The 222,028-nt window shown below is 68.3% G+C and carries 218 protein-coding genes, 6 tRNA genes, 3 rRNA genes and 1 pseudogene (2 of these 228 running past the window's edge); 106 read left to right on the top strand and 122 right to left on the bottom strand.

The genetic code is table 11. The features are described from left to right. The 18 genes from arlJ to MUG96_RS02250 all read right to left on the bottom strand — a co-directional run. Positions 1-1,605, bottom strand: partial view of an archaellar assembly protein ArlJ/FlaJ gene (gene arlJ, locus MUG96_RS02335; RefSeq protein ID WP_246986141.1) — the 5' portion only. The gene continues 153 nt to the left of window position 1, outside the view; the window shows 1,605 of its 1,758 coding nt (coding positions 1-1,605); its start codon is at positions 1,603-1,605; the stop codon falls past the left edge of the window. Next, positions 1,605-3,275, bottom strand: a complete 1,671-nt coding sequence (gene flaI / locus MUG96_RS02330) for an archaellum flagellar ATPase motor FlaI (protein WP_246986138.1) — start codon at positions 3,273-3,275, stop codon at positions 1,605-1,607. The genes arlJ and flaI overlap by 1 nt, the downstream gene beginning before the upstream one ends. Position 3,276: 1 nt before the next feature. After that, positions 3,277-4,038 (bottom strand): archaellum protein ArlH, encoded by a 762-nt coding sequence (arlH, locus tag MUG96_RS02325; protein WP_246986136.1) that lies wholly within the window; start codon positions 4,036-4,038, stop codon positions 3,277-3,279. After that, positions 4,035-4,496 (bottom strand): archaellum stator protein ArlG, encoded by a 462-nt coding sequence (arlG, locus tag MUG96_RS02320; protein ID WP_246986134.1) that lies wholly within the window; start codon positions 4,494-4,496, stop codon positions 4,035-4,037. Before arlG ends, arlH begins: the two co-directional genes overlap by 4 nt. A gap of 82 nt (positions 4,497-4,578) precedes the next feature. Continuing rightward, positions 4,579-5,037, bottom strand: a complete 459-nt coding sequence (gene arlF / locus MUG96_RS02315) for an archaellum stator protein ArlF (RefSeq protein WP_246986132.1) — start codon at positions 5,035-5,037, stop codon at positions 4,579-4,581. Further along, positions 5,038-5,469, bottom strand: a complete 432-nt coding sequence (arlF, locus tag MUG96_RS02310; RefSeq protein WP_246986130.1) for an archaellum stator protein ArlF — start codon at positions 5,467-5,469, stop codon at positions 5,038-5,040. After that, complete coding sequence (locus MUG96_RS02305) at positions 5,453-7,366, bottom strand: FlaD/FlaE family flagellar protein (protein ID WP_246986129.1); 1,914 nt, start codon at positions 7,364-7,366, stop codon at positions 5,453-5,455. Before MUG96_RS02305 ends, arlF (MUG96_RS02310) begins: the two co-directional genes overlap by 17 nt. Before the next feature lie 219 nt (positions 7,367-7,585). Then, positions 7,586-8,104, bottom strand: coding sequence for a chemotaxis protein CheD (locus MUG96_RS02300; RefSeq protein ID WP_246986128.1), 519 nt, complete (start codon positions 8,102-8,104; stop codon positions 7,586-7,588). Beyond that, complete coding sequence (locus tag MUG96_RS02295) at positions 8,101-9,315, bottom strand: chemotaxis protein CheC (protein WP_246986124.1); 1,215 nt, start codon at positions 9,313-9,315, stop codon at positions 8,101-8,103. The genes MUG96_RS02300 and MUG96_RS02295 overlap by 4 nt, the downstream gene beginning before the upstream one ends. A gap of 7 nt (positions 9,316-9,322) precedes the next feature. Beyond that, positions 9,323-9,682: a chemotaxis protein CheY gene (gene cheY, locus MUG96_RS02290; RefSeq protein ID WP_246986121.1), complete on the bottom strand. Its 360-nt coding sequence runs from the start codon at positions 9,680-9,682 to the stop codon at positions 9,323-9,325. A 100-nt stretch (positions 9,683-9,782) separates the two neighbouring features. After that, positions 9,783-10,322: a hypothetical protein gene (locus tag MUG96_RS02285; RefSeq protein WP_246986119.1), complete on the bottom strand. Its 540-nt coding sequence runs from the start codon at positions 10,320-10,322 to the stop codon at positions 9,783-9,785. After that, on the bottom strand, positions 10,319-10,966 hold the full coding sequence (locus MUG96_RS02280) for a DUF7500 family protein (protein ID WP_246986117.1): 648 nt from the start codon (positions 10,964-10,966) through the stop codon (positions 10,319-10,321). The genes MUG96_RS02285 and MUG96_RS02280 overlap by 4 nt, the downstream gene beginning before the upstream one ends. A gap of 111 nt (positions 10,967-11,077) precedes the next feature. Next, positions 11,078-11,890, bottom strand: coding sequence for a flagellin (locus MUG96_RS02275; protein WP_246986116.1), 813 nt, complete (start codon positions 11,888-11,890; stop codon positions 11,078-11,080). A gap of 14 nt (positions 11,891-11,904) precedes the next feature. Beyond that, positions 11,905-12,648: a flagellin gene (locus MUG96_RS02270; RefSeq protein ID WP_246986115.1), complete on the bottom strand. Its 744-nt coding sequence runs from the start codon at positions 12,646-12,648 to the stop codon at positions 11,905-11,907. Positions 12,649-12,888: 240 nt separating this feature from the next. After that, the gene (locus MUG96_RS02265) at positions 12,889-13,173 is read right to left on the bottom strand and encodes a DUF7521 family protein (RefSeq protein WP_246986114.1); all 285 of its coding nucleotides are present in this window, start codon (positions 13,171-13,173) and stop codon (positions 12,889-12,891) included. A gap of 191 nt (positions 13,174-13,364) precedes the next feature. Further along, entirely contained in the window at positions 13,365-13,700 is a 336-nt protein-coding gene (locus MUG96_RS02260) for an ArsR/SmtB family transcription factor (RefSeq protein WP_246986113.1), read from the bottom strand. A 149-nt stretch (positions 13,701-13,849) separates the two neighbouring features. Next, entirely contained in the window at positions 13,850-14,575 is a 726-nt protein-coding gene (locus tag MUG96_RS02255) for an RAD55 family ATPase (protein WP_246986112.1), read from the bottom strand. 124 nt (positions 14,576-14,699) lie between these two features. Then, positions 14,700-15,161, bottom strand: a complete 462-nt coding sequence (locus tag MUG96_RS02250; protein ID WP_246986111.1) for a chemotaxis protein CheW — start codon at positions 15,159-15,161, stop codon at positions 14,700-14,702. Between the two features lie 223 nt (positions 15,162-15,384). Between MUG96_RS02250 and MUG96_RS02245 the strand changes: the two genes are divergently transcribed. From MUG96_RS02245 to MUG96_RS02220, 6 genes are all read left to right on the top strand, one after another. Further along, a complete protein-coding gene (locus tag MUG96_RS02245; protein ID WP_246986109.1) occupies positions 15,385-16,569 on the top strand; it encodes a protein-glutamate methylesterase/protein-glutamine glutaminase in 1,185 nt (394 codons plus the stop codon). Beyond that, the gene (cheA, locus tag MUG96_RS02240; protein WP_246986107.1) at positions 16,562-18,592 is read left to right on the top strand and encodes a chemotaxis protein CheA; all 2,031 of its coding nucleotides are present in this window, start codon (positions 16,562-16,564) and stop codon (positions 18,590-18,592) included. Before MUG96_RS02245 ends, cheA begins: the two co-directional genes overlap by 8 nt. Before the next feature lie 58 nt (positions 18,593-18,650). Further along, positions 18,651-19,469: a CheR family methyltransferase gene (locus MUG96_RS02235; protein WP_246986105.1), complete on the top strand. Its 819-nt coding sequence runs from the start codon at positions 18,651-18,653 to the stop codon at positions 19,467-19,469. Continuing rightward, on the top strand, positions 19,469-20,716 hold the full coding sequence (locus tag MUG96_RS02230) for a HEAT repeat domain-containing protein (RefSeq protein WP_246986103.1): 1,248 nt from the start codon (positions 19,469-19,471) through the stop codon (positions 20,714-20,716). Before MUG96_RS02235 ends, MUG96_RS02230 begins: the two co-directional genes overlap by 1 nt. Positions 20,717-20,793: 77 nt before the next feature. Then, a complete protein-coding gene (locus MUG96_RS02225) occupies positions 20,794-21,660 on the top strand; it encodes a CheF family chemotaxis protein (RefSeq protein ID WP_246986101.1) in 867 nt (288 codons plus the stop codon). Between the two features lie 30 nt (positions 21,661-21,690). After that, positions 21,691-22,098 carry a hypothetical protein gene (locus tag MUG96_RS02220; protein ID WP_246986100.1) on the top strand — a complete coding sequence of 136 codons (408 nt, stop codon included), beginning with the start codon at positions 21,691-21,693 and terminating at the stop codon, positions 22,096-22,098. Here MUG96_RS02220 and MUG96_RS02215 read toward each other — a convergent pair. The 3 genes from MUG96_RS02215 to MUG96_RS02205 all read right to left on the bottom strand — a co-directional run bounded on the left by MUG96_RS02215 (position 22,095) and on the right by MUG96_RS02205 (position 23,924). After that, on the bottom strand, positions 22,095-22,973 hold the full coding sequence (locus tag MUG96_RS02215) for a CheF family chemotaxis protein (protein WP_246986098.1): 879 nt from the start codon (positions 22,971-22,973) through the stop codon (positions 22,095-22,097). The genes MUG96_RS02220 and MUG96_RS02215 overlap by 4 nt on opposite strands. Before the next feature lie 121 nt (positions 22,974-23,094). Beyond that, positions 23,095-23,532, bottom strand: a complete 438-nt coding sequence (locus tag MUG96_RS02210) for a DUF7112 family protein (RefSeq protein WP_246986096.1) — start codon at positions 23,530-23,532, stop codon at positions 23,095-23,097. Continuing rightward, positions 23,532-23,924 (bottom strand): 30S ribosomal protein S6e, encoded by a 393-nt coding sequence (locus MUG96_RS02205; protein WP_246986094.1) that lies wholly within the window; start codon positions 23,922-23,924, stop codon positions 23,532-23,534. The genes MUG96_RS02210 and MUG96_RS02205 overlap by 1 nt, the downstream gene beginning before the upstream one ends. 448 nt (positions 23,925-24,372) lie before the next feature. On the opposite strand from MUG96_RS02205, the gene MUG96_RS02200 reads away from it, so the two are divergent. From MUG96_RS02200 to MUG96_RS02190, 3 genes are read left to right on the top strand one after another with little or no spacing between them, the layout of a single operon-like run. After that, a complete protein-coding gene (locus MUG96_RS02200; protein WP_246986092.1) occupies positions 24,373-26,163 on the top strand; it encodes an alpha/beta fold hydrolase in 1,791 nt (596 codons plus the stop codon). 8 nt (positions 26,164-26,171) lie between these two features. After that, on the top strand, positions 26,172-26,498 hold the full coding sequence (locus MUG96_RS02195; protein ID WP_505465473.1) for a WNWW family protein: 327 nt from the start codon (positions 26,172-26,174) through the stop codon (positions 26,496-26,498). Between the two features lie 41 nt (positions 26,499-26,539). Continuing rightward, complete coding sequence (locus MUG96_RS02190) at positions 26,540-28,429, top strand: ABC1 kinase family protein (RefSeq protein ID WP_246986088.1); 1,890 nt, start codon at positions 26,540-26,542, stop codon at positions 28,427-28,429. On the opposite strand, the gene MUG96_RS02185 is transcribed toward MUG96_RS02190, so the two are convergent. The 7 genes from MUG96_RS02185 to MUG96_RS02155 form a co-directional block, all read right to left on the bottom strand. Next, complete coding sequence (locus MUG96_RS02185) at positions 28,430-29,317, bottom strand: DUF58 domain-containing protein (RefSeq protein ID WP_246986086.1); 888 nt, start codon at positions 29,315-29,317, stop codon at positions 28,430-28,432. It lies immediately after the preceding gene. Further along, positions 29,314-30,270, bottom strand: coding sequence for an AAA family ATPase (locus MUG96_RS02180; protein ID WP_246986084.1), 957 nt, complete (start codon positions 30,268-30,270; stop codon positions 29,314-29,316). Before MUG96_RS02180 ends, MUG96_RS02185 begins: the two co-directional genes overlap by 4 nt. Then, positions 30,263-31,102 carry a DUF7502 family protein gene (locus MUG96_RS02175; protein ID WP_246986082.1) on the bottom strand — a complete coding sequence of 280 codons (840 nt, stop codon included), beginning with the start codon at positions 31,100-31,102 and terminating at the stop codon, positions 30,263-30,265. The genes MUG96_RS02180 and MUG96_RS02175 overlap by 8 nt, the downstream gene beginning before the upstream one ends. Continuing rightward, positions 31,095-31,757: a hypothetical protein gene (locus MUG96_RS02170; RefSeq protein WP_246986080.1), complete on the bottom strand. Its 663-nt coding sequence runs from the start codon at positions 31,755-31,757 to the stop codon at positions 31,095-31,097. Before MUG96_RS02170 ends, MUG96_RS02175 begins: the two co-directional genes overlap by 8 nt. Then, entirely contained in the window at positions 31,754-34,087 is a 2,334-nt protein-coding gene (locus MUG96_RS02165) for a VWA domain-containing protein (protein ID WP_246986078.1), read from the bottom strand. Before MUG96_RS02165 ends, MUG96_RS02170 begins: the two co-directional genes overlap by 4 nt. Further along, positions 34,087-35,886 (bottom strand): DUF7408 domain-containing protein, encoded by a 1,800-nt coding sequence (locus MUG96_RS02160; RefSeq protein WP_246986076.1) that lies wholly within the window; start codon positions 35,884-35,886, stop codon positions 34,087-34,089. Before MUG96_RS02160 ends, MUG96_RS02165 begins: the two co-directional genes overlap by 1 nt. Before the next feature lie 114 nt (positions 35,887-36,000). Next, positions 36,001-36,981, bottom strand: a complete 981-nt coding sequence (locus MUG96_RS02155) for a phosphotransferase family protein (protein ID WP_246986074.1) — start codon at positions 36,979-36,981, stop codon at positions 36,001-36,003. Positions 36,982-37,069: 88 nt separating this feature from the next. On the opposite strand from MUG96_RS02155, the gene MUG96_RS02150 reads away from it, so the two are divergent. Next, positions 37,070-37,747: a YqjF family protein gene (locus tag MUG96_RS02150; RefSeq protein WP_246986072.1), complete on the top strand. Its 678-nt coding sequence runs from the start codon at positions 37,070-37,072 to the stop codon at positions 37,745-37,747. Between the two features lies 1 nt (position 37,748). On the opposite strand, the gene MUG96_RS02145 is transcribed toward MUG96_RS02150, so the two are convergent. Beyond that, on the bottom strand, positions 37,749-39,092 hold the full coding sequence (locus MUG96_RS02145) for an MBL fold metallo-hydrolase (protein WP_246986070.1): 1,344 nt from the start codon (positions 39,090-39,092) through the stop codon (positions 37,749-37,751). A gap of 110 nt (positions 39,093-39,202) precedes the next feature. Here MUG96_RS02145 and MUG96_RS02140 point away from each other — a divergent pair, with 110 nt between their 5' ends. Next, a complete protein-coding gene (locus MUG96_RS02140; protein ID WP_246986068.1) occupies positions 39,203-39,592 on the top strand; it encodes a cupin domain-containing protein in 390 nt (129 codons plus the stop codon). Positions 39,593-39,691: 99 nt separating this feature from the next. Next, entirely contained in the window at positions 39,692-40,939 is a 1,248-nt protein-coding gene (locus MUG96_RS02135; protein WP_246986066.1) for an iron-containing alcohol dehydrogenase family protein, read from the top strand. A gap of 48 nt (positions 40,940-40,987) precedes the next feature. Here MUG96_RS02135 and MUG96_RS02130 read toward each other — a convergent pair whose 3' ends face one another. Next, complete coding sequence (locus MUG96_RS02130) at positions 40,988-41,200, bottom strand: hypothetical protein (RefSeq protein WP_246986064.1); 213 nt, start codon at positions 41,198-41,200, stop codon at positions 40,988-40,990. Positions 41,201-41,368: 168 nt separating this feature from the next. Here MUG96_RS02130 and MUG96_RS02125 point away from each other — a divergent pair, with 168 nt between their 5' ends. The 4 genes from MUG96_RS02125 to MUG96_RS02110 all read left to right on the top strand — a co-directional run bounded on the left by MUG96_RS02125 (position 41,369) and on the right by MUG96_RS02110 (position 44,831). Next, entirely contained in the window at positions 41,369-42,052 is a 684-nt protein-coding gene (locus MUG96_RS02125; RefSeq protein ID WP_246986062.1) for a haloacid dehalogenase type II, read from the top strand. Positions 42,053-42,147: 95 nt separating this feature from the next. After that, positions 42,148-43,572 carry an FAD-dependent oxidoreductase gene (locus tag MUG96_RS02120; RefSeq protein ID WP_246986060.1) on the top strand — a complete coding sequence of 475 codons (1,425 nt, stop codon included), beginning with the start codon at positions 42,148-42,150 and terminating at the stop codon, positions 43,570-43,572. Between the two features lie 77 nt (positions 43,573-43,649). Continuing rightward, positions 43,650-44,063 carry a DUF6069 family protein gene (locus MUG96_RS02115; protein ID WP_246986058.1) on the top strand — a complete coding sequence of 138 codons (414 nt, stop codon included), beginning with the start codon at positions 43,650-43,652 and terminating at the stop codon, positions 44,061-44,063. A 114-nt stretch (positions 44,064-44,177) separates the two neighbouring features. Continuing rightward, positions 44,178-44,831: a lactate utilization protein gene (locus tag MUG96_RS02110; protein ID WP_246986056.1), complete on the top strand. Its 654-nt coding sequence runs from the start codon at positions 44,178-44,180 to the stop codon at positions 44,829-44,831. A 4-nt stretch (positions 44,832-44,835) separates the two neighbouring features. On the opposite strand, the gene MUG96_RS02105 is transcribed toward MUG96_RS02110, so the two are convergent. From MUG96_RS02105 to MUG96_RS02080, 6 genes are all read right to left on the bottom strand, one after another. Continuing rightward, entirely contained in the window at positions 44,836-45,852 is a 1,017-nt protein-coding gene (locus tag MUG96_RS02105) for an oxidoreductase (RefSeq protein WP_246986054.1), read from the bottom strand. 73 nt (positions 45,853-45,925) lie between these two features. After that, positions 45,926-46,555 carry a type IV pilin domain-containing protein gene (locus MUG96_RS02100; RefSeq protein WP_246986052.1) on the bottom strand — a complete coding sequence of 210 codons (630 nt, stop codon included), beginning with the start codon at positions 46,553-46,555 and terminating at the stop codon, positions 45,926-45,928. Positions 46,556-46,627: 72 nt separating this feature from the next. Further along, positions 46,628-46,951: a CPCC family cysteine-rich protein gene (locus MUG96_RS02095; RefSeq protein WP_246986050.1), complete on the bottom strand. Its 324-nt coding sequence runs from the start codon at positions 46,949-46,951 to the stop codon at positions 46,628-46,630. Positions 46,952-47,021: 70 nt separating this feature from the next. After that, a complete protein-coding gene (locus tag MUG96_RS02090) occupies positions 47,022-47,306 on the bottom strand; it encodes a DUF6360 family protein (protein WP_246986048.1) in 285 nt (94 codons plus the stop codon). Between the two features lie 347 nt (positions 47,307-47,653). Then, positions 47,654-49,420 (bottom strand): nitrite/sulfite reductase, encoded by a 1,767-nt coding sequence (locus MUG96_RS02085; protein ID WP_246986047.1) that lies wholly within the window; start codon positions 49,418-49,420, stop codon positions 47,654-47,656. Between the two features lie 83 nt (positions 49,421-49,503). Beyond that, the gene (locus MUG96_RS02080) at positions 49,504-49,845 is read right to left on the bottom strand and encodes a DUF8134 family protein (RefSeq protein WP_246986045.1); all 342 of its coding nucleotides are present in this window, start codon (positions 49,843-49,845) and stop codon (positions 49,504-49,506) included. A gap of 325 nt (positions 49,846-50,170) precedes the next feature. On the opposite strand from MUG96_RS02080, the gene MUG96_RS02075 reads away from it, so the two are divergent. From MUG96_RS02075 to MUG96_RS02055, 5 genes are all read left to right on the top strand, one after another. After that, positions 50,171-50,326, top strand: a complete 156-nt coding sequence (locus MUG96_RS02075) for a DUF8595 family protein (protein WP_246986043.1) — start codon at positions 50,171-50,173, stop codon at positions 50,324-50,326. A gap of 51 nt (positions 50,327-50,377) precedes the next feature. Further along, the gene (locus MUG96_RS02070; protein WP_246986041.1) at positions 50,378-51,058 is read left to right on the top strand and encodes a DUF7119 family protein; all 681 of its coding nucleotides are present in this window, start codon (positions 50,378-50,380) and stop codon (positions 51,056-51,058) included. A gap of 34 nt (positions 51,059-51,092) precedes the next feature. Continuing rightward, positions 51,093-51,166: transfer RNA gene (locus MUG96_RS02065), tRNA-Lys, on the top strand. A 318-nt stretch (positions 51,167-51,484) separates the two neighbouring features. Beyond that, positions 51,485-51,706, top strand: coding sequence for a DUF6199 family natural product biosynthesis protein (locus tag MUG96_RS02060; RefSeq protein ID WP_246986040.1), 222 nt, complete (start codon positions 51,485-51,487; stop codon positions 51,704-51,706). Between the two features lie 48 nt (positions 51,707-51,754). After that, positions 51,755-51,967: a DUF8123 family protein gene (locus tag MUG96_RS02055; RefSeq protein WP_246986037.1), complete on the top strand. Its 213-nt coding sequence runs from the start codon at positions 51,755-51,757 to the stop codon at positions 51,965-51,967. A 128-nt stretch (positions 51,968-52,095) separates the two neighbouring features. Here MUG96_RS02055 and MUG96_RS02050 read toward each other — a convergent pair whose 3' ends face one another. The 8 genes from MUG96_RS02050 to MUG96_RS02015 all read right to left on the bottom strand — a co-directional run bounded on the left by MUG96_RS02050 (position 52,096) and on the right by MUG96_RS02015 (position 58,863). Beyond that, positions 52,096-52,989 carry a DUF8231 family protein gene (locus tag MUG96_RS02050; protein WP_246986036.1) on the bottom strand — a complete coding sequence of 298 codons (894 nt, stop codon included), beginning with the start codon at positions 52,987-52,989 and terminating at the stop codon, positions 52,096-52,098. A 76-nt stretch (positions 52,990-53,065) separates the two neighbouring features. Continuing rightward, positions 53,066-53,320, bottom strand: a complete 255-nt coding sequence (locus tag MUG96_RS02045) for a UPF0058 family protein (protein ID WP_246986035.1) — start codon at positions 53,318-53,320, stop codon at positions 53,066-53,068. A 75-nt stretch (positions 53,321-53,395) separates the two neighbouring features. Beyond that, positions 53,396-54,682 (bottom strand): DUF7405 family protein, encoded by a 1,287-nt coding sequence (locus tag MUG96_RS02040; RefSeq protein ID WP_246986034.1) that lies wholly within the window; start codon positions 54,680-54,682, stop codon positions 53,396-53,398. Next, positions 54,679-55,746 carry a DUF7350 domain-containing protein gene (locus MUG96_RS02035; protein WP_246986033.1) on the bottom strand — a complete coding sequence of 356 codons (1,068 nt, stop codon included), beginning with the start codon at positions 55,744-55,746 and terminating at the stop codon, positions 54,679-54,681. The genes MUG96_RS02040 and MUG96_RS02035 overlap by 4 nt, the downstream gene beginning before the upstream one ends. A gap of 68 nt (positions 55,747-55,814) precedes the next feature. Continuing rightward, entirely contained in the window at positions 55,815-56,759 is a 945-nt protein-coding gene (locus MUG96_RS02030; RefSeq protein WP_246986032.1) for a DUF7282 domain-containing protein, read from the bottom strand. Between the two features lie 14 nt (positions 56,760-56,773). Next, positions 56,774-57,862 (bottom strand): DUF7350 domain-containing protein, encoded by a 1,089-nt coding sequence (locus MUG96_RS02025; protein WP_246986031.1) that lies wholly within the window; start codon positions 57,860-57,862, stop codon positions 56,774-56,776. Positions 57,863-57,899: 37 nt separating this feature from the next. Further along, on the bottom strand, positions 57,900-58,286 hold the full coding sequence (locus MUG96_RS02020) for an NUDIX domain-containing protein (protein ID WP_246986030.1): 387 nt from the start codon (positions 58,284-58,286) through the stop codon (positions 57,900-57,902). Between the two features lie 37 nt (positions 58,287-58,323). Next, complete coding sequence (locus tag MUG96_RS02015) at positions 58,324-58,863, bottom strand: DUF6789 family protein (RefSeq protein WP_246986028.1); 540 nt, start codon at positions 58,861-58,863, stop codon at positions 58,324-58,326. Positions 58,864-58,979: 116 nt separating this feature from the next. On the opposite strand from MUG96_RS02015, the gene coxB reads away from it, so the two are divergent. The 3 genes from coxB (at position 58,980) to MUG96_RS02000 (ending at position 62,709) form a co-directional block, all read left to right on the top strand. After that, positions 58,980-59,765 (top strand): cytochrome c oxidase subunit II, encoded by a 786-nt coding sequence (gene coxB / locus MUG96_RS02010; RefSeq protein WP_246986026.1) that lies wholly within the window; start codon positions 58,980-58,982, stop codon positions 59,763-59,765. A gap of 119 nt (positions 59,766-59,884) precedes the next feature. Then, a complete protein-coding gene (locus tag MUG96_RS02005; RefSeq protein WP_373222099.1) occupies positions 59,885-62,437 on the top strand; it encodes a cbb3-type cytochrome c oxidase subunit I in 2,553 nt (850 codons plus the stop codon). 2 nt (positions 62,438-62,439) lie between these two features. Continuing rightward, the gene (locus MUG96_RS02000) at positions 62,440-62,709 is read left to right on the top strand and encodes a cytochrome C oxidase subunit IV family protein (RefSeq protein WP_246986022.1); all 270 of its coding nucleotides are present in this window, start codon (positions 62,440-62,442) and stop codon (positions 62,707-62,709) included. A 184-nt stretch (positions 62,710-62,893) separates the two neighbouring features. Here the strand turns inward: MUG96_RS02000 and MUG96_RS01995 are convergent, their stop codons facing one another. Genes MUG96_RS01995 through MUG96_RS01985 form a run of 3 tightly spaced genes read right to left on the bottom strand, consistent with a single transcriptional unit; the run spans position 62,894 to position 65,098 of the window. Further along, on the bottom strand, positions 62,894-63,229 hold the full coding sequence (locus MUG96_RS01995; protein WP_246986020.1) for a DUF7410 domain-containing protein: 336 nt from the start codon (positions 63,227-63,229) through the stop codon (positions 62,894-62,896). Beyond that, a complete protein-coding gene (locus MUG96_RS01990) occupies positions 63,226-64,653 on the bottom strand; it encodes a hypothetical protein (protein WP_373222061.1) in 1,428 nt (475 codons plus the stop codon). Before MUG96_RS01990 ends, MUG96_RS01995 begins: the two co-directional genes overlap by 4 nt. Before the next feature lie 7 nt (positions 64,654-64,660). After that, entirely contained in the window at positions 64,661-65,098 is a 438-nt protein-coding gene (locus MUG96_RS01985; RefSeq protein WP_246986018.1) for a hypothetical protein, read from the bottom strand. Positions 65,099-65,227: 129 nt separating this feature from the next. Between MUG96_RS01985 and MUG96_RS01980 the strand changes: the two genes are divergently transcribed. After that, positions 65,228-66,652, top strand: a complete 1,425-nt coding sequence (locus MUG96_RS01980) for a BGTF surface domain-containing protein (RefSeq protein ID WP_246986016.1) — start codon at positions 65,228-65,230, stop codon at positions 66,650-66,652. Position 66,653: 1 nt separating this feature from the next. Here MUG96_RS01980 and MUG96_RS01975 read toward each other — a convergent pair whose 3' ends face one another. The 3 genes from MUG96_RS01975 to MUG96_RS01965 all read right to left on the bottom strand — a co-directional run bounded on the left by MUG96_RS01975 (position 66,654) and on the right by MUG96_RS01965 (position 69,843). Beyond that, positions 66,654-67,256: an ArsR/SmtB family transcription factor gene (locus MUG96_RS01975; RefSeq protein WP_246986014.1), complete on the bottom strand. Its 603-nt coding sequence runs from the start codon at positions 67,254-67,256 to the stop codon at positions 66,654-66,656. Between the two features lie 61 nt (positions 67,257-67,317). Beyond that, positions 67,318-68,604: a S8 family serine peptidase gene (locus MUG96_RS01970; RefSeq protein ID WP_246986012.1), complete on the bottom strand. Its 1,287-nt coding sequence runs from the start codon at positions 68,602-68,604 to the stop codon at positions 67,318-67,320. A 48-nt stretch (positions 68,605-68,652) separates the two neighbouring features. Beyond that, positions 68,653-69,843 (bottom strand): outer membrane protein assembly factor BamB family protein, encoded by a 1,191-nt coding sequence (locus tag MUG96_RS01965; protein ID WP_246986011.1) that lies wholly within the window; start codon positions 69,841-69,843, stop codon positions 68,653-68,655. 209 nt (positions 69,844-70,052) lie between these two features. Here MUG96_RS01965 and MUG96_RS01960 point away from each other — a divergent pair, with 209 nt between their 5' ends. The 4 genes from MUG96_RS01960 (at position 70,053) to MUG96_RS01945 (ending at position 72,553) form a co-directional block, all read left to right on the top strand. After that, positions 70,053-71,210, top strand: coding sequence for a hypothetical protein (locus tag MUG96_RS01960; RefSeq protein WP_246986009.1), 1,158 nt, complete (start codon positions 70,053-70,055; stop codon positions 71,208-71,210). A gap of 74 nt (positions 71,211-71,284) precedes the next feature. Beyond that, complete coding sequence (locus tag MUG96_RS01955; protein ID WP_246986007.1) at positions 71,285-71,572, top strand: hypothetical protein; 288 nt, start codon at positions 71,285-71,287, stop codon at positions 71,570-71,572. Positions 71,573-71,824: 252 nt separating this feature from the next. Then, a complete protein-coding gene (locus MUG96_RS01950; protein ID WP_246986005.1) occupies positions 71,825-72,046 on the top strand; it encodes a UPF0175 family protein in 222 nt (73 codons plus the stop codon). Further along, positions 72,047-72,553 carry a PIN domain-containing protein gene (locus MUG96_RS01945; RefSeq protein ID WP_246986003.1) on the top strand — a complete coding sequence of 169 codons (507 nt, stop codon included), beginning with the start codon at positions 72,047-72,049 and terminating at the stop codon, positions 72,551-72,553. Between the two features lie 136 nt (positions 72,554-72,689). On the opposite strand, the gene MUG96_RS01940 is transcribed toward MUG96_RS01945, so the two are convergent. The 7 genes from MUG96_RS01940 to MUG96_RS01910 all read right to left on the bottom strand — a co-directional run bounded on the left by MUG96_RS01940 (position 72,690) and on the right by MUG96_RS01910 (position 80,581). Then, positions 72,690-72,765, bottom strand: a tRNA-Cys gene (locus MUG96_RS01940). A gap of 303 nt (positions 72,766-73,068) precedes the next feature. Then, complete coding sequence (locus MUG96_RS01935; protein WP_246986000.1) at positions 73,069-74,271, bottom strand: acyl-CoA dehydrogenase family protein; 1,203 nt, start codon at positions 74,269-74,271, stop codon at positions 73,069-73,071. Between the two features lie 116 nt (positions 74,272-74,387). Next, positions 74,388-74,509, bottom strand: a 5S ribosomal RNA gene (gene rrf / locus MUG96_RS01930). A gap of 162 nt (positions 74,510-74,671) precedes the next feature. Then, positions 74,672-77,588 (bottom strand): 23S ribosomal RNA (locus tag MUG96_RS01925). Positions 77,589-77,840: 252 nt separating this feature from the next. Next, positions 77,841-77,912: transfer RNA gene (locus tag MUG96_RS01920), tRNA-Ala, on the bottom strand. A gap of 111 nt (positions 77,913-78,023) precedes the next feature. Beyond that, positions 78,024-79,495: ribosomal RNA gene (locus MUG96_RS01915) — 16S ribosomal RNA — on the bottom strand. Together the 16S, 23S and 5S rRNA genes with 1 tRNA gene alongside form the textbook arrangement of a ribosomal RNA operon. A gap of 774 nt (positions 79,496-80,269) precedes the next feature. Continuing rightward, positions 80,270-80,581 (bottom strand): non-histone chromosomal MC1 family protein, encoded by a 312-nt coding sequence (locus tag MUG96_RS01910; RefSeq protein ID WP_246985999.1) that lies wholly within the window; start codon positions 80,579-80,581, stop codon positions 80,270-80,272. Between the two features lie 283 nt (positions 80,582-80,864). On the opposite strand from MUG96_RS01910, the gene MUG96_RS01905 reads away from it, so the two are divergent. Further along, positions 80,865-81,062 (top strand): hypothetical protein, encoded by a 198-nt coding sequence (locus tag MUG96_RS01905; RefSeq protein ID WP_157513335.1) that lies wholly within the window; start codon positions 80,865-80,867, stop codon positions 81,060-81,062. 47 nt (positions 81,063-81,109) lie between these two features. Next, positions 81,110-82,162 (top strand): quinone-dependent dihydroorotate dehydrogenase, encoded by a 1,053-nt coding sequence (locus MUG96_RS01900; RefSeq protein WP_246985997.1) that lies wholly within the window; start codon positions 81,110-81,112, stop codon positions 82,160-82,162. A gap of 13 nt (positions 82,163-82,175) precedes the next feature. On the opposite strand, the gene MUG96_RS01895 is transcribed toward MUG96_RS01900, so the two are convergent. Genes MUG96_RS01895 through pdhA form a run of 3 tightly spaced genes read right to left on the bottom strand, consistent with a single transcriptional unit; the run spans position 82,176 to position 85,982 of the window. After that, positions 82,176-83,846: a dihydrolipoamide acetyltransferase family protein gene (locus tag MUG96_RS01895; protein ID WP_246985995.1), complete on the bottom strand. Its 1,671-nt coding sequence runs from the start codon at positions 83,844-83,846 to the stop codon at positions 82,176-82,178. A gap of 2 nt (positions 83,847-83,848) precedes the next feature. Further along, entirely contained in the window at positions 83,849-84,847 is a 999-nt protein-coding gene (locus MUG96_RS01890; RefSeq protein ID WP_256465418.1) for an alpha-ketoacid dehydrogenase subunit beta, read from the bottom strand. A gap of 40 nt (positions 84,848-84,887) precedes the next feature. Then, positions 84,888-85,982, bottom strand: coding sequence for a pyruvate dehydrogenase (acetyl-transferring) E1 component subunit alpha (gene pdhA, locus MUG96_RS01885; protein WP_246985993.1), 1,095 nt, complete (start codon positions 85,980-85,982; stop codon positions 84,888-84,890). Between the two features lie 229 nt (positions 85,983-86,211). On the opposite strand from pdhA, the gene MUG96_RS01880 reads away from it, so the two are divergent. Further along, complete coding sequence (locus MUG96_RS01880) at positions 86,212-86,913, top strand: hypothetical protein (RefSeq protein ID WP_246985990.1); 702 nt, start codon at positions 86,212-86,214, stop codon at positions 86,911-86,913. Positions 86,914-86,916: 3 nt separating this feature from the next. Here MUG96_RS01880 and lipA read toward each other — a convergent pair whose 3' ends face one another. Then, a complete protein-coding gene (gene lipA, locus MUG96_RS01875) occupies positions 86,917-87,891 on the bottom strand; it encodes a lipoyl synthase (RefSeq protein ID WP_246985988.1) in 975 nt (324 codons plus the stop codon). 175 nt (positions 87,892-88,066) lie between these two features. Here lipA and MUG96_RS01870 point away from each other — a divergent pair, with 175 nt between their 5' ends. The 5 genes from MUG96_RS01870 to MUG96_RS01850 all read left to right on the top strand — a co-directional run bounded on the left by MUG96_RS01870 (position 88,067) and on the right by MUG96_RS01850 (position 94,859). Further along, positions 88,067-90,403 carry a DEAD/DEAH box helicase gene (locus tag MUG96_RS01870; RefSeq protein ID WP_246988742.1) on the top strand — a complete coding sequence of 779 codons (2,337 nt, stop codon included), beginning with the start codon at positions 88,067-88,069 and terminating at the stop codon, positions 90,401-90,403. A 224-nt stretch (positions 90,404-90,627) separates the two neighbouring features. Next, entirely contained in the window at positions 90,628-90,867 is a 240-nt protein-coding gene (locus tag MUG96_RS01865; RefSeq protein WP_246985986.1) for a DUF8028 family protein, read from the top strand. A 273-nt stretch (positions 90,868-91,140) separates the two neighbouring features. After that, positions 91,141-91,905, top strand: a complete 765-nt coding sequence (locus tag MUG96_RS01860) for an endonuclease NucS domain-containing protein (protein WP_246985984.1) — start codon at positions 91,141-91,143, stop codon at positions 91,903-91,905. Between the two features lie 98 nt (positions 91,906-92,003). Continuing rightward, positions 92,004-93,014 (top strand): tRNA-intron lyase, encoded by a 1,011-nt coding sequence (gene endA / locus MUG96_RS01855; protein ID WP_246985982.1) that lies wholly within the window; start codon positions 92,004-92,006, stop codon positions 93,012-93,014. 201 nt (positions 93,015-93,215) lie between these two features. Beyond that, the gene (locus MUG96_RS01850; protein WP_246985980.1) at positions 93,216-94,859 is read left to right on the top strand and encodes a tryptophan--tRNA ligase; all 1,644 of its coding nucleotides are present in this window, start codon (positions 93,216-93,218) and stop codon (positions 94,857-94,859) included. Between the two features lie 63 nt (positions 94,860-94,922). On the opposite strand, the gene MUG96_RS01845 is transcribed toward MUG96_RS01850, so the two are convergent. Continuing rightward, a complete protein-coding gene (locus MUG96_RS01845) occupies positions 94,923-95,906 on the bottom strand; it encodes an ornithine cyclodeaminase family protein (RefSeq protein WP_246985978.1) in 984 nt (327 codons plus the stop codon). A gap of 51 nt (positions 95,907-95,957) precedes the next feature. After that, positions 95,958-96,392, bottom strand: a complete 435-nt coding sequence (locus tag MUG96_RS01840) for a hypothetical protein (RefSeq protein WP_246985976.1) — start codon at positions 96,390-96,392, stop codon at positions 95,958-95,960. 286 nt (positions 96,393-96,678) lie between these two features. On the opposite strand from MUG96_RS01840, the gene pheS reads away from it, so the two are divergent. Together pheS and pheT are read left to right on the top strand one after the other, a co-directional pair. After that, positions 96,679-98,190 carry a phenylalanine--tRNA ligase subunit alpha gene (pheS, locus tag MUG96_RS01835; RefSeq protein ID WP_246985974.1) on the top strand — a complete coding sequence of 504 codons (1,512 nt, stop codon included), beginning with the start codon at positions 96,679-96,681 and terminating at the stop codon, positions 98,188-98,190. Next, positions 98,190-99,926, top strand: a complete 1,737-nt coding sequence (gene pheT / locus MUG96_RS01830) for a phenylalanine--tRNA ligase subunit beta (RefSeq protein ID WP_246985972.1) — start codon at positions 98,190-98,192, stop codon at positions 99,924-99,926. Before pheS ends, pheT begins: the two co-directional genes overlap by 1 nt. 141 nt (positions 99,927-100,067) lie before the next feature. Here pheT and MUG96_RS01825 read toward each other — a convergent pair whose 3' ends face one another. Then, positions 100,068-100,376, bottom strand: coding sequence for a hypothetical protein (locus MUG96_RS01825; RefSeq protein WP_246985971.1), 309 nt, complete (start codon positions 100,374-100,376; stop codon positions 100,068-100,070). A gap of 135 nt (positions 100,377-100,511) precedes the next feature. Here MUG96_RS01825 and lpdA point away from each other — a divergent pair, with 135 nt between their 5' ends. From lpdA to leuS, 7 genes are all read left to right on the top strand, one after another. Next, positions 100,512-101,936 carry a dihydrolipoyl dehydrogenase gene (lpdA, locus tag MUG96_RS01820; RefSeq protein WP_246985970.1) on the top strand — a complete coding sequence of 475 codons (1,425 nt, stop codon included), beginning with the start codon at positions 100,512-100,514 and terminating at the stop codon, positions 101,934-101,936. A 135-nt stretch (positions 101,937-102,071) separates the two neighbouring features. Beyond that, entirely contained in the window at positions 102,072-102,704 is a 633-nt protein-coding gene (locus MUG96_RS01815; protein WP_246985969.1) for a hypothetical protein, read from the top strand. Positions 102,705-102,746: 42 nt separating this feature from the next. Beyond that, the gene (locus MUG96_RS01810) at positions 102,747-103,604 is read left to right on the top strand and encodes a prephenate dehydratase (RefSeq protein WP_246985968.1); all 858 of its coding nucleotides are present in this window, start codon (positions 102,747-102,749) and stop codon (positions 103,602-103,604) included. 83 nt (positions 103,605-103,687) lie between these two features. Further along, the gene (locus MUG96_RS01805) at positions 103,688-105,001 is read left to right on the top strand and encodes a methyl-accepting chemotaxis protein (RefSeq protein WP_246985967.1); all 1,314 of its coding nucleotides are present in this window, start codon (positions 103,688-103,690) and stop codon (positions 104,999-105,001) included. A gap of 92 nt (positions 105,002-105,093) precedes the next feature. Then, complete coding sequence (locus tag MUG96_RS01800; protein WP_246985966.1) at positions 105,094-105,549, top strand: peroxiredoxin; 456 nt, start codon at positions 105,094-105,096, stop codon at positions 105,547-105,549. A 77-nt stretch (positions 105,550-105,626) separates the two neighbouring features. Beyond that, positions 105,627-106,067 (top strand): peroxiredoxin, encoded by a 441-nt coding sequence (locus tag MUG96_RS01795; protein WP_246985964.1) that lies wholly within the window; start codon positions 105,627-105,629, stop codon positions 106,065-106,067. Between the two features lie 100 nt (positions 106,068-106,167). Next, positions 106,168-109,083, top strand: coding sequence for a leucine--tRNA ligase (gene leuS / locus MUG96_RS01790; protein WP_246985962.1), 2,916 nt, complete (start codon positions 106,168-106,170; stop codon positions 109,081-109,083). Between the two features lie 27 nt (positions 109,084-109,110). Here the strand turns inward: leuS and MUG96_RS01785 are convergent, their stop codons facing one another. Then, complete coding sequence (locus MUG96_RS01785) at positions 109,111-110,121, bottom strand: ornithine cyclodeaminase family protein (RefSeq protein WP_246985960.1); 1,011 nt, start codon at positions 110,119-110,121, stop codon at positions 109,111-109,113. 121 nt (positions 110,122-110,242) lie between these two features. Between MUG96_RS01785 and MUG96_RS01780 the strand changes: the two genes are divergently transcribed. Beyond that, positions 110,243-110,962 carry a hypothetical protein gene (locus MUG96_RS01780; protein ID WP_246985958.1) on the top strand — a complete coding sequence of 240 codons (720 nt, stop codon included), beginning with the start codon at positions 110,243-110,245 and terminating at the stop codon, positions 110,960-110,962. A gap of 272 nt (positions 110,963-111,234) precedes the next feature. Here the strand turns inward: MUG96_RS01780 and thsB are convergent, their stop codons facing one another. From thsB to MUG96_RS01765, 3 genes are all read right to left on the bottom strand, one after another. After that, a complete protein-coding gene (gene thsB / locus MUG96_RS01775; RefSeq protein ID WP_373222054.1) occupies positions 111,235-112,914 on the bottom strand; it encodes a thermosome subunit beta in 1,680 nt (559 codons plus the stop codon). A gap of 189 nt (positions 112,915-113,103) precedes the next feature. Next, positions 113,104-113,499, bottom strand: coding sequence for a DUF7383 domain-containing protein (locus MUG96_RS01770; RefSeq protein WP_246985956.1), 396 nt, complete (start codon positions 113,497-113,499; stop codon positions 113,104-113,106). Positions 113,500-113,565: 66 nt separating this feature from the next. Next, positions 113,566-114,387, bottom strand: a complete 822-nt coding sequence (locus MUG96_RS01765; RefSeq protein ID WP_246985955.1) for a DUF6159 family protein — start codon at positions 114,385-114,387, stop codon at positions 113,566-113,568. 152 nt (positions 114,388-114,539) lie between these two features. On the opposite strand from MUG96_RS01765, the gene MUG96_RS01760 reads away from it, so the two are divergent. Continuing rightward, positions 114,540-114,899: a hypothetical protein gene (locus MUG96_RS01760; protein ID WP_246985953.1), complete on the top strand. Its 360-nt coding sequence runs from the start codon at positions 114,540-114,542 to the stop codon at positions 114,897-114,899. Positions 114,900-115,141: 242 nt separating this feature from the next. On the opposite strand, the gene MUG96_RS01755 is transcribed toward MUG96_RS01760, so the two are convergent. From MUG96_RS01755 to MUG96_RS01745, 3 genes are all read right to left on the bottom strand, one after another. Next, positions 115,142-115,223, bottom strand: a tRNA-Ser gene (locus MUG96_RS01755). Positions 115,224-115,250: 27 nt separating this feature from the next. Further along, on the bottom strand, positions 115,251-115,454 hold the full coding sequence (locus MUG96_RS01750; RefSeq protein ID WP_246985951.1) for a DUF7981 family protein: 204 nt from the start codon (positions 115,452-115,454) through the stop codon (positions 115,251-115,253). After that, complete coding sequence (locus MUG96_RS01745; protein WP_246985950.1) at positions 115,454-115,831, bottom strand: Rid family detoxifying hydrolase; 378 nt, start codon at positions 115,829-115,831, stop codon at positions 115,454-115,456. Before MUG96_RS01745 ends, MUG96_RS01750 begins: the two co-directional genes overlap by 1 nt. A gap of 97 nt (positions 115,832-115,928) precedes the next feature. Between MUG96_RS01745 and MUG96_RS01740 the strand changes: the two genes are divergently transcribed. Then, entirely contained in the window at positions 115,929-116,888 is a 960-nt protein-coding gene (locus MUG96_RS01740) for a patatin-like phospholipase family protein (protein ID WP_246985949.1), read from the top strand. A gap of 9 nt (positions 116,889-116,897) precedes the next feature. Here the strand turns inward: MUG96_RS01740 and ilvA are convergent, their stop codons facing one another. From ilvA to MUG96_RS01720, 4 genes are all read right to left on the bottom strand, one after another. Continuing rightward, the gene (gene ilvA, locus MUG96_RS01735; RefSeq protein ID WP_246985948.1) at positions 116,898-118,109 is read right to left on the bottom strand and encodes a threonine ammonia-lyase; all 1,212 of its coding nucleotides are present in this window, start codon (positions 118,107-118,109) and stop codon (positions 116,898-116,900) included. 243 nt (positions 118,110-118,352) lie between these two features. Next, the gene (locus MUG96_RS01730; protein ID WP_246985947.1) at positions 118,353-118,757 is read right to left on the bottom strand and encodes a gamma-glutamylcyclotransferase family protein; all 405 of its coding nucleotides are present in this window, start codon (positions 118,755-118,757) and stop codon (positions 118,353-118,355) included. Between the two features lie 25 nt (positions 118,758-118,782). After that, positions 118,783-119,436, bottom strand: a complete 654-nt coding sequence (locus MUG96_RS01725) for a CRISPR-associated protein Cas4 (RefSeq protein ID WP_246985946.1) — start codon at positions 119,434-119,436, stop codon at positions 118,783-118,785. A 69-nt stretch (positions 119,437-119,505) separates the two neighbouring features. After that, positions 119,506-120,111, bottom strand: a complete 606-nt coding sequence (locus tag MUG96_RS01720) for a hypothetical protein (RefSeq protein WP_246985945.1) — start codon at positions 120,109-120,111, stop codon at positions 119,506-119,508. A 147-nt stretch (positions 120,112-120,258) separates the two neighbouring features. Here MUG96_RS01720 and MUG96_RS01715 point away from each other — a divergent pair, with 147 nt between their 5' ends. After that, positions 120,259-122,457, top strand: coding sequence for a heterodisulfide reductase-related iron-sulfur binding cluster (locus MUG96_RS01715; RefSeq protein WP_246985943.1), 2,199 nt, complete (start codon positions 120,259-120,261; stop codon positions 122,455-122,457). A gap of 255 nt (positions 122,458-122,712) precedes the next feature. Here the strand turns inward: MUG96_RS01715 and MUG96_RS01710 are convergent, their stop codons facing one another. Beyond that, on the bottom strand, positions 122,713-123,261 hold the full coding sequence (locus MUG96_RS01710; RefSeq protein WP_246988737.1) for a DedA family protein: 549 nt from the start codon (positions 123,259-123,261) through the stop codon (positions 122,713-122,715). 237 nt (positions 123,262-123,498) lie between these two features. On the opposite strand from MUG96_RS01710, the gene hemB reads away from it, so the two are divergent. From hemB to lrp, 8 genes are all read left to right on the top strand, one after another. Continuing rightward, on the top strand, positions 123,499-124,479 hold the full coding sequence (gene hemB, locus MUG96_RS01705) for a porphobilinogen synthase (RefSeq protein WP_246985941.1): 981 nt from the start codon (positions 123,499-123,501) through the stop codon (positions 124,477-124,479). A 134-nt stretch (positions 124,480-124,613) separates the two neighbouring features. Continuing rightward, positions 124,614-125,327: a DUF4129 domain-containing protein gene (locus MUG96_RS01700; RefSeq protein ID WP_246985939.1), complete on the top strand. Its 714-nt coding sequence runs from the start codon at positions 124,614-124,616 to the stop codon at positions 125,325-125,327. Continuing rightward, complete coding sequence (locus MUG96_RS01695) at positions 125,324-125,863, top strand: DUF7269 family protein (RefSeq protein WP_246985937.1); 540 nt, start codon at positions 125,324-125,326, stop codon at positions 125,861-125,863. Before MUG96_RS01700 ends, MUG96_RS01695 begins: the two co-directional genes overlap by 4 nt. Continuing rightward, positions 125,860-127,170: a DUF58 domain-containing protein gene (locus MUG96_RS01690; protein WP_246985936.1), complete on the top strand. Its 1,311-nt coding sequence runs from the start codon at positions 125,860-125,862 to the stop codon at positions 127,168-127,170. Before MUG96_RS01695 ends, MUG96_RS01690 begins: the two co-directional genes overlap by 4 nt. After that, a complete protein-coding gene (locus MUG96_RS01685) occupies positions 127,167-127,661 on the top strand; it encodes a DUF7519 family protein (RefSeq protein ID WP_246985934.1) in 495 nt (164 codons plus the stop codon). The genes MUG96_RS01690 and MUG96_RS01685 overlap by 4 nt, the downstream gene beginning before the upstream one ends. Positions 127,662-128,108: 447 nt before the next feature. After that, positions 128,109-129,509: an ammonium transporter gene (locus MUG96_RS01680; protein ID WP_246985932.1), complete on the top strand. Its 1,401-nt coding sequence runs from the start codon at positions 128,109-128,111 to the stop codon at positions 129,507-129,509. Continuing rightward, positions 129,506-129,871, top strand: coding sequence for a nitrogen regulatory protein GlnK1 (glnK1, locus tag MUG96_RS01675; RefSeq protein WP_308220113.1), 366 nt, complete (start codon positions 129,506-129,508; stop codon positions 129,869-129,871). Before MUG96_RS01680 ends, glnK1 begins: the two co-directional genes overlap by 4 nt. A 26-nt stretch (positions 129,872-129,897) precedes the next feature. Further along, entirely contained in the window at positions 129,898-130,377 is a 480-nt protein-coding gene (lrp, locus tag MUG96_RS01670; RefSeq protein ID WP_246985930.1) for an HTH-type transcriptional regulator Lrp, read from the top strand. Between the two features lie 30 nt (positions 130,378-130,407). On the opposite strand, the pseudogene MUG96_RS01665 reads toward lrp, so the two are convergent. The 4 genes and pseudogenes from MUG96_RS01665 to nasA form a co-directional block, all read right to left on the bottom strand. Next, positions 130,408-130,569, bottom strand: a pseudogene (locus MUG96_RS01665) (DUF1508 domain-containing protein); the annotation flags it as partial. A gap of 190 nt (positions 130,570-130,759) precedes the next feature. Beyond that, positions 130,760-132,577 (bottom strand): nitrite/sulfite reductase, encoded by a 1,818-nt coding sequence (locus MUG96_RS01660; protein ID WP_246985928.1) that lies wholly within the window; start codon positions 132,575-132,577, stop codon positions 130,760-130,762. 225 nt (positions 132,578-132,802) lie between these two features. Beyond that, complete coding sequence (gene mobA / locus MUG96_RS01655; protein ID WP_246985927.1) at positions 132,803-133,444, bottom strand: molybdenum cofactor guanylyltransferase; 642 nt, start codon at positions 133,442-133,444, stop codon at positions 132,803-132,805. Between the two features lie 43 nt (positions 133,445-133,487). After that, a complete protein-coding gene (nasA, locus tag MUG96_RS01650; protein WP_246985926.1) occupies positions 133,488-135,623 on the bottom strand; it encodes an assimilatory nitrate reductase NasA in 2,136 nt (711 codons plus the stop codon). Between the two features lie 370 nt (positions 135,624-135,993). On the opposite strand from nasA, the gene hemL reads away from it, so the two are divergent. Further along, positions 135,994-137,334, top strand: coding sequence for a glutamate-1-semialdehyde 2,1-aminomutase (hemL, locus tag MUG96_RS01645; RefSeq protein WP_246985925.1), 1,341 nt, complete (start codon positions 135,994-135,996; stop codon positions 137,332-137,334). Between the two features lie 35 nt (positions 137,335-137,369). On the opposite strand, the gene MUG96_RS01640 is transcribed toward hemL, so the two are convergent. Further along, complete coding sequence (locus MUG96_RS01640) at positions 137,370-139,331, bottom strand: methyl-accepting chemotaxis protein (RefSeq protein WP_246985924.1); 1,962 nt, start codon at positions 139,329-139,331, stop codon at positions 137,370-137,372. A gap of 143 nt (positions 139,332-139,474) precedes the next feature. Between MUG96_RS01640 and MUG96_RS01635 the strand changes: the two genes are divergently transcribed. From MUG96_RS01635 to MUG96_RS01625, 3 genes are read left to right on the top strand one after another with little or no spacing between them, the layout of a single operon-like run. Beyond that, positions 139,475-140,293, top strand: a complete 819-nt coding sequence (locus tag MUG96_RS01635) for an HVO_0234 family beta-propeller protein (RefSeq protein ID WP_246985923.1) — start codon at positions 139,475-139,477, stop codon at positions 140,291-140,293. Between the two features lie 47 nt (positions 140,294-140,340). Next, entirely contained in the window at positions 140,341-141,189 is an 849-nt protein-coding gene (locus tag MUG96_RS01630; protein ID WP_246985922.1) for a ribose-phosphate diphosphokinase, read from the top strand. Positions 141,190-141,241: 52 nt separating this feature from the next. Then, positions 141,242-141,670, top strand: a complete 429-nt coding sequence (locus MUG96_RS01625; RefSeq protein WP_246985921.1) for a hypothetical protein — start codon at positions 141,242-141,244, stop codon at positions 141,668-141,670. Positions 141,671-141,826: 156 nt separating this feature from the next. On the opposite strand, the gene MUG96_RS01620 is transcribed toward MUG96_RS01625, so the two are convergent. Both MUG96_RS01620 and ileS read right to left on the bottom strand, forming a co-directional pair. Next, on the bottom strand, positions 141,827-142,759 hold the full coding sequence (locus MUG96_RS01620; protein WP_246985919.1) for a DUF726 domain-containing protein: 933 nt from the start codon (positions 142,757-142,759) through the stop codon (positions 141,827-141,829). A 343-nt stretch (positions 142,760-143,102) separates the two neighbouring features. Beyond that, on the bottom strand, positions 143,103-146,303 hold the full coding sequence (gene ileS / locus MUG96_RS01615) for an isoleucine--tRNA ligase (RefSeq protein ID WP_246985917.1): 3,201 nt from the start codon (positions 146,301-146,303) through the stop codon (positions 143,103-143,105). 102 nt (positions 146,304-146,405) lie between these two features. Here ileS and MUG96_RS01610 point away from each other — a divergent pair, with 102 nt between their 5' ends. After that, positions 146,406-147,077 (top strand): uracil-DNA glycosylase, encoded by a 672-nt coding sequence (locus tag MUG96_RS01610; protein ID WP_246985915.1) that lies wholly within the window; start codon positions 146,406-146,408, stop codon positions 147,075-147,077. A 119-nt stretch (positions 147,078-147,196) separates the two neighbouring features. Then, entirely contained in the window at positions 147,197-148,033 is an 837-nt protein-coding gene (locus tag MUG96_RS01605) for a ZIP family metal transporter (protein ID WP_246985913.1), read from the top strand. 139 nt (positions 148,034-148,172) lie between these two features. Here the strand turns inward: MUG96_RS01605 and MUG96_RS01600 are convergent, their stop codons facing one another. The 5 genes from MUG96_RS01600 to MUG96_RS01580 all read right to left on the bottom strand — a co-directional run bounded on the left by MUG96_RS01600 (position 148,173) and on the right by MUG96_RS01580 (position 152,218). After that, positions 148,173-149,324: a thiolase family protein gene (locus MUG96_RS01600; RefSeq protein WP_246985911.1), complete on the bottom strand. Its 1,152-nt coding sequence runs from the start codon at positions 149,322-149,324 to the stop codon at positions 148,173-148,175. Positions 149,325-149,420: 96 nt separating this feature from the next. Continuing rightward, positions 149,421-150,257 (bottom strand): HalOD1 output domain-containing protein, encoded by an 837-nt coding sequence (locus MUG96_RS01595; RefSeq protein ID WP_246985909.1) that lies wholly within the window; start codon positions 150,255-150,257, stop codon positions 149,421-149,423. 3 nt (positions 150,258-150,260) lie between these two features. Then, positions 150,261-150,677, bottom strand: coding sequence for a hypothetical protein (locus tag MUG96_RS01590; protein ID WP_246985907.1), 417 nt, complete (start codon positions 150,675-150,677; stop codon positions 150,261-150,263). 178 nt (positions 150,678-150,855) lie between these two features. Continuing rightward, entirely contained in the window at positions 150,856-151,650 is a 795-nt protein-coding gene (locus tag MUG96_RS01585) for an amidohydrolase family protein (protein ID WP_373222127.1), read from the bottom strand. A gap of 169 nt (positions 151,651-151,819) precedes the next feature. After that, entirely contained in the window at positions 151,820-152,218 is a 399-nt protein-coding gene (locus tag MUG96_RS01580; RefSeq protein ID WP_246985903.1) for a pyridoxamine 5'-phosphate oxidase family protein, read from the bottom strand. A gap of 168 nt (positions 152,219-152,386) precedes the next feature. Between MUG96_RS01580 and MUG96_RS01575 the strand changes: the two genes are divergently transcribed. The 3 genes from MUG96_RS01575 (at position 152,387) to MUG96_RS01565 (ending at position 154,124) form a co-directional block, all read left to right on the top strand. After that, positions 152,387-152,809 (top strand): HIT family protein, encoded by a 423-nt coding sequence (locus MUG96_RS01575; protein WP_246985901.1) that lies wholly within the window; start codon positions 152,387-152,389, stop codon positions 152,807-152,809. A gap of 39 nt (positions 152,810-152,848) precedes the next feature. Continuing rightward, entirely contained in the window at positions 152,849-153,598 is a 750-nt protein-coding gene (locus tag MUG96_RS01570; protein WP_246985899.1) for a ParA family protein, read from the top strand. A 166-nt stretch (positions 153,599-153,764) separates the two neighbouring features. Next, the gene (locus MUG96_RS01565; RefSeq protein ID WP_246985897.1) at positions 153,765-154,124 is read left to right on the top strand and encodes a hypothetical protein; all 360 of its coding nucleotides are present in this window, start codon (positions 153,765-153,767) and stop codon (positions 154,122-154,124) included. Here the strand turns inward: MUG96_RS01565 and MUG96_RS01560 are convergent. Next, on the bottom strand, positions 154,121-154,624 hold the full coding sequence (locus tag MUG96_RS01560) for a DUF7858 family protein (protein ID WP_246985895.1): 504 nt from the start codon (positions 154,622-154,624) through the stop codon (positions 154,121-154,123). The two genes, MUG96_RS01565 and MUG96_RS01560, sit on opposite strands and share 4 nt — an antisense overlap. A 184-nt stretch (positions 154,625-154,808) precedes the next feature. On the opposite strand from MUG96_RS01560, the gene MUG96_RS01555 reads away from it, so the two are divergent. After that, entirely contained in the window at positions 154,809-155,693 is an 885-nt protein-coding gene (locus tag MUG96_RS01555; protein ID WP_246985893.1) for a transcription initiation factor IIB, read from the top strand. A 99-nt stretch (positions 155,694-155,792) separates the two neighbouring features. Continuing rightward, positions 155,793-156,974, top strand: coding sequence for a multicopper oxidase domain-containing protein (locus MUG96_RS01550; protein ID WP_246985891.1), 1,182 nt, complete (start codon positions 155,793-155,795; stop codon positions 156,972-156,974). Here MUG96_RS01550 and MUG96_RS01545 read toward each other — a convergent pair. Genes MUG96_RS01545 through MUG96_RS01530 form a run of 4 tightly spaced genes read right to left on the bottom strand, consistent with a single transcriptional unit; the run spans position 156,962 to position 159,692 of the window. Then, entirely contained in the window at positions 156,962-157,648 is a 687-nt protein-coding gene (locus MUG96_RS01545; protein ID WP_246985889.1) for a MinD/ParA family ATP-binding protein, read from the bottom strand. The two genes, MUG96_RS01550 and MUG96_RS01545, sit on opposite strands and share 13 nt — an antisense overlap. Further along, positions 157,645-158,457 carry a DUF7857 domain-containing protein gene (locus tag MUG96_RS01540; protein WP_246985887.1) on the bottom strand — a complete coding sequence of 271 codons (813 nt, stop codon included), beginning with the start codon at positions 158,455-158,457 and terminating at the stop codon, positions 157,645-157,647. Before MUG96_RS01540 ends, MUG96_RS01545 begins: the two co-directional genes overlap by 4 nt. Before the next feature lie 30 nt (positions 158,458-158,487). Next, the gene (locus tag MUG96_RS01535) at positions 158,488-159,357 is read right to left on the bottom strand and encodes a DUF7856 family protein (protein ID WP_246985885.1); all 870 of its coding nucleotides are present in this window, start codon (positions 159,355-159,357) and stop codon (positions 158,488-158,490) included. Further along, positions 159,354-159,692, bottom strand: coding sequence for a DUF7855 family protein (locus MUG96_RS01530; protein ID WP_246988730.1), 339 nt, complete (start codon positions 159,690-159,692; stop codon positions 159,354-159,356). The genes MUG96_RS01535 and MUG96_RS01530 overlap by 4 nt, the downstream gene beginning before the upstream one ends. A gap of 109 nt (positions 159,693-159,801) precedes the next feature. Between MUG96_RS01530 and MUG96_RS01525 the strand changes: the two genes are divergently transcribed. From MUG96_RS01525 to MUG96_RS01515, 3 genes are read left to right on the top strand one after another with little or no spacing between them, the layout of a single operon-like run. Then, complete coding sequence (locus tag MUG96_RS01525; RefSeq protein ID WP_246985883.1) at positions 159,802-160,713, top strand: ribonucleotide-diphosphate reductase subunit beta; 912 nt, start codon at positions 159,802-159,804, stop codon at positions 160,711-160,713. Positions 160,714-160,716: 3 nt separating this feature from the next. Next, positions 160,717-161,139 (top strand): SCP2 sterol-binding domain-containing protein, encoded by a 423-nt coding sequence (locus tag MUG96_RS01520; RefSeq protein WP_246985881.1) that lies wholly within the window; start codon positions 160,717-160,719, stop codon positions 161,137-161,139. Positions 161,140-161,195: 56 nt separating this feature from the next. Next, positions 161,196-161,891, top strand: coding sequence for a helix-turn-helix domain-containing protein (locus MUG96_RS01515; RefSeq protein WP_246985879.1), 696 nt, complete (start codon positions 161,196-161,198; stop codon positions 161,889-161,891). On the opposite strand, the gene MUG96_RS01510 is transcribed toward MUG96_RS01515, so the two are convergent. The 3 genes from MUG96_RS01510 to MUG96_RS01500 all read right to left on the bottom strand — a co-directional run bounded on the left by MUG96_RS01510 (position 161,870) and on the right by MUG96_RS01500 (position 168,079). Continuing rightward, positions 161,870-162,469, bottom strand: coding sequence for a DUF7504 family protein (locus MUG96_RS01510; protein WP_246985877.1), 600 nt, complete (start codon positions 162,467-162,469; stop codon positions 161,870-161,872). The genes MUG96_RS01515 and MUG96_RS01510 overlap by 22 nt on opposite strands. 76 nt (positions 162,470-162,545) lie before the next feature. Further along, positions 162,546-162,833 carry a DUF7854 family protein gene (locus MUG96_RS01505; protein ID WP_246985875.1) on the bottom strand — a complete coding sequence of 96 codons (288 nt, stop codon included), beginning with the start codon at positions 162,831-162,833 and terminating at the stop codon, positions 162,546-162,548. Beyond that, positions 162,833-168,079 carry an LAGLIDADG family homing endonuclease gene (locus MUG96_RS01500; RefSeq protein ID WP_246985873.1) on the bottom strand — a complete coding sequence of 1,749 codons (5,247 nt, stop codon included), beginning with the start codon at positions 168,077-168,079 and terminating at the stop codon, positions 162,833-162,835. Before MUG96_RS01500 ends, MUG96_RS01505 begins: the two co-directional genes overlap by 1 nt. A 150-nt stretch (positions 168,080-168,229) precedes the next feature. Between MUG96_RS01500 and MUG96_RS01495 the strand changes: the two genes are divergently transcribed. After that, complete coding sequence (locus MUG96_RS01495; protein WP_246985871.1) at positions 168,230-169,420, top strand: hypothetical protein; 1,191 nt, start codon at positions 168,230-168,232, stop codon at positions 169,418-169,420. A 9-nt stretch (positions 169,421-169,429) separates the two neighbouring features. Here MUG96_RS01495 and MUG96_RS01490 read toward each other — a convergent pair whose 3' ends face one another. The 6 genes from MUG96_RS01490 to MUG96_RS01465 all read right to left on the bottom strand — a co-directional run bounded on the left by MUG96_RS01490 (position 169,430) and on the right by MUG96_RS01465 (position 176,852). Then, positions 169,430-169,798 carry a DUF7344 domain-containing protein gene (locus MUG96_RS01490; RefSeq protein WP_246985869.1) on the bottom strand — a complete coding sequence of 123 codons (369 nt, stop codon included), beginning with the start codon at positions 169,796-169,798 and terminating at the stop codon, positions 169,430-169,432. 252 nt (positions 169,799-170,050) lie between these two features. Continuing rightward, positions 170,051-170,123: transfer RNA gene (locus MUG96_RS01485), tRNA-Pro, on the bottom strand. Positions 170,124-170,198: 75 nt separating this feature from the next. After that, positions 170,199-172,055: an SLC13 family permease gene (locus tag MUG96_RS01480; protein WP_246988728.1), complete on the bottom strand. Its 1,857-nt coding sequence runs from the start codon at positions 172,053-172,055 to the stop codon at positions 170,199-170,201. Positions 172,056-172,192: 137 nt separating this feature from the next. Further along, complete coding sequence (locus MUG96_RS01475; protein WP_246985867.1) at positions 172,193-174,163, bottom strand: hypothetical protein; 1,971 nt, start codon at positions 174,161-174,163, stop codon at positions 172,193-172,195. Between the two features lie 125 nt (positions 174,164-174,288). After that, complete coding sequence (locus MUG96_RS01470; protein ID WP_246985865.1) at positions 174,289-176,343, bottom strand: DEAD/DEAH box helicase; 2,055 nt, start codon at positions 176,341-176,343, stop codon at positions 174,289-174,291. Positions 176,344-176,420: 77 nt separating this feature from the next. Beyond that, positions 176,421-176,852, bottom strand: a complete 432-nt coding sequence (locus MUG96_RS01465; RefSeq protein WP_246985863.1) for a cupin domain-containing protein — start codon at positions 176,850-176,852, stop codon at positions 176,421-176,423. Positions 176,853-176,966: 114 nt separating this feature from the next. Here MUG96_RS01465 and MUG96_RS01460 point away from each other — a divergent pair, with 114 nt between their 5' ends. Further along, a complete protein-coding gene (locus MUG96_RS01460; protein WP_246985861.1) occupies positions 176,967-178,187 on the top strand; it encodes a site-2 protease family protein in 1,221 nt (406 codons plus the stop codon). A gap of 83 nt (positions 178,188-178,270) precedes the next feature. After that, a complete protein-coding gene (locus tag MUG96_RS01455) occupies positions 178,271-179,113 on the top strand; it encodes a polyprenyl synthetase family protein (RefSeq protein WP_246985859.1) in 843 nt (280 codons plus the stop codon). A 53-nt stretch (positions 179,114-179,166) separates the two neighbouring features. Here MUG96_RS01455 and MUG96_RS01450 read toward each other — a convergent pair whose 3' ends face one another. The 3 genes from MUG96_RS01450 to MUG96_RS01440 all read right to left on the bottom strand — a co-directional run bounded on the left by MUG96_RS01450 (position 179,167) and on the right by MUG96_RS01440 (position 181,157). Beyond that, positions 179,167-179,415 (bottom strand): type II toxin-antitoxin system HicB family antitoxin, encoded by a 249-nt coding sequence (locus tag MUG96_RS01450; RefSeq protein WP_246985857.1) that lies wholly within the window; start codon positions 179,413-179,415, stop codon positions 179,167-179,169. Between the two features lie 67 nt (positions 179,416-179,482). Next, entirely contained in the window at positions 179,483-180,565 is a 1,083-nt protein-coding gene (locus MUG96_RS01445; protein ID WP_246985855.1) for a DUF373 family protein, read from the bottom strand. Positions 180,566-180,611: 46 nt separating this feature from the next. After that, positions 180,612-181,157 carry a phosphate-starvation-inducible PsiE family protein gene (locus tag MUG96_RS01440; protein ID WP_246985853.1) on the bottom strand — a complete coding sequence of 182 codons (546 nt, stop codon included), beginning with the start codon at positions 181,155-181,157 and terminating at the stop codon, positions 180,612-180,614. A 104-nt stretch (positions 181,158-181,261) separates the two neighbouring features. Here MUG96_RS01440 and MUG96_RS01435 point away from each other — a divergent pair, with 104 nt between their 5' ends. The 3 genes from MUG96_RS01435 (at position 181,262) to MUG96_RS01425 (ending at position 184,211) form a co-directional block, all read left to right on the top strand. Then, on the top strand, positions 181,262-182,284 hold the full coding sequence (locus MUG96_RS01435) for a radical SAM protein (RefSeq protein WP_246985851.1): 1,023 nt from the start codon (positions 181,262-181,264) through the stop codon (positions 182,282-182,284). Between the two features lie 102 nt (positions 182,285-182,386). After that, entirely contained in the window at positions 182,387-183,022 is a 636-nt protein-coding gene (locus MUG96_RS01430) for a nitrous oxide reductase accessory protein NosL (protein WP_246985849.1), read from the top strand. A 100-nt stretch (positions 183,023-183,122) separates the two neighbouring features. Then, positions 183,123-184,211: a nitrous oxide reductase accessory protein NosL gene (locus MUG96_RS01425; protein WP_246985847.1), complete on the top strand. Its 1,089-nt coding sequence runs from the start codon at positions 183,123-183,125 to the stop codon at positions 184,209-184,211. Here MUG96_RS01425 and MUG96_RS01420 read toward each other — a convergent pair. The 5 genes from MUG96_RS01420 to MUG96_RS01400 form a co-directional block, all read right to left on the bottom strand. Next, positions 184,208-184,891 carry an SCO family protein gene (locus MUG96_RS01420; protein WP_246985845.1) on the bottom strand — a complete coding sequence of 228 codons (684 nt, stop codon included), beginning with the start codon at positions 184,889-184,891 and terminating at the stop codon, positions 184,208-184,210. The genes MUG96_RS01425 and MUG96_RS01420 overlap by 4 nt on opposite strands. 56 nt (positions 184,892-184,947) lie before the next feature. Next, complete coding sequence (locus tag MUG96_RS01415) at positions 184,948-185,763, bottom strand: ABC transporter permease subunit (protein ID WP_246985843.1); 816 nt, start codon at positions 185,761-185,763, stop codon at positions 184,948-184,950. After that, positions 185,760-186,524, bottom strand: coding sequence for an ABC transporter ATP-binding protein (locus tag MUG96_RS01410; protein ID WP_246985841.1), 765 nt, complete (start codon positions 186,522-186,524; stop codon positions 185,760-185,762). The genes MUG96_RS01415 and MUG96_RS01410 overlap by 4 nt, the downstream gene beginning before the upstream one ends. Further along, positions 186,521-188,401, bottom strand: coding sequence for a NosD domain-containing protein (locus MUG96_RS01405; RefSeq protein ID WP_246985839.1), 1,881 nt, complete (start codon positions 188,399-188,401; stop codon positions 186,521-186,523). The genes MUG96_RS01410 and MUG96_RS01405 overlap by 4 nt, the downstream gene beginning before the upstream one ends. Positions 188,402-188,632: 231 nt before the next feature. Beyond that, positions 188,633-189,010 carry a CBS domain-containing protein gene (locus MUG96_RS01400; RefSeq protein ID WP_246985837.1) on the bottom strand — a complete coding sequence of 126 codons (378 nt, stop codon included), beginning with the start codon at positions 189,008-189,010 and terminating at the stop codon, positions 188,633-188,635. A 121-nt stretch (positions 189,011-189,131) separates the two neighbouring features. Between MUG96_RS01400 and MUG96_RS01395 the strand changes: the two genes are divergently transcribed. Further along, entirely contained in the window at positions 189,132-190,775 is a 1,644-nt protein-coding gene (locus MUG96_RS01395; protein WP_246985835.1) for a potassium channel family protein, read from the top strand. 5 nt (positions 190,776-190,780) lie between these two features. On the opposite strand, the gene MUG96_RS01390 is transcribed toward MUG96_RS01395, so the two are convergent. Beyond that, complete coding sequence (locus tag MUG96_RS01390) at positions 190,781-190,963, bottom strand: DUF5786 family protein (protein WP_246985833.1); 183 nt, start codon at positions 190,961-190,963, stop codon at positions 190,781-190,783. A 140-nt stretch (positions 190,964-191,103) separates the two neighbouring features. On the opposite strand from MUG96_RS01390, the gene MUG96_RS01385 reads away from it, so the two are divergent. The 4 genes from MUG96_RS01385 (at position 191,104) to MUG96_RS01370 (ending at position 194,028) form a co-directional block, all read left to right on the top strand. Next, positions 191,104-191,967: an alpha/beta fold hydrolase gene (locus MUG96_RS01385; RefSeq protein ID WP_246985831.1), complete on the top strand. Its 864-nt coding sequence runs from the start codon at positions 191,104-191,106 to the stop codon at positions 191,965-191,967. A gap of 91 nt (positions 191,968-192,058) precedes the next feature. Beyond that, on the top strand, positions 192,059-192,556 hold the full coding sequence (locus MUG96_RS01380) for a TRAM domain-containing protein (RefSeq protein WP_246985829.1): 498 nt from the start codon (positions 192,059-192,061) through the stop codon (positions 192,554-192,556). Beyond that, positions 192,553-193,170, top strand: a complete 618-nt coding sequence (locus MUG96_RS01375; RefSeq protein WP_256465416.1) for a Tfx family DNA-binding protein — start codon at positions 192,553-192,555, stop codon at positions 193,168-193,170. Before MUG96_RS01380 ends, MUG96_RS01375 begins: the two co-directional genes overlap by 4 nt. A gap of 75 nt (positions 193,171-193,245) precedes the next feature. Continuing rightward, a complete protein-coding gene (locus MUG96_RS01370; protein ID WP_246985825.1) occupies positions 193,246-194,028 on the top strand; it encodes an SDR family oxidoreductase in 783 nt (260 codons plus the stop codon). On the opposite strand, the gene MUG96_RS01365 is transcribed toward MUG96_RS01370, so the two are convergent. From MUG96_RS01365 to MUG96_RS01350, 4 genes are all read right to left on the bottom strand, one after another. Next, positions 194,025-194,165: a hypothetical protein gene (locus MUG96_RS01365; protein ID WP_246985823.1), complete on the bottom strand. Its 141-nt coding sequence runs from the start codon at positions 194,163-194,165 to the stop codon at positions 194,025-194,027. The two genes, MUG96_RS01370 and MUG96_RS01365, sit on opposite strands and share 4 nt — an antisense overlap. A gap of 144 nt (positions 194,166-194,309) precedes the next feature. Then, positions 194,310-195,308 (bottom strand): mannose-1-phosphate guanylyltransferase, encoded by a 999-nt coding sequence (locus tag MUG96_RS01360; protein WP_246985821.1) that lies wholly within the window; start codon positions 195,306-195,308, stop codon positions 194,310-194,312. 30 nt (positions 195,309-195,338) lie between these two features. Then, a complete protein-coding gene (locus MUG96_RS01355; RefSeq protein ID WP_246985819.1) occupies positions 195,339-196,109 on the bottom strand; it encodes a CPBP family intramembrane glutamic endopeptidase in 771 nt (256 codons plus the stop codon). Between the two features lie 70 nt (positions 196,110-196,179). Further along, positions 196,180-196,461, bottom strand: coding sequence for a DUF7091 family protein (locus MUG96_RS01350; protein ID WP_246985817.1), 282 nt, complete (start codon positions 196,459-196,461; stop codon positions 196,180-196,182). Positions 196,462-196,577: 116 nt separating this feature from the next. Between MUG96_RS01350 and MUG96_RS01345 the strand changes: the two genes are divergently transcribed. The 5 genes from MUG96_RS01345 (at position 196,578) to MUG96_RS01325 (ending at position 201,154) form a co-directional block, all read left to right on the top strand. Further along, a complete protein-coding gene (locus tag MUG96_RS01345; protein WP_246985815.1) occupies positions 196,578-197,954 on the top strand; it encodes a twin-arginine translocation signal domain-containing protein in 1,377 nt (458 codons plus the stop codon). A 121-nt stretch (positions 197,955-198,075) separates the two neighbouring features. Further along, positions 198,076-199,008 (top strand): replication factor A, encoded by a 933-nt coding sequence (locus tag MUG96_RS01340; RefSeq protein WP_246985813.1) that lies wholly within the window; start codon positions 198,076-198,078, stop codon positions 199,006-199,008. A gap of 1 nt (position 199,009) precedes the next feature. Next, entirely contained in the window at positions 199,010-199,666 is a 657-nt protein-coding gene (locus MUG96_RS01335; RefSeq protein ID WP_246985811.1) for an RPA family protein, read from the top strand. 115 nt (positions 199,667-199,781) lie between these two features. Then, positions 199,782-200,222 carry a DUF8146 domain-containing protein gene (locus tag MUG96_RS01330; RefSeq protein ID WP_246985809.1) on the top strand — a complete coding sequence of 147 codons (441 nt, stop codon included), beginning with the start codon at positions 199,782-199,784 and terminating at the stop codon, positions 200,220-200,222. Between the two features lie 59 nt (positions 200,223-200,281). Next, positions 200,282-201,154, top strand: a complete 873-nt coding sequence (locus tag MUG96_RS01325; protein ID WP_246985807.1) for a halocarboxylic acid dehydrogenase DehI family protein — start codon at positions 200,282-200,284, stop codon at positions 201,152-201,154. On the opposite strand, the gene MUG96_RS01320 is transcribed toward MUG96_RS01325, so the two are convergent. Then, positions 201,155-201,610, bottom strand: a complete 456-nt coding sequence (locus MUG96_RS01320; protein ID WP_246985805.1) for a DUF5814 domain-containing protein — start codon at positions 201,608-201,610, stop codon at positions 201,155-201,157. A 113-nt stretch (positions 201,611-201,723) separates the two neighbouring features. On the opposite strand from MUG96_RS01320, the gene MUG96_RS01315 reads away from it, so the two are divergent. The 4 genes from MUG96_RS01315 (at position 201,724) to MUG96_RS01300 (ending at position 203,753) form a co-directional block, all read left to right on the top strand. After that, positions 201,724-202,026 carry a HalOD1 output domain-containing protein gene (locus MUG96_RS01315; protein ID WP_246985804.1) on the top strand — a complete coding sequence of 101 codons (303 nt, stop codon included), beginning with the start codon at positions 201,724-201,726 and terminating at the stop codon, positions 202,024-202,026. 132 nt (positions 202,027-202,158) lie between these two features. Then, positions 202,159-202,230: transfer RNA gene (locus tag MUG96_RS01310), tRNA-His, on the top strand. Positions 202,231-202,649: 419 nt separating this feature from the next. Next, positions 202,650-202,958 carry a HalOD1 output domain-containing protein gene (locus MUG96_RS01305; protein WP_246985802.1) on the top strand — a complete coding sequence of 103 codons (309 nt, stop codon included), beginning with the start codon at positions 202,650-202,652 and terminating at the stop codon, positions 202,956-202,958. 57 nt (positions 202,959-203,015) lie between these two features. Continuing rightward, entirely contained in the window at positions 203,016-203,753 is a 738-nt protein-coding gene (locus MUG96_RS01300; RefSeq protein WP_246985800.1) for a competence/damage-inducible protein A, read from the top strand. Positions 203,754-203,806: 53 nt separating this feature from the next. Here MUG96_RS01300 and MUG96_RS01295 read toward each other — a convergent pair whose 3' ends face one another. The 3 genes from MUG96_RS01295 to MUG96_RS01285 all read right to left on the bottom strand — a co-directional run bounded on the left by MUG96_RS01295 (position 203,807) and on the right by MUG96_RS01285 (position 206,804). Further along, complete coding sequence (locus MUG96_RS01295; RefSeq protein WP_246985798.1) at positions 203,807-204,778, bottom strand: electron transfer flavoprotein subunit alpha/FixB family protein; 972 nt, start codon at positions 204,776-204,778, stop codon at positions 203,807-203,809. Further along, the gene (locus tag MUG96_RS01290; RefSeq protein WP_246988726.1) at positions 204,775-205,569 is read right to left on the bottom strand and encodes an electron transfer flavoprotein subunit beta/FixA family protein; all 795 of its coding nucleotides are present in this window, start codon (positions 205,567-205,569) and stop codon (positions 204,775-204,777) included. Before MUG96_RS01290 ends, MUG96_RS01295 begins: the two co-directional genes overlap by 4 nt. A 92-nt stretch (positions 205,570-205,661) precedes the next feature. Then, a complete protein-coding gene (locus MUG96_RS01285) occupies positions 205,662-206,804 on the bottom strand; it encodes a helix-turn-helix transcriptional regulator (protein WP_246985796.1) in 1,143 nt (380 codons plus the stop codon). Positions 206,805-207,004: 200 nt separating this feature from the next. On the opposite strand from MUG96_RS01285, the gene MUG96_RS01280 reads away from it, so the two are divergent. Continuing rightward, positions 207,005-208,258, top strand: coding sequence for a DUF7096 domain-containing protein (locus MUG96_RS01280; protein WP_246985794.1), 1,254 nt, complete (start codon positions 207,005-207,007; stop codon positions 208,256-208,258). A 41-nt stretch (positions 208,259-208,299) separates the two neighbouring features. Beyond that, positions 208,300-208,758 carry a type IV pilin N-terminal domain-containing protein gene (locus MUG96_RS01275; RefSeq protein ID WP_246985792.1) on the top strand — a complete coding sequence of 153 codons (459 nt, stop codon included), beginning with the start codon at positions 208,300-208,302 and terminating at the stop codon, positions 208,756-208,758. A gap of 27 nt (positions 208,759-208,785) precedes the next feature. Here MUG96_RS01275 and MUG96_RS01270 read toward each other — a convergent pair whose 3' ends face one another. Beyond that, on the bottom strand, positions 208,786-209,409 hold the full coding sequence (locus MUG96_RS01270; protein WP_246985790.1) for a methyltransferase domain-containing protein: 624 nt from the start codon (positions 209,407-209,409) through the stop codon (positions 208,786-208,788). A gap of 155 nt (positions 209,410-209,564) precedes the next feature. On the opposite strand from MUG96_RS01270, the gene ahaH reads away from it, so the two are divergent. The 10 genes from ahaH (at position 209,565) to MUG96_RS01220 (ending at position 219,121) form a co-directional block, all read left to right on the top strand. After that, positions 209,565-209,897: an ATP synthase archaeal subunit H gene (gene ahaH, locus MUG96_RS01265; protein ID WP_246985788.1), complete on the top strand. Its 333-nt coding sequence runs from the start codon at positions 209,565-209,567 to the stop codon at positions 209,895-209,897. After that, positions 209,884-212,205, top strand: coding sequence for a V-type ATP synthase subunit I (locus tag MUG96_RS01260; RefSeq protein WP_246985786.1), 2,322 nt, complete (start codon positions 209,884-209,886; stop codon positions 212,203-212,205). The genes ahaH and MUG96_RS01260 overlap by 14 nt, the downstream gene beginning before the upstream one ends. Positions 212,206-212,380: 175 nt before the next feature. Further along, positions 212,381-212,641 carry an ATP synthase subunit C-like protein gene (locus tag MUG96_RS01255; RefSeq protein ID WP_246985784.1) on the top strand — a complete coding sequence of 87 codons (261 nt, stop codon included), beginning with the start codon at positions 212,381-212,383 and terminating at the stop codon, positions 212,639-212,641. Positions 212,642-212,661: 20 nt separating this feature from the next. Then, complete coding sequence (locus MUG96_RS01250; RefSeq protein ID WP_246985783.1) at positions 212,662-213,243, top strand: V-type ATP synthase subunit E; 582 nt, start codon at positions 212,662-212,664, stop codon at positions 213,241-213,243. Further along, on the top strand, positions 213,240-214,301 hold the full coding sequence (locus tag MUG96_RS01245) for a V-type ATP synthase subunit C (RefSeq protein WP_246985780.1): 1,062 nt from the start codon (positions 213,240-213,242) through the stop codon (positions 214,299-214,301). Before MUG96_RS01250 ends, MUG96_RS01245 begins: the two co-directional genes overlap by 4 nt. Next, on the top strand, positions 214,298-214,621 hold the full coding sequence (locus MUG96_RS01240) for a V-type ATP synthase subunit F (RefSeq protein ID WP_246985778.1): 324 nt from the start codon (positions 214,298-214,300) through the stop codon (positions 214,619-214,621). The genes MUG96_RS01245 and MUG96_RS01240 overlap by 4 nt, the downstream gene beginning before the upstream one ends. A 1-nt stretch (position 214,622) precedes the next feature. Continuing rightward, complete coding sequence (locus tag MUG96_RS01235; protein ID WP_246985776.1) at positions 214,623-216,383, top strand: ATP synthase subunit A; 1,761 nt, start codon at positions 214,623-214,625, stop codon at positions 216,381-216,383. 2 nt (positions 216,384-216,385) lie between these two features. Continuing rightward, on the top strand, positions 216,386-217,813 hold the full coding sequence (locus tag MUG96_RS01230; RefSeq protein ID WP_246985774.1) for a V-type ATP synthase subunit B: 1,428 nt from the start codon (positions 216,386-216,388) through the stop codon (positions 217,811-217,813). 126 nt (positions 217,814-217,939) lie between these two features. Further along, positions 217,940-218,632: a V-type ATP synthase subunit D gene (locus MUG96_RS01225; RefSeq protein WP_246985773.1), complete on the top strand. Its 693-nt coding sequence runs from the start codon at positions 217,940-217,942 to the stop codon at positions 218,630-218,632. A gap of 90 nt (positions 218,633-218,722) precedes the next feature. Then, a complete protein-coding gene (locus tag MUG96_RS01220; protein ID WP_246985771.1) occupies positions 218,723-219,121 on the top strand; it encodes a DUF6276 family protein in 399 nt (132 codons plus the stop codon). A gap of 207 nt (positions 219,122-219,328) precedes the next feature. Here MUG96_RS01220 and prf1 read toward each other — a convergent pair whose 3' ends face one another. Continuing rightward, a complete protein-coding gene (prf1, locus tag MUG96_RS01215) occupies positions 219,329-220,582 on the bottom strand; it encodes a peptide chain release factor aRF-1 (protein ID WP_246985769.1) in 1,254 nt (417 codons plus the stop codon). A 301-nt stretch (positions 220,583-220,883) separates the two neighbouring features. Between prf1 and MUG96_RS01210 the strand changes: the two genes are divergently transcribed. Both MUG96_RS01210 and MUG96_RS01205 read left to right on the top strand, forming a co-directional pair. Continuing rightward, on the top strand, positions 220,884-221,795 hold the full coding sequence (locus tag MUG96_RS01210) for a MinD/ParA family ATP-binding protein (protein WP_246985767.1): 912 nt from the start codon (positions 220,884-220,886) through the stop codon (positions 221,793-221,795). 54 nt (positions 221,796-221,849) lie between these two features. After that, complete coding sequence (locus MUG96_RS01205; protein WP_246985765.1) at positions 221,850-221,987, top strand: hypothetical protein; 138 nt, start codon at positions 221,850-221,852, stop codon at positions 221,985-221,987. 18 nt (positions 221,988-222,005) lie between these two features. On the opposite strand, the gene argS is transcribed toward MUG96_RS01205, so the two are convergent. Further along, on the bottom strand, positions 222,006-222,028 hold the 3' end of the coding sequence (gene argS / locus MUG96_RS01200) for an arginine--tRNA ligase (RefSeq protein ID WP_246985763.1). 1,735 nt of this gene lie beyond the right edge of the window; 23 of the gene's 1,758 nt are visible here — the last part of the coding sequence; its start codon lies beyond the right edge, outside the window — the gene reads right to left on this strand; it ends in the stop codon at positions 222,006-222,008.

Raw genomic sequence — 222,028 nt, 5'->3', positions numbered from 1 at the left:
GATGACGACGATGAGCAGGAACTCGATGAGCGGGATGTTGTAGACCTGGGTGTTGATCAGCGAGTTCACGTCGAACTGGCCGGACGTGCTGAGGTCGAGGGTCATGTTGGCGAGGATGTTGACGACCTGCAGGCCGATGAAGAAGGCGAAGGTCGCGGCCGCCGAGATGCCATAGAGGAGGCCGATGAGCGTCGTCGTCGCCTGGGTGCGCTGCTGGCGGAGCTGGAGGACGACGTTCATGTTCTCGGAGATGAGTTCGCCGAGCTGTTTGGGCGAGCCACCCATCTCCCGGCCGACGAGGTACATCTCGGAGAACTTCTGGATGAGGTAGGACCGGCAGTCGGCGGTGAAGTAGCGCCACGCGGCGGTGGGTTCGATCCGCATATTGAGTCGCTTGTAGAGGTCGTCGATGTTCCCGGTGAGGTCGCCGAAGTCCTTCCGGCGGAGCGTCTTCAGCACCGTGGAGGTGGTCGCCTGTTTCGCCCCTTCGGAGGACCCGAGCGCCCGGATGAAACTCGGGAAGTCCTCGTCCTTTTTCCGGATGCCGCCCTCGACGCGGCGCATGTACAGCCCGGGAATCAGAAGCGGGGTCGCGGGGACGGCGATGTAAAACGGGAGCGGGACCGGCGAGATCGGAAGGATGTCCCCGAGCGTGATGGGGCTGATGCCCGCGAAGCCGCCGATGGAGACGAACGCGAGGACGGCCGTCAGGCCGATCCCGGCGACGAAGGCGGCGATCATCTTCCTGTCGAGGTCGGTCATGATGTCCTCGGGATGGTACCACAGCGGGTCGTGAGGGGACATCGACCGGATAGCGATGAAAAAGCCGCTCTGGACGAAGATGAACAGGAGGATGACGGCGCTGACGGTCATCGTCGGGTCCGTCCCGGTCAGCACCGGGAGGACGACGGCGAAGACCAGGGCGAACGTCATCGAGAGGATCATCGACATGTAGAGGTCCTTCATGACCTCCAGGTTGTCCAGCGAGGCGGTGTACACCGTCTCGTAGTTCTGCATGACCTGCTCCTGCTCGCGCATGAGGAAGTCGTCGAGGGGTTGGCCCGCCCCAAGCGAGTACGCCAGCCTGTCGAAAAAGTCCGAGAGCGGGTCGCTGGGGACCTGGCGGGCCCGCCGCCGGAGCGCGTCGTCGAGGCTCTGGTTCCAAGTGTCGACCAGCTGGACGATGCGTTGCATCTCCTCGGCGAGGGCGCCGTACTCGTCTTCCTCGGCGAGGGCGCGGAACACCTCCATCCGGTCGATCCGGGTGGTCGAGAGGACGGTCATGTGCGTGATGAAGAGGTGGAGGCGGTTGTTCAGCGCAGTACGCTGCTGTGAGAGGAGGATCTTCGGGTAGAACAGGGCGGTCCCGAACGCGAGGACGCCGAGCAGCGGAATCGGCGCCCTGATCATGAACGGAAGGTCGGCGACGACGATAGCCACGCCAACGGTGACGAGGAAGAAGGCGAACGCCGGCAGGAGGATGACGAGCAGGTACCGCCGGATGGGAATCCCCATTCGCTGGTAGGAGTCCAGCAGGCCGTCGACGATCTCGCTGATCGAGAGCCGAATGCTCCGTCCCGTGACGCTGGACTCTTCCGACGCCATCAGTCTTCCCTGTGGATGTCGAAGGGGAGCCCCTCGATGCCGTCACGCTGGTAATTGGCGATCAGTTCGTTGACCTCGTGGTAGCCCAGCACGCCCTCCTGGATGGCGCGCTCGATGATCTTCGCCCGGAAGTCGAGGTCGTCGTAGATCTCGCGGGTGTCCTCGTACCCCAGCAGCGTCGCGATCTGCTCTTCGAGGACGTAGGAGTTGTTCATCCCCTGGAAGATGATCTCGTCCTCGACGGGGTCCCAGTAGAACGACTGCCGGGTGACGACGCCGTCCATCTCCTTTGAGTAGCCCTCGATCTCCTGGACGGAGGTGACCCGGCGAAGCACCTCGTCGCCCTGCTTGACGCGGTTCTGGAACAGCGCCACGTCGGCCACGTCCATGAACGTCTCGGGGACGTTGATGGGTTCGCTGGTGAACCGCTGGATCATCGAGACGATGTCGCTGGCGTGGAAGGTCAGCATGACGGGGTGGCCGGTCTGGGCGGCCTGGAACGCCATCCGACCCTCGGCCCCACGGACCTCGCCGAGGATGATGTAGTCTGGCCGCGAACGGAGGGCGGCCGCCACGAGGTCGAACATGTCGACGCCGGTGCCTTCCTCCTCGCCCTCGCGGGTCAGGAGCTGCTGCCAGGTGTCGTGGGGCGGGATGACCTCGGCGGTGTCCTCCGCGGTGTAGATCTTGTGATCACGGGGGATGAACGCGAAGGAGGCGTTCAGCGTGGTGGTCTTCCCCGACGCCGTCTCCCCGACGACGAACACGGTCTGCTCGTTCTCCAGACAGAGCCAGAGGTACGCGGCCAGCCGCGGGGAGAGCGTCCCCCACTTCGTGATCTGGAACATCGACAGCGGCGTCTCGTCGCCCTGCCGGATGGTCAGCGAGGGGCCCTTGAGGCTCACGTCGTCGGAGTAGATGAGGTTCAGGCGGGAGCCGTCCGGGAGCGTCGAGTCGACGATGGGGTCCGAGTCGGAGACCGGGTCGCCCATTCGTTCGCCCATGTTCCGGAGCCACTGGTCGAACTCCTCGGGTTCGCCGAAGTCGACGGTCGTCTCCAGCATCCCGTAGACCCCGTGGTCGACGTAGGTCTCGTGGGGCCCGATGACGTGGATGTCCTCGTTCGCCGGGTCGCGCATGATGGGCTCGAGCGGTCCCAATCCGACGATGTCGCGATTGAGGACGTAGCGGATGTCCTCGTAGGTCTCCTGTGAGACCTCCACTTTGCCCATGTTGATCACCGAGGAGATGGTGTTCATCACGCCGGAGTCCTCGCTATCCGTGATCCGGGTGGTCTCCTGGAGGAGTTCCTCGATGCGGTCGTCGTACTCGGCCTCGTTCTCGGGGGCGGGCTTGTTGACCGATTTCTGGAGCAGACGGTCCCGGACCTTCTGGTAGACGCCGGCCTCGGCATCGTCGAGCTCCGGCTCGATGGTGTAGTACTTCATGTCCTGACCCACGTCGCCGTAGATGTGACAGAAGATGGGGCCACCGACGGGGTAGAGGACGTTCGGGCGGTCGGTCTCGTACTCGTCGTCGGCCTCCTCGATGAACAGCGGGAACTCGCCGGTGATCTGCTTGAACTTCTTGAGGTGGTCCTGCAGGTGTGGCCGTCTGGCCGCGTACTGCCTGAGTTCGTCCGACGGCTGGGCGGTTCCGTGTTCTGTCATTCTATGCGACGCTCCGTGACTCGATGACGATGCCCGTCCCCGACCGGACGGAGTAGCCGATGGTGTCTCCGACCTGTTCGCCCATGCCGGCGAACCGCTTGACCGCGATCTGCCGGCGCACGTCGTTGCCGACCTCGATCATCTCCAGTTCGATGAACACGTCGGCGATGGAGCGGAAGGGGCCGATGGCCTCCTCGTCGAGCGTCGAGGGGTCGACGGTGAGCACGATGACCTTCCCCCGGGAGATCAGATCGCGGAAGAAGCCGATGATCTCCAGTGCGGCCTGGCGTTCCTCGTTCTGTCTGACCAGCGCCTCGAACTTGGGGTCGTTCCGGAGGATGGCGTCGAACGTGTCGACGATGATGACGTCCGTCGACCACATCACCTCCGCGTTCATCAGCCGCTTGAGCAGTTCCTTGCGGTCCTCGTCGTCCTCGCCGCCGGTCAGCGTGTTCGTGTCGCCGACCTCCGCGTGGAGGAACAGGCACCGCTCGTCGAGGATGTGCTCGACCATGTCGTAGGACAGCGAGTGCATCTGGTCGATGAAGGAGCCGACGGTGAGTTCGGTCGACAGCATCGTCACCGAGTACCCCTCCTCGCAGAGGCCGTAGGTGAACCGCTGGCTCATGGCGCTCTTGCCGGCCCCGTAGTCGCCCTCCATGAGGACGATGCTCCCGGGCGGAATGCCGCCGCCGAGTTCCTTGTTGAGCCGGTCGTGATCGTCCAGTCCGAGCGAATAGAGATCTTGTGTTGCGATACTCATACTCTAAATTCGAACACCTCCTCGTCCTCGTTGATGATGACCTTGACGCGGTGGTCACCCGTCGTGAGGCCGCCACCGTCGTTTGGCTCGATCTCGGCCCGGACGACGCCGCCCGGCCGCCACGTGTCCGTGTCCTCGACGGGCGTCACCGTCACGTCCGTCTCGTACTCGCCGTCGACGAACACGTCCATCCCGTCGCCGTTCGCCGGCAACGTCGCCGAACCGGTGTTTTTGATGTGGAGCGTGATGTTTTGCGTCTCCTCGTCGTAGACCGCCGTCGAACCGCTATCGCTGATGACCTGGATGTCGGTCCGGACCTTCTCGCTCAGCGACCCGCCACGGTCCTCGATGGCCTGGCTCACACGGCTGATGCTGTCGGTGAACACCCCGGCAACGCTCGCTGCGATGATGATCGAGGCGATGAACAGGATCATGTGGGAGACGGAGACGCTCGCCATCAGGCGCTCACCTCCGTCTGCCGTGCGGTCGGGCGACCGGCGGGGCGGGGTCGCGGTGCCGCGACGCGCCGGCGGGAAGCGGTCAGCACGTTACCCCCTCCGTGACGCGGTCGGTCGCCGCCACGCCGGACTCGGAGACGACCTTCACCCGGTCGGGCGCCGTGTCGATCCCGTCGGTGACGGTGACGACGAGCCGTTCGCCCGGGAGCCACACGTCGGTGTCGGCGTCCCCGTCGACGGTGGCGTCGGCCTCCCAGCCGGTGCGGTACTCGCCGTCGACCAGCAGGTCGGTCCCGTTGACCGACAGCTCGGTCGCGCCGGTGTTGTTGACCGCGACCTCGATCCCGCAGGGCGCGGTCTGCACGTCCGTCGACGTGATGTCGATGGCCGTCTCGACGACGGCCTCGCGGTGCTCGCGCTGTTCGGCCACGGCGTCCTGGCGGCTCTCCGCGGCGTTCGTCGTCGCCGTGTAGAGAGCGGTCATGGCGACGAACGTGCCGAAGGCGATCACCGCGAACGAACTGCTGACGCTGAAGCCCATTCAGGACACCTCCGCCGTGTCCGCGACGCCCTGGCCGGCGACGACCTTCACGCGGGCCGGCAGGGTGTCGCGGTACACCGTGATGTTGAGCTGTTCTTCGGGGAGCCAGAGGTCGGTCCCGCCGCTCCCGTCGACGGTGGCGTTTCGCTCCCAGTCGGTCTCGTAGGTGTTGTTGACGAGGAAATCCGTGTCGTTGACCGACAGCGGCGTCGCGCCGGTGTTGTTGACCAGCACCGTCAGCCGGTCGTTCGTGTACTCGACCGACTTGATCTCGATGTCGCTGTTTTTCTCCGCGAGGGCATCGTCGATGCGGTCCTCGCGGGCGTCGGACACCGCCTCGCTGCTGTTGGCGGTGGCCGCGTAGAACATCCCGAAGCCGATGAACATCCCGGCGAAAACGATGGCCGCCGAGCCGCTAACGCTGAAGCCCATCACCACCACCTCCGAGCATTTGCATCGCCATCTGGTCGGCAGTGTCGCCGCCGAGCTGGCTGATGTAGCGGAGGCTCTGCGTGTGGTGATCGATGGTCAGCGTTCCCTCCGCGGTGCCGGCCTCGTCGAAGCCCGCGAGATACGAGCGCAGGTCGTCGGCCACCGCGTCGTCGATCCAGTCGATCCGCTCGTAGTAGGCGATGGCTTCCGACGCCTCGCGAACGCTCGACTCCGCGATCAGGTACTCCAGCCACTCCATCACCAGCAGATCCGCCGCGTAGCCGTCGGGCAGCGTGCCCAGGTACGGCTTGCTCGGCCCGTCGTCGCCCGCGTCCGCCTCGTCCGTCGTCCCGGTCGCGGCCGCGGTTTCGGCCACCGACCCGGTCGCCGTCTCGGCCGCCGGTGCCGTCCCGCCGGTCTCGGCCGCCACGTCGTCGGTCGCCGCCGTGCCGTCAGCCTCGGCGACCGTGCTGTCGGTCGGTTCGGACTCGGGTTCGGCGATCATCTCGTCTGCGGCCGTCTCGTCGATGCCGTCATCCTCGGTGTCGGGTTCGACGGTCCCGGACGCTGCCTCGGCCGCGTCCGCCTCGGCAGCGTCCTCGGTGTCCTCGGCGGACGGGTCCTCGTCGCCGTCGCCGGCCGAGGGCAACACGTCGTCCACGTCGTCCGACGCGACGACCTCGTCGCTTCCGTTTTCGGCCGTCGCGTCCGTCGCCTCGTCCTCACCGAGGAGGTCATCGTCGGCGCCATCGTCGAGGCCGCCGAAGTCGTCGCCGAGGAGGTCCCCGTCACCGCCGTCGTCCGCGGCGGCGTCGGCGTCCGCGGCCGCGTCGGCCGGTTCCTCGCCCTCGGCCCACTCGGCGTCGCCGGACTCGTACTCTTCTTTCAGTTCCTGGAACGACTTGCCGCCGTCGCCGTCGCCGCCACCGTCGCCGCCACCGTCGTCGCCGCCGTCGTCGGATTCGAGCATATCATCACCCGTATCGTCGAAATCGTCGAAATCGTCGCCGCCGTCGTCGAGACCCTCGTCCATCTCGTCGAAGCCGCCCATGTCGTCGCCGCCGAGGTCGTCGTCGAGCACGTCGTCGTCGAAGGTGCCGCCGTCGTCCTCGAAACCGGGGTCGTCACCGGCGGGTTCGTCGACCACGTCCTGGATGCCACCCATGTCGTCGTCGCCGATCTCGTCGCCGTCGTCCTCCACGAGGTCCTCGTCGAAGAAGCCCTCAGCGTCGGCGTTGGCGATCTCGTCGTCGAGTTCCTCCTCTTCCTCGCCACCGTCGTCGTCGTCGAAGAGGCCGAACCCGCCCTCCATCCCGCCGCCGCCACCCATACCGCCCTGGATGTCGTCGGCGAAGGGGTTGACGCCGCGGGTCACCATCTCGTAGATGTCGAGGAGCTTCCGGATGTTCTCCTCGATGTCGTCGACCTGCTCGCCGATCTGCTCGTTCTCGTTGCGGACGGTGTTGACCGTCGACTGGAGGCTCCCGACCTCGTTTTCCATTTCCTCGAGCCTGTTTTCCAGTTCGTCGGTGGCTGCACCGCCGCCACCACCGCCCATGTCGCCGAACTCGTCGTCCTCGTCCTCGAAGCCGCCGATGTCGTCGTCGAGTCCGCCCAGATCGTCGTCCAGCCCACCGAGTTCGTCGCCACCGCCGCCGCCGGCGCTACTGCTCTCTTCTGCCATGAGGCCGCCGCCGTCGCCACTGAGTTCCTCGTTGCCGTCGTCGTCGGCCTCCTCGTCGGAGAGGATCGAATCGAACATGTTCTTTATACTCATCCCGACGGCACCGCTCGCCAGCAGGACCACGACCGGGACGACGCCTTCGGGGAGCACCGCCTGCCCGCCCCCGGCGGCGAGTCCGAACCCGGCCGTCACTCCTGTGGCGACACTGCTCATCACAGTCATATTGCTTGCTCACGTCCTTCAATATGACGTTTCTGGTATCATAATTGATAATCGTCAGACGCTTCAAGTGGAGATTTCGCCATTTTTCGCACTTCTGAACCCGCAATTATGGTCCACGGGCGACGGTTTCAATTCTCGGTACTGAGAAGGGGTGGAAAAGGTGGGGAACAGGGGGGGTCCGGGCGCGTCGCAGGGACGGCCCGCGGTGGGTCAGATCGTCTGCTCGCCTTTGTTCGCGCTCCTGACGACGAGCCGACCGGAGGCCCCCTCGAGCCGGAGCGAGCGACCGTGGTCGCCGCCGACGTCTTTCTCCTCGATTGGAATCCCGAGGTCGTCGAGGGTCCGTTCGACCTGTTCGATGTTCCGGACGCCGATCCCCGAACCGTTCTCGGAGAAATCGAGCATGTCGCTGCCGCCGGCGACTTTCGCCCGGACGTGGCCCGGGTCGGCGCCCTCCCGTTCCATCGCATCGAGAAGCTCCTCGATGCCGCTGTCGGCGAACTTGGCCGGGTTCGAGCCGTCGACTTCGTCGGCCGAGGGGAGCATGACGTGGACGAGGCCGGCGACGCCGGCGCGCTCGTCGTACATCGCGACCCCGAGACACGAGCCGAGGCCGCTCGTGGTGAGTGCGGCACCGTCGGTCGTCACGTCGTACTCCGCGATGCCCACTTTGACACGGTCCTTGCGTGGCTCGGCCGACCCCTCGCTCGATCCGTCGTAGACCTTCATTCGAATATTTTCTCGACGCTCGCCTCTGTCTCGTCGGCCCGGTCGACGTCCAGCTCCTCCAGGGCCGTTTTCAGTTCCTCGTCGTCGGGCAGCGCGTGAATCTCGCTCTCGAACTCCAGGTCCGCCGTCCGCATCGTCGACTCGATGATGAAGGCGTGTTCCTGTGTCTGTCCGACCTTGGCGGCCAGCGGGTCCATGATCGCCCGTCCCATATCGTGGACGACCTGTGGCGGGGTGTGTTCGACGCCCGTCTGCAGGACGTTCGCCCAGCCGTCGATGAACCCGGAGGTCATGATGTTACCCATTTCCTGGATAGCGCTCTCGTGCATATCGGTGAACCCCTCGCCGTCGGGTTCCATCGGCATGAGCGCCTCGGCGACGTTCAGCGCCGACTCCTCGTCGAACAGGATCATGAGGTAGCCGCTGGGCTTGCCCTCGAACTCGACGACGGTCCCCACGTAGGACCGGTTGTCGACCTGTTTGGGCACGTCCTCGACGGGGGCGAAACTGATCCGGGTGACCTCCGCCTTCGTCTCGATGCCGGTCATCGCCGTGACGTTCTCGGCAGCCGTTTGCGTACCCGCCCGCGTCATCTCGTTGAACACGGAGAGCTTGTCGATGGGGATGGCGTCGTCGCCAGCGCCGGCGGTGTCGGCCATCAGTTCGGCCAGTTCCGCGTACTCCGGCAGCATGTAGATGTAGAAGTCCAGGTCCTCGGACTCCCCGGGCCAGGCGACGTGGCTCCGGAACACGAACACCTGCTCGCCACGGCCGTCGGCCGCCGGGAGGACGTCGGCGCCACTGGCCGCGATGTACTCGGGCGGGGTGTGTTCGATGGTCGTGCCGAGGAAGTCGGCCCAGCCGTCGATGAACCCGCTCATCATGATGTTGCCGATCTCTTTGACGCTGCTCTCCTTCATCGCGCCCTCGGCGGCACCGCCGGGGAGCGCTTCCACGATGGAGTCGGTACACGCCTCGTCGAAAACCAGCGTCGTGTCGCCGGTCAGCGGCCCCTCGAACCCGAACTGGACCCCGACGTGGTCGCGGCCGGCAAGCTCCTCGCCCACGTCGGCCCGGTCCATCAGGGCCATCTTCGTCACGGCCACGTCGGCCTCGATGCCCGTCATCTGTGTCAACATGGCCGTGGCCTGCTCGGCACCCTCGTAGGCAAGCCGATTGAACGTCTCCAGCGACTGTATATCGACCCTCATCGCGCGGTCAGGCCCCGACGGCGTCCTCGATGGCCTCGATCACGCTCGGTTTCTGGAAGGGTTTCGTGATGTACCCGTCGGCGCCGGCCTTGACCGCTTCCTTCATCTTCTCCTCCTGGCCGACGCTCGTACACATGATCACCGTTGCCTCCGGGTCCGCGCTCTTGATCTCGTCGGTGGCCTCGATCCCGTCCCGGATCGGCATCACGATGTCCATCATGACGAGGTCCGGTACCTCCTCCTTGTAGACTTCGACGGCCTCGACGCCGTTCTCTACTTCCCCGACTATCTGGTGGTCCTCCTCCAGGATCTCCCGGAGGAGGTTCCGCATGAACTCCGAATCGTCCGCGATCAGTACCTCTGACATACTCGCTCACCTCCTTCTATCCGGAATATCCAAATAAGCGTGTCCTCCAGATTATCGTTATTGATAGCATATTCTCGGCGGAAGAGAACGGGCAATGGCGTCAGCGCCCGCTCCACGTCGTCGTGTTTTCGACCGGAACTGTGGCGGTCCGGCGAGCGACGACGCGGTCGGTTTCGAAACTCTGAACGCGGACACTGACCGCTGCTCGGTACGTCTCGTTGTCGACCGCGGCGAGGGTGAACGCTCGCGCGTCCATGGGAACGCGGACGCGGCCGGATTCGGCCACGCGGGCCGTCGCCGTCCGCTCGAATCCCAGACCCGGGACTGCCACCCGGTAGACCACCCGCGGGCGGCCGGTGACCGACTCGACGTCGACGGCGGCAGGCGGGATTCGGAGGTAGAAGACGCCGGTGCCGAAGCGGCCGCGGTCGATGCGGAGGTCCTCGGCCGGCGACGAGGCGAGCGTGGCCGCGGCCGTCCCGTCGCCCAGCCGGTCGCGCGTCTCGGGCGTGAGATCGACCGCGCCGAGTACGGGGCTGGACAGGACGAGGACGAACAGGACGAGACCCACGACGGCGAGCTGGACCTGCCGGACCGGGACGGCGGCGAGGCGTTCGACGAGGCGGTCCCGGCGGCTCACAGTTCCAGGCCGTCGTTGTCCTTGACGGCCGTCATGAAGTCGGCGATGGAGTCCTCGGGCGAGAGGTCGCTCGATGCGAGCGCGCGCCGGATCGACTCGGGCGGCACCTCGACGGGGACGTTCGCCTCCGTGAGGAGGATGCCGAGCACCTCCTCGATGGGCGTGTTGCGGTCGATCTGCTGGGCGTACCACATCACGAGCGTCTCGAAGATGGTCACCACGTCGTTGCTGACCATCCGCTGCTGGGAGACGGCGCCGTCGAAGGAGGCCGTGATGTCGAATCCGTAGCGGGAGTTCGAGGCCGCGAGGTCGTCCGAGAGCCACCGGTGGACGCTGCGGGCCGTGAGATCGGGCTCGCCCGCCGGCGCAGTGTCAGTGGCGCCCCGCTCGGGCGTCGGGTCGGGCGCCGGCGTCGGCTCCGTCTCCTGCTCGGCGGGGCGGTCCGGCGTGGCCCGCTGCTCGCCCTCGATCTGTCCCGCCGGTTCGTCGTCGGGTTCGGCGATAGGGTCGCCCGAGGAGACGACGTATCGCCCTTCTTCGAGTTCGCGGACGCGCTCGTCGTCGGTGATGTCGATCTCCTCCGGCGAGAGGACCGGCCCCTCCTCGGGATCGCCGCCGGTCGGCTCGTCGTCTGACCCCGGCATATCTACGTCTCCGTCACGAGCGAGTATAACTCCTTGGCCGCTCGCGGCGGTCGATACGGCGGCGGCGCCGCTGGTCGGCGTGAAAGAACGGAAAACGAAAATCGCGCTAGCTTAGAGCTGTGCCGCGGAACTGCCACTGAGCGACGTGGGCACCGTCAGCCGGACCGTCGACGTGGCACCGGACTGCGTGGTGATGCGGAGCCTCGCGGTGGCACCTTCTTGCATACCCTCGTTGGGGGGGGCCTCGCCGTTCTCATCGGGGCGGAAGGTATGCTCGTTGAGGTCACTGAGTGTGCTGGATGGACTGTCACCGCTGCCCGAATACCCGGGGTTAGCGTCGTTCCAGAGAGCTTGGTCGGTACCCTGTTCAGCCCTAACAATGATGCTACCATCGGTATCAACGAAATCGCCATTGTTACTGTCGGCGACATCGCTCTCCCCAATGTCGAAGATCAGGCGAGCCCGGTCGTCGGGGCTGTTGATCACCGGTGCGGAGTCCTGATCGTCCAGTGAGTCATCTTCGTCCTTTACCGGAATGTGATCGAACGCACCGTCCTGGTTGTCGAATGCCTTGTCGTGGACGATATCGTACGTCCCGGTGTCGTCGACCCACTGAATCGAGACGCCAGTGAGGTCGATGTCTTCAGCGCCGGGGGCCTTCGTCGCGATCAGTTCGACTGCACCGACCGTGTTGTCGGCGTCAGCACCCGTCACCAGCCCGGTTGCGGTCTGGACCTGCAGCCGATTGGTTACCTGCTGACTGCTCTGCTGTCCCGTCTCTTCGCTCTGACTTTGGAGGAACCCGGCCGTGTTGATCAGGACCCCAGCCGCGATCGCCGCGACCAGCACCATCGCGATGAACACGATGAGCGTCCCGATCCCGACCTGCCCTCGTTCGGAATCGTTGTTTTCGTTATCGAACATGTATTCTCACCAGTTTAGAGCTGTGCCGCGGAACTGCCACTGAGCGACGTGGGCACCGTCAGCCGGACCGTCGACGTGGCGCCGGACTGGGTGGTGATCCGAAGTCGCGCGGTACCGCCTTCTTCGATACCCTTGTTTCCGTCAGTGCCGGTACGGAAGGTATGGTCAGTTCTAGAGGTGTCAAAGAGCCTCACATTACCATCATCTTCGACCCGTTCAACTGGGCTACCGTCGTCGTAGAACGCGCCACCAGATGATGAGGTATCGTCGCTGTTGATGTCGAAGATCAGGCGAGCCCGGTCGTCGGGGCTGTTGATCACCGGTGCGGAGTCCTGATCGTCCAGCGAGCCATCTTCGTCCTTCACCGGAATGTGATCGAACGCACCGTCCTGGTTGTCGAATGCCTTGTCGTGGGCGATATCGTACGTCCCGGTGTCGTCGACCCACTGGATCGTGACACCAGTGAGGTCGATGTCTTCAGCGCCGGGGGCCTTCGTCGCGATCAGTTCGACTGCACCGATCGTGTTGTCGGCGTCAGCGCTCGTCACCAGGCCCGTCGCTGTCTGGACCTGCAGTCGGTTGGTCACCTGCTGACTGCTCTGTTGTCCCGTCTCTTCGCTCTGACTCTGGAGGAACCCGGCCGTGTTGATCAGGACCCCGGCCGCGATCGCCGCGACCAGCACCATCGCGATGAACACGATGAGCGTCCCGATCCCGACCTGCCCTCGTTCGGAATCGTTGTTTTCGTTATCGAACATGGCTATCACATGTGCCCGAGTGACCGTGAGGGTCGCCCCGGACTCTACCCGAAACGTCCGACTCACGGGATATAAACCTGACTCGCTGGTTATCAGCAGTGAAAACAGACGGTTACGCTGTTATTATCGCTACTGGTATCGAGAACCAGACGGCCGGTAGCCGATATTCAGCTCCGAAAACCGGCGTAACGGGCAATAACGAACCGATGCCGTCCGGCGGTTCTTTCGGGACCGGCCGTATTACTCGTAAGTCACCAGGCTGTACATCACGAACAGGTAGCCGAAAGTCGTGAGACCGCTGTTGACCAGCAACAGCGACCGGGCGCCCTCGAAGTCGTTGAGGAAGGCACTGATCATCGTCGCCGCCGCGCCGGCGACCGCCAACGAGAACCCCAGCGAGAGGTGCAACATCGCCTGTCGTGACGTTTGTACGTACGCGCGTATCGCCATCCCAACCATGGTGAGCCCGGCCACGACGAAGACCAGGGTCGAGATCGCATAGAGGATTTCTACGGCCATTGCCATCTTCCCTGCCGATCGCTACGGAGTTTCCCCTCTTAAATCCATGCTTGAAAATATCTCGGCTGATAACGCCTCGTTACAGCGCGGGAACGGAAGCGGAGGACGGCAATCGGGTACGCAGATGGGGACCGACGGGCACGTGTCGCGGTCGGAGGCAGCGACCGGCGTGACAGCGCGCGCACGCGCGCAGACTACTAACTCTCCGAGAGGGTCCGCCAGGCCTCGTCCAGTTTGTTGGTGACCTCGGACCGCTCCTCGACGACCACCGACATCTCCCCCGAGAAGTCGACGGTCACCTCGTCGACGTTGCGACGGTAGACCTTGATGCGCCGGCGGTCGTCCGAGAGGATGTTGTCGTGGAGCTCCAGCAGGTCGTGCTCGGTCAGTTCGTCGATCCGGCGGTAACAGGTCGCGATCGGGATGTCGAGTTCCTCGCTGAGCCCCTGTGCGGACTGTGGCTCGTCGGTTGCCTCCAGTATCTCCGCGCTGTACTTGTTCCCCAGCGTCCGCAGGATGTCGGTCGGTGCCATCTATTATCAGATAATGAATTTTCGTCAGTATAAAACTGGCGGGAGTACCGGGAGCGGAGAACGGACGAGAGCGGGCGGTCTCGACGGCAGTTATCGAACGTGTGAACGCCGTATGGAGTGGTTACAATCGTTATTGAGCCCAATAACCGTTACATCGGGGATTCCTCTTCGCTCATCATCGAGAACGCGGAGGCGTTCTGGTGGACGCGGATGCCACCGTGTTCGATCTCCATCGGGAAGATGTCGGTCTCGATGTTCTGTTTGCGCATCTTCGCGACCCAGACGTAGCGGTTCACGCCGGACTCGGTCGGCGTCTGGATGAGGTAGATGTTCCCGTCAGTGAGGTAGTTCTCCAGCCCGATGTCGGTCTCCGGGAAGACGGCGCCCTGCTCGTTCGTCATCAGCGTCGTCAGTCCGTTCTTCCGAAGGATGTCGGTGAACTTCAGGAGGTAGGTCCGTTTCTCCTGTTCGTTCTCGAAAAAGAGCTGGAACATCGTCAGCGAGTCGAGCACGAGCCGTTCGTACTCCTCGTCCTGGAGGTCCTCGAGCAGGAGGTCGAGCGAGGAGGTGAAATCGTTCTCTCGAAGCAGGACCTGCTTGTCGAACACCTTGATATCGCCGGACTCGACGTACTCGCCCCAGTCGTCGAACCCGATGGACTCGGCCGCCTCCTGAATGTCCTCCTCGTTCTCCTCGAAGGAGAGGTAGATGCCCTTCTCGTCGAACATCCGGACGCCGTTGTAGATGTACTGCAGCCCCAGAATGCTCTTTCCGGCCCCCGGATTCCCGCTGACCAGCGTCGTGGAGTTCTTGACGATGCCGCCGTTGAGAATGTCGTCCAGCCCGTCGATTCCGGTTTTGGTGAGCTCGATCATCGGTCTGATAGTGACGCGTACGCGCCACGAATTGAAAAAGTATCCGACACCTTGGCAAAAAAGTGTTGTCCCCCGGCTCGCGGTAGCCGCCGACGGCACCGACCGCGGAACCCGCGACGGCCGATCAGCGGTGGACGGCCTGTGGGTCGACCCAGATGACGAACCCGTCGTCCGCGTCGTCGTCGTCGTGTTTGATAACGCCGCGGACGGCCTCTCGGCCGCCCTCGGGGGCCTCCTCGACGGTTTCCTCGTCGAGACGGAGCACCTGGTACACCTCGTCGACGAGCCATCCCGCGGCCTTCCGGTCGGCGATGATCTCCGGGTCGAACACGATGATCCGCCGGTCGTCCGTCTCGACGGCCTCAATGTCGAATACCTCCTTGGGGTCGACGATGGCCGTCGTCCGCCCGCGCAGGTCCATCACGCCCTCGATGTACTCCGGCGCGTTCGGGAGGCCCGTCAACTCCCCGACGTCGACGATCTCCGTCACGTAGTCGATGTCGACACAGTAGGTCTCCGTGCCGAGTTTGAACTCGAGTACCTGTCCCGTCGCCTCCGCCGCCGACCGCGTGGATGCCTTTGCCATATGTTTCACCCGCGAAAGCCGCTCGTACCCGGACGGAACCAAGACGCGAACTTAATCCTGACCCCTGTGCTATCACATTTGATTACGGGGGCGGTGTATTTATTTGCGGAACTCGGGTACGGACTGGCAGGACAGATGCCGCGAGCCCCATCCAGTTCCGGTCGCCGGACCACACGCCGAACGAGCCGGTGCCGTGACCGGCAGGGGGTGACGATTCGATAGCATGTCGGACGGACGGACGCGGGCCATCGTGACCGACGACTCCCATTTCATGCGCAGTGTCATCTCCGATATCCTGGAGACCGGCGGCGTCGACGTCGTCGCCGAGGCACGGAACGGTCGGGAGGCCGTCGAGGCCGCCGCCGAACACCGACCGGACGTCGTGACGATGGACGTGGAGATGCCGGAGATGAACGGGATCGAGGCCGTCGAGCGGATCATGGCCGACACGCCGACACCCGTGCTCATGCTCTCGGCTCACACCGACGAGAACGCCGACGTGACCTTCGAGGCCCTGGAGAAGGGCGCGGTCGACTTCTTCACCAAGCCCGGCGGCGAGGTGTCCATGGAGATGTCACGGCTGGAGGACCAGCTCGTGGACATGGTCGACTCGGTCGCCAGCGTCGACGTCTCCGTCGGCCCGGGCGGCGAGAGTTCGCCGGCCGACGCCTACGCCGAGGCCGTCGAAGCCGCCGAGACCGCGACGGAGAGTACCGCGAGCACCGGGGGAGCGGCCGGGACGACGAGCCCGGACGCGACGGCGGCCGATACCGACACGGCGGGCGGAACGGCCGTCGCCGAACCGACGGCCGAGTACGCCGCCAGGCCGACGCTCCTCATCGGCTCCTCGACCGGCGGTCCGACCGTCGTCGAGCGGGTCCTCGCGGACCTCCCGCGGGACGCGGACTTCCGCGTCCTCGTCGTCCAGCACATGCCCGATGGGTTCACCGAGCGGTTCGCGGCGCGCCTCGACGGGAAAAGCGCCTACGACGTTCGCGAGGCGAGCGACGGCGACCGCATCGGCGGCGGCGAGGCACTGGTCGCACCCGGCGGCAAACACATGGAGGTCTCGAACTACGGCGGCGGGCGGCTCCGCGTGAAACTGACCGAGAGCGACCCGGTCAACAGCGTCCGGCCGTCGGTGGACGTGACGATGCAGACGGCGGCCGAGACGGTCGACGACCCGCTGACGGCCGTCGTCCTCACCGGGATGGGCACGGACGGCGCCGACGGCGTCCGTGCCGTCGCGGCCGCCGGCGGCACCGTCGTCGCACAGGACGAAGCGAGTTCGGCGGTCTACGGGATGCCGAAACGTGCCGTCGAAACCGGCGTCGTCGACGAGGTCCTCCCGCTGGAGGAGATCGCCGACGGCGTCTTGCGTTCGATAACGGAGGGCAACGATGGTTGACGATCAATATCTCGACGCGTTCATCCGAGAGAGCGAGGAAGCGATCACCGAACTGAACAACTCCCTGCTGGAGCTGGAGGGCGACCCCGAGAACGAGGCCGCGATGGACTCGATCTTCCGGACGGCCCACACGCTGAAGGGGAACTTCGGCGCGATGGGGTTCGAGGACGCCTCGAACCTCGCCCACGCCATCGAGGACCTCCTCGACGAGATGCGGGAGGGCAACCTGGCGGTCACCCCGGAGATCATGGACATGATCTTCGCCGGCGTCGACCGGATCGAGATGATCGTCACCGAAATCGAAGAAGAGGGCGACTCTTCGATCGAGACCGACGAGATGGTCGAGGAGATCCGGGGCGTCCTCCAGGACGGTGCCCCCGACGACGGGGCGGAGTCGGCGGCCGACGATCCGGAGACGAGCGGCGACGAGGACGCGGCCGGCGACGCGGACGCGGGCAGTGACGACGCGGCGGCCGACGACGGCCAGGCAGTCGGCGACACCGAGGCCGGCCCCGCCGTCGACGAGGACGTCTTCGCCGGCGCGACGGTCGACGCGGACGTGGACGAGGGGTACCACGCCCGAATCGAGGTCGGCGACAGCAGCATGAAAGGCGTCGACGGGATGTTGATCGTCGAGGCCGTCGCCGAGTCCTTCGCGCTGCTCGCGGCCGAACCCGGCCGGGAGGCCATCGAGGACGGCGACTACGCGGACGGCTTCGACCTCCTGATCCACGCCGAGGACGAGGCCGCGGTCGCTGACGAGCTCGACTCGGTCACGAAGATCGACGCCGTCACCGTCTCGACGGTGACGGAGTTCGGCGACGACACCGAGGACGAGAGCGAGGACGACGACGCGGCCGAGGCGTCGGTCGACACCTCCGGCGTGGACGAAATCAAGTCCGTCCGGGTCGACGTCGACCAGCTCGACGACCTCCACGGCCAGGTCGAACAGCTGGTCACGAGCCGGATCAAGCTCCGGCGGGCCGTCGAAGAGGGGAACCTCGACGACGCGAGCGAGAACCTCAACGAACTCGACAAGATCTCGGCGAGCCTCCAGAACACGGTCATGGACATGCGGCTCATCCCGCTGAAGAAGGTCGTCGGGAAGTTCCCGCGGCTGGTCCGTGACCTCGCACGCGACCTGGACAAGGAGGTGAGCTTCGAGATCGAGGGCGAGGACATCGAACTCGACCGGACCATCCTCACCGAGATCTCGGACCCCCTGATGCACATCCTGCGGAACTCCGTCGACCACGGGATCGAATCCCCCGAAGAGCGCGAGGCCGCGGGCAAACCCCCCGAGGGAACGATCCTGCTCCGGGCGACCCGGGAGCGCGACCACGTCATCATCGAGGTGAAAGACGACGGCCGGGGCCTCGACGCCGACGACCTCCGCGCACAGGCAATCGAGCACGGGGTCCGGTCCGAGGACGAACTCGAGGCCATGGAGGAAAGCGACATCTACGACCTCGCTTTCCACCCCGGTCTCTCCACCAAGGACGAAGTGACCGACACCAGCGGCCGCGGCGTCGGGATGGACGTGGTCCACGATACCGTCACGCAACTCGACGGCTCGGTCAGCGTCGACTCCACGCCCGGCGAGGGCACGACCGTCTCCCTGCGCCTGCCGGTGACGATGGCTATCGTCAAGGTCCTGTTCGTCCAGGTCGGCGACGAGCAGTACGGCATCCCCATCAAGAACATCGACGAGATCAGCCAGCGCAACGGCGTCGAGACCGTCAACGGCGAGGAAGTCATCGAACACGACGACGAGATCTATCCCATCGTCGACCTCGCGGACGCCTTCGACGTGCCCGACGCGAAGACGAACGGCAACGGAATGCTCGTGCGCATCCGCGAGTCCGAGCGGCAGGTCGCCCTCCAGTGTGACGCGGTCACCCAGCAGGAGGAGGTCGTCGTCAAGCCCCTGGAGGGCATCCTCAGCGGCACGCCCGGCCTCAGCGGGACGGCCGTCTTAGGCGACGGCGACATCGTCCACATCCTCGACGTGGTGACACTGTGACCGGCACGGCCGCCCGCATCGACCCGCCGACCGCACTGCAGACCGGAGATACGACATCATGACCGACAGCCGCCAGGACTCCCGCGCCGCGTTCGACCGCCTCCTCGACTACATCCAGTCCGACGTGGGCTTCGAGACCGGCTTCTACAACGACGCCTACCTCGACCGCCGGATCACCGCCCGGATGCGCCGGACCGACGCCGACAGCTACGACGAGTACCTCGACCAGTTGCGCGGGAGCGACGCGGAGGAGGCGGACCTGCTCGACTCGCTGTCGATCAACGTCACCGGCTTCTTCCGCAACCCCGACGCCTGGGAGGGGATCCGATCCGTGCTGCGGACCCTGACCGCCGAGCGCCGGTCGGTTCGGGTCTGGAGCGCCCCCTGTGCCGACGGTCGGGAACCGTACTCCGTCGGGATGCTGGCGCTCGACGACGACGAGATCGAGAGCCGGCGCGTCTCCGTCCTCGGGACCGACATCAGCGACGACGCGCTGGCGGTCGCCCGCGAGGGCGTCTACGAGACCTCACAGACGACGGACATCGCCGAGGAACTCGAACCGCTCGCGGACTCGGCGCGGTACGTCGAGCAGGACGGCGACAACTTCCGGGTCCGCGACGAGGTGAAGTCCCTCGTCGAGTTCGAGAACCACGACCTCATCCGCGGGGAGCCAAAACGGGACTTCGACCTCGTGCTCTGTCGGAACCTCCTCATCTACATCGATTCGGAGTACAAGGTCCCCATCTTCGAGACCATCGAGGGGTCGCTGCGCGAGGACGGCTACCTCGTTATCGGGATGACCGAGACACTGCCCCACGAGTGCCGGGAGGCGTTCAGCGCAGTCGACAAACGTCACCGTATCTACCGCAAAGCCTGATGTCACTGTACGAACTCGAACGCGCGGGCGACGTCGACGGGCTAGTGAGCGCCCTCCGGACCAGCGACAACCCCGAGATCAAGGCCCGGGCGGCCGAGATGCTCGGCGAACTGGACGAGGAGACCCGCGCGGACCACGACGTGGTGACGCCGCTCGTGACCCTCGCGTCCGAGACCGACGAGGCCGAGGTGACGGCGGCCGCCGTCGACGCCCTCGACCGCATCGGGCAGGCGGCCATCGAGGAACTGATCGCCGAGATGGCCGGCATCGAACTCGGCGAAGACCAGCAGGCAGACTGGGCGAAGGCGAAGGCCTTCTCGAAGGCACTGAACGCCGACCTGCCGGAACTGCGGATGGCCGCGGCCAACGCGCTGGGCTCGCTCGGGAATACCGACGTGCTCCCCCAGTTGCTGGAGGCCACGACGGACGGGGACCCGCGGGTCCGGGCACGAGTCGCCCGCGCCGCCGGGAAACTCGACGACGCGCGGGCCTGCGACGCGCTGATCGACCGGCTGGAAGACCCCAGCGGCGAGGTCCGCCGCGAGGCCGCGAACGCGCTCGGACAGATCGGGAACCGGCAGGCGCTGAACGCCCTGCTCGGGATGTTCGACGACGAGCGGCCGGTGGTCAGACGGATCGCCGTCGGCGCGATGGGCAACTTCGGGAACGCCCGGCCCGTCGACGGCCTGATCGAGGCCCTCTCCGACGAGGACCCCTCTGTCCGGCGGACGGCCGTCTACTCGATCATCGAACTCCTCTCGAACGTCCCCACCGACCAGAGCCACGAGATCCGGGAGACGGTCGTCGACAAGCTCTCCGAGACCGACGACGCGAGCGTCGTGGTCCCGATGGTCGACATCCTGGAAGAGAGCACCCAGAACCGCCAGCGACGTAACACGGCGTGGCTGCTGGGGCGGGTCGTCGGCCAGGACAGCGACGGCTACGGCCGCATCGTCAAGGCGCTGGTCGAGACCCTGGAAGACGAGGACCAGATGACCCAGCAGTTCGCCGCGACGAGCCTCGCCGAGATCGGCGGCACGCAGGTCGAGACGCGCCTGCTGAACGTCCTCGACGACGAAGGTCGGCCGACTGACGTGCGGGGACAGGCCGTGTTCACGCTCGGGAAAGTCGGCAGCGAGCGCAGTCGCAAGCGCCTGGACGACCTCATCGACAACACCGAGAACGAACAGCTACGGAAGAAGGCCTTCTCGGCCATCTCGAAACTCGGCGGCCGGAGCGTGGAGTGAATGGGTTGCTCTCCGTACCGTAATCGAACGAAAGTTAATACGCCTCAAAGGCGTATTCCGGCACACTAACCACACGTATGGGCGAGGGCGAAACGAAACTGGCGGACACGCAGGGCAAGTTCGCACAGGTCGTCAAGGACGGCCGCAAGCTCAACGACATCGAGTGGCAAAGCGGGCGGATCATCCTCTCGAACAAGCGGCTCATCCTCATCAGCAACGACGGCAAGCGGGCGATCCCCCTCTCGGACCTCGACGGCCTGAAAGGCAGAATGGACGTCAACCAGGCCGTCGCGCGCGTCTCCGGCTACCTCTCTTTACAACTCGGCAAGGACGTGATGCTGGTCGCGCCAAACGAGACCGAGCAGTTCAAAACCCGGCTGTACAGCGCCCTGCTCGACCAGCAGATCATCCTCGCGAAACACCCCGCCGTCGAGGGCGGCGTCGTTCAGGACACCGGGTGGCAGAAGGGGCGGCTGAAGATCGGCGACGAGACCGTCGATCTCGCCATCTCGGACGGCCAGTTCGTCGAGATCGAACTCGACGACATCGGCGGCGTCGAGCAGGACGAACGCACCGTCATGGACGAACAGCGGACGGTGCTGGAGGTCGAACACACCGAGGACGAGGGGACCAGCGTCCAGACGTACCTCTCGGGGACCGCCCGGACCTGTGCGTTCCTCGGGAGCCTCCTCCGTGAAGGCGAGCAACGCGCCGAGGTCGAGGCCGACCTCTCCGAGCGTGAGCGTGAGGTGCTCATGGCGCTGTACTCCGGCGTCTCGCCCTTCGAGATTCCCAGTTTCGTCGGGATGGACGTCGAGAAAGTCGAGGAAGTCTACGACCGCCTCATCGAACTCGAAATCCTGGAGGAGGTCCGGACCCGCAAGGAGGTCACGCTCAAGGCCCGCGGGCGCAACATCGCCAGCGAGGCAATCGACGAGCGGTAGCGATTTATACGCCCACGACGGGACTTCACTATGCTCGGCCGCGGCGACAGGCCACGCGAGGGCGCCGTCGGCGCCGTCACGCTCGGTACCTTCGTGTGTACGCTCGGCGCCCTCCACGCCGTCGAGACCGGCGCGGTCTCCCTTCCGCCGTCTATCTACGGGACGCTCCTCAGAGCGGCGCCGATCCTGCTCACCGCCACGGCAATGGTCAGGGCCTTCGACGGGGCGCGGTTCCGGTCGAACTGGCTCCTCGTCGCCGGCCCGTCGGTGGCGTACACCCTCTACACGTTCGGACGGGCACTGGACCCGGTGACCGGCGTCGCGGCCGGGGTCGCGAGCGGCGTCCTCGTCGCCGCCCTCGTCGCAGGTGCCGGCCACGCGACCGGGCGCGGCTACCGGGAACTGGTGTCGTCGGCGGTCGCGGCCGAGGGGGACTAGGCGTTGACGTCTTCCAGCCGGTCGCTGACGACGATGCGGCCCTTCGGGGTGAGGTCCGTCCCGCCCTCGCCGGTCGTGATCAGCCCGTCGGCTTCGAGGTCGTTGAGCAACATCGTGACCTGACTCGGTTCGGCGTCGAGGACGTTCGCCAGCGAGACGCCGTCGCCGGTGGAGTACACCGCGACGAGGAGTTCGGTCTTGTCCTCGGTGAGTTCCACGTCGTCGAGGTCCTCGACGATGTCGCTGTACTCCAGGCGAAGGTACCGACCCAGCAGGCTCATCTCCCGGTTCGAGTCGGTCGCCAAGAGAGTGGTCGTGGCCTGTCCGTTCCCCATGTGCCGAATCGAGAGCGTCTGCCGGGTCGCCCCCCTGATCTCGCGCTGGGTCTGTTCGACGTCCGTCACCGTCGAGAGGTCGATCTCGAACGAGGAACCGTCGGTCTTGAGAGCGACGGCCTTCGGCTTCAGCGAGAGCCGGGCCGGGCGGAACTCCTCGCCGGTCACGCGCCCCCCGACCCTCGCGGGGTGTTTGACCGTCATCGGCGTCCCGTTGAGCAGCGCCTTGAACAGGACCGTCGAGAACTTCGTGATCTTCTCGTCGTCGGCCTCGACGGCCGCGACGTGGCGCTGATTGCCCTGCTTGTACGCGATGGTTACCGTCGACTTGAAGAACTTCCCCAGGTCCTCGGGGACGTGCCCGACGGCCACGTCGAAGATGTTCGAGAGAGGAATCGTCACCTTGCCGCCGTCGCTGGCCTTCGTCGCCAGCACCAGCCGCTTCTGACTGAGAACGACCCGGCCTTTTTTGGGTTCGCCACGGTCAACGGTGCTCGCGTTGAAGCCCGCGACGAAGTCCGCGATGACTGATTCCGACATGGTGGACGGCAGGCGATATATCGATTACGGACGGGGGCGATTTGAGCGTTTCGTGCCCAGTATTCCTGCTGATATCGGTGTGTCAGTCACAAAAACCGTTCGCCGGTATCGAACGCGGAAGTCACTCCTCGAGGTCCCGCGCGATAGACGCGAGCCCGTCGTCGGGTTTCTCGGCCACCTCGTAGACCGCCCGCGCGCCCGGCTCCCGGAGCCCGTACTGGAACTCCTCGGACACGACGTCGACGAGGACGGAACTTCCGATCTCGATGCCCGTCTCCGCGAGCCAGGTCGCGAGGTGGTCCTCCCCGGTGCCGGGGTCGCGAGCGAGCGTCGGGGAGCGGAAGGCACCCCGGAACTCCCGGCCGCCGCCGAGGGCCGTGTCGACCCGCGTGTGGTAGGTCCGGCCGTCGACGACCAGCCGGACCACCTCGTCCGCGTCGAGGGCCTCACCCGCATCCTCGGGGAGGACGACCTTCGGCCGGTCGGTCCGGCCGACGGACTCGACAGTCGCACGGAGCGTCTCGATAGAACCGTGATCGCTCGGGACGCGCGCCGGCACTATTCGTCGTCGTCCTCGCCGACCAGGTCCGCCACGTCGGTCGAGCCGCGCTCGACGATCTTGGCGTTGATCTGGCGGGTCTCCTCGCTGACCTCGCGACCACGGACCGTCACGCGGCGGCGCTCGCCCTCGCGGTCCGGGTTGTAGCCCGTCCCGCCGGCCGTCAGGATCTCCGTCAGGTCGGCGCCGCGAACGTCACCGCGCATCGGCCGCCCGGCCGTGTCCGAGCCGCCGGTCAGTTCCAGGGAGTACCCGTCGAGGCCGACGGCGCTCCCGTCGACCTCTTCGCCGAGTTCACGGCCGATGAACCGGTTTGCGTCCTGTTCCGTCGCGTCGAGTTGGTACGTCGCGCCGTCTTCGGGGTCCGCGACGACCACGGTGAAATCTGCCATTCGTGGCCGAGAACAGTCGGTCACGCATAAAAACACTGTCGAACTAAATTTTTGGCACCTCCCGTGTTCGCGGTCGGCGCAATGCGGCGACCGCTCACAGGGTCGGGCAAAAATTTAGTATAAAATCGCGACTCGCTCCCGGTGGTCGCTCGTCGCGTGCGCTCGCGCGGCTCCGCCGCTCACGGGTCGCGTCCGCTCCCCGTTCGCGCGACCGGCCTCCCGTCGGTCGGCCTCGCGCCGCGCTGCGCGTGCGACGACAACGTGCCAGCTACCGCGACGGAGTGCTCCGATCACGCCTCGTTTCTTTACCGCCGCCGGGCACCCAGACTGAACGAACGGTCGAAATCGCGATTCCGCGCCGGCCAAATGCCTTACAGCGGAAGTTTTCGCGGCCGAATGCCGAAATAGTGGAAAAGATTTTTCACTACTGCGGGGGGTGACGGTAACTATGCTCGACGGAGGGGCTGACAGATCGGCAGTTTTGCTCGGCGTCGCGCTGGTGTTGATCCTGGGCGGTGGCGCGCTCGGCTGGTGGGGCAACACCGCCGGCGGGCAGGTCGAGGTCAGGGACGTACAGTTCGAGGGGACGAACGGGACGGCGATGGCGGGCCACCTCTACGTCCCGCAGGGCGCCTCCGCCGAGGACCCGGCGCCAGGTGTGCTGGCAGTCCACGGATACATCAACACGAAGCAGGTGCAGGCGCCCTTCGCCACCGAGTACGCCCGGCGGGGGTACGTGGTGCTGGCGATGGACCAGACCGGCCACGGCTACTCCGAGCCGCCGGCGTTCAGTAACGCCTTCGGCGGCCCCGACGGGCTGGCATACCTCCACTCCCGGGCGGTCGTCGACAACGATTCCGTCGCGATCACCGGCCACTCGATGGGGGGCTGGGCCATCACCGCGGCCGCGGGCGTCCACCCACGGAAGTACTCGGCGTCGCTCTACCAGGGGTCGGCGCCCGGCCCGATTCCGGGGTTCTCGGCGATTCCCGACGCCACCGCGCCCAACGGCAGTGCGACCTACCCGCGGAACATGGGCGTCGTGTTCAGCGAGTACGACGAGTTCCACTGGCTGATGTGGGGCGCCGAGACCGCGGCGGCCGCGCCGAACTCCGAGAAGATGCGGGGACAGTTCGGGACCGACGAGCCAGTCAGCACCGACCGCGTCTACGGCGACGTTTCGGCGGGCTCGGCCCGCAAGCTCTACACGCCGGCGACGACCCACCCCGGCGACCACATCTCGGCGGCCGCGGTCGCCGATTCGGTCGACTGGCTCGGCCGGACGGTCCCGACCGACACACAGCTCGCGCCGTCGAACCAGCTGTGGTACCTCAAGGAGATCGGCACCTTCCTCGCACTGCTCGGGGCCGTGCTGTTCGTCTTCCCCGCGGGGAAACTCCTGCTCGGCCGTGACGCGCTCGCCGGCGCCGTGGCCGACGTGGGCGCGCCCGTCACCGAGAAAGGGATGGGCTGGTACGGCAACGCCCTGCTGGCCGCGCTCGTCCCGATCCTGACTTACTACCCGGCGATGGTGATCGGGGACAACGCGGTCCCGGCGACGCCGCCGTTCACCCAGCAGATTACGAACGGCGTCCTGCTGTGGGCGCTCGTCAACACCGTCGTCGCGGCCCTGCTCGTCGGCATCTGGCACTACCGCCGTGACAGTGGCGGCGACGCCCTCGCACGCTACGGCCTCGACACCGGCGACGGCTACGGCGCGGTGACGCGTGCCGCCGCCGTCGCGCTGGCGGTCGTCGGGAGCCTCTATCTCCTCCTGGTCGTCGTCGACGCGGCGTTCAACGTCGACTTCCGGATCTGGTTTATCGCGCTGAAACTGCTCGCGCCGTGGCACGTCCTCCCCTTCCTCGCGGCCCTGCCCGTCCTCACCGCCTTCACGGTCGTGCTGGGCGTACTCCTGCACGGGCGGCTCCGAACGGGGGCGACCACCGACTCCCTGCGGCGGGCGATGGCGACGAATACGCTGCTCGTCGCCGGCGGGTTCGTGCTGCTGGTGGCGGTCCAGTACGTCCCGCTGTTTACCGGGAACGCGCTCCTGCTCCCGCAGCTGGCGCTGTACGCCATCGTCTCGCTCTCGTTCGTCCCGGTGCTGGCGGCCGTCGCCGTCATCTCGACGTACTTCTACCACCGGACCGGGCGGGTCTGGACGGGGGCGTTCGTCAACGCCCTCCTGCTCGCGTGGTTCCTGGTGGCGGGGACGGCGACCCACGCCGTCCTCTAGCGGCTCCGATGCGGGACGGTCAAGTACGTCGAACACACAGCGGGCGTGTGGACAAACGGACGTTGGAACGCGAGCTGGAAGTCGCATTCGGCGGGAGCGAACGGGAACGTCGCGTCGTCGCCCGACAGGCGCGGGACCTCGCGGACGCCGGGCACATCGCGGACGACCTGGACTTCGAGTTGACCGTCGAGGACGTGATCGAGAACATGGCCGACGCCCCCGAGGACCACACCGTCATCGAGCGGTGGAACTGGTGGCTCAGTTCCCTCGAACTCTCCCACGGCGGGTACAACCGCTTCCGGGTCCGCCCCGACGCCGTCGAGGAGTCCGAGTAGAACCACCACGCCCATCCGTTCCGCGCCCCTACTCGGCGTCGATGGCCGATACGCAGCGGGCGGACGGACCGGAAGCGGGGACCGAACCGGTCGTCGAGACGACGGGCCGCGCGGGGTCGGCCGGGGCCGCGGCCCCGTCCCCGGGCGCCGACGTGTCCTGGCTCCGCCTCCGGGTTGCCTGGCGGCTTCTCGTCGTCGTCGCGCGCTTCCTGCCGCTTTCCCTGACCTACCTGCGGGACCGGCGCCGGTTTCTCCTCTTCGGACGTTCCCGCGAGGTCGACACCGAAGGGCAGGTCGCCCGCGCCCAGCGCCTGCTCGATACCCTCATCGCCCTCGGGCCGACGTTTATCAAGGTCGGACAGATCCTCTCGACCCGGCCGGACGTGCTCCCGGGGCCGTACATCGCCGTCCTCTCGCGGTTACAGGACCGGGTCCCGCCGGCCGACTGGGAGCGGGTTCGTCCCATCGTCGAGGCGGAGCTCGGCCCAGTCGACGACGTCTTCGACGGGTTCGACACCGAGCCGATCAGCGGCGCGAGCCTCGGGCAGGTCTACACCGCCGAGGTCGACGGCGAGCAGGTGGCGGTGAAGGTCCTCCGGCCGAACATCCGGAAGCGCGTCGAGGCCGACCTCCGGGTGATCGAGGCGCTCACCCCACTCTTGATTCGGGGAGCCAAGCCGGGACAGGCGTTCACCCTGGAGAACCTCGCCGACGAGTTCGCCGCCACCATCCGCGAGGAGATGGACTACGTCCACGAGCGCCGGATGCTCCACACCGTCCGCGAGAACTTCGCCGACGACCCGATGATCCGGATTCCCCGCGCGCTCGACGCCTACTCGGGCGAGCGAGTGCTCACCATGGAGTACGTCGGCGGGACGAAGATAACCGACGTCGAGACCCTCGACGCGAAGGGGGTCGACCGGGTGGCGCTGGTCGAGCGCCTCCAGGAGGCCTACATCGAGATGGTGCTCGAACACGGCGTGTTCCACGCCGACCCCCACCCCGGGAACCTCGCGGTGCAGGACGACGGCACGCTCGTTTTCTACGACTTCGGCATCACGGGAACCATCGACGACCGCCTGCAAGACCAGATCTTCGACTTCTACGTCGCCATCGCCCGCAACGACATCGACGGCGTCATCGACGCCTTCACCGCGATGGGGGCGCTCGACCCGACCGCCGACCGCGAGCTGATGCGCGAGTTGTTCGAGGTCGTCTTCGAGAGCTTCCGCGGGCAGGGCGTCGACGAGTACCGCGTCCAGCAGCTGGTCGCCCAGTTCCAGCGGGAGCTGTACGAGTTCCCCCTCCGGCTCCCCCAGGACCTCGCGCTCATCGTCCGCGTGACGACGGTTCTGGAAGGGGTCGCCCGGACCCTCGACCCGGAGATGGACCTCATCGAGGTCATCACCGAGTACGTCCGCGAGCAGGGCCACGCACAGGAAGGGGTCCGGCAGGCCGTCGAGTCCGTAGGCGACGAACTCGGGGCGGCCGTGGGCGCGCTGGTGCGGACGCCGCCGAAACTGGAGGCCGTCCTCGACCGCTTCGAGCGGGAGTCGGTCACCGTCCGGACGGCCATCGCCGACGAGGACGGCATCGTCGACGCGCTGACCGGCCAGATCGTCTACGGGCTGGCGTTCGTCGCGTTCGTCTTCGCCGCGCTCGTGCTGTTCGTCGGGGGCGAGCCGACGGCCGCGGCCGCCGCCGCGCTCGGTGCCCCCCTCTCACTGTTGCTCGCCGCCCGCTCGCTCCGCCGGCGGTCGGGCATCCGCGCGGAACCGCAGTTCACGCGACAGAACCTCCGGGCACGCGAGGGCGACGAACGCCCGGCAAACAGCGAGGGCAGTGCCGTCGGCGAGGTGGACCTCGAGAGCGGCTTCGGGACCGGCGACGGCCCCGACCGGGACGCCTCGCCCGGGAGCGTACGCGACTGACTACTCGACCCAGACCTGGCCGAAGGAGTCGAAGAAGTCCTGGCCGGTGTCGACCAGTTCGTGGCGGAGTGCGAGGCGTTCGGCCGCCGCCTCGATGGCCCCGATGTGGTCGGTCAGCCGGTCGTTGTACCGGTCGACCAGTCGCGACCCGAAGTAGGTCCGGAAGCGCGCGTCCCGCTCGGGGTCGGTGACGATGGCCTCGCCGCGTACGTCCGGGTCGCGCTCGGTCGGCTCGACGACGTGGCCGAGCGTCACGTCGTTGCGCGACAGCGCCGCCAGCCCCGCCTCGATGGCGTCGGGGTCCCCGAGAAAGTCACTGACGACCAGCACCAGCGACTTCGAGTCGATGGTCGTGGCGTAGTCCTCGAGCGCCCGCTGGAAGTCCGTCTCGCCGTCGGGCTCCGTCTCGTTGAGGCGGTCGATCAGCGCCAGCACCTCCCCCTGTGTCGAGCGGTTCCGGTCGATGCGCTCGTGGGTGTCCCGGAACAGCGAGAAGCGGAAGTCGTTGTGTTCGTCGGCCGCCAGCGCCGCGAAGCCCAGGCCGAGTTTCGCGCCGTACTCGAACTTGTGTGTCGGGCCGCGCTCTTCGGCGTCCTCGGTGCCGCCGCGGGCGCCGTAGTCCATCGACGCGCTCGCGTCCAGCAGCACGTGGACGGTGAGGTTGCGCTCGGCCTCGAACTGCTTGATGTAGAGTTCGTCGGTGCGAGCGTAGACGCGCCAGTCGAGCAGGCGCGTGTCGTCGCCCGGCGAGTAGCGCCGGTGGTCGCTGAACGTGAGCCCCTCCCCGACCTCCGTCGACCGCTGTTCGCCCTGCAACTCGGCGTTCACCCGACGCTGGAGCGACGCGTCGAAGCGTGCCAGCTCGTCGAGGAAGCCGGGGTCGATCATAGCAGGTCGCCGACCACGTCGTCCGCGGTGACGCCCTCGCGTTCGGCCCGGAAGTCGACGATGACGCGGTGCCGGAGGACCGGCCGGGCCATCGCCTCGATGTCCTCCTCGGCGACGTGGTTGCGCCCCTCCATGAACGCGCGGGCTTTCGCGGTGACGACCAGGCCCATGCTCGCCCGCGGGCTGGCGCCGTACTCCAGGCGGTCGGCCTCCCGCGTCGAGCGCACCACGTCGATGGCGTAGTCCCGCAGGTCCTCGGCGATGGGGACCTGCCGGACGAGTTCCTGGGCACGGACCAGCGCGTCGCGGGACAGCGCCCGCTCGACCGGGATGTCGTCGTCCAGCCGCCCCGTGTAGCGGTCGACGATCTCGCGCTCGGCATCGCGGTCGGGGAAATCGACGAGCACCTTCGCCAGGAAGCGGTCCTGTTGAGCCTCAGGTAACTGATAGGTTCCCTCCTGTTCGATGGGGTTCTGCGTCGCCAGCACGAAGAAGGGGTCCGGGAGCTTCCGCGTCTCGCCGCCGGCGGTGACCTGGCGTTCCTGCATCGCCTCCAGCAGCGCGGCCTGGGTCTTCGGCGTCGCGCGGTTGATCTCGTCGGCCAGCACGACGTTGGCGAAGACGGGGCCTTTCTCGAAGACGAACTCGCGGCCGCCGTCGGGCGTCTCGCGGATGATTTCGGTGCCGGTGATGTCGCTTGGCATCAGGTCCGGCGTGTTCTGGATGCGTTTGAACGAGAGGTCGGTCACGTCCGCGAGGGTGCGGACGAGCATGGTCTTCCCGAGGCCGGGCGTGCTCTCGAGCAGGGCGTTGCCGTCGGCGAGCATCACCGCGAGCACCTGGTCCATGACGGCGTCCTGGCCGACGATCCGGCGTTGTACCTGCTCGCGGGCCGCCGCGATCCTGTCTTGAATCTGGTCCACCTGGTCGGTATCGAGTTGGTCATCACTCATCGTCGTCACGCGCCTGGAGGCGCAGATTGTACTCGCGGATGAGGTCGGCGTCGTCGACCTCGTCGCCTTCCGAGAAGCCCGCCCGCTCGGCACCGATGCCGTCTGCATCCTCGGGTAGACCGCGGTTGGCGTAGTCGTTGTCCGTGTCGTCGCCCTGGTCGCCGCCGCTCGCGCCGGAGACGTTCGCGCCGATCTCTTTCTCCCCCGAGTTGACGGGTTTGACCCGGCCGAGCACGTCGCTCCCGTCCTGGAGTTCCGTCGTGTCGTTCTCGCCGGCGTTCGGGTCGCCGCCAAAGGGCGTCGAGCCGTCGTCGGTCGCGTTCTCGCCGACGCCGCCGATGACGAAGCCGACCGCCGCCGCGTTGACGACGGCGAAGCCGACGGCGAACACGAGGACGACGCTCACCGCGAGCCAGGGGATCTGGACGAACCCGAGGCTGGAGGTTTCCGAGAGCCGGTCGGTCACGTCCTCGTAGAGCCGGCGGGCCATCGGCGATTCGTTGCCGGCCTCGGCGGCGTCCCGGGCGGTCCGGAGCGCGCCCGCCACGGCCGGGTTGTCCGCCTCGAACCGCTCGACAGTATAAAACCGGGTCCGCGTCCAGAACTCGCCGACGACGACCGCCAGGCCGACGACGGCGGCGGCGACGGTCGCGACCGTGACGGGGCCGACGGCCGGCGGTTCGACTGGCGCGACGATCCCGGCGAGTTCGACGAGGAGGAACGCGGCCACGCCGTCGACGGTCGCGTGGAGGGCGGCGGCCTTGTACCCCTCGCGGCGGATCTCTCTGACCGCCGCTTCGACCCGGCCGATGTCGTCGGTGTCGTCAGTCATCGTAGAGTGGGCGGTCGCAGATGGTGTCCATCCGCTCCGTCTTGTTTTGCGCGTCGACCTGTGTACAGAAGTAGTTCACGTCGTCCGTGGCTACCTCCCGGTCGCCTTCGAGATCGGCTATCGTCCCGTTTTTCTCGGTAAGCAGGGCCGAACGCTGGTCCAGGGCGTCGTTCAGCGCCTCGTTGCGCCGCTGGAGGTCCCGGACGCGCTCACGGAAGTCGGAGGTCTGGCTCTGGAGCTGTCGGTTCTCCTCGCGCAGGTCGCTGACCGTCGAGGAGAGCTGTTCGTTCTCCCCTTCGAGTTCGTCGACGCGCTCCCGGGCGTCGGCGAGGGCCGAGCGCGTCTCCGTCAGGTTCTCCTGGAGCCCCTCCAGTCGCGACTCCGTCGTGTTCAGAGACTCCGCGAGATCGGAGAGGTCGGTCTGGCGCGTCTGCGAGCTCGAATTGATCTCCCGAAGCCGTTCGCGGCTGGCTTCCAGCTCCTGGCGGGTCTGCTGGAGGGTCGCGTTGAGTTCCTGTTTCTCCTCGCGGACCGCTTCGGTCTGCTGGCGAGCACTGTCGACGCGTTGCTCGTAGAACAGCGTCGCGCCGGCGGTCCCGACGACCGCCAGCCCGACGAGCACCACGAGCGCCGTGTTGAGTCTCGTTCCGATCATGCTTTGATCCTGTCGTAGCGACGGAGACAGACCTCCGTCAGGTAGACGAGAAGCCCCAGAGTCAGGGCCAACCACGTCCAGCCGTCCCGGACCGTCCGCACCTCGTCGGCCCGCCGACGGACTTCCTCGGCGATTTCCGCGGCCTGGTCCGGCGCGTAGACCGTCCCGTTCGTGGCCGCGACGACGTCCCGCAACGACGAGGAGGGCCCGAATCCGGCATACTCTGCCGGATAGTTGACGGCGAAGGTGGCGTCGAGCACCGTCCGGTAGCCCGGTTCGTCGGGGACGAGCGTCGCGCGGAAGGTCTCCTCGCCGACCCGGGAGAAGGCGACGCCGTCGCCGCTCGGGCGGTCGGTCCCGTCGTAGGTGATTTCCAGGGGCTCCCCGACGCGGCCGTCCGAGACCTCCGTGACGCCGGATTCGAGGCGCTCGGGGTCACCGATGGCCCAGTTGACCGATTTCGTGACCGCCAGCGAGTCCGGCGGGGAGAGGAGGCCGCCGAGCGTCCCGTCCTGGTCGTAGGCGGTGATCGACACCGAGCGCCCGAGTCCGAACCGCCAGGCGGCGATGGCCGGGGTGCCGGTCGGGCCGGCTACGAGGAAGTCCGCGCGGTCTTTCGTCGCCACGGCGTTGACGGCACCGGGCGTGGATTCGAGAGTGACCCCGCGGGTGATGAACTGGTTCCCGTCGACGACGGTGAGGCCGCCGCCCTGGTACTGGCGGGACTCGCCGCCGAAGAAGATGCGGAGCTTGTTCGTCTCGTCGGCCTGGAGGTACGTCCCGTCGCCGGCGCGGGCGACTTCCCGGAGCAGGCGACCGTTGACGTCCCGGCCGACGCCGATGGGGATGACGCGGACGTTCCGGTTCGCAGCCCGCTGGGCGGCCGCGACGGGGTCGCCCACCTGCGTCTGCCCGTCGGTGAGCAAGACGACCGTCCCGTCGCTGTTGCCGAGCATCTGCATCCCGCCCTCGATGCCGGCGCTCACGTCGGTCCCGCCCTCGTTGTTGAGGCGGCGGATCTGCCGGATGAGGTCGGGCCGGGCGGAGTCGAGCCCCTGGAGCGGCGAGATGGCGTAGGCGTTCCGGTTGAACGCGACCACGCCGACCTGATTGCGGTCGTCGAGCTGGTCGAGCGCGTCGAGCGCGAGCGCCTGCTGGACCGACAGCGTCCCCCGGGTACTCCCGGAGATGTCGATGGCGAAGACGATCCGGGCGGTCCGCCCGCCCTCGCCGACCGTGACCGGCAACATCCCCTCCAGCGAACTGCCGCGGTAGCCGCCGAACTCGTAGGCGTTGGGGCCGCCGACGGTCACCAGCCCCGTTCCGTTGATGACCGCGCGCTGGAGCGCGGCCGTGTTGCCCACGTCCTCGGCGGCCACGTCCTGCATGACGACGGCGTAGTAGCCCGAGAGGTCGTCGGGAACCGAGTCGACGCGGTCCACGTCGTACAGCCGCCGGAGGTAGTCCTCCAGGGGGTAGTCGCCGCGGGCGACGTAGAGGACTTCGGGCGGCTCGACCACCCGCACCGTCTTCCGGTACACGTCGTTGCGCGCGAAGGTGTCCCCGCCGCCGATCCGGGCGGTGATGCGGTGGCTCCCGGTCTCGGCGAACGAGCGATTGATGCCGACGGCGCCGCTCCCCGCGATTTCGCGTGTCGCCACCTCCTCGCCGTCGACGGAGACGGTGACCGTGGCGTTGCTGTCGTCCAGTTCCGTCCCGGTGACGGCGACCAGGAAGGTGTTGTCGACGCCGGTGCTGGTCTTGGCCGGCCCCTGGATGCGGACCGCCCGCTCGGTCTCGGTCGTCTCCAGCTGGACGGCGTTGACCGTGGCGTTGACCTGGGTCGCGATGGTCGTCGCCTCGTCGAGCGAGCGGCCGCGCGTCACCCGCCCGTCCGAGACGACGAGGACGCTCCCGTTCTCCCGGAGCGCGCTCGCGACGCCGTCGCCGACGGGTGAGCGCGGCCCCGACCCGATCTGTCGCGTGTCGACCGTCAGGCCCTCCTCTTCGATGGCCGAGGTCAGCTGTCCGGAGACGTTGTCCGTGACCGCCATGCTCGCCGAGCGGTCGACGAGCATCGTCACCGTCGGGTCGCCCGTCACCTCCCGCTCGGCGACCGTGAACGGCCCGGCAGCGCCGAACACCAGCAGCGTGACCACGACCACCCGGCCGGCGAACACGAGCGTCCGCTTCCGGCGGTCGAAGGTGGCGCGCTCGCGGGACCGCAGGAGCAGGTAGCCGAGCAGTCCCACGAGCACGGGCCACGCGAGCAGGACCAGCGGCCGTTCGAGGCCCGCGCGCAGGCCGGCGACGGCGAACTCGACCGCCATCACACGTCACCCCTGTAGTAGAGGTAGCCGATCTCACCGAGGACGATCGCGAGCACGAGCAGGAGGGCGACGGGCGTGAGGTCCTGGCGGACCTGGAAGCCGGCGGTCGCGCTCTCGTTGCGCCCGCCCGGCGCCACGTCGAGGACCGGCGCCGTCACGTTCGACTCGCGGGCGTCGAGCAGGCTCGCGCTGGTCCGCCGGTCACCGGCGGTGTAGACCCCGACGGCGTCGAGCCGGATCTCGGCCCCCGTCCGTTCGCCCGTCGGCGTCTGGACGGTCGTCCGGTTCGACAGCTCGAAGGTCTCGCCGGTCCGGCTGTTGAGGTCCGACAGCGAGGCGCGCCCGCCGAGCCAGTCCGTCGCCGTCTTCCAGAAGACCGGGTAGCGGTAGCCGTACCGGAAGGCCGGCTCGTCGGGCAGGTAGCCGTAGTAGAGGACGCGGCCGCCGGACCGGCGGGCGGTCGCCAAAAGCGGCGAGCCGTCCTCGGTCTCCACCAGCGCCGTCCCCCGGGTCACGTTGGCCCGGAGGTGCCGGTCCGGTGCCGGGAAGTCGAACCCACGGGTCAGTCGGTCCTGCCCGATGCGACCGATGCCGGAGGTGTTCGTGACCCCGCGGGGCTGGACCGGCAGGAGGTCGCCGTAGCCGACCCGCCCGAGGTCCGACTGGGCCTGGATGCCGACGCCGCCGCCCGACTCCAGCACGTCGCGGCTCTTGTCGATGGTCGTCTGGAGGAGCCGCGAGCGGTCGACGCCGCTGAACAGGACCACGTCGAAGTCGCGCCCGACGTTGGGGGCCGGCGGGCGCGCGACGGTCAGCTCAACGGCGGGGTTGACCGACAGCGCGGTGCGCAGGTACCGATCCTCGCGGTTCGTCAGGAGGAGCACCCGCAACCGCTGTTTCTCGGGGACGGTGACGTGGGCCACGTCGTCGGCCCGGAAGCCGTCCCCCGGCGAGAGTTCGGCCGTCGTGCTCTCGGCCGGCATGGGGAAAGCCACTGTGGTCACGTCGCCGGGCTGGAGCGACACCGACCGCGACGCGCCGCCGAGTGAAACCGTCCGTTCGGCGGCCGACGGGCCGGTGTTCCGCACCGAGAGAAGCACCCGCTCGTTCGCGAACCGACGGTCGACGATGCCGACGTTCGACGTGGCACCCTGCCCGACCTGTTCGAGGGCCACGTCGACACCGCGGGCGCGAGCGGCCTGGACGGCCGACTGCCAGTCGTCGTCGGTCGCGAAGTCGCTGACGACGACGACCCGTCCCTGGGAGCCGGTCAGCGACGACGCGCGGGCGATGGCACCGCGCAGGTCGGCCGGCGCGTCCGTCGGCGAGAGGTCGTCGATGACGCTCCGTGCCTCGCCGGGTTGTACGTCGGTCGCCGCGGTTCGCGTGTTCGCGCCGGCGACGACGACCGTCGTCGGCGTCCCGACGTTATCCTTCGCGCGCTCGCGTGCCGCCGCGAACCGCGCGCCGTCGCCACTCTCGGTCGCCATGCTCGCGCTCGCGTCGACCACGACGACCGTCTGCTGGGCGCTCGCGGCCTGTGTCGTCAACACGTACGGCGAGGCCAGCGAAAGCGCCAGCAGGACGATGGCGAGCACCTGCAACAGGAAAAGGAGGTTCCGGCGGAGGCGCTCGACGATTGGGTTCGCGCCGCCCTCGTCGGGGTCCTCGGCGAGGAACTGCATCGTCGGCAGTTCGACCCGCCGGGGATCGGGCTGGATCAGGTACAGCACGATCAGGGGAACGAGCGCGAGCAGACCGAGCAGACCGAGCGGGAGGGCGAGAGAGGCAGATGCCATGTATCGGAGATCGGATATTCGCTTCCTCGTAATTAGCGCAGGGGTATAACTGCGGCGGAGCGTTCGAGCGCGTCCATGGTACTGCCTGCCACTGTCGTCACGGTCCGTCGCCGGTCAGTCCAGGCGGTCGAGGACGGCCCGGAGGTGTCGTCGGTGGAAGGTCACGGCTTCCTCGTCGGGGACCATCGGGAAGCGGGGGCGGGTGACCTGTCCGCGGGAGTCGACCGCGGCGGCCACGACGGCGACGAGGCGGTAGAGCGGGCGCGTGCGCTCGAAGTCGTCGGGGAGCGACAGCCGTGCCCGGTAGCCGGCGTGGAAGGCCTCGCGGAGTCGGTCGGCCGCGTGGTCGTCGGCGTACCAGTCCGCGACGAGGAAGGCGGCTTTCGCCACCGAGAGGCCGCGTGCGGCGGCGAGCGGGTCGCCCCAGTCGAGGACGGCCGTGATCGCCGAGTCCACGCCGGCCACGATGACGTTCCCCGGCCGGAAATCCCACGGGAACAGGTGGGCCGGCGGCGCCGCCGGCAGGCGGTCGCGGTGTCGGTCGAACGCCCTCTGTATGGGCGCGGCGAGGGGCGCGAGCGGCCCGTCGAGCCGGCCGAGCGCGCGCCCGAGGAAGTCGCTCAGCCAGGCCCGCCAGTCACGCTCGGGGTCGGCCACGGCGAACCCCTCGTCCCGGGACGTGACCGGCCCGTATCCCGAGAACCGGAAGGCATCGTGGACGGCCGCGAGGTGCCGGCCGAGCGTACGGACCAGCGCCGCCCGGCGGTCGGGCGGCAAGACCTCGAACCGCTCGTGGAGATCGCGGCCGGGAACCCGCGCGGTCACGACGGCCGCGTACTCGTCGACCCGCTGGCACCCGAGGACGACGGGGGTGGGAACGTCCGTCCGCTCGCCGATGGCGCGGGTGAGTTCGGCCTCCGTCGCCAGTCCGCCGCGGTCGCTGGCGCGGTACTGGACGACCACCTCGCGGCCGTCGGAAAGCGTCACCAGCGCCGTCCGTTTCGTGTTGCCCCAGGGCGCGGCCTCGATGTCGGCCGCCGTGGCGTCGGGCAGAATCCCGGCGAGTGCGGCACGCACCACCGACTCGTCGACCATGCCACCGCGGTACGGGCGACGGCCGCTTATCCGTTGTGCCCGGGACCGACGCGCGGGATTGAAGCCCGTCGAACCCCTGGCGAGGACGATGCGCGGTCCGCTCGCCGTCACCGCCCGCGACGTGCTGTTCGCTCACTGGCCCGTGGCCCCTGCCGCCGTCGATTCAGTCGTCCCCGACGGCCTCTCGGTCGCGACCCACGACGGGCGCGCGTGGCTCACCGTCGTCGTGCTGGAGATGACCGGCGTCGAACTCGGGCCGGTCCGGTCGCCCACACGCCCGTTCGCGCAGATCAATCTCCGGACGTACGTGACCCACGACGGTGACCTCGGCGTCTACTTCCACTCGCTGGACGCCGGCGACGCGCTCGCCGCCCGCGCCGGCGCGCGGGTCTGGTCGCTCCCCTTCCACGCCGCCGACAGCGAGGTGCGCCGCCGCGGGGAGACGGTCGTCGTCCGGTCGCGACGGCGGCGCGACGGGGCCCGCTTCGACGTCCGGTACCGGCCCGCGGGCGACCCCTCGCCCGCCGAACCGGGCTCGCTCGCGGACTTCCTGATCGAACGCCACCGCTACTACGTCGAGCGCGAGGGGGGCCTCGCGGTCGGCGAGATCGAACGCGACCCGTGGCGACTCGCCGACGCCGAAGCCGAACTCCGGACGAACACGCTCCCGGCGGCCGCCGGCCTCCCCGAGCCGGACGGCCCGCCGACGTTCCACTACAGCCCCCGGTTCGAGTCGACGACGGGACGACCCACGTCCATCGAGTGAGTCAGATCGAGACCGTCTCGCCGAGGTCGGGCGCGGTGGCGTCGTACCCCTCGGCCACGAGTTCGTCGGCGAAGTCCCCACAGCGGTCGCCGTGGTTGACGAGGACGGGTGTCTCCCGGTAAGAGGCGAGGAACGCCCGGAGACCGTCGCGGTCGGCGTGGGCGGAGAAGTCGTAGCTCTCGACCTGGGCGGCGACGGGCATGACGCGGCCGTCGATCTCGGCGCTGCCGGTGTCGAGCAGTTCCCGGCCGGGCGTGCCCTCGACCTGGTAGCCGGTCATCGTGATCTTGTTCACCGGCCGGTCCCTGATTTCGGGCACGTACGTCATCGCAGGACCTCCGGAGAGCATCCCGCTCGTGGTGACGATGGCGGCGTTCTGTTCCGCGATGCGTTTCCGCTGGCCGTCCCGGCCCGTCACGAAGCGGGCATGGGACTTGGCCCGCTGGAGGGCGTCTGCGTCGCGGACGAACTCGGGGTGGCGCAGCAGCATCTTCGTCACGTCGGTTCCCATTCCGTCGACGTAGCAGGGGATGTCGTGGGCCGCACAGATCAGGAGCATCTCCTGGGTCCGGCCGATGGCGAAAGCTGGGACGACCACCGTCCCGCCCTCCCAGAGAGTCGTCTTCACACTCTCGGCGAACTGCTCCTCGACGGTCTCGCGGGGCTCGTGGTCCACGTCGCTGTACGTGCTCTCCGTGATGACCACGTCGGCGTCCGGACGGGCGGTGGTGCCCGCGACGAGGCGCTGTCCACGGATCGGCTCCCCGTGCCGATCCGTGCGGCTCGCGGGAGCGTCACTCCCGCGGTGGTCGTCGGTGTGGTAATCGGCGGTGTAGAGCAGACGGGTCTCCCCATCGTCGACGAGCACATGGGTGCTGCCCGGGATGTGGCCGGCGTCGTAGAACGTGACCTCGTAGCCGGCCGCCTCGAACGGCTCCCGATAACCGTGGGTCTCGGAGACCTGCGTGACTCGGCGGACCTCTTCCTCCGTGAACGGGCAATCGTAGGTGCCGCCGCGTCGGCTTCGCCGCCGCGAGCCTCCGGTCGCTCCGCTCCCGGAGACGCCGTGGAGTTTGAGCGTGTCCCGTGCCAGCGTGAGCGTCAGCTCGCGGGTCGGCGGCGTCCAGTGAATCGGCGGGCGGCGGTCGCCCGACAGGAGGGAGGGGACCGACCCGGCGTGGTCGAGGTGGCCGTGAGAGACCACGACCGCCTCGGGGTCGACCGAGTCCACCGGAAACTGGGGTGGCGTGGCCGTCTTCGTGCCGTAGTCGAGCAGGAGTCGGTCGTCGACGAGGATCGCGCTGCGACCGACCTCGCCCGCGCCGCCCAGAAACCGGATATCCATCGTCACACCCTATCGGGGCGGCCCGTTTGGGTCCGTCGGTTCGGCGCGGGCCGAGGCGCGCCACACCCGGACGGCAAAGGCTGACGTGGCAGGGACGCCTTGGCCGTGGTATGGGCTATCACCGCATCGACCCGGCCGACCTCGAACAGTGGGACGACCGCCCCGTGGACGTGCGCTCGATCAGTACCGCCGCGGGCCTGGACTACCAGGACTCGCCGCTCGGCCTGCGCGTCTACGAGGCCGACCCCGGCGAGCAGTTCGGTCTCAGCTACCACTTCCACGACGAGCAGGTCGAGGTTTTCTACGTCCTCGACGGGCGACTCCACGTCGAGACGCCCGACGAGGAGTTCGTCGTCGAGAGAGACCAGGCGTTCGTGGTCGAGCCGGGCAATCCACAGCGGGCGTACAATCCCGCGGACGCCGACGAGCCCGTCCGGGCGCTGGCGATGGGTGCCCCCTCGGTCGACGACGCCCAGCCATACGAGCCGGACGACGGGTGACGGGCGGAGCGCGGTCGAACCGAGGAGCGCCGACGAGGGGTGGACGGGCGCGCTCGGCCCCGCGCCAGCGCTAAGTGGTCGGCGCCCGACCCCGTCTGCATGACAGGGGACCGCGACCGTTCGTTTCGCTTCGACTACGACTCACCCGTGCTGACCTGTGGCCGCGGCCGGACCGCCGACCTCGGGTCGGAGGTGGCGACGCTGGGCTGTGACCGCGCGCTCGTCGTCACCGGCCGAACCGTCGGGACGACCGACGCCGTGATGGACCCGGTCCGGGCGGGCCTGGGCGACCGCCTCGCCGACGTGTTCGCGGAGACGACGCCCGAGAAGCGGTTCTCGACGGCCGTGGACGGTCTGCGGGCGATGGAGGCCGCCGACGCGGACGCGCTGGTGGCCGTCGGCGGCGGGAGCAGTCTGGACATCGCGAAGGGAATCGCCGCACTGGCCGCGGCCGACGACGACCCCGAGACGATGGCCGCGGAGTTCGAGGCCAGCGGCCTGCTGCCGGTGGCGGGATCGACGCCGCCGCTCGTGGCCGTGCCGACGACGCTGGCCGGCGCGGACCTCTCGACGATTGCCGGCATCACCGCGACGCCCGACGAGGGGTTCGTCGAAACCGAGGTCGGCGGCGCCTGCTACGACCAGCGGCTGATGCCGGCGACGGTCGTCTTCGACGCCGACCTGTTCGCGACCACGCCCGCCGGCGTCCTCGCCGGGTCGGCACTGAACGGCTTCGACAAGGGAGTCGAGACGCTCTACGCCGCGACGGCGACGCCCGTCACCGACGCCACCGCGATGCGAGGGCTCGGAGTCATGCGCGAGGGGCTGCTCGCCTGGGCCGGCGAGGGCGGGGACGACGAGAGCGCCGACGGAAGCGGGCGCGACGAGCGCGACCCCGACGCCGCACTCGACCGCGTCGTCGAGGGGTACCTCCTCGTCCAGTACGGTATCTCCCGGCCGGACGAGATGACCGTCTCGGTCGTCCACGCCTTCGGCCACGGTCTCAGACACGCGTTCGGGATGCAACAGGGGACGGCCCACGCCGTGATGGTCCCCCACGTCCTCAAGCACATCTTCGAGGCGGTCGACGGGCGACGGGACCTGCTCGCGGCGGCGCTCGGCGTGGACGACGCCGACGACCCGGCGGCGGCCGTCGTCGACGCGGTGGCCGAGGTCCGCGACGCGCTCGGCCTCCCCGCGCGGCTCCGTGACGTCGAGGGAACCGACCGCGACGCGCTCCCCGAGGTTGCGACGGCAGTCGTCGAGGACAGTTTCATGGCGAACGGGCCGCCGGGCTACGATCCGGACACGGACGCGATAGAACGGGTCCTCGACGCGGCCTGGTGAGCGGCAGCGAGGCGAGAGAGAAAGTGAGAGAGAGAGTGGCCGGGCAGGTCAGAACGGGGTCTTCCGGTCCGACCCGGAGAGGTGGCTCCGCCAGGAGCGACAGAACTCGCTCGTGGCGTCGGTCTCGTCGTCCGATTCGTCGTCCGTCGGCTCGTCGGCCGCGGCCGCCTCGATGCCGGCGTTCCCGCCGGCGACCAGGTGGTCCGGCAGGAACGCCGTCGTCGGTACGGCCTCGGTATCACGCGACTTGGGGTCAGTCATGAGTGCTACTGCGACGGTAGCGCGACACCCACATAAACACGGACCAGTCTTTTCATCGCCTGAAGCGGGGTTTATATAGGCTCTTTCACGGGCTGAAAAGACCGTCCGTCCAGGGAGGTCGCGAGCGGGGCAAGCGTTTAGGTGGCTGTCGGTCGTGGTCAGGGGACGATGCCTTTCGATCCGGACCGCGTGACGACCGTCACCTTCGACTCGTACAGTACGCTGGTGGACGTGGACGCGGCCGAGAAAGCGCTCGCGGACCGCGTCGACGACCCCGAACCGGTGTCGCGGTTGTGGCGGTCGCGGTCGCTGGCCTACACGTTCGTCGCCAACGCCATCGACGCCTACCAGCCGTTCTACGAGATGAACCGCGACGCGCTCCAGTACGCGCTCGACGCCCACGGCGTCGACGTCTCGACCGAGGAACGCGACGAGATACTGGCTGTCTACCACGAACTCGACGTGTTCGACGACGTGCGTGACGGCATCGAGCGACTCCGCGAGGGCGGCTACGACTGCTACGTCGTCTCAAACGGCAACCCAGCGATGCTCGATTCGATGGTCGACCACGCCGACATCGGCGACATCATCGAGGACACGATCAGCGCCGACGAGGTGGAGACGTTCAAGCCCGACGCCGAAATCTATCGGCACGCCGCCGCCCGGACGGGGACGCCCATCGACGAGATCGTCCACGTCACCGCCGGGTGGTTCGACGTCGTCGGCGCCCAGCACGCCGGGATGCAGGCCGCGTGGGTCGACCGGAAGGCGAGTCCGTGGGAACCGTTCGGTCCCGAACCCGACCTCACCGTCGAGACCTTCTACGACCTCGCCGAGGAACTCGGGGTGTGAGGCGGGCGGGCCGACGGTTCGCTCGGCCCCCCGCTCCCGCGGGGTTACCCCCGACTCAGGTGAGACCTTTAGGACTGGGCGACGACGTGGGAGCCATGCCCGACCCGTTCGTCGTCGTCGGCGGTGACGCGGCCGGCCTGAGCGCCGCGAGCAAGTGCAAACGCGAGGCCCCCGACCGCGAGGTCGTCGTCTTCGAGAAGGGGCAGTGGGTCTCCTACGCCCACTGCGGGGAACCGTACTTCGTCAAAGGCGAGGTGGACAAGCTGGAGGACCTGCTCTCGCTGACGCCCGAGGATATCGCGGAGCGGGACATCGACCTGCACCGCGGCCACGAGGTCGTCGCCGTCGACACCGATGCCGAGACGGTGACCGTCGAGGGGGACGACGAGCGCTACGAGCAGCCGTACGGCGACCTCCTGCTGGCGACCGGCGCCCGCGCGCTGACCGATCCGATCGAGGGGAGCGACCGCGACGGCGCATTCGCGATCCACGGCCTCGACGCGGCGGCCGCGGCGCGGGCGTACCTGCTCGACCCCGCCGAGGACGCGCTCGCGGACGTGGGTGGCGAAGCGTTCGTCGACGCCGAACGGGTCGAACGGTACGGCGCGATGGAGCCCCCGGAAACGGTCGCCATCGTCGGCGGCGGCTACGTCGGCGTCGAGATGGCCGAAGCCCTCACCGCCCACGACCTCGACGTCCACCTCTTCCAGCGTTCCGAACACGTCCTCACGCCCTTCGGCGAGGCCGTCGCCGGGGTCGTCGAAGACCACCTCCGCGAGCAGGGCGTGGCGCTCCACCTGAACACCGAGGTCGCCCGCCTCCGGGGCGCGGACGGGCGGGTCGCCGCCCTGGAGTGCACTGACGGCACGGAACTGGAGATCGACATGGCCGTCGTCGGCGTGGGCGTCGAGCCGAACACGAACCTGGTCGAGGGAACCGACATCGATACCGGCGAGAGCGGCGCGATCTCGACCGACGACCGCGGACGAACGTCGACCGAGGGCGTCTACGCCGCCGGCGACTGCGCGGAGGATCGCCACACCGTCACCGGCGAACCGGCGTGGGTCCCGCTGGGACTGACCGCGAACCGCGCGGGCCGGGCCATCGGCGCGACCGTCGCGGGCGACCCGACGCCGACCGGCGATATCGCGGGCACCGCCGTCGTCAAGGCCTTCGAACAGGAGTGTGGCCGCGCGGGACTGCTCCCCGAGGCGGCCGCCGAGGCGGGGTTCGACCCCGTCAGCGAGACGATCACGGCGGGGTCGCGCTCGGGCTACTACCCCGGCGCGGCCGAGACGACGGTCACGCTCGTCGCCGACCGCGAGAGCGAGCGCCTGCTCGGGGGCACCATCGTCGGCACCGACCGCGCGGCCGTCCGCATCGACATCCTCGCCACCGCGCTGGAAGGGGACATGACCGTCGGCGAACTGGAGCGGACCGACCTGGCGTACGCGCCGCCGTTCAGCCCCGTCTGGGACCCGGTGCTGGTCGCGGCGAAGGTCCTGCACGGCCGACTCTGAACCGCGAGACCGTCGCGACGCCGCGAGGCCGCCGGCGCGACCACTTATTTACGCCGCCGTATCGAACCGAATCGACGATGGCCGTCCAGTCACTCGACGCACGAACGCTCGTCCGCCAGGGGATGCTCTCGCTCGCGGTCGCCCTCGCCGCGAACGCCGCGCTGGTGTTCGTCAGCGGGGTCGCCGGGATCGCGCCCGACCTCGACCCGCTGAACTACGGCCCGGTCGTCCTGTTCACGTCGGTCGGCGTGATCGGCGCGACGGTCGTCTACGCCGCGCTCGATCGGCTCAGCGACAGCCCGGACCGGACGTTCGCGATCGTCGCGGTCGCCGTCGCCCTCGTGTCGTTGATTCCAGACGTCGTTTTCGTCCCTCAGTTGCCCGGCGCGACGACGCTCGGCGCGGTCGTCCTCGGCGTCATGCACCTGACGACGGCCGCCGCCTGCATCGTCTTCCTGACCGACCTGCCGGGGCGGCGGGCCGCGGGCTGAGTGAGTCCCCGGTCGCCGGCGCGCGCCGATTCGGCCGGTAACACCGGTGTCACCCGCTAACACCGGCGTCCGAGAGCGCTTATGCCCCCGACGGTCGTACCCACTATCCACACGATGTCACAGAAGTCCGAGTACGCCGACGACACCGAGATCGACGCGACGCTGGACGAACTCCCCGACGAGGAGACCATCGCGGAGACGGTCGAGAACCTCGAAGCGAACGGGTTCGAGGTCGTCGTCGTCGACTCCGCCGAGGAGGCGCTGGCGACGCTCAAAGACCACGTGCCGGCGGGTGCGTCGGTGATGAACGGCCACTCGACGACCCTGGAGGAGATCGGCTTCGACGAGTACCTGACCGAGGGCGACCACGAGTGGGAGGCACTGCCCAACGAGATCTGGGGTATCGACGACGACGCCGAGCGCCAGGCCGCCCGCCGCGAGGCCCAGACCGCCGACCACTTCCTCGGGAGCGTCAACGCCATCGCGAAGACCGGCGAACTCGTCGCCGCCGACCGCTCGGGCAGTCGGATCGGCGCCTACCCCTTCGCCGCCGCGAACGTCACCATCGTCAGCGGCGTCAACAAGATCGTCGACGACCTCGACGCCGCCCTCGACCGCCTCGAATCCGTCGCCTACCCGCTCGAAAACGAGCGCGCGAAGGAGGCCTACGGCGTCGAGAGCGCCATCGCCAAACAGCTGATCTTCCGGCAGGAACTGGAGGAAGGTCGAACGACGGTCGTCCTCGTCCGGGACAAACTGGGCTACTGAGCGGCTACTTCTCGGCCGGTTCGGCCCGCGGCGCGTCGAGGTCGTACTCGACGCCGGTCAGCTCTTCCGAGATGCCCCAGAGCCGCGCGGCGGCGTCGAGGTCGCGGGCGCGGTCGCTCGGCGTCGCCTCCGTCGGGTAGCCCCGCATGTCCATGAACCCGCCGGGGCCGACGTACTCGCCGCCCTCGATCCCATCGGCGGTCGCCGCGTAAAGCATCGGCAGCGCGCCCTGTTCGGGGTCCTGTGCGAAGACCGCGTTCGCGATTTTCATCATGTAGAGCCGGAGCGTCGACCCCGATTGCTCGGGGCCGCGGCGCTGGAGGTTCGTGTCCGCGTAGCCCGGGTGACAGCCGACGCTCGTCACGTCGTCGATCCCCGCGGCGTCGAGGCGGCGGTCCAGCTCGAAGGCGAAGAGGAGGTTCGCGAGTTTACTCTGGGCGTAGGCGTCCCACTTGTCGTACTGTTCCTCCCCCTGCAGATCCCCGCCCGCGGCTTCTCCGCTCGCGGTACCCGTGGCGCGGGGCGCCACGCTCGCAAAGTCGATCTCGCCACGCTCGTGGAGGCCGCTGGACTGGGTGACGACGCGGCTCTCGCCGTTCGCCTCCCGCAGACGGTTCAGCAGGTGGCCGGTCAGCGCGAAGTGCCCGAGGTGGTTGACGCCGAACTGCGTCTCGAAGCCATCGGTGGTCTCCCGATAGGGAATCGCCATCACGCCCGCGTTGTTACAGAGTGCATCGAGAGCGTCGTAGTCGGCCCCGAAGTCCGCGGCGAACGCCGCGACGGAGTCGAGATCGGCGAGGTCGAGTCGGCGCACGTCGAGGTCGGCGTCGGGCACGTCCGCGCGGATGTCGTCGGCGGCGTCCGCGCCGCGTTGCTCGCTCCGACAGGCCATGACCACCGTCGCGCCCGCCCGGGCGAAGGCCGCCGTCGCCCAGTAGCCCAGCCCGCTGTTCGCCCCCGTCACGACCACCGTTCGACCGGACTGGTCGGGCATCCGGTCGACCGTCCACTTGCCAGCCATTGGCGTTCGTGACGCGGTACGAACACAAAAACGCCCGGTCCGTCGTACGAGGTGAGGGGCCGGGAGCAGCCCGTCAGGGTGCGTACTCCGGGGCGACGGTCGACTCCGTGATTATCGCGCTCGTCTCCTCGCCACGCCAGACGACCACGACGCGGTCGCCGGGCTGGATCACGTCGGCGGCTTTCGTGGCGTTGCGCTCCTGAACGACGAGGCGCTGCCCGGCTCGAACCTCCGCCTCCCACTCGAGGACGACACCGGGGTCGGACCCGTCGGCGTCACCCGGGGGGCCACCGACCGTGTCGGCGGGGGACAGCCGCCCGGGTTTGTTCAGGTCGTTGAACTCGTCGTCGTCGACTTCGACGATCAGTCCGCGGACTTCGTTCGTATCGCTGTTGCTCTCGCTGTCGCTCGTGTCGTTGTAGACCGGCACGCCGTCGATTCTGATCTCCAGTCGTGACCGGTCGAGCGTGTCGCCGGCCCGGTGGACGAACGTCAGGGAGTCGTTGCGCGGGACGCCGTCACCGAAGTTGTCCTCCTGAATCGCGATACTCGCACTCGGTGCGACCTCGGTCACCGACTCGCCGAACCCGAACGCGACGACGGCGACGGTCGCGGCGACGATTACCAGCACTGCAACGAGAAGGAGAATCCCGACGAGCGACGCGAAGGCGTTCTCGTCGGTCCACGGACGCCGGAGGCGCATCGAATCACGTTTCGGAGGGCATACCTGTCAATCACACGGTCCAGTCACCGGCCGCGGCACGGTACGAGGTGACTACGCCTCGGCGTCGTACGGCCAGTTGGGGTCCCGCTCCTCGTCGTCGGCGGGGTCGCGGGTGTCCGGCACGGCCTCAGGCGCGCAAGCGCCGTGTTCCGTGAAGTTCTCGCGGGCCGTCGCCAGCGAGACGTGGTTCGTATCACCGACGTAGTCGTCGTTGTGGAACTGCACCGGGTCGTCCATCCAGTCACAGACCGGACAGACTTCGTAGGAGCCGGGCTGATCGGCCGAGAGCGTCCGGTAGCCACAGCACGGACAGAAACCGAGTTCGCGCGAGGCCGGATTCCCGTCGAGGTCCATTAGCGTGACATCTGTTCTCATCGACCATAGTTGTGCCGTCGGGGCGGGCGGTGGCGGTCTGCACCGCCCGCGCGGTCATCCGACTGGGTAGTCACTCCGACTGTGCGTTCTCGACTTTCTCGGCGTATTCTTCGAGTTCGGCGGCGAGTTCGCGGGCTTCGGCGGCCGAGAGCGTGACGTGGTCGGCGTGGGGTTTCACGTCCGACAGCTGGGTGTTGTCGAGTTCCAGCTGGAGGTCGACGTGGTCAGGGTCCTGCCGGGGCGCGGTGACGTTCAGGACGGCCATCGCTTCCTCCTCGAAGCCGTGGCCCTCGACGCGGCCGTCGAGCAGGTCGAAGGTGGTGTACGCGTTGACGGTCAGGATGCGGTCTGCCATATTCGGGGTACGCCCGAGATGGACTTGAAAGACTCGTCCCGGCCGAAGGCCGATCCCCTCCCAATCGGAGGTGTTTTGTAGCGACGGCGGAGAGAGGAAGAGGACGGCACGGTCGGCCAGTTACCTTTCAGCGCGCGTGCTCTGCACGTGTGTCATTACCGGCCGACCTACCCCGTCTACTCGAATACTCGCGAGCGGTTGCTATGGCGTAGAGCATCCGCGGCGCTTTGCGCCGCGGTTCACTGTGCGCGAGGTCGAAGACCGAGCGCGCAGCCTTTTTCGCCCACGTTTTTGCCGCGAGTGGTTCGCGCGAAGCCCGAACCCGAGCGGGAAAAAGGTGGGTGCCGTTAGTCGTCGGAGGTGATCGGCTGGCCGGCACCGTCGGTCGGCGCGGGCGAGGCGTCCATCGAGTCGTCGTCCTCGGCGTAGGGGTACCACGTGGTCTTCGTGTTGTGCATGTAGGGGTCCTCGTAATCGGTCTCCTCCGGTTCGACCAGTTCCGCGAGGGTCTCCTCGTCGCGGGCCTCCACGAAGTCACGGAAGGTCTCGCCGTCCTCGCGCAGGTCCTTGAAGTTCTCGACGAGGTTGCTGATGGCGCCGGGCACCTCGTCGGCGGGGACGCGCATCTCGACCCAGTCGGCGAAGCGCGGGTCCTCGCCGAGGCCGCCGCCGAGGCCGATGTCCAGCGCCTCGACGGGTTCGCCGTCCTTGCGCGTCTTCATCCCGCGCAGGGACACGTCAGCGATCTGTGGCTGGGCACACGAGGCGGTACAGCCCGAGAGGTGGATGTGGAAGTCCTCGTGGTCCGCGGGGAGCTCGACGTTCGACTCCAGCCAGCGGGCGTAGCGGACCTGCCGGTTTTTCGTCTCGACGATGGAGAGCGAACAGAACTCGGTGCCGGTACAGGCGATGGAGCCGCGCTTGAACGGGGTCGGGTCGGGCGAGTACTCCTCGAGCAGCGGCTCGTCGAGGAAGGCGTCGAGGTTCTCCTCGGGGACGTCCGTGACGATGATGTTCTGTCGCTGGGTCAGGCGGACCTCGCCGGAGCCGTACTCGTCGGCGAGGTCGGCCAGTTCCAGCACGTCGTCGGCGCCCTGTCGGCCGACGAGGACGTTCAGGCCGACGTAGTACTTCCCGTCGGGCTGTTCGTGGACGCCGACGTGGTCGTCGTGACCGACCTGGCCGCCGGAGTTGTACGTGTACTGGTCGCGCATGTCCTCGCCCGCGGTGGGGAGCTCGAAGTCGACGAACTCCTCCTGGAGGACGCGGCGGAGCTTCTCGGGGCCCCACTCGTCGACGAGGAACTTGATGCGGGCGTTGAAGCGGTCGTCGCGGTCGCCGTACTCGCGGAACAGCGCGGAGAGGCCGCCGGCCACGTCGGGGACTTTCTCCTCGGGGACCCACACGTCGATGTCGCGGGCGAGGCGGGCCTCCTTGCGGGAGAGGCCGCCGCCGACGCGGACGTTGAACCCGAGTTCGCCGTCCTTCTCGGCGGGCTCGAAGGCGAGGTCGTTGATGTCGCCCTGCCCACAGCCCTCGTCACAGCCGGTGACGGAGACCTTCCACTTCCGGGGGAGGTTGGCGTGGTCGTCGTCGCCCTTGAACGTCTCGTGGAGGTTCTCGGCGACGGGCCAGGCGTCGATGTGTTCGTGCTTGTCCTTGCCGGCGACGGGACAGCCGACGATGTTCCGCCAGGAGTCGCCACAGGCCTGCTGGGTAGAGAGACCGACAGATTCGAGCTTCTCGAAGATTTCGGGGATGTCCTCGAGTTTGATCCAGTGGAGCTGGATGGACTGGCGGGTGGTCCAGTCACAGTACGCGGCGCCGAACTCGGGGTTGTCGGCGGGGCCGGTCGCGTACTCCTTCGCGACCTCGCCGATGACCCGGAGCTGGCCCGGCTCGATGACGCCGTTGGGCGTCCCGATACGCATCATGAAGTAGCTCTCCTGCCCGGACCGCTGGTGGTACAGGCCCCACCACTTGAACCGCTCGAACCACGCGTCGTGTTCGTCTTCAGGGATGGAATCCCACCCTTCCTCGGCGAACTCCAGAAGGTGCTCACGGATCTCGTTCCCGTACACCTCGGATTTCCAGTTCTCGACTTTGCTCGGCATATCCACTCCCTAGTCACGCACCCATATACGCACACGTACCCCGACAAACCTCCCCACCTCTTCGGGATACCAGAGATTGTTGCCTACTCTCCGGGCGAGGCGAGCCGGGTCCGTTTCCGCGGTACGTGGACGCTCTCGGGGACGACACCGTAGAACTCGCCCGTCTCGGGGTCGATGACGCGGCCGACGGCGAGCCAGTCGGTGACGCCGCTCGTCCCACACTGGATACACTGGCCGGCGAAGCGGGCCTCGATGTCGGGGTGGTCGACGCCCACTTCGACGACACCCTCGACCAGGAGGTCGGCCATCTCGCAGGCACAGAAGTCGTGCCGGGCGAGCAGCCAGAGGTCACTGACGTTGACTTCCCGGGAGTCGTTGACGCTGATCCAGGCGCCGTCGTCGAGCTGGTGCACGTCAGTGGGCATTCGAGCGAGCTATGGGGCCCCGACACCTGAGTCGTTCGTCCCGGACAAAACTCGCCGGTGCCGACCGGAGACGGCCACGGAACGTCGGTTCAAGGCGCGTACAGCACACTCCCGGAGACGAACAGGTCCGTCAGAGATAGGGGGCATGTGTTGCCGGTACGCGGGAGTACGGGTATGGTTTACGGGGGGACGTGGCCTTATACGGGGTGGACTCTTACGAGGGAGTGATGAGACACAGCGACGGTGTGACGGCGGGCGCGCGTCAGCACGCCCCGGCAGACGCCGCGCCGGAGCTGTACGAACTCGACCAGGAGTCGAGCAATCGATGACAGAGCAAGAACACAAACAGGAGACCGACGCGCAGCGCGACGACGAACAGGACGTTTCGACGGACCACCTCGACGACATGGAAGACGGGTGTGGCTGTGCCGAGGTGTGGGAGCACATGTCGGAGCGGCGCGAGGACGCTGCCGACGACTGAGGGCCCCACGGACGGAGAGCCTTTTAGGGAGTCACTTCCTATCAGGTACTGATGACCGACGAGTCAGAGCGGTCGCCACCGACCGACCGGGAGTCGCCGGTGGGGCGACCGGTCATCCGCGGCGATCCATCCCTCACTGGGGACCACGCCGAGCGTGCGGTGTCGTTCGATCCCGACGACCCGGAGAGCCTGGAGCGTGCGGCGGAGACGGTCAGACGCTTCTCGGAGAACACAGCCGGCGCAGAGGACAACGTCTACATGCTCCGCGGGGCCGCGGCCTGTGCGGCGCTGGTCCGCGGCGAGGGGTCGTACAAGGCCGCCGCCGAGCGCGCCGGCGGGGAGGCCACGGTCGCGTTCATCCGGAAATGGTCACGAGTCCACGACCTCCCGCGGGCGATCCGGCGCCACGTCGCCATGGGCGCGATTGCCCCCACCGCCGCAAAGCACATCGCCCGCGTCGGCGGCGAGGCGCGCCTGCTGCTCGCCTTCGCCGCTCTCGATCACGACATGACCGTCCGGACCGTCCGCACGGTCGCCAGCGCGATCAACGACGACACCGACGTCGCCGACGCGCTCGCCGCGGAGGGCATCGCGCTGGGCGAGCTCACGCTCGGTCTCCCTCGCGGCGTCTACTGTCGGCTCCGACGACAGGCCACGCTGGAGGGGGTCGCGCCCGGCGAACTCGTCGCCGAAGCCCTCGACGACCACCTCGACGAGCGTCACGGATCGTAACTGTTTACCTCCCGACTCCCGGAGATTTCCCCGTGGGCCGGTAGCTCAGTCAGGCAGAGCGTCTGGCTTTTAACCAGACGGTCGGGGGTTCAATTCCCTCCCGGCCCGCTTTTCCTGCGAACGACAGTGAGCGGCGAAAAGCGTCGCCGGAGGGAATTGAAGCGGGGAGCGGGAGGTGAACGAACGGAGTGAGTGAACGGGAGCGACCGGGGTTCAATTCCCTCCCGGCCCGTACAGTGAACCGACGAGCAACGCGAGTCGGTGAGTGAACCGGCAGGAAGGGATTGAACCCGGGGAGGCGCAACCGTGAGCGAAGCGAGCGGTCCGTCTCCACTCGGTTCAATTCCCTCTCGGCCCGTTTCCGTGAAGCGTACCGAGCGACGGGGAGGGCCCAAGATTCATTCGGACGGAGTTATCAGAACCACTGTGGAGATCGGGCGCATCCTCGTCGGGCTCGTGGTCGCGGCGCTCGGGTTGTACCCGACGTTAGCGCCGTACAACGCCGCCCGGCTGGGGGAGCGGTTGGACGCGATCGGGAGCCGGCGGAGTTGGGTGACCATCGAGCCGACGACGTGGAACGTCCGGCTCACGCGAATCGCGGGCGTGCTGACGGTCGTGTTCGGCCTCGTCGTGGCGGTGGGGCCGTAATCAGTTCGAACCGGTCGTTTTACTATCGAGAATCGAGAGGCGTGCAGTATGAACATGGACATATCGGATCGACGGGAGCTACTCGGTCTCGTCGTCGGTGTCTTCCTGGTGCTGGTCGGCCTGGGGACGGTCGTCGGTCAGCCCTGGGCACGGGTGTCGAACGTGGGCGTGGCGGGCGTACAGATACTCGGCGCGCTGGTCGCCATCGGGATCGGCGTCCTGCTGGTCCTGCTCAGCCGCGACGACGAACTTCCCTTCTGAGTCCGAGCCGATTCGGGCCGTCCCGGAGTCCCCCGCCAGCGACGGACGAGACCAGCGACTGGACGCGGTGACGGTACAGAACGGCGAATGACAGCACGAAAAAGACGGGCGACTGCTCTGTGGGGTTCTCAGTCCTTGACCGGCATGTAGGCGGCGCCGAGCAGGATCACGGCGGCGGTCAGGCTGATGAGCGTGATGCCCCAGAGGCCGTTTTTCCGCTCGCTGAAGTAGTCCTGGCGGTCGAGGGTGTTGCGGTAGCTGGCGAACGCGTCGGAGCGCTCGGTCTCCTGCCCGGAGGCGTAGACCGGCGCGAGCTGGGCGGTGCTGTTGTCCGGGAAGTGGACGAAGTAGGTCTGGCCCTGGATGGTCACGTTGCCGCCCTCGGAGAGTTCGGCGGTGTTGTCGGAAGCCTCGGTCCAGGCGACGGTCGCCGCGGAGGCCGTGATCGAGACGACTTCGGCGTCCTCGTTGCCCTCGTACGGGAACGTGTCGCCGAGTGCGATGGTCTCGGTTTCGGGCTCGGGGAGGTAGTCGGCCAGCGGTTCGCGGAGCGTCTCGTTTTCGGCCCAGACGACCCACTGCTCGCCCTGGTAGTTGGCCGTCTCGTTTTCGACCGCGGGGTCGTTCAGGAGGACCCGCGTGGCGTTGACCTGCTCGTGGAGCGTGAACTCGGTGATTTCGCTCGCGTTCTCGATGCCGACCTGCCAGGTACGGTCCTGATAGGAGACGTTCGAGCCGTTCTCGATGTCGGCGGTCGAGCGAGCCGACTCGTTGGTCCAGGTCAGTTCACCGACGATGGATGCGCCGCCACCGCCGCCGTGACCGCCGCCGCCACCGGACTCCTCTTCGATGGTGGAGATCGTGTACTCCTGTCCGTCCACAGTGAAGGAACTGTTCGCCCCGCCCTCGATCGGCGCGTCGATGGACACGTGGGGCGCCTGCACCATCCCGATGTAGGTGTACGCCCCGACACCGATGACGAGGAAGAAGACGAAGTAAATCGCCGCGGCTCGTCGTTGCATACTCGGAGCGATGGTAGCGCAGGTTTTAATCGTTACCTTTCGGCTTCGACCGTGCGGCCGACGGAGAGAACGGCTCTCAGGGAGACACCGGCTGTGGCTGCTCGTCGCTGCCGTCCTCGTCGGCCTCGGGACCGACGGCCGTCGTCAGGTCCCTAGCGAGTGCCATCACCGCCGCCTCGTGATCACCTTTCTGTGCGTACGCGGCGACCGGCGACACCGTCACCGACTCGTACGCGTCCACGTCCGCCGGCGAGACTCCACCCCGCTCTTCGAGGTCCCGTTTGACCGTCGCGAGCAACTGGTGGAGATACAGGAGTTCGTCCTTCCGCATTGTAACCGATGTAGGGGCTGGAGCCACCTAAACGGCGCGGCAGAGACGGTACCACAGCACACGACGCGCTCGACGTCACGCGGTCGGTCGAGGGGTCGGGAGCGCGCGGTGGCGGCGGGGCGGCACGAGGAAGTTCCCGCGGTGTTCCGTGAAGATGTACTCCAGGATGCCGTTGTTGACCCGCTGGCGGATGGCGGGGTTGTCGGTGAGGTCCTGCCCGTTCATGGCCCGCCGGACCTCCTCGAAGGCGGTGATGCCCCGCTGGAGCGACGGGAAGTGGAGACTGGCGATGTCGTCGTCGGTCGACTCGAAATGGCGGCGGAGGAGGCGGACGTTCCCCGCGTCGTCACGGTTGGCGCGGGCGGCCTTCTGTGCGTGGCCGACGCGCCCGAACTCGCTCGCGTGGTCGGTGAGATCGTCGAGGAACTCCTCGATTCCGCTGTCGGCACCGAGGTTCGCGCCGATGCCGTCGACGAGATCCGCCTCGGCGTGGCCGGGGCTGAACATCTCCATCACGCGCTGCTCGAAGGTCTGCTCGTCGTACCAGTCGCGCAGTCGCTGGCGGATGTTCGAGACGTGTTTCGTCGTCCCGCCGGCGAACGGCCCCGAGTCGAGGGTCACGTACTCTTCGGTCGCCTGGTTCCCGCGGAAGCCCGCTTTGAACCCCATGAACAGCGGCGACGCCTCGGGCACCGGGTTCGAGTCCGGGATGCCCGCCACGTCCTGACGGTCCGCGGGCATCCCGGCCCCGACGAAGCCCGTCCGGCGGGAGTCGACGGTCATCGCGTCCGTCAGCGTCGCCTCGACCGCGACGCCGTTTGCCTCGCTCCGCTCGCCAGTGACGGCCTCCTCCGCTTCGAGTACCACGTCCGCGCGGTCGCTCGCGAGGTGGAGCAGGGCGTCCTGCGTGTCGAGCGTCGGCTCCTCGAACGAGGAGAGCGCACGCGGCCCCGGCAGGTCGATGTCGGCGGGGAGTCGCGTGTCGTACCGCTCGAAGTAGGCCGGCGAGTACGCGATGGAGTGGAGCAGGCCCTCGTTGTTTCGCTCGTAGGCGCGGTCGAGCGTCCGCAGGGCGCCCGCGACGGTCTCGCGCTGATCCTCGCCGGGCGGACCCTGCCCGTCCAGAGTCAGATAGAGGAGGACCTGGTGGCGCGGGAGTTCGGTGTTGCCGTGTTCGTCCGTGCGCACGCGCTCGTTCCAGGCGTGCTGGCGGTCCGGGAGCGTCGAGAGGTCGTCCGGCCCGGTCGGGACGGGGTTCCCGGCCCGCGGCGCGCGGCCGAGACAGGCCGACAGCGCGCCCGCGCCGCCCGTGGCGACGGCGGCCTTCAGGAACGCCCGGCGAGGCAGGTCCGGGTCGATCACAGCGTCACCTCCATCGGGTCCATCTCGAGGAAGGCGGTCTCGTAGCCCTCGTGGCGGGCGACCTGTGGCGGCGTTCCGACGGTCAGCTCCAGGGTGTCACCCGACGCCACCCCAGTCCCGTCGAGCGCCGTCCCGTAGTGGTAGTAGAGGTCCGGGTCGAGCGTCCGCGTCAGTTCCCCCTCGTGGCGCGTCTCGCCGTCCCGCGACACCGTCGCCGACAGCGACATCGCGGGGACGATCATCCGGTTGTAGGGGGTGCGTGCGGAGACGGCGAGGTAGGGGCCGGCGGCGTCGACGCCGGCCGGCGGCTCCTCCAGCACCGTGACGACGAAGTTCGCGTCCCCGCTGGTCGCCGTCCCGCGAACGTCGCCCGGGAGGTCGGCCTCTGCGGGCGCGGTGGAGTTCGGGAGCATCTCCATCTCCATGGGTTCGAGCGCGCCCCGCTCGCCGGCGTTGTCGAGGCGCTCGAAGGAGATGTCCTGGAGGCGGTCCTGCGAGAACTCGAAATCGAGCGAGACAGTGCCGGGGTCGGTGAACTTCCCCCGGAAGTCGCCCGTCGTGCGGACGCCGTCGCCGGGGATGGCGCCGACGCTCACGTCGGCGGTGTAGGTCCCGTCGCCGTCCCCCTGGACGTTGCTCCCGTAGTGAAAGCCCATCGGCTGGGAGAGCATGGGGTAGATGACCTCCTCGGAGACGAGCGAGCCGTCCGCGTTCAGTTCGATGGAGAGGCCCGTCTCGGGTAGCACCAGCCCCGTGTCGGGGTCCCAGACGGTCGCCATGAGGTGCATGGCGTGCTCGCCGGTCAGTTCGTGTTTCGTCGTCTCGGCGCCCACCACCTCCCAGAACCGGTGGGGGTAGCTGTACATGGCGGCGACCCGGTAGTCGCCGGTCGTCCCCGTGCCGACCATCGTCATCCCCTCGACGTGGCTGGGGTAGTACACCGCGTCGGGGCGGTTCTCGGGGAGCGGCGGCGAGCGGACCGACTGCTGTTCGGTCTGGAGACAGCCCGCGGCCGCGGTGCCGGCGAGGGCCAGGCCGGCACGGAGGACGGAGCGGCGCTTCATATCGTGGTCGTAGGCCGCGGGCGTAAAAGCGCGTTCTGGTTCGATCCTCGAATCGGTACCTTCCCGTGCTACACCCCCGCACGCCGGGCCACGAGGAGTGCTCCCGCGAGGGCCGCGACGGCGGCACCGAGGAGGCCAACACCGGGACCGGTCGCGGTCGTGATCCCCTCGTCGGTCGGTCCTGCGGCCGTCACGGTCGGGGACCGGGGCGGCTGGTCGGTCGTCCCCGTCTCGGTCGACCCCGCGACGGTGGGCGTGGGAGTGTTGACCCGGATCGGGTCGTCGCCGGTCACCGACAGCGAGAGCGTGCTCGCGACCGGGTCGGCGCCGACCCGGACGACCGGGTCGGCGTCGGGGTCGAACTCGCCGTCCCCGTCGTCGCGGTGGACGGCGACCGTCGCCGAGCGGTTCCCGACGCCAGAATCGACCGGGACGGCGAGGTCGGCGTACTCGCCGGCGTCGAGCGTCCGGTGGCCGAGCGACGACCCGGACGCGTCGGTGCCGTCGTGGACGACGACGTGGCCGCGCTCGGCGAGCGCGACGCGGTCGACCGAGAGCGTCCCGTCGGCGGCGACCGTCCCGTTCCCGCTCGGGACGAGATAGACCGGGGCCGGCCCCTTCCGGACGGTGACGGGGCCGCCCGCGGGCTGGCCGAGCCACTCCAGGACCGGGTCGGCCTCGTGGTCGAACTCGCCGTCCCCGTCGTCGCCGTAGAGCCTGATCCGGAGGGTGGTGTTGCCCGCGACCGACTGCCAGTAATCGCTGTCGACGCCGACGCGGACGCCGCTGTGGGGGCCGACGCCGAGCGGCCGGTGACCGAGGACTCGCCCCTCGCCCTCGGCGGGGTCGGTCGTGACTACGAGGTAGCCGGGTTCCGAGAGGAAGACCTGGTCGACGACGACGGAGCCGTTGGCCGAGACCTGCGGGCTGGCGCTCGCGTGGTTGCCGTGGGCGACGGCGACGCCGGCGAACGCGACCGCCGCGGCCGCGAGGAGGGCAACGAGGAGTGGCACACGTCGGGACATGGTTACAGCGTGAGCGTCGCCGGCGGCATGGTCAGGAAGGCGGTCTCGTAGCCCTCGTGGCGGGCGACCTGCGGCGGCGTCTCGACGGTCAGTTCGAGGCGGTCACCCGACGCCACCCCGGTCCCGTTCAGTGCCGTCCCGTAGTGGTAGTGCAGGTCCGGGTCGAGCGTCCGCGTCAGTTCCCCCTCGTGGCGCGTCTCGCCGTCCCGCGACACCGTCGCCGACAGCGACATCGCCGGCAGGACGAGCCGATTGTACGGGGTGCGTGCGGAGACGGCGAGGTAGGGGCCGGCGGCGTCGACGCCGGCCGGCGGCTCCTCCAGCACCGTGACGACGAAGTTCGCGTCCCCGCTGGTCGCCGTCCCGCGAACGTCGCCCGGGAGTTCTGATTCCGTGGGCGCGCGGCCGATGGGGAAGTCGGTGTCCATCGGCGCGACGGCGCCGGGGTCGCCGGCCTGGTCCACCTCTCGGGTGTCGATCTCGCGGCGGAGCGCGTCGTCGAGCGTGACGTCGATCTCGGCGGTCGCGGGGTCGCCGAAGCGGCCCCGAAACGCGCCGGTGCGGCGGATGCTCGTGCCACCGACCGAGACCGCCGTCGTGTAGGTCCCGTCGCCGTCGAGGCCGAAGTTCCCGCCGTAGTGGACGCCCATCCGCTGGGAGAGCATGGGGTAGATGACTTCCTCGGAGACGAGGGTCCCGTCCCGAGTGATCTCGACGGAGAGACCCGTCTCGGGCAGGACGACTCCCGTTTCGGGGTCCCAGACGGCGGCCATCAGGTGGAGCGTGTCGGCGTCTTCCCGGGGGACGACCGAGCGGTCGTCGCCGGTGACCGTCCAGAACCGGTGGGGGACGGTCGCGTGGAGGGCGACCGCGTACTCGCCGGCCGTCGTCCGGCCGGGAGTGGTCATTCCCTCGACGAACGACTGGACGTAGACGCCCCCGTCGTCGGACCCGGCGTCCGAGTCGGTAGCCGTCGCGGTCGCCGTTCGCGTGGAGCGGGCGGTGGTCGTCGTGCTGTCGTCGGGCGTCGAACAGCCGGCAGCCAGGGCGGCAGCGGCGACGCCGAGGCGGAGGAACCGGCGCCTGTGCATACCCGGCTCTGGGACCGGGAGGCGAATAGGCGTTCCGCTAGAGGGCGTCGGCGACGATGCGCGCGTGGTCGAATCCGAGGGGCGGCAGGTCGTCGGGCGGGAACGTGTCGACGCGGGCGGCCTCCGCGCGTGCCGTCGGCTCGCCCGCGCCGGTCGGGACACACAGGTACGCGGCGCTGACGTTCCCCCGCTCGTCGCGGTCGGGCGCGTCGTAGAGGCCGACGAACGCGACCGGACGGACCGACAGCCCGACTTCCTCTCGGACCTCGCGGGCGCACGCCTCGCGTGCGCGTTCGTCCCGTTCCACCATCCCGCCCGGCAGTACCCACGCGCCCTCGTGTGGTGGATGATTTCGTTCCAGCAGGACGACCTCGCCGTCGACGACGACCACGCCGTCGGTCGCGAGCGCTCGGCGTTCGTCCATACCGAGGGTGGGCCCCGCGGCGGCTAAACGATGGCGCTCAGACCAGCGTGTCCGGCCGGTCCGAGAGGTAGTCGAAGACGGCCCCGAGCGTGAAGCCGTACGCGAAGTGGGCGATGAGCGTCAACACGGCGTACAGCGCCAGCGAGAACGTGTCACCGGGGACGCCCTCGACGAACGCGAGCACGAACCCCGTCCAGAGGACGAACCCGAAGGGCAGCCCCTGGAGCGCGAACGTGTCGCCGGGGAGGTACCGCCCGATGGAGGCAAAGAGGAGCGGCCAGGTGATCATCCCGCCGGCGAGGAAGATCAGGTAGCCGATGGCAAGTGCGTTCCCCGGGAACAGGACCGCGATCCCCGACAGGTCCGCGAGGATCGCGAACGCCTGGAACTCGAAGACGCCGAGCGCCGCGGCGATGAACAGCCCGACCGACATCGCCGCCGTCCCGACCATCCCGCCGACCATCCCGATCAGCCCGTCCGTGACGATCCCGGCGAAGGTGTCGAAGTCCGGCTCCGCACCCTCGATCTCGGTGACCTCCGGCTCCAGTTCCTCGGCCTGAGTGTCATTCTCTGCCATGGCTTGCCCTAACACGCCCCGGAAGTAAAACTTGCCCCACGTGTTCGGGTGGTGGTTCATCCGGGGCCGGGTAACATATAAGTACCATGATTCACGACAACAACCAACATACTCCGATGACACTGATAGGTGGCGTCTGGGCGGTACCGTTGCAACTGGATCAGTTGCTCCCGGGCGGGACACGGGTGGACGTGTTCAGGGAAATCTACTGGGCGTTCCTGCTCGTCGGGACGCTGGTCGGGGTCGTGGTCATCAGCTACATGCTGTACAACGCGTACAAGTACCGCGACGCCGGCTGGGAGGGCGAGGACGACGTCGACCGGCCGACGCTCGGGGAACTCCCGGAGGGTGGGGGCAAAGGCAAGAAACTGTTCCTCTCGTTCGCGTTGAGCGCGATCATCGTCATCTCGCTCATCGTCTGGACCTACGCGATGTTGCTGTACGTCGAAGCCGGCGACGGCAGCGACGTGGAGGCACAGGCGACCGGGAACGCGAGTGACGCCGACGCGGCCGGTGACGACGCCCTGATGGTTCACGTCGAGGGATACCAGTTCGGCTGGGAGTTCACCTACCCCAACGGGTACAACAGCACGACGCTGCGGATACCCGAGGACAGGCGGATACAGTTGAACGTCACCTCCCGGGACGTGATCCACAACTTCGGCATCCCCGCCTTCCGGGCGAAAAGCGACGCCATCCCGGGGCAACACACCTACACCTGGTTCGTGGCGAACGAGTCGGGTACCTACCAGGCACAGTGTTACGAACTCTGTGGCGCCGGCCACTCCTACATGGTGGCCGACGTGGAGGTCATGCCACAGGACGAGTACCGCGAGTGGTACAGCAACGTGTCCGCGAACATGACGAGCGGTAACAACACGCAAGCGAGGGTCGAGCCATGACCGACGAGGACACCGACACGGCGGCGGATAGGGACGCAACCACCGACAGCGGAGCGGACGCCGCGACCGACGGGGGACATCCCGAGGAGGGGGCCAGCGGCCACCCCGACGGCGGAACGGTGAGCGACGCGAGCGGGTCCTCGTCGGACCGGCGGTCCGACGGTGGAACGGTGACCGGTGACGTGCCGGGACTCGAATCGGGCCACGGCCACGCCTTCCCCGCGAAAGACGAACTGAAACGCTGGTTCGTCACGACGAACCACAAGGACATCGGCGTCCTCTACATCGTCACCTCACTGTTTTTCTTCATCTTCGGCGGCGTCCTCGCCCTGCTGATGCGCCTGCAACTGTGGACCTCGACGGCCCCCGGCGAGGGGCTGTTGAGCGCGACGGCCTACAACCAGGCCGTCTCCGCTCACGGCCTGCTGATGGTCTTTTTCTTCATCTCGCCGTTCGCCTTCGGCATCGCCAACTACCTCGTGCCCCTCCAACTGGGCGCGAAGGACCTCGCCTTCCCGCGACTCAACGCGCTGAGCTACTGGCTCTATCTCTTCTCCGGACTGCTCTTTGGCGCCTCGTTCTTCCAGGAAGCGACCTTCTCCGGCGGCTGGACGCTCTATGCCCCGCTGAACATTCCGGCCTACACCCCCGAGATCGGCGCGACCACCGCGATACTGGCGCTGGCGCTGTTCGTCGTCTCCGTCACCGTCTCCGGGGTGAACTTCATCACCACCATGCATCGTATGCGCGCGGAGGGGCTGACCCTCCGGCGCATGCCCATCTTCTCCTGGACCATCCTCCTGACGGTGTGGATGATGCTGTTCGCCTTCGCCGCACTGCTGGCCGCGCTGATGATCCTCACCGCCGACCGCCTGCTCGGGACCACCTACTTCATGACCGAGGTCGGCGGCTCGCTTCTGTGGACCCACCTGTTCTGGTTCTTCGGCCATCCCGAGGTCTACATCGTCTTCTTCCCCGCGCTCGGGGTGATGGCCGAGTGCTTCCAGACGTTCACCGGCCACCGGCTCGTCGGCCGCAAGTGGTTCATCATCGCCATGGTGCTCGTCGCGCTCCAGAGCTTCGTCGTCTGGATGCACCACATGTTCCTGACGGCCATCAACCTCGAGATCAAGACGCTGTTCATGGCGACGACCATCGGCATCTCCCTGCCGTTCGACCTGATGGTCTTCTCGCTCATCTACACGATGATCAAAGGGCGCATCAAGTTCACCACGCCCTTCCTGTTTAGCTTCGGCGCCCTCCTGCTGTTCATCATCGGCGGCATCACCGGCGTCTTCCTCGGCGCGGTCGTGCTCGACTACGAGTTCCGGGGCACCTACTGGGTCGTCGCCCACTTCCACTACGTGATGGTCGGGGGCGCCACCGCCCTCTTCGGGGGCCTCTACTACTGGTTCCCGAAGATGACCGGGAAGATGTACGACGAGTTCCTCGGGAAACTCCACTTCGCGCTCTACTTCATCGGCTTCAATCTCCTCTACTTCCCGATGTTCATGGCCTGGCAGACCCCGCGGCGCGTCTTCCAGTACGACCCCGTGTTCACGACGTGGCACCAACTGGCTACCGTCGGCGCGTTCGTCCTCGGCTTCTCGTTTCTCGTCATGTTCTACAACCTGTTCAAGAGCCTCACTGCCGGCGAGGAGGCCGACGACAACCCCTGGGAGTTCGGCAGCACCGCCGAGTGGGCCATGGGGTCGCCGCCGCCGCTGGAGAACTTCGACGGCGTCGTCAGCTACGCCTCCGGGAAACTGGAGTTCCTCGACCCCTCACCCGCCGGCACGGGCGAAAGTAGCGGGGCGGGCGCGACCGACGGGGGCACCGCGAGCGACGGCGGCGTCGCCACGGCCGCCGACGCCCACGCGGAGGAACACGCCGAGAGTCACGCTTCCTGGTGGCCGTTCCTCATGTCGCTTGCATCTTTCGTCCTCCTGCTCGGGGTCTCGGGGATCACGACCGGCTCGATGCTGTACGTCAGCCTGACCGTCGTCGGCGGTATCGCGTTCGGCGGCACCCTGCTCGGACTCACGCGCGAGAAGTTCGCCGGTCCCGCGGGGCCGTTCGGCGAGAGCTGGCCCTTCGCCGGCGTCTCGAACATGAAACTCGGCATCTGGGTGTTCCTCGCCTCCGACGTGGTGCTCTTTGGCGCGTTCATCGGCTCCCACGTCTTCCTGCGGGTCGCCCAGGGCTGGCAGAGCTGGCACCACATGATCCCCGAGGCCCACGTCGTCCTGCCGGGGCTGATCAACACCTACCTCCTGCTGACGAGTAGTTTCGCCGTCGTCCTCGCGATGGTCTTCTCCAAACGCGAGAACACGAAGGGGGTCGTCGCGAGCCTCGCGACCACCTACCTGCTCGGCATCGGCTTCCTCATCAACAAGGGCATCGAGTGGCAGCACCTGTTCCACATCCACTCGGAGGCGTTCCCCAACGGCTGGGGCCTCTCGACGAACGTCGCGTCCTCGACGTTCTACCTCACCACTGGCCTGCACGGCCTCCACGTCACGATTGGCCTCATCATCGTCACCTACATGATAATCCGGGCCGCGTACGGCGCCTACGACGGCAACGACACGCCCATCGAGTACTTCGGGCTGTACTGGCACTTCGTCGACATCGTCTGGCTGTTCCTGTTCCCCCTCTTCTACATCCTGTAACCATGGCAAGGCTCAAACTCTACACCGCGATGTACGTGGCACTGTTCGTCCTCGCGACCGTCCAGGCCGGGGTCGAATCGATGGGGCTGCTCGACAGCGCCTACTGGCTCGCCTTCGGCCTCATCGCCGTCCTCTCGGTCGTGAAGGCGCTGGCCGTCGCCGGCTACTACCAGCACCTCCGCTGGGAGCCCCGGTCGCTGTCCTATCTGATGGCTATCGGCACCCTCGCCGCGCTCGCGCTCACGATGGCGGCGAGCTACTCCATACTCTAACCACTTTTTCCTCCCTCGGGTGTCCTCGGTCGCCTGCGGCGACCTGCGGGCACCGCTCGGTCAGAAAAACTTGGGGAAAAACTCCCTCCGCGCTCCCGCTGGTCGCGCGGAGTGAACCGCGGCGCGAAGCGCCGCGGATGCCCACCGCCACGGCCCCGTACCCGCACCGCGACCGCCACAGCCCTCACTGCGCCAGCACGATCATGTAGAGGATGACGAGCGCGGCGTAGACCGCCACGAGCGCGCCGATCATCATGAGGTGATAGACGAACAGGTCGTCCCCCTCGTCGTCGCGAGCCGCCTCGTACGACTCGCGCTCCTCGGCCGTGATGTCGTCGTGGCTCGCGCCGACGTGGAGGTCCCGGAGCCGGCGCTCGGTGAACGGCCGCTCGCAGTACGGGCAGGTCGCCGTAGGGGTCTCCCCCTCGGGGACCCTGGTCTCGGGACGAACGCGGTCGCTCGGGTCGTCCGTGGCGCGGTCGGTGGCTGTCGCGTCGGGTGCGGGCGGTGTGTCCGTCATAGTCCTGGTGGTGTCGTGAACGGCTGGGAGACGATCCACATACTGACGGCGGTGTACGCGATCATCACGAGGACGAAGGGGTACTGGCTCCGCAGGGGCTGGAGCCGGCCGGTGAAGAGCTCGAAGGAGAGGGCGTGGGCGACCCAGACCGCGACGAGGTGGCCGACGACGACGAACGCGAGCTGGAGCGCGCCGAACCACCCCGGCAGGACCGCGACGGGGACGGTCACGGGCGCGGCGAACGGCTGGCCGACGACGGCCAGAAACGAGGGGGCGAGCGAGAGGAAGTACCCGAGGAAGTGCGCGAGGTGGTAGCCGGCGGCGATGGGTAACAGGGCGGGCGCGAACCAGCCCCCGACGTAGTCGGCGGTGACGTAGGAGTCGGCAGTCCGGCGCGCCCAGCGCGCGACGAGGCGGTACGCCCCGAGAAAGAGCCCGAACCCAGCGAGCAGGGCGAGGAGGTAGACCGGCAGGCCGGGGACGCCGGCGGCGAGCAGGGGGTCGAGCAGGCGCGCCCACGCGTCGGTGGTCACGAGCCCGTCGAAGGTCGTCGCCCACAGGAGCGCGACGACGAAGGCCGTCCCCGAGGCCGTCTCCGAGGCACGCTGGGCCGAGATCGCGCCGCCGGGCGGGCGGAGTTCGAGGCCGTCGGCCGTCCGCTGGACCGGGGCGAGTCGGCCGTAGTACCGGAAGACTGCCGCGATGGGGTCCACGTTGTCGAACCAGTCGTCGGCGCCGACGAGGGCGGCGCCGGCGAGCGTCGCGACCGAGTAGGCGACGACGACGACGGCGAGGAGGGTCGGGTCCTGTGCGACCGGCGTGACCACCTCGACGAAGACGAGTCCGAGCAGGCCGGCGACGGCGGGCCAGGCACCCGGTCGGTCGGGGTAGGCCCGCCGCGGCGCGGGCAGTGCGGCCGCGAGCGTCCGCCAGGGGTTCACGAGAGGCCAGGTGTTCGCCACGAGGTAGGTCGTCATCGTGTACCCGGCCCACCAGCCCGCCCAGACGAACAGGACGGCGGCGTTCGCGGCCCCCGTCTGTGGGCCGGCGATGCCGACGACGACGATACCGACGAGCGCGAGGACGCCGACCGCGCGTGCGACGACGACGGTCGCACGGCGGAGGGCCCCGGCCGACGGAACGACCGCTCGCCAGCCCGTGAGTCCGCGGATCGTCGCGTGGTCGGTGACGAAGCTCGTCAGGAGAAAGGAGACGCCGATGATCGCCGCACCCGTCAGCGTGACGAGCCAGGAGGGGATCGGCGCGCTCCGGTAGGTCCCGCTCAGCGAACCGGCGTGGGCGGCGGCCGGGCGGGCGAGGAGGACGCTCGCGGCGGCGGCAAGCGCGACGTGGCGACTCGACGGCCCGTTCACGGGTGCGCGGAAGAGCGGCGACGGGGTCGGTCGCTCGCGCGAGCGGGGCACGCGGGGGTCAGACCACGCCGACCAGTCGCAGGACGACGAGGGCGACGACGGCCATCCCGACCGTCCAGGCGGTGACCGCCAGCGCGGCCGGGCGGTGCAGGCCCTTGTACCGCGAGGAGTGGTACACGCCCCAGAAGAGGTACGCGAGGACGATGGTCCCGAGCAGGGCCGCGAGGACGAGGCCCGCACCGCCCGGAATCGGCACCGACGCGCCGCTCACGTAGAACACGGCGCCGCCGAGCGCGACGCCGACGAGCGCGAGGAACGCGACGATCCAGACCGTCTCGTTCGAGGCGGCCCGCCCCAGCAGGGACCCCTCCGTCCCCTGCTCCGTCCCGCTGTCGGGCGCGTAGCCACGCGTGCGCCACCGTGCCGTCAGGATCACGATGGCGACCACCAGTATCCCCAGTACGACCGAACCCGCGAGCTGTGTGACCTGTGCCATCCACGCTCACCGTGTGAATCGTGCGCAAGGTTCACGGTATCGGTACTTAATCTTTTCCGGGCCGGTAGCTTCAGGCGCGATTTCAGCGTCCGGTGGGGCTTTTGTACTCGGTGTTCGACTGACCGGTAGATGACACGAGTGGACGACGGCGGCAGCCGGCCTGGGCGGGCGCTCGCGGGGGTCGTGGCGGTCGCCGTCGCGGTCGTGGCGCTGACGGCCATCGCGTCGGGGAACGCAGTGGCCGTCGCGGACAACTCGACCAACGCCTCCTTCGTGACGGCGGGCGAGCGCCTGTCGCTCGACGCGAGCGCGAGCCAGGAAGTCGTCGTCGACACCTCGCTGTCCCAGGGTGCGGTCGTCACGCTCCGGATCAGGTCCACCGGGAGTAGCCCGTTCCTGCGCTCGCCGCAGGCGACGGTCGGTCCCGACGGCGAGGCCACCGCGCTCGTCGACCTGAGCGAGGTGCCCCCCGGGTCGACGTTCGAGGCGACGCTGTTGCACAACGGGACCGACCTCGCGTCCACGGTCGGCGTCGTCGGGGAGTGTGACCGCGACTGTGAAGGGACGCCGACGCCCGGGGACGACGACCCGGCGACCGGCGACGAGTGGCTCACGGACGCCATCGTCATGACGACCGAGGGTGAGACCGCACGCGTCCCGGTGGCCGTCCCCGACGATGGCCCGGTCACGCTCTCCATCGAGGGGGCCGGGTACCGCGTGACCGTGACCGGCCGGGACGAGAACGGCGACGGCCGGGTCGTGTTCCTGCTCGACACCACGGCCACGGGCCCCGGCAGGTCGCCGGTCATCGCCGTGGGGGACGACGAGGCGACGGTCCGCGCGGAGGAAACCGTCGACGGTCGCCTCGGCCCGGCGGACTACGACATGAGCGTCACCGACGGGACGGGGCCGAACGCGCCGGAGGTCGACGTCGGGACGCTCGTCGTCCGGGAGTGCACGGCCTGTCCGAGCGGCGACGACGCCGGCGGCGAGGACGACCCCGCGACCGGGACGCCGGACTGGCCCGACGACGAGTCGCTCCTGGCACGACCCGTCGTGCGAGCGCGACCGGGCGGGGCGGCACGGATTCCGCTGAACGTCCGGGACGCGGCGACCGTCGCCGTCGGGACCGAGGCGCAGGGCTACCGCCTCGAAGCGACGGTCCGCGACGAGAACGGTGACGACCGAATCGCGCTCCTCTTTTATCCGCACAACGCCGGCACGTCGGCACCGACGGTGGCGGTCAGCGACGCCGACAGCGTAACCGTCTCGCGGGAGACCGACCGCACCAGCCCGCTTCCCGCCGAGACGTACGACATCACGGTCTGGAACGGGACGAGCACGACGGGCGACGGCGACGGCGACGACGTGGGCGCACTCCAGGTCCTGAAGACGAACGGGTCGAACGCCACCACGCCGCGGGCGAGCCCGTCGGTCGAGCCGACCGATGGCGTCGGCGGTCAGCAGTTCGCCAGCGGCCTCGGCGCCATCGCGCTCGGCGGCGTCCTCGCCGTGGTCGGCATCGCCGTCGTCCTCGGAGTGACACGCTCCTGAACTACCGTTCCGTCGCCAGGACCACGACCGAGAGGACGAGCAGACAGCCGACGAAAAAGAGCAGACCGGGTTCGAGAACCTCGAAAATCAGCCAGGTGAGCGTCCACTCCGACGTGGCGCCGGGGCTCGCCGGTCCGACCGCGCCGGCCCCGTTCGGGCTGTCGACCAGCCGCTCTGCCCCCCACTGGACGAACAGGGAGGCCAGTCCCAGCACGGCCAGCCCGGAGACGACGTTCGACAGCGACCGCTCGACCCGCGGGCGGATGTCGTGGTTGCCGACGAACACGAGCGGGTCCGTCGCCGGCCCGTAGACCGTCATCTCGTTGCCCTTCTCCGAGTAGCGGGTGTCGATTGGTTCGACCAGCCCCGCGGTCTCCAGATTCGAGACGTGGTAGTTGACGTTCTGGACGGAGGTATCGACCCGCTCGGCGATCTCCGAGGGGGTCGCCGGCTTCTCGAACAGCGTCCGGAACATCGCCCGGCTCGTCTCCGAGGACAGCGCGTCGATGACCTCGTCGGTCTCCTCGCCGTCCACGTCGAGGACGCGGAGCTGCTCGTCCGGGCTCGCGGTCCCCGTCTGGAGGCGCTCGATCATGCTCGACATCGTTCTCGGTTCGAAGATCAGGCCGTGCTTACAAAGACCTCCCCCTGGCTACAAACACGATTTAACCCTCCGCGCTGGCGTTGCGTGCGGCCCGGACCGCCGCCCACGGTTCGACCAGGCCGTGGCCCGCGCCGAAGTCGGCTCCCTCGGGCCCCACGTCCACGGCCGTCCGCTCCAGGAGCGACTCGACCGCGGCGGGGTCGCGGTCCGGGTCGGCCTGCAGGAGCAGGGCGGCGACGCCGCCGACGTAGGGCGCGGCCGCCGACGAGCCGGTGAACCCCGGTGGCGTGCTGGAGACGTTGCGGTCGGGCGCGACCACGTCCACGCCGAGGCGGCCGTCGGCGGTGGGGCCGCGGGAGCTGTACGGCTCGGCGCGGGAGGCGTTCGGGTCGTACGCGCCGACGGTGAGGGCTTCGGGCGCGGTCCCCGGCGCGACGACGCTCCCGCTCGGGCGGACGTACTGGAGCCGGTGGGTCGGCGAGGACAGCTCCAGCCGCGCCCCCGTCGGCTCGTCGGGGCCGGTGACGCTGAGGTAGTAGGTGCCGGGCTGTGGACGGGCGACGATGCGCTCGTTGGGCACGTCGTCGCCCCGGTCGGGCTGGGAGCGGGCGACGAGTTGTGGCCCGTCACCGGTCGCGCGGTAGAGTTCGACGGTGTAGTCCTCGGCGGCGTGCTCGCGGTCCCAGGAGAGCCAGACGGTGACGCGGCGGCGCTCGCCGGCGAGGTAGTTCCGGGCCCCGCCGGCGAACTGGAGGCGGCCGTCGCGCACGTCGTCGTACCGGCCGACCCAGTGGCTCCGCCCGAGGTTGCCGGCCGGCGCGACGAAGACGGTCCCCGAGTCGGCGACGGCGCTCGCGAGGCGCGCGCTCTCGGCGCTCCCGTCGCCGGCGGTCCCGTAGAATGAGACGGGCGCGACGATCACGTCCACGTCCTTCGCGCGGAGCCAGCGGATCGCGTCCTCGTAGCTGCGGGGCGACTCGAAGGAGGCGAGATAGAGGTCCGCGTCGGGGGCGACGCGGGCGACGACCGACGCCGCGGCCGTCCCGTGGGCGTCCCGCCCGCCGTTGTCGACGGTGGCACCCGAACCGAACGCCCGGGCCGCGGCGACGTGCCCCCGGAGCGCCGGGGCCGCGGTGTCGAACCCGGTCACGTCGACGACGCCGACGCTGACGCCCTCGCCAGTGACGCCGGCGTCGTGGGCTCGCTCGAAGCGCGCCGAGCCGTTGTACGTGCTCTCGTTGCCACCACCGTCGAGGAGCGCCGGCGTCGCCAGCAGCCCGATGCCGGCCGTCAGGAGGAGGACACAGGGGACCGCGACCAGCAGGGCACGGCGGCGGTCGGCGCGCATCGCGTGGCCCCACGCACGCGACACTCCTATAGCCACCGACATCGCGAGTCAGGTGCCGTCGAACGCCAGCAGGTGGTGGGTGTCCGGCGCCGTCTCCGCGACGACGTAGAGCCGGCCGTCGTCGACGACCGGGCCGGGGCCGACGCGCCCGGCGAAGGAGCGCTCGAACCGGACGGCCGGCCCGGCCCCGCCGGACGGCGTCGGGTCGAGGGCCCACAGGCGGTCGCCGCCGACGAACAGCGTGTCGCGCCCGTAGCAGGGTGCGGTGTGGCGCCAGTCGCCCATCCCGTGGGTCCAGCGGGTCTCGCCGCTCTCGGCGTCGACCGCCGTGAGCGTCGACCCGTCCGCGACGACGACCTGGCCGGCCGCCACCGCGATTCCGCGTTCGGCCCACCCGGTGTCGGCGGTCCACAGGACTCCGCCGCGCGGGGCGCTGTCGTCACCGAGCGCGTAGGTCGTCCCGTCCCGGCAGGAGACGTACACGGAGTCCGTGTCGGCAGACGGCGGTGCCACCGGCGTCGCGGGCAGGCGCCAGCGGCGCACTCCGTGCCCGTCGTCGAGCCGGAGCAGGGACACCTCCCCCGCGGTTGTCGCCGCGACGACGGAGTGGCCCATGAACACTGGCGCGTGACCGAGTACCTCGCCGAACACGTCCCGCGTCCAGACCGTCTCCCGCGTCTCCGGGTCGACCGCGTGGACGGTCTCCCCGACGCCGAACACGAGCGGCCGGCCGGGGTACATCGACGGGGCGGCCGGCTCGCCGTCGACGGGAACCGCCCACCGTTCGTCACCGGACGCCGCGTCGAGCGCGCGGAGCGCGTCGGCATCGCCGTCGGCGACGTAGGCCGTCCCGTCGCGAACCAGCGGGGGGCGCTCGACCGCCGGAGCGCGCCACAGCGACGATCCGTCCTCGGCGTCGAACACGCGCAGCCCCTGGGGACCCGGCAGGAACACCCGCCCGCCGGCGACGACGGGCGCGCGCTGCTGGAGGGACGGGATCGCGACGCGCCAGCGCTCGGAGAGGCCGTCGACCGGGGCCCGCCCGTCGTGGACTTCCCTGGTGTTCGAGGCGTTACAGCCGAAACTGGACCACTCCCCGTCGGCGCCAGCGACGTGTCTGGTCGGGTCGAACGACGGGTCCGACGGCGTGGGCGGCCGGTCCGCCGTCGGCGAACTCCCGCAACCGGCGACGAGGGTGGCACCGCTCACTGCCGCGATGAATCTGCGTCTGGAGGGCATCGTTTCCACGTCTCACCGACGGGACCTATGTTTTTCGTCACCCGCCAGCGTCCTTGAGACGGCGTTCGGACCGCCGGCCGCGAGTGAGGCAATCGACCGGCGCTCGCCCCACGGAACCCCTTGGTTTCGGGTCGACAACCGCCAAAAATATCAACGATAGAGCAGTTTTACAGGAAGTGTTATAACTGAGGAAACAGGCGGGCACGCGTATGCAACGGCGCCGCTATCTGGCTCTGCTGGCAGTTACGTTCGCCGGCTGTAATTCGGCGAGCGACGGGGGGGACACGCCGGCCGCGGACGGCACCGGGACGCCGACGGCGACGCGGGGGACGGCAACGCGCACCTCGGCGCCCACCACGACGGACCCACCGACCGAAACGGCCGAGCAGCCGACCGAAACGGCCGAGCAGCCGACCGAAACGGCCGAGCAGCCGACCGAAACGACCGAGCAGCCGACCGAGACCGCGACGCCGGAACCCGACACGGCAGACCACATCGCGGACGCGCGGGAGGCGCTCTCGCGGGCCTACGACGCCTACCTCGAACAGGGTGGGGACGACGACTCGAGCGCGCGTTCGCTCAGGTACGTCGAATCCGGGTCGGGGTTCGACGCCGGCCCCGTCCGTCGGCGGACGACCCAGGCCGACGCCGCGCTCGACCGCGCCGCGGCCAGCGGCCCGTCCCGGAGCGAGGAGTCGCTCGTCGAGCGACTCCGCGACGTCGGGACCGCACTCGAACGCCTGGCGATTGCACAGGCCGCGGCCGCGGATGGATACGAGAGCGTCGACCGCGCCTTCGAGACGATCTTCGCCGACGAGGACGCGGGAGCGGCCCGACGACAGCTCCGGGACGCCGACAGCGCAGCCGACAGGATCTCCACGGCCGTCAACTCCCTCCGGACGAACGTCCGACCGGGGGATTTCGAGACGGTCTCGTTCATGGACGGCAGCGAGTACCGGGAGAAACGCGACCAGTTCGATGCCCTCGAGGCCGCCCTGGAGAACGACCTCCCCGACAGGCTCTCGGAACTCGGCGCCGGGTTCCGTGCCTTCGGCGACGGCGTCGACGCGTACAGCAAGGAGAACTACGCCGCCGCGTCCGGCTACCTCGACGACGCCGTCGAACAGTTCAACGTCGTCCGTTCGGAGTGGGACGTACTCGACGCCCCCGGAGCCCTCGGCGACCTCGTCGAAATCTTCGGCAACAGACTCGCCACGCTCGTCGAAGGCACCGAGGACCTCTCCACGGCCGCGACCGAGTTCCAGAACGGGAGCGGCGCAGTCGAGCAGCTCATGGCGAAACAGACGTACAGGGAAGACGACACCGTCGCCGAGATGCCGACCGTCCAGCGCATCCTGGACCTCTGATCGTGGCGTGGAACGCTCCGCGGACAGTGGAACGAAGTCTTTAATTCGTTTCTCGGTACATTTCTGTACGATCGATGTTGAACGGAGACGGAATCGGACGGCGTCTCCTCCTCGTCGCCGTCCTCCTGCTCGGACTCGTCCTCGGGGTCAGTAGCCTTGGCTCCGTGGTCGGTGCCGATAGCGACGGGTCGCCGATCCCCGCGTTCGGCATCGAGATTCACATCCCGGGACCGAGCGTCTCCCTCGACGGTCCCGGTAGCGACAACGGAACATCGTCGCCGCCTGGCGTTTCGCCGCTCCCGGTCGCACCCGACCCCGAACCCGACCGGTCCGACGACGGCGTAACGCTGGCGCGCTCCTGACGCCCGCTCGGCGGTGGCAGATTGCCGTGGCTGTCGCTCGCGACGTGGTGTCTCAAGCCAAGGGCCCGAATTGAGGCAGGTTTTCAAGTAAGATGAGTGGTTGCGCCAGATAAATTCACCACGTAACACACCAGAAAAACGGTTGAACAGGGGCTTTAGCCTTGAGTTGTAAGGGAAAGATGAATGCAAATTCTTCGATTCGGGAACGACCCACGATAGATTATTACGCCCGTAGACCCGACATATGCGTAGATGGCGTCCACCAGTCGCGAACCGACCGACGAGCTGGCGACCGCCGTCGGGCAGTACGTGCTCGGTGAACTCTCGCTCGCTCGAGCCGCCGAAGAGGCGGGTATGTCTCGCTGGGAGTTCGAGGAGCTACTGGAGGACGCGGGGTTCACGTCACTATACGGTCCACGCACGGACGACGAGTTACAGCGGGAACTCGACGTGGCGCGAGACCGCGACGAATAGATGCCGGACGAACACCCGGACCCGCTCTTTCTCGACGCGACCGTCATCAGCAATTTCGCCAGCACGGACTCGATCGAGTTCCTCGTGCCGGTGCTCGAATCACCAGTGGTCGTACCAGCGGTCCGTGACGAAATCGAACAGGGGCGACAGTTCGGACACGACTACCTCGACAGCGCAGTGGAAGCGTTCGGGGATGGGCTTCGCGTCAGTGACGTCTCACCTGAAACGGAGGGTGAGCAGTTCCGCGAGCGACTCGATGCTGGCGAGGCGGACGCGTTACGCGGTGCAGTCGAGCACGATGGGACACTTGCGACTGACGACCTTGCTGCACGCCGCCTCGCGGACGACCGGGACGTGCCAGTCACCGGGTCGATCGGCATACTCGTGCTCGGCATCGAACGTGGACACATCGACAGAGAAACGGCGGACGAATGGCTCGATACGTGGCGCGAAACGCGTGGCTACTACGCCCCCGTCGAAAGCGTCGCGGAAGTCCTCGACGAGTAGCGCCATCTCTGAGGAAAGTGAGAGGATGAGACTCCTCCAGCACGTGGCCACCATGTGTGCCTCTCGGAGCTCGATCGTATCGCACCCAAAAAGACACCTACCGGTAGTCGTCTTGGGCTTTAGGGAAACGTGTGAGAGCCAAGGGCCGGATTTGAACCGGCGATGATCCGCTCTGCAGGCGGACGCGTTCGGCCAGACTCTGCCACCTTGGCGCAGTCGACAGTATCCGAGGAATCTGTTTAAGCGTAGCGGTCTGGCGTGGCGACGAAAAAACCAGCATCCGCCGAGCGCGAGGCGGTTCACCGGACGCGAGTGTGCCGAGCGTCCGGCAGTTTTTCGCCACCGGAAGACGCACTCCGTTCGTCTTCCGAGCTGCTCAGGAACGCGACGCGTTCCTGGCGTCACGGAAATTTTCGATTTCCGTACGAACCCGTTCGTTCCCGCCGGTCACTCACGGGAGCCACGTTTTCGCCGCGAGTGGTGGCCGGAGGCCACCCGAGCGGGAAAATGGTGGTTTAGTAGGAGCGGGGCAGCCCCAGCGTGTGCTCGGCGATGTGGTTGCGCATCATCTCCGAGGAGCCCGGCGCCACCGTCGCCAGCCTGCTCCCCTTCCAGAGTTCGATCACCATGTAGTCACGGCTGAACCCGTTGCCGCCGTGTGTCTGGACGGCCACGTCCGTCGCCTCGTGGCCCGCCTCCGTCGCACGCAGTTTCGCCAGGTTGGACACTTCCGAGGTCTTCTTCGGGTCCGACGTGTTGTCCATCATCCACGCCGCCTTTTGAACCAGCAGTTTCGCCGCCTCCAGTTGCGAGTACGACTCCGCCAGCGGGTGCTGGATCGCCTGGTGCGCCCCGATGGGCTGGTCGAAGACGTTCCTGTCTTTCGCGTACTCGACCGCGCGATCCAGCGCGTTCCGACCGATGCCGATCGCACCCGCCGACCCCACGAGCCGCTCGGGGTTTACCGTATCGAACAACTGGTACAGCCCCATCTCCTTCGTCCCGATGATGTCCTCCTCGCTCGCCACGTAGTCGTCGAGCGACAACTCGAACTGTTTTTCCGGCGTCGGAATCCCCACGTCCAGTTCCCGCCGCTCGATGTTCGGGTCCTGTGGGTCCGCCAAAAACAGCGTAATCCCGTTCGTCCGCTTGTCCACCTCCTCCTTCGGCGTCGTCCGCGCCACCAGCAGCATCTTGTCCGCGCGGTCGACCCCGCTGATCCACTGCTTCGAGCCGTTTATCAGGTACGACCCGTCGTCTTGCTGGTCGGCGAACGTCTCCATGTTCGGCGCGTTGTGCCCCGCGTTCGGTTCCGTCAGCGCCATACAGAACTTCAGGTCACCCTCGACCAGCGGCCGCAGGAGCTCCTCTTTCTGTTCCTCGGACCCGTGTTCCGTCAGCGTCACCGCTCCGAACACCACGTTCACCACGAACAGCATCTCCGCCCCGAGACAGCCGTTAGCGACCAGTTCCTCGACGACCGTCACCAGTTCCTGGACGCCCATCCCCTCGCCGCCGTACTCCTCCGGCACCGTCGTCCCGAGAAAGCCCGCGTCCGCACAGTCCTGCCAGAACTCCGTCGGCGCACGCTTCTCGTCCGTCACCGTCCGCCAGTAGTCGTCGTCGTAGTTCGACGCGACCTCCCGCGCCGTCTCCCTGATCATCCTGTGTGTCTCCGTCTCGGCGAACCCGGGGTCCGGGGACTGTGTGACAGTCATACACACGTCGTGGGGCTACGGGAGCATAAATGTGGGAACTCTCAACCGAAGTGCTGTTGCTGGGTGTTCGAAATGAAAAACCCCCACCAGCGGACGCTGGTGGGGGTTGAATGAATGGCAGGCGGCGAACCGGGTCTCCCAGAGGCTCGCGCACTCCAGTAGGCCCCGGAACGCTGGCGGGCTTATCTTCCGTGTTCGGGATGGGTACGGGAGTTGCCCCGCCGCTGTGGCCGCCTTAACGCCGACTCGCGGAGTCGAACCGCGATGCTCCAATGTCGGTGTCTCGAACTGCGTGCGCAGTTCGAGGCTTGAAAGGCTCTCGGCTTTCAGTGGTGTAACCGTGTAGTACGTGCGATCCAGTTTGCGCCTGGACTCGTGCAATCGAGTCTGCAGCGCGGATGAATGGTGGCTTCGATCTGTTAGTGCTCGCGGGCTAAACACCTCGTCACCTCGGTGCGTACACCCCGAGTCTATCGAACTCGTCTTCTACGAGTGATCTCGGCGGTACCTCTTTTCCAGGTGGGTTTCGAGCTTAGATGCGTTCAGCTCTTACCCCGTGTCGCGTGGCTGCCCGGCACATGCCCTCTCGGACAACCGGTACACCAGTGGCGACCATCCGTAGTTCCTCTCGTACTATACGGACGTTCCCGTCAGGTACCATGACACCCCCAATAGATAGCAGCCGACCTGTCTCACGACGGTCTAAACCCAGCTCACGACCTCCTTTAATAGGCGAACAACCTCACCCTTGCCCGCTTCTGCACGGGCAGGATGGAGGGAACCGACATCGAGGTAGCAAGCCACCGGGTCGATATGTGCTCTTGCCGGTGACGACTCTGTTATCCCTAGGGTAGCTTTTCTGTCATCAATGGCCCGCATCAAGCAGGCGCATTGGTTCGCTAGACCACGCTTTCGCGTCAGCGTCCCTCGTTGGGCGGGACACTGTCAAGCCATCTTTTGCTCTTGCGCTCTTCTCCGGGTTCCTGTCCCGGATGAGATGGCCTTAGGGCGCGCTCGATATCTTTTCAAGCGCGTACCGCCCCAGTCAAACTGCCCGGCTATCGGTGTCCTCCTCCCGGAGTGAGGGTCACAGTCACTGACGGGTAGTATTTCACTGATGCCTGGGTGATCCGCTAGCGCGGGTACCTCTGTAACGGCTCCTACCTATGCTGCACATCAGCGACCATGTCCCAGCGACAGCCTGCAGTAAAGCTCCATAGGGTCTTCGCTTCCCCTTGGGGGTCTCCAGACTCCGCACTGGAACGTACAGTTCACCGGGCCCAACGTTGGGACAGTGGCGCTCTCGTTAATCCATTCATGCAAGCCGCTACTGAAGCGGCAAGGTACTACGCTACCTTAAGAGGGTCATAGTTACCCCCGCCGTTGACGGGTCCTTCGTCCTATTGTACTAGGTGTTCAGATACCCGCACTGGGCAGGATTCAGTGACCGTACGAGTCCTTGCGGATTTGCGGTCACCTATGTTGTTACTAGACAGTCGGAGCGCCCGAGTCACTGCGACCTGCTCGTTTCCCGAGCAGGCATCCCTTATCGCGAACTTACGGGACTAACTTGCCGAATTCCCTAACGTCGGTTGCTCCCGACAGGCCTTGGCTTTCGCCGCCACGGACACCTGTGTCGGATCTTGGTACGGACTCTCTGCTCCCTTTTCACGGGCCCCAGGTTGAACCAGCTTGCGCTATCCCGCCGTTCGTCCGCTTCGTGCCGTTACGGCTTCCACGGATTTGGACGGTTCGACCGGGCGAAGGCCCGGCCTGGTCGACCCCGAGGCGTCGGTTTCACTGCAGAGAGGCACTGGAATATTAACCAGTTTCCCTTTCGTCCTACTCGAATTACGATAGGACTTAGGACCGGCTAACCCTCGGCTGTCGAACAGTGCCGAGGAAACCTTGTCCGTTCGGCCGTCGGGATTCTAACCCGACTATCGCTGCTACTATGACCAGGATTTTCGTCACCGATCGGTCCACGCGAGCTCTCGCCCGAGCTTCCACCCAATCGGAGCGCCGACCTACGCGATCGCCCGACAAAGGGCGCGGTCAGGTCTCGGTGGTGGACTTGAGCCCCGATCATTTTGGGCGCCCCGAACCTCGGCCGGTAAGCTGTTACGCTTTTCTTAGAGGGTAGCTGCTTCTAAGCTCACCTCCCGGCTGTTTAGGGCTCGGGACCACCTTCAATCGCACTTAGTCCACACTTTGGGACCTTAACCCGACTCTGGGTTGTCTCCCTCACGGTGCACAGGCTTACCCCGCACACCGGACTCCCCGCGTCGACAGCGTCCGTAGGTTCGGAGTTTGACAGCCGAGCCGACTCCTCTCGGAGGCGGACACGGCAATCAGTCTCTCTACCCCACGGACTACCTCGGCGGAGGTCATGCTTCGACATGTTTCGGTCGGAACCAGCTGTTTCCGGGTTCGATGGGCCTTTCACCCCTATACGCAGGTCACGAGAGGGTATTGTAGGACACCAACTCTAACAGGCTTCCACGCGCCTTTCGGCACGCTTCACCTTGCCCGCGCATAGATCACCCGGTTTCGGGTCGTACCCGTTTGACTCCCCGCGCTTGAACACGGCGGCCCTGGCGCAAAGCGCTGCGGCCATGTCGGTTTCCCTGTGCCTTCCCCGATAATCGGGTTAGACTCGCCAAACAAGTACACTCCCTGGTTCGTTTTTCAAAACGTACGACGGAACACCGGCTTCCCGTGGGTCCTACTGGAGGATCGCTCCTCGGTCGTTTTCCACGGGACCTTTCATGCCCCGTCGCTCCATCACCAACTGATTTCAAGCCCTATTGCACCTCCCTTCTGAGGGTGCTTTTCAGCGTTCGCTCACGCTACTTGTTCACTATCGGTCTCAGGTCGTATTTAGCCTTGGCAGTCGATGCCTGCCATCTTCACGAGGGATTTCCAACCCCCGATACTCTGGAACTGACGCACACCGTACTGGCCTCGATTACGGGGTTGTCACCCTGTATCACGCTCCGTTCCAGGAGACTTCGTCGAGACGATCCGGTGATGAGAGTCAGCCCGAACACCACATTGCCCGAAGGCTTCGGTTTGGGCTGTGTCGCGTTCACTCGCGGTTACTGACGACATCACATTCGTTTTCTTTTCCTGTCCCTACTGAGATGTTTCAATTCGGGACGTTCCCCATTGCGCAAAGCAATTGCGAAGAGGATTCCTATTAGGAGATCCGTGGTTCTTCCCCTCCGTGCGGGTCCCCACGGCTTATCGCAGCTTGGCACGTCCTTCGTCGGCGCCTGAGCCGAGCTATTCACCAGCTGGCATAGTAGCCATTGGTTGGTTCGCTGTCACACGAACCGGATGTGACTCGGAAATGATTCCAAGTCGACGTCGCTGGAGACTCGAACTGCACGAGTCCAGTGGACGCCTGGATCGCACGTACACACAGTTTCATCTGCACGCCCGGTGGTCGCGGTGCGTGCATCAACCCTTCCCACCCACGTTCACACGGAGTGGTGCATCGGTCTGCCGTACCTGTTCGCAACGCCCTGTCCCACTTAAGGGACACGGATTGGAACGGGCACGGGGTATGGACCCACTGGGATTTGAACCCAGGGCCTCCGCCTTGCAAAGGCGGCGCTCTGCCGCTGAGCTATGGGCCCGATCCGCCGTACAATGTCAGCCCTGGCAGTTCATAGGTGCCCGGTCGGTTCGAGCGCGTCGATATCCATACCCGAAAGGTGGGCTGAGGCGAAGCCTCAGTCCCGATCAGTAGGAGGTGATCCAGCCGCAGATTCCCCTACGGCTACCTTGTTACGACTTAAGCCCCCTTGCGAAGCCCAGATTCGACCATCGCATGATGGCCTCATCCGGACCTCACTCGGGTGCTTTGACGGGCGGTGTGTGCAAGGAGCAGGGACGTATTCACCGCGCGCTTCTGACACGCGATTACTACCGAATCCAGCTTCATGCGGGCGAGTTGCAGCCCGCAATCCGAACTACGACCGGGTTTCGGAGATTAGCGCCCCCTCTCGGGGTGGCTTCCCACTGTCCCGGCCATTGTAGCCCGCGTGTTGCCCAGCACATTCGGGGCATACTGACCTACCGTTGCCCGTTCCTTCCTCCGCTTTGGCAGCGGCAGTCCTCCTAGTGTACCCAGCCATCGCAAGATGCTGCTGGCAACTAGGAGTGCGGGTCTCGCTCGTTGCCTGACTTAACAGGACGCCTCACGGTACGAGCTGACGGCGGCCATGCACCTCCTCTCAGTAGCTCGGGTAAGGTCATCAACCTGACCGTCACAACTACTGTCGGTGCTGGTGAGATGTCCGGCGTTGAGTCCAATTAAACCGCAGGCTCCTCCGGTTGTAGTGCTCCCCCGCCAATTCCTTTAAGTTTCATCCTTGCGGACGTACTTCCCAGGCGGCTCACTTCACGGCTTCCCTACGGCACAGCGCAGGCTCGTAGCCTGCGCCACACCTAGTGAGCATCGTTTACGGCTAGGACTACCCGGGTATCTAATCCGGTTCGAGACCCTAGCTTTCGTCCCTCACCGTCGGGTCCATCTTCCTGAGGCGCTTTCGCCACCGGTGGTCCGTCCAGGATTACGGGATTTCACTCCTACCCCGGACGTACCCCTCAGGTCTTCTGGCCCCAAGCCAATCAGTTTTCGCCGGACGCCTGCCCGTTAAGCGGGCAGATTTCCCGACGAACTTGATCGGCCGGCTACGGACGCTTTAGGCCCAATAATAGCGGCCATCACTCGTGCTGCCGGTATTACCGCGGCGGCTGGCACCGGTCTTGCCCAGCACTTGTTCCTGTACCACCTTACGGTGCAGAAAAGCGAGGACTATATGCCCTCGCACTCGGAGTCCCCCTATCGCACTGTCGTGCAGTGTAAAGGTTTCGCGCCTGCTGCGCCCCGTAGGGCCCGGTATCTTGTCTCAGATACCGTCTCCGGGCTCTTGCTCTCACAACCCGTACCGATTATCGGCACGGTGGGCCGTTACCCCACCGTCTACCTAATCGGCCGCAGCCACATCCTATGGCGCCGGAACGTTTCCAGCTCCCTGCTGTTCCAGCATGGGAGCCGTATTCGCGATTAGCCTCAGTTTCCCGAGGTTATCGCGATCCATAGGGTAGTTTGGCCACGTGTTACTGAGCTATCTGCCACGGGTCTAAACCCGTGCGACTAGCATGGCTAAATCGGACTCCGATAGCAATGGCCTCCGGCAGGATCAACCGGAATGTCCCCTGGGAAACCCAGGGGGGTTAGGCGGGCACACACTCGAAACGAGTGTGTACTATCGAAGGTATGGTGTTCGACGACACACGGACCGACCGAGTGTCACCGAACTGCCAGGGCTAACATCAGATCCCATCTATACGGCGGACCGCAGGGGTGGAATCCTCATTCACTTCGGACCTAACTGTACACCGAGAAGGGTCATAAACCCTTCGGAGTGTGTCGGTCCGAGCGGCCGGTGGTATCGGCCCCGGCCAGGCCGCGTCTGCATCACATCCGAACACCCTGTTACACTTAAGGGCGTCGGTTCGGGGACGCCGGGAATCGCAACCCGGAGCCATCCTCCGTGTTTACCGTCGAGCCCTCGATCGCACTTAAGGGCTCCGATGCAGATCGCCGCCCGGCGGGGTCGACCCCACCGCGCCGCGTTCGTATTTCTACCGATGGGGGTGATACTCTTAAGCCCGTCGAACCACGGGCGCATCGTGACGAGATCCCATGACTGTGTCTCACGCGCGCCCACCGAAATGACACCCTGTTCACATGAGTGTTTTCTGGTAAGTCGGCCGGGCACGGATCGGGAGCTGTGCTCAACGGGACGGTCACGGAGGAATGGCACGTGGCAGGAGGCCGGCCGGTCATTCCCTGCGACGCTGGCGTGGTCGGGCCGGGTGGGAGCCACGCGTCCATCGGTTCGGCGGCCGGCAGGATAGGTGATTCGATGACTCGTTCGCACGCGTGCACGCGTGAAAGAGAAATGTACGACTCGGGAGGAGGTCAGATCTCTTCGAGGTGTTCGACACCCTGTTTTTCCACGTTGCCCTTCGTGATGACGCCAGGCATCCAGTCGGGCTTGTCGTCCGGGGCGTCCTCCTCCCAGGCCCAGCCCTCGTAGATGTGGACCTTGTGCGTCCCCTTCTCGCGGAGCCGCAGTGTCGTCCGGTCGGCGTTCGACTCGCTATCGGCCGGGTCGAGCCGCCGTGCCGCCTTCAGTGCCGCCTGTCTGGGTGTGCCACCCGAGAACACACTGTCTTCCGTTCCGTCGTCGTCTCGAAGCGCGAAGTTGCGCTTATCCTGGTCACGTGCCATGGTTTTCGCCTCTCCGTGTCAATCCAGCACATGACCCATCATAAATATACCCCCCGAGGGCGTCGGTGTCGGGGACTAATTTTAAATAAGAGGACATAAACTGGTGGAGAGTTTCCCCGGAACACCCCCAGTATCGGGCGGTTTTCGCGGTAGATCGTGCGCGGCCGCGGTTCGCGCGCAGCGCTGTCGGCGTGTCTCGCCGGTCAGTGGAGCGCCAGCGGCGGTCGGTTCGCACGGTAAACTTAAGTATATCCTGTGGCGAACGACGACACAGGATAGCGCGATGGTGCGAAAAAAGAAGCTGAGTCCGAGTGGTGCCAAAGACGAGGATGGTGAGTACCACAACGTCCACATCAATCTGCACGAGGACGAACTCGCCGTTGCCGGCATGGATATCGGGGACGAGGTCTTCGTGCGGGTGCGTGATAACAAGATAATCATCCAGAAAGCCGATCCGGAGGACGTCGAACACGAGTTCTAGTCGGGCACTTTTTCTCACTGGACCGCCGAGATGAGCACGACTGTAGCGTGTTCTACGACCTCGCCAAACCACTGTTGTTTCGCCTCCCGGCCGAAACCGCCCACGGTCTCGGGCACCGCGCGCTCGAACTCGTGGACGACACGCCCCTCGCGCGCCCGCTGGCATCTCACTACACCGTCGACGACGAGCGGCTGCGCGTCGACGCGTTCGGCCAGTCGTTCCCCAACCCCGTCGGCGTCGCCGCCGGCTTCGACAAGAACGCCGAGATCCCCGGTGCCATCGCCGCGCTGGGATTCGGCCACGTCGAGGTCGGTGGCGTCACCGCCGAGCCACAGGGGGGCAATCCGCGGCCGCGGATGTTCCGCCTCCGCGAGGACGCGGCAATCGTCAACCGGATGGGCCTGAACAACGACGGCGCCGACACCGTGGGCGCCCGCCTGGCCGAAACCGACGTGGACGTGCCCGTCGGCGTCAACATCGCCAAGACCGAAACCGTCGACAGCGAGGACGCCCCCGCGGACTACCGCTACACCTACGAGCAGGTCGCCGAGCGAGGGGACTTCTTCGTCGTCAACGTCTCCTGCCCCAACTCGGAGGGGTTTCGCGAACTCCAGAACCGCGAGTCCATGGCGGCCATCCTCGGCGAACTGAAAGACGCCGGCGCGGCCCCACTCCTGGTGAAACTCTCCCCGGACCTGCCCGACCCGGCCGTCGCGGACGCGCTCGACCTCGTCGCGGAGCTCGATCTGGACGGCGTCGTGGCCGCGAACACGACGACCGACCGCCCCGACACACTCCGGAGCCCCCACCGCGCGGAGAAGGGGGGTCTCTCCGGGAAGCCCATCGAGGGGCGCGCGACGGAGATGGTCCGGTTCGTCGCCGAGCGGACCGACGTCCCCGTCGTCGGCGTCGGCGGCGTCGCGAGCGCCGAGGACGCCTACCGCAAAATCCGCGCCGGCGCCAGCCTCGTCCAGCTCTACACTGGTCTGATCTACGAGGGGCCGGGCCTCGCGCGGGACATCAACCGCGGCCTGCTGGAGTTGCTCGACGAGGACGGGTTCGACACCATCGAGGACGCCGTCGGTGCGGGCCTGGAGTGAGGAAAGCGGCGACCTACTCCAGCAGGAGCAGCGTCGGGTTCGCGAGGTACTCCATGAGCCGGTTGGTGAACTGCGCGGCCTCGGCCCCGTCGATGACGCGGTGGTCGATGGACAGCGAGAGCGGGAGGACGTGGCGCGCGACGACCTCGCCGTCGACGACCGTCGGCCGCTGTTCGAGCGATCCCAGGCCGAGGATGGCCGTCTCGGGATAGTTGATGATCGGCGTCGCGTACTCGCCGCCGATGGCCCCGAAGTTGGTGATGGTGAAGGTCCCACCCTGCATCTCCTCGCGGCTGATCGAGCGGTTGCGGGCCTTCTCGACGAGTTCGTTCGTCTCGGAGGCCAACTGGAGCAGCGACTTCTCGTCGACCGAATCGACGACCGGCACCATGAGGCCGGCGTCGGTCGCCGTCGCCACGCCGAGGTTGTAGTAGCCCTTCTTGACGATCTCCTCGTTCTCCTCGTCGAGCTGGGAGTTGAGAATCGGGAACTCCCGCAGGGCTGCGACGACGGCCTTCATGACGAATGGCAGGTACGACAGCGAGATGCCGCGCTCCTCGGCGCGGGGTTTGAGGTCCGCGCGAGTCTCGACCAGCGCGGTCACGTCCACGCGGTCGTGGTGGGTGACGTGTGGCGCGGTGTAGGCCGACTGCGCCATCCGGTCGCCGATGGTGCGACGGATGCCACGGTAGGGGATTCGCTCTTCCTCGCCGGCGGCGACGGCCGCGCCGCTAGCGGACCCGGCGTCCCCGGCGCCAGCCGAGATGGCCTCGGCGTCGGCGGCCTGTGCGGCCCGCTGGGACTCGGCGTACTCCCGGACCGCCTCGGGCGTGACGTACGGTTGGCCGTCCCGCTGCTCTGTCGCGGGCACCGCGTCGATGTCGACGTCCTCCTTCTCGGCGAGGCGGCGCGTCGCGGGCGCGGCCAGCGTGCGGTCGCGGTCGGCCGCGGTCCCGGCCGTCGACGCGTCGGCCGCCCCGGCGTCCGTCGCTGTGGCACCCGCCTCGTCGGGTTCGTCACCGTCGCCGGCCGTTCCGGCGGTCTCGGTGGCGGCCCCACTGGCCTCACCGACAGTCGCCGCGGTGTCCGCGGACTCGCCACCCGCGGTCGTCTCGGCGGCCGACCCGGTTTCGGCCTCCCCGGTCCCGTCGTCGCCGCTCGCCGCGGCGCGCACGTCCTCCTCGGAGACGCGGCCGGCGGGGCCGGAGCCCTCGACAGTAGTGATGTCGACGCCGAGCTCGCGCGCGACGCGGCGGGCGCTCGGGGACGCGAACACGCGGTCCGACCCCTCGGCCTCGGCGGTGGCCGTCTCGCGGTCCTCGCCGTCCGCGTCCCGCTCTGCGGCATCGCCGTCACCGACGCTCGCGTCCGTGGTGCTGTCGCCCGCACGTGACTCCGCGACTTCCTCGGGTTCGGCCTCGATGTCGGCGCCCATCTCGGCCTCGTCGTCTGGGTCGATGACGATGAGAACGGAGCCGACGGGGACGACCTCGCCGACCTCGGCGCGGATTTCCTTGACGTGTCCGTTTACCGGCGAGGGGACCTCGACGACTGCCTTGTCGGTCTCGACCTCGACGAGGGGCTGGTCCTCGGTGACGTGCTCGCCGGGACCGACGAGCCACTGGACGATCTCGCCCTCGGCGACGCCCTCTCCGACGTCGGGGAGTTCGAACTCGAAGGCCATGGTCAGAACTCGACCGCGTTCCGGATGCCGTCCTCGACCCGTGCGGCCTCCGGCAGGTAGTAGTCCTCCAGCGCGTACAGCGGATAGGGCGTGTCGAAGCCCGTCACGCGCTCGATCGGTGCCTCCTGGTAGAGCAGTGCCTCCTCCTGGAGCGTGGCGGTGATCTCGCCGGCCAGCCCCCCGGTCTTGGGGGCCTCGTGGACGACGACGCCACGCCCGGTCTTCTTGAACGACTCGACGATGGTCTCCTCGTCCATCGGCGAGAGCGTCCGGAGGTCGACCACCTCGGCGTCGATACCCTCCTCGGCGAGGTTCTCGGCGGCCTCCATCGTCGGGCGGGTCATCGCGCCCCAGGTGAACACGGACACGTCGGCCCCCTCGCGGCGGACCGCGGCCTCGCCCAGCGGGACGGTGTAGGTCTCGTCGGGCACCTCCTCGCGGAACGCCCGGTAGATGAGTTTGGGTTCGAGGAAGATCACCGGATCCGGGTCGCGGATGGCCGACGCGAGCAGTCCCTTCGTGTCCCGCGGCGTCGAGGGGATGACCACCTTCAGCCCGGGTTCGTGGACGAAGAAGGCCTCCTTGGACTCGGAGTGGTGTTCGGGCGCGCGGATGCCGCCGCCGTAAGGCGCCCGCACCACGAGCGGGCAGGTGAACCGCCCCCTGCTTCGGGTGCGCAGGCGGGCGGCGTGGGAGATGATCTGGTCGAAGGCGGGGTAGATGAAGCCCATGAACTGGATTTCGGGGACGGGGCGGAGGCCGTAGGCGGCCATGCCGACGGCGGTGCCGACGATGCCCGACTCCGCGAGCGGGGTGTCGATGACGCGGTCCCCGCCGAACTCCTCGATGAGGCCCTGGGTGGCGCGGAAGACGCCGCCGTTCTCGCCCACGTCCTCGCCCATCACGAGGACGTCGTCGTCCCGCTCCATCTCGCCGTAGAGGCCGTCTCGAACGGCCTGGACGAGGGTGAGGTTCTGTGTCGCCTCGGCTGTCTGACTCATGCGTCGGTCCTCCTCGATTGGGTGCGTGTCTCGGTCATGTTCACTCCAGGAGTTCGCTGTCGCCGTGTCGCTCCCTGACGCGCTCGAAGTACTCTAGCTGTTGCTGTAAGCGTTTGGGCATGTCCGCGTAGACGTGCGCGAACATCTCGTCGGGTTCGGGCCGCGCGACGGATTCGGCGGCGTCGATAGCGTCGGCCACGCGGTCGCGGTTCTCCTGCTCGATGGCGTCGACGCGCTCGTCGTCGAGCAGGCCCCGATCCCGCAGGAACCGTTCCAGCCGCGGGATGGGGTCTTTGGCCTTCCACTGTTCGACCTCCTCGTCGTCGCGGTAGACCGAGGGGTCGTCGGCGGTCGTGTGCGCGCCGAAGCGGTACTGCACGGCCTCGATCATCGTCGGCCCACCGCCGGCCGTGGCCTTCTCGACGGCCTCGCGGGCCACCGCGTAGGTCGCCAGCGGGTCCATCCCGTCGACCTGGACCCCCTCGAACCCGTAGGCCTCGGCTTTCTCCGCCAGCGTCTCGCTTCTGGTCTGTCGTTCGCGGGGCAACGAGATCGCCCACTGGTTGTTGTTGCAGAAGAAGACGGCCGGCACCTCGAAGACGCCGGCGAAGTTCATGCCCTCGTGGAAATCGCCCTCACTGGTCGCGCCGTCGCCGAAGTAGACCATGAAGGCCGCCGCCTCGTCGCGGAGGTCGGCGGCCCAGGCCGCCCCCGTCGCGTGCGGTATCTGCGTCGCGATGGGGACCGACAGCGTGAACATGTTCACGTCCTCGGGCATCGCGTTCCCGGATTCGTGGCCCATCCAGTACAGCAGGACCTGCTCGAGGTCGAGCCCGCGCACGATAGCGGCGGCGTGCTCGCGGTAGCTCGGGAACAGCCAGTCCGCGTCGTCGAGGGCCATCGCGCTCGCGACCTGTGCGCCCTCCTGCCCGGACATCGGGGGGTAGGTCCCCATCCGACCCTGTCGCTGGAGGGAGACGGCGCGCTGGTCGAAGTGCCGCCCGAGCGTCATCGCCCGGTACATCTCGACCAGCCGGCCGTCGTCGAGGTCGGGCACCGACGCGCCGTCCCGTACCTGCCCGTCCTCGTCGAGGACCTGGACCTGATCCGTCGGATCCCGCTGTAATACGCTCACGGAGAACACCTCATACGGGAACCGTCGCCTCGCTCACTCTTAGGATTTTCCCAAGTACCTTTCGCTGTCCCCCAATTTTGCCCGGACCAGCCGGGAACCGGGCGTCGACTCTCGCACCCGTAGCAGCCCGGAGTTTTTTGTCGCTCGCGTCACCTGTTGCCTGCATGACCGAATCGGACGGACAGTCGGTCAGTGATGCGGCGTGAGCGGACGACCATCCAGACGACGTGTGCTCCGTGCGAGCGCGGGGCTGACGGCCGCCGCCGGCCTCGCGGGCTGTTCGGGCGGCGGCGACGGAACCGACACGGAGGCGGACACGGACACGGCGACGGCGAGCGGGACCGTCTCGCTGGAACTGCCGGGCGGGTCGACGCGGTGTGTCGACCCCGTCGCGGGCGACGAACCGGTCGCGGACTACTACGCCTTCGACGCGGACGGGAACCGGAGCGCGAACGTCCCGGCGACGCTGATGGCGAACGACACGACGGTCACGTTCCTCTACCGGAACGGATCGGGCGGTGGCCTGCATCTCGTGGTCGTCCACGGCGACCCGGACAGCGAGGCCGCGGCGGACGGGGCCGCGCCGATGACCTTCGAGGGCGTCGACGGCGCCGAGTGGCAGGTCCAGGACGGCCCGCCGAGCGCCGTCCCCTATGCGACGCCGGACGGGAGCTTCGACGGCCCGGAAACCGCGCTCTGGAGCTGGCCGGCCGACCGCACCGACGGCGGCGCCCTCGGCCCGCTCGGCGAGGACTTCGAGGTCGAGGTCACCCACCTCGCGTCGGGGTCGGTCGGTGACACCACGCTCGAACGGTCCGGTGTCGACCGCTGGCTGTTCGTCGACGGGAGTGCCACGGGCGACCCCATCGAAGTCGCGACTTTCGGTGACGGTACGGACGTTTCTATCGGGCTCTCTGCGGGCTGTCAGTAACACCTACACCGACTTCGCGCGCTCGCGGGCCTGCTCGACGGACTCCCCCTCCCGGAGGACGCTCTCGACGAACAGTTCGCCGGCGCGGTACGAGGAGCGAACCATCGGGCCGCTGGCACAGTAGAGAAAGCCCAGTTCGTCCTCGGCGACCCGTTCCCAGGTGTCGAAAGCGTCGGGGTGAACGTACTCCGAGACTTCGAGGTGCGACCGGGAGGGCTGGAGGTACTGGCCGAGCGTCACCACGTCGACACCCACCGACCGCAGGTCCCGCAGGGTCCGGTACACCTCGTGGGCGTACTCGCCGACGCCGAGCATCAGGCTCGTCTTCGTGTAGATGTCGGACTCGCGGTCGACCTGCCGGAGGACGGAGAGGGACTGCTCGTAGCCGGCCCGGCGGTCCCGGACGGGCCACTGCAATCGGGGGACCGTCTCGACGTTGTGGGCAATCACGTCCGGTTCCGCGTCGATGATCTTCCGCACGAGTCGCTCTTCGCCCTGGAAGTCCGGGATCAGCACCTCGACGAGAATCGACTCGTCCCGGCGCTTGATCGCGCGGATCGTCTCGGCGAAGTGGCCCGCGCCCTGGTCGTCGAGGTCGTCTCGGTCGACGGAGGTCAGAACCACGTAGTCGAGGCCGATCTCGGCGACGGCGTCGGCGACGTTTTCGGGCTCGTCGGGGTCCAGCGGCTCCATGCCGCCGGTCTCCACGTCACAGAAATTGCACCCGCGGGAGCAGCGGTCACCCATGAGCATGAACGTGGCGGTGCCGTGGCCGCCCGGACTGTCGGTGGCCGCCTCGTCGTCCGGCGGCGCGTTCGCGCCGTCCGCGCCGCTCCAGCACTCCCCGAGGTTCGGGCAGTTTGCCTCCTCACAGACGGTGTGGAGGTCGTGGTCCCGAAGGATGGACTTGATCTCCGTGAACCGCTCGCCCGACGGCGGCCGCGACTTGAGCCAGTCGGGTTTCCGGGAACGACTCATTACCAGGGGGTCGGGGCCGTCGAGACAAAAGTGTAGGGTTCGTCGCGGTTCACGGCGCGGCGCGACCTGGTTCGGCACCGTCGTCGTCCGGTCGGACTGAACCGCGACGGAAACGCCTATACAGTCGGGACCCCCGGTTGTTGTCGTGGCAGAAAGCGCAGACGGGGAGCCGCAGGTGGCCGTCGCGGAGGTGCTGCCCGCGTTCGCCGACGCCTTCCCCTTCGAGTCGTTCAACCGGATGCAGTCGGCGGCGCTACCGGCGCTTCTGGACCGCGAGGACAACGTCGTCGTCAGCGCCCCCACCGCAAGCGGCAAGACCGCACTCGCCGAGATCGCGATCTGTAAGGCCCTCGAACGCGGCGGGACCGCGCTCTTTCTCGCTCCCCTGCGCGCGCTCACCAACGAGAAGGAAAGCGAGTGGGAGCGGTTCGAGGAGCTGGGCTACTCGGTGTACGTCGTCACCGGCGAGCGGGACCTGAACCCGCGCCGCGCCGAGCGCGCGGACGTGCTCGTGATGACCCCCGAGAAGGCCGACTCGGCGACCCGCAAACACGACTCGCCGCGCTACGGGTTCGTCACCGACGTGGACTGCTGTATCATCGACGAGGTCCACCTGCTCGACTCCGAGAAGCGCGGCGCGGTGCTGGAGGTGACGATCTCGCGGCTCCGCCGGCTCTGTGACCCGCGAATCGTCGCGCTCTCGGCGACCATGCAGAACGTCGACGACGTGGCCGACTGGCTCGACGCCCCGCCGGAGACGACCTTCTCCTTCGGCGACGACTACCGCCCCGTCCCGCTCGAAGCGGGCGTCAAGACCTACACCCACGGCGAGAACGCCTTCGCCGACAAGTACCGCCGGCTCTACCGTGCGCTCGACCTCGTGGAACCGCACGTCCGCGAGGACGGCCAGGGGCTGGTGTTCGTCTCCTCGCGCCAGGACACCGTGCAGGCGGCCAAGAAGACCCGCGACGAACTCGCCGAGCGGGACGTGCCCGTCGGCGCTCGCGGCGACTACGAGTTCCACCAGGACGCCGAGGCCATCGAGAACGAGACGCTCCGCCAGTCCGTGCTCGACGGCGTGGGCTTTCACCACGCCGGCCTCTCGAAAGGTGACAAGGAACTCGTCGAGCAGTGGTTCAAAGAGGGGACACTCTCCGTTCTCTTCTCGACCTCGACGCTGGCGTGGGGCGTGAACCTCCCCGCCCGGTGTGTCGTCATCCGCGACACCAAGCTCCACGACCCGCTGGAGGGGGAAGTGGACATGAGCCCGCTGGACGTGCTCCAGATGCTGGGGCGCGCGGGCCGACCGGGTTACGACGACCGGGGATACGCCTGGGTGGTCTGTGACGGCGCCGACGCCGACAAGTACCGGACGCTGTTGCGCGACGGGAAGGCCATCGAGTCGCGGCTGGCGGCGGAACTCGACGCCCACCTCAACGCCGAGATCGTCCTCGGGACGATCCAGGACATCGACGACGTGATGGACTGGATCGAGACCACCTTCTACGCGGTGCGGGCGCGGTCGGCCCCCGACCAGTACGAGTCGGAGGGCCAGCTCCGCGAGCGGGTCAGCGCCACCCTCGAGAGCCTGGTCGACCGGGGGTTCGTCGAGCGCGACGGGCTCGAAGTGTCGGCGACGCGGCTCGGGCGACTGGCCTCGAAGTTCTACATCCGGCTGGAGACGGCCGAGCACTTCGCGTCGCTGGCTCGCCGGGAGGCCTTCGACGAGGACGACGTGCTCCGGACGGTGGCGACGGCCGCGGAGTTCGACAGCGCGAGCGCGCGCCGCGACGAGCGCGACGCCGTCCGCGCGGTCCTGGGCGAGTTCGGCCGCGACCTCGACCCGGGCCAGCGGAAAGTGCTCGCCATCCTGCAGTCGAGTATGGAGGGGTCGACGCCGGCCGAGTTGCGGTCGGACGCGTGGGTCATCCGACAGAACGCCCTGCGCCTGCTGGCGGCCTGTCGGTCCTTCCTCGACCACTTCGACGGCGGGGCCGGCGCGAACCTCGCCCGCCGGGTCGAGGCGCGCATCGAACACGGCGTGAGCGCGGACGCGGTCGGGCTGACGGCCATCGACGGGGTCGGCTCGGGACGGGCCAGCCGGCTCGCCGCCGAAGGCCTCCGGTCGCCCGCCGACGTGCGCGCAGCCGGCGTCGAGGGACTGGTCGACGCCGGCCTCGCCGAGGGGGTCGCCGAGCGCGTCCACGAGAGCGCGCGGGCGCTCCCCGACCTCGCGTTCGACTGGGGGGCCTTCCCCGACCGCATCGCGGCGGGCGACAACGAGATGTGCGAGGTCACGGTACGGAACCGCGGCGACGGCGCCCGGGCGAGCGTCGACGTCACCGTCAACGGCGTCGAGATGACGGGCACGGACAGCTACCTCGGCACGGCGACGGTTCCCGTCGGCGTGTTCGGCGGCGACGCCGAGGAGTTGACGTTCGCGGTCGAGGTGAGCTACCCCGAACTCCCCCTCCAGCCGGTCGTCGAGACCCGAACGGTCGCCGTCGAGTGAGCGAGTGATGAGTGACCCGTACGAAACCGGGAAACGACCGTAGCAACCCGAATAAAATTTCTGGCCGATTCTCAGTCGCTCGTAAAACGTCACTCCGGGTCACGTGACGGGTCGTGAAAGGTTCGAACCGGTTAGTAAATCGAACGAAACGGGCCGAAATCGAGCTAGCGGTCGACCCTTTATATGATGGGGGCTGTCCAAGGGGTGAGTGCAGGAGGCCCACTATGTCATCCGCCCACTCAGACCGGTCCACGCCCGCGCACCGCAGGATTAGAGACGAGCCCCTCAGCGTCCTCTACACGCCCGTGCAGTTCGCCGGGTTCTGGACGGCAGTGCTGTTGCCGTTCGTCACTGCCCCGATGCTGGCGACGGGGCTGGCGAGCGAACACATGGTCGCGTTCGTCGCGCTGGTCGCCGCGAACCTGGTCGCGCTCGTGCTCGGACGCGACTACAACGCGGACTGACGACGCAGTGGGCCTCCGCCGCCCGGACGGCCCCGGTCCCGACCCCCACCCACCACACCGGTACCGACCCCCCGACCCCACTCTCCCCACGTCAACCCCATCCCACACCACACCCGCCCGCTCCCCACTCCCCGCCGCCCCCGTCCCTCCACGCGCTCCCGACACCATCCTCACGCGCCCGCTGACGGCCCCACCGACGCCCTCCCCACGCCGCGCCGACGGCGTCTCACGCGTCCCCGATGTTTATATCCGGAGACGGGACCACCCCGTCCCATGACCGACGGACTGCGAATCGTCGCCGGGGACTGTACGGTACGGACGAGCGGCGCGCGCGAGGGGGCCCACCGCGGCCGGGTCGTGGTCGTCCACAAGCCGGACGACACGGTGCTGGTCCACGACGCGACGGGGTACCAGCCCGTCGCGTGGCTCACCCGCGCCGAGACGGTCTGGACCGACGAGGAGGGGGGCGGCCTGACCGCTATCGACGGCGACCAGCGGCTCCGCGTCGAGCCACACGACACCACCGCGGCCGATCACGCTGTGTCGACCGCCGGCCAGCCGGTGGGTGACTGCCCGGCCTGTGGCGGCGTTCTCGTCCGGGCGGACGGGGCCGTCGACTGTCTCGACTGCGGGGAGCACCACGGGATTCCGCGCGACGCGACGGTCCTAGACGAGGCCTGTGACTGTGGCCGCCCCCGGCTTCGCGTCGAACGCGGCCGGGCGTTCGAGGTGTGTCTCGACCGCGAGTGCGAGTCGCTGGACGAGCGCGTCCGGGCGGCCTTCGACCGCGAGTGGGACTGCCCGAACTGCGACGCGGCCCTGCGCATCCTCCGACGGGGCGGCCTCATCGCCGGCTGCGAGCGGTATCCCGAGTGTGACACGGGCTTTGGCCTGCCGGCAGGCGAAGTCGTCGCCGAGTGTCCCTGTGGCCTGCCGGAGTTCGACACCGGAACGGGCCGGCGCTGTCTCGACCCGGGATGTGAACGAGCGTCCGGCGAGCGTGGCGACGCCGCCGCCGGCGGTGAGGTGGCGGAGTGAGCGGAACGGAAGGGGGGCGGGCGAGGGGCGGCCGTCGAGCGCGCCGCTGGAGCGCCGGGACCGCAGGGGCTATGTCGGGGGCCGGGCTGATGTGAGACATGGACGCGACGCTCTCCGGGGGAGTCGTCCGCGCGGGCCGGCAGGCGCGCGAGCAGTTCTACGACGCGCGCGGCTACGGCCGCACGGACGGCGAGGGGATCGAACTCGCTCCCGTCGAGGCCGCGCATCTCCTCTACCGCGGCGACCTGGACGCGATCGACGGGATGGACTTCCGGGCGTTTCTCACGTCCGCGGCCTGCCCGGACCTCCCCTTCCTCGTGTACAAGGACCTCCGGGACAGGGGCTTTTACCTCTCGCCCGCCCGCGAGGGGTGGGTCGACGACCCCGAGGGCGCGGACCTGATCGTCTACCCCCGGGGGCAGGGACCGTGGGACGACGAGGTGGCCCACCGGGTGCGGGTCGTCAGCGAGCGGGCACCCATCGACGCCGCGTCGCTGGGCGGGGTCGTGCTGGCGGTCGTCGACGAGGAGAGCGCGATCACGTACCTCGACACGGAGACGCCGACGGTCGAGGGCGAGACGGCGTACGACCCGCCGCCCGGTGTCGAGGGCGACCTGCTGGACGACCGGGTGCTGGTCTGGGACCCGCCGTCGGGGCTGTACGAGCACGGCTTCTACGGCCAGCCGCTTTCCGACGACGCGGTCGCGGTGCTCCAGCTGTCGCTCGTCGAGGCGGCGTACCTCGCCGGTGAGGGGGTGCTCGACATCGAGGCGGGCGAGGCGGGCGTCCTGGAGCGTGGCCGGGCGGTCGAGGGTGAGCGGTTCGACCGCCGGCTCGGCGTCTACGCGACCCTGCGCGAGCGGGGGCTGGTCCCGAAGACGGGCTACAAGTTCGGCGCGGACTTCCGGACCTACGCCGCGGTGGAGTCCGTCGAGGAACTGAGCCACTCCGAGTTGCTGGTGCGGGTGTTGCCGCCGGACCACACCTTCGCGCCGCGGGACTTGGCACTGGACGTGCGGCTGGCCGGCGGCGTCCGCAAGCGAATGGTGTTCGCGCTGGCCGGCGACGACGGGATCGCGTGGCTGGCGGTCGACCGGCTGACGCCGTAGGCCGATGGGAAACCGTTAAGCCGCCGCTGGCGAGTAGTGAGGGTATAATGTCCGCTCCCCGACGGTGGCGCTGGCGCTCGCAACGGGACGCGGACAGTCTCGCGGTCGCGCTCGCGGGCGGGTAAGCCCGCGGCCGCGGCGGCGTTGCTCCCTCCGCTTTTTCGCCACGCATCGCTCCCGAACCATCGAGACACGACACAGATGACACGCGACCCAGACACGGACGCCGAAGCGGAACCGACTTCGGAAGACAGAGACGACCTGCGACCGGACGGCGGCGCCGTCGACGACGTGGCGCTGGACCCGTGGGGGTCCGCGACGGTCGACGACTACCGCAAACTGTTCGAGCAGTTCGGCATCGAGGAGTTCGACGCCGTCCTGCCGGACGTCCCGGACCCACACTACCTGATGCGCCGCGGGGTCATCTTCGGCCACCGCGACTACCGCCCCGTCGCCGAGGCGATGCGCGAGGGCGAGGACTTCGCCGTCCTCTCCGGGTTCATGCCCACCGGCGACCCCCACATCGGCCACAAGATGGTCTTCGACGAGATCATCTGGCATCAACAGCAGGGCGGGGAGGCCTACGGCCTCATCGCGGACCTGGAGGCCCACGCCGCCCGGGAACTCTCCTGGGCGGAGATCGACGAGCACGCGAAGAGTTACGTCCTGAGCCTGCTCGCGCTCGGGTTCGACCCCGAGGCGGGTGCCCTCTACCGGCAGTCGGACAACCGCGAGGTGCAGGACCTGGGCTTCGAACTCGGGACGAAGGCGAACTTCTCGGAGCTACAGGCCATCTACGACTTCGACGGCGAGACGGACGTCAGCCACATGCAGAGCGTCGTCACCCAGATGGCCGACATCCTGTATCCCCAGCTGGACGGGCCGAAGCCGACGGTCATCCCGGTCGGCCCGGACCAGGACCCGCACATGCGCCTGGCCCGCGACCTCGCGGCGCGGATGCGCTACTTCGGCGTCACCGAGGCGTTCGCCAGTTTCGAGGTGGACGGCGCCGTCGAGCGGACGCTCCTCCGGCAGGCCTACGACGCGCTCGACGCGGAGGCGGCCGACGACGAACGGGTCCGCTGTGCGGACGCCGCCGACTGGCTCCGGGCGGAGCGCGAGGCGCTTGGCGCCTCGGACGGGACGAGCGGCGAAGCCGCGAGTCGGGACGCGCTGTCCGACGCCCGCGAGTCCGTCTGTGAGAAACTCGACGCCGCCGGCAAGGAACCGCTCCGGCCCCGCGTGCGCTTCCTCGACCGCAACGCGACCGAGGCGGCCTTCGACGCGCTCATCGAGGCCGTCGACGGCGAGAAGCGCGTCTACGAGAACCACGTCGACGCCTTCGAGATGGACCGCGGGGCGGCCGAGGAGCTCGCCCGCGAGGTCGAGGTCGAGAACGGCGGCTACGGCTTCCTGCCCCCCTCCTCCATCTACCACCGGTTCATGACGGGCCTCACCGGCGGGAAGATGTCCTCGTCGGTGCCCGCCTCCCACATCAGCCTGCTCGACGACCCCGAGGACGGCTACGACAAGGTGAAGGCGGCGACGACTGGTGGCCGCGAGACTGCCGAGGAACAGCGCGAGAAGGGCGGGAAGGCCGACGAGTGTCCGGTCTACGAGCTCTACGCCTACCTGCTCTCGGGCGACGACGACGAGTTCGCCAAGGAGGTCTACGACGAGTGCGTCGGCGGCGAGCGGCTCTGTGGCGGCTGCAAGGAGCAGGCCGCCGAACTCATGGAGGAGTTCCTGGCGGACCACCAGGAGAAACGCGCCGAGTGGGAGGAGCGGCTCGACGAACTCGACATCGACTTCGATTCGGACCGCAAGCGGATCGGCGGGGACTGACGCCGCCGTCCGCGCCAGTCCCGACGGCGCTCGGAACGGGACTACCGTTCCGATGTCGGTATCTCAGAACGGGACGACCGTCCCGGCGTCGTTCGCTTCCGCACGCTCGTAGACGTATTCGGCGGTCGCGGCGTCGAGCACCGCGGAGCCGACGCTCTCGACGACGACGATCTCCTCGTCGGCCTCGCGGCCGGCCGTCCCCTCGAACACGGACGAGACGGGAAGGAGCTGGTCGGCAGTCAGATCGGTCGCCCGGAGGTCGCCGATGGCCGCGACTTCCTCGGGCACGTCGGCGAAGACGCGAGCGGCGCGGTCGAACGTGGTCGCGTCGAGTTCCCGGGTGTCGGACGTGTAGGCGCCGACGGCGACGACGAGCGTTCCGGGCTGGAGGGCGTCGCCGGGCAAGACCGGTTCGGTCGCCGTCGTGGCGGTGACCACGACGGTCGCGTCCGCGACGGCGGCCCGCGGGGAGTCGACAGCAGCGGCGTCGACGTCGAGTTCGTCGCGGAGGTCGGCGGCACAGGCTTCCCGGGAGTCACTCGGCGAGTAGACGCGGACGGATTCGAGGTCGGTCGCGGCGTCGATGGCGCGGGCCTGCCAGCGGGCCTGGGTCCCGGCCCCGAGGAGGCCGAGGCGGACGGGGGAAACGGCGAGTTCGCGGGCGGCGAGGCCGCCGATACAGCCGGTGCGAGCGTTCGTGATGTGGTTGGCGTGGGCGAACGCGAGCGGCCGGCCCGTCCCGGCGTCGGTGAGGACGACCTGGGCGTTGACCGTCGGGAGACCGCGGTCGGCGTTGCCCTCGTGGACGGTGGCGAGTTTCGTCGCGAACGTGTCTGCGCCGTGGACGGACGCGGGCATCGTCAGCGCGGTTCCGGCCGGCGGGTCGTCGCCGTCCGGGTCGACCCCGACGGGGAAGTGCGGGCGCTCGGGCCGCTCGACGGCGCCGCGGCCCTGACTGACGAACGCCGATTCGACGACGGGCAGCAGCTCGTCGAGTGCGAGAAGCGATGCCACGTCGTCGGCCCCGAGGACGCGGACGGAGTTCATGGCGACGGCTTCACGCGCCGGCCGCCTCAGTGTTCCGGGGTGTGCGTGCCGTCAGACCCCGTCCAGCGCGGCGACGACGAGTTCCGCGGTGGCTTCGGCGGCCGCTTCGCCGCCGTTCTCGACGGCGACTTCGACGACGTCGCCGCCCGTGTCGACGAGGACGGTCGCGGCCTCGCCACTGCCCTCGATGGCGACGTCCACGGCCTCGCCACCGGCCTCGACGATGGCGTCCGCGTGCTCGTCGCTGATGGCCTCGCCGGGCCGGACGACTGCGGAGGCGTCGATGTCGCCCACTTCGGGCAGCGTCGCGTCGTCGAGGACGGTCTCGATATCGTCGGGGTCGGGTATCGCGCCCTCGATGCCGGGCCGGAGTTCGTCGGCGAGGCTCGAGAGGGTCGCGTCGGCGGCGTCGAACGGGAGTTCGCCGGGGACGAAATCGGCGGCGACGTCGCGTTTCCGGCGGTCGCGGTCGTCTCGGTCGGGCATGTGTCACACGGGGTGAACGAACGGTCGTATATTTTGTGGATAGCGAGCGGAACGCGCAACGTTTTTGTCGGGCCATCACAAGCGCTCACACATGGCATCCGAACCCCACCGTCGGTGTGTCGTCCGTCAGCGACCGCAGTCCGCGGGGTTCGGCTTCGTTTTCGGCGCGTGAGTCGAGCGGCGGACTCCCGGCGGGCGGGGACGCCCGCGGGGACGAAACCGGTCACGCGCACGAGTGAGAACGGTTAACTGACCGACCCACACGCTATCTACCAACGACCACGCCATGAAACTGCCCGACGCACAGGTCGCGGTGCTCGAAGCCGCGAGTGCCAACGAGGAACGGACCATCGACCGCATCGCAGGGGAGGCCGACCTCGACCCCACCGCCGCCACGCGCGCGGCGTTCGAACTCGAAGAGGAGGGCCTGCTCGCCGTCACCGAACGCACGAGCAGCGAGGTCTCGCTGACCGAGGAGGCCGAGGAGTACGTCGAGACCGACCTGCCCGAGTTGCGGCTCTATCGGGCCGCCGTGTCCCTCGGTGCCGACGAGGAAGCCGTCGAACTCGGCCGGGTCATCGGCGAGGCCGGCCTCGACGGCCCCGCCGTCGACATCGCGCTGTCGAACTTCGCCCGGAAGGCCTACGGCGAAATCGACAGCGGGGAGGTGACCGCGGACCCCGAGAAGGACGCCGACAGCGACGACGAGGCCGCCGCGCTGGACGCGCTGGCGGCGGGCTCGGCCGCCTACCAGAGCGACGTCATCATCGAGGACCTGGAGAACAGGGGCCTCGTCGAACGCTCGGAGACGACGGTGCGCTCGGTGACGCTCACCGAGGACGGCGTCACCGCGCTGATGGAAGGCATCGAGACGGCCGAGACCGTCGGCCAGCTCACCTCCGAACTCCTCACCAGCGGGGAGTGGCGCGACGTGGAGTTCTCGGAGTACAACGTCGAAGCCGACGCCGAGGAGCTGACGCCCGGCCGCCAGCACCCGCTCCGGCGGATGGCCGAGCAGGTGAAAGACACGCTCGTCGGCATGGGCTTCCAGGAGATGCAGGGGCCTCACGTCGACGCCGACTTCTGGATCAACGACTGCCTGTTCATGCCCCAGGACCACCCGGCCCGGAACCACTGGGACCGCTTCGCCCTGGAGGAGCCGGGGGCCATCGACGACCTCCCCGAGGACCTCGTGGCGGCCGTCGAGTCGGCCCACCGCGAGGGCGTCGGCCCGGACGGCGAGGGCTACCACTCGCCGTGGGACCTCGACTTCGCGAAGGCACTGGCCCTGCGGGGCCACACGACCTCCCTCTCCGCCAGGCACCTCTCGGGGGAGGCAATGGGGGAACTGGAGCCGCCACAGCGCTTTTTCTCCATCGAGAAGGCGTATCGGAACGACACGCTCGACGCCACCCACCTGCTTGAGTTCTTCCAGATCGAGGGGTGGGTGATGGCCGAGGACCTCTCCGTGCGTGACCTCATGGGGACGTTCACGGAGTTCTACGAGCAGTTCGGCATCACGGATATCGAGTTCAAACCCCACTACAACCCGTACACGGAGCCGAGCTTCGAACTGTTCGGCCGCCACCCGGAGACGGGGGAGATGATCGAGATCGGCAACTCCGGCATCTTCCGCCCGGAGATGCTCGAACCGCTCGGCGTGGACTGTGACGTGATGGCCTGGGGACTGGCGCTTGAACGCCTGTTCATGCTCGCGACCGGCGCCGAGGACATCCGCGACGTCCACGGGACGCTCGTGGACCTGGAGTACCTGCGGAGCGAGGAGGTGACCTACTGATGCCCACCGTCGAAGTCGACCCGGACGCGCTGCGTCAACTGACCGGCCACGCCGACAAGGACGACGAGCAGTTGCGCGAGGACCTGTTCGCGCTCGGCCTGGAGTACGAGGGCGAAACCGAGGACGGCGAGTTCGAACTGGAGTTCGCGCCGGACCGCCTGGACCGCCTCTCGGTCGAGGGCGTCGCCCGCTCGCTGCGCTACCAGTACGGCGACGACCGCGGCGTGTACGTCCCGAACGTGAACGACCCCGAGTGGACGATCCACGTCGATTCGGACGTGCCCGAGGAGCGACCCTACGTCACCGGCGCCGTGATCCGCGGGCTTGATCTCGACGAGCCGGCACTGGAGTCGCTCATCCAGTTGCAGGAGAAACTCCACGCCACGATGGGGCGCCAGCGCGCGAAGGGCGCCATCGGCGTTCACGACCTGACGATGCTGAAGGGGGAGGTCCCGAACGACGAGGAGACGACGAAGTCGATCACCTACACCGGTGTCGAGCCGGAGGGTGACACCTTCGTCCCCCTCGATTCGGACGCGGAGATGACGCCCGCGGACGTGCTCACGGACCACCCCATCGGCGACAAGTACGCCGACCTCGTCGCGGGGCAGGACCGCTACCCGGCCATCTACGACGAGATCGGGCTGTTCTCGTTCCCGCCGGTCATCAACGGCCGGCGGACGGAGGTCTCGACGGACTCCCGTGACCTCTTCGTCGAGATGACCGGCACCGACCAGTGGACCATCGACAAGATGCTGACCATCGTCTGCTACGCCCTGGACGCCCGCGGCGGGCAGGTCGAGGAGGTCCGCGTGGAGTACGACGACGGGAGCGGCCCCTCGGCGGGACGGAAACTGGTCCGCCCCGACCTCGCGACGAAGCGAAAGCGCGTCGCCCACGACGCCATCGAGACGATGCTCGGCGTCGACCTCGACGAGCGGGACGTGGTCGACTACTTCGAGCGGTCCGGCCTCGACGCCGAGGCGGACGACGGCGACGACGGCACAGAGTACGCCGTCGAGGTGCCGCCCTACCGCGTGGACGTGCTCCACCCGGTCGACCTCATCGACGACGTGGGCCGGGCCTACGGCTTCAACGAACTCGAACCGCGCTACCCGGACGTGTCGACGGTCGGCGGCCGCCACGAGCGGTCCCGACTCGAAGCTGCGGCCCGCGATACCCTCGTGGGCACCGGGTTCGAGGACCTGCTGAACTTCCACCTGATCGACGAGGAACAGAACTACGAGCGACTCGGAGTGGAACCCGGGACGGACGCCTTCGGCGGCGGCGCGGCCCCGACCATCGAACAGCCCTACAGCGAGGACTTCACCATCGTCCGGACGTGGGCGTTGCCGTCGGTCATGATGGTGCTGGAGAACAACACCCACCGCGCGTATCCGCAGGACCTCGCGGAAATCGGGTTCTCGGCACACGTGGACGAGAGCGAGAACACGAACGTCGCCGAGCGCCGAACGGTCGCGGCGGCGCTGTGTCACGCCGGGGCTTCCTACGAGGACGCCAAGTCCCGCCTGCAGGCGCTCGTCGACGCCTTCGGGAAGGACCTGGAGACGCCGCCGGCGGAGCATCCGACGTTCATCTCCGGCCGCACGGCGGAGGTCGTCGTCGACGGCGAGACGGTCGGCGTCATCGGCGAGGTCCACCCCGAGGTCATCGTCGAACACGACCTCGAACTGCCGGTCGCGGCCTTCGAGTTCGACCTGGAAGCGCTGCGGTAACGGCGCGGTAACGGTGGCGGCGCGTGGCGGTGGCGGTGCGGTCGCGGTGCGATAGGGGCGGCGGTGGCGCCAGGGAGCGAGCGAGTCGGCCGCGCCCGCCGGGATGGTCGTTCCGTCGCCGCCCTCGTCGGCCGGCCGGCGTCACTCGTCGTGTGGCCGGTCGGCGTCGTCGGCGGTCGTGTCGGTGCTCTCGTCCGTGATGTCGAGTTCGTGTTTCGCCGCGAGGCGCTCGAAGACCTCCTCGGCACGGGCGTCGGAGACGTCCGCGACGAGGCAGTCGACGAATGAGGCGAGCAGTTCCGGCCGGATTCGGAGGTCGACGTACTGGACCTGGCCGTCGACGATGACGGCGTCCACGTCCCACTCGCCGGCGTCGGGGTCGGTCATTCGGACGTCGATCCACGCCTCGGAGGTGTCCTCGGGGTCTGTGAAGGTCTCTGTCTCGGTCATGGGAGAGCTACGACGAGCGGCTATATAACTGGCAACTGAGGCGTGTCAGCACGGGGGACGCGGTGGGCCCACGGCGTGGTGGGGTGGGGTCGTACGACCGGGAGACTCAACAGGGGCGGGCGCGATTGGGCCTGCATGGTCGTCGGCGACGTCACGACAGGCACGGAGGTACTGGTGATCGGGGCCGGCCCGGGTGGCTACGTCGCCGCCATCCGCGCCGCGCAACTGGACGTGGACGTCACGCTCGTCGAGCGGGACGCCTACGGCGGGACCTGCCTCAACTACGGCTGTATCCCCTCGAAGGCGCTCATCTCGGCGACGGACCGCGCCCAGCGCGCCCGCGAGGGCGAGCACATGGGCGTCCACGCCGACCCCGCCATCGACATGCAGGGGATGATGAGCTGGAAAGAGGAGGTGGTCGACCAGCTCACCGGCGGCGTCGAGAAGCTCTGTAAGGGCAACGGCGTGAACCTCATCGAGGGGACCGCGGAGTTCGCGAGCGAGGACACCGTCCGGGTCGCCCACGGCGGCGAGGGCCAGGGTTCGGAGTCCGTCGAGTTCGAGCACGCCATCGTCGCGACGGGGAGCCGGCCCGTCGAGGTGCCGGGCTTCGAGTTCGACGGCGAGCGGATCCTCTCCTCGAAGCACGCGCTGGCGATGGAGTCGGTGCCCGACGAACTGGTCGTCGTCGGCGGCGGCTACATCGGGATGGAGCTCTCGACGGTGTTCGCCAAGGCCGGCAGCGACGTGACGGTCGTGGAGATGCTCGACGAAATCCTCCCGGGCTACGAGGACGACGTGACCCGCGTGGTCAAAGAGCGGGCGGAGGAACTGGGTATCGAGTTCCACACCGGCGAGCGGGCCCAGGGCTGGGAGGAACGCGGGGGCGACCTCACCGTCCGGACCGAGGACGATTCGGGGGCCGTCTCGGAGTTCGACGCCGAGAAGGTGCTCGTCGCGGTCGGGCGCGAGCCGGTGACGGAGGCGCTGTCGCTGGACGCCGCGGGCGTCGAGACCGACGAAGACGGATTCGTCCCGACGGACGACCGCGCGCGGACCGAAAGCGAATCGATCTTCGCGGTCGGCGACGTGGCCGGCGAGCCGATGCTCGCACACAAGGCGATGACGGAGGGGCACGTCGCGGCGGAGGTCATCGCGGGCGAGCCGGCGGCGCTGGACTACCAGGCGGTGCCGGCGGCCGTGTTCACAGACCCGGAGATCGGGACGGTGGGGATGACCGAGGCGGAAGCCGCCGAGGCGGGCTTCGAGCCGGCCGTCGGGGAGATGCGGTTGCGAGCCAACGGCCGGGCGCTCACGCTCGGCGCCGACGCGGGGTTCGTCCGGATCGTCGCCGACGCCGACAGCGAGTTCGTGCTCGGCGCCCAGATCGTCGCGCCCGAAGCCTCCGAATTGATCGCCGAGGTGGGGCTGGCAATCGAGATGGGCGCGACCCTGGAAGACGTGACCGCGACGATCCACACCCACCCGACGCTCTCGGAGGCAGTCATGGAAGCGGCGGCCAACGCCCGGGGCGAGGCGATCCACACGCTGAACCGCTGACCCGGCCAGCCCGTGACGGCCACGGGGACGCACCCGATTGCAGCGCCCGCGGTATTGTCAGTGATATTTGACCAAAAGGTATATAATCCGGATTCGGGTTGTACTCAATACGCGAGTATCGCGTCGAGGACCAGCATGGCAGACGAAGACGACGAAATCACCGAAGCGTTCCTCTCCGGATCGGCGTACGAACGACTCAGGCTGCAGCGGGAGACGTATTTCTCACAGTCGATTCCGACGAAACTGACCTGGCAGAGCGCCCTGCTCGCCGGGCTGGCGTTGCTGTTGCCGTTGTGGGCACTATATCCCGAGACGGTCGCGGGGTACGTCCCGACGACGAACCCGATGATCGCCTCCCCGAAGGTGCTTTTGCTCGGGCTGCTCGGTGCCGGGATCGAGCTGTTCACGGCGACGCTGCTGGTCGGGGCCGCACTGTACCGCATCCACCGGCACCCGCTCTCGGAAGGGCAGGCCCGGACCGTCCTCAACGTCGAGGACTTCGCCTCCTATCTCGGCTTCGGGACCGGCGGGATGGCGATCGCGATTACGGTGGTCTACTTCCTGATCGGCGCCGCCGGCGGGAGCGCCATCGAGGGGTACGTCCAGTCGATGCAGAGCAATCCCTTCGCGACGTCCGGCGTTGGCCTCTCGGTGGCCGAACTCGCCACCTTCGCGTTCGTCGGCTGTGTCGTCCTGATGACGCTGCGGCTGTACCTGCGCTACCGGCTCCTGGCGCTGAAGACCGACGCGACCGCGGCGGCCGAGTAGCGACCGCGGTCCTTTTGAACTGGAAGGGTGTAGCAGGCCCCGATGGAAGCACTCACGCTTGGGCCCGCGGGGACCTACTCCCACCGGGCGGCGACGGCCGTCGCCGACAGCGTCGCGTTCACGGAGTCGGTGACGGCCATCGTCGAGGCCGTCGCCGACGGGGAGTACGAACGCGGGGTCGTCCCGGTCGAGAACAGCATCGAGGGCAGCGTCACGGAGTCCCTCGACGCCTTCACCGAGTACGACGTGGCCGTCGTCCAGGAGATCATCACGCCGATCCGCCACGCCCTGCTCGCCCAGCGCGAAGCGTTCGACCTCGTCGCCAGCCACGCCCAGGCGCTGGCCCAGTGTCGTGCCTACCTCGAATCGGAGTACCCCGACGCCGACCTCGAAGCGGTCGCCTCGACGGCCCGCGGCGTCGAGCGTGCCCGCGAGGACGAGACCGTCGCCGCCATCGGGCATCCGGACAACGCTTCCGACACACAGTCGGAAGGCAGTCAGACCGGGTCTGACACGCCCTCGAACGGCACCGACCTCGAGATACTGGCCGAGGACATCCAGGACAAGACGTCGAATGCCACGCGCTTTCTCGTGGTCGCCCCGGCCAGCGAGCGGTCGCTCGCCGGCGGGAAGACCTCGCTCATCGTCTACCCGAACGTCGACTACCCCGGTCTGCTTTTGGAGCTGCTCGAACCGTTCGCCGACCGGGACATCAACATGACACGCGTCGAGTCCCGGCCGAGCGGCGAGCGCCTCGGCGACTACGTCTTCCACATCGACGTGGCCGCCGGCCTCTACGAGGACCGGACCCAGGCCGCGTTAGCGGAGATCGAAGCCATCGCCGAGGAGGGGTGGGTCCGCCGCCTGGGGTCGTACGACACCCAGCACGTCGTGTCCTGAGGGGCGTCGGCGTCGACGACGAGTCGGCTTCACTCCCTAGAACGGGGCCAAGCTTGAGGAGGGGTGGGGTAGAGTAACAGGGTATGGCAGACGCGGAGATACGCGACACGGAGCCCGGCATCTACGGTGACTTCTCCGACGCCGAGTTGCAGTGGGTACGTGCGATGTACGACCTCTCGACGCCGACGGTCGTGACCGATGCGGACTCGGATATCATCCTGTTCAATCCCGCGATGTCCGACCTCACGCGCGTTCCCTTCGCGGACGTGCCCGAGATGGACGGCTGGGAGGTCTTCCGGACACAGGAGACACACGGGACGAAGACCACGGCCGCCGAGCGGACGCTGGAGAGCGAGGAGCCGATCCGCGGCATGGAGGGGCCGCTTTTGACCCACGACGACGAGGAACTGCGCGTGATCGTGACGAGCACGCCGATGTACGATGCCGACGGCGACCTCGTGGGGTCAGTCACCACCCTGCAGGACGTGACCGAACTCCGGGAGACGGAACGGCGCCTCCAGGAGAGCCAGGAGCAGGTCGCCCAGCGGCTGACGGCCGTCGTCACGCAACTGGAGGGGACGGCCGAGCGCCTGGCCGACAACGCGGCCGGCATCGAGGAGCGCGCGGTCGACCAGGACGAGCGCCTCGCGGAGGTCCAAGACGAGATGAGTTCGCTGAGCGCGAACATGGAGGAGATCGCCGCGAGCACCGACGAGGTGACCGAGACGGCACAAGAAGCGCGCGAGGCGGCCGAGCGGGGCCGAGAGGCCGGTGACGCCGCCCGCGAGGTGAGCGACGACATCCGCCACGCCAGCGAGGAACTCGACGAGACGGTGGCGGCCCTGGCCGCGAAGATGGACGAAATCGAGGAGGTCACGGACATCATCGCGGACATCGCCGAGCAGACGAACATCCTCGCGCTGAACGCCAACATCGAGGCCGCTCGCGCCGGCGGCGAGGGCGAGGGCTTCGCGGTCGTCGCCGACGAGGTGAAGGACCTCGCGGACCAGACCCGGGAGTACACCGACGAGATCAGCGAGCAGATCGACGCGATCACGGCCGAGACGGAGACGACCGTCTCGGAAGTCGAGCGCGTCCACGACCGCGCCGTCGACGTGACCGACCACGTCGGCGAGACGCTCGATGCCCTGGAGGAGATCGTCGACGCCGTCTCGGAGGCCGCCGACGGGATCGACGAGATCGCCGACGCAAACGACGACCAGGCCGCGCGGATCGAGGAGATCACCTCGACCGTCGAGCAGAGCGCGACGAGCGCCGGAGAGATGCGGACGGCCGCCGAGGAGACCGTCGACCTCGCCACACAGCAGGACGACGTCGTCGAGGAGGTCCGACAGGCCGTCGAGGAACTCGAGGCGGACCTCATCGAAAGCGACTGACGCTCGACGCTGGTGGGCGCGAGCGGGCAACGGCCGGCCCATACCAGCCCCGGCACCCGAACGCCCTTCCCGGCCGCGGGCGAAGGTCGGGTATGCTCGACGCGGGCGACCCCGCACCCGACGTGACGGCACCGAACCAGCACGGCGAGGCCGTGTCGCCGGCCTTCGACGGCGTGACCGTCCTGTACTTCTATCCCGAGGACGGCACCCCCGGTTGTACGACCGAAGCCGAGGGGTTCGTCCGCGAGGCGGAGACCTACGCCGACGCCGGCGTGACGGTCTACGGCGTCTCGACGGACACCGTCGAATCACACGCCGAGTTCGCCGACTCGACCGACGCCTGGTTCGACCTGCTGGCCGACCCCGACGGCGAACTCGCGGACGCGTTCGGCGTCGAGCGGACCGCTCCGGGCGACTCGACGCCGCGGACGACGTTCGTGATCGTCGACGGCGAAATCGAGCGCGTCGAGACCGGCGTGACCCCCGACGGCCACGCCCGGGACCTCCTGCTCGACCTGCTCGACGACGGCGTGGTCAGCCTGGAGTGAGGCGGCGTCGGGAGTGCGGGTAATCGAGGGGTTGCCGGTCCAGCAAGGCCTTTGAGTGGGGCACCCGACTCGTGGGTATGCTCGACGTGGGGGACGCGGCACCGGCGATCAGCGCACAGAATCAGGACGACGAGACCGTGACGCCGGCCTTCGAGGACCCGACGGTGGTGTACTTCTACCCACGGGACGGCACCCCGGGCTGTACGCTGGAGGCCCAGCAGTTCCGGGACCACCACGACGCGTTCCGCGACGTTTCGGCGGCGGTCTACGGCGTCTCGACCGATACCGTGGACGACCACGCGGAGTTCGCCGCCGAGGAGGACCTGCCCTTCGACCTGCTGGCCGACCCCGACGGCGAGGTGGCCGGGGCGTTCGGCCTCGACGTCAGCGAGGGGTTCGTCGAGCGCGTCACGTTCGTCCTCGCGGGCGGCGAGGTCGTCGCAGTCGTCGACGCGGACGACGTGAACCCGGACGGGCACGCGGCGGACGTGCTCGCCGCGGTCGAGGACGCGTCCTGAGGCGACGGCGGCGTTCGACGCGGTCGGGGTGGGGCGACGGGACGTGGGTACCTCACACGGTATGGTAGTGCTTTTAGGCAGGCCACCAGTACCGTGGGGTATGGATTACGAGCCCCAGGAGCTGGAGGCGGAGTGGCGCCAGCGCTGGGCCGAGGCAGGCCAGTACGAGGCCGACCCCTCGGCGGGGGACAAGGACCCGACGTTCATCACGGTCCCCTACCCCTACCCCAGCGGCGGGATGCACATCGGACACTGCCGGACCTACACCGTGCCGGACGTGTACGCCCGGTACCGGCGACTGCAGGGCGACAACGTCCTCTTTCCCATCGCCTGGCACGTCACCGGCACGCCCATCGTCGGCGCCGTCGAGCGCCTGAAGAAAGGCAAGGAGGACCAGCTGTCGGTCCTGCAGGACACGTACAACGTCCCGCAGGACACCCTGGAGGATCTGGAGACGCCGATGGGCTACGCCCGCTACTTCATCGAGAACCACTACAAGCAGGGGATGAAACAGCTCGGGCTGTCCATCGACTGGCGCCGGGAGTTCACCACCAACGACGAGCGCTACTCGAAGTTCATCACCTGGCAGTACCGCACACTGAAGGAGCGCGGGCTGCTGGAGAAGGGGCTCCACCCGGTCAAGTTCTGTACCAACGAGCAGAACCCGGTCACGACGCACGACCTGCTGGAGGGCGAGGAGGCGGAGTTCCAGGACTACACGCTCGTGAAGTTCGAGGCGGAGGTGGACGGCCAGTCCGTCGTCGCGCCGATGGCGACTCTCCGACCGGAGACGGTCCGCGGTGTCACGAACGCCTACGTCCACCCCGACGGGGAGTACGTTCGTGCGAGCGTCGACTCCGAGGAGTGGGTCGTCTCGACCGAGGCGGTCGAGAAGCTCCGCCTGCAGGAACGCGAGATCGAGATTCACGCCGAACTCTCGGGTGAGGACCTCATCGGCGAGACGGTCACCAACCCCATCACGGGCGACGAGGTCGTCATCCTGCCGGCGGAGTTCGTCGATACGGACAACGCCACCGGCGTCGTGATGTCCGTTCCCGCCCACTCGCCGGACGACTACATGGCCCTGCAGGAGGTCAAGGAGCGCGCCGACGACCTCGCCGAGTACGGCATCGACCCCGACGACGTGCGCGCCATCGAGCCGATTCCGATCCTGGACATCGAAGGCTACGGCGAGGTTCCGGCCGCCGACGCCGTCGCCGCGGCGGGCATCGAGTCCTCGGACGACCCCGAACTGGAGGACGTGACGGCGGACCTCTACCAGGACGAGTTCCACAGCGGCGTGATGCACGACGACTACGGCGAGTTCGGCGGCAAGACGGTCCAGGAGATCCGCGAGGAGTTCCGCGACCACTACCGGGACGAGGGCGCCTTCGACGAGATGTACGAGTTCACCGAGGAGGTCGTCTGCCGGTGTGGCGGCGCCGTCGAGGTCGCCAAGCAGGACACCTGGTTCCTGCGGTACAACGACGACGACTGGCAGGCGAAGGCCCACCGCGCGGTCGAGAATCTGACTGCCATCCCCGAGAACACCCGCGAGCAGTACGATCACACCATCGACTGGCTGGAGGAGTGGCCCTGCATCCGCAACTACGGGCTGGGCACGCGGCTCCCGTGGGACGAGGACTTCGTCATCGAGCCCCTGTCGGACTCGACGATCTACATGGCGTACTACACCATCGCCCACCGCATCGACGACGTGCCCGTCGAGGACCTCACGCCGGAGTTCTTCGACGCGCTGTTCTACGGCGCGGACGCGGTCGACGGCGAGGCCCCCGAGCAGGCCCTGGAACTGCGCGAGGAGTGGGACCACTGGTACCCCGTCGACTTCCGCTGTTCGGCGAACGACCTCATCCAGAACCACCTCACCTTCTTCCTCTATCACCACGCCGAACTGTTCGACCCGGACAACTGGCCCGAGGGCATCACGATCATGGGCATGGGCCTGCTGGAGGGCGAGAAGATGTCCTCCTCGAAGGGACACGTCGTCTTGCCCTCGAAGGCAATCGACGAGTACGGGGCCGACACGGTTCGATTCTTCCTGCTGAACTCCGCGGAGCCGTGGCAGGACTACGACTGGCGCGACGACCTCGTCGGGAGCACGCGCGACCAGCTGGATCGGTTCTGGAACCGGTCGCAGGAAGTGATAGACTTCGAGGCCCCCGACGAGCGACCCGCCCTCGAACACGTCGACCGCTGGCTGCTGGCGAAGTTACAGGGCACCATCGAGACCGCGACGGCGGCCATGGAGCGGTTCGAGACCCGGACGGCCAGTCAGACGGTCTTCTACAACTTCGAGGAACACCTCAAGTGGTACCGCCGGCGGGCCGACCTCTCGCGGGACGGGGCGAAGTGGACCCTGCAAGCGGTCCTGCGGGCGCGCCTGCGCCTGCTCGCGCCGTTCGTCCCGTTCATGGCGAACGAACTCCACGAGCAGTTGACCGGCGAACCCGCGGAGGACGCCGACTGGCCCGAGGTCGACCCCGAGTGGGAGGACGAGCGCACCGAGATCGAGGAGTCGCTGATCGAGCGGCTGACCGACGACGTGAACGACATCGTGGACGTGACCGGCACCGACCCGGACCGCATCCGGGTGTACGTCGCCGCCGACTGGAAACGCGACGTGTTCGAGCAGGTCCGGGAGCGCGCGGAACGGAGTTCCGCGGACGGAGCGAGCGGCGAGAGCCGCGAGCAGGGACTCGACGTGGGCGCGGTGATGGGGCAGGTCATGGAGGACCCGGACCTGCGCGAGAAAGGCGACGCGGTCAACGACCTCGTCCAGGACCTCGTCGAGGTCGGCCGGGAGCGCGACGAGGCGACGCTGGCCGCGATGAGCGAGGTCGACGAAGTGAGCGTCTACGAGGCGGCCGTCGACTTCCTCGAACGCGAGTTCGAGGCCGACGTGTCGGTGATCGCCGAGGACGCCGACGACATCGCGGACCCCGACGACACGGCCGGGGACGCGGTGCCGTTCCGCCCGGCGATTCACCTGGCGTGAGGCAGGTACCGGATCGTCGGCCCTGGGCTACACCAGGTCGGTGTCGACCAGCTCGAAGGGAGTACCCACGTCGTGTTCCTGTGCGTACTCGTAGACGACGTGTGCGGTAGCCACGTCCTGAATTGCGAGGCCGGTGGAGTCGAAGACGGTGATTCCGTCGGCGTCGGTCCGGCCCGCGGCGGCGCCGATCACCACGTCGCCGAGTTCGGCGTGGATGTCGTCGTCGGTCAGGTCGCCGGCGGCGTAGGGGACGTTGATCTCCCCGGAGTGGGTACACTGGGCGTGGTCGTCGATGACGAGCTTCGAATCGAGCAGGATGGCGTCGTCGAGTTCGTGTTTCCCCTCGGCATCGGCCCCCATCGCGTTGACGTGGGTGTGGTCGCCGACGGCGTCGCGGGGGACGATGGGGTCCTCGACGGGCGTGGTCGTCGAGACCACGTCACAGCCGGCGGCCTCGGCGGTGGAACCCTCCCGCACGTCGTAGTCGTCGCCGTAGACGTCCTGGAAGGCGGCGATGGCGTCCTCGTCCACGTCGGCGACGACGACGGTCTCGATGTCGCGGACGGTGGCGATGGCCTCCAGTTGCGTGTGGGCCTGGACGCCGGCGCCGACGAGGCCGAGGGAGGTGGCGTCGGAAACGGCGAGGTGGTCGGTGGCGACGGCGGCGGCCGCGCCGGTGCGTTTGCGGGTGAGCGTCGTTCCGTCGAGGATAGCCAGCGGGAGGGCGGTCTCGGGGTCGGAGTAGATCATCGTCCCCATGACGGTGGGGAGGCCGTGGTCGTCGGGGTTCGAGGGGTGCGAGTTGACCCACTTGACGCCGGCGGCGTCCCAGGCCTCACTCCCGTCGCCCTCGGCGTCGATGTAGGCGGGCATCGACCGGAAGTCCCCGTCGTACTGCGGGAGGTCGATGTAGGATTTGGCCGGCATCCCGACCCGTCCGTCCGCGTAGGCGGCGAAGGCGTCCGCGACGGCGCCGATCACGGCCGGCCACTGCGTGCTCTCCTCGACGGCGGCCGGATTCAAAAGCAGCGTCTCCATAGTGAGAACTGCTCGTCGGCTCTACTTAGTTGTAGTCCCCGGGCCGGCGTGCGGTCGATAGCGGAGCGGGGACGGAGCCGCCGAGTCGACGTTTTATCCTCGTGGGGTCCCAGTGAGCGGTATGCGCGAGGGGTGGCGCGTCGGACTGATCGCGGTCCTGCTCGTCCTCGCCGGCTGTGGAGCGGACGGCGGAGCCGGCGCGCCGGCCACGACGCTCAGCCCGGTCGAGCCCGCGGAGGTGACCGACACGACGACGCCACAGCGGTCGACCATCAGCCCGGGGCTGACCTGGGGTGCCGTCGTCGACCCGTCAGCGGTCGCGGCCGCCCACGAGCGGACGCTCCGGAACGCCTCCTTCTGGTTCACGTACAACCGGACGGTCGTCGCCGAGAACGGCACGCTGCTCGACCGCGAAGCCCTCACCGGGAACGTCGACCCGCGGGCCGAGACGTACGACCTGACGCTCGTCCGGGGCACGGGACCCGCCACGAACCGGACGGTCTACCTCGCCGAGGGGAACGAGTCGACCGGATTGCCACCCATCGACCCCTACTTCGGTGACCGGCTCCTCCGTCACCTCTCTGCCCTCGAAACCACCGACGTCGGGCGTCCCCCGCCGAACGCGACCGAGGGAATCGGGACCACCTACCAGATCCGGGGTAGCGGATTCACCGACCGGCCGGCCGAGAACGTCCGCTTCCGGGCCATCGTCGAACCGGGCGGAATCGTCATGTCCTACCGGCTCAGCTACGATATCGTCCGAAACGGGACGCGCCTCACGGTCAGGGAACGGCTCACCCACCAGACGGTCCTGTTCGAGTCGTTCACCGAACGGGGATAGCGAGGCTATGCGGAGTTGTACGGGGCCGTGGGGTGCAGAGAGAAGCGAGAAGAGTGCAAGCAGCAGGACCGCACGCGAACGGGGAGCGGAGCGAGCCGTGAGTGCGCGGAACCTCGGCGCCCGACGAGCGGGGCGAGGCCGACCGAAGGGAGGCCTCGATTTGCGCGAACGGAGAGCGGAGCGGCCCGTGAGCGGGAGGGCGCCGAGATTTTTCCCCAAGTTTTTGCCCGAACGAGGGCGCGGAGCGCCCGAGTGAGGTGCGAAAAGTGGGCTTACATCATGCCGCCCATGCCGCCGCCCATGCCGCCCATACCGCCAGGGGCGCCACCGGGGCCGCCGGGGCCGCCTTCCTCGCCGTCGCCCTCGGTCGAGAGGTCACCGGCGGAGATGATGTCGTCGATCTTCAGCACGAGATTCGCGGCCTCGGCAGCCGAGGAGATGGCCTGCTCTTTGGCGTGAGCGGGCTCGACGACGCCGCTCTCGTAGGTGTCCTCGACGTCGCCGGAGAAGACGTTCAGGCCGGCGGTGACGTCGCCGTCGTCGTGGGCCGCCCGCAGGTCGACCAGCGTGTCGATGGGGTCGAGTCCGGCGTTCTCGGCGAGCACGCGCGGGACGAGTTCGACGGCGTCGCCGAAGGCCTCGACGGCCAGCTGTTCGCGGCCCTCGACGGAGTCGGCGTAGTCACGGAGCCGCCGGGCGAGTTCGACCTCGACGGCACCGCCGCCGGCCAGCACGCGGCCGTCGGAGACCGTCGACGCGACCACGTCGAGCGCGTCGTTGATGCCGCGTTCGAGTTCGTCGACGACGTGCTCGGTCGAGCCGCGGAGCAGCAGCGTCACGCCGTGGGAGTCCTCGCCCTCGACGTAGAACAGTTCGGCCTCCTCGTCACGGGAGAGGTCGCCCGTGCCGAGGTCGTCCGCGCCGGCGGTGTCGAGGTCGGAGACGATCCCGGCCCCGAGTACCTCGGCGAGGAACTGCATATCGGATTTCTTCACGCGGCGCAGGGCCAGCACGCCCTCCTTGGCGAGGTAGTGCTGGGCCATGTCGTCGATGCCCTTCTGACAGAAGACCACGTCGGCGCCGGTCTCGACGATCTTGTCGACCTTCTCCTGGAGCTGCTGTTCTTCCTGCTCGATGAACTGCTGGAGCTGGTCGGGGCTGTCGACCGACAGGGAGGCGTCGGCCTCGGCCTCGTCGACCTCGACGGGCTGGTCGAGCAAGAGGACGGACGCGTCCTCGAGGTCGACGGGCATATCCTCGTGGACAGGGTCCTTGTCGATGACAGCGCCGTGGAGGAGTTCGGAGTCGCCGGCGGCGGCGCCGGTCTGGGTCTCGATGTTGAGGAACTCCAGGTCGGGGATGTAGGAGCCGTCGTCGGCCTCGACGGTGACGGCCTGGATGGCGTCGACGATGAGCTGGCTGAGGTGTTCCTTGTTGAGCTCGGCGCCTTTGCCGGTCATCGAGGTCTCGGCGACCTTCCGGAGGAGGTCCTCGTCCTCGCGGTCGACGTCGATGGCGATGTCGTCGATCTCGTCGCGAGCCCGCTCGGACGCGAGGTTGAAACCGCGGATGATCGCCGTCGGGTGGATGTCCTGTTCGAGGAGTTCCTCGGCCTGCTTGAGGAGTTCGCCCGCGATGGCGACGGCCGTCGTGGTGCCGTCACCGGCCTCGTTCTCCTGGGTCTCGGCCACCTCGACGATCATCTCGGCCGTCGGATTGTCGATGTCCATCTCCTGGAGGATGGTCACGCCGTCGTTCGTGACGGTGACCGACCCCATCGAGGAGACGAGCATCTTGTCCATCCCCTTCGGGCCGAGTGTCGACTGTACGGACTCCGCGACCGCGCGGGCCGCCGCGATGTTGTGCTCCTGGGCGTCCTTGTCTTTCATCCGCTGGGCGTCCTCGCCCATGATGATCATCGGCTGACCTTGCATCCGCTGCTGCTGGCTCATAATCAATCGAATGATTGAAAGTGCTTCTATATAAACCCATCTATCCAGCCACGAGCGTGGTACTCCCTGTCGCGACCGGCAAGCCGGCCGAACCTCCGGACAGGACGGGGATTCGGGGCGGACGGTCCGGAGTCGACGCTGGACGAAACGCGGCGGAACGACGCCGACTCGGGAGGCATTTATATAGGATCAGTCGACGGGTTCGCGCCAGTGGACGGTGACGGTGCCGACGACGAACTCGTCGAGGGTGCTCGGGTCGCGGTGAATTTCGATCTCGTTGTCGCCCGCGACGAGGTTGGCCCCGGAGAGGGTGTCCATCCAGTACTGCCAGCCGTCGTTGGGGGGCACGTCGAAGCCCGACAGCGAGTCGCCGTTGACGACGATCTCGTGGCCGTAGGCCTGGACGTCGTAGGCCTGCAACTGGACGTAGGCGTCGGTCGGGTCGTCGGTCGGAACCGAGAACGTCCCCGTCGAGGTCGTGTTCCCGACGAACTCGGCCCACGGGACGTCGAGGGCGTCTTCGTCCTTGCCGAGGTGTTCCCGGAAGTCGATCAGCGCGTAGTTCGCCCGGCGCTCGTCGGTCATGACCGGGACATCACGGCCCGCCTACAAGAAATCGCGGGTCGGCAGTCCGCCGCCCGCGTCCCGCCGTCAGCGCGCGCCGCGCTCGAAGTCGACGTTCTCGAAGCCCGCGGGACGCCGACCTTCCGTCGCGTAGACGTACAGCGCCGTCTTCGCGACCGCGCCCAGCGCCGAACTGAGCAGGAAGGCCGCGAGGAGGACGATCCCGGCGATCGCCACCGCGACGAAGAAGCCGACACCGCCGCCGAACCCGCCCAGCGTGAAGAAGACGACCGCGGCGATAGCGAGGCCGATCAGCATGAAGACGATGCTGACGAGGCCGACGCCGAAGCTCGCCCCCGCTGTCTCGCCCCAGGTGTTCTTGAACGTCTCGCCGCTGCGCTTGAACATTCCCGTAACGGACTGGTCCTCGAAGACGATCACCGGGATGATGAAGTAGGTGATGATCGACCAGGCGGCGCTGAACACGACCGCCACGATGTCCGCGACGATGCTGTCCTGCTGTTCGATGGCCCGGATGAGCATCCCGACGACGGCGGAGATGACCGCCCAGGCGAACAGCGGGGCCTTGTGTCGCCAGGCCTCGGCGAGCCCCGCCTTCAGCGTCGGTGTCTCCCCCTGGAAGGCCTGCCGGGCGCTGTAGACCAACCCCGCGTTGAAGAACGCGGCGATGAACGCCGACCCAAGGTACAGCAGGAAGAGGACGGCGTAGGAGGTCTGTCCCTCGAACAGGCCGAGGACGAACGACCCGCCGAACAGGAGGGCGATGTACACGAGCCCCGCCACCCCGCTCACGAGCGGGAACAGGGCCATTTGTGGGTGCTCACGGAGGACCTGGAGGCTGTCCATCGACAGATTCCAGCCCATCTTGAGCCGTGCGAAGATTCCCATGTCAGTTGGGTTCGTCGCAATCGTTTGTTAAATCTGTGGGACACTTGCTATCATGCGGACCGGAAACCGCGGGGCGCCGGCAGGGGAGACCGACCACGCGACAGGAAGCAGAAACCGTCAACAGTTAGTGACAGGTCGTGCCACGAACGCACATGGCCCCGAACCGTGCGCCCCTCCAGCAACCACTCGTCGAGTTCGCGGTGTTGCTCGCGCTCGTCGTCGGCGGCGCGGTCGTCGTCGGGAGCGTCCCGAACGTCGTGTCGGCGTCGGTAAGTCCCCTCCTCCAGGGATTCCTGCTGGTCGTGCTGGGCTGTTGTGGCGTCGGCTGGGTGCTGTGGGTTTCCCCCGACGAACAGCGGCGCGCCAGCATGGGCGCGGGCCTCGGGGGTGGGCTGGGCGCGCTCGTCGGGACGACGTACCTGGGCGGGGGCGTTCAGGGGGCGCTCGGTGCCGGCCTCGGCGCCGGCCTGTTCGCCGCCGGCTTCCTGCTGTGGTCGCGGGTACGGAAATGAACCTCGGCCCACGAGCACGTGCGGTCACGGCACAGTACGGAGCGGTGGCTGTGTGGTAGCGGAGATGGCACGGTACAGGGCGATAGCTGTGCAGTTGCGGACGTGGAGCGGTAGCACTGGTACATCGCACCGAACGCGAGCCGTCGGCTCGCGTTCGGCCTTTTTCGCCCACGTTTTTGCGAGGAGGGTTCCCGCAGCGAGCCACCGGCTCGCGAGGAGACCCGACGAGGAAAAAGGTGGAGCGCCAGGACTGGGATTTGAACCCAGAATCCCGAAAGGGAACACGCTTTCCAGGCGTGCGCCTTACCGTTCGGCCATCCTGGCTCGATTCGGACTATCCGTGGTTCGCGTTTAAGCTTGTTCGTTTCGGGTCGGTCGGCGGGCGGCGGCGTAGGTCAGGGCTGTGGCGCCGACGACGACCACGCCGGCCACGCCGAGTTTCACGAGCCAGTCGACGCGCTCGGTCGTCACCAGTTCGTAGCCCTGGAGGAGCACCAGAAACGAGAGGCCGCCGATCAGCCCCCAGAGGGCGCTCCGTCGGAGTTGCGGGTCCATCACTCGATGACGACGGCCTCGATCTCGACGCCGACGCCCTTCGGGAGGGCGGCGACTTCGACGGCGCTGCGAGCGGGGGGTTCGTCGTCGAAGTAGGTGGCGTAGGTCTCGTTCATGGCCTCGAAGTCGTCGATGTCGTCGAGGAAGACGGTTGCCTTGAGCACGTCGGCCATGCTCGCGCCGGCCTCGTCGAGCACGGCGGCGAGATTGTCGAGGGCCTGTTCGGTCTGGTCGGCGATGGGGGCGTCGTCGAGGAGGTCGCCGTCGGGCGTGAGCGGGATCTGCCCGGCGGTGAAGATCAGGTCACCGGTCGCGGTGGCCTGGCTGTACGCGCCGACCGCGGCGGGGGCGTCGTCGGTGCTGACGATGCGTTTCATACCGACGAGGCGGGCGGGACGGGCTTAAAACTCGGTGACCGAGCGGACGCCAGCAAGTGGCGGAGCGTTTACGGGGCCGGGCCGCGCCGGGTCGGACATGGCCGACGATCCGAAGGTGGCGATCGCGTGTCAGGGTGGTGGGAGCCACACGGCGTTCACGGCGGGCGTCCTGCGGCAGTTGCTGCCGGCGGTCGCGGAGCGCGGGTACGACCTGGTGGGGATGAGCGGGACCTCCGGCGGGGCGGTCACGGCGACGGCCGGCTGGTACGGGCTGCGCTCGGGGGAGACGAGCGCGCCGGCGGTCATCGCGGACCTCTGGGCGGACATCGCCGCCCGGTCGCCGGCGGACACCGCCACGAACGCCGCCGTCGTGTGGGGGGCTCGCATGGAGGATATGGGCGTCCCGTTCCCAGAGGTGACGCCGCACCAGCACCCGTTCGACGACTGGGGCCAGCGGCAACTGCGCCGGACGCTCGAAGCGCACATCGACTTCGAGAGCATCCCGCGGCTGGCGACCGACGACGCGCCGCGGCTGGTCGTCGGCGCCGTCGATATCACGGCGGGGACCTTCGAGACGTTCGTCGACGGGGCGGTGACCGCCGACGCCGTCCTCGCGTCCGCGGCCGTGCCGGAGCTGTTCGAGGCCGTCGAGATCGACGGCGACTACCACTGGGATGGCCTGCTCTCGCAGAACCCCCCGATCCGGGACCACTTCCACGTCCCGTCCGAGCGGAAACCCGACGAGCTGTGGCTCGTCCAGGTCAATCCACAGACCCGCGACGGCCAGCCACGGTCGCTCCGGGCGATCACCGACCGGCGCAACGAACTCGCCGGGAACCTCTCGCTCAACCAGGAACTCCACCTCGTCGAGCGCGTCAACGACTGGGTCGACCAGGGCCACCTGCCCGACGAGGAGTACAAGCACACGACGGTCCGGCGGCTCGTCCTCGACCGCGAACTCGGCTACGCCTCCAAGCTCGATCGGTCGCCGTCGTTCATCGAGGACCTGATCACCGATGGTGAGGAGCGCGCCGAAGCGTTCCTCGACGAGTTGTAACGGTCGCCGTCACACCAGCACCTCGGTCTCGTAGCCGTGGTCGTGGAGCGCGTCGAGGACCTGCTGGACGTGGTCGTGGCCCCGGGTTTCGAGGTCGAGTTCCACCTCGGCGTCGTTCATCGCCACGTTCCGGGAGGTCCGGTCGTGGCGGATGGCGTAGATGTTCGCGCGGTTCGCCGCGAGGACCTCCGTGAGTTCCTCGAGCGCGCCCGGTCGGTCCGTCAGGACGGTCCGCAGGCGGAGGTAGCGCCCGGTCTCGACCAGGCCCCGGAGGATGACGGTCGTCAGGACGTTCAGGTCGATGTTCCCGCCACAGAGACCGGGGACGATCACCTCGTCGTCGGCGTAGTCGAATTTCTCCTCGAGGACGGCGGCCAGCGGGACGGCACCGGCACCTTCGACGAGGGTCTTCGAGCGTTCCAGCAGTTTCGTGACGGCGACGGCGATCTCGGAGTCGTCGACGGTCACCACCTCGTCGACGCGGTCCCGGATGATCGGGAAGGTCTCGTCGCCGACCCGCCGGGTTGCGATCCCGTCGGCGATGGTGTCGACCGACTCGCGCTCGACGATCTCGCCCTTTTCGAGCGATGGGGCGACGCTCGACGCACCCTCGGCCTGGACGCCGACGACGCGGGTGTCGGGGTCGGCGCCCTTGACGGCCGTGGCGACGCCGCTGACGAGGCCGCCGCCGCCGATGCCACAGACGACGGTGTCGACCGACGGGAGGTCGTCGACGATCTCCAGGCCGATGGTTCCCTGGCCGGCCATCACGAGCGGGTCGTCGAAGGCGTGGACGTAGGTGCGGCCCTCCTCGCGTTCGATCTCGTGGGCGCGCTCGGCCGCGGCGTCGTAGTCCCGGCCGTGGAGGACGACCTCGGCACCGTAGTTCCGCGTCGCCTTCACCTTCGAGACGGGCGCGCCCTCGGGCATGACGATCTTCGAGTCGACGCCGATGCGGGAGGCCGCGAGTGCGACCCCCTGGGCGTGGTTACCCGCACTCGCCGTAACGACGCCCGCCTCGCGTTCCGCTGCAGAGAGCGTGGCGATCTTGTTCGTCGCGCCGCGGATCTTGAACGAACCGGTCCGCTGGAACGTCTCCAGTTTCAGGTGGATCTCCGCGCCCGTCAGCGCCGAGAAGGTATGCGAGTACTCCAGGGGCGTGTGGCGGGCGGTCTCGGCGACCCGTTCCCGGGCCGCGAGCACGTCCTCGTAGTCGAGCATACACGCGGCTTTCCCGTCCGTGGAGTTAGGTCTGACTCCGGCGCCGCTTTCGGGCGTCGACGCGACCGCCGAGCAAAAGTGGGGAAGAGCGTGTGACTGCATCGGTACTGGGCAACCCCTCGTACTTAAACCCCAGTGCTCGAACCGTTCGAGAGAATCACAGGAAGTGGGCGTGATATGACCAGTGTCAGACGGTCAGCCGACAGCCGTCTCGCTATATAAATGGCTCGTGTCGTCCGGGCGTCAATCGAGCGTCAGCCGGACGGCTTGCTCGCGGAGGTACCGACGGACGCGCGCGCCGAAGTCGCCGTCGCCGGGCCAGTCCGCGTCGGCGTCCAGCGCGTCGGGGTCGCCCACGTACACTGCCGCCTCGTCAGGGTGGTCGGCCGCGTCGCTGTCGACTCCGGTGATTGGGACGGAGGCGCGCACGTACAGCCCCCGGTCGACCCCCTCGTATCGGTCGAGCGTCGCCACCTCGTCGGTCCGAAGGAGCCGCCCCGCGACGCTCCCGCCCGGCGCCAGCGTCGGGTATCGGCCCTCGACGCGGTGGAGGCCCGACAGCGTCGCCGCCCCGACGTACCTGAAGTCGTCGAGGACCGCCGCGGCCTGGGTCGCGTCGGTCAGCGTCCCGTAGACGAACACGTCCATGCCCGCACGTACGCGCTCGGGCGACTTATGACCCCAGCAGCGACCGGAGCGAGCGAGTCCGCACGCCACACTGTTCGCGGAACTCGCAGGGGGCACACTTGGCGTCGTCGTCGGTCCTGGCCGGCGGGCCGTCGACGGACGCGGCCGTCCGAACGGCCTTGCGGTAGGCGGCCTTCCGGCGGGTCGTCAGCGGGACGACACGGACGACGCCGTAGGCCGGGTACTCGGCGAAGGCGCGCTCGACGGCCGTCTCGTGTTCCCAGGCCAGGGCCTTGGCCGCCGCGACCAGCCGGACAGTCTGTGGCTCCCAGACGCCCTCCTCGGGCGGCCGGCCGGCGAACACGAGCGAGGGCGCGAGCGGGTCGTGGAGGACCTTGTGGGCGACGCCGCGGGCCTCCCTGCCGGTCAGGGTCCGCTCACGTTCGGGCGGGTCGGCGAGTTCCGGCCAGCGGTCCAGTCGGGCCTTGGCCGACCCGATGCGGGAGCGGAATGTCGTCGGCGACACCTCGACGGGCGCGGCCACGAGCGCCGCGTCGTCGGCGAGCAGGCGCTCGTACTCGAACGCGAGGCTCCGGCAGGCGGCCACCTCGTCGGGCACGTCCGGCGGCCCCGCGCGGCGCCGGTAGTAGAGTTTCCGCGGGCAGTACGCCGCCGTCTCCAGGTCACGGAACGTGTGCACGGACCAAGGTGGCCCCGGACTGGTATTTGAACGTTCGGCCAGGGCCACGAGAGCGACCGCGGGGGAGCGTCAGAACTGCGTGTCCGTCTCGATGTCCTCGGCGGCCTCGTCCAGTCCGTCCTCGGTGACCGAGTCGGTGAGCGAGACGGCGAGCGCGGCTTCGGGGAGCGCGTCCTCGAACTCGCTTCTGAACCGCCGGCTGACGGTCCGGATGCGCTCCTGCGTGCGGGCGACCCGAAGCGCCCGTTCGACGGTCTCCGGGTCGGCGTCCAGATCGTCGGCGAGCGCCTCGGGGTCCGCGTCCCCGCGCTCGACGGCGGCCCGGACCTCGTCGAGCGGGACGGGCAGATCGGTGTCGTCGTCGGTGAGCAGGTGGAGGTCCATCCGGGCCGCGAAGACGACCTCGGGGGAGACGTCGATGTCGGCGGCGATGGTCGCGTCGTCGTCGCCGTCGTAGACGGCGCGGACGACCCGGACGAGCGCGTCGTCGTCGAGGGACGTGTCGAAGTCGTGGTGGTCGCGCAGGCGGTCGATCACCGACCGGACGCGGTCGTCGACGGCCGCCTCGTCGACGTCGGCGAGCGACCCGCGGTCGTCGCTCTGGGACTCCGTGACCGTCTCCTCGCCGGTGACCTCGGTGAAGAGGTCACGGAGTTCGTCGGTCCTGTCGTTCATGGCCTCTCTTGCCGGTCGAGGGGGAAATAACGCCCGGCGCCGAGCGGGGGCCGCGATCCCCCGACCGAGAAACTCCGCGTCGGTTGTGATCGGAGTGCTTTCGGCTGGTTGGCAAGGCTTAAGCGCGTGGATTCGCCGTGTAAGAATATGACATTCCCGTTGCAGGCGGGCGAGGCGACGACGCGCCCGACGATGTGGAAGATCAGCGCCACGGGCGAGGTGGTGTTTTACTACCTCGCGGTGGTGACGGTCGCGGTCTTCGCCTACGGCGTCTACAGTCGGTTCAACCGCTACACGCAGGGCAGTGAGGACTGGTTCGACCGCCTCGACAACCTCGGCGGCCGCATCGTCGACGCGTTCCGGATCGTCGGCTCCAACGAGAAACAGTTCAATCGCGACCTGATCGGCGGCCTGATGCACTCCTTTATCATGTGGGGCTTTCTGACGCTTCTGATCGGGACCACCATCCTCGCCATCGATCTCGACATCTTCCGGAAGTTCACCTGGCTGGTGCTGGGCAACAAGCAGTCCTTCTTCATCGGTGACTTCTATCTCTCCTACTCGCTGGTGATGGACTTCATGGGGCTGCTGTTCGTCGTCGGCATCTCCGTCGCCATGTACCGGCGCTACGTCGTCCGGAAAGAGCGCCTCCGGGGTCCCAACAGCAGTCCCGAGGACGACCTCTTCATCTGGTCGCTCTTTCTCCTCGGCGTCGGTGGCTTCGTCCAGGAGGGACTGCGCATCCTCGGGCAGGGCTTCCCGGACTTCGAGACGGTGAGTTTCGTCGGCTGGTTCGTCGCCGATTCGCTGCTCGCGGTCGGGGTCACCCCCGAGACCGCACAGGCCGCCTACCCGATCATGTGGTGGTCCCACGCCCTCATCGCGTTCGTGTTCATCGCCGCCATCCCGTACGCCAAACCCTTCCACATGATCTCCTCGTTCGCCAACGTCGTCGTCCGCGACGAGAAAGCCGGCAAGCGGCTCCCGTCCATCCCGGCCGACATGGACGCCGCGACCGGCGCCGAGTCCATCGACGACTTCTCCTGGAAGGACATCCTCGACCAGGACGCCTGCACGAAGTGCGGTCGCTGTACCTCGGTCTGTCCGGCCAACGCCTCCGGCCGCAATCTCTCGCCGCGCGACGTCATCCTCGACCTGAAGAACTACCGCGAGCAGCTGGAAGCGGGCGGCGAGGAGAAAGACATCGTCGCCGACGGCGGCGACGCCGTCATCCAGGCCGAGACGATGGAGTCCTGCATGGCCTGTATGGCCTGCATGGACGCCTGTCCCGTCGAGATCGAGCATCTCAAGACGTTCACCCGGCTCAACCGCCAGCTCACCGACGAGGGCGAGATTCAGCCGAGCCTGCAGGACGTGTTCCAGAACGTCATGCAGAAGGGCAACACCTTCGGCAACAGCCAGCGGAACCGTGGCGACTGGGCCGACGACCTCGAGTTCGACGTGGCAGACGCCCGCGAGGAGGACGTCGAGTTCCTCTGGTACGTCGGCGACTACCCGTCCTACGACGACCGCAACAAGAAGGTCGCCCGCTCGCTCGCCAAACTGTTCGAGGAGGCCGGCGTGAAATACGGCATCCTCTTCGACGACGAACTCTACGACGGCAACGACATCCGCCGGCTCGGCGAGGAACTCCTCTTCATCGAGCAGGCCGCGACGATGGTCGAGACCTTCCAGGACTGCGAGTTCGAGAAGATCGTCTGTACCGACCCCCACTCCATGAACACCTTCCAGAACGAGTACCCCGAACTCGACTTCGAGGAGTGGGCCGACGACCCGATGATGGACTTCGACATCGACGACAACCAGTGGGACCCCGACGCCGACGTCTACCACTGGTCACAGGCCGTCGAGGAACTCGTCGAGGACGGCCGTCTCGGCCTGACGGGGACGGAACTCGATTACACCGTCACCTACCACGACCCCTGTCACCTCGGCCGGTACAACGACGAGTACGAGGCCCCGCGTGACCTCATCCGTGCGACGGGCTGTGACCTCCACGAGATGCCGCGCAACCGCGACAACTCCTACTGTTGCGGTGGCGGCGGCGGTGGCCTCTGGCTCGAACACGACGAAGAGGAGAAAGCCAGCGAGGAGCGCATCCGCGAGGCACTGAACGACACCGAGGCCGGCGGAGCCATCGAGAAGTTCGTCGTCGCCTGTCCGATGTGCATGACGATGTACGAGGACGGCCGCAAGACCGGCGGCTACGAGGACGACATCGAGATCGTCGACGTGGCCGAACTCCTCATCGAGGCCATCGAGGAGGGCGGCATCAGCGCCGGCGCCACGACCGACGCCGACGCGGAAGCGCCCGCTGACGACTAACGGCACCCACCTTTTTCCGCCTCGGGTGCGCCTCCGGCGCACCACTCGGCGCAAAAACGTGGTTCCCGTGAGTGACCGGAGGGAACGAACGGGTGCTCGGAAGACGAACGTAGTGAGTCTTCCGGTGGCGAAAAAGCCGAACGCGAGCCGCCGGCTCGCGTTCGGTGCGACGTACCAGTGCCACCGCTCCGTGTCCGCGACCGCACAGCGACCGCCCAGTACCGGGGCCAGTTCTGAGCGTTCGGCGGCGTGGAGCTACAACAGCCCCGAAACGTACGGTTCGAGGAAGAGCCAGCCGACGGCCAGCCACGTCTCGAAGACGACCGTGCCGAGCGCCGAGAGGGCGACGAACTGCCGGTCGGACATGTCCGCGAGGCCGGCGGGGACGGTCAGCATCCCGCGGGTGAGAAGCAAGGCGTTGCTGACGGGGATGGCGACTTTCCCCCAGCGGCCGAACCAGCGGTCGAAGCGGTCGAGGTCGTCCGGACCGACCCGGAACCAGGGCTTGGTGAGGAGGTACTCGCGGCCGCCGCGGTTAGCCAGCGCGAACAGGCCGTACTGGCCGACCGTCGCGCCGACGGTAGCGACGCCGACGACGGTCGCGTAGCCGACGAACCCGGGGTCGGTCGGCAGGAGGAGTCCGATGGCGACCGGCACGAGGAGTTCGCTGGGGGCGAAATAGAGCAACATCCCGCCTTCGAGCACGAAGACGAACAGGAGAGCGTAGAAGCCGTAGCTGTCGATCAGCTCGCGCAGGAGCGCCTCGTCGCCGACCAGAAAGAGCGTGATTCCGACGATGCCCATGACGGCGGCGCCGGCGGCGAGCACGAGGAGGCCGTAGTCCTCGAGAAAGCGGCGGAGCCGGCCCGCCGAGAGATGGACGCTCGCGAGGACGGGAACGACGGAGACCGCAAAAAGGAGGGCGAGCGCGGAGCCGAAGTCGGGGACTACCATCGACAGTCACGTGCCGCCGAATCGATATATGCGTTCTGATGGGGCGGGAACGACACGGCTTTTTGCGGCCACCTCGAACTCGCGAGCATGAACCTCACGCATCGCCCGCGCAGGCTCCGTCGTGACGGCGTCCGCTCGCTGGTCAGCGAGGCGTCGCTCGATGCCAGCGACCTCATCGCGCCGGTGTTCGTCGACGCCACGACCGACGAGCGCCAGCCGATCCCGTCGATGCCCGGCCACGAACGGGTCCCCGTCGAGGAGGCTGTCGACCGCGTCGCGGCGGTGCGCGAAACCGGCGTCGAGGCCGTCATGGTCTTTGGCATCCCCGAAGCGAAAGACGAGATCGGCTCCCGTGCCTGGGCCGACGACGGCGTCGTTCAGCGCGCCGTCCGGGCGATCACCGACGAGACCGACGCCTACGTCATCACCGACGTCTGTCTCTGCGAGTACACGGACCACGGCCACTGCGGCGTGGTCGAGGAGGGCGTGCCCGGCGACCCGACGCTGACTGTCAAAAACGACGAGACGCTCGACCTGCTCCGGGAGACGGCGGTCTCCCACGCCGAGGCGGGCGCGGACATGGTCGCGCCCTCCTCGATGACCGACGGCATGGTCGGGGCCATCCGCGACGGGCTCGACGGGAACGGCTTCGCCGAGGTACCGATCATGAGCTACGCGGCCAAGTACGAGAGTGCCTTCTACGGCCCGTTCCGCGACGCCGCAGACGGCGCGCCGGCCTTCGGCGACCGGCGACACTACCAGATGGACCCCGCGAACGCCCGCGAGGCCATGCGCGAGGTCGCCCTCGACGTCGAGCAGGGCGCGGACGTGTTGCTGGTCAAGCCCGCACTCCCCTACCTCGATATCGTCAGTGGCGTCCGCGAGGAGTTCGACCACCCCGTCGCCGCCTACAACGTCTCCGGGGAGTACGCCATGCTCCACGCCGCCGCCGAGAAGGGGTGGCTGGACCTGGAGGCGGTCGCCCACGAATCGCTGCTCTCGATCAAGCGCGCCGGCGCCGACCTGATTCTCACCTACTTCGCCGAGGACGTGGCCGAACGGCTGTGAGCGGCCCGGCGCCCCGTCCCCGCGGCCGGAAGCGTCACGTGGCCACCGCAGCCGGCACGGCCGCGGTTTCGCCCGGTTTCCGAGTCGGAAAACGAGCGTCCCTTTTCAATAGTTAGGCAGTCGATGGGTCGCCCGTGCAACGGCGTGCCCTCCTGACCGCCCTGACGGCGTGCTGTGCAGCGGCGGCCTTCGCCGTCGGTGCCGTCGCGTTCGAGGGGGCGGTCGCCGACGCCGGCCCGTCGGTCGAGGGCGGAGACGGACCGACGCGGAACGGCTCCGGCGTCCCGAACGGGTCGGCGTCGGGCGGGTCCCGCGGCGGCGGCCAGCCGGGAGCGGGGGGCTGTCTCGTCTGCGGGCTGAGCGCCCGGGCGCTCGCCGACGGCCTGCTCCCGGCGCTCAGTCCGCTTCTCCTGGTCGGCCTCGCGGCGGTCGTCGTGACCGGGGCCGCTCTCCTCGGCCTCCGGCCAGGGGGCGGTCCCGCCGACAGCCCGGCGGCCGGTGGCACGGACACGAGAAACAGGGGTGCCGCCAGCGGCGAAGTCCCGGGACCGCCCGACGCACCGGCGACCAACGACGTGTATCGGGCGTGGGCGACGCTGACCGACCGCGTCGACGTGGCCCGCCACGAGACGGCGACGCCGGGTGAGTACGCCCGCGCGGCCGTCGAGCGGGGGCTGGACCGGGACGTCGTCGAACGGTTGCGGGCGATGTTTACGGCGGTCCGCTACGGCGATGCGCCCGTGACCGACGAGCGCGAGCGGGCAGCACGGGCGGCTGCCGACCGGCTCGACGGTGGGACGAGCGACGAGGGCGAATCGACCACGAACGCCGAGGAGGACGAAGCGTGATCCGGCGGCTCCTGTTCGGTATCGGGTTCGCGAGCGCCGGCACCGGCCTCCTCCTGCTTTTGACGCCGGTCGGCGCGCCCGTCTCGGTCCCGGTCCTGCCGGCGCTGGGTCTCGTCGCGCTCGCCGTGCTCGCGGTCGGGGGGGTGGTGGCGCTCGGGCGGTCGGCCGAGGGAGCCCGGACCTACGACCTCCCGGACCCCGCCGCCGGCGTCCGGGCGCCCGGGGACGCGTTCGACGAGCGACTGGCGACGGTCTCGGTCCGGGACGCGACCGACCGGGCCGAGATCCGCGACCGACTCCGGACCGTGGCGGCAGCAGTGCTGGTCGACACGACGGGCTGTGACCGGGCGACGGCACGCGACCGACTCGCCGAAGGGACGTGGACCGACGACCCGATGGCGCGGGCCTTTTTCACCGAATCGCCGCCGTCGTTCCGGGCGCGCGTGCGAACGGTCCTGACCGGGGAACCGACGTTCGTCCGGCGGGCGCGCCGAGTCGTCGCGGTCATCGCGGACGGAACGGAGGGCGAGGGATGAGCGACGACACGGCGGGGCCGGCAGCCGAAGCGGACGGCGAGAGCCGGCACACGAGGCGCTGGCGCGGACTCGGTGGGGCGACGCTGGCCGCCGGCGCGGTGGGGTTGTTCGCCCGCCGGCCTGGACTCCTGCTCGCGAGCGCGGTCGGCATCGCCCTGTTCGCCTACGCACGGACGGTCGACGCGCCGCCAGCGACGCTGCGGCTCTCGCGGGACGTGACCGATCCGGACCCCGCGACCGGTGATCGGGTGACGGTCACCGTCCGGATCGAGAACACCGGCCGACACCCCATCCCCGGCCTGCGGGTCGCCGACGGCGTGCCGCCGGGCTGGACCGTGGCCGACGGGGCTGCGACCCACGCGACGGCGCTGTGGCCCGGGTCGGCGACGACCTTCGAGTACGCCGTCACGGTGGGCGCGGGACAGGGGGAGTTCGACCCGGCGACGGTGCTCCTGCGCGACCCGGCCGGCGTCGTGGAGCGCCGGACGACGGTCGAGGCGGTGGACGACGGGGGGTCGACGCCGCCGGCGACGGCCGCGGACGCGCCGTCGCTGCCGGCGCCGGTCACGCGGCTGGGCGGACGTGAGGCGGTCGACGCGAGCGGCGAGGGGAGCGCGTTCCGGGCGACCCGGGAGTACCGCCACGGCGACCCCATCTCGCGGATCGACTGGCGACGCCGCGCCCGCACCGGCGAGCTCGCGACCGTCGAGTTCCAGGCCGAGCGCCGGTTGACGGTCGTGCTGGTCGTCGACGCCCGCCCGGCGGCGCGACTTGCGCCCGACCCCGCCGCGCCGACGGCGGTCCAGCGGAGCGCCGAGGCGGCGGAGCGGCTCTACGCATCGCTGACCGGCGCCGACCACCGCGTCGGCATCGCGACGCTCGGGCCGACGCGCGCGTGGCTCGCGCCGGGCCGCGGCGACGCCCATCGTCGGCGGGCACACGACCGACTCTCGGCGTCTGTCACGGCGGCGCGGAGCGATGGCGGGGCCGACGAGGGCGGCGGGGAGGGAGCCGACCACGGCGGGTGGCTCCGCCAACGGCTGCCGGAGCGGGCGACGGTCGTCCTGCTCACGCCGGCCTGTGACGAAGGGGTCGCCGGGCTGGCACGGCGGCTCGACGTCGGCGGCCACCCGACGGCGGTCGTGAGCCCGGACCCGACGACCGGTGGCACGGCGGGCCGGCGGCTCGCCCGGATCGAGCGCCGCCACCGACTCCGGGGCCTCCGAGCCGCTGGCCTCCCGGTGCTTGACTGGGCGCCCGAAACCGACGTGACGACCGCGATGGCCGAAGCGGGGTGGCTGTCGTGACCCGACTCGGTCGCCCGGGCGTGCTCTCCGGCGGGACCGCACTGGTCGCCGCGCTGGTCGGCGTCGTCCTCGCGGGGGTCGACCCGCTCTCGACGCTGGCCGGCCTCGGCGGGACGGGCCTGCTGGCGGTCGGGCTGGTGCGGCGAACGCGACCGGCGGTGACCCTCGGTGCGACGGGGCTCGGCGGGGCGGTGGTCCTTGGCGGCGTCGCCGGGGCCGGCGGGGCGGCGGTCGTGGGCGCGACGGCGGCGGTCGTCCTCGCCTGGACGGTCGGGCAGACGAGCGTCGAACTCGCCGACCACGGCCCCACCGCCCGGACGGCACGGTTCGAGTTGACCCACCTCGGGGGGACGAGCCTCCTGCTCGGGGCTGCGGCCGGTATCGTGCTGGCACCTCGCCTCCTCCGTGTCGACCCCTCCCCGCTCGGCGTGACGCTCGTCCTCGTCGGCGGCGTCTGCCTCACGGGCGCACTCCTCGCCAGCGAGCGATAGAAGTGTGCCAACTGTTCAGACCGTCTTCCGAGAGAGTACGGCGGTTCGGCTATTCGACCGCCGTATTTTAGATGCCTGTCCTAATTGCGAGTGATTCGTACAGAACACGTACCGAATCGAGATAGAATCGTGCAAACAGTGCGTTACTGCGCGCGCACCGGGACAGACCCGCAAAACGGCCCGAACGGTGGTTGACGAACGTCAAGAATTTCCGCTGACAAACGTCCGGAGAGTGGACGAAATACAACCTTATATCCATAATAGTCTACGGTAATCCGTACGTTCGTCTACCCCATGCTTGAAAACTTCCGGAATTTCAAGCCAACCCTTATGTAGTGGGATTCCATGACGTTCTCTCGTGAAATACAAAACGCGCATAGCGGTGGGCGGTGCAGAGTTAGACAATTACGAAGTAGTTTCGGGGATCACTGAACGGGAGGTGTCGGCATGAGCGCGCTGACGGTCCCGTTACAGACGGATCCGGCGACTATCGTCGACGGTGTCAACACGATGTGGGTGTTGACGGTCACGTTCCTGATCTTCTTCATGCACGCGGGCTTCGCGATGCTGGAGGCGGGGCAGGTACGTGCCAAGAACGTCGCCAACCAGCTCACGAAGAACATGCTCACCTGGTCGATCGGGGTCATCATGTTCTTCCTCGTCGGGGCGGCGATCTCCTCGATCGTCGCCGCCGTCACGAGTGGCGGCGCGGCGAACATCGGCAGCGCCTTCATGGCAAACCTCTCGCCCGAGAGCGCCGACGCGTGGGTCGGCTGGCTGTTCGGTGCGGTGTTCGCCATGACGGCGGCGACCATCGTCTCCGGGGCCGTCGCCGGCCGCGCGAAACTCCGTGCGTACGTCGGCTACACGATCATGCTGGCCGGGTTCATCTACCCCGTCGTCACGGGCCTGACCTGGGGCGGTGGCTTCCTGGCCTCCGTGCTGGGCGTCGGCTTCAACGACTTCGCGGGCGGGATGATCGTCCACGGCATGGGCGGTGTGGCCGGCCTGACGGCCGCCTACATCCTCGGCCCGCGCATGGACCGGTACAACAGTGACGGAAGCGTGAACGTCATCCCCGGTCACTCGATGACCTTCGCCGTGCTCGGGACGCTGATCCTCTCCTTTGGCTGGTACGGGTTCAACGTCGGCACGGCCGCGACCGTGTTCTCGGTGACCGAGGACGGTGCGCTCGCACTGGGCGCGTTCACGACGAGTACGACGGCGGCCGGTGCCGTTGGCCGCGTGGCGATGACGACGACGCTGGCGATGGGCGCGGGCGCCATCGGTGCGGCAGGCGTCTCGCTGCTCAAGAGCAACAAGGTCGACACGCTGTACGTCGCCAACGGGATGCTCGCCGGCCTCGTCGGCATCACGAGCATCACGCACCTCTCGACGTGGTGGGGCGCGCTGCTGGTCGGCCTGCTGGCCGGCGGACAGCTCCCCATCGTCTTCAGCTTCGTCGAGGAGCGCCTGAAGATCGACGACGTGTGTGCGGTCTACCCCGTCCACGGGAGCGCCGGTGCGATGGGCGCCGTCCTGCTCCCCTTCGTCTCGATCAACGGCTTCTCCGTGAACGTCCTCTTTGCACAGATCGTCGGCGTGACGGTCATCGGCGCGTGGACGATCCTCGCGACCGCCGCGGTGTTCGGGGCGTTCAAAGCAGTCGGGCAGGCCCGCGTCTCCGAGAGCCACGAGCGCGAAGGCCTCGACCTCTCCGAACACGGCGTCGAGACCTACCCCGAGTTCAGCCGTGGTGACGAGGCAGCCGTGACCGACGGCGGCCCGAGTCACGGGACCCGTACCGACGGTGGCAACGTGCCGAACCCCGGAGGTGACGACGAATGAGCGACCAACCCAACGAGGGCGGCATCAAGCTGATTCAGGCGTTCATCCGCCCGGGCAAGCTCACCGACGTGAAGAAGGGGCTCGCCGAGATCGGCGCGCCCTCGCTGACGGTGACGAACGTCCGCGGCCGGGGCAGCCAGCCAACCAAGAAGGGCCAGTGGCGCGGGGAGGAGTACGTCGTCGACCTCCACGAGAAGGTCAAAGTCGAGTGCGTGGTCGCGGACGTGCCGGCCGACGACGTGGTCGGTGCCATCGAGGAGGCCGCCCACACGGGCGAACCGGGCGACGGCAAAATCTTCGTCATCGACGTCGATGACGCCGTCCAGATTCGCACGGGCAAGGAAGGCCCCGAAGCGGTCTGACTCGCCCCCGCCCAGCCGCCCCCACAATGGATATCGACGATACAGATCGACGGATCGTGAACGCGTTGCTGGGCAACGGCCGCGCGAGCGCCCGTGACATCGCCGCCGAGACCGGCGTCGCCGCGACGACCGTCTCGAAACGGCTCGCGACCCTCGAAGAGGACGACGTCATCGAGGGGTACATCCCGACGGTCGACTACGACGCGCTCGGGTACGACGTGACCGCCGTGTTCCACCTCAGCGTCGAGGGAACCGGCCTCGGGCCCGTCGTCGACCGCCTTCGGGACCACGAGCACATGATCGGCGTCTACGAGGTCACCGGCGATCACGACATCGTCGCCATCGGCAAGTTCACGACGACCGAGGAGATGAACAGGAAGATCAAGGACCTCCTCACCGACGCCGACGTGCGGGCCGCGAACACGAGCGTCGTCCTGGACACCGTCCGGGAGTACGGCCAGTTCCCCGTCGGCGTCGAGGACGAGGACGACGAGGACGCGGAGTAGCCGCCGACTTTTTTCGGGCCAGTTGTCCGATCAGTCCCCGCTCTCCGGTCCCCAGTCCCGACCCGCCGTGACGATCTCCGCGCCGGGCGCGTTCGCCAGCGCGCTCCGGAGCGCCTTCACCGCGTCGTGTTTTTGAGTGTCGCCCTCGCCACCGGTCGCGATCGCGTTCCCGTCGCGGTGACGGCGCCGGCAGCGCCACCGGCCCGGTCGCGGGAGCGGCCGAACCGGGCCAGCGAGATACCCGACCGCGGAGAGCGCGGGCGGTGGCGACGCCGGTCAGGAGGAGTCGAAGACGAGTTCGGGCGCCACGTCGGCGGCGGCCTGTGGCGGCGTGGCGTCACTGCCGCGTGTCTCGGCCTCGGCGGCCGACCGATCGGTCGATTCAGTCATCGGCCGAGAGGGGGGTCCCGTCGGGTGCAGTGGGTGCGGGACTCTCCCCCTCGTCGAAAGGGTACCAGGACTGTTTGGCGTCGGTGAGGTACTCGTCGGTGTAGTCGGTCTCCTCGGGTTCGGCCAGCGTGATGAGGTTCTCCTGGCCGGTCGCATCGACCCACTCGCGGAAGGACTGTCCCTCCTCGCGGAGCGCGGCGAAGGCGTGCATCAGGTTCCGGATCGCACCGGGGGCCTCGTCCGCGGGGACCCGCTGGTGGAGCCAGTCGACGAAGGAGGGCTCCTCGCCGATACCGCCGCCGACGCCGATGTCCAGCGCCTCGACCATCTCGCCGTCCTTCCGGGCGCGCATCCCCTGGAGGCCGATGTCGGCGGTCATCGCCTGCCCACAGTCTGCCGTACAGCCCGAGTAGTGGATGTGGATGTTCTCCACGTCGTCGGGCAGGTCGACGTTGTCACGGAGCCAGCGCAGCATCCGCGCCATCCGGGCTTTCGTCTCGGTCAGCGCCAGCGAGCAGAACTCCGTCCCCGTACAGGCGATGGCACCGCGCTGGAAGGGGTTCGGTTCCGGCTCGTGTGTCTCCAGCAGGTCCGCGGCGAGCAGGGCGTCGAGGTTCTCGTCGGGCACGTCCATGACGAGGGGGTTCTGCCGGCGGGTCAAGCGGACTTCGCCGGAGCCGTACTCCGCCGCGAGGTCGGCGAGTTCGACTGCCTCGTCGGCGGTCAGCCGGCCGACCGGGACGCTCAACCCGACGTAGTTGCGCCCGTCTTTCTGCTCGTGAACGCCGACGTGGTCGGCCTCGCCCTCGCTCGGTGGCTTCCCCGCGTTGTAGGAGTACTCGCCGCGGAAGTCCGTCCCGGCGTGTTTCAGCTCGAAGTCCGTCCGCTCGTCGAGGGCCTCGCGGATGTCCTCGGTCCCCCACTCGTCGACGAAGAAGCGCGCGCGGTTCTGCTGTCGGTTCTCGCGGTTGCCCTCCTCGTGGTAGAGTTCGACGAACGACCGCACGAGGTCGTAGGCGTTCCCCGGCGTGACGAAGATGTCGAGCGGCCGGGCCTCGCGCGGTTCGCGGCCGCCGAGTCCGCCGCCGACGCGGACGTTGAACCCCGTGAGTTCCTCGCCGTTACCAGGACTCATCGAGTCCTGGTCGCTCGACGAGCTTTGCTCGTCGGTGTCGATGAACCGGTGTGCGGGTTCGAGGCCGATATCGTTGATGGAGTCCTGCGCACAGCCCTCGCGACAGCCCGTGACGCTGATGTTGAACTTCCGGGGCATGTTCGCCAGGGCGTCGTCACCGCGGAGGTCCGCCTGCAGTTTCTCGAGCAGGGGCCGGGTCTCGACGTACTCGCCCGCGTCCTTCCCGGCGACCGGACAGCCGGAGATGTTGCGCATCGTGTCCCCGCCCGCCGAGCGGGAGGTGACGCCGACCGATTCCAGCTTGTCCCAGATTTCGGGGATATCCTCCAGTTTCAGCCAGTGGAGCTGGATGGACTGCCGGGTCGTCAGGTCGATGAAGCCGTTGCCGAACTCGGGGTTGGCGGCGGGACCGGTCGCGTACTCGCGGGCGACCTCGCCGATGGCCCGCAGCTGGCCCGGTTCGAGGATGCCCCCGCAGTTGGTCAGCCGCAGCATGAAGTAGCTCTCCTGGCCCGACCGCTGGTGGAACACGCCCCAGAACTTGAACCGGGTGAACCACTCGGCGCGTTCCGCCTCCGGGATCGAGTCCCAGCCGCGCTCCGCGAACTCGATGATCTTCTCGCGTACTTCGTCGCCGTACAACTCCGATTTGATACCTTCTTTCTCGTGTGGCATGGTTATCGATGTCCGTCACGTTCTGGCCGCGAATCCGAAACGTACGACCAGCCTTTCACGTGAGACTAGTCGATAGCCATCTGCATAACGCCACTCATTAAAATAATCGTAACTTTCTCCGAAGTACCGGACGTTCGCTCACTCCTGGAGAACAGGTAGCCAACAGGAGGGCGGTTTTCCCCATACGGTGAACGGTCGTCTCGACGCGAAGACGGAGGGTCACGGTCAGAGCGGGGTGTTGGCGGCGTCACCATCGGCGCGGTCGGTGTCGACATCGGCGAGGTCGGCGAGTGTGTTGACGTTCGCGAGCGCCCGCGCCGACGCGAGTTCGGTGACGGTCGGTTCGTCGACGGTGACGACGGTGAGGTCGTCGAGGATCGCCCCGAGTCGCGTGTCGCCGCGGTCGAGGACGCGCGTGCACGCGGTGCGTGCGGCGCGCACGTCGTAGACGGCGGCCAGCGGCTGGGGTCGGCCCTCGGCGAGCGGGACGACGGCGGCCGCGCCGGTCGCGCGTGCACGGCCGAACAGATGCTCGAAGAGCGACTGCTCGACGAACGGCAGGTCACAGGCGAGCGCGACGGCACGGCGGCCGGCGGCGACCCGCAGGCCGGTCCGGAGGCCGGCGACCGGCCCCTGGTCGGGGACGGGATCGACGGCGAACCGTGGTTCGTGGCCGTCCAGGGCCGCAGCGAAGGCCTCGCGTTGCTCCCGGCGGCAGTTCACGACGAGTTCGTCGACCGTCGACGCGACCCGGTCGGCGACGTGGCGGAGCATCGGTGTCCCGTCGACGGGTGCCAGGGCCTTCTCGCAGTCGCCGAAGCGGATCGAGCGCCCGCCCGCGACGAGGACGGCGGATACGCCGGCCATCGTCAGTCGTCACTGACCGGCGGCGTCCGCCACGTCGTCCGGTTCACGCTTCCAGTTCCTCCTCACGGGGGTCGTGTACGTGTTCGACCAGCGACTCCTCGGCGTCGACGGGTTCGATGCGGACGGCACACTGCTTGTAGTTCGGTTCGTCGGACTGCGGGTCGGTCGCGGGCACGGTCAGGTCGTTGGTGTCGGGATGGTGGATGGGGAGCCAGACCATCCCCTGTGGGACGGTCGGGTCGGCCTCGACGCGAGCGGCGAGGGCGCCGCGCCGCGATTCGACGCGGACGAACTCCGCGTCGGTGGCGCTCCCGAACCGCTCGGAGAGCGTCGCCGGATGCACCCGGGCCCGGGTCGGGTCGGGGTCGGACACCGACCGCGAGCGGATACCCGTGTTGTAGCCGTCGGCCTCGCGGGCCGTCGTCAGCGTGAGCGGGTAGTCCTCGTCGGTCAGTTCCGGCAGGTCGCCGTCGCCGGCGTCGGGCGCGGAGAACTTCGCCCGGCCGGTGTCGGTCTCGAACGTCCACCGGTCGGTCCCGTCGTCGGTCTCGTGGTAGCGGTAGCCGCCCTCGACCGACGCGTCGGGCGCGGGCCAGCGGACGGCCAGTTCCCCGTCCAGTCGGTCGTAGTCGATCCCCGAGCAGTCCGCGGGGGTTCCCGCGGTCAGGGCGGCGAACTCGTCGAAGATCGCCGCGGGGTCGACCGGCGGGTCCGGCAGGACGCCGGGACGGAGCCGGTTCGCGACGGCGGCGATGATGTCCAGGTCCGAGCGGACGCCGTCGGGCGTGTCGGTCGCGGCCTGCACCCGCGAGATCGTCCGCTCCATGTTGATGACGGTTCCCTCGGTCTCGCCCCAGGTGATCGCCGGGAGCACCACGTCGGCGATGTCGGTCGTCTCCGTGTGGAAGACGTCCTGGGCGATCAGGAAGATGTCTTCGAGTTTCGCCGTCGCCGCGCCGGCGTCCGGGAGGCCGGCGGCCGGATTCGTCGCGACGGCGTAGACGGCCTCGACCGTGCTGTCGGCGTCGCCGTCGATGGCGTCGACGATGCCGACCGGCCCGGGGCCGGTATCGTCGGGGAGGCGGTCGACGGGCACGTCCCAGGCGTCGGCGACGGTCTCGCGGTGGGCGGGGGCCTCGAACGGGCGGTGGCCCGGCCACGTTCCCTTCGAGGAGACGACGCGGGTGCCCATCGAGTTGGCCTGGCCGGTCAGCGAGAAGGGGCCGCTCCCGGGCCGGAGGTTCCCCGTGGCGAGACAGAGGTCGATGAGTGCCCGCGAGGTCGCGGTGCCGCGGACGCTCTGGTTGACGCCCATGCCCCAGTAGACGAGGGTTCGGTCGGTGAACACGTCCGCGAGGTACTCGACGGTGGTGGGAGAGACGCCCGCCTCGCGGGCGGCGGCGTCGGCCGGCGGGAGCCCGGAGACGAGGTCGTCGAACCCCTCCGTCGCGCGGTGGACGAAGTCGCGGTCGATGTCGCCGGTGCCGACGATGCGGGCGAGGATGGCGCGTGCCAGCGCGAGGTCGCCGCCGGGGTCGAGCTGGACGTGGCGGTGGGCCGACTCCGCGGTGGCGGTCCGGACCGGGTCGACGACGACCAGCCGGCTGTCGTCGTCGGTCGCACTCCCCCGAATCCACCGGTGGAGGACCGGATGGGCAGCCGCGGGGTTCGCGCCCCAGACGACGTGGGTCCGGGCGTCCGGGATGTCCTCGTAGGTACACGGCGGCGCGTCGCTCCCGAAGGCGTCGTAGTAGGCCGTCACCGCACTCGCCATACAGAGCGTGGTGTTGGCGTCGTAGTTGCGCGTCCCGATGCCGCCGCGGGCGAGTTTGCCCAGCGCGTACGCGGCCTCGTTGGTCTGCTGGCCGCTGCCGAGGACGGCGACCGAGTCGGGGTCGGTCTCGATCAGCGGGCCGAGTTCCGCCTCGATCCGGTCGAGCGCCTCGGGCCAGGAGGTCTCGACCAGCTCGCCGCCCTTCCGGACGAGCGGCCGGGAGAGCCACTCCCCACCCGGGTCGCTGCTCTCCTCGATGCCGCGGCCACAGGCCATCCCCTGCGAAACGGGATGTGAGGCGTTGCCTCGGACCGCGTCGATCCCGTAGCCATCGTCGACGCCGAGTTGCATATGCCCACAGCCGACCGCACACCGCATACACGTCGTCGGCGTCCAGTCGCTCATGCGTTCACCTCCCGAGGAAATAGTCGACGTTTGGCTGGTTCTGCCCCGTTTTCCAGCCATACCGTACTGAATTTCATCATATAGGAAAACAAACTCGCACGCTGAAAACCCCTTCCTTTGTTATATTCAATTTCCATGCGCTACTGGTAGACGAACGGCGGGTTTACAATGAGATACTATCGCCTTAAGGATGTAATTCGTCGGATAATTCGCCGTTCGACGGGACGCGCGTTCAGTTCCGCCGCGACGGCCGGGCGCGCGGAGGGCCGTGGGCCGGCCGCGCACCCGAGGCGGCGCGCGCCAGCGACGGGGCGGCGAGACGGACAGCCGGTGAGTCAACCCTTTTGTTCGGGCGTTCCAACCGCGTGGTATGAGCGACGAGCACTCGCGAGACCTGTACGACCGGGCGCTGTCGGTGTTGCCCGGCGGCGTCAACTCGGCGGTCCGCGCCGCCATCGAACCCTACCCCCCCTTCATCCAGCGCGGGGACGGCGGCCACGTCGTCGACGCCGACGGCGACCGCTACATCGACTGGGTGATGGGGCTCGGCCCGTTGCTGTACGGCCACGACCTCCCACAGCCGGTGGAGGCCGCCGTCCAGTCCCACGTCAGCGAGGGCCCGATGTACGGGATGCCCACCGAAATCGAGGTCGAACAGGCGGAGTTCGTCGCCCGGCACGTCCCGAGCGTCGAGATGCTCCGCTTCGTCAACTCCGGCACCGAGGCCACCGTCTCGGCCTGCCGGCTCGCCCGCGCGTACACGGGCAACGACAAGATAGTCGTCATGCAGGGGGGGTACCACGGCGCCCAGGAGACGACGCTGGTCGAGGGGAAATACGACCACACGAGCCCCTCCAGCCCGGGCATCCCGGATTCCTTCGTGGAGCACACGCTCGCGGTCCCGTTCAACGACGAGGGCGCGGCCCACACGGTCTTCGAGGAACACGGCGACGACATCGCGGGCGTGCTCGTCGAACCGATCCTCGCGAACACGGGCATCGTCGAGCCCGTCGACGGCTACCACGACACCCTCCGGGACCTCTGTGACGACCACGACGCCCTGCTGATGTGGGACGAGGTCATCACCGGTTTCCGCGTCGGCGGGCTGGGCTGTGCCCAGTCGAAGTACGACGTCGAACCGGACCTCACCACCTTCGGGAAGCTCATCGGCGGCGGCTTCCCCGTCGGTGCCATCGGCGGCCCCGCCGAACTCGTCGAACACTTCACGCCCTCCGGGGACGTGTTCCAGGCCGGCACCTTCTCGGGCCACCCGGTCACGATGGCCGCCGGGCTCGAATCCCTGCGCTACGCCGCCGAGAACGACGTGTACGACCACGTCCACGGGCTCGGCCAGCAGCTCCGGCGCGGGCTCCAGGAGATCGTCCAGGACCAGGCCCCCCAGTACACCGTCACCGGCACCGACGGGATGTTCAAACTGCTCTTCACACGCGAGGGTCCCGACGACTTCGAGGGTCACTGCGAGGGCGGGTGTAGCCAGCGCGAGGCCTGCCCCCGGTACGACTACTGCCCGAAGAACGCCGCCGACGTGGCCGCCGGCGAGACCGACCGCTGGCGCCGCGTCTTCTGGCCGAAGATGAAAGAACGGGGCGTGTTCCTCTCCCAGAACCAGTTCGAGTCCCAGTTCGTCACGTACGCCCACACCGAGGACGACGTCGAGGAGACGCTGGAAGCGTACAAGGAAGCGCTGTAGCGGGCAGCGTGACCGACCGGACGCGAAACGGGGAGTCAGTCGGGCCGTCCGCCGTCCCGGACGGCGGCGCCGGCGTCGGGAGCGGTCGATGCATGCCCGCCCTCGCTCACCTCGAAGGACGCGAGCAGCGACCGGAGGCGGTCGGTCTGGTCGGCGAGCGACGCGACGCTCTCGGTGACCCGTGACACGGACGCGGCCTGCTCGGTGGCGGTCGTCGACACCGCCTCCGTCTCGTCGTCGGTCGCCCGACTGATCTCGGCGACCTCCTCGACCATGGAGACGGCCTCTTCGGTACTCGCGGCCTGGTCGTCGGTCGCCTCGCTGATCTCCTGGACGCCGCTGTCGGCGTCGGCGACGTTCTCTCGGACCTGCGAGAGCGCGTCCAACACGTCCTCGACGGCCGCGACGCCGTCCTCCATGTGGCGCTCGGCGGTCCGGGCCTCCTCGGCCGTCGTCCCCGTCTGCTCTCGTGTCTCCGCGATGAGGTCCTCGATCTCGGTCGCCGACTGCCGGGTCTCCTCGGCCAGGTTCTTGACCTCGCTGGCGACGACGGCGAACCCGTCGCCGTCCGCACCGGCCGCCCCGTCGCCGGCACGGGCGGCCTCGATGCTGGCGTTCAGCGCGAGGATGTTCGTCTGCTCGGCGATATCGCCGATGAGGTCGACGATCTCGTCGATGCGGTCCATCCGCGCTTCGAGGGTCTCGAGGTGGTCGACGGTCGTGCTGACCGCGGCCCGCGCCTGTCGCGCGTCGTCGATGGCCGCCTCGGCGGTCGTCTCACCCGCCTCCGCGACCTCGGCGGTCTCGTGTGAGGTCCGGGCGACGGTCTCGGCCGACGCCGCCACTTCCTCGACGGTCGCCGACAGCTCCGTCATCTCGTCGGAGACTTCCTCCAGCATCGACCGCTGTTCGGCCGCACCGTCGGCGATATCGGTGACCGACGTACGCAGTCGCTCGCTGGCCGTCTCCGCCTTCGTGGTTCCGGCGTCTGCCTCCTCACAGGCCGCCGCCACGTCGACGGCGAACGACTGGATCTCCCCCATCGCCGCCTCCGTCTCGTCCATCATGTCGTTGAACGCCGTCGCGACCCGGGCCATCGCCTCGCTCTCGGCGTCGGGGTCCAGCCGGGCGGTGAGGTCGCCGTCGGCCGCCCGCGCCATCGTGGCGCTGTAGTCGTCGGCCGTGGTTTCGAGCTGGCGGTTCAACCGCTCGGCCTCCTGTTTCCGTGCTTCGGCGTCGGCTTTCATCTCCTCGGCCTCGGCCTTCGCCCGCTCGATCTCGGCCTGCTTCCGTTCGAGGTCCTCGACCTCCGCGGCCTTCTCTCGGGCCTCTTCGAGGCGCTGTCGGGATTTCTCCCGGGATTTCTCCGTGGAGTACCAGTTGCTCATCAGCGCGACGGCCAGTCCCGTGACGAACACGCCGTGGACGACGCCCCACACCCACGGCCGGTTGATCGCGGCGGTGTGGTTGTAGACACGGCTCGGGTCGATCATCCCGAACACGCCGTGGGTGACGACGACGTACCCGATGCCGAACGCGAAGGGGAGCCAGTCCTCGTAGACCGCGACGACGGCCATCGCGACGAAGAAGTGAAAGTGGGCCTCGATGTACCCGCCCGAGAAGTGGACGAGGACGCCGGAGCAAAACAGCAGCCCGGTTACGGCGAGAATCGTCCGGACGCGACGCGGAAACCGGGAGATCGTCGCGAGTCCGGCGAAGGTCGCGATAATCCCGAGCTCGAACAGCACCGCAGGCAGCGGAATCGTGGGGATCATCGCGCCCGTGACCGTCGACTCCGTCCCCTCGTACAGCCCGAGTGCGAGCAGCAGTGGAACGTGTGCAAGCACGAGGACGACGACGTTGCGGTGACGGCTCCGCCACGTCTCGTCGGGAATGGTTTCACCGCTCGGGACGTACCTGACGAACTCACGGAGCGTTCGCCCCCAGTCGCCCGTCCGGGAGCGAGGCGTCGTCGGTCCGTCTGTCTGCTCGGTCATACCCCACCACTGCCAAGAAGCCTAAAGACCGTTGTGGGCCAGGTATCAGCGTTGAGAGCGGCGTCACCGGCCCGTTCGTCGGCCTGCCCCCGGTCAGCCGGCGAGCCGGTAGGCTTTCGGCCTCGCCGCTGCTGGCCTCGGGTATGGCCGACATCAGCATCGACGAGAAACGGGTCTACGGGGAAAAGACCGGGACGACGGAGCTGTACGTCGCCGCCGACCTCGGCGTCGCGGTCGTCGCCGTCTCCGACGACATCGTGGGCGAGTTCTCGCTGGCCCACCGCTGTACCGCCCGGGACCTGGCGGCCGGGCCGAACCGGCTGGCGGTCGCGACCGACGCGGACGTGCTGGTCAGCGACGACGGTGGCTACGCCGGCACGGGGTTCGGCCCCGCGGTCGCCGTGGGGTTCGACGACGAGACCCTTCTCGCGGCCGGTCCGGACGGGCGGGTGGCACGCCGCGGCGGCGAGGCGTGGCACCGCGTCGGCGAGATCGCGGACGTACGCGCCATCGACGGCGACCTCGTGGGCGCCGCCGACGGGGTCTACCGCGTCGACGACGGCCTCGCGCACGTCGGACTCGCGGACGTGCGGGACGTGGCGACCGGCGGGACGCCGCTGGCCGCGACCGACGACGGGCTCTACTACCTCGGGCCGGGCTGGGCGGAAGGGCGCGAGGGGGCGTTCGTGGCCGTCGCGAGCGCGCCCGATCGCGGCCACGCAGCGGGCGAGGCGGGCCTGTTCGAGCGGACGGACGACGGCTGGACGGCCTGTGCCCTCCCGACCGAGGAACCGGTCGTGGCGGTGGCCCACGGGGAGCCGGCGAGCGGGGCGGACGACGGCGGGGAACGGGGCGTGTACGCGGTGACCGGAGGGGGGCGCGTCCTCGTCGACGCCGGCGACGGCTGGCGCGACCGGGCGCTGGGCCTGGCCGGCGCGACCGCGCTCGCCGTTGCCCCCTGAGCTACCACATCGAAAAGGGGTTTAGCAAGGATGGAGAGGGGTGAGATATGATCGTCAGCGGGTCCACGTCACAGGCACTCGCGGCCGAGCTCGCGGCCGAGACGGACCACGACCTCGCGCCCGTGGCGTTCGACCGCTTCCCGGACGGGGAGTTGATGGCACAGGTACCCTATCTGGAGGGGAACGAGGCGGTCGTCGTCGCGTCCACGGTGTCGAGCGACGCCCACGTCGAACTGCTCCAGCTCCAGGACGCCGCCCGCGAGGCCGGCGCCGAGACGGTGACGACCGTCCTCCCCTACATGGGCTACGGCCGCCAGGACGAGGCCTTCGAGCCGGGCCAGCCCGTCTCCGCGCGGGCGGTCGCACGCGCCATCAGCACCGGGACCGACCGCGTCGTGACGGTCGACCCCCACGAGACGGCCGTCCTCGACTACTTCGACGTCGAGGCGAGGGCGGTCGAAGCCGCCGGGCGACTCGCGAACCCGCTCCCGAGTGACCTGACCGAACCCGTGTTCCTCTCGCCCGACGAGGGCGCGGTCGTGCTGGCCGAGACCGTGGCCGACGCCTACGACCGCGGGACGACGGACTACTTCGAGAAGACGCGACTCTCCGGCTCCGAGGTCGAGATCGAGCCGCACGACGTGGCCGTCGACGGCCGCGACGCCGTGCTGGTCGACGACATCATCGCCACCGGGTCGACCATGTCCGAGGCCGTGAGTGTTCTCGACGACCAGGGCGCGGCCCGCGTGTTCGTCACCTGTGTTCACCCCCTGCTTGCGAACAACGCCGTCACGAAACTCGCTCGCGCGGGCGTCGAAGCCGTCTACGGCACCGACACCATCGAGCGCTCGGTCAGCGCCGTCTCCGCGGCACCGGCCGTCGCCGACGCGCTCTGAGGCGCGCACGCAGGCCCATGTTATAAGTTCGCATACTTCGAAGGTGTTCGGCATGGCCGACGCGGACGGGGACGCGGGCGTGGCGGCGACCACCCCGGAACGCGCGGCGTGGCGCCCCCGGCGAGCGTCCGTGCTGGCGTTCGTGGCCTTTCTCGTGGTGATCGGACAGCCGGCCGCCGTGGTCGCGCTGGCCGTCACGTCGCCGTCGGCGGCGGTGCTGGCGGTCATCGTCGGCGGGACGGCCCTGCTCGCGGCGCCGGCGACCCGGGCGTACCTCGGGCAGGGCTGGTCGGTGAGCCGGCTGGCCGATTTCGTCCTCGCGGTCGGCCTGACACAGTTCGGACTGGTCCTGCTGTCGAGCGCGTTCGCGAGTGGGGGCCTCCGTCCGGGGCTGGCCCAGCCGGCCCTCGTCGCCGTCTCCTACCCGGTCGTCTACCTGCTACTCACGCGCGTCGTGTGGGCCGGGGCGTCGGGGACCTAGCGGAAGTCGGCCCGACGGTCGGCATACAGCCCATATCCGGCTGGAGGGACTGAGTGCTCGCTCCCGGTTTCGTTTCGGCAGTTCGAGAAAGTCAGCGCCCGCGCTGGCCCGTCTCTCGTCGGTTCGAGCGACGATAAAAAATTCGCGGCGGTCGGCTTACCACTGCGCGACGATCCGGTCGACGATGCCCACGTCGCGCTTGTAGTAGTCGCCGTGGGCGTCGACCTCGTCGGTGACGTCGAAGTCCGTGTAGTTGTTCGGTTCGGGACCGGCACAGCCCTTCTCGCCGGCCGCGTCCTCGAACTCGCGGGTCTCGAAGACGTACTCGAGGATCGGATCGTCGTCGTCGTGGAAGTTGTCGCACTGCTCGGTGGCGTACTCGATGTGGTCGCCGTACTCGCTGTCGAACCAGCCCGCGTCGAGCGAGACGGCGTCGTCCGCGACCGCGCCGCCGACCAGCGTCACCGAGGCCACGGCGTCGCTCGCGCCGAAGTCGTCTTCGAGCGATTCCAGCGCGAAGACGGCCACGCGGGCCCCCAGGGAGTGACAGATCAGCCGAACGTCCTGGCCCGTCTCTGCGTTCCAGTCGGTGACGAAGTTCGCCAGTTTCGGCCCGTTCTTCTCGGCGATCTCCTTCGCGTCGGCCCAGCCCAGGTCGAGGCTGTCACCCACGTCCGAATCCCAGGAGTAGGCGGCCGCGTCGGCGCCGTACCCGTTCTCCTCCAGTGCGAGCTGGCACTCGTAGGCGCTGTCCATCGCGTCTTCCTCGCTGTTCTGCCAGCCGTGGACGAACAGCGTCAACGTCTCGTCACCGAGCGCCGAGGTGTCACCCCCCAACTGGTAGGAAAAGCCCGTCTCCCCGTTGATGAGATCCGCGTCGTCGTCGAAGTGGTCGCGGGTCGTCACGCGCGGGTAGTCCCCCGGCGCGTCGGCGTTCTCCGCCGACGACCCGGCCGCCGCCGTCCCCGTCGCCGCCGTCAGCCCCGCGACGCCGGCCGCCGCGACCGTCGCACCCCGCAGGAACCGCCGCCTGTTCAGTGCCCCTGTCCGCTCACTCTCGTCCCCATGTGTGTGACTATCTCGTGTCACACGACCACATGCAACGAGGGGGCAAATGTAATTTTTCTCTAGCTTTATATTATTATTTTTCATACGATTCGAAGCAACCAACAAACAGTTTATAAACTACCGTGAAAATCCGGCTATTTTACAGTTCGTCGGTGGAAATCGAGCGGTATCGGACAGGAGACAGCAAGTGAAACCGACCGCAAAAATCATCACTGGCCCAATATATCGGGCGTTCTCAGTCCGACGGTTCCGGCGTCGCCAGCGGTCCCACGCCACCTTTTTCCGCTCGGGTGGCCGCCGGCCACCACTCGCGCAAAAACGTGGGCGAAAAAAGCCGCGACCGAGCACCGCGAGGTCGCGGCCCTCAGTCCGACGGTTCCGGCGTCGCCAGCGGTTCGACGGCGATGGTCATCTCGATGCCGTCCACGTCCCACTCCTCACGGTGACCGTCCTCGACGGTCCCGAACTCGTCGGCGCGGACCTCCTCTGCGATGAGGGCCTCGCGCTCGCGGACGAGGTCGGCAACGCGGTCGTCGCCGATGTCGAGGTCGACGCGGATGCGCTCCTCGATGTCCAGATCGAGGTCCTTGCGCATCTCCTGGACGCGGCGGATGACCTCGCGGGCGTAGCCCTCGCTCTCGATGTCCTCGGTCAGCGCCGTGTCGACGTAGACGACGCCCAGTTCCTCGCCGTCGATATCGAAGGCCGTCCCCGTCACGCCCTCCGGCGTCCGGGTGACGAACTCCACCATCTCCTCGGTGAGGTCCGCGTCGATGCCGGTGGCGTCCGCGACCGCCGTCTCCAGTGCCTCGATGGTCGGTTCGTCGACGCTAGCGTCGTTCAGCGCGCCCATCACGCGGCCGGCGTCCTCGCCGAACTCCGGTCCCAGGAGGCTCATGTCCGCCTCCGCGGCGTAGGCGAGTTCCTCCCAGTCCGCGTCGGGGTCGACGAGTTCGATCTCGCGGGCGTTCAGGCGATCCCGGAGCAGGGCACGCTGGGCGTCGACCGCCTCGGCGGCCGCGGCATCGTCGGCGGCGACGACGACGCGCGTGACCGGCCAGCGCAGGCTCCGTTCGGCCTGCTGGCGGGCGTTCGACCCCGCCTCCTCGACGGCCCGGACGACCTCGATCTCCTCCTCCAGGTCGGGGTCGTGCCAGGACTCGTCGACGGTCGGCCAGTCACACATGTGGACCGTGTCGTGGCCGGCCTCGCCCGTCAGCGTCCCGTAGATCTCCTCGGCGACGAAGGGCGCGTAGGGCGCGAGCAGGGCAACCGTCTCGGTGAGCACCCGGTACAGCGTCGCGTAGGCCGCGTCCTTCGAAGGCGAGTCGGCCTCCTCCCACATCCGCTCGCGGACGACCTGCACGTAGAAGCGGGAGACGTCCTCGACGACGAAATCGAGCAGCGCGTCGAGGGCCTTGTCCTGCTCGAAGGCCTCGAAGTGCTCGGTCGTCGTCGCCGCGACGGACTGGAGCCGCGAGAGGATCCACTCGTCCGCCAGCTCCGTCTCGGCGTCCGCGAGGTCGGCGGCCTCGGGGTCGAACTCGTCCATCCGCATGTACGGCAGCGGGAACCGGAACACGTTCCAGAGGATGTTCAGCCGCCGCTGCATCTCGGCCATCTCGTCCCAGGAGAACTTCATGTCGTCCTCCTGGGCCGTCTGGGAGAGCAGGAACAGCCGCATCGGGTCCCGGCCGTGGCGGTCGATGGCCTCGCCCGGTTCGACGACGTTCCCGATGGACTTGGACATCTTCCGGCCGTCGGAGTCGAGCGCCCAGCCGTGCATCACGACCTGCTCGTAGGGCACCTCGCCCAGCGCGGCCGTGCCCATCCCGAGTTGCGACCAGAACCAGCCCCGCGTCTGGTCGTGGGCCTCGATGATGAGGTCCGCGGGCCACAGTTCCTCGAAGTCCTCGGTCGAGCTCGGGTAGCCGATGGTCCCCCACGTCGCCACCGAGGAGTCCAGCCACACGTCGAACACGTCGTCGACGCGGGTGTAGGTCGTCCCGTCCTCCGTGATGGTGAGGTCGTCGACGGTCCCCTTGTGGAGGTCGACGGCGTCGGGGTCGACGTCCTGATCGACCCGCTCGGCCAACTCCTCCCGGGTGCCGACGACGACGGCGTCCTCCATCGTCCCGTCCCAGTCCTCTGGAGTCCAGATCGGGATCGGAATGCCCCAGTAGCGCTGGCGGGAGACGTTCCAGTCCGGCGAATCCTCGACGAAGTCCCGGAAGCGGTTGTCCCGGGCGCTCTGTGGGTACCACTCGCTGTCCTCGATGTTGTCGAGCAGGTCGTCTTTGATGTCCGAGACCGTGATGAACCACTGGTCGGTGACGAGGCGGACGATGTCGGTGTCACACCGCCAGCACTGTCCCTCGCGGACGGAGTGGCCCTCCTCGCTCGCCAGCAGGAAGTCACTGTCGTCGAGGTCGGCGATGATGTCGTCGTTGGCGTCCCGGACGAAGGTCCCGGCGTACTTCCCCGCCGACTCGTCGTAGACGCCGTCGCTCCCGACCGGACAGAACACTTCGAGGTCGAGTTCCTGCCCGCGCTCGAAGTCCTCCTCACCGTGGCCGGGCGCGGAGTGGACCAGGCCGGTGCGGTCCGCTTCCACGTAGTCGGCGGTGTAGACCTGTCCCGAGCCCTCGGCCTGTGCGTGGTCGGGCACCTGCTCGGCCAGCGGGTGGTCGTACTCCCAGCCGACCATCTCCTCCCCCGAGAGCTCCTCGACGACCTCGTAGTCCTCGTAGCGGCCGGCCTTCAGGACCTCCTCGACACAGTCCGCGGCGACGTAGAGCGTCTCGGTCTCGCCGTCCGTCTCTGCCTCGACGGCCTGGTACGTCAGGTCGCCGTCGACCGCGACGAAGGTGTTGGCGACGATGGTCCAGGGCGTCGTCGTCCAGATGACGAGCGAGCCGTCGCGGTCCTCCAACGGGAACTTCACGTAGATCGACGGCTTGCCGACCTGGTGGTACTCGACCTCGTTGTTGGCGATGGCGGTCTCACACCGGGGACACTGGTTGATGGAGCGTTTGCCCTGCTCGACGAGGTCGCGCTCGTGGGCCTGCTCGAAACCCCACCAGGCGGCCTCCATGTACTCGGGGTCGACCGTCTTGTAGGGGTCGTCCCAGTCCATCCAGACGCCGAAGGACTTGAAGTCGTCCTGCAGGCCCTGGAGCTGTTCCTCGGCGAACTCCTTGCACTCGTCGATGAAGTTCTGCTCCCCGAACTCCTCGATGTCTTTCTTGTTCTCGAAGCCGAGTTTCTCCTCGACTTTGGTCTCGATGGGGAGCCCGTGCATGTCGTAGCCGGGGCGGTCGGTCACGTCGTACCCCTGCATGCGGAGATAGCGGATGTAGACGTCCTTGATCGACTTGTTCCAGGTGGTGCCCATGTGGGCAGACCCGGAGGTGTACGGCGGCCCGTCGACGAAGAAGTAGGTCTCGCCGTCCGCCCGGTGTTCTTTCGTCTGTTCGTAGGCGTCGACCGCGTCCCAGTAGTCGAAGACCCGCTTTTCGACCTCGTGGGGATCGTACTGGTCGTCCACCGGCTCGAACCTGCTCATACGTTTGCATCCGCCGCCGGGATTAAATGAGAATCGGTCGCGGGGCCGGCAGTCTCGCCGCGGCCGTCAGTTTCAATCCGCGACCACACACAGTCAAAAGCGATGCCGGAGTTCCCGGACCCGACGACGCGGAATCGGCTGGCCGGCGACTGCCTGAAGTGCCCCGCACTCGTGGAGGGGCGGGAGTGTATCTCGTGGGGCAACGGTTCGCTCGACGCTGCCCTCGTCGTCGTCGGCGAGGCGCCCGGCTACGGTGACCCCGAGGCCGACCGCTGGCGCGGCGGCAACTGGACCGGGCTGGCCTACACCTCACGGCACTCCGGCCGTCGAATCCGCGAACTGCTGGCCGACGCCGGCTACGACCAGGGGGACTGTTACTTCACGAACGCGGTCAAGTGCTTCCCGGCCGCCGAAGACGAGGGCGAGGGCGACACGGACTCCGGGGACGGACCGCCCGCGAACCGCGAACCGACCGCCGCCGAGCGCGCGAACTGCCGGCCGTTTCTGCTGACCGAGATCGAGCAGGTCGAGCCGGCAGCGGTCGTCACGACCGGCAAACACGCCACGAAATCCGTGCTGGCCGCCGCGGACCGTGACCTCGACGGCTTCCTCGACGCGGTACTGGAGCCTGTGCCCTGTCCCGACCTCGACACGACGGTCCTCCCGGTGCTCCATCCGAGCTATCAGGAGGTGTGGCTCTCGCGGCTGGACCACACCCGCGAGAGCTACGTCGCGGCGATCCGGGAGACGCTGGCCGGTCTCGCGGACGACTGACAGTCCCGCGGGCGGCTGACAGTCTCGCGGGCGGCTGACAGTCTCGCGGGCGGCTGACCCTGTCCACGCCTCGCCGCGTCCGACGGTAACTATTTCATCCTCTCCGTGGAAGCGGGAGCATGGCTGCCCTAGTCGACGCGTTCGTCCGCGTCGTCGGGACCGACCCCGTCCTGCAGGGGCTGGCGGGCGGTATCGTCATCGCCACCCTGAACCTCGTCGGGGCGTCGCTGGTGCTTGTCTGGCGGAACCCCTCCGAGCGGGCGCTGGACGCGGCGCTGGGCTTCGCCGCCGGCGTGATGCTCGCGGCGGCCTTTACCAGCCTCATCGTCCCCGGGATCGAGCAGTACTCCGACGGGAACCCGATTCCCGTCCTCACGGGCGTCGCCCTCGGCGCGCTCTTTCTCGACCAGGCCGACGGGATCGTCCCCCACGCCCACTATCTCCTGACGGGGAGCAGACGGACGGACGCGGCCAATCCCGGCGAGGGCATCGCCGCGCTCGACAACGAGCGGCTCGCCCCGGTCGTTCTGTTCGTCCTCGCCATCACGCTGCACAACATCCCCGAGGGGCTGGCGGTCGGCGTCGGCTTCGGCTCGGGCGACACCGCCGGGGGCATCGCGCTGATGCTCGCCATCGGCATCCAGAACATCCCCGAAGGCTTGGCGGTGTCGGTCGCAGCGGTCAACGCCGGGCTCGACCGCCGGGCCTACGCCACCTTCGCCGGCGTCCGCTCCGGGGTCGTCGAGATTCCCGTCGCCGTCGCCGGCGCGCTCGCCGTCCAGTTCTTCCGTCCGCTCCTCCCCTACGCTATGGGCTTTGCCGCCGGCGCGATGCTCTTCGTCATCTCCGACGAGATCATCCCCGAGACCCACACCCGCGGGTACGAGCGCGTCGCGACGCTGGGGCTGATGGCCGGCGCCATCGTCATGCTGTATCTCGACGTGAGTCTGGGGTGAGCGGTCGGCGGAGCGAGCATCCGGCGCGCCCTGCGCGCCGGTTCACCGAGACCGAACGGAGTGAGGTCTCGGCAGTTTTTCCCCAAGTTTTTGCAGGAGGGGGTGCGCGACGCGCACCCCCTCCTGGAAAAAGTGGGTTCTAGAGACGCTCGATGATCGTCGCGATGCCCTGCCCGAAGCCGATGCACATCGCCGAGAGTGCGTAGTCCTGGCCGGTGCGCTGGAGTTCGTGGGCGATCTTGGTCATCAGGGCGGAGCCGGTGGCACCGAGCGGGTGGCCGTGGGCGATGGCGCCGCCGTTGACGTTCGTGTCCTCCCAGGAGGCGCCGGTCTCCTCGAGCCACGCGGCGACGACGGCGGCGAAGGCCTCGTTGACCTCGAAGAGGTCGATGTCGGAGACGTCCATGTCGGCCTTCTCCAGTACCTGCTCGGTGGCCGGGATGGGACCTTTGAGCATCGTGAGCGGGTCGACGCCGACGACCTCGGTGGCGACGATGCGGGCCATCGGGTCCCAGCCGTGTTCCTCGGCGGCCTCCTCGCTGGCGACCAGCACGGCGGAGGAGCCGTCGACGATGCCCGAGGAGTTCCCGGCGTGGTGGACGCCGTTGCCCTCCTCGCGGAAGGAGAGGGGGAGCCCGGAGAGCGTCTCCAGGTCGGTGTCGGGCCGGGGGTGTTCGTCCTGCTCGACGGTGACGGGCTCGCCGTCGAGTTCGGTCTCGACGGGGACGATCTGGTCGTCGTAGGCGCCGTCCTCCCAGGCCTCGCCCCAGCGCCGCTGTGAGTCGACGGCGATTTCGTCGAGTTCCTCGCGGGAGAAGCCGTACTCCTCGGCGATGCGCTCGGCGCCCTCGCCCTGTGTGGTCACCTCGTCGAAGTGCTCGAAGTAGGTGTCCGTGACGCTGTTGCCGTCCGAGCCCATCGGGACGCGGGTCATGTGCTCGACGCCGCCGCCGACGAGCACGTCGTGCTGGCCGGCCATGACCATGCTCGCGGCGAAGTTGATGGCCTGCTGGCCCGAGCCACACATCCGGTTCAGTTGGACGCCGGGCACGTCGTCACCCCAGCCGGCGACCATCGGTGCGAGCCGGGCGATGTTCAGCCCCTGCTCGTCGACCGGCGTCACACAGCCGTAGATGACGTCCTCGACTGTGTTCGGCGCGTCGAGGTCGTTCCTGTCTTCGAGGGCCACCAGGGGTTCGGCCGCCAGGTCCTGGGGGTGTGTGTCGCTGAACGAGCCGTTGCGCTTCCCGAACGGTGTCCGCACCGCGTCGACGATGACTGCGTTTTTCATGGATGTACCCTGTTATTCAGGCCCAAGCTCTATCAGTGTTTTCGCGCGGAAAGAAACTGGCGTGCCGTTGTCGACGGGCCGCAGTGGACCGCCCGATCACTGGACGTGGATGCCGCCGTCGGCGTGGAGGGTCACGTCGTGGCCCTCGATCTCGAAGGAGACGGGGTCGGTGGTGTCGGTCTCAAGCAGGCGGACGATGCGGTGGGTGTCAACGTACGTCGAGAGGTCGTCCAGGTCCTCCTCGGCGAGGTCGGTGACGTTGGTGACGGCCTCGACGATCGCCCGGTCGACCGGGACGGGCTGTTCCCAGCCTCCCTCGTCGGTGACGGTGATGTACACCGATTCGATGTCCACGTCGGTCGGATCGGCGTCGGTGTCGTCGGCGTCGCTCTCGTGTTCCTCGCCCCAGATGTTGGTGACGACCTCGTCGGGGTCGGCGCTCGTGTGGTCGGCAGCCCCCTTCGCCCCCGCCGCTCCGGCGGTTCCCGCACCGGGCTCGGCCGGTTCGGCGTCGGTCGTCGGTTCCTCGCCGGGCCGGGATTCGGCCGTTGGACCGCCGGTTTCTTCGGTCGCGGTTTCGGTGGTCGCGCCTGCATCGGCGTCGTCCGCGTCGCCGGCGTCGGTCGCGCCCGCGTCGGCACCGTCGACTTCGGCGGGGCCGCCGAGGTTCTCGGGGAGGACGAGGTCGCCCTCGAACTCGGCCGCGGCGTCGTCGAGGCGATTGTGCGCTGACTGGCCCATGATCGAGACGTACTCGTCGACGAGGGCGGCGATCACCGACCGGTCGTGTGCGGCGCCACCGTCGACCCCTTCGACGGCCCCGTCGTCGTCGACCGAGAGACCGTCGATGGACTGTGCGACGTCGATGGCTCGCCGGCCGAGCATCGACCGCTGGGCCTCGATCAGGCGTTCCGCGAGGGCTCCGTAACTCATACGTTAGGCCGCCGAGTGTTCGCTCATCGTATCGTAGAGCATGTAGAAGCCGGCCAGAAGTAGCATCGTGACGAGCAGGTACACGACGCTCCCGACGTTGGCCGGCGGCTGGCGGAGCTGGAGGAGGCTGGACGCGCCGTGGAGCAGTCGCCAGATGGCGAAGATGACGACGCCGCCGCCGGCGACGTACAGCGCCTGCCCGATCTCGCCGCCGTAGGCGCGGGCGGCCTGGAGCACGAACGCGACCGCCCCGATAGACAGCATGACCTGGGCGATCTCGCTCGTCGCGATCAGGAGACTCGGGGAATCACCCCCGTCGGCCGGCGCGCCGAGCGCGGGGCCCACGAAAACGACGGTGCTCAGGCAGGCAACGACCGATGTCAGTACCAGCAAGCGAAACCGATCTCGGGTGCTCGTCATCGCGGCCATATACAGACAAATCGGTGATAACTGTTTTGCCAGTCGTTGCCACAGGCCGAACGAACGCGCTGCGAGAGACGCGAACACGGCGGCGACACGGCGACAGCACGGTAGCAGCAGACGCAAGGGCACCGAGGGGCAAGGCCAGCGGATACGTACGCGTCGTCCGGCGGCCGTCTCAGGCCACGCCGAGGAAGCGGTCGGCGGTCCTGGTGAAGATGTCACGGGCGGCCGCTCGTGGGAGATCACGGGCGAGCAGGCCGCGCCGTTCGGCCTCGTAGGGGTAGGGGATGTTCGGGAAGTCGGAGCCGTACATGATCGACTCGGAGAGTTCGACGAGCGTCTCGTCGGCGATTTCGGCGGGGTCGAAGTCCACGACCGCGGGCGACCGTGGCGACATCGTCATCGTCGTGTCGAGAAAGACCGTCTCGTGGTCGCGGGCGAGGTCGATGAACCGTTCGTGTTCGTAAGTCCCCATGTGCGCGGCGCAGGTGCGAACGTTCGGGTAGGAGGCGAGAAACGACTCGAACGCCTCGGCGCCGACGTGCGGGCTGTCCTCGAACATCGGCGCGGTCCCGGCGTGGAACAGGATCGGGCGGTCGTGCTCGGCCGCGAGTTCGAAGGCGGGGTCGAGGCGCGGATCGGCCGGGCCACACTCCTGGACCGGGCACTGGAACTTCAGGCCGCGGGCGCCCGCCTCGAAGGCGTCGCGGACGACGGCGCGAACGTCGTCGTCGCCGTGGACGGTGGCGAACGGGACGGCCATGTCCGAGTCGGCGGCCCGGTCGAGCACCCACTCGTTGAGGTCGGCGGCGATGCCCGGCTCGTGGGCGTAGGGCAGCGCGACGTAGCGCTCGACGCCGGCCGCCCGGAGCAGGCGCTCGATCCGGGGCTGGGCGACCGGATGGTCGAACGACCACCCGGTTTCGCTGGACAGGACGCTGCGGATGGCCTCGATCAACCCTTCGGGCATCAGATGTACGTGGGCGTCCGTCGCGGGGGCGAAGGCGTCGTCGCTCACGGCCGAGGCAAGGACGAGCGACGAAATAACGGTTTTCCCGGCCACGATGCACCACGCGGCGACCGGTCGCCGACGGGGTCGGAACGGCAGTGGCCGCCGGCGGGAACCGACGACGGCCGGATCAGCCGCCGGAGTACACCTCGTCCGCGCGAATCCGCAGGACGACGCGCTCGCTCTCGATGGGGTTGGGGTACTCGTCTTCGCCCATGTACCGCATCGCCAGGTCGTCGATGTGTTCGCGCGCGCCCTCGGTCGTCACCTCGTCGACCTCCCCCGTCACCGAGAGGAACCGATAGGGGTTGTCGGGGTCGGTCATGCTCACGGCCACGGAGGGATCCTCGGCGACGTTTTTGGCCTTCCGACGGTGGCGCTCGGTGTTCACGAGGAGGCGGTCGTCGTCGGGGTCGTAATCGATCCAGACCGGTGTCGTGTGCGGGCGCCCGTCCGGGAGCATCGTCGTCACGTGGGCGAACGTCGCCTTCTCGAACAGGTCGTGGTACGCCTCGGGAATCGTTGACATACACCAATGAACGGCAGCCCGACGGAAATGCGTGGTCCCGAGCGGGCCGGGGCAACGGGTCGAAATGCCGGGCCGGAGTGGCGGGGTGGCGGGGTGGCGTGACCGGGCCGGTCGCGGAACACGCCGGTTGGCGTAGCCTTTTGGAACCGGCGGCCCAACTCCGAGCCGATGTCAGGGGACTGTATCTTCTGTTCGATAGTCGACGGGGAGATTCCGAGCCACACGGTTTACGAGGACGACGACGTGCTCGCGTTCCTCGACGCGAACCCGCTCGCGCGCGGGCACACGCTCGTCATCCCGAAAGCCCACCAGTCACAACTGCAGGACCTGGACCCCAGTCTCGCGGCCAGTATTCACGAGGCCCTGTTCGATCTCGTGGGGACGGTCGAGGGCGCGGTCGACGCCGACGGGAGCAACGTCGGCCTCAACAACGGCGAGGCCAGCGGCCAGGAGATTCCCCACGTCCACTACCACATCGTCCCGCGGTTCGAGGGCGACGGCGGCAGCCCGATCCACGCCGTCGGCGGGGCCGCGCCGGACCTCGACGACGACGAGCTCGCCGCCATCGCCGACGACATCGCCGGTGACTGATCCGTAGGTTTTTGAGTGGGAAGGCGGGAAAGCCCGGTCGTGACAGGAGTTCGAGCGCTCGCGCTGGTGGGGGCGACCGGCGGTGCGGGCACGACGCGACTGACGGTCGAGTTCGGGGCGACGCTCGCCCGCGACGGCCGTGACGTGGCGCTGTTCGACGCCGCCTTCGGCACGCAGGGGCTGGCGGCACACGTCCCCGGTCGGCTCGACCCGGACCTGACGGCGCTCGTGACCGACGCGAGCGACGAGCACCTCGATGCGGGACTGGTCGACCACCCGGCGGCCGTCGACGGGCGACTCGCGGCCTGTCCGGCCCGAGCGCCGTTCGAGCGGCTGGCACGGGCACAGACGACCGCGGCCGCCGAGCGGTTCGAGGAGCGCCTCGCGACCGCGCGTGAACGGTTCGACCACGTCCTCGTCGACACGCCGCCCGTCGCCGCCAACCAGGCGGTCGCGGCGGCGACGGCCGCCGACCGCGTCGGGCTCGTCGTCCCGGCGACGGCCCACGGAGCCGACCACCTCCCCCGCCAGCGCGACCGACTGCACGACATCGGCGCACCGGCGACCGTCGTCGTCGCCAACCGCGCGGGCGAGGACCCGGCCGTCGACGGCGCGGACGCGACGGTACCCGAGAGCGAGGCGACGGCCGTCCCGGACCTCCCGGCCTGTCTCGACCCGGATACCGAGTTCGCGCCGGCCGTCGCCGCGGCCGTCGAAACGGCCTTCGAGACGTCTCTCGACCTCTCCTTCCCCGAGGGCGGCGTCCTCGAGCGGTACCGGGACCGGTAGGAAACGGCGGCGAGTTCCCCGCGACCGGCCGCGGCGGTCCGCCCGCCGTTCCTGTCAGTTCGCCGCCTTTTTCCGAGAGGAGTTCCTGTTGACGAGCGAGACTGTCCGGTCGGTCGCGTGCCTCGCTGGGGTGGGGTGGGTGGCCGCGAGGACGGTCCGGTCAGCTATGGCACCGGAGACGCGCGTCCGAACGGAGGAATCGACACGACGACGATCACCCGTCCGGGCCGGAGTGGGGCGGCGGGAGCTTGCGCTGTGGCTGTTCGCCGTCGGCGCGCTGCTCGGCGACCTCCTGTCGACTCAGTACGGGCTCGCGAACGGACTGACGGAGGGGAACCCGGTCGTCCGGGAGGCCCTCGAACGGGGTGGACTGCTCTCGCACGGCCTGCTGAAGGCGGGCATCCTGTCGGCCGGACTCGGGGTGTGGGCCGTTCTCCCGGAGCGACAGCGGCGGGCCGTCCCGCTCGGGTTGGGACTGCCCTGGTGCTGTGCGGCGGTTCTCAACGCGACGATGCTGGTCGCCTAGAGGTCCTGCAGGTCGTCCAGGTCGCTGCGGGTGTCGGCGAGCGGGTCACCGGCCGGGTCGGGCGCGAGCACGCTGGCGACGGCTTCCTCGGCACCCGCGAGCGTGTCGTGTGTCTCGACGTAGGCGGCCAGGGCGAACTCCCGCTCGGTCGCCGCGGCCAGTTCGCGGGCCTCGGACCGCGAGAGCTCCGCGGCGAGCCAGTCGCGGACGATCTCGCGGCCGGTCGGTCCCAGCGGCGAGACGGACTCGCCGAGCAGGTGGAGCGCCTTCGCGGCCGTGACCGGCGCGAGGCCGGCGACGCGGGCCGCGGTCCCGACCGACTGCCCCTCGGCGTACGCCTCGACGACGGTCGCGGCGTCGGCGGCCGAACAGGGCAGCGCCGCCTCGTAGGTCGCCAGCCGCTCGGCCAGCGACCCGTCGGTGTCGTCGACGGTCGCGACCCCCCGGTCCCGCTGCTCGGTCGTCACCTCCACCCCCGCCGCGATGTCCGACAACCCCATACGCCCGGGTTCTGCCAGTTCGTTGATAAAGCTTCGTGATCCGCCGGCCGGCCCGGCGGTGGCAGGGCCGCCTCGTTCACGACACCACCGACCGATAACCGGTCGGTTCGAGCGCCGCGTTCGAGGCGACGACGCCCGTTCCGTCGCGGGTTTAAATACCAGACCGAGCCAACTTTCGAACGTCATGAGCACGACGACGCGACGGGCCTGCCCGGAGTGTGACGGGCGGCTCCGCGAGGGAGAACGGGAGACGGTCTGTACCAGCTGCGGACTGGTCGTGGCCGAGGACAACATCGACCGCGGGCCGGAGTGGCGCTCCTTCGCGGACGACGAGACGAACCGCGAGCGGACGGGCGCTCCCTTGACCCGGTCGCGCCACGACCGCGGCCTCACGACGGAGATCGGGACCCGGACGCGGCTGAAGGGGCGCAAACGGCGCCGGATCGCGCGGATGCGACGCCAGCACGAGCGCGCTCAGATTTCCTCGAAAGCGGAGCGCAATCGCGTCTACGGGTTCACCGAAATCAGGCGGCTGGTGAGCGAACTCGATCTCCCGGAGTACGTCCGCGACCGGGCGTGTGTGCTCTTCGAGTCGGCACAGGACGCGGACCTGCTCCGGGGCCGCTCCATCGAGGGGTTCGCCGGCGCGGCGGTCTACGCCACCTGCCGGACCGCCTCCGTCTCGCGCACCCTCGACGAGGTCGTGACCGGCGCCCGCGCGACGGAGGCCGAACTCTCGGCGGCTTACGACGCCTGCAACCGCGAACTGGGGTTGCCGACCGGCCCCATCGACCCGGCGGAGTACCTCGCGCGGTTCGCGAGCGCACTCGACCTCCCACAGGCCACCGAGCGCCGTGCCAGGGACCTGGTCGACCAGGCCCGGGACCAGGGCCTGATCTCGGGGCGGAACCCCGCCGGCGTCGCGGCGGGCTGTCTCTACACCGCCGCCCGCGAGTGCGACCACGACCTCACACAGGCCGCGACCGCGGACGTCGCCGGCGTGACCCCCGTGACGCTCCGGGCGACCTACCACGACCTCCGCGAGGACGACCCCGCGGGCGGGGACTGAACCGAAAGGCACTATAGTATCAGGTCCTCCTGGGTCGTTCTCGGCCAGCAGGAACACCCTCGACCCCCCTTATGCGACCACTCACAATGCTCGGGTGTCATGAGCGATCAGATGAGTGCGCCTGGGACGCCGTTCTCGCGTCGTGATTTCGTGAAGGCGACCGGAGCGACCGGTCTCGCGGCCATCGCGGGGTGCCAGGTGCCGGCGGACCCGAACACGATGACTGAGACGGCAGCGGAAACGACCGCGACGACGACGGAGACGGCGGCCGGCGGGTCACAGGACCTCCCGGCCGCGGGCAAGCCGGAAGTCGTCGACCTCGCCGAGCAGAACAACGAGGTCACGCTCAGCACGCGCCCTGCGCGCCTCCCGGCCCACCCGGGCGAGGCGATGGGCGGTCCCATCGAGCTCCCGCGAGTGTGGGCCTTCCAGGCCGACGACCGCCAGCCGAGCGTCCCCGGGCCGATCCTCCGGGCCCAGGAAGGGGACACTGTCGAGGTGCTACTGGACAACACCGACGGGATGCGCCCCCACACCATCCACTTCCACGGGTCCCAGACATCGTGGGAGAACGACGGCGTGCCGACCTCGACCGGCATCACCGTCCAGCCCGGTGAACAGCACACCTACGAGATTCCGGCAAACGTCCCCGGGACCCACCTCTATCACTGTCACTACCAGACCCACAATCACATCGAGATGGGGATGTACGGGATCTTCCGCGTCGATCCCGACGGCTACGAGGAAGCCGACCGGGAGTACTTCATGACGCTGAAAGACTGGGACTCTCGGCTCCCGCGAACGTACGCCGGCGAGGACGTGACCTACAGCGCCCGGAACCGGCGACCGGACGTGTTCACGATCAACGGGCGGTCGGCACCCCGGACGCTCCACCCCGAGGATGGCTCACCGCTGATCGTCAGTCAGGGCGACACCGTCCGCGTCCACATGGTCAACAGCGGGTACATGTCCCACCCGATGCACACCCACAACCACCGGTTCCGGGTGGTCGAGAAAGACGGCACCCAGCTCCCCGACGCGCTCCAGTACGAGCGTGACGTGACCAACATCGCCCCGGCCGAACGACACACCATCGAGTTCGAGGCCGACGCCGACCCCGGCATCTACCTCACGCACTGCCACAAGGTCAACCACGTCACCAACGGACTCGACGACGCCGCCAGCTACCCGGGCGGGATGCTCACCGGCATCGTCTACGAGGACGCCATGGACACCGACATCTTCGCCGAACTGATGGACTACGCCGGCTACGAGGGCTGACTGCCCCCGTCGGCCGCGACCGTTCTCCGCACCGCCTCAGCCAGCGACGCGAACGCCGTCGCCGCCGGCCCGTCCGGCGCCGTCGCGGCGACCGGCACGCCGTCGTCCTGAGCGACCGCGAGCGACCGCGACTCCGGCACTGTCGTCACCGGCGCGCCGAATCGCGTCGCAAGCCGCTCCGTCGGCGGGTTCTCGCCGGCGCGGTTGCAGACCACTCGCGCCAGCCCCGCGTCGAGTTCGCGGGCGAGTGCTCGCGCCCGCACCGCGTCGGACAGCGCCGCCGGCCGCGGTGTCGTCACCAGGACGCAGGCCTCGGTCGGCAGGAGGGCGAGTCCCACGTCCCCGCCCATCCCCGCCGGGCAGTCGACGACGACCCGGTCGTAGGCGGCCGCGACGGCCTCGATGACTTCGACCAGCGCCGTCGGGTCGGCGGCCCGCGCGCCCGCGAGCGACCGGCCACAGGGAAGCAGGTCGACCGGGCCGCCCTCGCGGATCACTTCCAGCGGGTCGGCGCGGCCGGCCAGCACGTCGTGGAGGTCCGGCCCTCGTGCCGTCGGGAGGTCGGCCATCCCCAGGTCGGCGTCGACGACGACCGCGTCGAGTTCCGCCCCGAGGTTGTACGCCACCGTCGTCTTCCCGACCCCGCCTTTCCCGCCCGTGACCCCGAGGATCATGCGAGCCGGTCCAGCGTCTCGACGGGCACCGTCGCGGCCTCGGCCCGGTCCGCCAGCGCCGAGGCACGGTCGGCGACCCGCCGCAGTCGGTCGGCCTCGCCGTCCAACTCCGTCGCGGCCTCACGGACACCCGCCAGCCCGCCCAGTTCCCGCACGGCCGGCACCGCCGCCGCGACCGCCGTCCTGTCCGACAGCGCCTCGGCCGCCTCGACGCGCGTCTCGACCGCCGCGAGCCACGCTGCGGCGGCGTCGGCCGACGGCCGCGTCGAGTCCACCGCGTCGGAATCAGCCGACCCCGGCGACGATTCGTGGTCGGGGTCGGGCACCGCCGACGGCGGCACGTCCCCCTCGGGGGCAGTCGGTTCCGAAGCGGCGTCGGCCGCCGGCTGAGCGGTCGTCGCGGACTCCTCGCCATCGCCGTCCGGGTCGGGGACCGCGTCGCGCGGCGGCACGGGCGTCCCGAGCGCGCGGACCACGCCCGCCGGGCTCGCGGCCACGTCCGGAACGGCGTCGTGGGTCTCGAACCCCGTCTCGGCCGCGACCGGTTCGGTCTCGGCGACGGTGAGCGGGTCCGTGACGCGGGCGGGGGTCGCGTACCCGACCGCTCGCGTCTCGCCGGCGGCCAGCACACACTCGAAGGCGTTCCCGTCCCAGCCGGCGGCCGGGACGCCCTCGGTTCGGGGCGGCCAGACCGCCCCGTCCGCGTCGTGTTCCAGCCGGACCCGGCGACGACGGCCGGGGTTCGTCACGCGGGCCGTCACGAGCGTCACACCCCCGTCGCGAGTCGTCTCGCATGTCAGCGACACCATAGGCCGTCTGGTCGCGCTCTCCGATTTAAACTACAGGGAGAGGACGGGCGCGTCGAGCCAGTCGGCCGCCCGCGCCGGCGTCGTGAAGCGGTCGCAGGCGAGCACGACCGGTGCCGAGAGGTCGGCGACCCGGGCCACCGCCAGCGCGCCCGTCACCGGCTGGACGTCGGGGAGGGGCGTGTCGGTGGTCGAGGTCGCAGTCGCGTCGGTGGCGTCGGCCCCCGGCACCGCCGCGACCGCCTCGGCGTAGTCGGGCGCGACCCGTTCGACGAGGTGTGTGCGGGCCTCCCGCTCGCGGTTCGCGAGCCGGTCTTCGAGTCGCAGCCGACGGTCGCGGGCGTCGCGGGTCTCCCGTGCAGCCGCGCGCGCCGCGTCGAGCCGTTGTTCGGCCGCGATCCGGTCCGTCTCGGCTTCCGAGAGCCGCTGGACCGCCGTCGAGAGGTCCGCCCGCGCGTCCCCTGCGTCGGCATCCGCCTCCTCCAGCGCCCGCACGCGGCCCCGAAGTGCCGCGACGCGCTCCCGTAGTTGTTCGACCGTCTCGCCGGCCTCGGCGACGGCGCGCCGCTGTTCCCGGGTCGAGACCGGCTCCGGGTCGAAGGTAGCCAATCGCTCACGGAGCGTCTCGATGCGGTCGTCCTGCGGTGCGGTCACGCCCCGGGAGCGCGCCGCGGCCGCCAGCGCCGACCGGACGGACAGGTCCATCCCGGCCGTCACACCGCCCACGTGCTCGTGAACCGGCCCCGGTGCCGCGGGCTCGATGACAACCTCGGTACCGCCCCCGTCCGTCGCGTTCGCGCCGGCGTCGGCTATCGCTGCCAGCGCCGCGTCGAGAGAGACGGGGAGGTCGCTGGCGTCGACGGCACGGCCCTCCCGGACGGTGTCGCCGACGACGAGCCTCATAGCTCGCGGCCTTTCATCCGTTCGGGGTCCGGATGGTCGGTGCCAGCGGCGAACGCCCGGTAGGGAGTGCTCGGGCTGTCGCGGTCGGCGTAGGCTTCGGCGGCCGTTCGCACCTGCTCGGGCACGCGCTCGAACTCGTTGAGCGGTTCGGTCCGTTCGACCTGTACGTCGGCCCCGTGGACGGCACGCAGTCGGAGAGCGAGGAAGGCGCCGAACTCCGTCTCCTCGAACAGCGCCGCCCGCCCGAACCGCCGGACGGCGGCCCCATCGTGGCGCCGGCAGGCGTTCCGCAACCGCTCGCGGGCCGCACGGGAGTACGTCACCACCAACAACACGGGCGAGGAGCGACGGCGAAGCATCAAAAAAGTATCCATTATCGCCGGGTCCGGCGGGCGGTTTAAACGGTCGGATATATCCGTGGGAACGGCAATGCGCCTGGCGTCGATGGGTAGGGGTACCGTGGCACTTGATTACACGGATCGGGACGCGTCGTTCGAGTGGTACCGGAAAGCGAAGCAACGGGGGGTTTGGGACCCGGAATCGTTCGACCTCGAACAGGACAAAGCGGACTGGGAGACGGAGTTCACCGACGACGAACGCTACCAGTTCGTCAAGCTCTGCTCGCTGTTCTACGAGGGCGAGGAGTCGGTGACGCGCACGCTGGCGCCGTACCCGCTGGCCGTCGGCGCCCTCGAAGCGCCCGGCTTCGACACCCTGCAAGAGGAGATGTTCCTCACGACACAGCTGTGGGAGGAGTCGAAACACACCGAGTTCTTCAGCCGGTACTTCGAGGAGGTGTTCGGCACCCAGGACACCGACTACGGCGGGTTCGAGGCCGAGAACTTCTGGAACCCCGAACTCCAGTCGTTCCTCATCGACGACCTCGAGGCGGTCTCCGACGAACTCCGCCGGGCCGTCGACGCGGACCAGGCGACGCTGGTCCACACGCTGGCCGAGGCGGTCGCACACTACATGGGGATCGTCGAGGCGGAACTCGCCCGCGTGGGCTACAAGAGTCTCGCGCAGATGCTCGACGCGAAGGGCGCGCTCCCGGGCTTCCAGGCCGCAATCGAGAAGATCGAGGAGGACGAGGGCCGTCACATCGCCAACGGGCGCTGGCTGATGGCGCAGCTCGCCGAGATCGATCCCACGGTCGTCGAAGAGGTGTACGAGCCGATGTTCGAGCGGTTCTTCGACGACCTCCTCGGGCCGACCGTCATGAACATCATGGGTGACAATCCGCTGGGGATCGACGCCGATCTCCTCTTCCGGACAGCACAGGGCAACTACCAGTCGACCGTCGACTCCATCGGTGCGGAGCGGTTCGAGGCGGACGTGTCCGCCGCAGGTGATTGAAAAATGAGCTACGAATTTCCGAGCGAGGCGTGGATCGAGCAGTTCCAGGACCGACTCAACGACAACGAGACCTACCGCGAAGCCGCCAGCGACTGGGGGATCGAGTTCAACGGCGACTTCATTTTCGAGGTCGAGGCCGCCGACGGTCTGGCGGAGAGTCACTACTACTTCGTCGGTCTGGAAGCCGGCGACTGCACCGACGCCTACCGGACCGAGACGCCCGAGGACGAGCCCTACGGCTTCTGGTTCGCCGGAGCATACGACGACTGGAAGCGGATGGTCGAGGGCGACGTGGGCGCCATCGACGGGCTGATGAGCGGGACTTTCGAGCTGGAGGGGGACATGCAGAAAGTGTTGCAGGCGACCGACGCCGCGGCAGCGCTGGTCGACACCACGACCGAGATCGAGAGCGACTTCGTCGCCTGACCGGCGCCGGCCATACGCTTTTGCTCGTGGAGGCCGTGAAAATCCGAGAAGCGGGCATGGAGATCAGGTACATCCGGATCGCCCTCACGCCGGAGGGAGGGCAGTTCCACGAACTCGACGGCGTCGTCGACGGCGCACACGGCGTCGTCCGCGACCAGCTCGCGTCCATCGATCTGCTTCAGGACGAGTCGATCCTCCTTCTCTACCGGCTCGTGACCGACCGCTCCGTCGACGACCTCGACCGACTCCTCTCGACGCCGGACTGTGTCCGGTCGTCCCGCGTCGCCGCCGGCGAGGACGGCCAGTACGCCCTCTGTCACGTCGACCCCGCGGAGCCGTTGCGGACGCTTCTCTCCATCGCCGACGAGCAGGCGCTGCTCGTCGACGACCCCATCGAGTTCACCGACGACGGCTCGATGCTCGTCACCGTCGCCGGAACCGAGCGAGCGCTCCGCCGGGGCGTCGCCGCCGTCCCCGAGTCCGTCACCGTCCGGATCGAGGGCGTCGGCGACTATCACCCGGCTGGTGGCTCCGGGTCACTGTTGACGTCGCGCCAGCGCGAGGCCCTCCAGGTCGCGGTCCGCCTGGGCTACTACGAGGAACCGCGAGAGGCCACCTGCGAGGAGATCGCCGGCGTGCTCGACTGTACGTCGAGTACGGCCAACTCGCTACTCCGGGGGGCAGAGGCGCGGCTGGTCGAGACGTACCTGCGCGGCTGGGACCGGGGCCCTCAGCTCTCCTCGAGCGGGTAGCGCGTCCGGACTGTCGGCTCGCCCTCACCGAGTTCGACCTCGGCGTCGAACAGCGACAGCAGCGTATCGACCGTCCGCCGGTCGTGGGCGCTGGGGTCGATGTGGAAGTGCGAGACCGCACCGGCACTGTACAGCTGGCCGGTCAGCGCGTGGAGGAACTCGTAGGCCGTCTCCAGGTCGACGTACTGGAGCAGGGCCGTCAACGAGTCGAAACAGACGGTGATGTCCTCGTCGCGCCCCGAGATGAACTCGCCGACGGTGATCCCGATACCGGTGAGGTCCGACGGGTTCGAGACGCGCTGGACCGCGTTCGGGTTGATGTCCGCGTCGCCACCCCCGACGGTCTCCCCGACGACGACGACGCCGAACTGGGCCGGGTCCGCTTCGTGCTGGTCCCGCCACTGCGCGAGACAGTCCGCGGGCGGCTTCGTGAACGACACCCACAGAACGCTCGTCTCCGCGGGGTCGTTCCCCGAGAGCAGGTCCACACACGCGTCGTCGGCCCCGCCGGTCATCGACGGTGCCCCCAACAGCACCGTCGTCGCGTCCCCCAGTCGTTCGGTTATCGGGGCCGTCATTACGTCCTCACTGCCACTATATTCGAGATAGTATTGGTCCCCGCTAAAACCCTTCGGGTGCGTCTGACGGGCGCGTTCATCCCGTTTCCTCCCCGGCCGGCGTCACCTCGACCGCGAGCTCCGGCGCGTCGAGCAGGTCCCGGACGCGCTCCCTGGCCGCACGGTCGTCCCGGGCCAGCACGATCATCCCCGCCGCCCGGTCGGGGTCACTGGCGCGGTAGGCCGACAGCTCCCCCTCGAACTCCGTCGCGTAGGTCCGCAGGACGCCCTGGACCTGCCGCTCCAGTGCGGCGAGATCGAGGTCGCCGGCCTCGAACGCCGCGAGCGCGTTCTCGACGTTCCGGAGCGCTGAGATGCGGTCCATTACACGATGCGAAGCGAGTCACCGGACGGCGAGTACACCTCGCCTTTGTCCCGGAGTTTCTGTATCTCGTGTTCGGCCTTGTCCCGTTCGATGCCGACTTCCTCGGCCCGTTCCAGCACCCGTTCCCGGGGTGCCCCCTCGTCGTACTCGTCCTGTAGCTCGCGGATCACGTCCTTGATACCTTTGATCCGGTCGCGCTGGGACTTCGAGGTCCCCGTCTCGATCACGTCCGCGTCGAGTTCGCCCGTCTCCGGGTCCATCCCGATGTCTTCGAGCGTCCGCCGGACGACCTCGATCACCCGCTGGGCGTCGTCCACCTCGACCGTGTCCGAGAGCCTGATGCGGGCGCTCGCTTCGGCCAGCCGCACCAGCGCCTCCAGTTTCCGGGCCGTTACCGGCACCGGCGCGTCCTCGTCGGTCCCCTGTGCGCGCAGGTCCACGTAGAAGTCCCTGATCTCGTCTTTCGCCGCCTCCGTCATCGTCGGGTAGACGTTCCGCTTCGCGTAGGCCACGTACTTCCGCAGGAGTTCGGCGTCGATCACCGGCGCCACCTCCTCCGTGACGCGCTCGACTTCCTCCTCCGTGTAGTCCGAAGCGCTCGTCTCCGTCCGGTGGGTGTTCAGCTCCCCCGCGTAGTTCGTCGTCAGAATGTGCTCCGCGAGATTGCGGTCTTCCTCCTCGTTTGGCTTGTCCGTCACCGTGAAAATGAGGTCGAACCGCGAGATCAGGGCGGGTTCGAGGTCGATCTGCTCGGCGATGGGCTCGTACTGGTCGAACCGCCCGTACTTCGGGTTCGCCGCCCCGAGCAGCGAGCAGCGCGACTTGAGGGTCGCGTTGATGCCGGCCTTCGAGACGCTGATGGAGTTGTGGCAGACGACACCCTCGCTGACGAAGGTGTTGGTAGGCTCCACGGTCACGTCGTACACCCAGTCGCAGGCGAACTCGCCCTCATTGGGAACCGTCTCGACGTCCGTGACGCGGTAGTACCGCAGGTCACACCGGTCTTCGAGTGCGTCGGCTCGGCGCTCGAACTCCGCGAGGGCGTCCTCGACGGCCGCCCGGGCAGCATCGACCAGTTCCGCACGCCGTTCGGCGTCGTAGCCGCCGTCCTCGGCGTAGTGAACCGTACTCGTCGTCTCACCGATGCGCTCGCCGAGTTCCTGGCCTGACCAACCGACCGCGTCGCGGATTTCGGCCAGCGTCTCCGCGGCGGCGAGTCCGTCGCGCAGGGTTTCGGCCCGCTCGCGGAGTTCTCGCAGTTTGGCTTCGACCGTCTCGACCTGCACACCGAACCCCTCGTCCAGATGCGTCCGGAACCGGCCGGTCAGCCGCAGGCCGAGGAGCGACCGTAACTCGCGTATCTCCCGGGCCGCGCTCGTCGGAAGCACGTCGTGGTGCCGTGGCGTCTCGTTGCTCCGCTCGACGAACGCTTTCGCGTCCTCGAACCTGTCGTCCGCGGGGTCGACGACCTGCTCGACGAATCGCTCCGTCGAGTCGCCCATCACGTAGACCTTCCACGCGTTTTCGGCACTATCGTGGTGAATACGCGAGGCGACGCCGATCTTCGAGAGCGCGTCGGCGTAGTCGCGTGCCAGCCCCTCCGAGGCCGTCGAGAGCGACATCGCCTCGCTCTCGACGCCACCATCGCCGGCGAACGCGCCGACGAGGAAGCGGCGGATGTCTTCCTCTGAAGCGCCGAGGACCGGCGCTGGAATCCGCTTGTCCCGAGCGGTGTGCATCACCGCCGGGAAGTTCTCTTCGAACCAGCGGTAGAGTTTGGTCGACACCCACCGTTTCGTGACCGTCCCCGCAGCGTTGGTCGTGTCCGTACTCTCCATTCCGAACACGTCGTGCATCAGGTCAGCCGCTCTGGACAGGAGCCGCTCGTCCTGGTTCGAGAACCCGATTTCGTGGGCCGAACCGGCGTAGGAGTGTCCTTCCGCAGTCATGAGGCCGAGGAACTCGGCCAGGTCCGGGGACAGTTCGTCCGGCAGGGTCACGTCTTTCTCTTTCCCCTGCTGTGGTTCGTCCCGGAGTTCGACCGGTGTCGCCGAGTTCGGCAGTTTCCGCGGTGCGGGAACGAACACCCCTTCTTCGATGTCGCTCGCTTCGACCGTCCCGACCTCGCCGCCGTCGTCGACGAACATCGGGTGTTCGGGCGTCACCAGCACGTCCCGCCCGTTCGAGAACGTCACCCGGACGAACTCGTCAGGGGCTTCGTGACGGCTCACGCGGTCGACACCCGTTTTCTCGACCTCGTTCGTGTCGAGGTCGACGGTGTGAACGCCCACGTCGTCGACCGGAAGGATTTCACAGTCCACGCCGTCCACGACCGCTTCCGGGCGGTCGCTCATCCGCTCGTCGACGAACTCGCCGATCTCCACTCGGCGGCCGTCGCTGAGCAGAACCTCCGATTTCGGATGGTAGGACTGCTGTTCCAGCGCTTCGTGCATCGCGCTCCGGTCGTCGGCAGCCATCTTGTCTAACTCGTCGACCGCCGCGATGCCCTTGTCAGCCAGCACGAGCGCCCCAGCCTCCAGAGTCCACTGCTGGCCGTCGCCGAAGTCGTCCCTCACAGCCGCTGCGGTCAGCCCCGCCGAGGATGATCCTTTCCCCGACGTGTACACTGAACGTGGAGCGATATTTCGGATGTATTGTAGCATTGCCGAATTGTGCGAGACGATCCCGTTCGAGAGGTAGTTGTGTGTCCCGGCCACTTCGAGGTCGTACACCCAGTCGTAGTCGGGGTCGATGGATTCGATGGATTCGATTCGATCCCACCGAACGTCGCTCGTGGCGAGGTCGCGAAGCGCTCGCACGTCTTCCTCAACGGAGAGGGCCGCATCGATTCGGTCGAGGACCACCGTCGCAGCATCTTCGACGGAACCACCGTCCGGGACAGCATCGTTCCGCTCGTAGTAACTGATCGCCGTCTGTGAGACGTCCATGCCATCAGCGAGGGCCTTCTGCGAGAGGTTCAGTTCGTGGCGCACGGACTCGATCGCGTCCCAATCACGGTCGGCGACTCGTGCCCGCTGATCACGGAGCCACACGAGTCGGCCCTCGAACGCCGAGACGACAGTCTGGAGACTATCACGGCTCGGGTTCCGGTCACCGCGCTCGTGATGTTGGTACGTGCTGCGTTTCAGTCCACACTCGGACTGGGAGAGAGCGAGGCGCTCGCGGATTCGCCGCAGTTCCGCTCCGATCTCGGGAATGACGTCGGTGTTCGTGTTCGGTGCAACACCTTCGTGGGCCTCACCAGCAATCTGCTTGCGATCCGTGACGAAGCCGACCGTCCGAACGTACTCGGAGAAGTCCTCACCGCTGACCCTGAGGCGGTGGCTTCCATTATCACGGGATTCGATTGCACAGGAAATACCAAACGAGAGCAAAATGGAGCGCACGCCATCGAGCAACGCACGGCTCATCGAGGCGACAGTGAGTTCGCGTTGGTTCGCCGAAACGTGGCCTTCGCCCTCGATATAGGCACGCAGGAACGCTCTCTTGATCGGGGGGCTCGCCCGGAAGATGGGTGTCGGCACACGCTGTGCTGCCGAGCCCTCCACAATCGCCGGTTCGAGGTTCGAGAGGAAGCTTGCGAACTCGCCCGACCCACAGCGGACGACTTTCGCTTCCTTCTCTGGCCGTGACTCAAGAACACTCCAGTTCACGCCGAGACGGTCGAGGGCCGACGCTGCATCGTCGAGGACCGCCTCGTCTTCATTCGTGATTCGAACGTCGCCGCGGCCGTCATCGTAGGTGACGTGACCTTCGGCGACGATGTAACCGACGAGACGGGCCAGCCATGGTGTCCACGTGTCGGGTAAGTCGAGTCTGACAGCATTCGGAGACCGTGAACGGGTATAGGCAACTGAGAGCGAATCGTCGCCTTCCGTCTGGACCGTACGCGGTGTCGCAATGAACGACCCCTCCTGGAGCCGTTCCGCCCTTCGTGGAGCGAAATCCCCGCCATCCTGAACGAAAAGCGGGTGAGACGGCGTAACCTCTAGGTCGTGCCCGCTTGCCGTCCGGACCCTGTACATCCGGTCCGGAGCCTCCCGCTTCCAGACCTTCGTCGCCCGTGCCTGCTCGATACGGCCGTCTTCTGTCAGAGACGGTACCTCGATGTCGACCTCGTCGTACACGCCGTCGTCGACTGGTTTCGGGTCCTCGAGGTTCTCCTCGACGAGTTCCCTAATCGCCACGCGTCGTCCATCGGAGAGCGTTACGCTAGTATCACCAGACAGACACTTACCAGTACCCGGATCACCGATCAGGAGCATGTGGAGGTCGCCGCGGATGCGGGAGCCGTCGGGGAGGTGTTTGGTGACGCCCGAGAACAGCTGGAGGATCATCGCGAGTTTGGCCTGCTCGTAGCCGTAGATGGAGGGGGCGATGGAGGCGACCATCTTGTCGTAGATGTCCGGCTCCTCCGAGAGGGCGACGATCTCCTTTTTGTCCTCGTCGGTGATGTCCATGTCCTCGAACTGCTCGTCCTCGATCTCGACCGTGAAGCCGTCCATGTACACGTCGAACATGGGCGATTGCTCGCCCTGGCTGCCCTGCTGGTCGAGTTTGAGGACGCCCGTGACGGCGACGTGGTCCCCCGCCGTCACTTCGCCGGTGATGTCGTCCTCGATGTTCACGTCGATGTTCTGGGGCGTCTCGCCGCCACGGAGTCCCTCGGGGGACTCCTGGACCCGGAGTTTCTGGGCGTCGACGAACTCCGACTGGTCGTAGTTGATGCGGAACGGCCCCTGCCGTTCACAGCCCTGGCACTCGTGGGGTTCCTGGAAGTCGCCGGTGGCCTGCGGGATGCGGGTGAGCGTGCCACAGCGCTGGCACTCGAAGGCGGCGGTCGTGACCTTCGGGCGGACGTCGGTGGCCTTGCGGACGATGCCCTTGATTGTGATGAGTTTGCCGCGGTGGTCGGCACGGATGGCACGGATATCGGTCGCCTCGGGCAGGTTCGTCACGCGGACGTGTGCCTGCCCGAGTTTCACGTCGACGGGGAGGTCGTAGAGTCGGAGGGCCTCCTCGGCGTAGTCCTGGAACTGCTCGGGGTGGTTGCGGAAGTCGTCGGCGAGGTCCGGATCGAACCGGTAGAGTTCCTGCCAGTCGACGTAGAGGGACTTCTTCTCGGTGGGGTACTTCTGTGCGAGGTCGCCGATCTCGTTGCGGTAGTAGTTGCGGTAGAACTCCTCGAAGAGATCGATTACCTCGGTGTCCTCCGCGCGAGCCATGTACTGGACAGGCGTTGTGCGTACTCGCAGATAAAGGGTCGCAAAGGGTACACTGGAACTGAAACGAGGGGGTCGGGGGGTGTGATCGGCGTTCGCGTGGCGCGTGTGGGGAGGGTCAGAATTAACATCCTGGTGGTAAGTATGCGGTGTATGCGCCGCCGAACCCTCCTCGCGACCGCTGGCGTCCTGTGGTCCGCCGGCTGTTCGGCCTTCCGGATCGAGACCGGGACCGAGACCGGGGGCAGCACCGACGCCGCCACCGATACCGACGGAACGACGCCAGCATCCACCGAGCGCCCGCCGACCGAAACCGCGACACAGGGCGCGCCCGACCCGACGACGGAAGCGACCGACACGGCCACGGCGACCGACACCGAGACCGAGACGGCGACCGAAACCGCCACCCCGAGCGAGGCCGAACGGGAGGCCACTCGCCAGCTCGACCAGGCTCGCTCGCGGCTCTCGACTGCCCTCTCCGAGTACGTCGCCTTCGCCGCGGAGGCGGATGGGGCCGATAGCGAGAGTGGGGGTAACGGCGAGAGCCCCACCCTGCTCGACGTCGACGCGTCGGTGACCGTCACCGTCGCGGACGTGACCAACCCCGTCAGCCGTGCCCGGCAGGCACTCGAGAACGTCCCGGAGGACGCCAGCGCCGACCAGCAGGCGACCGTCGAGGCGCTCCGTGGCGTCGCGACCTTCTTCGACCGCGGCGTCCGGTGTCAGGCGGAACTGTACGACGCCTACCAGGACTTCGTGTTCGTCGTCGACCGGTTCTACGCGGAGAACACGGGCGGTGTCCCGGACGAAATCGCGAGCATCCGCTCCGAAACTGACCGTGCCCGGGGATACTTAGACACGCTCGCCACCGAAACGAGCGCCGACGACACGACCGCTTTCGAGGGACTGGACGAAGCCACCTATACCGGCAAAGTCGACCAGTTCGAGGCCGAAGTCGACGCGTTCCCGACGATCGCCGATGCCCTCTCCGCGTTCCGCTCGGCCCTCGAAACCTTCATCGACGCGGTCGACGACTACGAGAGCGGGAGTTACCGCGACCCGCGCGAGGAGTTCCCCGACGCCGCCAGCGACTTCCGCACCGCCGCACAGACCCTGTCCGCGCTGGACGCCCCCGACTCCGTCGCCGATACCGTCGCCGACCTCGTCTCGGCCGCCGAAGCGTTCGCCCCGGCCTGTGACGACCTCGCCGCTGCCTCCCGGGCCGGCTACACCGGGGACTCGAGCGACCGCGAAGACCGCTTCGCGGCCGCCCAGGAACACCTCCGCTCCGCCGACGTTGTCGTCGAGAACTTCGACACCGTCGCCGACCTGGTCGAGGAGTAGCGTCGCCTCCTAGAGTCGCGCGGACGAGATCGCGTCGGCCACCTCGAAGAGCGTGTGCAGGTCGTCGTGGTCGGCCCGTTCGTCGAACCAGACGAGCGAGCGGCGATCGTCGTAATCGATGAGCCGTCGATCCGCCAACCTGGGCAGGTGGTCGTGGCGGAGTCTGAGCACTGCTCGAGTCCGTTCGTAGCCGAACGAACGGACGAGAGCGTCGACGAGATCCGCCACGGGGACCGATTCGTCGGACTGGGACAGGAGATACTGGACGATGACCTGCCGCTCCTCGTCGGCGAGCAACTCGAACAGGGCAGCAATCCTCGTCGAGGAAGGCCCCCGACTCGATTCGCTACCGTCCTGATATCCCCCACTGTGTGCCATACCCACCTCTCGTTCGATCGGCTTGGCAGTTAGTTATTCACCGTTTACTAGCTCGATAGTTACGCGATGGTCAGGGGTGCCGCGACTCGACAGCGGGCGACCGGATGCCGGAGCCGCAATGGCGTGTTATTCAAATGAGGGTGGGATCGCCCGGATTTGGAACCGAAGGAAGACTCGCGTCGCTCGTCTTCCAGGGTTCAATTCCGTGCTCACCAGTTGCTGTCGCTTACGAGTTCGTTCACGACAGCAACATGGGATCGCCCGGATTTGAACCGGGGTCACGGGCACCCAAGGCCCGAAGTATACCAAGCTAACCCACGATCCCGTATTCTCATGTCACCGACAGCCGGACCTAAGCCTTTCGTTGGCGGACGGCGGTCGCGCCAGCGCATCGCGGGCCTCAGAGCCCCCAGATCGCGGCGATCCCGAGGGTGGTGACGACGGCGAAAATCGCCTGCAGGGGCGTCCCAACGCGGAGGTAGTCGGTGAAGCGGTAGCCACCGGGGCCGTAGACGAAGAGGTTCGTCTGGTAACCGACGGGGGTCATGAAGGCCGTCGAGGCGGCGAAGGTAACGGCGAGGACGAAGGAGAACGCGGAGGCACCGAGGTCGGCGGCCACCTGAACGGCGACGGGAATCATCAACACGACGGCGGCGTTGTTGCTGATGACGTTGGTCAGCGTCGCGGTCACGACGTACATCAGGCCGAGGACGGCGATGGGCGGGAGCGCGGCGGCGGCGATGACGACGAGATCGGCGATGAGGTCCGCGCCGCCGGTCCGTTCCATGGCGATGCCGAGCGGGATGACGCCGGCGAGCAGGAAGATCACGTCCCACTGGACGGCCTCGTAGACCTCGTGCGGTTTGAGACAGCCGGTGACGACCATCCCGAGCGAACCGGCGAGTGCGGCGGTGACGATGTGGATGGGCGTGAACGCGGCCGCGAGGACGACGGCCGTGACCATCCCGATAGCGACGGGGATCTTCGACTGACGGAAGTCGGGGCGTTCGACCTCCTGGGCGACGATGAAGTTCCGGTTCGCGTTCAGGCGGTCGATGCTGCCGGGCGTCGCCTGCACGAGCAGCGTGTCGCCGACCCGGAGTCGAATGCGGTCCATGCGTTGGCGAACGAGTTCCCCGCCCCGGCGGAGCGCGAGCACGGTCGCATCGTACCGCTGCCGGAAGTTCGTGGAGGCGAGGGTCTCGCCGACGAGGCTGGCGCCGGGCGCGACGACCACCTCGACGAGGTTCTGCCCCTCGTCGGCCCCTTCGAGCACCATCTCGTCGACGGTCACCTCGGCGAGCAGGTCGAACCCCTCCGCGTCGCTCAACTCGACGAGCGTATCGCGGTCGGTCCGGACGGCGAAAATATCGCCGACGTGGATCGTCTTCGGTCCGAGGGGTTCGAGGAAGATCTCGTCGCCACGGATCAACTGGATGAGGTCCACGTCGAAGTCGGTATCCCTGAGCGCGTCGCGGACGGTCTGGCCGACGACCGGCGAGTCCTCGCGGACGATCACCTCCGTCAGGTACTCGCTCATCTCGAACTCCTCGGTGAGGTCTCCCTCGGGCTTGATCCGGGCGGGCGTGAGCCACCGGCCGACGGTCAGGAGGTAGATCGTCCCGACGATGGTGACGACGACGCCGAGCGCGGTGAACTCGAACATCGAAAAGGGGGTTCCGGGGACGCCGAGGCGGCCCGCGATCTCGCTGGCGAGGATGTTGGTCGACGTGCCGATGAGTGTCAACATCCCGCCGAACATCGAGGCATAGGAGAGGGGAATGAGAAGCTTCGACGGGGAGGTCCGCCCCTGGTGGGCGAGGTCGGTCACCATCGGGAGGAGGATGGCGACCGCCGCGGTGTTGTTGATGAAGCCGGAGATGGGGCTGATGAAACCGATGGTCGCCGAGAGCTGTTTGAGTTCGCTGTCGCGCGTGACCGCGGCGATCTTCGCGCCGAGTATCTGGATGACCCCGGTCTTCTGGACGCCGGCGCTCAACACGAACATCGCGAGGACGGTGATCGTCGCGGCGTTTGCGAACCCGGAGAGGCCCTGGTCGACGACCGTCAGCCCCGCCTCCGGATCACTGAGGACGACGAGCGGCTCGGCGAGCAGCCCGACGCTCGCCAGGATGGCCGAAACCGGCTCGACGAGCAACAGCGCGACCATCACGCCGATTGCCGTAATGTCGATGGGGACCGGTTCCGTGGCGAACAGTACCAGTGCCACGAGGATCAGCGCGAACACCAGCAGCATCGCCGGCGTGATCGGGGGCAGTGCCACGCCCACCACCTCACGCGCGTCGTTCAAAAAAACCGCGTTCCCGGCGGCACCCGCCGCACCGACCGGCTGAATGGCGTCGTCGGTCGTGGCGCTGCCGTTACCGACCGTCGCTACGCACCGACGGAGTTGCGCACGTCAGCGTACGCGGCTGCGAACGACTCCTCGCTGCGGAAGCAGTCGGCAGCGATAGCCACCGGGTCCAGGCGCGTCTCCCCGCGGCGACCGCCGATCACGAAGGTCAGGCCGTCGCCCTCGCGCCACTCGCCGCCCACGGAGCGCCGGATGACTTCCGCGAAGTAGCCCCCCGTCTCGACGATCCGGGCGGTCAGGTAGGAGTCGTCGACGCCGGAGCCGTCGAGGACCACGTCGGGCACGTCGTCGGTCTCGTACTCCGCGCGGACGAGGCGGTCGAGTCGTTCCAGGGACTTCGGCGAGAAGTCCAGGTCGTAGCCCGGCCACGTCGCCGCAAAGCCCTTCGCGTCCTCGGTCACGTCCGCAGCCGTCAACGGTTCGGCCTCGCCGCCCCCGTCGCCGAGGTCGAGCGTCTCACCGTCCTCGACAGCCGGGTCCGCGTCGCCCGACTCCGCGTCTGCCGTCGACTCCCGACGCTCGTCCGGCACCGCCCCGCTGGATTCGGCCGCGTCGGCCGTGCCGTCGCCGGACTCGGCCAGCGCGTCGGCGGCCGCCGCCACCGCGTCGTCGTCGGCACCGTCCGCCGGTGCCGGGTCGTATGCCGCCGCGTCGTCTGTCTCGGCCGAGTCGTCGGTCGTCGCCGTGTCCGCCCGGTCCTCGTCCGTGCGGTCGGCAGCCGAGCGGTCAGCACCCGGTCGCTCGGCGTCGTTCGTAGCCCGGCCGGGCGCTGCCGGGTGGTCGTCACCGACCGCGTCGCCGGCTGCCGACGCCGCTCCAGCCCCCTCCGCGTTCGGTTCTTTCGAAGGTGGCGTTTCCGACGGAGCGTCAGCCACGGGCTCGGCCGTCGATTCGTCGGTCGCCGCCGGCTCGTCGGTCGGTGTCGCGTCCTCCGTCTCGGTCGAGCCGGTATCGGAGGTCTCGGGCGAGTCCGTACCGGAGGTCTCCGGCGGGGCGGCGTCGAGGCTCGCGTCGTGGTCGGCGTCGGTCGACGGTTCGGCGGGGTCGATGGCGTTCACGTCGAGGCCGGCGTCCTCGATACAGCGGTTGTACTCGAGGACGAACCGCGGGGCACCGCGGAGCCCCTCGCCGGCCACGTCGAAGACGGGGACGGTGATCCAGCCGTCGCTGCCGGCGGAGACGTCGACGACCACCTCGCCCGCCCGGCGGTTCCACTCCCCGCCGAGGTGGCGGACGATGACCTCGCCGAAGTAGCTCCCGAACTGCTTGAGGCGCTCGCGGTACATCTTCGCGTCCATGTCGTCGCCACCCACGTCGACGCCGTCGAACTCGCCGGGGTCGAACTCGCGTTCGACGAGGTCGTCGAGGCGGACGACCGACGCGGGCGAGAAGTCGAGGTCGTAGGTATCCCAGGTGCCGGGGACCGACTCGGCGACCTCGCGCATCTCCGGGCGCACCTCGTCGGTCTCGACTGCCTCGTCTTCGTCGTCGTCCTCGTCGACCTCGACGCCGAGCTGGCGGGCCGTCTCGACGAACGCCGGCGCCTCGGCGAAGGAGTGAGCGGCGACCTCGAAGGCGTCGACGATCGTTTCGTCCTCGCCGGTGGGCACCTGCACGGCCCAGACCTCGCCGTTTCTGGTCCACTGGCCGTCGGCTTCGCGGACCAGCACCTCACCGAAGTAGCTGCCGGCACGGATGGTGTAGGCGGTGTGCATCCGGGCGACCGCCTCGTCGTCGTCACGGTCCGCGGCCATCACGTCCAGCCGGGCGCCCTGCTGGTCGGCGAAGGTGTCGAGTCGCGGGAGGGATTCGGCGGTGAAATCCAGGTCGTCGACGCCCCAGTCCTGGACGGCGTCGACGGCCTTGTTACGGAAGTCGGTCGGCGTCGGCTCGCCGTGGTTCGCGGGGCGGGGCACGTCGTCGGTCAACTCGGGTTCGTCGTCCCCCGCCTCGCCCCCGAGGGCACCCCGAACCGAGTCGAACAGTCCCATACCCAACCATTCCCGTGGGCCGCGAAAACCCTTGTGGCGTTGCGCCACGGCCGCAACGCTCGCGTCGCGCCACGGGTCCCTGCGGTCCCCGTTCCGCCTCGAAGCCTCTGCGGTCGACCCCGCAGTCACCGGTCGTCGTCGCGCAGTTCCAGGTCGGCCACGATGCCGTACGGGTCACGGCCCTTGCGGATGCCGTCGAGCATCAGGAAGGCCTCGTCGGGCGCGAGGAAGTGCCGGGTCACCGCCCGCCCGAGCGGCGTCGGGGCCAGCCCGTCGATGAACTCGTACTCCAGCAGTTTGGCGAGGGCGTGTTTCGTCGGCACCTCGCCGACCATCCGCTCGTTGAGGCGCTTCGCCGCCTTCCCGCCGACGGTGACGTTCGCCAGCGTCTCCGCGACCGCCGCCGACTCGTCGTAGCGGGTGATGACCGGCTCCATCTCCCCCTTGAGGAGCTTGAACGCCACCTCGTCCTCGGTCATCTCCATGCTGTTGTGATACGAGGTGTCCGGTTCGACCAGCATGTACACCGTCCCCTTGTCGTGGTAGTCCGGCCGGCCCGCGCGGCCGAGCATCTGACTGAACTCCTGGACCGTCAGCCACTCGATGCCCATGGCGAGGGTGTCGAAGATGACCTGCGAGGCCGGGAAGTCAACGCCCGCCGACAGCGCCGCCGTCGTCACGACCGCCGCGAGGTCCTGGTCGGCGAACTGTCGCTCGACCTTCTTCCGGCGCTTGTAGTCCAGGCCGGCGTGATACGGCGCGGAATCGTACTGCAGTTTCCGGGAAATCTCGTGGCACCGCCGCCGTGAGTTGGTGAAAATGATGGTCTGCCCGCGGTAGCCCTTCGAGGATTTCGTGTCGAACTCCCGTTTCACGAGGCGGTCCTCGATCTCGGTTTTCTCGCGGCTGTCCGCGAACGTGAGGTGGCGCTCGATGGGCACCGGCCGCTCCTCGAACTCGATGAGCGTCGCCCGGAGCTTCTCGGCCAACTGCGAGGGGTTCCCGACCGTCGCCGAGAGGTAAATCCACTGGGTGTCGGTGTTGGTCGCCGACCCGCCGGCCTGCTCCTCACAGTAGTACTTCAGCCGCGAGATGAGACCGTCCAGCCGGTGACCCCGTTCGCCCTCGCCCAGCGTGTGGACCTCGTCGATGACGACCGTCCCGATGTCGCCCAGGTCTTTGCCCGTCCGGAGCGCGTGGTCGATTCCCTCGTAGGTACCGACGATGATGTCGGCGTCGGGTGAGAAGCGATTGCCGTCGTCGTTGATGCGGGAGGCGCCGACGCGGATGGTCACGTCGCAGATGTCGCCGTAGCGCTCCTCGAAGGCCTCGTGTTTCTGGTTCGCGAGCGCGACGAGGGGCACGAGAAAGAGCATCTTCCCCTCCCCGTTCAGGACGCGGTCGATGCCGGCCATCTCGCCGATGAGGGTCTTCCCGGTCGCCGTCGCGCTGACGACCAGCTGGTCCTGCCCGTCGAGGGCGCCGTTCTCGACGGCGAGGCTCTGGACGGGCAGGAGGGTGTCGAAGCGGTTCTCGAACTTCGACTGGACGCCGGGGTGCATCGAGAGGGAGTCGACGCGGACGGGGTCGACCTCGTCGACGGTCGCGCTGATCTCGTCGAACTTCGTCAGGTCCGGGTCGAGTTCGCCCTGGAGGAGGTTCGTGATGCGTTCGAGGTCCTGTACCTCGAACAGGAGGTCCTCCAGGCGCTCGCGGGCGTCGGCGCTCATCCCGCCCTGGAAGGACAGTTCCCGGTCGAGTTCGCGGCGCGCACAGTCGGGACAGATGGTCTCGCCGTCGGCCTCGATGGCCGTCTCGGCGGTGATAGGCGAGTACCGGCCGCTGGAGGCGCAGTACCGGCAGGTCCGGACCACCTTGGCGTCGAGCTGGTAGGCGTCGAGCATCGACTGGAGTTCCGCGCGGCCTTCGCGGGAGGTCTGCTCGGAGATGCGGATGCGGGTCGCGCGGCGGGCGATGTCGACGAACTCGTCGGGACTGCGCGGCTCCTCGCTGGTGCCCTCCTTGACCCGGAACCGGCCCGGGCGGGGACCGGCACCGGTCTCCTTGAGTTCGAGGACGGCCTGGAAGAGGCGGTCGCCGTCCCGCTCGACGACGACGCGGTACTCGTCGCCGGCCTCGTGGAGGAACAGCGTATCCACCTGCGCGACCTGCTGTGACACGAGTCAGGGTAGACGACGGTCCTATTTCAGTCGCTCGGAACGACGAGCGGTGCTCGGGCGGCCGGCGGACTGGTCCGTCACTCCTCGGTCAACCGAATCTCGTCGTCGCCGGTCGGCACGGCGCAGATGAACGCGCCCTCCTCGTCGCCCTCGTTGCGGTACCAGTGGACGACGCCGGCGGGGATGAGGAGGGAATCGCCCGCCGAGACGGTGTGTTCCTCGCCGTCGTCGACGGCTTCGCCGTCTGCATGAGGCGTCTCCGACGCCTCTCCGATACCCACCGTGTACTCGCCGCGGAGGACGTACTGTTCGTGTTCGATCTCGTTGGTGTGTTTCGGGACCTCGCCGCCGGGCGCGAGCGTGAACCGGCGGATGGCGAGGTTCGGTGCGCCGTGTTCCTCGCCGACGAGGACGCCCTTCGAGAGCCCGTCGGCGGCGCCGACGGCCTCGTACTCGATGTCCTCGGCGCGGCGGAGCACCGGCGACGGTCGCTCTGTCGAGTCGCTCATAGCCTCTGATACGGCCGAGGCGGACAAAGCCGTGGCGGTCGGGTCGTGCCGTCGGCACCCGCCCCGTCGACCGGCATACACGCGCTTAAGGTTCTCGCGGGCCTACCATTGCGTATGCGAAGCTTCCGGATCGGGAGTGCCTTTGGCATACCGATCAAACTCGATCTGACCTTCCTGCTCGTCCTGCCGCTGTTCGCGTGGCTGATCAGCGTCCAGATCGCGGAGTACGTGAACATCCTCAACGGGGTCTGGGCGGCCGAGATCGCACCCGAAGCGCTGGCGGACCCGACCCTCTCTATCGTCATCGGGATCGTCGCCGCCGTTGGCCTGTTCGCCGGCGTCGTCCTCCACGAACTCGGGCACTCGCTCGTGGCTATGCGCTTTGGCTTCCCCATCTCGTCGATCACGCTCTGGCTGTTCGGCGGCGTTGCCCAGCTGGAGGAGATGCCCGAGGACTGGAAACAGGAACTGCTCATCGCCGTCGCCGGTCCCGTCGTCTCGGTGGCGCTCGGCGTGGGCTCGTACGTCGCCTTCCTGCTCGCCCCGAGCAGCGCGCCCGTCGCGCGGTTCCTGCTCGGCTACCTCGCGCTCATGAACGTCGCGCTCGCGATCTTCAACATGCTCCCCGGCTTCCCGATGGACGGCGGGCGCGTCCTCCGGGCGCTTCTGGCCCGCAACCGGCCCTACGCCCGGGCCACACAGATCGCCGCCGAAGTGGGCAAGGTCTTCGCCATCCTGCTCGGCCTGTTCGGTCTCTTCGGCGGCGGCGGCCTCTTCCTGATCGCCATCGCCTTCTTCATCTACATCGGCGCCTCCGGGGAGGCCCAGCAGACCGTCATGCGGGCGGCCTTCGAGGGCGTCACCGTCTCCGACATCATGACGCCCGCCGACGACGTGGAGACCGTCCACCCGGAGGACAGCGTGGCCGCCCTCCTCGAACGGATGTTCCGCCAGCGCCACACCGGGTACCCCGTCGTCCGCGACGGCAACGTCGTCGGCCTCGTGACGCTGGAGGACGCACTGGAGGTCAAGGAGGTCGAACGCGACGCCTACACCGTCTCGGACGTGATGACGGCCGACCTGGAGGCCGTCGAGCCCGACCTCGGCGCGATGGACGCGCTCACCCGGATGCAAAAGGAGGGCATCGGCCGCCTGCTCGTCATGGACAACGGCGGCTTCGGCGAGGCCGCCGACGGCGACCTCGTCGGCCTCGTCACCCGGTCGGACGTGATGACCGCACTCTCGATCATCAAGCAGAGCGGGCGCGTCCGCGGCAGCGACGAGGACCCCGCCCCGAACCCGCCGGCCTCCGAGCCCGAGCCCGAGCGGTTCTGAGCGCGGCGACCGGAGGCCCCGCGAGCGGCGGCGGAGGCCGGATTCCGTCACGCTCAAACCGACGCAACCCTGACTAGACGGTGATGGAGTACCTGGAGCGTCGTCGGTCGCGCGTCGACGAACGGCTGGAGGCGGTGCTCGACGCCGTAGAACCGTCGGAGTTGGCCGACGAGGTGCGCCAGATTTCGCTTTCTGGTGGGAAGCGCGTCCGCCCGACGGTGACGGTGCTTGTCTGTGAGGCGCTGGGCGGCGACCCCGACGACGCCGTCGACTTCGCGGTCGGGATCGAACTCGTCCACAACGCCTCGCTCGTCATCGACGACATTATCGACGACTCCGAGACCCGCCGCGGGGTCGATAGCGCCTGGGCCGCCTTCGGCCACGGCCCGGCGATTATCGCCTCCGACGGCCTGCTCGGGGAGGCCTTCGCCCTCTTTTCGACCGACGAGCGCGCGATGCAGGTGGTCGCCGAGTCGATGGTCGAACTCGGGGAAGGAGAGGCGACCGAACTCGTCGCCCAGCCGGAAAACGAAGCGGAGTACCTGGAACTGGCCCGCCGGAAGACCGGCGCGCTCTTCCGTGCCGCCGCGGAACTGGGCGCGGTCGCCGCCGACGCCGACGCCTACACCGTCGAGGCCGTCGGCCAGTACGCCGAGCGGGTCGGCATCGCCTTCCAGATGCGCGACGACGTGCTCGACGCGACCGCCGACGCCGGCGACCTCGGGAAGCCGACGGGCCACGACGCCGAGATGGACCGCCCGTCGCTCGTCCAGGTCACCGAACTCACGCCCGAGGAGGCGAACGAGCGCGCCCACGAGATGTCCGACGACGCGCTCGCGGCGCTCGCGACCGTCGACGCCGAGGACTCGCAGGCGCTCGCCTATCTGGAGGACCTCGCCGAGTTCGTGGTGGTTCGTGAGCGGTGAGCGAAGCGAGCCGTGAACGCAGTTCGTGAACGGTAGGTCCCTCCGGATTCCCCCTACTGCATGACGTCGGGGAGGTCCCGCGGGTCGGTGACCTGCGCGGGATCGATGCCGTGGTCTTCGAGGTACGCGACCTCGTCGTCGATGGAACTACCAGTGCCGTCGGTGTGGTACGCGACCGCCTCGTCGAGGACTTCGAGCGCCTCGCGGCGCGTCTCGGCCCGGCTGACGACACCGGTGTCGACGTCGACCGCGGACCACTCGCCGTCCGTTTCTTCGATGAGACGGATCTCCCGAGAACTCATGCCCGGGTCTACGTCCGACCTCGAAATAAGCGTTCGGCCGACCTCGGTGGTGGCAGCGACGCGTCGGTCAGGCCGACGTGCCCTCGGTCGGGAACCGTGACTCGGCGACGGCGAAGGCGAGCGTGCTGGCGAGCCCGAGGATCGTCCCGCCGGTCAGCACCGCCGCCAGGAACGAGAGGGTAACGAACCCGAGGAAGTACGCGCTCACACCGTGGAGGACGGCCCCGATGGCGACGACGTAGAAGGGGGCGTTGAGGTACCGCCACTGGAAGGCGTCGGCCAGGTACTCGTCGGTGAGCCGGCCGAAACTGGAGGTGATACCGGCCACTGCGAACCAGCGAACGGCGCCGTACAGCAGGGCGGCGATGACCTCCAGCGGCGCGAGCGTCCCGCGGGCGATCCGGAGGCCATCCAGCGTCTGGACGCCGTTGACCCCGCCGACGAGCAGCAGGGCCGCGGCGACGACGTAGGTGATCAGCGTCACGCGACCGGCGTACAGTCCCGAGCGCAGGCGGCCGATGGCCGAGTCGAGCAGGCGCTCGACGCCCAGGCCGCGGCCGAGGACGTACAGCCCCAGCAGGCCGGAGGTCATCCCGAACACCGCGCCGGGCATCCCCAGCGAGTCCGCGATGATGGCGAGCGGATAGATGAGCAGCAGGATACCCAGCGGCACGAGGATGGTCCCCCGTGTCTCGGGGTCGTCGAGCACCTGTTTGATGGTGTAGTACATCGATTCGAGGTCCTGTGCCTGGCGGACGACGACGCGGCGGACGCCGTCGATACGGATCCGCGAGCGGATGACGGGGACGACAGACTCGTCCTGTGCGCCGTCGGTGACGACCAGCGCGCGCACGTCCTCGCCGGTCGAGAGGGTCGCGAGGATGTTGTCGACCTCCTCGCCGACCTTCCTGTTCGCGGCCACGTCGCTGCCGTCGACGCCCGTGACCGCCGCGACCTCGACGGTCTCGTCCTCGATGGTGTCGTGGAGGTGCAACCCCTCGAAGAGGACGTTCACGTCGCTGTCCTCGGGGTCCGCGGTCGCGAGCGCGACGGCGGCATCCTCGACATCGTCCCGACCGATGACTGGCGTCTCGATGCCGGTCTTGCGGCCGATGTCGTTGTCCAGGTCCACACACAGGACCAGCAGCATCACTCGACAGTTCGCCGCTTTCGGTTATGTGCTTTCCGGCGGCCGGTCAGTACTGCGCCGGTTCGTCGCCCTCGCCGCCGACGAACTGGTAGCTGACGAACAGCAGGACCCCGAGCGTCAGCGTCAGCAGGGCGTAGGAGGCCGCGACCATCAGCGCGTCCGTCTTCGTCGCGAACTCCCCCGTCCGGAAGACGATGGCCTTCCGGACCAGCGCGATGACGCCCGTGAAGATCACCAGCCGGAGAATCCGCGCGGTCTCGTCCGACCGCGCGTAGGCGATGACCGTGTTGTACACCTCGACGATGATGAACAGCAGGAGGGCGGTGTCGATGAACCCGATGACGACCAGCGGGTCGCTGATGTCGCCGCTCCGGATCTCGTTGACGATCTGGAGCCCCAGATCGAACACGCCGATGGCGAAGAGCACGACGAGGACGAACCCCGCGACCAGTTCGACGAGCTGCATTACCCGCTCCGAGAAGTCGACGAACGGATCGATCCTCGTTCCGGGGAGTGCGGTCGACGTCGGCTCGTCAGCCTCCCCGCTCGCCGTCGCAGTCTCGGCGTCGCCGTCGGGGTGGTCCTCGGCCATAGCCCTACCAGGGGCCGAAACATGAAAAAAGACCCCGCCGGCCACGAGGGCGTCGGTCCGTTCCGCACGCCTTTTGCCGCTCGACCGAAAAGAACGGGTAACCGATGATCTCCGAGGGCTGTGAACAGTGTGCCAAAGGCGGCAAGATGGTGCTGTTCGTCTACGGCTACTGTGACCAGCGCGACTGCTTCTACTGCCCGCTCGGCGAGAACCGCAAGAACGTCACCGACGTCTACGCCAACGAGCGCCTCGTGGAGGACGACGAGGACGTCATCACAGAGGCAAAGCGCATGGACGCGCTGGGCACCTCCATCACCGGCGGCGAGCCACAGGAGGCGATGGGGAAAACGACGCGCTATCTCTCCCTGCTGAAAGACGAGTTCGGCGAGGACCACCACACCCACCTCTACACCGGCATCACCGGCGGCCGCGAGAACATGCGCCGCCTCAGCGAGGCCGGCCTCGACGAGATCCGCTTCCATCCCCCCTTCGAGCAGTGGGGCGACCTCCACGGGACCGAGTGGGAAGACATCCTCTACATCGCCCGTGAGGAAGGCCTCACCCCGGCCTTCGAGATTCCCGGCATCCGCCCCGAAGGGGAGTTCCTCGACTTCCTCGACGAGGGCGCCGCCGAGTTCTGCAACATCAACGAGTTCGAGATGTCCGACGGGAACTACCGCCGGATGCAGGAACAGGGCTTCGAGCTGAAAGACGACCACATGAGCGCCGTCGAGGACACCCGCGAGGCCATCCTCGATGAGATGGGGGACCACGAGAAGGTCTACTTCTGTACTTCCGTGTTCAAGGACGCCGCCCAGCACCGCCGACGGCTCAAGCGGATGGCCCGACAGATTCGGCGCCCCTTCGACGAGGTGACCGACGACGGCACCCTCGTCTACGGGAAGACCTGGGCCGAACCCGACCGCTTCGAGCGCCTGGGCGTCCCCGAGGAGTTCTACACCGTCAAGTCCGACCACGTCGAGGTCGCGTGGTGGCTCCTGGAGGACATGATCGAGGACGGCGACCTGAGTGAGGGGGAGATCGTCGAGCAGTATCCGACCTACGACGGGCAGGTCGTGGAACGGACGCCGCTGTCTGCCGGGACGCGAACTGCTGCTGGCGATTGAGGTCGGTTGGCGACCGCGAACGACCGCAGGGAGTGCGCGGGTCGAGCCGGCGTTCGAGAATCGTACCTGAGGTTACTTTCGCGCGGCGACGAACGACAACGTATGTGCCATCACTGCGACGGCGGGGCGGACTCGCGGGCGGCCGGATCGGTCAGCGACCGGGTGACGCGCCGTCAGCTCCTCACGTGCGGCGTGGCGGGGCTCGCGGCAGTCACGGCCGGGTGCTCGTCGTCCCCGGGCGGTGACGGGCCGACCGCCGACGCCCCGGCGGCGATCACGCTCGACGACGACGACGCCTGTGAGCTCTGTGGGATGATCATTCCGAACCACCCGGGGCCGTCGGTAGAGATCTTCTACCCACAGCACACGCCGTCGGGTCACGAGAACCCCGCTCGGTTCTGTAGCACCTGGGAAGCGTTCAAGTACGACTTCGACCGGCAGGACCGCGGCTGGGAGCGATCCGTCATGTACGTCACGGACTACTCGGCAGTCGACTACGACGTGTTCGAGGGCGGTGGCGACCAGCTCATCACGAGACACCCACAGGCCGACGCGTTCGTCGACGCGTCGGCGGTGACGTTCGTCGCCGGCTCGCCGGTCAAAGGCGCGATGGGGAAAGACCTGATCGCGTTCTCGGAGCGAGGTGACGCCGAGTCGTTCCGGTCGACGTACGGCGGCGAACTCGTCGGCGTCGACGAGGTGACGCCGGAGCTCATCGCCCAGCTCGCGAACGCGTGACGGGCGGGGCTCGGCGAGCGGTGGGCGTGGGGAGGTGTCCGTCTTCACTTTCGAGGAACGTGCTACGGGTTCTATATCACTGAACTGCGAACCAGCAGGTATGTGCAATCGAGATGTCGAGGAGCGTGTCGTGACACGGCGTCGACTCCTGAGCGCGAGCGCACTCGCAGTCGCCGCGGGGCTCGCTGGCTGTGGGCAACAAGGCAGTGAGACGACGACCGGCCCCGGCACTGACACGACCACGAGCACAGATACGACCACGACGACCGCGACTCCGTCGGCCGACCTCTCGGAACCGGTCGAGCCCGTCCCCGAGGAGTCCCGGTGTGCGGTCTGCAACATGTACGCCGCGGACTATCCGGCGTGGAACGCCCAGGCGACACACGAGAACGGAGACCGGAAGTACTTCTGTTCGCCGGGGTGTCTCACGGCGTACCACGCCACGCCGAGCCACTTCGACGACGCCCACTCCCAGGACGACCTGGCCTACGAGTGGGTTCGGGCGTACCGCTCGCGGGAGTACGTCGACGCGACGGCGGCGTACTACGTCCTCGAGGAGACGGCGGCACACATCGACGCGCCCATGGGCGAGAACCCGGTGCCGTTCGCCGAGGAGAGCGAGGCACGGGCCTACGTCGAGGAGTACGATGACCGGACGCGCGAGGACATCGTCGAACTCGCGGCGTTCGACGTGCCGCTGGCCCGGCGCTTCCGGGCGAGTTTCCTCCCCGAGGTCGACGAGCAGTCGATCCTCGAACCGGTCTCGGTGCCGGAAGACACCGAGTGTACGGTCTGTAACATGCAGCCCGCGAACTTCCCGGCGTGGAACGCCCAGGCCAGCCACGAGCGCGGCGACCGCGACTTCTTCTGTTCGCCGGGCTGTCTGGCGGCCTACTACGCCGACCCCGGCCACTTCGTCGAGGGGCGCGAACAGGCCGACGTCGTCGGCGTCTGGGTCCACGACCACGACAGCGAGGACCTCGTCGAGGGAACGCTGGCGTCGTACGTCCTCGATACGAACGCCGACCGGACCGGCGGTCCCATGATGGGCAATCCGCTCCCCTACGCCGACCTGGCCGACGCCCGGGCCTACGTCGAGGAGTACGACGACCTGACGACCGAGGACATCGTGCGGTTGCAGTCGATCACCCGCGAGGACGCCAGCGCCTACCGGGCGAAGTTCCTCTAGCCCTGCCGACTGCGAATCCGTTCGAGGTCGGCGAGGACCCGTTTCGACTTCGGTTCGTTCCCGGAGTAGGCGCGCTCGACGACACCCTCGTCGTTCGCCAGCACGATCAACCCGAGGTGGTTGAACATGTATTCCGCCTCGCCGGTCGCTTTCGTCCGCTCGAAGGTCACGCCGTACGTGTCCTGGACGACCTCCTTCGCGCGGTCGCGGCCCGCCGGGCGGAGGAAATGCCAGTTCCCCGCGTCGAGGTCGACGCCCATCATGTCGGCGTACTGTGCGAGTCGCTCGGCGTCGTCACGCCGTGGGTCGAACGTGACCGCCAGGAAGACGATATCGTCGGCGAATCCCGCCTCGCTGGCGGCCGCCTGGACGCGCGCGAGGTCGGAGATGAGGATCGGACAGACCGTGTTGCAGTTGCTGTAGAAAAACGTCATTACCACGTGTCGGTCGCCGAGGTCGGTCGTCGTGATCTCGCGCCCGGCGAGCGGGGCACGCAGTGTCGCCGCCGGGAGTCGCTGGCCGTGCGCGGGATAGGGGAGGTCGGAACTGCTCAGCTGTCGGTCCGGTTCGTCGAGGTAGGTCCGCTCGCGCTCGCCACCGCCCAGAACCGAGCCGACACAGCCGGCAGTCCCGAGCGCGCCGACCGTGACAGCCGCCGTGAGGTACCTGCGTCGGTGCATCGAGTCGGGATAGGACCGAAGGCGACGAAAACCCCGTAGTACGGTTCTCGAAAGCGTCAGATCCGCCAGATCGCGTAGGTCGCGACACCGGCGCCGCCCACGACCCAGCAGCACAGACCGACCGCGCTCGCGAGGGGGGCAGCGGCCCGGATCGACCCCGCCGTCGCCACGTCGACGACGGTCTGTAACACGATGCCGCGATACGCGCCTGCAGGCGAGAGTGCCAGCACTGCCAGGACGGCCTCCGATCCGAGGGTGTCAAGCGCCTCCACCAGCCCGAGGTCGACGACCGCTGTGAGCGCGACCCAGAGGGCCACGAGCGTCGCCGCTGCGCTCCGTGTCCCGCCGGCGACGGCCGAGACGGCGACGGCCACCGAGAGCGCGGCCAGGCCGAACAGCGTCGTCGACGAGAGCAGGCGCAGGAACAGGACGGCCGAGTCCGTACTGCTGTGAGTGGCGACCAACTGCGTCGTCGGGCCGCCGGCGAACCACACCAGCCCCATCGTCGGGAGGAGTGCCGCGACGATCCCCGCGGTCAGGGCGACACCGCGCCCGACCAGCACGCTCGCGACGACGGTCGCACGCGAGACCGGGAACGTCGAGAGGACGGCGAGTTCGCCGCGTCGACGGTCGTCGAGCAGTGCACGATAGCCGACGGTAAACGCCAGCAGGGGAACGAGCAGTTCGAGTGCGGGCAACAGGTCGACCACCGCCGGGAGGTACCCACTCGCCGCGGCACCGCTGACCGAGACCAGTCCCGCCGCGAGGACGGCCAGTGCCACGACGAGGAGGCCGAACGCGCGCGTGGTGAGAACCGTCGTGGCCTCGCGGCGCGCCAGCACGCGGAGTCGTGTCAGGGGATGGCGCGTCACGGGTCCACCCCGCGCCGGACGGTGCCGCCACCGGCGTCGGTCACCGTGGTCTCGAACGCGTCGGTCAGCGAACGGACGTCCAGATCGGCGAGGACGGTGGCGGTCGGGCCGGCGGCCTGGACCGTCCCGCGGTCCAGCAGGACGACCCGGTCGGCACCCGTGCTCACCGCGTCGAGGTCGTGGGAGGCGACCAGCACGCCCCGGCCGGCGGTGGCGAGGTCGCCGAGCACGTCGAACACCCGGGCGGTCATCGCCGGGTCGAGACCGCTCGTCGGTTCGTCGAGCACGAGGACCGGAGGGTCGCCGACCAGCGCGATGGCGACGCCCAGCAGACGCCGCATCCCACCGGACAGCGTCTCGACCGTCGCCTCGGCGACGCCGTCGAGACCGACCCGCGACAGCACCGCGTCCGCGTCCGGGCCCCCATCGACGAGCGCCGCGTACGTCTCGATCGTGCGACGGACGGAGAACCCCTCCCGGGGGCGGAGCGACTGGGGCAGGTACCCGACGGGCCGTGGCGCGTCCGTCTCGGCCACGGACACCGTGCCGTCCCGTGGCGTCCGGACCCCGGCGACGAGGCGGAGCAGTGTCGACTTGCCGCTCCCGTTCGGGCCGACCAGCGCCGTCACGGCGTCGGTCGGCACCGACAGGGAAACGTCGTCGAGCACGCACAGGTCGCCGTAGCCGTCGTCCAGTCCGGTGACGGTCACCGTGGGTGTCGATTCGGTCGGTCGGTCGTGAGTGTCGTGCGTCCGGGTCATGCGTTCTGAGCAGTCGCGTCAGCGTCCCCCGCCGCCGCGAGTCGGTTCGAGTTCAGCGGTGCATCGGCCGGGTGCCGGTCGACGACGCCGCTCGCTCGCATCCCGGGAACGAGCTGCGCGAGGAGGTCGCCAGCGAGCCGGACCGGCGAGCGTGCGAGCGTCACCCGGCCGGGTTCTCGCAGGGTCGCGTCCACGGCGTCGAGCGGTGCGTACGGGCGGGGGAGGCGGTCCGAACCGACGGTGACGGTCGTGTCCCAGTAGTTCCCCCGGCGCGGCGTCGACCAGACCCGCGCCATTCCCTCGGTCGCGCGGACCTGCCGGTCGTTGTCCAGGAAGTCGTTCCCGACCAGGCGGTTCGAGGCGACGTAGTTCTCGGCGCGCACGCCAACCTCGTTCCCGGCGACGACGTTCCCGGTGTACCTGGAGGTCCGGGTGCCGATGGTCAGGCCGACGCGGTTGTCGACGAGCGTGTTGTCGACGACGGAGGAGCGTGCGCCTGCCGTGACGATGCCGTGATTGCTGTCACGAACGTCGTTGCCGACCAGCGCGTTCCCGCTCGGCCGCGTCATGACGACGAGGCCGGTCTGGGCGTCCCGGACGGTGTTGTTCGCCAGCAGGGTCCCGGAGGTGAACATGAGGTGGACGCCGAAGCGTTGCCGCCCCATCGTCGAGTCCCGGACCACCAGCCCGTCTGCCCTGTGTGCGTACACGCCGTCCAGTCCGCCCCGGAACGTCGAGCGCTGGACGACCACGGGCGTCCCCATCGCCATCACGCCCATGTAGCCCTGGTTCGGGGTGGGGTCGCCCCGGACGACCACGTCGTCGACGACGGCACGGGACCCGTTCCGGTAGAGCAGTCCGTTCGAGGGTGTCTCGATCGTCACCGAGTCGACGAGCGTCCGGTCGCCACCGATGACAGCGATGCCGGCGTCGCCGCGGCCGTAGGTCTGCTCGACTTTGGAGTCCCAGTCGCGGGTTCGTGTGTCGTCACGCAGGTCGATACGCGTCGTGCCGACGCCCGAGATCCGGAGGTCGGCGACCGCGGTGTGTGACGACGCGAGGGTGACGACGGTGCCGCTCCCGTTCCCGCCGAGGTGCGTGTCCACCCCGGCACCGCGGAGCGTGAGCGGCTTGGTCACGCGGACCCGCTCGGCGTACCGTCCGGGCGGGATCCGAACGGTCGTGTTCGGTGGTGCCTCGCGGACGGCGCCCTGGATCGTCGGGGCGTCGCGCCCGACGACGGTCGAGACCGGGCGGTCGAGCAGGGGGTCGACCGCGGCGACGGTGGCGTTCGCCCGTGCACTGCGTCGCGCCGGCCACTCGGGGCGGTCGACGGACGCCGCCTCGTCGAACCGGTCACGGACCGTCCGCCAGGGGTGGACCGTCCCGTTCTCCCGGGCGGCGAACCGCGCCGCCGTGGCCGCGTCGGTGAACGGGACGACCGCCGTCCGGGCCTCGGTCGACACGACCACGTAGTGGGCGTCGCTCGCGTCGATCCACGTCGGACGCGTCTCGAACGACGTGTTCAGGAACCCGTCGCGCGTCAGTCGCGGTCGCGCCGTCGAGAACGCACTCACGTAGATGGCGACGGGGGGGCCGAGTCGTCGGGTGCGGCCGTCGCGGGCGGTCGAGCGCGCGAACGAGGCGACGCCGTAGTACCCGACGACGAACTCCGACTGGGCGTAGAAGACCTGGGCTTTCGGGATGGTGTGGCCGGCCGCCCGTGCGACCCGCACCGTCTCGCTCGATAGCCCCGTCCGGATCGTCTCGCCGAACCTGACCGGTTCGGGTGTCGTCCCACCGGGACCGATCACGAACGGGAGGACGAACAGGCCGAGAACGGCCACACCGGCCAGCAACAGCGTGTGAGTGCGCATCGATCGTCACCACCGGTGCGGCCGAGCGAGCGTGTGAGCCAGCACGCGACGGGCGGCGGCGCCGCGGCGTGACGGGACGGTCGGGGTGGTGGGACGGCGCATCGTCCGTCACTCGGTCGCCACGGCGTCTTCAGTCCCGTAGTACGTTTCTCGAAGGCTGGAACACGGCCTCGGTCCCGCCGGCGGCGTGGGGAGAGAACAGCGGCACCGGGCGGAGCGGGAGCCGGCCGGCTAGGCCAGTGCTTCGGTGATGTCCGTCGAGGAGATCATCCCCACGTAGTCGCGGTGGCGGTCGATGACGGGGAGGTGTTTGATCTCGTAGGTAGTCATCATCTGCGCTGCTTCACCGATTTCGACGGTCGTCTTGACGCTCTCGACGGGCGCGGTCATCACGTCGCCGACGGTGACGGCCGTGGGGTCGTCGCTGTCGGCGACGACCTGGACCACGTCGGTCTGGGTGACGATGCCGCCCTCGGAGACGCGGACGAACAGGCCGTTGATGTCCTGTTCGCGCATCTGTTCGGCAGCGTCCCTGACGGTCGCGTCCTTGGCGATGGTCTCGAGCGGCGAAGACATCACGTCGGCGACGAGCGTGCGGTCGGAACTCATACATCAACAACGGGCACCGGCTGTTTTCCCCTTTTCCCTCCGACAGCACAGGGCGGCCGCGGCCGATGGCGGGCGACGAACCGACCCCGAACCGTTTTCCGCAGGGGTCTGTAGGGGGAGTATGGCGTTCCGTTCGCGCAGGACGGTCTCCTACCTCGCGCTCGTCGTCGTGGTGACGGTCGGCCTCACGCTCGTCTACAATACCGGCATGGCGGTCTGGGAGGGCGAGTCACAGCCGCTCTACCGCTCGCTCGAGATCGTCGTCCAGAGTTTCACCACGACCGGGTACGGCGAGGACGCGGGGTGGGAGAGCCTCCAGATGAATCTGCTGGTGATCGTGTTGCAACTGACGGGGATCGGGCTGATCCTGACGGCCGTGGACGTGTTCGCCGTGCCGTGGCTCCGGGACGCGCTCGCCTCGACCGTGCCCGAGAGCGCGCTCGACGCCGAGGGACACGTCCTCGTCTGTGGGTTCACGCCCCGGACGGACGCGTTCGTCGGGGAACTCGAGGCCCGCGACAGGGACTACGTCCTCGTCGAACCGGACGCGGAGACGGCGGCCGACTGCCACGACGAGGGCTACCGCGTGGTCCACGGCGACCCGGAGTCGACGACGGTGCTGTCGAACGTTCGCGTCCGCGACGCCGACGCGGTGGTCGCGGACGTGGCCGACGACCGGAACGCGAGCATCACGCTGGCGGTCAAGGAAGCGAGTCCCGAAACGCGGGTCGTCACGGTGGTCGAGAACCCCGATCTGGAACAGTATCACAGGGTCGCGGGGGCGGACGTGGCGCTGTCCCCGCGGCGCCTCCTGGGACAGCGCCTCGCGGGCGAGGTCCCGACCGCCGTCACCGCGGACATCGAGGCCGGGGTCGAGATCGGCGAGGACCTGGAACTCGTCGAGATAACGATCGAGGCCGGCAGCGACCTCTGCCAGCAGACCTTCGCGGAGGCGGCCCTGGGCGAGCGATTCGGCGTGACCGTCGTGGGAGCCTGGTTCGGGACGGACTTCGAGACCGGCGTCGAGCCGACGACGGAGTTGACGGCCGGGGCGCGACTCCTCGTCGCGGGCGACCCCGAGCAACTGGAGCGGCTCCAGTCGGTGACGACCTCGACGGTCCGTGACTTCGGCCCCCAGGAGGTGATCGTCGCCGGGTTCGGTGACTCGGGACGGGCGGCCTACGACGCGCTGAGCGACACGAACTCGCGGCTGACGGTCCTCGACATCGAGGACGGCGACGGCGTCGACGTGGTCGGGGACGCGCGCGAGCCGGCCGCGCTGGAGGCGGCGGGAATTCGGGGAGCGTCCGCGCTCCTGGTGACGTTAGCGGACGACACGACCGCGATTTTCGCGACGCTGATCGCGCGCGAACTCAACCCGGAAATCGAGATCGCCGTCCGGGCCAACGAGCGCGACGACGTGACCAAGCTCTACCGGGCCGGGGCCGATTCCGTGGAGTCGCTGGCGCGTATCAGCGGCCGGATGCTCACCGAGACGGTGTTCGAAGGCGAGGAGGTGCTCGTCTACGACAAGCAGGTCCGGGTCGTCCGGGTACCCGCCCCCGGTCTCGAAGGGCGGACGCTCGCGGACGCGGCGGTACGGACCAAAACCGGGTGTACCGTCATCGCGGTCGTCCGGGACGAGGATCTGATCGCCGATATCGATCCCGCGACGTTCGAGATCGAACCCGGCGACGAAGTCGTCATCGCGGGGACCGACGAGGACGTCACGCGGTTCGACCGGCTGTTCGGCGAGGAGAACTAGCGGCGTTACTCGTCGTCGTCGTCGTCTTTCATGTGCTGGAGCTGATCGACCAGCTCGTCGGTGTCCTTGTCGGACTCGAAACTGATCTCGCCGGTGTCGTGGTCCTCGTGGACGTTGACGGCCTCGTCGTCGTCGGTATCGACGTTCTGATCCTTCTGCTCGGATTCGTCGTAGCTACCAAAGCCCATTGTAGTAGAGCAACGACGACGGGGACGGAAAAGTGAGGCGGTCGACGGGTCGTGTGCGGTGGGCTGTCGTACGAGCCGGCCTATGTGTGCCGTGCTGTCGGGGGACAGGGACTTTTGACGGGGGCGGGCCAAGCGGAGGTATGGGACGACGCGACCGGTTCGTCACGGTGGACGGCCTCGAACTGCACTACTCCGAGTGGGGCGACCCCGCGGACCCGTCGGTCCTCTGTGTCCACGGGCTCTCGCGGAACGGCCGGGACTTCGACCCACTGGCCCGGGAACTCCAGGACGACTACCACGTCGTCTGTCCGGACATGCCGGGGCGGGGCTGGAGCGAGTGGGCCGACGACCCGGCCGAGCGGTACACCGACGGGGCGATGGTCGAGATCCTGGTCGGCTTCTGTGCGGAGCTGGGCCTCGGCGAGTTCCGGTACGTCGGGACGTCGATGGGCGGCGGCCTGGGGATGGCGCTGGCCGGCGCCGCGATGCCCGACGCCGTCACGCATCTGGTGATCAACGACGTGAGCCCGGACCCGGAGGGCGACGCCACGCCCGAAGCCCTGGGCCGGATCATGGAGTACGTGCCGGACCCGCCGACGGTCGAGACGGTGACCGAACTGGAGGAGTACTACCGCGAGCTCTACGAGGGGCGGTTCAGCGAGATGACCGACGACGAGTGGCGGCGGCTGGCGGTCACCTCCGCCAGGCGGACCGACGACGGCGGCATCGCGCCGGCGTACGACCCAGCGATCCTGGCGGGAGACGACGACGCGGACGGCGATGACGACACGGACGAGCCGGACCCGTGGGACGTGTGGGCGGCCATCGACGCCGAGATCATGATCCTCCGGGGCGCGGAGTCGGAAATCCTCCCCGAGGACCCCTTCGAGCGAATGCGGGAGACACAGCCGGACGCGGAGACGCTGGTGGTGGACTGCGGGCACGCGCCGTCGCTGAACGTGCCGGCACAGATCGGCCCGATCCGGGAGTTTCTGGGGTCGTAGCGGGTCGTTCGGCCCTGAAACCGGATTCGCGGAGGGTTCACGCGCTGAACAACCCGCAAGCGTTTAATTCGCGTGCTGATAAGCGGGGTGTATGCCGGACTGTCCACTCGCGGACGACTGCCCCAGTTTCTCCGAGCGAATCGAGGGAATGGGGTGTCAACACTACGGCGACCGCGGCGGTGCCGAGTGGTGCAACCACTACAACCAGCCGATCCGCGACCTGAAACAGCAGCCGGTCCAGCGGGGCGAGGAGGTCGTCGTCACCGTCGAGGACATCCACGAGAGCGGGGCCGGCGTCGGCCGCACCGAGGACGGCTTCATCGTGATGGTCGACGGCGTCCTCCCGGAGGCCCGCTCGCGTGTGAAGATCGTCCGGGTGCACTCCAACCACGCCAAAGCCGAGGAGCTGGAGCGGCTTCCCATGGAGGACGAAGCGGAAGACGAGAGCGAGGGCGACAGCGACGAACCCGACGCCGCCGAGGCCGACGAGGCCGACGACGACGAGGAGTCGGAGGGTAGTTCGATGGCGGACATCGAGGCGGACGACGACCCGCGGCTCGGGAGCCGGGACAACTTCTGGGGCGGGTGACCGCGAGCGCGGTCGCCGACGGCGAGCGACGGGACTGGACAGTCCACGAGCGGACGAGGCGGTGGGTTTTTCGCGGCGGCTTTCGTACCGTCGAACGTGATCGGACGCAGGCGTCGGCTACGCACACGCGGGGTGCCATGACCGGGGCAGAGATCGACGTCGACGAGACGCTGGACCGCGCGGGCTTCGCCGCCGACGAGAACGTCCTGACCCGGCGGCAGGCCGAGGTGCTCGCCCTCCGGGAGCGTGGCGCCTCGCAGGCCGACATCGCCGACCGGCTCGGGACCTCCCGCGCGAACGTCTCCAGCATCGAGGCCAGCGCCCGTGAGAACATCTCGAAGGCCCGCGAGACGGTCGCGTTCGCCGAGGCGCTCCGGGCGCCCGTCCGGGTCGTCCTCGACGCCGGGACCGACCTCTACGACGTGCCCGCCCGCGTGTTCGACGAGTGCGACGAGGTGGGCGTGAAAGTGAACTACACCGCGCCCGAACTCATGAAGCTCGTCAGCGACGCCGCCGGCGACGCGGTCTCGGGCCGGAACATCGAGCAGGAGTTGCTCGTCGGCATCACCAGCGACGGCGAGGTGCGGGTCCGCCGGCAGACCCGCGCCGAATGAGCACCGGCGGGGACCGACAGGGATGGCCCGTCCAGCCCCGCAGGGGTTTTGAACGGCGGCGCCGACCGGGCGGGTATGGACCTGGAACTCGACGGATCGGCAGCACTGGTACTGGCGAGCAGTAGCGGCCTCGGCTTCGCCTCCGCCGAGGCACTGGCCCGCGAGGGCGCCGACGTGGCGATCTGTGGCCGCGACGAGGACCGTCTCGCTGAGGCCCGCGACGACCTCGCCGGCGTCGGCGACGGGGACGTACTGGCGGTGCAGGCGGACATCACCGTCGCCGACGACGTGGAACGGCTCGTCGACGAGCCGGTCGAGACCTTCGGCGGGCTGGACCACCTCGTCACGAGCGCGGGCGGGCCGCCCAGCGGCCCCTTCCTCGATACCGACGACGAGGACTGGCAGTCGGCTTACGACCTGCTCGTGATGAGCGTCGTGCGCGCGACCCGCGAGGCCTACCCCCATCTCTCCGACGGCGGCGGCTCTATCGTGAACATCACCTCCCGCTCGGTGCAGGAGGTCATCGACGGCCTGGTGCTCTCGAACTCGGTCCGTCGGGCCGTCATCGGCCTGATGAAGACACAGGCCCGCGAGTTCGCGCCGGAGGTCCGCGTCAACGCCGTGTTGCCCGGCGCCCACGAGACGAGCCGGATCGAGGAACTCATCGAACAGTCCGTCGACCGCGGCGAGTTCGACAGCTACGAGGAGGGCCGTGCGGACTGGTCCGAGGGCGTCCCGCTGGAGCGGGTCGGCGACCCCGCGGAGCTGGGCGAGGCCGTCGCCTACCTGTGTAGCGAGCGGGCCAGCTACATCACCGGCGCGGCAATCCCCATCGACGGCGGCAGTCTGCGGAGCTAGGGCACCTCGTACGAGCCGAACTCGGTCGGCGGCCCCGCGTCGCCGGGCCGCCAGACCACCCGAACCGTGTCCCCGGAGTCGAGGCCCGCGAGTCGGACCGAGTCGCCGGCGACGCGGGGACGCTCAGCCGCTGGCACCGAGGGCGAAGACGAAGAGGGTCGCGACTGCGAGCGTCGCCAGCAGTGCGCCGACGGCCAGCAGCACGTCCCGCGTCGTGATTTCTTCCGGGAAGAGTCGTGTCACGACCGGCCGTTCGGGGGCCAGCCTCAAAAGCGCGCCCGTCAGAACAGGTCTTGCGCACGGAGCTGGGAGACCACCTCGCGGACGCGCCCGAGGTCGTCTTTCGGGACGACGAGCGTGCGGTCGCCGAAGGAGGCGACGACGAGATCGGAGACGCCGACCAGACTGACGTGGCCGTCGGTGGCGACGGTGCAGTTCGCGGCGTCTTCGAGCAGGGCGTCGCCGAGGACGACGTTGCCGTCGGCGTCGGCATCGAGGACGCGGTCGAGCGCGTCCCACGAGCCGAGGTCGTCCCACTCGAAGCCCGCGGGGACGACGTAGGCGTTACCGGCCGTCTCCATGAGCGCGTAGTCGACGCTGACGGGGTCGATGGCCTCGAACCCGGCCTCCGGGTCGCCGCGGTCGAGGGCGTCGACGAGCGGCTCCAGCGGACTGTTCCGGGCCGCCGCGAGGAGGGCGTTGGGCGTCCACGCGAAGAGCCCGGCGTTCCAGTAGTAGCCGGCGTCGACGTACTCCCGGGCGGTCTCGGGGTCGGGTTTCTCGTGGAAAGAGGCGACGGTCGCGTAGCCGTCGCGGCGGTCGCCGGGCTCGATGTAGCCGTAGCCGGCCGCCGGGCGCGTGGGTTCGACGCCGACGGTGACGAGCCCGCCGGTCTCGACGGCGACGCGGGCGGCGGTCCGGGCGGTCGTCGCGAAGTCGCCGTCGACGTGGTGGTCGGCGGGGAGGTTCAGGAGGACGCACTCGCCGATCTGGTCGCGGAGGCGGTGAGCGGCGTAGACGAGGGCGGGGCCGGTGTCTTTCGGCTCCGGTTCGGTGAGGACGGCGGCCTCGGGCGCGTGTTCGCGCACGGCGTCGGCGAGCGAGGGTCGCGTGAGGACGGCCACCTCGTCGGCGAAGCCGGCGCGGGCGACGGTCTCGGCGAGCAGCGAGCGGTCGCTGTCGAGCGTGAGGAACTGCTTGGGTCGGTCGCGCCGGCTCGCGGGGTAGAGCCGGGTGCCGGTGCCGCCGGCGAGGACGACGGCGACGATCGGACGCTCCATACCGACCCCTCGCCCGCGAGGGGGAAAAGTCTACAAGATGAGGAGGGCCTGCGGGGTTTCGGGACCATACTCGGCAGCGAGGTAGACGCTGCCGAACAGCGTCGCGTTGTAGAGCCCGTGAACCAGGGCCGGGACGACGAAGTTCCCGGAGTACTCGTAGAGCGCGCCGAAGACGAGGCTGGGGACGGTGAGGATGGAGATGGTGACCAGCGCGGCCTCCGGCGAACCCACGAGCGAGAAGATGTGCATGGGTGCGAACATCAGCGTCGCCAGCACGATGGCGCCGACGGGCCCGAACGCTTCGCGGAACCGCCCCTGGAGGACCCCACGGAAGAGGAACTCCTCGCCGGGGCCGTTCAGGAGGAAGACGAAGGGGATGAGGTAGGGGACGAAACCGGGGTTCTCCATGATGATCTGTCCCGCGCTGTTCTGTGCGGGCACCAGCCCCAGCACCTGAATGAGGTAGCTGACCAGTCCGACGGCCATGAGGGCGCCGAACCACCCGCCGATGATCAGCGCGATGTCCCGGAGGCCAGGCACCCGCATCGGGACGAACGTCCGAAGCGAGCGCCCCGTGTACCGGATGTACGCGTAGCCGACGGTCGGGAAACCGATCCCCTGCAGGCCGATGAGACTCACGATGAGGAACTCGGGCTCGGAGAGTTCCACCCCGAGACCGAAGATGAGGAGGGCGAGCACGATCATCGCGCCGATCCCGACGACGAAGCCGCCGACTGCGACGCCGAGGCCGACCGCGACCAGTTTGACACGATCCCAGGGCGACCCTGTCGCGGTGTGCATACACACGCTAGCGGCGAGCGGGAGAAAAGCCCGGCGTTGTCGTGCCGGGCCGCCGGACGAGCGGCGGCGCTCACCAGGTTTCGACGACGCCGTCCCGCACGTCCTCGGCACAGCCCCGGCAGTCGCGGTGCTCCGGGTCGAAACAGTCGGGCCGCCCCTGGTCGTCGAGCGAGACCGCGCGTTTCTCGGCGTAGCGGCGACAGACGATCTTCGCGCGGCCCTCATCGTCCAGCGGCAGGTCCGCGAGCGCGCTCCGCTTCGCGTCGCTGTAGGCCTGGCGGGCCTCCTCGTACTGGCGGCCGGCCGAGCGCAGCGTGTTCTCGACGAACCGGCGGATGCGGCCGTCGTCCATGCCACTCGGTTGGCGCCGCCGGCACAAATGTCCGTCGGCGGGACCGCTCCGTACCGCGGTGACGGCCGACACCGCGGCACACAAGACTAATTAGTTGACAGGGGAGTGGGTGGAACATGGTCCACTCGCCCTCCAGACGTGACCTGCTCCGTTCCGGTGCCGCACTGACTGCCCTGACCACACTGGCCGGCTGTTCCGGCCTGATGGACTCCCTCGGGGAAGACGGGTCCGCCGGCCCGCTCGCGACAGTCCCCGACGGCGTCACCCTCGCGCTGACCGTCGACGCGGAGGCAGTCCGGGACGACGACGCCACGAAGACGCTCGTGAACGCCTGGTTCGAGGGACGGGCCGATCCGGACTACGCCGCCGAGAACCGGCCGGAGAGCTACGACGACCTCCTGTCGCGGTTCGAGGATGACTTCGGCCTCGACCCGACGGCGGTGTCGTCGCTCACCCCCTTCTTCAACGGGAGCGGCTTCTACGGGCTCGGCGCCCGCGGGGGCGCCGCCGTCGTGACCGCCGACTGGTCGGCCGAGGACATCACGGACAGCCTGTCGGACTCGATGGGCAACTCCTACCAGGAGGACGAACACTACGGCCAGCCGATCTACCACCCGGAAACCGACAGTTTCTACGGCGCTGGCATCTGGCTCGGCGTCCTCGGCGACGGGGAGTACGTCGTCGGCTGGGAAGGCGCCGTCAGGGAGACCATCGAGGTCACGCTCGGCGAGGTCGAGTCCCTCGACGGGCGGATGCAGTCGGCCTTCGCGACGACCCGGGACGCACCGGTCCGGTTCGTCCTCGACATCCCGCTCGGGCTCGTTCCCGACGAGATCGAACGCGACGACACGACCGTCTATCTGGAACCGCTCAACGAGGTGGCGACGGTCGCCGGCGCCGTCTACCGGGACGGCAACTCGCGCGGGGTCGAAGTGACCATGGCGGCCGACGACACAGCGACCGCGGAGAACCTCGTCGACACCGTCGAGGGCTACCTCGCGTACGCGGAACAGGGAAGCGAGCGCGAGACGATGGTTGAGACCCTGGACGAGGTCGCCATCTCGCGGGACGGTTCGGACGTCGTCCTGCGCTACGAGAGCACGGTCGACGACCTGGCCGACACCGTCCGCGCGTTCGCGGAGCCCCGCGACGACCGACGCCGCCGCCGCGATACCCCGGCCGTCGCGTTTAGCTTCGAGTACGACGAGAGCGCGGGGACGGTCGAGATCACACACGACGGCGGCGACACCGTGCGAGCGTCGGAAATCCGTCTCCGCGGCACCGGCTTCGCCGACGCCGCCGGCGCGGACATGACACGCGGCGGCCGGTGGCGCGGGTCGTCGTCGGGCGAGATCGGCGACGAACCCGCCGTCGTGGCCGGCGACCGGGTCGTCGTCGGCGTCGACGGCGACTACGAACTCGCGGTCGTCTGGGAGCCCGAGGGCGACGGAGTGTCCGCGACGCTCGCACGGGACGAAGGGCCGAAGGCCTGACCCGCTGTGGCGGTGCAGTCGCCCGGTTTCCACTTTCACCCCACCGGGCGAGCGTTTATATCCGATGGCGACCAAACTCCGAGTGCCTCCCATCGAAAACAAGGCGGAGGCAGTGAGAGCAATGACAGATTTGCGTACCCACGCGGACGAGATACACGAGCAGTTTTCCGACAAGCTAGACGTCACCGTCGACGACGTCGAGGAACGGCTGGAGACGCTGGTCGAGGAGTACAAGGTGCCGGTCGACGAGGCACGCCGGAGCGTCACGAGCACGTACCTCGACGAGGCGGGGATGGAGCGCGACGAACTGTCGAGCGGCGGCGGGAACGAGCACGTTCAGATCAGTTCGGTCGACGCCCCCGAGGAGTGGGTCGACCTGACGGCGAAGGTCGTCGAACTCTGGGACGCCGACAGCGACGCCGTGGCACAGGTCGGCCTCCTCGGCGACGAGACGGGCACGATCAAGTTCACGAAGTGGTCGAAGTCCGACCTGCCCGCCCTCGAGGAAGGAGCGGTCTACGACCTGCGCAACGTCGTGACCGACGAGTACCAGGGCCGGTTCTCGGTGAAACTCAACCGGACGACGGTCATCGAGGAGGTCGACGAGGACATCGAGGTCGGCGACGACGACGTGACCGTCGAGGGTGCCCTGGTCGACATCCAGAAGGGCAGCGGCCTCATCAAGCGCTGTCCGGAGGAGGACTGCACGCGCGTCCTCCAGAACGGGCGGTGTAACGAACACGGCGAGGTCGAAGGCGAGTTCGACCTCCGCATCAAGGCCGTTCTCGACGACGGCGAGGAGGTCCACGAGGTCCTGTTCAACCGCGAGGCCACGGAGGAGTTCACCGACATCACCCTCGAGGAGGCAAAGGAGATGGCGATGGACGCACTGGACACGACGGTGGTGGCCGACAAGATGCGCAAGGAGACGCTGGGGCGGTACTACCGCGTGAGCGGGCCGACCTTCCGGCGGTACCTCCTGGCCGACGACGTGGAGGAACTGGACGGTGCAGTCGATGCGGAAGCGATGCTGATCAAAGCGAGGTCGATCTGACATGGCGGCAGTCCCAACCCGAGAGGTCGCCCGGCGCGTGTTCGCAGCGGAGTTCAACGACGCCGGCTACACGTTCAAGGAATCGGACGACGAGCGCGCACCCGTCTACCTCCTGCTCCCGACGGGCGAACGGGCGAACCGCATCTTCGTCGTCGGCACGCTCACCGAGACCGAGGACGTGGGCGAGGACAGCGAGTACTGGCAGGGGCGACTGGTCGACCCCAACGGCGATACGTTCTTCATGTACGCCGGGCAGTACCAGCCCGACGCCGCGTCGATGCTCCGGGAGCTCGAACCGCCGGCCTACGTCTCGGTCGTCGGCAAGCCACGGACCTACGAGACCGACGACGGCGACGTGCGCGTGTCCATCCGGCCGGAGTCGATCACGACGGTCGACGAGGCCACCCGGGACCGCTGGGTGATCGAGACGGCCGAGCGCACCCTCGACCGCATCAAGCGCTTCGAGGCGGCCGCCGAGGGCGACGACGGTGCGTCCTCGCAGGACGGCGGCAGCGCGGCGGCGATGGACGAGTACGTCAAGATGGCACGCGAGGAGTACGACCTGCCCGTCGAGAACTACCGGCGTGCGGTCGTGGAGGCTCTCGAAAGTCTGGAATCGGCGGACGACGCCGCAGCCGAGAGTCCGACCGCGGAGTAGCGCAGCCGGCCGCAAGGGCGCGCCCCTGGCGGCCGCCGTTTTTTGCGGCCCGGTTTCGAACAGTGAGAGCGTCTGACAAACCGTTAAGTACCAGTAGTGACGACGATGACACACGATGGGCAACAAAAACAAGACGATCTCCTTTCGCGTGAGCCAGGAGAAGTTCGAGACGCTCCGGGAGATCGCCGAGGAGCGTGATCTGTCGCTCTCGGCCGTCTTCCGGGATTACGTCGATCTGCTCGTTGCCCACGACGGTCAGGTCGAGGTCGTCCCCGAACACGAGGTCAACGAGCGCACGAGCGACGACACGAGCTTCCCGCCGAAAGTCGAGGTCCCGAAGAGTTTCGTCCGCGAACACGAGCGCCTGGAACTGGAGGCCGAACACCTCCGCGAGCAACTGGAGGAGCACAAACGCTACGTGACGCGGCTCCGGCAGGAACTCGACGAACACGAAGACGACGAGGAGGTCGTGCAACTGGAGGACCTCGACGACGAGAACGAGGAGGGCGAACCCTCCTACCGCATCGGCAGCAGTTTCGAGGAAAGCTCCTTCTGACCCCGTTCGCCGCGTCGACGACCTGAACTGGTTTCCCGACGGCGACCGATTGCCGTGGTATGGACACGGACAGACAGCTCCACGAGCAGGACGCGACGGGCTGGCAGCGTGGCCTCTGCGACGACATCACACACACCTTCAGGGCCCCCATCGTCAACTGGATATTCCGGACGGTCACGGCGAACGAGCCGGCGTTCACCCGGTACCTCTGGGGGCAGGTGAAACCGGTCTTCGAGACGCGGGCGTTCGCTGAGTTCTCGGTCGCGTACCGCGACGCCGTGCTCGCGGCGACGGACGACGACGCACGACTCCCTCGCTATCGCCCGACCGACGTGAGTCTCGATCCGGCGGCGTATCGCGAACTCCGGGGACAGCTGGCGACCTACGACGTCGTCGCCCCTCGACTCGCGGCGCTGTTCGAAGTCGCCGACCGGGGACTCCACGGTGACCTCGACCCGGACCCGGGGGCGGACTACGCGGCGACCGCGCCGTTTCCCGACGGGCTGGACCGGGACCGCGGGCTCGCGCCGACGCTCGTCGACGACACTCCCTCGGAGCTCGACGGGACCGTCGGCGCGATCCGGGCGTTCCACGGGTTCGACGACGGACTGCCCAGTATCTACCGGACGCTGGCACAGTGGCCGTCCTATCTGGAGCGAGCCTGGAACGACCTGGAGCCGCGGTTCGAGAGCGCGACGTTCGAGGAGGCGTGCGAAGCGGTCGCGGAACTGACCGACGAGTTCGTGGGGTCGCTGTCGCACGCGCCGCGGCTGGCGCCCGCGGACCTCGCCGGGCGGTTCGACGAGGGGACAATCTCGGACGTGCGGGACCTGTTCCGGACGTTCAACACCGGGCCGGTCGAGACGGTTCTGCCGGCGCTCCCGGTGTGGGCAGCGACGGTCGATGCCGACGGCCGGCGGACGCTCGGGTAGCTACCGGACGAGGTCCTGCCGGCGCTGTCGCGCACGGCGCTCCTGTTCGCCGTTGTCGTCGACGGCGGCCAGCGACTCGATAGCTTCGAGCGTCCTGACGGAGTCGTCGAGAAAGGAGAGGATGTCGCCGGGATAGGCATAGAGCATGTAGTCGTCGCCCATCACGTCGACGATGGCGTCCGGACCGAGCCCCTGCTCGCGGAGTTCGAGCAGGTAGCGGACGAACTTCTCCTCGGGGTGTCCACAGTGGGGATTGGCCTCGCAGTCACAGTCCATGAAGTCCTCGGCGAAATCGAGAACCCGGTCGCGGGTGGTGTCGTCGAGTTTCGCGAGGTTCTCCCCCTGGAAGAGGAGATCGAGCGTCGCGCCGGCGAACGCGCTCTTGGGGATCGAGGTCTCTAGCTGGGAGGCGAGTTGCCGGTGGTTCTTGACGTATATTTTGTCCGTGATCGCCACGCGTACCCGGAGCGAGGGGGGCCGGAGAGTAAAGCGTCTCGATCCGGCCGGCATGAACCCCCCGACATGCAAGGGGAGGATACAAATAGGAGACTCCCGCTCCTAGTGACGAGATGACAGGTCCGGGAGAGTCCGGGCCTCGTAGCGGACGAACGTTCACCTACGAGGTCGGGACAGGGGAGCCCGCGAGCACTGCCGTCGGCAGAGCCGTCGCCGCGGTGGACGGCCACGGCCCACGAGGGGTCGTCGATGACGAGACCCATCGGCCGCCGCTGTACGCGGTGGTCGACCCCGACGCGCTCGATGCGGTACAGCGCTCGTTCGGGACGCTCGGGGGCGACGCCGGCCGCGTCCAGTTCAGCTACTGTGGCTCCGACGTCACGGTCACGCCCGGGTCGGTCCACGTTTGGTCGTAACGAGCGCGGGGCCCCATCAGTCCGCCCACTGGGTGTGAGAGCGGCGCACACCGCCCTCCGGGAGTCGTAACGTATTTGAGGTCCACCCGGACTAGATTGTGGCGAGGGACGACGATGTCCCCCCAACGCGTGTCCGGGTTGGGGTAGTGGTTATCCTTCAGCCTTGTGGAGGCTGAGACGCGGGTTCGATTCTCGCACCCGGACTTTCCTGCGACGAACGGACGGACGTGAGGAGCGGGAAGTCCCGGGAGAGATCGAATCGGACCGAGGTTCTGCGCGAAGCGCAGGTTCTCGGGCGTGGTTCGATTCTCGCACCCGGACTTCTCTGCCGCGAACGCTCCGTGAGCGGCGAGTGTCCGCAGAGAATCGAATCACGCGAGACGAGCGCCAGAGGGTCTCGCATCGGGTTCGATTCTCGCGCCCGAGTTTTTTACGACGACGGAGTGTGGAGTAGAAACTCCGGGCGGCAAGATCGGGGGTCGTGAGTCGGTCGGCGGCCAGCCCTCCGGCGGGTTCGGTGTCCGGTTCTCCCGACAGATCACACAAATCATATATATCCGACGCCGTTGGTAGGGGACGACACGAGACGAAGCGGCGTGGACGATATTCGGTAGTGTATATATATGACGGACAGGAGCAGCGGACCGGCGGAAGACACGAGCGACGAGGTGACCCTCCGGTACGAGTACGACCGGTCACAGCGACCGAGTACGGCCGTGGTCGAAGGGGTCGCCGCGGCGACGAACTGCGAACCCACGGCGCTCCCGCCCTTACAGGAGTTCGTGGACGCATCGGCGCTCGACGCGCTCGTTGCCAGTGCGTCGGGGACGGACGGGGACCACGTGGACGTCTCGTTCGTCTACGACGGGGTCGAGGTCCGGGTCACGAGCGTCGGGACCATCGAGATCACGCCCGATGCGGACGACGAGTGAGCGACCGGCCGCCCGGCGGGGGAAACCCATAACTGTCCGCTGCCCGACTATCGCGTGATGGAAGTCGCACTGGTGACCGTCGGCGACGAACTCCTCGCGGGGGACACGGTAAACACGAACGCGACGTGGCTGGCGACCCAGTTGCACGACCGCGGCGTCACCGTCACGCGCGTCCTGACCGTCCCCGACGACCGCGACGCCATCGCCGAGAACGTCCGGACCTACAGCGACGCGTTCGACGCCGTCATCGTCACCGGCGGCCTCGGCGGGACGCCCGACGACATCACCATGGATGCCGTCGCGGCCGCGTTCGACCGCGAACTCGCCGTCGACGACCTCGCGCTCGCCGACGTCGAGGAGACCCTCGAAGCCATCGCCGACACCTATCCCGACCTGAGCGTCGACCCCGAGGCCGAGGCGACCCTGCCGGCGGGGGGCCGCCCGCTGCTCAACCGCGCCGGCCTCTCGCCCGGCTGTGTCGTCGAGAACGTCTACGTCCTCCCGGGCATTCCCGACGAGATGCAGTCGATGTTCGAGTCCGTCGCCGACGAGTTCGAGGGCGACACGATGGCCGAGTTCCTCTACACCCCCCAACCGGAGGCCAACCTCATCGAACCGCTGACCGACGTGGGGATGAAATTCGACGTGTCCGTCGGTTGCTACCCCGACCGGGACGAAAACCACAACCGCCTGAAGGTGAGCGGCGAGGACCGCGACCAGATCGACGGCGCCCTCGACTGGCTCCGGGACCGGCTGGACGTTTACGACGACCCCGAGGATGCCACCAGGGAGTGAGCGAGGCGCTGTCCGTGCTGTGACAAAAAATGTGATTCTCGGAGATATCCGATTCAGACGTCCGGCACGTCGCCGCCGAACTCCTCGATGAGCTGGGGCACGACGTCGAAGAGGTCCTGCTGGATGCCGAAGTCGGCGATGTCGTAGATCGGCGCGTTGGGGTCGGTGTTGATGGCGACGATGGTGTCGGCGCCTTTCATCCCGGCGACGTGCTGGACGGCACCGGAGATGCCGATGGCGATGTACACGTCGGGCGTGACGACCTTCCCGGACTGGCCGACCTGCCGATTCTTGGGCAGCCAGCCGTTGTCGACGATGGGGCGCGACGAGGAGAGGGTGGCGTCGGTCGCCTCGACCAGCGCCTCGATCAGCGGGATGTTCTCCTCTTCCTCGATCCCGCGGCCGATGGAGACCAGGAAGTCCGCCTCGCTGATGTCCACGTCGCCGCCGGCGACCTCCTCGAAGCCAGTGACGGTCGAGCCGATGGCGTCCTCGTCGATGTCGGCGTCGAAGGCCTGCACGTCGGCGTCACCGGTGCCCTCGGCCTTGGGCCACTCGGCGGGGCGGATGGTGACGGCCGCGTTGTCCTCTTCGACGTCGATCGTCGTCTCGACCTTGCCACCGTACTGCTCGCGGGTGACTTCGAGCGAGCCGTTCTCTGCGAGGGCGACGGCGTCGGTGACCAGCGGGAGGTCCTTGGCCTCGGCGACGGCCGGGGCGTAGTCCATCCCGTTGACACTGTTGGGGGCGAGGACGTACTGCGGGTCGAGTTCGTCGACCATCTGCTCGAGCGCCTGTGCGTAGACGTTGTGGTTGAACTCCTCGCCGTGGTCGACGGTGTGGATGACGTCGGCCCCCTCACGGTTCAGGTCCTCGGCGAAGGCGTCCACGTCGCCGCTGATGACGGCGAGGTGGAGGTCGCCGCCGGTGGCGTCGGCGAGTTCGCTTCCCGCGGAGATCATCTCGTAGCTCACGTCACGCAGGTCGCCGCGGCGGTGTTCGGCGACGGCCAGCACGTCCGTCATCCGTCGACCACCCCCTTGTCGCGGAGGAAGTCAGCCAGTTTCCCGGCGGTCTCCTCGGCGCTGCCCTCCCAGATCTCGGCGTCGCCCTCGGACTCGGGCTCGTACATGTCCGTCGGCGAGAGCGGGCTATCGGTGACGCCCGCGTCGACGCCGATGTCGTCCAGCGAGTGGACGTCGAGCGGTTTGCTCTGGGCCTGGCGGATGCCACGCAGGCTCGCGTAGCGGGGCTCGTTGATCCCGGACTGGATCGTGAGGACCGCGGGGGTCTCGACGTCGGTCAGTTCCTCGACGCCGCCTTCGAGTTCGCGGTGGACGCTCGCGACGCCGCCCTCGACGTCCAGGTCGAGGGCGTTGACGACGGCGGCCCACTCGAAGTCGATCTTCTCGGCGAGGGTGACACCGGTCGCGCCGTTGGACTCGTCACCGGACTGGACGCCGGTCAGCACGAGGTCGGGGTCCTCCTCCTCGACGACGGCCGAGAGGATTTCGGCCTTGGCGTCGACGTCGAGGTACTCGCTGCCCTCGATGGAGTCGTCCCACACGCGAATGGCGCGGTCGGCGCCTTTCGCCAGCGCCATCCGGATGGTCTCCTCGGAGCGCTCCGGACCGATGGTCGCGGTGACGACCTCCACGTCGTCGTTGTTTTCGCTGATCTGGACGGCCTCTTCGATGGCGTAGTCGTCCCACTCGTTGAGATCGTACTCGAGGTACTGCTCCGCGATATCGAGTCCCTGGATCTCGAACTCGTCTTCGACCTCCGCCACCTCCTTTACTGTCACGAGAATCTTCATGCTCATCCCTGACTGTTCGTTAGTCAAGGTTAAACGTTTCCGAATAGCGGAAACGGTGTTAACAGTTCATTCGAACAGTGGTAACCCACCGGTCACTCGTCGTCCAGATCGGTAACGTCCTCGTCGGGGAAGGAAATGAGGTTCTCGCGGCCGATTCTGAGTTTGTCGATGCGCCCCTCGTCGTCCATCGCCGAGAGCAACTGCGACACCTTCGCGTTCGACCAGTCGGTCTCCTTGACGATGGTCGCCTGTTTCATCCGCCCGCCGTTCCGTTCGAGCAGGCGCTCGATGCGCTCCTCGTCGCTGAGCAGTTCCGCATCGACCGCGTCGCCCTCGTCGGTGTCGCCCGTGGCGCCAGCGGCCACGGCCGCGTCGGCCGACTCGGCGCTGGCGCCGTCGGTCACGGCCGTCTCGCCCGACTCGTCCCCCGACGTGGACGTGGGGAGCGGGGGAACGGGCAGGCCGTCGCGTGACCGCACGAGGTAGCCGACGACCGCGACCACCGCGACGGCGCCGACGACGAGGCCGGCCAGCGCGACCGGGAACCCGGGACCGGAGTTCTCGACGCGCTGGTAGGAGGCCGAGAGGTCACCGGGCGCGAACTCCCGGGGGCCCTCCCAGCGGACCGTCCCGTCGGAGACGGTGTACCCCGCGGGCGTCGCACGGACGATGGTGTGCGCGGGCGGCGGTTCGATGACGAGGCGTTGGTACGGTTCCAGACCCGGGAGCCACGTCTGCCCCGACGTGTTGAACACGTCGTCGGCGTACAGCCGTTCGCCCGACTGCCGACTGAAGTTCGTCCACGTGAACTGGAGGACGAGCTGGCCGGTCCCGTTCGTGACGTTGGCGCTCCGCTTGACGTTCCGGATGACCATCGACCGGCCCGTCGCCTCGCTGGCCCGCTGGCTGGCCGTCCGGAAGGCGGCGACTCGGCCCGCCCCGTAGTTGCCGTCGGTGTAGTCGGCCGCGAGGGCACGGAACGCGCGCTCGTCGGCGTCGGTCGCGAGCGAGTAGTTGCTCCGGATCGTCCACCGGGCGTTCCCGTCCGACTGGAGCCCGATGCGGAGCGTCTCGTTGTCGGGGGCCAGCGACTGCTGGCTCGTCAGCTGCGTCGCGTCGGCCCCGGCCGCGCTGCCGCCGGTCGGTGCCGGCGCGACGGCTCCCCCGACCGCCGGGCCGACGAACAGGAGACCGACGAAGACCCCCAGGAGGGCGGCGCGCGTCCGCGTCGACATATCCCCGTTCTGGTCGCGCCGCGGGGAAAACCCTTTCTATCCGATAATAAAACGTCAGCGGCCCTTTTGAAACGTCTCGGCGCCTCTCAGCCCCCGAAAAGGGGGCCGAGTCGGCTCTACAAGCGATCGCTACCCGGGCCGGGACGGGCGACCGGCGAGTACCGAACGGGTTTTTGTGTTGGCGTGTGAACCGGACGACGATGCGTCACCGCCTCCCCGCAGTGCTGGCGACGCTGGTCGTCGTCGCGACGCTGTCGGCCGGCGTCTCTGCCGGCCCCGCAGCGACCGGTTCGCCCGGGTCGGTCGCCCCCGCCGAGTCGGGTGCCAGCCTGCCCGTCGTGTCAGTGAACAATACGACGGGATACCTCGCCCTCCCGAACGGTGCGGCCGCCGAACAGCGAGAGCGGTTCGGCACGGCCGACGTGGACGTCGCCGGCGCGGCGGCGATGGAGAGTAGCCGGTTCCGTATCCGGCTGTTCAGACGGTCGACGGTCGAAGCCTTCCAGTCCGCACCGAACGCGAGCGCTCGGACGGGCGTCCTCGTGGACGCGGCCAGCGATCTGGAGAACAGAAGCCAGGCCCTCCGCGAACAGCAATCCGCCGCGCTCCGAGCGTACAACGACGGACAGATATCGACGGAGACCACGCTCAGGCGGCTCGCGATCATCGACACCCGAGCCGACCGGCTCGACGCCGCCGTCACGGGACTGCTCGACACCGTCAGAACGGAGCCGGGATACACGCTGCCGACCGACCTCAGGGTCCGAATCCAGAACACCCGCGCCGAACCGGTCGTGGTGCAGGGGCTCGTCAAATCGACCATCGGGAATTCGGTCGGCGGGAGCGGGCCACAGCAGGTCTACGTCGGCAACACCGACGAGAGCCTCGTCCTCGCACGTATCAGCGGCGGCCGGTACGTTCGCGAGGCGTACGTCGCGAACGCTCAGGGCGGTCCCGGTCCCGACCGCTTCAGGGGCACCCAGCGGTACCCCGTCAGTGCCGCGCTCGACCGGGCACGGGTCCTCTACCCGTGGGCGTTCGAAAACCGGATCAGTACCCGTCGGGCCCGCGGCATCGGCCTCACGCCGATCTATCGATTCACCATCGACCACAGCCACGGCCAGCTCGACGTCTACCTGGACGGCCGGACGAACCAGACGTTCCGCGAGATCCAGGACGAGCGAATCTCCCGGCTCCCCATCCGCGAGACGGTCACCCACGAGACCGAGAACCTGACCGTCCGGGCGAACACGACCCATCCCACCGGGCCGATGGAGGTGACCGTCCGTGATCCGGCGCTGAACACCACCGTCGACGCCCGGATCAGCATCGACGGCACCCCCGTCGGCCGGACCGGGAGTGACGGCTCGCTGTGGACTATCCGCCCGAACGGCCTGACCGTCGTCAACGCCACGACCGCCGACCACGCCACCGAGTTCACAATCGGCGTCTGAACACCCTAGGTTCAAATCGGAGGCCGGGACCAGCCCCCGTCGTGTCGACCCGTGCAACGAGTTCCGTCCTCGGAGTCGTCCTGCTGGCCGGCGTCGCCGTCCTGGCCGCAGTGACGGTCGGCGTGGCCGTCCACGAGGCCAGTCCCGCGGCACCGCCACGGGCGTCGCTGGCCCTGGAGGCGAACGCGACGGCCGGCCGGCTCGCCGTCGTCCATCGCGGCGGTGACCCGCTCCACCCCGACCGGCTCCGCGTCCGCGTGTGGATCGACGACCGGCCACTCCGCCACCAGCCGCCGGTCCCCTTCTTCGCGGCCACCGGGTTCGAGAGCGGCCCGACCGGCCCGTTCAACAGCGCGACCGACGGCCCCTGGACGGCCGGGGAGGTCGCGTCGCTGACGCTCGCGAGTACGAACGAGCCGGGCCTCCACGCGGGCGCGAGCGTCCGGGTACTGGTCTACGAGGGCGAGCACCGCGTCGCCGCCCTCCGGACGACGGCCTGAGAACCGGGACAAAACACCACGAGAGCGTTACTCCGGCACCTGCGCCACCGTCGTAATCGCGATCTCGGGGTTGTACGAGGGACCCATCGTGACGTGCTCGAAGTCGGTGAAGCCGGCCTCGCGGAACATCCGGTCGGCCTCCTCGGCGTCGTAAAAGAGCATGATCGTGTCGGCGAGCTTCTGGAAGAGCCCGGAGTTGGGGTAGTTCGGGCCGACGATCAGGACCTGGCTACCGGGTTTCGCGACGCGGCGACACTCCCGGAGTGCGGCCACGGGGTTGGGCCAGTACTCGATGGAGCCCGAGGACCAGACGACGTCGAAGGTGTCCTCCTTGAACGGGAGGCGCTCGGCGTCGCCGAGGTGGAAGGTGACGGGGCCGTCGCGTTTGCCGAACTTGGCGTAGGCCTTCTCCAGCTGGTGGGGGCTCTGGTCGAGGCCGTAGACCTGCTCCACTCGCTCGAGCAGGCCCTCGGTGGCGAAGCCGGTCCCACAGCCGATGTCGAGGACGCGGTCGTCGGGCTCGATATCGAGCAGTTCGATGGCCTCGGCCCGCATCTCCTCGTTCCAGATGAACGGGTTGATCTCGTCGTAGACCTTCGAGAGGTACTTGTAGAAGGTCCGGGCGCGCGCCTTGTTCTCGAGAACTCCCATCGACTGCGTGTTGGGCGTTCGGGGACATAATCCCCCGGATTTCGTGTCGGGACCGTGCCCTGTGGCGGCGGGCGGGACGCGGCAACGGGACACGAAGGTGGCAACGAACTTCGCAACTACCAAATAGCCGCTTACGCAATCTCCGGATGATTCAAATGCCAAGGCCAGAGGTTCTCGACCGGATCAAAGAGGCCGAACAGGAGGCCGACGAGATCATCGCCGAGGCCGACGAGGAGGCCGACGAGCGGATCGAGGCGGCCCGCGAGGAGGCCGAGCAGATCCGAGAGCAGGCCCGCGAGGAGGCCGCGGAGATGGCCGAGGAACGACTCGAACAGGCACGCGAGGAGATCGACGCCGAACACGAGCGCATCCTCGATGAGGGTCGCGAGGAGCGGGAGGCGCTCGAAGAACGCGCCGAGGACCGGAAAGAAGAGGTGATCGAACACGTCACAGAACTGTTCGAGGAGGCGGTACATGCTCAGACCTGAGCGGATGAGCCGGGTCTCGGTCACCGGCTCCAAACAGGTGATGGACGAGACCATCGAGACGCTCCACGAGCTGAACCTCCTGCACGTCACCGACTACGACGACGCCTGGGAGGGCTTCGAGCCCGGCGACCCCATCGAGGGCGCCGACGAGGCCTCGGAGAAGTTGGTCGTCGTCCGCTCGCTCGAGAGCATCCTCGGCGTCGAGGAGGAAGACGCCGGACCGACACGGCTGGTCACCGACGACGCACTGGACGAGGAGCTCGAAGGGATCCGCCAGGACGTCAACGAACTCGACGAGCGCCGCGACGAACTCACCGACGAACTCCGGAGCGTCGAGGAGAAGATCGACACCTTCGAACCGTTCGCGAAACTCGGCATCGACATGGACCTGCTGACGGGCTATGACTCCCTGTCAGTCGCGGTCGGCGAGGGCGACGCCGAGGAGATCCGCGGGGAACTGCGCGAGGCCGAGGACGTCGAGGCCTTCCAGGTCTACGCCGAAGACGGCGCGGTCGCGGTCTACGTCTACCCGGCGGACGACGCCGACCCCGCGGTCGGCGACCTGCTCGTCGGTGCCAGCTTCCAGGCCTACGAGGTGCCCGACGCGGAGGGCAGTCCCGAGGAGTACATCTCGGAGCTGCGCCACCGCAAACAGCAACTCGAGGGCAAACTCGACACGGTCGAGGACGAACTCGAGGACATCCGTCTCGACGTCGCGGGCTTCCTGCTCGCGGCCGAGGAGACACTCTCCATCGAGGTCCAGAAATCGGAGGCGCCGCTGACGTTCGCGACGACCGACAACGCCTTCGTCGCCGAAGGGTGGCTCCCCACGACCGAGTTCGTGGAGCTGGCCGACGCGCTGGAGACGGCCGTCGGCGACCACGTCGAGGTCGAGGAGCTCGAACGCGCCGAGTACGACGGCGAGGGACACGTCGCCGGCCGCGAGCCCGTCGAGGGCGGCGGCGGTGGCGTCGGCGAGCCGACGGCCGCGGACGGCGGCGAGACGGCCACCGACGGCGGCACGGAGAAACGGAAAGCCGCTGACGGGGGTCCCGCGAGCGTCGCGAGCGGGACCTCGTCGGAGACTCGCTCCGACGGTGGGGCGGTCACGATGGGCGGCGGCGAACCGCCGGTCATCCAGAAGAACTCCGGGGCGGTCAAACCCTTCGAGGCGCTGGTCGAGGTCATCAACCGACCGAAGTACTCGGAGTTCGACCCGACGCTGTTCGTCTTCCTGACGTTCCCGGCCTTCTTCGGCTTCATGATCGGTGACCTCGGGTACGGGATCCTCTATATGCTGCTCGGTGGCTGGCTCGCCTCCAGTTTCGACAGCGACGTGATCCGGAGTCTCGGTGGCGTCGGCCTGTGGGCAGGTGGCTTCACCGCGCTGTTCGGTATCCTCTACGGCGAGATATTCGGCCTCCACCTGATCAGTACGTACCTGTGGGAGGGCGCGCTCGGCATGGGCGGCTCGCCGATGCACAAGGGGCTCCAGCCCGTCTACGGCGATTACGCGATCCTGTGGCTGGTCCTGAGCCTGCTGGCCGGCGTGCTCCACCTGACCATCGGCTGGATTCTCGACTTCATCGAGAACCTGAGCCACGGCTTCATGGACGCGCTCACCGAGAGCGGGTCCTGGCTGCTGATGATGTTCGGCCTGTGGGCGTGGATCTTCTCGGGCGCGAACGGCAGTGCGCCCAGCGTCCTGGTCGGCCCCGAGAGCGTCTTCGCCGGGAACCCGCTCCCGCTGGGCTTCACCGGCCTCCCGGCGATCGATCTGTTCACGATTCCCGGGCTGGGGCCGTTCTCGGCCTGGCTGGTCGTGTTCCTCGCGGGGCTCGTCCTGCTGGCAACCGCCGACCTGATCGAGGTCGTCGAGTTCCTGAACGTGCTGGTGAACGTCCTGTCCTACACCCGGCTGGCGGCCGTACTGCTGGCGAAGGCGGGGATGGCCTTCGTGGTCAATCTCCTCTTTTTCGGCGTGTACGTCGACAGCCACGGTGCCTGGCACTTCGGGCTCTCGGGGATGCCGACGATCCCCCAGGGACAGTCCACGGTCATGTATCACGGCCACGAGGTGACGGACGTGATGTTCGGCGGGCTGATGCACGGCGGCATCGCCATGCTGCTGGTCGGGATACTCATCCTCGTCATCGGTCACGCCCTCGTCCTCGTGCTCGGGATCACGAGCGCCGGCCTGCAGTCGGTGCGTCTCGAGTACGTGGAGTTCTTCGGGAAGTTCTACGAGGGCGGCGGGCGGGCCTTCGAGCCGTTCGGCTACGAGCGCAAGTACACGACCGAGGACTGAGCGGCCCGACTTCCGGTCGAGCGATTTTTTGCCGCGGTCGCTGGAGCCGTGAGTTCCGTGTGAGTTGGCGCCACAGGGCCTGTCGAGTGGTTTTAGGAACCTTTATGAGTCCGCTACAACGAAGCCAAACCGTTCGGATACAAGTGCGCGGTGCACGACAGAGGACATACAAATCATGATCGGAGCACTCCTGGCGTTCACGAACGTCGTACTGCAACAGACAATCGAGCAGGCACCCGCGATTCCGCCGACGGCCGCCGCGGCGCTGGCGGTCGGGCTGGCGGCGTTCGGTGCGGGGTTCGCTGAGCGCGGTATCGGGGCCGCGGCCGTCGGGGCCGTCGCCGAGGACGACGACATGTTCGGCCGTGGGCTGATCCTCACGGTCCTGCCGGAGACGCTTGTCATCCTGGCACTGGTCGTCGTGTTCGTGGTCTAAACGCCCCTTCATTTCTACCAATGAGTCTGGATACGGTCGTAGAGGACATTCGAGACGAAGCCCGCGCGCGCGAAGAGGAGATCCTCTCGGAGGCGGACGCGACGGCCGAGGAGATCGTCGCCGAGGCCGAGGAGGACGCCGAGGAGATCCGCGCGGAGAAAGAACGGGAGGTCGAAGCCGAGATCGAGCAGGAGCGCGAGCAGAAGCTCTCCAGTGCGAAACTGGAGGCCAAGCAGGAACGCCTCGAAGCACGACGGACCGTGCTGGAGGAGGTCCGCGAGGCCGTCGAACAGGAGGTCGCGAACCTGGGCGGTGACACGCGCGAGGAGCTGACGCGCGAACTGCTCGACGCCGCGACCACCGAGTTCGAGGACAGCGCCGCCGTCGACGTGTACGCGCGGCCCGACGACGAGCAGTTGCTCGCTGACATCCTCGACGACTACGACGGCTACGAGTACGCCGGGGAGTACGACTGCCTCGGCGGCGTCGTCGTCGAGAGCGAGGGGTCACGCGTTCGCGTGAACAACACCTTCGACTCGGTGCTCGAGGACGTCTGGGACGACAACCTCCGGTCGATCAGCGAACAGTTATTCGAAGAATGAACGTGGAACAGGCATCGGAGAGCGGTAATTACGAGTACGTCACCGCACGGGTCCGGTCGCGGCGGTCCGTGCTCTTCGACGACGACGACTACCGGAAGTTGATCCGGATGGGCACGGGCGAGATCGCCCGGTTCATGGAGGAGTCGGAGTACGAGACGGAGATGAACGCGCTGGGCGCGCGACACTCCGGTGTCGACCTCGTGGAGTTCGCCCTGAACCGGAACGTTGCGAAGCACTTCGACGACCTGCTCAGGTGGTCGGAGGGGCGGCTGTACGATCTCATCGTCCGCTATCTCCGGAAGTTCGACGCGTGGAACGTCAAGACGGTGATTCGCGGACTGTACGCCGACGGCGAGCGCGAGGAGATCGAAGCCGACCTCATTCGCGCCGGCGAGTTCGACGACGACTTCCTCGACCAGTTGCTCTCGGCGGGCTCCATCGAGGAGGTCGTCGAGCTGCTCGACGGCACGCGCTTCGGCGACCCGCTCGCCGAGGCGTACTCCGTCTACGAGGAGGAGGGCGTCCTGGTCCCGCTGGAGAACGCGCTCGACCGCGCGTTCTACGAGGACCTGCTGACCGGCGTGTCGGCGGAGTCGAGCCGCGCGATGGAGCTGTACGTCGAGTTCCTGAGCGCGGAGGTCGACTTCCGGAACCTGCGCAACGCCTTCCGGCTGGCCCGCAGCGGCGCGGACCTCGACCCCTCGGAGTACTACATCGACGGCGGCCGGCTGTTCGACGCCGACGAGCTCCGACAGCTCGCCCGGAACACCGACCAGCTGGTCGAACACGTCCGACAGAGCGTCTACGGCGATGACCTGGAGGCGGCGCTGTCGGAGCTCGAGGAGGCGGGCAGCCTCATCGAGTTCGAGCGGGCGCTGGACGCGGCGCTGCTGGAGTACTCCGGGACGCTGTCGAACCGCTACCCGCTCAGCATCTGTCCGGTGCTGGCGTACGTGCTCGCGAAGGAGCGCGAGATCGACAACATCAGGGCCATCGCCCGGGGTCGCGAGGCCGGGCTCTCCGAGGACCAGATCGAGAACGAACTGGTGATACTATGAGCCAGGAGATCGCGGTCGTCGGCAGTCCGGACTTCACGACAGGCTTCCGGCTGGCCGGCGTCCGGAAGTTCGCGAACGTCCCCGAGGACGACAAGGACGAGCAGTTGGACGACGCGGTCCGCGAGGTGTTCGAGGACGACGGCGTCGGTATCGTCGTGATGTACGACGACGACCTCGACCACCTCTCGCGGGGCGTTCGCAGGGACGTGGAAGCGAGCGTCGAGCCGGTGCTCGTCACCCTCGGTGGCGGCACGGGAAGCGGCGGATTGCGCGAACAGATCAAACGAGCGATCGGTATCGACCTAATGGACGAAGACTAATATGAGTCAGGCAACAGATTCCGACGTCCGTGAAGACGGCGTCATCGAAAGCGTAAGCGGTCCCGTCGTGACGGCGAAGGACCTCGACGCCCGCATGAACGACGTGGTGTACGTCGGTCACGAGGGGCTGATGGGAGAGGTCATCGAGATCGAAGGCGACATCACGACGATCCAGGTGTACGAGGAAACCTCCGCGGTCGCGCCGGGCGAACCCGTCGAATCGACGGGCGCGCCCCTGAGCGTCGACCTCGGGCCGGGGATGCTGGACTCCATCTACGACGGCGTCCAGCGCCCGCTCGAAGTGCTGGAAGACAAGATGGACTCGGCGTTCCTCGACCGCGGGGTCGACGCGCCGGGCATCGACCTCGAGAAGACCTGGGAGTTCGAGCCCGCCGTCGAGGCGGGCGACGAGGTCGGCCCGACGGACATCGTCGGGACCGTTCCCGAGACCGAGAGTATCGAGCACAAAGTGATGGTCCCGCCGGACTTCGAGGGCGGCGAGGTCGTCGCCGCCGAGTCGGGGAGCTTCACCGTCGAGGAGACGGTCGTCGAACTCGACACCGGCGAGGAGGTCACGATGCACCAGGAGTGGCCGGTGCGTCGCCAGCGGCCGACCGAGGAGAAACAGACCCCGACGACGCCGCTGATCAGCGGCCAGCGCGTCCTCGACGGCCTGTTCCCCATCGCCAAGGGCGGGACCGCGGCGATTCCGGGGCCCTTTGGCTCCGGGAAGACGGTCACCCAGCACCAGCTCGCGAAGTGGGCCGACGCGGACATCGTCATCTACGTTGGCTGTGGCGAGCGGGGCAACGAGATGACCGAGGTGATCGACGACTTCCCCGAACTGGAGGACCCGAAGACGGGCAACGCCCTGATGTCCCGGACCTGCCTCATCGCCAACACCTCGAACATGCCCGTCGCGGCGCGTGAATCCTGCGTGTACACGGGCATCACCATCGCGGAGTACTTCCGCGACATGGGCTACGACGTGGCGCTGATGGCCGACTCCACCTCGCGGTGGGCGGAGGCGATGCGCGAGATCTCCGCGCGCCTCGAGGAGATGCCCGGCGAGGAGGGGTATCCCGCCTACCTGGCCGCGCGCCTGTCGGAGTTCTACGAGCGGGCCGGCTACTTCGAGAACGTCAACGGCACGGAGGGGTCCGTGAGCGTCATCGGGGCCGTCTCCCCGCCGGGCGGTGACTTCTCGGAGCCGGTCACCCAGAACACGCTGCGGATCGTGAAGTGCTTCTGGGCGCTGGACGCGGACCTGGCCGAGCGCCGGCACTTCCCCTCGATCAACTGGAACGAGTCCTACTCGCTGTACCGGGACCAGCTGGACCCGTGGTTCGAGGACAACGTCGCGGACGACTGGTCCGAACAGCGCCAGTGGGGCATCGACACGCTGGACGAGGAACAGGAGCTACAGGAGATCGTCCAGCTCGTCGGGAAGGACGCCCTGCCGGAGGACCAGCAGCTCACGCTCGACGTGGCCCGCTACCTGCGTGAGGCCTGGCTCCAGCAGAACGCGTTCCACGACGTGGACACCTACTGTGAACCGGAGAAGACCTACCGCATCCTGGAGGCCATCAAGACGTTCAACGACGAGGCCTTCGACGCGCTGGACGCGGGCGTGCCCGTCGAGGAGATCACCGCCATCGACGCGCTCCCGCGCCTGAACCGTATCGGCGTCCAGGAGGACTACAACGCGTACATCGACGACCTGGAAGCCGACATCGCCGAGCAGATCAACGAGCTGTACTAACCATGCAAAAGGAATACAAGACGATCACGGAGATCAGCGGTCCGCTGGTGTTCGCCGAGATCGACGAGCCGATCGGCTACGACGAGATCGTCGAGATCGAGACGCCGAACGGTGACGTGCGCCGCGGACAGGTTCTGGAGACGTCGAGTGACTTCGTCGCCATCCAGGTGTTCGAGGGGACCGCGGGGATCGACCGGAACTCCTCGGTGCGGTTCCTCGGCGAGACGCTGCAGATGAAGCTGACCGAGGACCTGCTCGGGCGCGTCATGAGCGGTTCGGGCGAACCGATCGACGGCGGGCCCGAGATCGAACCGGACGAGGAACGCCCCATCGTCGGGGCGGCGATCAACCCCTACTCCCGGGAGTACCCCCAGGAGTTCATCGAGACGGGCGTCTCGGCCGTCGACGGGATGAACACGCTCATCCGCGGCCAGAAGCTCCCCCTGTTCTCGGCGTCGGGGCTGCCCCACAACGACCTCGCGCTCCAGATCGCACGCCAGGCGAGCGTGCCCGAGGAGGAAGAGGAAGGCGAGGACACGGAGTTCGCAGTCATCTTCTGTGCGATGGGGATCACCCAGGAAGAGGCAAACGAGTTCATGGACGACTTCGAGCGCACCGGCGCGCTCGAACGCAGCGTCGTCTTCATGAACCTCGCGGACGACCCGGCCGTCGAGCGGATCGTCACGCCGCGGCTGGCGCTGACGACCGCCGAGTACCTCGCCTTCGACAAGGGGTACCACGTCCTGACGATCATGACGGACATGACCAACTACTGTGAGGCCCTGCGCGAGATCGGGGCCGCACGCGAGGAGGTCCCGGGCCGCCGTGGCTACCCCGGGTACATGTACACCGACCTCGCGACCCTCTACGAACGGGCCGGCCGCATCAAGGGCCAGGAAGGATCGATCACGCAACTGCCCATCCTGACGATGCCCAGCGAGGACATCACCCACCCGATTCCGGACCTGACCGGCTACATCACCGAGGGGCAGATCATCGTCGACGGCGACCTCAACAGCCAGGGGATCGAGCCGCCGGTCGACGTGCTGCCGAGCCTCTCGCGGCTGATGGACGACGGCATCGGCGAGGGCTTCACCCGCGAGGACCACGAGGACGTGGCGAACCAGCTCTACGCCGCGTACGCGGAGGGGAACGACCTCCGGGACCTCGTGAACATCGTCGGTCGCGAGGCCCTCTCCGAGCGTGACAACAAGTACCTCGACTTCGCCGACCGCTTCGAGGAGGAGTTCGTCCAGCAGGGCTTCGACACGAAGCGCGGCATCGAGGAGACCCTCGGTATCGGCTGGGACCTCCTGTCGACGCTCCCCAAGGCGGAACTCAACCGCGTCGACGAGGAGTTCATCGAGACCTACTACGTCGAGGACGAGGCCGCGACCGAGGCCGAGACCGAGGAAGCCGAAGCCGAATAACGGTTCGTCGACGACGCTTTTTCCGCGCTCACCCGGGAGCGGCCGCGCCGGCGCACGACCCGTGTCGGACCGCTCGCGAGTAAAGAGAAGAATTAACCACGTGGGCGAGCAAGCCGGTCACAACGAATGGCCAAAGACGTCAAACCGACCCGGAAGAACCTCATGGCGATCGAGGACCGGATCGAACTCTCGGAACGGGGCCACGACACGCTGGAGAAAAAGCGCGACGGCCTCATCATGGAGTTCATGGACATCCTGGACCAGGCACAGGACGTCCGGTCCGATCTCGAACAGAACTACGAGGACGCCCAGCGCACCATCGACATGGCGCGGGCGATGGAGGGTGACGTCGCCGTCCGCGGTGCCGCGGCCGCGCTGAAAGAGCACCCGGAGCTGACGACGCAGTCGAAAAACATCATGGGCGTCGTCGTCCCCCAGATCGAGTCCTCGAAGGTGCGAAAGAGCCTCGACGAGCGCGGGTACGGCGTGCTCGGGACCAGTGCCCGCATCGACGAGGCCGCCGAGGCCTACGAGGAACTGCTGGAGACGATCATCCTCGCCGCCGAGGTCGAGACGGCGATGAAGAAGATGCTCGAGGAGATCGAGACCACGAAACGGCGCGTCAACGCCCTCGAGTTCAAGCTCCTGCCCGAACTCAACGAGAACAAGGAGTACATCGAGCAGAAACTCGAAGAGCAGGAACGCGAGGAGATCTTCCGCCTGAAAAAGATCAAGGCCAAGAAGGAAGAAGAGGAGAAAGAGGAGCGGAAGGCCAGAGAGGAAGAGGCCGAGGAAGTCGAACTGGCGGCGGACGACTGACGGGACGGGCTGTTCCCCGCGGTTCCGGTCCACGAGGGGTGCGAGGACGGTTTCAGATACGTTTTTGCGTCCGGCGGGTCCAGAGGGAGTATGGAGTGTCCGAGTTGTCGGACCGAGATGGTCCGGTTCCCCGTCGCCGCCGAGTTCCGCCAGCATCTCCCGGAGGAGTCACCCGGCGCGGCGATCTGCCCCAGTTGTCTCGTCCTCGAACCGGACGCCGAGCCGCCGGCCGAGCCGCCGGATTTCAGCGTCGCCGTCGCCGGCCCCTTCCCCGACGACCCCGAGGCCGGCGTCGCGATGGCGATCTCCATCGGCCTGCTGACCTCGCTCGCGCTCTATCGCTCCGATATCGACGCCCTCTTCGAACGGATCGAGGAAGCGGGCACCGACCCCCTGCTCGCGCTGGACCGGCTCGCGACGACCGGAAGCATCGACAGCCACGTCGATTTGCAGGGCCGGAAACAGCAGTTGGAGCAGTTACTGGAGTGACGGGTGGGCAGCGGCGGTCGGCAGTGCCGTGGTAGCGGTACTTCTGAGCGAAGATGGCGACCGCGAGCGCCAGCGGCGCGAGCGGCCGCGGTGAGTGACGAGAGCCGGCGCGGAGCGCCGGCAGCGGGAACGAACCGCGATTTTCCCCCACGTTTTTGCCCGACTGAGCGGCCGGAGGCCGCGAAGGAGGTGCAAAAAGTGGGTTCCTCAGACCCCAGTACCGTACCGCAGAATCCCGGCGACGCCGCCGAAGGCGTTTTGCAGCTGTTCGCCCTTCTCGAAGTCGGTGGAGATAAAGATCGTCTCGGTGCCGCGCTGTTCGGCGATGTCGATGAGGTGGTCGATGAGGTCCTCGCGCTCGCCCTCGTCGGCGGGGACGGACTCGTCACACCGGGTGCAGTCGTGGTCGGGGGCCTCCTCGCGGCGGTCGAGGACTTCCCGCTCCTCGTGGCCGTTGGGGCAGGTGTAGGTGACGACGTCCTTCCGGAGGTCCTCGGAGATGAGCAGGCGGTCGACGGCGCCCATCATCAGGTTCTCGCGGGTGGGGCCGAACCCGTAGGTGGCGAGATCGCCGTCGTGGAGTTCCTTGAAGAACTCCTCCATCTCGCTTTTGTCCTGCATCATCTCGTGCTCGTCTAAGATGTCCTGGGCGGCGTCGACGAGGTCGTAGAGGCCGGACTCGTCGGTGTAGGACACGTCGAACTTCCCGAGCACCATGTCCCCGAGTTCGTGATGGAGGTAGTCGCCGTCGAGGAATTCGTCTTTCGTGGGCGAGGGGCCGCCGACGAGGATGCCGTCCATCTCGTGGCGCTGGTCGACGAACAGGCTGTCGGCCATCTCCGCGACCTCCTGGTAGAAGTTGTCGATGGCCTCCAGGCGCAGGCGGGCGAACCGCTGTGCGGACTGACCCCCTTTGCGCTGTTTGCCGGGGACCAGCGAGGAGGCGGACTTGACCGGCTCGACGCGTTTCCCGCGGAGCCAGCCGACGTTTGCCTCCCGGCGGTCGAGGACGATGAGGCCGAACAGGCCCTTGTCGCCGAGCATCTCCTCGAGGGGCTCGGTGAGGAAATCGGAGTCGCAGTGGTAGCGGAACGACTCGATGGACTGGGGCGGCGATTCCAGGACCTTGGTGATCATGTCGGTCCGGCCGCCGCCGGTGTCGATGGCCCCCGAGAAGACGACCATGCCGTTGTCGGGCGGGTAGGTGTCGTAGTAGCGCAGGCGGTCCTTGATGGAGGTCAGGGCGTCCTGCACGGCGGTTCGGGTCTGCTTGGACTTGATATTGGAGGCCTCGGAGTGTTCCTGGGTGACGTGGCTGACGACGGAGCTGATCTGGCGGTCCTCCGGGATGTAGATGGAGACCAGCTGCGTCCCCGAGCCCTCGTACTCCTTGAGGTCCTCGATGACCTTCTGGAACTCGTATTTTTGTTTGTCCGACTGGTCCTGTTCCTGCTTGCTCATTACGCGTCACTAGCCCGATGAAACACAAGTAACTGTTGACCGGCCCCGTCGACGGACCGTGCCGGTCGCGGACCCGACAACAGGCCGAGATATCAATCGTGAATAACCGACCGTGGCGCTTTTCAATGGGCCGGTCATCGTTCGAAGTACGCACGTGTCGGTCGCGGTCGGCGCCGGCCGGACCGGCACACGGTCGTCCGCTCGGCCCCGACGAGGGAGCCGAAAGCCCCTGAGACGTACGGGTTTATATGTTTCCCTCGTCTTGTGGTCACACAACAGGAGCCATGACGGGACACGAAGTATGACGGGATACGTCTACACCATCGCTGGCGGGAAAGGCGGCGTCGGGAAGACCACGACGGCCATCAACGTCGCCGTGGCCCTGGAGGACGCGGGGCACGACGTGGTCGTGGTCGACGCCGACCTGGGGATGGCGAATCTCGGTGCCATGCTCGATATCGAACACCAGCCCAGCCTCCACCAGGTGCTGGCGGGGAAAGCCGCCGTCAGCGATGCGATTACCGAAGGGCCAGGCGGGATCACCGTCGTCCCCGGCGAGCGCAACCTGGAGGCCTTCGCCGACGCCGACCCCGCGAAGCTCCGGAAGGTCGTCAAGGCGCTCTCGACGGCCTACGAGATCGTTCTCATCGACACCGGCGCCGGCCTGAGCCACGAGACCACCGTCCCGCTCGGGCTCGCCGACGGCGTGCTCCTCATCACGACCGCAAACGACGTGGCTATCGGCGACACCGTCAAGACCGCCCAGCTCGCCGACCGCATCGAGGGCGACGTGGTCGGCGCGGTCCTGACCCGGGCCAACGACGACACCAACGTCTCCGAGGTCGCCGACAAGCTCGACCTGGAGATGCTCGCGGTCGTCCCCGAGGACCAGGACGCGACCCAGAAGGAGCCGCTCCTGATCAACGACCCCGACAGCTACGCCGCCGAGGCCTACCGGCGACTCGCCTCCACGATGGAGGAGATCTACGAGGCAAACACCGAGGGCGGCGTCGAACCGGAACAGGAGTTCGAGCCCGCGAGCGCCGACAGCGGCGACAGCGAGGACGGGGAGGCCGACGACGAACCGGAAACGCCCATCGGCGCCGGGGCCGACGCCGACGACACTGCGGCCGAGAGCGAGTCCACCGACGACGGCGACGACGGCGACGACGAGGACGAAGACGAGGATGGCGTCTTCGGGCTGTTCAACTGACCGACCCCCGCGTCGAAACGTCAGTTTGAAACCGTCGCTCCACCGACTCCCGACATGGCAATGGCAAACGACGAATCAATTCCACTGAGCTGGATACTCCTCTTTCTGTTGATTACCCTCGGTATCGGTCTCTTCTCCGTGCAGTTCGTCGGCGGATCGATCCTCCCGACGGCCGTCCCGCTCCCGGCCTGACGGGGTTCTCGTCCGCTGTTACATCGACTCGGGAGCGGCGA

It is taken from the genome of Halorientalis marina, from assembly GCF_023028345.1.
Taxonomy (GTDB): Archaea; Halobacteriota; Halobacteria; order Halobacteriales; family Haloarculaceae; genus Halorientalis; species Halorientalis marina.
The sequence above is the reverse complement of the archived record's forward strand: the minus strand, read 5'-3'. Positions and strand labels throughout refer to the sequence as shown.

Coding starts and splice junctions, on each gene's coding strand:
- MUG96_RS01860 (WP_246985984.1), top strand. CDS start 91,141: ATGACCGACGGACTGCGAATCGTCGCCGGGGACTGTACGGTACGGACG.
- MUG96_RS01935 (WP_246986000.1), bottom strand. CDS start 74,271: ATGACTGTCACACAGTCCCCGGACCCCGGGTTCGCCGAGACGGAGACA.
- MUG96_RS01610 (WP_246985915.1), top strand. CDS start 146,406: ATGCCGGAGTTCCCGGACCCGACGACGCGGAATCGGCTGGCCGGCGAC.
- MUG96_RS02175 (WP_246986082.1), bottom strand. CDS start 31,102: ATGACTGACGACACCGACGACATCGGCCGGGTCGAAGCGGCGGTCAGA.
- MUG96_RS01300 (WP_246985800.1), top strand. CDS start 203,016: ATGGAAGTCGCACTGGTGACCGTCGGCGACGAACTCCTCGCGGGGGAC.
- MUG96_RS01395 (WP_246985835.1), top strand. CDS start 189,132: ATGGCGTTCCGTTCGCGCAGGACGGTCTCCTACCTCGCGCTCGTCGTC.
- prf1 (WP_246985769.1), bottom strand. CDS start 220,582: ATGAGCAAGCAGGAACAGGACCAGTCGGACAAACAAAAATACGAGTTC.
- MUG96_RS01490 (WP_246985869.1), bottom strand. CDS start 169,798: ATGGCACACAGTGGGGGATATCAGGACGGTAGCGAATCGAGTCGGGGG.
- thsB (WP_373222054.1), bottom strand. CDS start 112,914: ATGAGCCAGCAGCAGCGGATGCAAGGTCAGCCGATGATCATCATGGGC.
- MUG96_RS01240 (WP_246985778.1), top strand. CDS start 214,298: ATGAGCCAGGAGATCGCGGTCGTCGGCAGTCCGGACTTCACGACAGGC.
- MUG96_RS01890 (WP_256465418.1), bottom strand. CDS start 84,847: ATGAGTCAGACAGCCGAGGCGACACAGAACCTCACCCTCGTCCAGGCC.
- MUG96_RS01975 (WP_246986014.1), bottom strand. CDS start 67,256: ATGTCGAGCATGATCGAGCGCCTCCAGACGGGGACCGCGAGCCCGGAC.
- MUG96_RS01255 (WP_246985784.1), top strand. CDS start 212,381: ATGATCGGAGCACTCCTGGCGTTCACGAACGTCGTACTGCAACAGACA.
- MUG96_RS01305 (WP_246985802.1), top strand. CDS start 202,650: ATGACGGACAGGAGCAGCGGACCGGCGGAAGACACGAGCGACGAGGTG.
- MUG96_RS01435 (WP_246985851.1), top strand. CDS start 181,262: ATGATCTCCGAGGGCTGTGAACAGTGTGCCAAAGGCGGCAAGATGGTG.
- MUG96_RS01730 (WP_246985947.1), bottom strand. CDS start 118,757: ATGGACGTGTTCGTCTACGGGACGCTGACCGACGCGACCCAGGCCGCG.
- MUG96_RS02180 (WP_246986084.1), bottom strand. CDS start 30,270: ATGAGTGATGACCAACTCGATACCGACCAGGTGGACCAGATTCAAGAC.
- MUG96_RS01810 (WP_246985968.1), top strand. CDS start 102,747: ATGGAAGCACTCACGCTTGGGCCCGCGGGGACCTACTCCCACCGGGCG.
- MUG96_RS01750 (WP_246985951.1), bottom strand. CDS start 115,454: ATGGACCCGCAACTCCGACGGAGCGCCCTCTGGGGGCTGATCGGCGGC.
- MUG96_RS02080 (WP_246986045.1), bottom strand. CDS start 49,845: ATGCCCACTGACGTGCACCAGCTCGACGACGGCGCCTGGATCAGCGTC.
- MUG96_RS02140 (WP_246986068.1), top strand. CDS start 39,203: ATGGGCTATCACCGCATCGACCCGGCCGACCTCGAACAGTGGGACGAC.
- MUG96_RS02055 (WP_246986037.1), top strand. CDS start 51,755: ATGAACATGGACATATCGGATCGACGGGAGCTACTCGGTCTCGTCGTC.
- MUG96_RS01460 (WP_246985861.1), top strand. CDS start 176,967: ATGCGAAGCTTCCGGATCGGGAGTGCCTTTGGCATACCGATCAAACTC.
- MUG96_RS01505 (WP_246985875.1), bottom strand. CDS start 162,833: ATGGACCGCATCTCAGCGCTCCGGAACGTCGAGAACGCGCTCGCGGCG.
- coxB (WP_246986026.1), top strand. CDS start 58,980: ATGACACTGATAGGTGGCGTCTGGGCGGTACCGTTGCAACTGGATCAG.
- MUG96_RS01370 (WP_246985825.1), top strand. CDS start 193,246: ATGGACCTGGAACTCGACGGATCGGCAGCACTGGTACTGGCGAGCAGT.
- MUG96_RS02070 (WP_246986041.1), top strand. CDS start 50,378: ATGACCGACGAGTCAGAGCGGTCGCCACCGACCGACCGGGAGTCGCCG.
- cheA (WP_246986107.1), top strand. CDS start 16,562: ATGGTTGACGATCAATATCTCGACGCGTTCATCCGAGAGAGCGAGGAA.
- MUG96_RS02110 (WP_246986056.1), top strand. CDS start 44,178: ATGTCACAGAAGTCCGAGTACGCCGACGACACCGAGATCGACGCGACG.
- MUG96_RS01430 (WP_246985849.1), top strand. CDS start 182,387: ATGTGCCATCACTGCGACGGCGGGGCGGACTCGCGGGCGGCCGGATCG.
- MUG96_RS01350 (WP_246985817.1), bottom strand. CDS start 196,461: ATGGACGACGGCCGCATCCGCCGGTTCGTCGAGAACACGCTGCGCTCG.
- MUG96_RS01335 (WP_246985811.1), top strand. CDS start 199,010: ATGGCGGCAGTCCCAACCCGAGAGGTCGCCCGGCGCGTGTTCGCAGCG.
- MUG96_RS01710 (WP_246988737.1), bottom strand. CDS start 123,261: ATGGGCATCGTCGGAATCACGCTCTTTCTGGTCGGCGACGAGGCGCTC.
- MUG96_RS01600 (WP_246985911.1), bottom strand. CDS start 149,324: ATGAAAAACGCAGTCATCGTCGACGCGGTGCGGACACCGTTCGGGAAG.
- MUG96_RS01845 (WP_246985978.1), bottom strand. CDS start 95,906: ATGAACTCCGTCCGCGTCCTCGGGGCCGACGACGTGGCATCGCTTCTC.
- MUG96_RS02185 (WP_246986086.1), bottom strand. CDS start 29,317: ATGATCGACCCCGGCTTCCTCGACGAGCTGGCACGCTTCGACGCGTCG.
- MUG96_RS02150 (WP_246986072.1), top strand. CDS start 37,070: ATGCGCGGTCCGCTCGCCGTCACCGCCCGCGACGTGCTGTTCGCTCAC.
- MUG96_RS01680 (WP_246985932.1), top strand. CDS start 128,109: ATGAGCGCGCTGACGGTCCCGTTACAGACGGATCCGGCGACTATCGTC.
- glnK1 (WP_308220113.1), top strand. CDS start 129,506: ATGAGCGACCAACCCAACGAGGGCGGCATCAAGCTGATTCAGGCGTTC.
- arlF (WP_246986130.1), bottom strand. CDS start 5,469: ATGGGCTTCAGCGTTAGCGGCTCGGCGGCCATCGTTTTCGCCGGGATG.
- MUG96_RS01815 (WP_246985969.1), top strand. CDS start 102,072: ATGGCAGACGAAGACGACGAAATCACCGAAGCGTTCCTCTCCGGATCG.
- MUG96_RS02130 (WP_246986064.1), bottom strand. CDS start 41,200: ATGACTGACCCCAAGTCGCGTGATACCGAGGCCGTACCGACGACGGCG.
- MUG96_RS01210 (WP_246985767.1), top strand. CDS start 220,884: ATGACGGGATACGTCTACACCATCGCTGGCGGGAAAGGCGGCGTCGGG.
- MUG96_RS01590 (WP_246985907.1), bottom strand. CDS start 150,677: ATGACGAGCACCCGAGATCGGTTTCGCTTGCTGGTACTGACATCGGTC.
- MUG96_RS01595 (WP_246985909.1), bottom strand. CDS start 150,257: ATGAGTTACGGAGCCCTCGCGGAACGCCTGATCGAGGCCCAGCGGTCG.
- MUG96_RS02025 (WP_246986031.1), bottom strand. CDS start 57,862: ATGCACAGGCGCCGGTTCCTCCGCCTCGGCGTCGCCGCTGCCGCCCTG.
- MUG96_RS02270 (WP_246986115.1), bottom strand. CDS start 12,648: ATGTTCGATAACGAAAACAACGATTCCGAACGAGGGCAGGTCGGGATC.
- ahaH (WP_246985788.1), top strand. CDS start 209,565: ATGCCAAGGCCAGAGGTTCTCGACCGGATCAAAGAGGCCGAACAGGAG.
- MUG96_RS01405 (WP_246985839.1), bottom strand. CDS start 188,401: ATGCGCACTCACACGCTGTTGCTGGCCGGTGTGGCCGTTCTCGGCCTG.
- MUG96_RS01945 (WP_246986003.1), top strand. CDS start 72,047: ATGCCGGACGAACACCCGGACCCGCTCTTTCTCGACGCGACCGTCATC.
- MUG96_RS01500 (WP_246985873.1), bottom strand. CDS start 168,079: ATGGCTCGCGCGGAGGACACCGAGGTAATCGATCTCTTCGAGGAGTTC.
- MUG96_RS01580 (WP_246985903.1), bottom strand. CDS start 152,218: ATGTCAACGATTCCCGAGGCGTACCACGACCTGTTCGAGAAGGCGACG.
- MUG96_RS02115 (WP_246986058.1), top strand. CDS start 43,650: ATGGCCGTCCAGTCACTCGACGCACGAACGCTCGTCCGCCAGGGGATG.
- MUG96_RS01745 (WP_246985950.1), bottom strand. CDS start 115,831: ATGAAACGCATCGTCAGCACCGACGACGCCCCCGCCGCGGTCGGCGCG.
- MUG96_RS01385 (WP_246985831.1), top strand. CDS start 191,104: ATGGGACGACGCGACCGGTTCGTCACGGTGGACGGCCTCGAACTGCAC.
- MUG96_RS02300 (WP_246986128.1), bottom strand. CDS start 8,104: ATGAAGGTCTACGACGGATCGAGCGAGGGGTCGGCCGAGCCACGCAAG.
- MUG96_RS02205 (WP_246986094.1), bottom strand. CDS start 23,924: ATGGCAGATTTCACCGTGGTCGTCGCGGACCCCGAAGACGGCGCGACG.
- pheT (WP_246985972.1), top strand. CDS start 98,190: ATGCCCACCGTCGAAGTCGACCCGGACGCGCTGCGTCAACTGACCGGC.
- MUG96_RS01285 (WP_246985796.1), bottom strand. CDS start 206,804: ATGTCGACGCGGACGCGCGCCGCCCTCCTGGGGGTCTTCGTCGGTCTC.
- MUG96_RS01560 (WP_246985895.1), bottom strand. CDS start 154,624: ATGGGGTTGTCGGACATCGCGGCGGGGGTGGAGGTGACGACCGAGCAG.
- MUG96_RS01605 (WP_246985913.1), top strand. CDS start 147,197: ATGGCTGCCCTAGTCGACGCGTTCGTCCGCGTCGTCGGGACCGACCCC.
- hemL (WP_246985925.1), top strand. CDS start 135,994: ATGAGCGACGAGCACTCGCGAGACCTGTACGACCGGGCGCTGTCGGTG.
- MUG96_RS02305 (WP_246986129.1), bottom strand. CDS start 7,366: ATGAGCAGTGTCGCCACAGGAGTGACGGCCGGGTTCGGACTCGCCGCC.
- MUG96_RS01540 (WP_246985887.1), bottom strand. CDS start 158,457: ATGGTGTCGCTGACATGCGAGACGACTCGCGACGGGGGTGTGACGCTC.
- MUG96_RS01760 (WP_246985953.1), top strand. CDS start 114,540: ATGGCCCCGAACCGTGCGCCCCTCCAGCAACCACTCGTCGAGTTCGCG.
- MUG96_RS01330 (WP_246985809.1), top strand. CDS start 199,782: ATGGGCAACAAAAACAAGACGATCTCCTTTCGCGTGAGCCAGGAGAAG.
- MUG96_RS01865 (WP_246985986.1), top strand. CDS start 90,628: ATGTCATCCGCCCACTCAGACCGGTCCACGCCCGCGCACCGCAGGATT.
- MUG96_RS02045 (WP_246986035.1), bottom strand. CDS start 53,320: ATGCGGAAGGACGAACTCCTGTATCTCCACCAGTTGCTCGCGACGGTC.
- MUG96_RS01230 (WP_246985774.1), top strand. CDS start 216,386: ATGCAAAAGGAATACAAGACGATCACGGAGATCAGCGGTCCGCTGGTG.
- MUG96_RS02245 (WP_246986109.1), top strand. CDS start 15,385: ATGTCGGACGGACGGACGCGGGCCATCGTGACCGACGACTCCCATTTC.
- MUG96_RS01965 (WP_246986011.1), bottom strand. CDS start 69,843: ATGCCCTCCAGACGCAGATTCATCGCGGCAGTGAGCGGTGCCACCCTC.
- MUG96_RS02155 (WP_246986074.1), bottom strand. CDS start 36,981: ATGGTCGACGAGTCGGTGGTGCGTGCCGCACTCGCCGGGATTCTGCCC.
- MUG96_RS01410 (WP_246985841.1), bottom strand. CDS start 186,524: ATGACCCGGACGCACGACACTCACGACCGACCGACCGAATCGACACCC.
- MUG96_RS01850 (WP_246985980.1), top strand. CDS start 93,216: ATGACACGCGACCCAGACACGGACGCCGAAGCGGAACCGACTTCGGAA.
- arlH (WP_246986136.1), bottom strand. CDS start 4,038: ATGAGTATCGCAACACAAGATCTCTATTCGCTCGGACTGGACGATCAC.
- MUG96_RS02145 (WP_246986070.1), bottom strand. CDS start 39,092: ATGGATATCCGGTTTCTGGGCGGCGCGGGCGAGGTCGGTCGCAGCGCG.
- MUG96_RS01510 (WP_246985877.1), bottom strand. CDS start 162,469: ATGACGGCCCCGATAACCGAACGACTGGGGGACGCGACGACGGTGCTG.
- MUG96_RS02265 (WP_246986114.1), bottom strand. CDS start 13,173: ATGGCAATGGCCGTAGAAATCCTCTATGCGATCTCGACCCTGGTCTTC.
- nasA (WP_246985926.1), bottom strand. CDS start 135,623: ATGAGCGACTGGACGCCGACGACGTGTATGCGGTGTGCGGTCGGCTGT.
- MUG96_RS02160 (WP_246986076.1), bottom strand. CDS start 35,886: ATGGCATCTGCCTCTCTCGCCCTCCCGCTCGGTCTGCTCGGTCTGCTC.
- MUG96_RS01545 (WP_246985889.1), bottom strand. CDS start 157,648: ATGATCCTCGGGGTCACGGGCGGGAAAGGCGGGGTCGGGAAGACGACG.
- MUG96_RS01905 (WP_157513335.1), top strand. CDS start 80,865: ATGGTGCGAAAAAAGAAGCTGAGTCCGAGTGGTGCCAAAGACGAGGAT.
- cheY (WP_246986121.1), bottom strand. CDS start 9,682: ATGTCAGAGGTACTGATCGCGGACGATTCGGAGTTCATGCGGAACCTC.
- MUG96_RS01585 (WP_373222127.1), bottom strand. CDS start 151,650: ATGCCCGAAGGGTTGATCGAGGCCATCCGCAGCGTCCTGTCCAGCGAA.
- MUG96_RS02135 (WP_246986066.1), top strand. CDS start 39,692: ATGACAGGGGACCGCGACCGTTCGTTTCGCTTCGACTACGACTCACCC.
- ileS (WP_246985917.1), bottom strand. CDS start 146,303: ATGAGCAGGTTCGAGCCGGTGGACGACCAGTACGATCCCCACGAGGTC.
- MUG96_RS01715 (WP_246985943.1), top strand. CDS start 120,259: ATGACATTCCCGTTGCAGGCGGGCGAGGCGACGACGCGCCCGACGATG.
- MUG96_RS01770 (WP_246985956.1), bottom strand. CDS start 113,499: ATGACCGACGAGCGCCGGGCGAACTACGCGCTGATCGACTTCCGGGAA.
- MUG96_RS01800 (WP_246985966.1), top strand. CDS start 105,094: ATGCTCGACGCGGGCGACCCCGCACCCGACGTGACGGCACCGAACCAG.
- MUG96_RS02105 (WP_246986054.1), bottom strand. CDS start 45,852: ATGGCTGGCAAGTGGACGGTCGACCGGATGCCCGACCAGTCCGGTCGA.
- MUG96_RS01995 (WP_246986020.1), bottom strand. CDS start 63,229: ATGACGGACACACCGCCCGCACCCGACGCGACAGCCACCGACCGCGCC.
- MUG96_RS01910 (WP_246985999.1), bottom strand. CDS start 80,581: ATGGCACGTGACCAGGATAAGCGCAACTTCGCGCTTCGAGACGACGAC.
- MUG96_RS01780 (WP_246985958.1), top strand. CDS start 110,243: ATGCGCGAGGGGTGGCGCGTCGGACTGATCGCGGTCCTGCTCGTCCTC.
- MUG96_RS02090 (WP_246986048.1), bottom strand. CDS start 47,306: ATGGCAGACCGCATCCTGACCGTCAACGCGTACACCACCTTCGACCTG.
- MUG96_RS01765 (WP_246985955.1), bottom strand. CDS start 114,387: ATGGGAATCTTCGCACGGCTCAAGATGGGCTGGAATCTGTCGATGGAC.
- MUG96_RS02225 (WP_246986101.1), top strand. CDS start 20,794: ATGGGCGAGGGCGAAACGAAACTGGCGGACACGCAGGGCAAGTTCGCA.
- MUG96_RS01785 (WP_246985960.1), bottom strand. CDS start 110,121: ATGGAGACGCTGCTTTTGAATCCGGCCGCCGTCGAGGAGAGCACGCAG.
- pheS (WP_246985974.1), top strand. CDS start 96,679: ATGAAACTGCCCGACGCACAGGTCGCGGTGCTCGAAGCCGCGAGTGCC.
- MUG96_RS01640 (WP_246985924.1), bottom strand. CDS start 139,331: ATGACCGAGCAGACAGACGGACCGACGACGCCTCGCTCCCGGACGGGC.
- MUG96_RS01245 (WP_246985780.1), top strand. CDS start 213,240: ATGAACGTGGAACAGGCATCGGAGAGCGGTAATTACGAGTACGTCACC.
- MUG96_RS01690 (WP_246985936.1), top strand. CDS start 125,860: ATGAGCGACGACACGGCGGGGCCGGCAGCCGAAGCGGACGGCGAGAGC.
- leuS (WP_246985962.1), top strand. CDS start 106,168: ATGGATTACGAGCCCCAGGAGCTGGAGGCGGAGTGGCGCCAGCGCTGG.
- MUG96_RS01480 (WP_246988728.1), bottom strand. CDS start 172,055: ATGCTGCTGGTGTTCGCGCTGATCCTCGTGGCACTGGTACTGTTCGCC.
- MUG96_RS02295 (WP_246986124.1), bottom strand. CDS start 9,315: ATGAGGGTCGATATACAGTCGCTGGAGACGTTCAATCGGCTTGCCTAC.
- MUG96_RS02255 (WP_246986112.1), bottom strand. CDS start 14,575: ATGATCGAGCTCACCAAAACCGGAATCGACGGGCTGGACGACATTCTC.
- MUG96_RS01225 (WP_246985773.1), top strand. CDS start 217,940: ATGGCCAAAGACGTCAAACCGACCCGGAAGAACCTCATGGCGATCGAG.
- MUG96_RS01565 (WP_246985897.1), top strand. CDS start 153,765: ATGGCACCGGAGACGCGCGTCCGAACGGAGGAATCGACACGACGACGA.
- MUG96_RS01290 (WP_246988726.1), bottom strand. CDS start 205,569: ATGAAGATTCTCGTGACAGTAAAGGAGGTGGCGGAGGTCGAAGACGAG.
- MUG96_RS01840 (WP_246985976.1), bottom strand. CDS start 96,392: ATGCCCGACCGAGACGACCGCGACCGCCGGAAACGCGACGTCGCCGCC.
- MUG96_RS01400 (WP_246985837.1), bottom strand. CDS start 189,010: ATGAGTTCCGACCGCACGCTCGTCGCCGACGTGATGTCTTCGCCGCTC.
- ilvA (WP_246985948.1), bottom strand. CDS start 118,109: ATGCTCGACTACGAGGACGTGCTCGCGGCCCGGGAACGGGTCGCCGAG.
- MUG96_RS02230 (WP_246986103.1), top strand. CDS start 19,469: ATGTCACTGTACGAACTCGAACGCGCGGGCGACGTCGACGGGCTAGTG.
- MUG96_RS01635 (WP_246985923.1), top strand. CDS start 139,475: ATGGCCGACATCAGCATCGACGAGAAACGGGTCTACGGGGAAAAGACC.
- MUG96_RS01970 (WP_246986012.1), bottom strand. CDS start 68,604: ATGCGCGCCGACCGCCGCCGTGCCCTGCTGGTCGCGGTCCCCTGTGTC.
- MUG96_RS01455 (WP_246985859.1), top strand. CDS start 178,271: ATGGAGTACCTGGAGCGTCGTCGGTCGCGCGTCGACGAACGGCTGGAG.
- MUG96_RS01535 (WP_246985885.1), bottom strand. CDS start 159,357: ATGAGGCTCGTCGTCGGCGACACCGTCCGGGAGGGCCGTGCCGTCGAC.
- MUG96_RS02280 (WP_246986117.1), bottom strand. CDS start 10,966: ATGCCGGGGTCAGACGACGAGCCGACCGGCGGCGATCCCGAGGAGGGG.
- MUG96_RS01575 (WP_246985901.1), top strand. CDS start 152,387: ATGTCAGGGGACTGTATCTTCTGTTCGATAGTCGACGGGGAGATTCCG.
- MUG96_RS02000 (WP_246986022.1), top strand. CDS start 62,440: ATGGCAAGGCTCAAACTCTACACCGCGATGTACGTGGCACTGTTCGTC.
- MUG96_RS01220 (WP_246985771.1), top strand. CDS start 218,723: ATGGAGTGTCCGAGTTGTCGGACCGAGATGGTCCGGTTCCCCGTCGCC.
- MUG96_RS01550 (WP_246985891.1), top strand. CDS start 155,793: ATGAGCGATCAGATGAGTGCGCCTGGGACGCCGTTCTCGCGTCGTGAT.
- MUG96_RS01980 (WP_246986016.1), top strand. CDS start 65,228: ATGACACGAGTGGACGACGGCGGCAGCCGGCCTGGGCGGGCGCTCGCG.
- lipA (WP_246985988.1), bottom strand. CDS start 87,891: ATGAGTCGTTCCCGGAAACCCGACTGGCTCAAGTCGCGGCCGCCGTCG.
- MUG96_RS01250 (WP_246985783.1), top strand. CDS start 212,662: ATGAGTCTGGATACGGTCGTAGAGGACATTCGAGACGAAGCCCGCGCG.
- MUG96_RS02235 (WP_246986105.1), top strand. CDS start 18,651: ATGACCGACAGCCGCCAGGACTCCCGCGCCGCGTTCGACCGCCTCCTC.
- MUG96_RS01625 (WP_246985921.1), top strand. CDS start 141,242: ATGGCCGACGCGGACGGGGACGCGGGCGTGGCGGCGACCACCCCGGAA.
- MUG96_RS01450 (WP_246985857.1), bottom strand. CDS start 179,415: ATGAGTTCTCGGGAGATCCGTCTCATCGAAGAAACGGACGGCGAGTGG.
- lrp (WP_246985930.1), top strand. CDS start 129,898: ATGGATATCGACGATACAGATCGACGGATCGTGAACGCGTTGCTGGGC.
- MUG96_RS01440 (WP_246985853.1), bottom strand. CDS start 181,157: ATGGCCGAGGACCACCCCGACGGCGACGCCGAGACTGCGACGGCGAGC.
- MUG96_RS02170 (WP_246986080.1), bottom strand. CDS start 31,757: ATGATCGGAACGAGACTCAACACGGCGCTCGTGGTGCTCGTCGGGCTG.
- MUG96_RS01475 (WP_246985867.1), bottom strand. CDS start 174,163: ATGGGACTGTTCGACTCGGTTCGGGGTGCCCTCGGGGGCGAGGCGGGG.
- MUG96_RS01525 (WP_246985883.1), top strand. CDS start 159,802: ATGGGTAGGGGTACCGTGGCACTTGATTACACGGATCGGGACGCGTCG.
- arlG (WP_246986134.1), bottom strand. CDS start 4,496: ATGGCGAGCGTCTCCGTCTCCCACATGATCCTGTTCATCGCCTCGATC.
- MUG96_RS01465 (WP_246985863.1), bottom strand. CDS start 176,852: ATGAGCGACTCGACAGAGCGACCGTCGCCGGTGCTCCGCCGCGCCGAG.
- MUG96_RS01495 (WP_246985871.1), top strand. CDS start 168,230: ATGCGCCGCCGAACCCTCCTCGCGACCGCTGGCGTCCTGTGGTCCGCC.
- MUG96_RS02085 (WP_246986047.1), bottom strand. CDS start 49,420: ATGCCGAGCAAAGTCGAGAACTGGAAATCCGAGGTGTACGGGAACGAG.
- MUG96_RS01345 (WP_246985815.1), top strand. CDS start 196,578: ATGGTCCACTCGCCCTCCAGACGTGACCTGCTCCGTTCCGGTGCCGCA.
- MUG96_RS01895 (WP_246985995.1), bottom strand. CDS start 83,846: ATGGCCTTCGAGTTCGAACTCCCCGACGTCGGAGAGGGCGTCGCCGAG.
- MUG96_RS01380 (WP_246985829.1), top strand. CDS start 192,059: ATGCCGGACTGTCCACTCGCGGACGACTGCCCCAGTTTCTCCGAGCGA.
- MUG96_RS01420 (WP_246985845.1), bottom strand. CDS start 184,891: ATGCACCGACGCAGGTACCTCACGGCGGCTGTCACGGTCGGCGCGCTC.
- MUG96_RS01960 (WP_246986009.1), top strand. CDS start 70,053: ATGCAACGGCGCCGCTATCTGGCTCTGCTGGCAGTTACGTTCGCCGGC.
- arlF (WP_246986132.1), bottom strand. CDS start 5,037: ATGGGCTTCAGCGTCAGCAGTTCGTTCGCGGTGATCGCCTTCGGCACG.
- MUG96_RS01325 (WP_246985807.1), top strand. CDS start 200,282: ATGGACACGGACAGACAGCTCCACGAGCAGGACGCGACGGGCTGGCAG.
- MUG96_RS02215 (WP_246986098.1), bottom strand. CDS start 22,973: ATGTCGGAATCAGTCATCGCGGACTTCGTCGCGGGCTTCAACGCGAGC.
- MUG96_RS02275 (WP_246986116.1), bottom strand. CDS start 11,890: ATGTTCGATAACGAAAACAACGATTCCGAACGAGGGCAGGTCGGGATC.
- MUG96_RS01280 (WP_246985794.1), top strand. CDS start 207,005: ATGCGTCACCGCCTCCCCGCAGTGCTGGCGACGCTGGTCGTCGTCGCG.
- MUG96_RS01955 (WP_246986007.1), top strand. CDS start 71,285: ATGTTGAACGGAGACGGAATCGGACGGCGTCTCCTCCTCGTCGCCGTC.
- MUG96_RS01825 (WP_246985971.1), bottom strand. CDS start 100,376: ATGACCGAGACAGAGACCTTCACAGACCCCGAGGACACCTCCGAGGCG.
- MUG96_RS01985 (WP_246986018.1), bottom strand. CDS start 65,098: ATGGCACAGGTCACACAGCTCGCGGGTTCGGTCGTACTGGGGATACTG.
- MUG96_RS02200 (WP_246986092.1), top strand. CDS start 24,373: ATGCTCGACGGAGGGGCTGACAGATCGGCAGTTTTGCTCGGCGTCGCG.
- MUG96_RS01270 (WP_246985790.1), bottom strand. CDS start 209,409: ATGGGAGTTCTCGAGAACAAGGCGCGCGCCCGGACCTTCTACAAGTAC.
- MUG96_RS02075 (WP_246986043.1), top strand. CDS start 50,171: ATGACAGAGCAAGAACACAAACAGGAGACCGACGCGCAGCGCGACGAC.
- MUG96_RS01425 (WP_246985847.1), top strand. CDS start 183,123: ATGTGCAATCGAGATGTCGAGGAGCGTGTCGTGACACGGCGTCGACTC.
- flaI (WP_246986138.1), bottom strand. CDS start 3,275: ATGACAGAACACGGAACCGCCCAGCCGTCGGACGAACTCAGGCAGTAC.
- MUG96_RS01235 (WP_246985776.1), top strand. CDS start 214,623: ATGAGTCAGGCAACAGATTCCGACGTCCGTGAAGACGGCGTCATCGAA.
- MUG96_RS01520 (WP_246985881.1), top strand. CDS start 160,717: ATGAGCTACGAATTTCCGAGCGAGGCGTGGATCGAGCAGTTCCAGGAC.
- MUG96_RS01260 (WP_246985786.1), top strand. CDS start 209,884: ATGCTCAGACCTGAGCGGATGAGCCGGGTCTCGGTCACCGGCTCCAAA.
- MUG96_RS01295 (WP_246985798.1), bottom strand. CDS start 204,778: ATGACGGACGTGCTGGCCGTCGCCGAACACCGCCGCGGCGACCTGCGT.
- MUG96_RS01630 (WP_246985922.1), top strand. CDS start 140,341: ATGATCGTCAGCGGGTCCACGTCACAGGCACTCGCGGCCGAGCTCGCG.
- MUG96_RS02260 (WP_246986113.1), bottom strand. CDS start 13,700: ATGGCACCGACCGACATCCTGCGGACGCTGGGGAACAAGTACAGCGCG.
- MUG96_RS02165 (WP_246986078.1), bottom strand. CDS start 34,087: ATGGCGGTCGAGTTCGCCGTCGCCGGCCTGCGCGCGGGCCTCGAACGG.
- MUG96_RS02100 (WP_246986052.1), bottom strand. CDS start 46,555: ATGCGCCTCCGGCGTCCGTGGACCGACGAGAACGCCTTCGCGTCGCTC.
- MUG96_RS01360 (WP_246985821.1), bottom strand. CDS start 195,308: ATGGAGCGTCCGATCGTCGCCGTCGTCCTCGCCGGCGGCACCGGCACC.
- MUG96_RS01805 (WP_246985967.1), top strand. CDS start 103,688: ATGGCAGACGCGGAGATACGCGACACGGAGCCCGGCATCTACGGTGAC.
- MUG96_RS02195 (WP_505465473.1), top strand. CDS start 26,172: ATGCGGGACGGTCAAGTACGTCGAACACACAGCGGGCGTGTGGACAAA.
- hemB (WP_246985941.1), top strand. CDS start 123,499: ATGAACCTCACGCATCGCCCGCGCAGGCTCCGTCGTGACGGCGTCCGC.
- MUG96_RS02125 (WP_246986062.1), top strand. CDS start 41,369: ATGCCTTTCGATCCGGACCGCGTGACGACCGTCACCTTCGACTCGTAC.
- MUG96_RS01390 (WP_246985833.1), bottom strand. CDS start 190,963: ATGGGCTTTGGTAGCTACGACGAATCCGAGCAGAAGGATCAGAACGTC.
- MUG96_RS01445 (WP_246985855.1), bottom strand. CDS start 180,565: ATGCTGCTGGTCCTGTGTGTGGACCTGGACAACGACATCGGCCGCAAG.
- MUG96_RS01205 (WP_246985765.1), top strand. CDS start 221,850: ATGGCAATGGCAAACGACGAATCAATTCCACTGAGCTGGATACTCCTC.
- MUG96_RS01555 (WP_246985893.1), top strand. CDS start 154,809: ATGAGCACGACGACGCGACGGGCCTGCCCGGAGTGTGACGGGCGGCTC.
- MUG96_RS01740 (WP_246985949.1), top strand. CDS start 115,929: ATGGCCGACGATCCGAAGGTGGCGATCGCGTGTCAGGGTGGTGGGAGC.
- mobA (WP_246985927.1), bottom strand. CDS start 133,444: ATGGCCGGCGTATCCGCCGTCCTCGTCGCGGGCGGGCGCTCGATCCGC.
- MUG96_RS02190 (WP_246986088.1), top strand. CDS start 26,540: ATGGCCGATACGCAGCGGGCGGACGGACCGGAAGCGGGGACCGAACCG.
- MUG96_RS01720 (WP_246985945.1), bottom strand. CDS start 120,111: ATGAACGACAGGACCGACGAACTCCGTGACCTCTTCACCGAGGTCACC.
- MUG96_RS02035 (WP_246986033.1), bottom strand. CDS start 55,746: ATGAAGCGCCGCTCCGTCCTCCGTGCCGGCCTGGCCCTCGCCGGCACC.
- MUG96_RS01340 (WP_246985813.1), top strand. CDS start 198,076: ATGACAGATTTGCGTACCCACGCGGACGAGATACACGAGCAGTTTTCC.
- MUG96_RS02250 (WP_246986111.1), bottom strand. CDS start 15,161: ATGGCAAAGGCATCCACGCGGTCGGCGGCGGAGGCGACGGGACAGGTA.
- MUG96_RS02020 (WP_246986030.1), bottom strand. CDS start 58,286: ATGGACGAACGCCGAGCGCTCGCGACCGACGGCGTGGTCGTCGTCGAC.
- MUG96_RS02095 (WP_246986050.1), bottom strand. CDS start 46,951: ATGAGAACAGATGTCACGCTAATGGACCTCGACGGGAATCCGGCCTCG.
- MUG96_RS02220 (WP_246986100.1), top strand. CDS start 21,691: ATGCTCGGCCGCGGCGACAGGCCACGCGAGGGCGCCGTCGGCGCCGTC.
- MUG96_RS01660 (WP_246985928.1), bottom strand. CDS start 132,577: ATGCCACACGAGAAAGAAGGTATCAAATCGGAGTTGTACGGCGACGAA.
- MUG96_RS02120 (WP_246986060.1), top strand. CDS start 42,148: ATGCCCGACCCGTTCGTCGTCGTCGGCGGTGACGCGGCCGGCCTGAGC.
- lpdA (WP_246985970.1), top strand. CDS start 100,512: ATGGTCGTCGGCGACGTCACGACAGGCACGGAGGTACTGGTGATCGGG.
- MUG96_RS01315 (WP_246985804.1), top strand. CDS start 201,724: ATGACAGGTCCGGGAGAGTCCGGGCCTCGTAGCGGACGAACGTTCACC.
- endA (WP_246985982.1), top strand. CDS start 92,004: ATGGACGCGACGCTCTCCGGGGGAGTCGTCCGCGCGGGCCGGCAGGCG.
- MUG96_RS01795 (WP_246985964.1), top strand. CDS start 105,627: ATGCTCGACGTGGGGGACGCGGCACCGGCGATCAGCGCACAGAATCAG.
- MUG96_RS01515 (WP_246985879.1), top strand. CDS start 161,196: ATGGAGATCAGGTACATCCGGATCGCCCTCACGCCGGAGGGAGGGCAG.
- MUG96_RS02050 (WP_246986036.1), bottom strand. CDS start 52,989: ATGCAACGACGAGCCGCGGCGATTTACTTCGTCTTCTTCCTCGTCATC.
- MUG96_RS01950 (WP_246986005.1), top strand. CDS start 71,825: ATGGCGTCCACCAGTCGCGAACCGACCGACGAGCTGGCGACCGCCGTC.
- MUG96_RS02015 (WP_246986028.1), bottom strand. CDS start 58,863: ATGGCAGAGAATGACACTCAGGCCGAGGAACTGGAGCCGGAGGTCACC.
- MUG96_RS01355 (WP_246985819.1), bottom strand. CDS start 196,109: ATGCACACCGCGACAGGGTCGCCCTGGGATCGTGTCAAACTGGTCGCG.